This is a genomic window from Pseudonocardia wallangbongensis, assembly GCF_054486945.1.
This window is the reverse complement of the sequence record NZ_JBRERS010000001.1, coordinates 452745-679394: the sequence shown is the minus strand read 5'-3', so window position 1 is coordinate 679394 and position 226650 is coordinate 452745. Positions and strand designations below refer to the sequence as shown.

211 protein-coding genes and 1 pseudogene (1 of these 212 cut by a window edge) are annotated in these 226650 nt (G+C 72.8%); 93 read left to right on the top strand and 119 right to left on the bottom strand.

Annotation, left to right across the window (positions count from 1 at the left end; all coding sequences use genetic code 11):
- Window positions 1–26: 26 nt before the first annotated feature.
- Entirely contained in the window at window positions 27–602 is a 576-nt protein-coding gene (locus ACU436_RS03285) for an HdeD family acid-resistance protein (protein ID WP_459021441.1), read from the top strand.
- A gap of 3 nt (window positions 603–605) precedes the next feature.
- Here the strand turns inward: ACU436_RS03285 and ACU436_RS03280 are convergent, their stop codons facing one another.
- Genes ACU436_RS03280 through ACU436_RS03250 form a run of 7 tightly spaced genes read right to left on the bottom strand, consistent with a single transcriptional unit; the run spans window position 606 to window position 7128 of the window.
- Window positions 606–1751, bottom strand: coding sequence for a Gfo/Idh/MocA family protein (locus tag ACU436_RS03280; protein WP_459021439.1), 1146 nt, complete (start codon window positions 1749–1751; stop codon window positions 606–608).
- Window positions 1748–2041: an EthD family reductase gene (locus ACU436_RS03275; protein WP_459021437.1), complete on the bottom strand. Its 294-nt coding sequence runs from the start codon at window positions 2039–2041 to the stop codon at window positions 1748–1750. The genes ACU436_RS03280 and ACU436_RS03275 overlap by 4 nt, the downstream gene beginning before the upstream one ends.
- A 10-nt stretch (window positions 2042–2051) precedes the next feature.
- Window positions 2052–2909: a phosphoenolpyruvate hydrolase family protein gene (locus ACU436_RS03270; protein ID WP_459021435.1), complete on the bottom strand. Its 858-nt coding sequence runs from the start codon at window positions 2907–2909 to the stop codon at window positions 2052–2054.
- A gap of 4 nt (window positions 2910–2913) precedes the next feature.
- A complete protein-coding gene (locus ACU436_RS03265) occupies window positions 2914–4131 on the bottom strand; it encodes a Tm-1-like ATP-binding domain-containing protein (protein ID WP_459021433.1) in 1218 nt (405 codons plus the stop codon).
- Complete coding sequence (locus ACU436_RS03260; protein ID WP_459021431.1) at window positions 4128–4955, bottom strand: carbohydrate ABC transporter permease; 828 nt, start codon at window positions 4953–4955, stop codon at window positions 4128–4130. Before ACU436_RS03260 ends, ACU436_RS03265 begins: the two co-directional genes overlap by 4 nt.
- Window positions 4952–5878, bottom strand: coding sequence for a carbohydrate ABC transporter permease (locus ACU436_RS03255; RefSeq protein ID WP_459021429.1), 927 nt, complete (start codon window positions 5876–5878; stop codon window positions 4952–4954). The genes ACU436_RS03260 and ACU436_RS03255 overlap by 4 nt, the downstream gene beginning before the upstream one ends.
- A complete protein-coding gene (locus tag ACU436_RS03250) occupies window positions 5875–7128 on the bottom strand; it encodes a sugar ABC transporter substrate-binding protein (protein ID WP_459021427.1) in 1254 nt (417 codons plus the stop codon). The genes ACU436_RS03255 and ACU436_RS03250 overlap by 4 nt, the downstream gene beginning before the upstream one ends.
- A gap of 87 nt (window positions 7129–7215) precedes the next feature.
- Between ACU436_RS03250 and ACU436_RS03245 the strand changes: the two genes are divergently transcribed.
- Window positions 7216–8376 (top strand): ROK family transcriptional regulator, encoded by a 1161-nt coding sequence (locus ACU436_RS03245; RefSeq protein ID WP_459021425.1) that lies wholly within the window; start codon window positions 7216–7218, stop codon window positions 8374–8376.
- Between the two features lie 98 nt (window positions 8377–8474).
- On the opposite strand, the gene ACU436_RS03240 is transcribed toward ACU436_RS03245, so the two are convergent.
- Window positions 8475–9623: an acetyl-CoA C-acyltransferase gene (locus ACU436_RS03240; RefSeq protein ID WP_459021423.1), complete on the bottom strand. Its 1149-nt coding sequence runs from the start codon at window positions 9621–9623 to the stop codon at window positions 8475–8477.
- A gap of 15 nt (window positions 9624–9638) precedes the next feature.
- Window positions 9639–10172, bottom strand: a complete 534-nt coding sequence (locus ACU436_RS03235; RefSeq protein WP_459021421.1) for a YbhB/YbcL family Raf kinase inhibitor-like protein — start codon at window positions 10170–10172, stop codon at window positions 9639–9641.
- A 90-nt stretch (window positions 10173–10262) separates the two neighbouring features.
- Between ACU436_RS03235 and ACU436_RS03230 the strand changes: the two genes are divergently transcribed.
- Window positions 10263–11333 carry a LacI family DNA-binding transcriptional regulator gene (locus tag ACU436_RS03230; RefSeq protein ID WP_459021419.1) on the top strand — a complete coding sequence of 357 codons (1071 nt, stop codon included), beginning with the start codon at window positions 10263–10265 and terminating at the stop codon, window positions 11331–11333.
- On the opposite strand, the gene ACU436_RS03225 is transcribed toward ACU436_RS03230, so the two are convergent.
- The gene (locus ACU436_RS03225; RefSeq protein ID WP_459021417.1) at window positions 11305–12219 is read right to left on the bottom strand and encodes a Gfo/Idh/MocA family protein; all 915 of its coding nucleotides are present in this window, start codon (window positions 12217–12219) and stop codon (window positions 11305–11307) included. The genes ACU436_RS03230 and ACU436_RS03225 overlap by 29 nt on opposite strands.
- Window positions 12220–12421: 202 nt before the next feature.
- On the opposite strand from ACU436_RS03225, the gene ACU436_RS03220 reads away from it, so the two are divergent.
- The 7 genes from ACU436_RS03220 to ACU436_RS03190 all read left to right on the top strand — a co-directional run bounded on the left by ACU436_RS03220 (window position 12422) and on the right by ACU436_RS03190 (window position 21492).
- Complete coding sequence (locus tag ACU436_RS03220; RefSeq protein WP_459021416.1) at window positions 12422–13630, top strand: ABC transporter substrate-binding protein; 1209 nt, start codon at window positions 12422–12424, stop codon at window positions 13628–13630.
- Window positions 13631–13641: 11 nt separating this feature from the next.
- Window positions 13642–14550: a carbohydrate ABC transporter permease gene (locus ACU436_RS03215; protein WP_459021414.1), complete on the top strand. Its 909-nt coding sequence runs from the start codon at window positions 13642–13644 to the stop codon at window positions 14548–14550.
- A 73-nt stretch (window positions 14551–14623) separates the two neighbouring features.
- Window positions 14624–15454, top strand: a complete 831-nt coding sequence (locus ACU436_RS03210) for a carbohydrate ABC transporter permease (RefSeq protein WP_459021412.1) — start codon at window positions 14624–14626, stop codon at window positions 15452–15454.
- The gene (locus tag ACU436_RS03205; protein WP_459021411.1) at window positions 15451–17364 is read left to right on the top strand and encodes a beta-mannosidase; all 1914 of its coding nucleotides are present in this window, start codon (window positions 15451–15453) and stop codon (window positions 17362–17364) included. Before ACU436_RS03210 ends, ACU436_RS03205 begins: the two co-directional genes overlap by 4 nt.
- A gap of 10 nt (window positions 17365–17374) precedes the next feature.
- The gene (locus ACU436_RS03200) at window positions 17375–18565 is read left to right on the top strand and encodes a mandelate racemase/muconate lactonizing enzyme family protein (protein WP_459021409.1); all 1191 of its coding nucleotides are present in this window, start codon (window positions 17375–17377) and stop codon (window positions 18563–18565) included.
- On the top strand, window positions 18562–19509 hold the full coding sequence (locus tag ACU436_RS03195) for an aldo/keto reductase (RefSeq protein WP_459021407.1): 948 nt from the start codon (window positions 18562–18564) through the stop codon (window positions 19507–19509). The genes ACU436_RS03200 and ACU436_RS03195 overlap by 4 nt, the downstream gene beginning before the upstream one ends.
- Window positions 19510–20436: 927 nt before the next feature.
- Complete coding sequence (locus ACU436_RS03190; RefSeq protein ID WP_459021405.1) at window positions 20437–21492, top strand: LLM class flavin-dependent oxidoreductase; 1056 nt, start codon at window positions 20437–20439, stop codon at window positions 21490–21492.
- A gap of 358 nt (window positions 21493–21850) precedes the next feature.
- Here ACU436_RS03190 and ACU436_RS03185 read toward each other — a convergent pair whose 3' ends face one another.
- From ACU436_RS03185 to ACU436_RS03155, 7 genes are read right to left on the bottom strand one after another with little or no spacing between them, the layout of a single operon-like run.
- Window positions 21851–23134: a transporter gene (locus ACU436_RS03185; RefSeq protein ID WP_459021403.1), complete on the bottom strand. Its 1284-nt coding sequence runs from the start codon at window positions 23132–23134 to the stop codon at window positions 21851–21853.
- Window position 23135: 1 nt separating this feature from the next.
- A complete protein-coding gene (locus ACU436_RS03180; RefSeq protein ID WP_459021401.1) occupies window positions 23136–23753 on the bottom strand; it encodes a hypothetical protein in 618 nt (205 codons plus the stop codon).
- The gene (locus tag ACU436_RS03175; RefSeq protein WP_459021399.1) at window positions 23750–25882 is read right to left on the bottom strand and encodes a hydantoinase/oxoprolinase family protein; all 2133 of its coding nucleotides are present in this window, start codon (window positions 25880–25882) and stop codon (window positions 23750–23752) included. The genes ACU436_RS03180 and ACU436_RS03175 overlap by 4 nt, the downstream gene beginning before the upstream one ends.
- Before the next feature lie 37 nt (window positions 25883–25919).
- A complete protein-coding gene (locus ACU436_RS03170; RefSeq protein WP_459021397.1) occupies window positions 25920–27302 on the bottom strand; it encodes an FAD-dependent oxidoreductase in 1383 nt (460 codons plus the stop codon).
- On the bottom strand, window positions 27302–28912 hold the full coding sequence (locus tag ACU436_RS03165; RefSeq protein ID WP_459021395.1) for an FAD-dependent oxidoreductase: 1611 nt from the start codon (window positions 28910–28912) through the stop codon (window positions 27302–27304). The genes ACU436_RS03170 and ACU436_RS03165 overlap by 1 nt, the downstream gene beginning before the upstream one ends.
- A gap of 14 nt (window positions 28913–28926) precedes the next feature.
- Window positions 28927–29973, bottom strand: coding sequence for a LacI family DNA-binding transcriptional regulator (locus ACU436_RS03160; protein ID WP_459021393.1), 1047 nt, complete (start codon window positions 29971–29973; stop codon window positions 28927–28929).
- Window positions 29970–30737, bottom strand: a complete 768-nt coding sequence (locus tag ACU436_RS03155; protein ID WP_459021391.1) for an SDR family NAD(P)-dependent oxidoreductase — start codon at window positions 30735–30737, stop codon at window positions 29970–29972. Before ACU436_RS03155 ends, ACU436_RS03160 begins: the two co-directional genes overlap by 4 nt.
- A 309-nt stretch (window positions 30738–31046) precedes the next feature.
- On the opposite strand from ACU436_RS03155, the gene ACU436_RS03150 reads away from it, so the two are divergent.
- Genes ACU436_RS03150 through ACU436_RS03140 form a run of 3 tightly spaced genes read left to right on the top strand, consistent with a single transcriptional unit; the run spans window position 31047 to window position 34214 of the window.
- Window positions 31047–32015, top strand: coding sequence for a carbohydrate ABC transporter permease (locus ACU436_RS03150; RefSeq protein WP_459021389.1), 969 nt, complete (start codon window positions 31047–31049; stop codon window positions 32013–32015).
- 3 nt (window positions 32016–32018) lie between these two features.
- Entirely contained in the window at window positions 32019–32879 is an 861-nt protein-coding gene (locus ACU436_RS03145; RefSeq protein WP_459021387.1) for a carbohydrate ABC transporter permease, read from the top strand.
- Between the two features lie 12 nt (window positions 32880–32891).
- The gene (locus tag ACU436_RS03140) at window positions 32892–34214 is read left to right on the top strand and encodes an ABC transporter substrate-binding protein (RefSeq protein ID WP_459021385.1); all 1323 of its coding nucleotides are present in this window, start codon (window positions 32892–32894) and stop codon (window positions 34212–34214) included.
- A 110-nt stretch (window positions 34215–34324) separates the two neighbouring features.
- On the opposite strand, the gene ACU436_RS03135 is transcribed toward ACU436_RS03140, so the two are convergent.
- Complete coding sequence (locus ACU436_RS03135; protein ID WP_459021383.1) at window positions 34325–35224, bottom strand: LysR family transcriptional regulator; 900 nt, start codon at window positions 35222–35224, stop codon at window positions 34325–34327.
- A gap of 72 nt (window positions 35225–35296) precedes the next feature.
- Here ACU436_RS03135 and ACU436_RS03130 point away from each other — a divergent pair, with 72 nt between their 5' ends.
- Entirely contained in the window at window positions 35297–36298 is a 1002-nt protein-coding gene (locus ACU436_RS03130; RefSeq protein ID WP_459021381.1) for a YeiH family protein, read from the top strand.
- On the opposite strand, the gene ACU436_RS03125 is transcribed toward ACU436_RS03130, so the two are convergent.
- Window positions 36299–36877 carry a TIGR03086 family metal-binding protein gene (locus tag ACU436_RS03125; protein WP_459021379.1) on the bottom strand — a complete coding sequence of 193 codons (579 nt, stop codon included), beginning with the start codon at window positions 36875–36877 and terminating at the stop codon, window positions 36299–36301.
- 139 nt (window positions 36878–37016) lie between these two features.
- On the opposite strand from ACU436_RS03125, the gene ACU436_RS03120 reads away from it, so the two are divergent.
- Genes ACU436_RS03120 through ACU436_RS03105 form a run of 4 tightly spaced genes read left to right on the top strand, consistent with a single transcriptional unit; the run spans window position 37017 to window position 41681 of the window.
- On the top strand, window positions 37017–38153 hold the full coding sequence (locus ACU436_RS03120) for a mandelate racemase/muconate lactonizing enzyme family protein (protein WP_459021377.1): 1137 nt from the start codon (window positions 37017–37019) through the stop codon (window positions 38151–38153).
- Window positions 38150–39499 (top strand): MFS transporter, encoded by a 1350-nt coding sequence (locus tag ACU436_RS03115; RefSeq protein WP_459021375.1) that lies wholly within the window; start codon window positions 38150–38152, stop codon window positions 39497–39499. Before ACU436_RS03120 ends, ACU436_RS03115 begins: the two co-directional genes overlap by 4 nt.
- On the top strand, window positions 39496–40617 hold the full coding sequence (locus ACU436_RS03110; RefSeq protein WP_459021373.1) for a mandelate racemase/muconate lactonizing enzyme family protein: 1122 nt from the start codon (window positions 39496–39498) through the stop codon (window positions 40615–40617). The genes ACU436_RS03115 and ACU436_RS03110 overlap by 4 nt, the downstream gene beginning before the upstream one ends.
- Window positions 40618–40646: 29 nt before the next feature.
- On the top strand, window positions 40647–41681 hold the full coding sequence (locus ACU436_RS03105) for a LacI family DNA-binding transcriptional regulator (protein WP_459021371.1): 1035 nt from the start codon (window positions 40647–40649) through the stop codon (window positions 41679–41681).
- On the opposite strand, the gene ACU436_RS03100 is transcribed toward ACU436_RS03105, so the two are convergent.
- Both ACU436_RS03100 and ACU436_RS03095 read right to left on the bottom strand, forming a co-directional pair.
- Window positions 41670–42176, bottom strand: coding sequence for a sigma factor-like helix-turn-helix DNA-binding protein (locus ACU436_RS03100; RefSeq protein ID WP_459021370.1), 507 nt, complete (start codon window positions 42174–42176; stop codon window positions 41670–41672). The two genes, ACU436_RS03105 and ACU436_RS03100, sit on opposite strands and share 12 nt — an antisense overlap.
- Window positions 42173–42379: a hypothetical protein gene (locus ACU436_RS03095; protein WP_459021368.1), complete on the bottom strand. Its 207-nt coding sequence runs from the start codon at window positions 42377–42379 to the stop codon at window positions 42173–42175. Before ACU436_RS03095 ends, ACU436_RS03100 begins: the two co-directional genes overlap by 4 nt.
- Window positions 42380–42484: 105 nt before the next feature.
- On the opposite strand from ACU436_RS03095, the gene ACU436_RS03090 reads away from it, so the two are divergent.
- Window positions 42485–45301, top strand: a complete 2817-nt coding sequence (locus ACU436_RS03090) for a helix-turn-helix transcriptional regulator (RefSeq protein ID WP_459021366.1) — start codon at window positions 42485–42487, stop codon at window positions 45299–45301.
- Here the strand turns inward: ACU436_RS03090 and ACU436_RS03085 are convergent.
- Window positions 45258–46733 (bottom strand): MFS transporter, encoded by a 1476-nt coding sequence (locus ACU436_RS03085; protein WP_459021364.1) that lies wholly within the window; start codon window positions 46731–46733, stop codon window positions 45258–45260. The genes ACU436_RS03090 and ACU436_RS03085 overlap by 44 nt on opposite strands.
- 95 nt (window positions 46734–46828) lie before the next feature.
- On the opposite strand from ACU436_RS03085, the gene ACU436_RS03080 reads away from it, so the two are divergent.
- From ACU436_RS03080 to ACU436_RS03065, 4 genes are all read left to right on the top strand, one after another.
- On the top strand, window positions 46829–47524 hold the full coding sequence (locus tag ACU436_RS03080; protein ID WP_459021362.1) for a TetR/AcrR family transcriptional regulator: 696 nt from the start codon (window positions 46829–46831) through the stop codon (window positions 47522–47524).
- Window positions 47525–47631: 107 nt separating this feature from the next.
- A complete protein-coding gene (locus tag ACU436_RS03075; protein ID WP_459021360.1) occupies window positions 47632–49560 on the top strand; it encodes a molybdopterin oxidoreductase family protein in 1929 nt (642 codons plus the stop codon).
- On the top strand, window positions 49560–51464 hold the full coding sequence (locus ACU436_RS03070; protein WP_459021358.1) for an NAD(P)H-dependent oxidoreductase subunit E: 1905 nt from the start codon (window positions 49560–49562) through the stop codon (window positions 51462–51464). The genes ACU436_RS03075 and ACU436_RS03070 overlap by 1 nt, the downstream gene beginning before the upstream one ends.
- Complete coding sequence (locus tag ACU436_RS03065; RefSeq protein WP_459021356.1) at window positions 51461–52423, top strand: 2Fe-2S iron-sulfur cluster-binding protein; 963 nt, start codon at window positions 51461–51463, stop codon at window positions 52421–52423. Before ACU436_RS03070 ends, ACU436_RS03065 begins: the two co-directional genes overlap by 4 nt.
- Before the next feature lie 12 nt (window positions 52424–52435).
- Here the strand turns inward: ACU436_RS03065 and ACU436_RS03060 are convergent, their stop codons facing one another.
- Together ACU436_RS03060 and ACU436_RS03055 are read right to left on the bottom strand one after the other, a co-directional pair.
- Window positions 52436–53077: a class I SAM-dependent methyltransferase gene (locus ACU436_RS03060; RefSeq protein ID WP_459021354.1), complete on the bottom strand. Its 642-nt coding sequence runs from the start codon at window positions 53075–53077 to the stop codon at window positions 52436–52438.
- 26 nt (window positions 53078–53103) lie between these two features.
- Window positions 53104–54042 carry a LysR family transcriptional regulator gene (locus ACU436_RS03055; protein ID WP_459021352.1) on the bottom strand — a complete coding sequence of 313 codons (939 nt, stop codon included), beginning with the start codon at window positions 54040–54042 and terminating at the stop codon, window positions 53104–53106.
- A gap of 83 nt (window positions 54043–54125) precedes the next feature.
- Between ACU436_RS03055 and ACU436_RS03050 the strand changes: the two genes are divergently transcribed.
- Window positions 54126–55109: a DMT family transporter gene (locus tag ACU436_RS03050; protein ID WP_459021350.1), complete on the top strand. Its 984-nt coding sequence runs from the start codon at window positions 54126–54128 to the stop codon at window positions 55107–55109.
- A 173-nt stretch (window positions 55110–55282) separates the two neighbouring features.
- Here ACU436_RS03050 and ACU436_RS03045 read toward each other — a convergent pair whose 3' ends face one another.
- The 6 genes from ACU436_RS03045 to ACU436_RS03020 are packed head-to-tail and all read right to left on the bottom strand — an operon-like array spanning window position 55283 to window position 62030.
- Window positions 55283–56515: a metal-dependent hydrolase family protein gene (locus ACU436_RS03045; protein ID WP_459021348.1), complete on the bottom strand. Its 1233-nt coding sequence runs from the start codon at window positions 56513–56515 to the stop codon at window positions 55283–55285.
- Between the two features lie 24 nt (window positions 56516–56539).
- On the bottom strand, window positions 56540–57385 hold the full coding sequence (locus tag ACU436_RS03040) for an ABC transporter permease (RefSeq protein WP_459021346.1): 846 nt from the start codon (window positions 57383–57385) through the stop codon (window positions 56540–56542).
- 1 nt (window position 57386) lies between these two features.
- A complete protein-coding gene (locus ACU436_RS03035; protein WP_459021344.1) occupies window positions 57387–58313 on the bottom strand; it encodes an ABC transporter permease in 927 nt (308 codons plus the stop codon).
- Between the two features lie 20 nt (window positions 58314–58333).
- On the bottom strand, window positions 58334–59884 hold the full coding sequence (locus ACU436_RS03030; RefSeq protein ID WP_459021342.1) for an ABC transporter substrate-binding protein: 1551 nt from the start codon (window positions 59882–59884) through the stop codon (window positions 58334–58336).
- Between the two features lie 53 nt (window positions 59885–59937).
- Complete coding sequence (locus ACU436_RS03025; RefSeq protein WP_459021340.1) at window positions 59938–60990, bottom strand: ABC transporter ATP-binding protein; 1053 nt, start codon at window positions 60988–60990, stop codon at window positions 59938–59940.
- Window positions 60987–62030, bottom strand: coding sequence for an ABC transporter ATP-binding protein (locus ACU436_RS03020; RefSeq protein ID WP_459021338.1), 1044 nt, complete (start codon window positions 62028–62030; stop codon window positions 60987–60989). The genes ACU436_RS03025 and ACU436_RS03020 overlap by 4 nt, the downstream gene beginning before the upstream one ends.
- Window positions 62031–62128: 98 nt before the next feature.
- On the opposite strand from ACU436_RS03020, the gene ACU436_RS03015 reads away from it, so the two are divergent.
- Both ACU436_RS03015 and ACU436_RS03010 read left to right on the top strand, forming a co-directional pair.
- Window positions 62129–63388: an allantoate amidohydrolase gene (locus tag ACU436_RS03015; RefSeq protein WP_459021336.1), complete on the top strand. Its 1260-nt coding sequence runs from the start codon at window positions 62129–62131 to the stop codon at window positions 63386–63388.
- A 300-nt stretch (window positions 63389–63688) separates the two neighbouring features.
- Window positions 63689–64669 (top strand): TerC family protein, encoded by a 981-nt coding sequence (locus tag ACU436_RS03010; RefSeq protein ID WP_459021334.1) that lies wholly within the window; start codon window positions 63689–63691, stop codon window positions 64667–64669.
- A gap of 30 nt (window positions 64670–64699) precedes the next feature.
- Here the strand turns inward: ACU436_RS03010 and msrA are convergent, their stop codons facing one another.
- Window positions 64700–65218, bottom strand: a complete 519-nt coding sequence (msrA, locus tag ACU436_RS03005; protein WP_459021332.1) for a peptide-methionine (S)-S-oxide reductase MsrA — start codon at window positions 65216–65218, stop codon at window positions 64700–64702.
- A 73-nt stretch (window positions 65219–65291) separates the two neighbouring features.
- On the bottom strand, window positions 65292–66113 hold the full coding sequence (locus ACU436_RS03000; protein ID WP_459021330.1) for an NAD(P)H-binding protein: 822 nt from the start codon (window positions 66111–66113) through the stop codon (window positions 65292–65294).
- Window positions 66114–66219: 106 nt separating this feature from the next.
- On the opposite strand from ACU436_RS03000, the gene ACU436_RS02995 reads away from it, so the two are divergent.
- The 4 genes from ACU436_RS02995 (at window position 66220) to ACU436_RS02980 (ending at window position 69463) form a co-directional block, all read left to right on the top strand.
- On the top strand, window positions 66220–67137 hold the full coding sequence (locus ACU436_RS02995) for a LysR family transcriptional regulator (protein ID WP_459021328.1): 918 nt from the start codon (window positions 66220–66222) through the stop codon (window positions 67135–67137).
- A 70-nt stretch (window positions 67138–67207) separates the two neighbouring features.
- Window positions 67208–67891 carry an alpha/beta fold hydrolase gene (locus ACU436_RS02990; RefSeq protein WP_459021326.1) on the top strand — a complete coding sequence of 228 codons (684 nt, stop codon included), beginning with the start codon at window positions 67208–67210 and terminating at the stop codon, window positions 67889–67891.
- The gene (locus ACU436_RS02985; RefSeq protein ID WP_459021324.1) at window positions 67888–68502 is read left to right on the top strand and encodes a TetR/AcrR family transcriptional regulator; all 615 of its coding nucleotides are present in this window, start codon (window positions 67888–67890) and stop codon (window positions 68500–68502) included. Before ACU436_RS02990 ends, ACU436_RS02985 begins: the two co-directional genes overlap by 4 nt.
- Window positions 68503–68518: 16 nt before the next feature.
- A complete protein-coding gene (locus ACU436_RS02980) occupies window positions 68519–69463 on the top strand; it encodes an NADP-dependent oxidoreductase (protein WP_459022601.1) in 945 nt (314 codons plus the stop codon).
- On the opposite strand, the gene ACU436_RS02975 is transcribed toward ACU436_RS02980, so the two are convergent.
- From ACU436_RS02975 to glyA, 11 genes are read right to left on the bottom strand one after another with little or no spacing between them, the layout of a single operon-like run.
- Window positions 69444–70412 (bottom strand): pirin family protein, encoded by a 969-nt coding sequence (locus ACU436_RS02975; RefSeq protein ID WP_459021322.1) that lies wholly within the window; start codon window positions 70410–70412, stop codon window positions 69444–69446. The genes ACU436_RS02980 and ACU436_RS02975 overlap by 20 nt on opposite strands.
- A gap of 10 nt (window positions 70413–70422) precedes the next feature.
- Entirely contained in the window at window positions 70423–71286 is an 864-nt protein-coding gene (gene purU, locus ACU436_RS02970; protein ID WP_459021320.1) for a formyltetrahydrofolate deformylase, read from the bottom strand.
- Window positions 71287–71303: 17 nt separating this feature from the next.
- Window positions 71304–72692 (bottom strand): L-serine ammonia-lyase, encoded by a 1389-nt coding sequence (locus tag ACU436_RS02965; RefSeq protein WP_459021318.1) that lies wholly within the window; start codon window positions 72690–72692, stop codon window positions 71304–71306.
- A complete protein-coding gene (locus ACU436_RS02960) occupies window positions 72689–73522 on the bottom strand; it encodes a bifunctional 5,10-methylenetetrahydrofolate dehydrogenase/5,10-methenyltetrahydrofolate cyclohydrolase (protein ID WP_459021316.1) in 834 nt (277 codons plus the stop codon). Before ACU436_RS02960 ends, ACU436_RS02965 begins: the two co-directional genes overlap by 4 nt.
- Window positions 73519–74148 (bottom strand): cyclodeaminase/cyclohydrolase family protein, encoded by a 630-nt coding sequence (locus ACU436_RS02955; RefSeq protein WP_459021314.1) that lies wholly within the window; start codon window positions 74146–74148, stop codon window positions 73519–73521. Before ACU436_RS02955 ends, ACU436_RS02960 begins: the two co-directional genes overlap by 4 nt.
- Window positions 74149–74158: 10 nt before the next feature.
- On the bottom strand, window positions 74159–76618 hold the full coding sequence (locus ACU436_RS02950) for a GcvT family protein (RefSeq protein ID WP_459021312.1): 2460 nt from the start codon (window positions 76616–76618) through the stop codon (window positions 74159–74161).
- Window positions 76618–77244 (bottom strand): sarcosine oxidase subunit gamma, encoded by a 627-nt coding sequence (locus ACU436_RS02945; protein ID WP_459021310.1) that lies wholly within the window; start codon window positions 77242–77244, stop codon window positions 76618–76620. Before ACU436_RS02945 ends, ACU436_RS02950 begins: the two co-directional genes overlap by 1 nt.
- Entirely contained in the window at window positions 77234–80092 is a 2859-nt protein-coding gene (locus ACU436_RS02940) for a 2Fe-2S iron-sulfur cluster-binding protein (RefSeq protein ID WP_459021308.1), read from the bottom strand. Before ACU436_RS02940 ends, ACU436_RS02945 begins: the two co-directional genes overlap by 11 nt.
- Window positions 80089–80367 (bottom strand): sarcosine oxidase subunit delta, encoded by a 279-nt coding sequence (locus tag ACU436_RS02935; protein WP_459021306.1) that lies wholly within the window; start codon window positions 80365–80367, stop codon window positions 80089–80091. Before ACU436_RS02935 ends, ACU436_RS02940 begins: the two co-directional genes overlap by 4 nt.
- Before the next feature lie 12 nt (window positions 80368–80379).
- Entirely contained in the window at window positions 80380–81594 is a 1215-nt protein-coding gene (locus ACU436_RS02930; RefSeq protein ID WP_459021304.1) for a sarcosine oxidase subunit beta family protein, read from the bottom strand.
- A complete protein-coding gene (gene glyA, locus ACU436_RS02925) occupies window positions 81591–82913 on the bottom strand; it encodes a serine hydroxymethyltransferase (RefSeq protein WP_459021303.1) in 1323 nt (440 codons plus the stop codon). The genes ACU436_RS02930 and glyA overlap by 4 nt, the downstream gene beginning before the upstream one ends.
- A gap of 130 nt (window positions 82914–83043) precedes the next feature.
- On the opposite strand from glyA, the gene ACU436_RS02920 reads away from it, so the two are divergent.
- Window positions 83044–83709, top strand: a complete 666-nt coding sequence (locus ACU436_RS02920) for a GntR family transcriptional regulator (RefSeq protein ID WP_459021300.1) — start codon at window positions 83044–83046, stop codon at window positions 83707–83709.
- Window positions 83710–83745: 36 nt separating this feature from the next.
- Here the strand turns inward: ACU436_RS02920 and ACU436_RS02915 are convergent, their stop codons facing one another.
- Window positions 83746–84495 carry an IclR family transcriptional regulator gene (locus ACU436_RS02915; RefSeq protein WP_459021298.1) on the bottom strand — a complete coding sequence of 250 codons (750 nt, stop codon included), beginning with the start codon at window positions 84493–84495 and terminating at the stop codon, window positions 83746–83748.
- Between the two features lie 180 nt (window positions 84496–84675).
- On the opposite strand from ACU436_RS02915, the gene ACU436_RS02910 reads away from it, so the two are divergent.
- From ACU436_RS02910 to ACU436_RS02895, 4 genes are all read left to right on the top strand, one after another.
- Window positions 84676–85041, top strand: coding sequence for a bifunctional 3-phenylpropionate/cinnamic acid dioxygenase ferredoxin subunit (locus ACU436_RS02910; protein WP_459021296.1), 366 nt, complete (start codon window positions 84676–84678; stop codon window positions 85039–85041).
- Window positions 85041–86213 (top strand): NAD(P)/FAD-dependent oxidoreductase, encoded by a 1173-nt coding sequence (locus ACU436_RS02905; RefSeq protein ID WP_459021294.1) that lies wholly within the window; start codon window positions 85041–85043, stop codon window positions 86211–86213. The genes ACU436_RS02910 and ACU436_RS02905 overlap by 1 nt, the downstream gene beginning before the upstream one ends.
- A gap of 26 nt (window positions 86214–86239) precedes the next feature.
- Entirely contained in the window at window positions 86240–87382 is a 1143-nt protein-coding gene (locus ACU436_RS02900) for an aromatic ring-hydroxylating oxygenase subunit alpha (RefSeq protein ID WP_459021293.1), read from the top strand.
- A 69-nt stretch (window positions 87383–87451) separates the two neighbouring features.
- Window positions 87452–89167, top strand: coding sequence for a BCCT family transporter (locus ACU436_RS02895; RefSeq protein WP_459021291.1), 1716 nt, complete (start codon window positions 87452–87454; stop codon window positions 89165–89167).
- Window positions 89168–89176: 9 nt separating this feature from the next.
- Here the strand turns inward: ACU436_RS02895 and ACU436_RS02890 are convergent, their stop codons facing one another.
- The 7 genes from ACU436_RS02890 to ACU436_RS02860 all read right to left on the bottom strand — a co-directional run bounded on the left by ACU436_RS02890 (window position 89177) and on the right by ACU436_RS02860 (window position 96383).
- The gene (locus ACU436_RS02890; protein WP_459021289.1) at window positions 89177–91159 is read right to left on the bottom strand and encodes a DUF222 domain-containing protein; all 1983 of its coding nucleotides are present in this window, start codon (window positions 91157–91159) and stop codon (window positions 89177–89179) included.
- Window positions 91160–91220: 61 nt separating this feature from the next.
- Window positions 91221–91676, bottom strand: a complete 456-nt coding sequence (locus tag ACU436_RS02885; RefSeq protein WP_459021287.1) for a Rieske (2Fe-2S) protein — start codon at window positions 91674–91676, stop codon at window positions 91221–91223.
- A gap of 64 nt (window positions 91677–91740) precedes the next feature.
- Window positions 91741–92175 (bottom strand): VOC family protein, encoded by a 435-nt coding sequence (locus ACU436_RS02880; protein ID WP_459021285.1) that lies wholly within the window; start codon window positions 92173–92175, stop codon window positions 91741–91743.
- A 16-nt stretch (window positions 92176–92191) separates the two neighbouring features.
- Entirely contained in the window at window positions 92192–93856 is a 1665-nt protein-coding gene (locus ACU436_RS02875; RefSeq protein ID WP_459021283.1) for an MOSC domain-containing protein, read from the bottom strand.
- 11 nt (window positions 93857–93867) lie between these two features.
- Entirely contained in the window at window positions 93868–94728 is an 861-nt protein-coding gene (locus ACU436_RS02870) for a DUF427 domain-containing protein (RefSeq protein ID WP_459021281.1), read from the bottom strand.
- 13 nt (window positions 94729–94741) lie between these two features.
- The gene (locus ACU436_RS02865) at window positions 94742–95470 is read right to left on the bottom strand and encodes an SDR family oxidoreductase (protein WP_459021279.1); all 729 of its coding nucleotides are present in this window, start codon (window positions 95468–95470) and stop codon (window positions 94742–94744) included.
- Between the two features lie 10 nt (window positions 95471–95480).
- Complete coding sequence (locus tag ACU436_RS02860; RefSeq protein WP_459021278.1) at window positions 95481–96383, bottom strand: alpha/beta fold hydrolase; 903 nt, start codon at window positions 96381–96383, stop codon at window positions 95481–95483.
- Between the two features lie 99 nt (window positions 96384–96482).
- Here ACU436_RS02860 and ACU436_RS02855 point away from each other — a divergent pair, with 99 nt between their 5' ends.
- Entirely contained in the window at window positions 96483–96998 is a 516-nt protein-coding gene (locus tag ACU436_RS02855) for a CGNR zinc finger domain-containing protein (protein WP_459021276.1), read from the top strand.
- Window position 96999: 1 nt separating this feature from the next.
- Here ACU436_RS02855 and ACU436_RS02850 read toward each other — a convergent pair whose 3' ends face one another.
- Window positions 97000–97494, bottom strand: a complete 495-nt coding sequence (locus ACU436_RS02850; protein WP_459021274.1) for a hypothetical protein — start codon at window positions 97492–97494, stop codon at window positions 97000–97002.
- Window positions 97495–97623: 129 nt separating this feature from the next.
- Between ACU436_RS02850 and ACU436_RS02845 the strand changes: the two genes are divergently transcribed.
- The gene (locus ACU436_RS02845) at window positions 97624–98409 is read left to right on the top strand and encodes an IclR family transcriptional regulator (protein ID WP_459021272.1); all 786 of its coding nucleotides are present in this window, start codon (window positions 97624–97626) and stop codon (window positions 98407–98409) included.
- Here ACU436_RS02845 and ACU436_RS02840 read toward each other — a convergent pair.
- The 3 genes from ACU436_RS02840 to ACU436_RS02830 are packed head-to-tail and all read right to left on the bottom strand — an operon-like array spanning window position 98375 to window position 102010.
- The gene (locus tag ACU436_RS02840; protein ID WP_459021270.1) at window positions 98375–99316 is read right to left on the bottom strand and encodes a beta/alpha barrel domain-containing protein; all 942 of its coding nucleotides are present in this window, start codon (window positions 99314–99316) and stop codon (window positions 98375–98377) included. The genes ACU436_RS02845 and ACU436_RS02840 overlap by 35 nt on opposite strands.
- Window positions 99313–100542, bottom strand: coding sequence for a CaiB/BaiF CoA transferase family protein (locus ACU436_RS02835; protein WP_459021268.1), 1230 nt, complete (start codon window positions 100540–100542; stop codon window positions 99313–99315). The genes ACU436_RS02840 and ACU436_RS02835 overlap by 4 nt, the downstream gene beginning before the upstream one ends.
- A 34-nt stretch (window positions 100543–100576) precedes the next feature.
- Entirely contained in the window at window positions 100577–102010 is a 1434-nt protein-coding gene (locus tag ACU436_RS02830) for a GntP family permease (protein WP_459022599.1), read from the bottom strand.
- Window positions 102011–102101: 91 nt separating this feature from the next.
- Between ACU436_RS02830 and ACU436_RS02825 the strand changes: the two are divergent.
- From ACU436_RS02825 to ACU436_RS02815, 3 genes and pseudogenes are all read left to right on the top strand, one after another.
- Window positions 102102–102800 (top strand): annotated as a pseudogene (locus tag ACU436_RS02825) (amidohydrolase family protein); the annotation flags it as partial.
- A gap of 31 nt (window positions 102801–102831) precedes the next feature.
- Window positions 102832–103266: an aminopeptidase P family N-terminal domain-containing protein gene (locus ACU436_RS02820; protein ID WP_459022597.1), complete on the top strand. Its 435-nt coding sequence runs from the start codon at window positions 102832–102834 to the stop codon at window positions 103264–103266.
- Between the two features lie 42 nt (window positions 103267–103308).
- Window positions 103309–103521 carry a hypothetical protein gene (locus tag ACU436_RS02815; RefSeq protein WP_459021266.1) on the top strand — a complete coding sequence of 71 codons (213 nt, stop codon included), beginning with the start codon at window positions 103309–103311 and terminating at the stop codon, window positions 103519–103521.
- Here ACU436_RS02815 and ACU436_RS02810 read toward each other — a convergent pair.
- Window positions 103518–104489, bottom strand: a complete 972-nt coding sequence (locus tag ACU436_RS02810; RefSeq protein ID WP_459021264.1) for an Lrp/AsnC family transcriptional regulator — start codon at window positions 104487–104489, stop codon at window positions 103518–103520. The genes ACU436_RS02815 and ACU436_RS02810 overlap by 4 nt on opposite strands.
- Before the next feature lie 123 nt (window positions 104490–104612).
- Here ACU436_RS02810 and ACU436_RS02805 point away from each other — a divergent pair, with 123 nt between their 5' ends.
- Window positions 104613–105842 carry a metal-dependent hydrolase family protein gene (locus ACU436_RS02805; RefSeq protein ID WP_459021262.1) on the top strand — a complete coding sequence of 410 codons (1230 nt, stop codon included), beginning with the start codon at window positions 104613–104615 and terminating at the stop codon, window positions 105840–105842.
- Window positions 105839–107260 (top strand): sodium:solute symporter family protein, encoded by a 1422-nt coding sequence (locus ACU436_RS02800; RefSeq protein WP_459021260.1) that lies wholly within the window; start codon window positions 105839–105841, stop codon window positions 107258–107260. The genes ACU436_RS02805 and ACU436_RS02800 overlap by 4 nt, the downstream gene beginning before the upstream one ends.
- On the opposite strand, the gene ACU436_RS02795 is transcribed toward ACU436_RS02800, so the two are convergent.
- The 5 genes from ACU436_RS02795 to ACU436_RS02775 form a co-directional block, all read right to left on the bottom strand.
- Window positions 107245–108417 carry a serine hydrolase domain-containing protein gene (locus tag ACU436_RS02795; RefSeq protein WP_459021258.1) on the bottom strand — a complete coding sequence of 391 codons (1173 nt, stop codon included), beginning with the start codon at window positions 108415–108417 and terminating at the stop codon, window positions 107245–107247. The genes ACU436_RS02800 and ACU436_RS02795 overlap by 16 nt on opposite strands.
- A gap of 89 nt (window positions 108418–108506) precedes the next feature.
- Window positions 108507–109268 (bottom strand): GntR family transcriptional regulator, encoded by a 762-nt coding sequence (locus ACU436_RS02790; protein ID WP_459021256.1) that lies wholly within the window; start codon window positions 109266–109268, stop codon window positions 108507–108509.
- Window positions 109269–109349: 81 nt separating this feature from the next.
- On the bottom strand, window positions 109350–110570 hold the full coding sequence (locus ACU436_RS02785) for an NAD(P)/FAD-dependent oxidoreductase (protein WP_459021254.1): 1221 nt from the start codon (window positions 110568–110570) through the stop codon (window positions 109350–109352).
- Complete coding sequence (locus ACU436_RS02780) at window positions 110567–110881, bottom strand: MocE family 2Fe-2S type ferredoxin (protein ID WP_459021252.1); 315 nt, start codon at window positions 110879–110881, stop codon at window positions 110567–110569. Before ACU436_RS02780 ends, ACU436_RS02785 begins: the two co-directional genes overlap by 4 nt.
- A complete protein-coding gene (locus ACU436_RS02775) occupies window positions 110878–111957 on the bottom strand; it encodes a fatty acid desaturase family protein (protein WP_459021250.1) in 1080 nt (359 codons plus the stop codon). The genes ACU436_RS02780 and ACU436_RS02775 overlap by 4 nt, the downstream gene beginning before the upstream one ends.
- Window positions 111958–112090: 133 nt before the next feature.
- Between ACU436_RS02775 and ACU436_RS02770 the strand changes: the two genes are divergently transcribed.
- The 3 genes from ACU436_RS02770 to ACU436_RS02760 all read left to right on the top strand — a co-directional run bounded on the left by ACU436_RS02770 (window position 112091) and on the right by ACU436_RS02760 (window position 114754).
- A complete protein-coding gene (locus ACU436_RS02770) occupies window positions 112091–113131 on the top strand; it encodes a LacI family DNA-binding transcriptional regulator (RefSeq protein ID WP_459021248.1) in 1041 nt (346 codons plus the stop codon).
- Between the two features lie 104 nt (window positions 113132–113235).
- The gene (locus tag ACU436_RS02765) at window positions 113236–113592 is read left to right on the top strand and encodes a hypothetical protein (RefSeq protein WP_459021247.1); all 357 of its coding nucleotides are present in this window, start codon (window positions 113236–113238) and stop codon (window positions 113590–113592) included.
- Between the two features lie 67 nt (window positions 113593–113659).
- On the top strand, window positions 113660–114754 hold the full coding sequence (locus ACU436_RS02760) for an LLM class flavin-dependent oxidoreductase (RefSeq protein ID WP_459021245.1): 1095 nt from the start codon (window positions 113660–113662) through the stop codon (window positions 114752–114754).
- Window positions 114755–115136: 382 nt separating this feature from the next.
- Here ACU436_RS02760 and ACU436_RS02755 read toward each other — a convergent pair whose 3' ends face one another.
- From ACU436_RS02755 to ACU436_RS02745, 3 genes are read right to left on the bottom strand one after another with little or no spacing between them, the layout of a single operon-like run.
- Window positions 115137–116042 carry a dioxygenase family protein gene (locus ACU436_RS02755; RefSeq protein ID WP_459021243.1) on the bottom strand — a complete coding sequence of 302 codons (906 nt, stop codon included), beginning with the start codon at window positions 116040–116042 and terminating at the stop codon, window positions 115137–115139.
- A 56-nt stretch (window positions 116043–116098) separates the two neighbouring features.
- Window positions 116099–116536: a VOC family protein gene (locus tag ACU436_RS02750; protein WP_459021241.1), complete on the bottom strand. Its 438-nt coding sequence runs from the start codon at window positions 116534–116536 to the stop codon at window positions 116099–116101.
- A gap of 1 nt (window position 116537) precedes the next feature.
- Window positions 116538–117110, bottom strand: coding sequence for a DinB family protein (locus tag ACU436_RS02745; RefSeq protein ID WP_459021239.1), 573 nt, complete (start codon window positions 117108–117110; stop codon window positions 116538–116540).
- A 61-nt stretch (window positions 117111–117171) separates the two neighbouring features.
- On the opposite strand from ACU436_RS02745, the gene ACU436_RS02740 reads away from it, so the two are divergent.
- Window positions 117172–118134: a helix-turn-helix transcriptional regulator gene (locus ACU436_RS02740; protein WP_459021237.1), complete on the top strand. Its 963-nt coding sequence runs from the start codon at window positions 117172–117174 to the stop codon at window positions 118132–118134.
- Window positions 118135–118175: 41 nt separating this feature from the next.
- Here the strand turns inward: ACU436_RS02740 and ACU436_RS02735 are convergent, their stop codons facing one another.
- Window positions 118176–119318, bottom strand: a complete 1143-nt coding sequence (locus ACU436_RS02735; RefSeq protein WP_459021235.1) for an FAD-dependent monooxygenase — start codon at window positions 119316–119318, stop codon at window positions 118176–118178.
- Window positions 119319–119399: 81 nt separating this feature from the next.
- Between ACU436_RS02735 and ACU436_RS02730 the strand changes: the two genes are divergently transcribed.
- A complete protein-coding gene (locus ACU436_RS02730) occupies window positions 119400–120176 on the top strand; it encodes an IclR family transcriptional regulator (RefSeq protein WP_459021233.1) in 777 nt (258 codons plus the stop codon).
- A gap of 9 nt (window positions 120177–120185) precedes the next feature.
- On the opposite strand, the gene ACU436_RS02725 is transcribed toward ACU436_RS02730, so the two are convergent.
- The 3 genes from ACU436_RS02725 to ACU436_RS02715 are packed head-to-tail and all read right to left on the bottom strand — an operon-like array spanning window position 120186 to window position 122942.
- A complete protein-coding gene (locus tag ACU436_RS02725; RefSeq protein WP_459021231.1) occupies window positions 120186–120575 on the bottom strand; it encodes a DUF6319 family protein in 390 nt (129 codons plus the stop codon).
- A 2-nt stretch (window positions 120576–120577) separates the two neighbouring features.
- The gene (locus ACU436_RS02720) at window positions 120578–122584 is read right to left on the bottom strand and encodes a heavy metal translocating P-type ATPase (protein ID WP_459021229.1); all 2007 of its coding nucleotides are present in this window, start codon (window positions 122582–122584) and stop codon (window positions 120578–120580) included.
- Window positions 122577–122942: an ArsR/SmtB family transcription factor gene (locus tag ACU436_RS02715; RefSeq protein WP_459021227.1), complete on the bottom strand. Its 366-nt coding sequence runs from the start codon at window positions 122940–122942 to the stop codon at window positions 122577–122579. Before ACU436_RS02715 ends, ACU436_RS02720 begins: the two co-directional genes overlap by 8 nt.
- 120 nt (window positions 122943–123062) lie before the next feature.
- Between ACU436_RS02715 and ACU436_RS02710 the strand changes: the two genes are divergently transcribed.
- From ACU436_RS02710 to ACU436_RS02695, 4 genes are all read left to right on the top strand, one after another.
- Entirely contained in the window at window positions 123063–123980 is a 918-nt protein-coding gene (locus ACU436_RS02710) for a cation diffusion facilitator family transporter (protein WP_459021225.1), read from the top strand.
- Between the two features lie 110 nt (window positions 123981–124090).
- Window positions 124091–125032 carry a beta-keto acid cleavage family enzyme gene (locus ACU436_RS02705; RefSeq protein ID WP_459021223.1) on the top strand — a complete coding sequence of 314 codons (942 nt, stop codon included), beginning with the start codon at window positions 124091–124093 and terminating at the stop codon, window positions 125030–125032.
- Window positions 125029–125787 carry an SDR family NAD(P)-dependent oxidoreductase gene (locus ACU436_RS02700; protein WP_459021221.1) on the top strand — a complete coding sequence of 253 codons (759 nt, stop codon included), beginning with the start codon at window positions 125029–125031 and terminating at the stop codon, window positions 125785–125787. Before ACU436_RS02705 ends, ACU436_RS02700 begins: the two co-directional genes overlap by 4 nt.
- Before the next feature lie 3 nt (window positions 125788–125790).
- Window positions 125791–126624 carry an SDR family NAD(P)-dependent oxidoreductase gene (locus ACU436_RS02695; protein WP_459021219.1) on the top strand — a complete coding sequence of 278 codons (834 nt, stop codon included), beginning with the start codon at window positions 125791–125793 and terminating at the stop codon, window positions 126622–126624.
- A 37-nt stretch (window positions 126625–126661) separates the two neighbouring features.
- On the opposite strand, the gene ACU436_RS02690 is transcribed toward ACU436_RS02695, so the two are convergent.
- From ACU436_RS02690 to ACU436_RS02670, 5 genes are read right to left on the bottom strand one after another with little or no spacing between them, the layout of a single operon-like run.
- Window positions 126662–127240 (bottom strand): carboxymuconolactone decarboxylase family protein, encoded by a 579-nt coding sequence (locus ACU436_RS02690; protein WP_459021217.1) that lies wholly within the window; start codon window positions 127238–127240, stop codon window positions 126662–126664.
- The gene (locus ACU436_RS02685) at window positions 127237–128163 is read right to left on the bottom strand and encodes an MBL fold metallo-hydrolase (protein ID WP_459021215.1); all 927 of its coding nucleotides are present in this window, start codon (window positions 128161–128163) and stop codon (window positions 127237–127239) included. Before ACU436_RS02685 ends, ACU436_RS02690 begins: the two co-directional genes overlap by 4 nt.
- A complete protein-coding gene (locus tag ACU436_RS02680; protein WP_459021213.1) occupies window positions 128160–129626 on the bottom strand; it encodes a flavin-containing monooxygenase in 1467 nt (488 codons plus the stop codon). Before ACU436_RS02680 ends, ACU436_RS02685 begins: the two co-directional genes overlap by 4 nt.
- 5 nt (window positions 129627–129631) lie before the next feature.
- Window positions 129632–130027 carry a carboxymuconolactone decarboxylase family protein gene (locus tag ACU436_RS02675; protein WP_459021211.1) on the bottom strand — a complete coding sequence of 132 codons (396 nt, stop codon included), beginning with the start codon at window positions 130025–130027 and terminating at the stop codon, window positions 129632–129634.
- On the bottom strand, window positions 130027–130758 hold the full coding sequence (locus ACU436_RS02670) for an IclR family transcriptional regulator (protein ID WP_459021209.1): 732 nt from the start codon (window positions 130756–130758) through the stop codon (window positions 130027–130029). Before ACU436_RS02670 ends, ACU436_RS02675 begins: the two co-directional genes overlap by 1 nt.
- A gap of 141 nt (window positions 130759–130899) precedes the next feature.
- Here ACU436_RS02670 and ACU436_RS02665 point away from each other — a divergent pair, with 141 nt between their 5' ends.
- From ACU436_RS02665 to acs, 12 genes are all read left to right on the top strand, one after another.
- Window positions 130900–131637 (top strand): SDR family NAD(P)-dependent oxidoreductase, encoded by a 738-nt coding sequence (locus ACU436_RS02665; protein WP_459021207.1) that lies wholly within the window; start codon window positions 130900–130902, stop codon window positions 131635–131637.
- A gap of 181 nt (window positions 131638–131818) precedes the next feature.
- Window positions 131819–132613 (top strand): HpcH/HpaI aldolase family protein, encoded by a 795-nt coding sequence (locus tag ACU436_RS02660; protein ID WP_459021206.1) that lies wholly within the window; start codon window positions 131819–131821, stop codon window positions 132611–132613.
- A gap of 6 nt (window positions 132614–132619) precedes the next feature.
- The gene (locus tag ACU436_RS02655) at window positions 132620–133543 is read left to right on the top strand and encodes a hypothetical protein (protein ID WP_459021204.1); all 924 of its coding nucleotides are present in this window, start codon (window positions 132620–132622) and stop codon (window positions 133541–133543) included.
- 102 nt (window positions 133544–133645) lie between these two features.
- Entirely contained in the window at window positions 133646–135070 is a 1425-nt protein-coding gene (locus ACU436_RS02650) for an MFS transporter (RefSeq protein WP_459021202.1), read from the top strand.
- Complete coding sequence (locus ACU436_RS02645; RefSeq protein WP_459021200.1) at window positions 135067–136053, top strand: cyclase family protein; 987 nt, start codon at window positions 135067–135069, stop codon at window positions 136051–136053. The genes ACU436_RS02650 and ACU436_RS02645 overlap by 4 nt, the downstream gene beginning before the upstream one ends.
- A 51-nt stretch (window positions 136054–136104) precedes the next feature.
- Window positions 136105–137052, top strand: a complete 948-nt coding sequence (locus ACU436_RS02640) for a DUF6282 family protein (protein ID WP_459021198.1) — start codon at window positions 136105–136107, stop codon at window positions 137050–137052.
- A 52-nt stretch (window positions 137053–137104) separates the two neighbouring features.
- Window positions 137105–137905, top strand: a complete 801-nt coding sequence (locus ACU436_RS02635) for an IclR family transcriptional regulator (RefSeq protein WP_459021196.1) — start codon at window positions 137105–137107, stop codon at window positions 137903–137905.
- A 71-nt stretch (window positions 137906–137976) separates the two neighbouring features.
- Window positions 137977–138405 carry a Fur family transcriptional regulator gene (locus ACU436_RS02630; RefSeq protein ID WP_459021194.1) on the top strand — a complete coding sequence of 143 codons (429 nt, stop codon included), beginning with the start codon at window positions 137977–137979 and terminating at the stop codon, window positions 138403–138405.
- A gap of 55 nt (window positions 138406–138460) precedes the next feature.
- A complete protein-coding gene (gene katG / locus ACU436_RS02625) occupies window positions 138461–140650 on the top strand; it encodes a catalase/peroxidase HPI (protein WP_459021192.1) in 2190 nt (729 codons plus the stop codon).
- Window positions 140651–140824: 174 nt separating this feature from the next.
- Window positions 140825–141028, top strand: a complete 204-nt coding sequence (locus ACU436_RS02620; RefSeq protein ID WP_459021190.1) for a hypothetical protein — start codon at window positions 140825–140827, stop codon at window positions 141026–141028.
- 269 nt (window positions 141029–141297) lie between these two features.
- Window positions 141298–141993 (top strand): acetate uptake transporter, encoded by a 696-nt coding sequence (locus tag ACU436_RS02615; protein ID WP_459021188.1) that lies wholly within the window; start codon window positions 141298–141300, stop codon window positions 141991–141993.
- 28 nt (window positions 141994–142021) lie between these two features.
- The gene (gene acs / locus ACU436_RS02610) at window positions 142022–143989 is read left to right on the top strand and encodes an acetate--CoA ligase (protein WP_459021186.1); all 1968 of its coding nucleotides are present in this window, start codon (window positions 142022–142024) and stop codon (window positions 143987–143989) included.
- Between the two features lie 12 nt (window positions 143990–144001).
- On the opposite strand, the gene ACU436_RS02605 is transcribed toward acs, so the two are convergent.
- The 9 genes from ACU436_RS02605 to ACU436_RS02565 form a co-directional block, all read right to left on the bottom strand.
- Window positions 144002–146590, bottom strand: a complete 2589-nt coding sequence (locus ACU436_RS02605) for a glycosyl hydrolase (protein ID WP_459021184.1) — start codon at window positions 146588–146590, stop codon at window positions 144002–144004.
- A gap of 97 nt (window positions 146591–146687) precedes the next feature.
- A complete protein-coding gene (locus ACU436_RS02600) occupies window positions 146688–147509 on the bottom strand; it encodes an iron-sulfur cluster-binding protein (RefSeq protein WP_459021182.1) in 822 nt (273 codons plus the stop codon).
- Window positions 147510–147513: 4 nt separating this feature from the next.
- Window positions 147514–148782, bottom strand: coding sequence for a hydantoinase/carbamoylase family amidase (locus tag ACU436_RS02595; RefSeq protein ID WP_459021180.1), 1269 nt, complete (start codon window positions 148780–148782; stop codon window positions 147514–147516).
- Window positions 148779–149264 (bottom strand): hypothetical protein, encoded by a 486-nt coding sequence (locus tag ACU436_RS02590; RefSeq protein ID WP_459021178.1) that lies wholly within the window; start codon window positions 149262–149264, stop codon window positions 148779–148781. Before ACU436_RS02590 ends, ACU436_RS02595 begins: the two co-directional genes overlap by 4 nt.
- A gap of 18 nt (window positions 149265–149282) precedes the next feature.
- Window positions 149283–150584: an MFS transporter gene (locus ACU436_RS02585; protein WP_459021176.1), complete on the bottom strand. Its 1302-nt coding sequence runs from the start codon at window positions 150582–150584 to the stop codon at window positions 149283–149285.
- A 16-nt stretch (window positions 150585–150600) separates the two neighbouring features.
- On the bottom strand, window positions 150601–151554 hold the full coding sequence (locus tag ACU436_RS02580) for a dihydroorotate dehydrogenase (RefSeq protein ID WP_459021174.1): 954 nt from the start codon (window positions 151552–151554) through the stop codon (window positions 150601–150603).
- 58 nt (window positions 151555–151612) lie between these two features.
- A complete protein-coding gene (locus tag ACU436_RS02575; protein WP_459021172.1) occupies window positions 151613–152929 on the bottom strand; it encodes an MmgE/PrpD family protein in 1317 nt (438 codons plus the stop codon).
- Window positions 152926–154338: a dihydroorotase gene (locus ACU436_RS02570; RefSeq protein WP_459021170.1), complete on the bottom strand. Its 1413-nt coding sequence runs from the start codon at window positions 154336–154338 to the stop codon at window positions 152926–152928. Before ACU436_RS02570 ends, ACU436_RS02575 begins: the two co-directional genes overlap by 4 nt.
- On the bottom strand, window positions 154335–155339 hold the full coding sequence (locus ACU436_RS02565) for an ornithine cyclodeaminase family protein (RefSeq protein ID WP_459021169.1): 1005 nt from the start codon (window positions 155337–155339) through the stop codon (window positions 154335–154337). The genes ACU436_RS02570 and ACU436_RS02565 overlap by 4 nt, the downstream gene beginning before the upstream one ends.
- Before the next feature lie 169 nt (window positions 155340–155508).
- On the opposite strand from ACU436_RS02565, the gene ACU436_RS02560 reads away from it, so the two are divergent.
- Window positions 155509–156306: an IclR family transcriptional regulator gene (locus ACU436_RS02560; RefSeq protein ID WP_459021167.1), complete on the top strand. Its 798-nt coding sequence runs from the start codon at window positions 155509–155511 to the stop codon at window positions 156304–156306.
- On the top strand, window positions 156306–157271 hold the full coding sequence (locus ACU436_RS02555) for an asparaginase (protein ID WP_459021165.1): 966 nt from the start codon (window positions 156306–156308) through the stop codon (window positions 157269–157271). The genes ACU436_RS02560 and ACU436_RS02555 overlap by 1 nt, the downstream gene beginning before the upstream one ends.
- 100 nt (window positions 157272–157371) lie before the next feature.
- Here ACU436_RS02555 and ACU436_RS02550 read toward each other — a convergent pair whose 3' ends face one another.
- The 4 genes from ACU436_RS02550 to ACU436_RS02535 form a co-directional block, all read right to left on the bottom strand.
- Entirely contained in the window at window positions 157372–158874 is a 1503-nt protein-coding gene (locus ACU436_RS02550; RefSeq protein WP_459021163.1) for an ABC transporter substrate-binding protein, read from the bottom strand.
- Window positions 158875–159147: 273 nt separating this feature from the next.
- Window positions 159148–160542: a Rieske 2Fe-2S domain-containing protein gene (locus ACU436_RS02545; RefSeq protein WP_459021161.1), complete on the bottom strand. Its 1395-nt coding sequence runs from the start codon at window positions 160540–160542 to the stop codon at window positions 159148–159150.
- 202 nt (window positions 160543–160744) lie between these two features.
- Entirely contained in the window at window positions 160745–161005 is a 261-nt protein-coding gene (locus ACU436_RS02540) for a hypothetical protein (RefSeq protein WP_459021159.1), read from the bottom strand.
- A gap of 20 nt (window positions 161006–161025) precedes the next feature.
- Complete coding sequence (locus tag ACU436_RS02535) at window positions 161026–161553, bottom strand: VOC family protein (protein WP_459021157.1); 528 nt, start codon at window positions 161551–161553, stop codon at window positions 161026–161028.
- 143 nt (window positions 161554–161696) lie between these two features.
- Between ACU436_RS02535 and ACU436_RS02530 the strand changes: the two genes are divergently transcribed.
- Both ACU436_RS02530 and ACU436_RS02525 read left to right on the top strand, forming a co-directional pair.
- Window positions 161697–162722, top strand: a complete 1026-nt coding sequence (locus tag ACU436_RS02530) for a LysR family transcriptional regulator (protein ID WP_459021155.1) — start codon at window positions 161697–161699, stop codon at window positions 162720–162722.
- Between the two features lie 25 nt (window positions 162723–162747).
- Window positions 162748–163251 carry a VOC family protein gene (locus tag ACU436_RS02525; RefSeq protein WP_459021153.1) on the top strand — a complete coding sequence of 168 codons (504 nt, stop codon included), beginning with the start codon at window positions 162748–162750 and terminating at the stop codon, window positions 163249–163251.
- Window positions 163252–163283: 32 nt separating this feature from the next.
- Here ACU436_RS02525 and ACU436_RS02520 read toward each other — a convergent pair whose 3' ends face one another.
- Both ACU436_RS02520 and ACU436_RS02515 read right to left on the bottom strand, forming a co-directional pair.
- On the bottom strand, window positions 163284–163955 hold the full coding sequence (locus tag ACU436_RS02520; RefSeq protein ID WP_459021151.1) for a GntR family transcriptional regulator: 672 nt from the start codon (window positions 163953–163955) through the stop codon (window positions 163284–163286).
- 37 nt (window positions 163956–163992) lie between these two features.
- Window positions 163993–165723: a thiamine pyrophosphate-requiring protein gene (locus ACU436_RS02515; protein WP_459021150.1), complete on the bottom strand. Its 1731-nt coding sequence runs from the start codon at window positions 165721–165723 to the stop codon at window positions 163993–163995.
- A gap of 211 nt (window positions 165724–165934) precedes the next feature.
- On the opposite strand from ACU436_RS02515, the gene ACU436_RS02510 reads away from it, so the two are divergent.
- The 13 genes from ACU436_RS02510 to ACU436_RS02450 all read left to right on the top strand — a co-directional run bounded on the left by ACU436_RS02510 (window position 165935) and on the right by ACU436_RS02450 (window position 181416).
- Window positions 165935–167296 carry a Rieske 2Fe-2S domain-containing protein gene (locus tag ACU436_RS02510; protein ID WP_459021149.1) on the top strand — a complete coding sequence of 454 codons (1362 nt, stop codon included), beginning with the start codon at window positions 165935–165937 and terminating at the stop codon, window positions 167294–167296.
- 84 nt (window positions 167297–167380) lie between these two features.
- Window positions 167381–168991, top strand: coding sequence for an ABC transporter substrate-binding protein (locus tag ACU436_RS02505; RefSeq protein ID WP_459021147.1), 1611 nt, complete (start codon window positions 167381–167383; stop codon window positions 168989–168991).
- Window positions 168992–169034: 43 nt separating this feature from the next.
- Complete coding sequence (gene fdxA, locus ACU436_RS02500; RefSeq protein ID WP_459021145.1) at window positions 169035–169376, top strand: ferredoxin; 342 nt, start codon at window positions 169035–169037, stop codon at window positions 169374–169376.
- A gap of 8 nt (window positions 169377–169384) precedes the next feature.
- Window positions 169385–170413, top strand: a complete 1029-nt coding sequence (locus tag ACU436_RS02495) for an ABC transporter permease (protein ID WP_459021143.1) — start codon at window positions 169385–169387, stop codon at window positions 170411–170413.
- On the top strand, window positions 170406–171341 hold the full coding sequence (locus ACU436_RS02490; protein WP_459021141.1) for an ABC transporter permease: 936 nt from the start codon (window positions 170406–170408) through the stop codon (window positions 171339–171341). The genes ACU436_RS02495 and ACU436_RS02490 overlap by 8 nt, the downstream gene beginning before the upstream one ends.
- Window positions 171338–172432: an ABC transporter ATP-binding protein gene (locus tag ACU436_RS02485; RefSeq protein WP_459021139.1), complete on the top strand. Its 1095-nt coding sequence runs from the start codon at window positions 171338–171340 to the stop codon at window positions 172430–172432. Before ACU436_RS02490 ends, ACU436_RS02485 begins: the two co-directional genes overlap by 4 nt.
- Window positions 172429–174063, top strand: coding sequence for an ABC transporter substrate-binding protein (locus tag ACU436_RS02480; protein ID WP_459021137.1), 1635 nt, complete (start codon window positions 172429–172431; stop codon window positions 174061–174063). Before ACU436_RS02485 ends, ACU436_RS02480 begins: the two co-directional genes overlap by 4 nt.
- Window positions 174060–175730, top strand: coding sequence for an ABC transporter substrate-binding protein (locus tag ACU436_RS02475; protein WP_459021135.1), 1671 nt, complete (start codon window positions 174060–174062; stop codon window positions 175728–175730). Before ACU436_RS02480 ends, ACU436_RS02475 begins: the two co-directional genes overlap by 4 nt.
- Window positions 175715–176746 carry an ABC transporter ATP-binding protein gene (locus ACU436_RS02470; RefSeq protein WP_459021133.1) on the top strand — a complete coding sequence of 344 codons (1032 nt, stop codon included), beginning with the start codon at window positions 175715–175717 and terminating at the stop codon, window positions 176744–176746. Before ACU436_RS02475 ends, ACU436_RS02470 begins: the two co-directional genes overlap by 16 nt.
- Window positions 176746–177609 (top strand): MaoC/PaaZ C-terminal domain-containing protein, encoded by an 864-nt coding sequence (locus tag ACU436_RS02465; RefSeq protein ID WP_459021131.1) that lies wholly within the window; start codon window positions 176746–176748, stop codon window positions 177607–177609. Before ACU436_RS02470 ends, ACU436_RS02465 begins: the two co-directional genes overlap by 1 nt.
- A complete protein-coding gene (locus ACU436_RS02460) occupies window positions 177606–178508 on the top strand; it encodes an amidohydrolase family protein (RefSeq protein WP_459021129.1) in 903 nt (300 codons plus the stop codon). The genes ACU436_RS02465 and ACU436_RS02460 overlap by 4 nt, the downstream gene beginning before the upstream one ends.
- On the top strand, window positions 178505–180163 hold the full coding sequence (locus ACU436_RS02455; RefSeq protein WP_459021127.1) for an AMP-binding protein: 1659 nt from the start codon (window positions 178505–178507) through the stop codon (window positions 180161–180163). The genes ACU436_RS02460 and ACU436_RS02455 overlap by 4 nt, the downstream gene beginning before the upstream one ends.
- 44 nt (window positions 180164–180207) lie before the next feature.
- The gene (locus ACU436_RS02450) at window positions 180208–181416 is read left to right on the top strand and encodes an MFS transporter (RefSeq protein ID WP_459021126.1); all 1209 of its coding nucleotides are present in this window, start codon (window positions 180208–180210) and stop codon (window positions 181414–181416) included.
- 5 nt (window positions 181417–181421) lie between these two features.
- Here the strand turns inward: ACU436_RS02450 and ACU436_RS02445 are convergent, their stop codons facing one another.
- Both ACU436_RS02445 and ACU436_RS02440 read right to left on the bottom strand, forming a co-directional pair.
- On the bottom strand, window positions 181422–182618 hold the full coding sequence (locus ACU436_RS02445; RefSeq protein ID WP_459021124.1) for a protein kinase family protein: 1197 nt from the start codon (window positions 182616–182618) through the stop codon (window positions 181422–181424).
- On the bottom strand, window positions 182615–183205 hold the full coding sequence (locus tag ACU436_RS02440) for an RNA polymerase sigma factor (protein WP_459021122.1): 591 nt from the start codon (window positions 183203–183205) through the stop codon (window positions 182615–182617). The genes ACU436_RS02445 and ACU436_RS02440 overlap by 4 nt, the downstream gene beginning before the upstream one ends.
- Window positions 183206–183251: 46 nt before the next feature.
- Between ACU436_RS02440 and ACU436_RS02435 the strand changes: the two genes are divergently transcribed.
- Window positions 183252–183743: a nitroreductase family deazaflavin-dependent oxidoreductase gene (locus ACU436_RS02435; protein WP_459021120.1), complete on the top strand. Its 492-nt coding sequence runs from the start codon at window positions 183252–183254 to the stop codon at window positions 183741–183743.
- A 15-nt stretch (window positions 183744–183758) separates the two neighbouring features.
- On the opposite strand, the gene ACU436_RS02430 is transcribed toward ACU436_RS02435, so the two are convergent.
- From ACU436_RS02430 to ACU436_RS02390, 9 genes are all read right to left on the bottom strand, one after another.
- Entirely contained in the window at window positions 183759–184664 is a 906-nt protein-coding gene (locus tag ACU436_RS02430) for an alpha/beta hydrolase (protein WP_459021118.1), read from the bottom strand.
- Window positions 184665–184679: 15 nt separating this feature from the next.
- A complete protein-coding gene (locus ACU436_RS02425; protein ID WP_459021116.1) occupies window positions 184680–185369 on the bottom strand; it encodes a DUF4230 domain-containing protein in 690 nt (229 codons plus the stop codon).
- Window positions 185370–185712: 343 nt separating this feature from the next.
- Entirely contained in the window at window positions 185713–187191 is a 1479-nt protein-coding gene (locus ACU436_RS02420) for an aldehyde dehydrogenase (protein ID WP_459021114.1), read from the bottom strand.
- Between the two features lie 21 nt (window positions 187192–187212).
- Entirely contained in the window at window positions 187213–188085 is an 873-nt protein-coding gene (locus ACU436_RS02415; RefSeq protein WP_459021112.1) for a methylenetetrahydrofolate reductase, read from the bottom strand.
- Between the two features lie 71 nt (window positions 188086–188156).
- Complete coding sequence (hpaD, locus tag ACU436_RS02410; protein ID WP_459021110.1) at window positions 188157–189200, bottom strand: 3,4-dihydroxyphenylacetate 2,3-dioxygenase; 1044 nt, start codon at window positions 189198–189200, stop codon at window positions 188157–188159.
- A 1-nt stretch (window position 189201) separates the two neighbouring features.
- Window positions 189202–190686: a 5-carboxymethyl-2-hydroxymuconate semialdehyde dehydrogenase gene (hpaE, locus tag ACU436_RS02405; RefSeq protein ID WP_459021109.1), complete on the bottom strand. Its 1485-nt coding sequence runs from the start codon at window positions 190684–190686 to the stop codon at window positions 189202–189204.
- Window positions 190683–191615, bottom strand: coding sequence for a 4-hydroxy-tetrahydrodipicolinate synthase (gene dapA, locus ACU436_RS02400; RefSeq protein ID WP_459021107.1), 933 nt, complete (start codon window positions 191613–191615; stop codon window positions 190683–190685). The genes hpaE and dapA overlap by 4 nt, the downstream gene beginning before the upstream one ends.
- Window positions 191612–192274 (bottom strand): GntR family transcriptional regulator, encoded by a 663-nt coding sequence (locus tag ACU436_RS02395; protein WP_459021105.1) that lies wholly within the window; start codon window positions 192272–192274, stop codon window positions 191612–191614. Before ACU436_RS02395 ends, dapA begins: the two co-directional genes overlap by 4 nt.
- Window positions 192271–193686 carry a fumarylacetoacetate hydrolase family protein gene (locus tag ACU436_RS02390; protein WP_459021103.1) on the bottom strand — a complete coding sequence of 472 codons (1416 nt, stop codon included), beginning with the start codon at window positions 193684–193686 and terminating at the stop codon, window positions 192271–192273. Before ACU436_RS02390 ends, ACU436_RS02395 begins: the two co-directional genes overlap by 4 nt.
- Window positions 193687–193804: 118 nt before the next feature.
- On the opposite strand from ACU436_RS02390, the gene ACU436_RS02385 reads away from it, so the two are divergent.
- Genes ACU436_RS02385 through ACU436_RS02370 form a run of 4 tightly spaced genes read left to right on the top strand, consistent with a single transcriptional unit; the run spans window position 193805 to window position 197525 of the window.
- Complete coding sequence (locus tag ACU436_RS02385) at window positions 193805–194908, top strand: amidohydrolase family protein (protein WP_459021101.1); 1104 nt, start codon at window positions 193805–193807, stop codon at window positions 194906–194908.
- Window positions 194909–194913: 5 nt separating this feature from the next.
- Window positions 194914–195975: an amidohydrolase family protein gene (locus ACU436_RS02380; protein WP_459021099.1), complete on the top strand. Its 1062-nt coding sequence runs from the start codon at window positions 194914–194916 to the stop codon at window positions 195973–195975.
- A complete protein-coding gene (locus tag ACU436_RS02375; RefSeq protein ID WP_459021098.1) occupies window positions 195972–196403 on the top strand; it encodes a Rieske (2Fe-2S) protein in 432 nt (143 codons plus the stop codon). The genes ACU436_RS02380 and ACU436_RS02375 overlap by 4 nt, the downstream gene beginning before the upstream one ends.
- A gap of 3 nt (window positions 196404–196406) precedes the next feature.
- On the top strand, window positions 196407–197525 hold the full coding sequence (locus ACU436_RS02370; protein ID WP_459021096.1) for an ROK family transcriptional regulator: 1119 nt from the start codon (window positions 196407–196409) through the stop codon (window positions 197523–197525).
- Here the strand turns inward: ACU436_RS02370 and ACU436_RS02365 are convergent.
- The 8 genes from ACU436_RS02365 to ACU436_RS02330 form a co-directional block, all read right to left on the bottom strand.
- Window positions 197486–198649, bottom strand: coding sequence for a cytochrome P450 (locus tag ACU436_RS02365; RefSeq protein ID WP_459021093.1), 1164 nt, complete (start codon window positions 198647–198649; stop codon window positions 197486–197488). The genes ACU436_RS02370 and ACU436_RS02365 overlap by 40 nt on opposite strands.
- 2 nt (window positions 198650–198651) lie before the next feature.
- On the bottom strand, window positions 198652–200262 hold the full coding sequence (locus ACU436_RS02360; protein ID WP_459021091.1) for a SagB/ThcOx family dehydrogenase: 1611 nt from the start codon (window positions 200260–200262) through the stop codon (window positions 198652–198654).
- A gap of 29 nt (window positions 200263–200291) precedes the next feature.
- The gene (locus tag ACU436_RS02355) at window positions 200292–200831 is read right to left on the bottom strand and encodes a hypothetical protein (RefSeq protein WP_459021089.1); all 540 of its coding nucleotides are present in this window, start codon (window positions 200829–200831) and stop codon (window positions 200292–200294) included.
- A gap of 121 nt (window positions 200832–200952) precedes the next feature.
- Window positions 200953–201387, bottom strand: a complete 435-nt coding sequence (locus ACU436_RS02350) for a hypothetical protein (RefSeq protein ID WP_459021087.1) — start codon at window positions 201385–201387, stop codon at window positions 200953–200955.
- A 79-nt stretch (window positions 201388–201466) separates the two neighbouring features.
- Window positions 201467–203242 carry a SulP family inorganic anion transporter gene (locus tag ACU436_RS02345; RefSeq protein WP_459021085.1) on the bottom strand — a complete coding sequence of 592 codons (1776 nt, stop codon included), beginning with the start codon at window positions 203240–203242 and terminating at the stop codon, window positions 201467–201469.
- Window positions 203239–205965 (bottom strand): cation-translocating P-type ATPase, encoded by a 2727-nt coding sequence (locus tag ACU436_RS02340; protein ID WP_459021083.1) that lies wholly within the window; start codon window positions 205963–205965, stop codon window positions 203239–203241. The genes ACU436_RS02345 and ACU436_RS02340 overlap by 4 nt, the downstream gene beginning before the upstream one ends.
- A gap of 27 nt (window positions 205966–205992) precedes the next feature.
- Window positions 205993–206988, bottom strand: coding sequence for a PPK2 family polyphosphate kinase (locus tag ACU436_RS02335; RefSeq protein ID WP_459021081.1), 996 nt, complete (start codon window positions 206986–206988; stop codon window positions 205993–205995).
- Window positions 206989–207085: 97 nt separating this feature from the next.
- A complete protein-coding gene (locus ACU436_RS02330; protein WP_459021079.1) occupies window positions 207086–207292 on the bottom strand; it encodes a hypothetical protein in 207 nt (68 codons plus the stop codon).
- Between the two features lie 205 nt (window positions 207293–207497).
- On the opposite strand from ACU436_RS02330, the gene ACU436_RS02325 reads away from it, so the two are divergent.
- Window positions 207498–210071, top strand: a complete 2574-nt coding sequence (locus ACU436_RS02325) for a helix-turn-helix transcriptional regulator (protein ID WP_459021077.1) — start codon at window positions 207498–207500, stop codon at window positions 210069–210071.
- Window positions 210072–210207: 136 nt separating this feature from the next.
- On the opposite strand, the gene ACU436_RS02320 is transcribed toward ACU436_RS02325, so the two are convergent.
- Window positions 210208–210417 carry a hypothetical protein gene (locus tag ACU436_RS02320; RefSeq protein WP_459021075.1) on the bottom strand — a complete coding sequence of 70 codons (210 nt, stop codon included), beginning with the start codon at window positions 210415–210417 and terminating at the stop codon, window positions 210208–210210.
- A 75-nt stretch (window positions 210418–210492) separates the two neighbouring features.
- On the opposite strand from ACU436_RS02320, the gene ACU436_RS02315 reads away from it, so the two are divergent.
- The 3 genes from ACU436_RS02315 (at window position 210493) to ACU436_RS02305 (ending at window position 216153) form a co-directional block, all read left to right on the top strand.
- Window positions 210493–213126, top strand: coding sequence for a LuxR C-terminal-related transcriptional regulator (locus ACU436_RS02315; protein ID WP_459021074.1), 2634 nt, complete (start codon window positions 210493–210495; stop codon window positions 213124–213126).
- A gap of 97 nt (window positions 213127–213223) precedes the next feature.
- On the top strand, window positions 213224–215800 hold the full coding sequence (locus ACU436_RS02310; protein WP_459021072.1) for a LuxR C-terminal-related transcriptional regulator: 2577 nt from the start codon (window positions 213224–213226) through the stop codon (window positions 215798–215800).
- A 107-nt stretch (window positions 215801–215907) separates the two neighbouring features.
- Complete coding sequence (locus tag ACU436_RS02305; protein ID WP_459021070.1) at window positions 215908–216153, top strand: hypothetical protein; 246 nt, start codon at window positions 215908–215910, stop codon at window positions 216151–216153.
- Here ACU436_RS02305 and ACU436_RS02300 read toward each other — a convergent pair whose 3' ends face one another.
- The 3 genes from ACU436_RS02300 to ACU436_RS02290 are packed head-to-tail and all read right to left on the bottom strand — an operon-like array spanning window position 216154 to window position 217864.
- Window positions 216154–216660 (bottom strand): RDD family protein, encoded by a 507-nt coding sequence (locus ACU436_RS02300; RefSeq protein ID WP_459021068.1) that lies wholly within the window; start codon window positions 216658–216660, stop codon window positions 216154–216156. It lies immediately after the preceding gene.
- Window positions 216657–217424: a hypothetical protein gene (locus ACU436_RS02295; protein ID WP_459021066.1), complete on the bottom strand. Its 768-nt coding sequence runs from the start codon at window positions 217422–217424 to the stop codon at window positions 216657–216659. The genes ACU436_RS02300 and ACU436_RS02295 overlap by 4 nt, the downstream gene beginning before the upstream one ends.
- A gap of 23 nt (window positions 217425–217447) precedes the next feature.
- A complete protein-coding gene (locus ACU436_RS02290; protein ID WP_459021064.1) occupies window positions 217448–217864 on the bottom strand; it encodes an SHOCT domain-containing protein in 417 nt (138 codons plus the stop codon).
- A 178-nt stretch (window positions 217865–218042) separates the two neighbouring features.
- Between ACU436_RS02290 and ACU436_RS02285 the strand changes: the two genes are divergently transcribed.
- Window positions 218043–218585, top strand: coding sequence for a potassium channel family protein (locus ACU436_RS02285; protein WP_459021062.1), 543 nt, complete (start codon window positions 218043–218045; stop codon window positions 218583–218585).
- Window positions 218586–218593: 8 nt separating this feature from the next.
- Here ACU436_RS02285 and ACU436_RS02280 read toward each other — a convergent pair whose 3' ends face one another.
- The 6 genes from ACU436_RS02280 to ACU436_RS02255 all read right to left on the bottom strand — a co-directional run bounded on the left by ACU436_RS02280 (window position 218594) and on the right by ACU436_RS02255 (window position 223228).
- The gene (locus ACU436_RS02280; protein ID WP_459021060.1) at window positions 218594–218899 is read right to left on the bottom strand and encodes a DUF3040 domain-containing protein; all 306 of its coding nucleotides are present in this window, start codon (window positions 218897–218899) and stop codon (window positions 218594–218596) included.
- A gap of 58 nt (window positions 218900–218957) precedes the next feature.
- Window positions 218958–220349 carry a diacylglycerol/lipid kinase family protein gene (locus ACU436_RS02275; protein ID WP_459021058.1) on the bottom strand — a complete coding sequence of 464 codons (1392 nt, stop codon included), beginning with the start codon at window positions 220347–220349 and terminating at the stop codon, window positions 218958–218960.
- Window positions 220350–220404: 55 nt separating this feature from the next.
- Entirely contained in the window at window positions 220405–220827 is a 423-nt protein-coding gene (locus ACU436_RS02270; protein WP_459021056.1) for a DUF7144 family membrane protein, read from the bottom strand.
- Between the two features lie 87 nt (window positions 220828–220914).
- The gene (locus ACU436_RS02265) at window positions 220915–222090 is read right to left on the bottom strand and encodes an AI-2E family transporter (RefSeq protein WP_459021054.1); all 1176 of its coding nucleotides are present in this window, start codon (window positions 222088–222090) and stop codon (window positions 220915–220917) included.
- 78 nt (window positions 222091–222168) lie between these two features.
- The gene (locus ACU436_RS02260) at window positions 222169–222696 is read right to left on the bottom strand and encodes a hypothetical protein (protein ID WP_459021053.1); all 528 of its coding nucleotides are present in this window, start codon (window positions 222694–222696) and stop codon (window positions 222169–222171) included.
- Window positions 222697–222727: 31 nt separating this feature from the next.
- Window positions 222728–223228 (bottom strand): DUF1269 domain-containing protein, encoded by a 501-nt coding sequence (locus ACU436_RS02255; protein WP_459021051.1) that lies wholly within the window; start codon window positions 223226–223228, stop codon window positions 222728–222730.
- 215 nt (window positions 223229–223443) lie between these two features.
- Between ACU436_RS02255 and ACU436_RS02250 the strand changes: the two genes are divergently transcribed.
- Window positions 223444–223962 carry an NUDIX hydrolase gene (locus tag ACU436_RS02250; protein ID WP_459021049.1) on the top strand — a complete coding sequence of 173 codons (519 nt, stop codon included), beginning with the start codon at window positions 223444–223446 and terminating at the stop codon, window positions 223960–223962.
- Between the two features lie 34 nt (window positions 223963–223996).
- Window positions 223997–225442 (top strand): DUF2252 domain-containing protein, encoded by a 1446-nt coding sequence (locus ACU436_RS02245; RefSeq protein WP_459021047.1) that lies wholly within the window; start codon window positions 223997–223999, stop codon window positions 225440–225442.
- 130 nt (window positions 225443–225572) lie between these two features.
- On the opposite strand, the gene ACU436_RS02240 is transcribed toward ACU436_RS02245, so the two are convergent.
- A complete protein-coding gene (locus ACU436_RS02240; protein WP_459021045.1) occupies window positions 225573–225767 on the bottom strand; it encodes a hypothetical protein in 195 nt (64 codons plus the stop codon).
- 78 nt (window positions 225768–225845) lie between these two features.
- Window positions 225846–225998 (bottom strand): hypothetical protein, encoded by a 153-nt coding sequence (locus tag ACU436_RS02235; protein ID WP_459021043.1) that lies wholly within the window; start codon window positions 225996–225998, stop codon window positions 225846–225848.
- 574 nt (window positions 225999–226572) lie between these two features.
- On the opposite strand from ACU436_RS02235, the gene ACU436_RS02230 reads away from it, so the two are divergent.
- On the top strand, window positions 226573–226650 hold the beginning of the coding sequence (locus tag ACU436_RS02230) for a helix-turn-helix transcriptional regulator (protein WP_459021041.1). 885 nt of this gene lie beyond the right edge of the window; only the first 78 of its 963 coding nucleotides appear in the window; the start codon lies at window positions 226573–226575; the stop codon falls past the right edge of the window.

Below are 226650 nucleotides of genomic sequence, written 5' to 3'. Positions count from 1 at the left end.
GACGGTCGGACGACGATCGGAGTGAGATGGACACGAACACCAGGTCCGTTGCGCAGACGATGTGGTGGCTCGTCCTCGTGCGCGGGATCCTCATGGTCCTCTTCGGGATCCTCGCGCTGGTGTGGCCGGGGATCGCCCTGCTGACCCTGGTGTGGCTCTTCGGCGTCTACGCCATCCTCGACGGCGTCACCGCGGTCGTGATCGGCGTCCGCAGCCGCGGCGAGCCGCACCGGGTCTGGACCGTCGTCCAGGGCGTCGTCTCGGTGCTCGCCGGTCTGGTCGCGCTGGCCTGGCCCGGGGTCACCGCGCTCGCCCTGCTGTTCGTGATCGCCTTCTGGGCGATCATCATGGGGATCGGGGAGATCGGGGGTGCGTTCGCGTCCCGCCGGAGCGGGTCGGGTGCGTGGGGCTGGACTCTGGCCGCCGGGATCCTGAACGTGGTGTTCGGCGTGCTGCTGCTGATCTGGCCGGCGGGCGGCCTCCTCGCGCTGGTCTGGCTCGTCGGGATCTTCGCGCTCGCCGGCGGCAGCGCGCGGGTCGTCCGGGCGGTCCGGGTGCGGTCGGCGGCGGGCGCCGGCGACCGCACCCTGGAATCCCACTGACCGTCAGGTGCCGGTGTAGTCGGGAACCTGCACCGCCGCGCCGTCGGCCAGCGCCGAGGCGTGCGCGCAGATCCCGGGTGCCGTCCACGCGGCCGCCCGCCGGGCGTCGACGAGCGGTGCCCGCCCGTCCACGACGCTGCGCACGAACTCGTCCACCAGGAACGGGTGGGACCCGCCGTGATCCGCCCCCACTCGGACCTCGGCGGGCATGCCCGGCAGCCGCACGGCGGTGGGGCGGACGAACGGCCGCAGCGGCTCCGGCAGCCGTTCGGGGCGGTCGGGCGGGGCGAGCGAGCTCGCCCCGACCCGGTTGCCGCGCCGCCCGGGAGCGGGCCCGGCCATGTCGAACACGGTCAGCTCGCCCTCGTTGTCGATCGGCCACTCGACGCCGCGGCGGTCGCCGTAGATCGAGAACCCCTCGATGTAGCTGCGGGCGGTCTGGGAGAACGACATCTGCACGTCGGCGAGCACGTCGCTCCCGCGCAGCCGGAACAGGCCCATCTCGGTGGGGAACGGGTTGTCGAAGCCGCCGGTGCGGCGGGTCTCGGCCAGCTGCCCGGCGCCCTGGCACTGGACGCTCGCGACGGTGGTGCCGAGCAGGTGCAGGATCGGCGACAGCGCGTGCGTCACGTAGTGCATGGGCGGGAAGCCCTGCCAGTACGTGGGGAAGCCGTCGAGGTTCTGGATGTGGTAGCCGCGGTAGAGGGTGAGATCGCCCAGCTCGCCGGCCCGGTGCATCTCCGCGACGGCGAAGTACTCCCGGGCGAAGACCGTGGTCTCCATCATCATGTAGTTGCGACCCGACGCCTCCTGGGCGGCGATGATGCGGTCGAGGTCCTCCAGCGTGGTGGCCATCGGCACGGCGCACGCCACGTGCTTGCCCGCCTGGAGCGTGGCGACGGACAGGTCCGCGTGCGTGTGCACCGGGGCGAAGACGTGCACCGCGTCGATGCCCGGGTCGGCGAGCGCGTCGGTGATGTCGCCGTACCCGGCGCCGAGCCGGTACCGGTCGGCCACCGCGGCGCGGCGCTCGCGGTCGGGCTCGACGAGCACGACCTTCGCCACGTCGGGGTGGCTGAGGTAGATCGGCACGAACTCGGCGCCGAAGCCCAGCCCGGCGACGGCGACGACGAGGCCGGCACCGCTCACGAAAACGCCACCTGCTCCTCCTCACCGGTCAGGAACACCACGCCGCCGGTGACGAAGTTGTCCAGGTCCTTGCTCGCGGCGAGGCCCTCGGGCGAGGCGAGCACCGCGTCCATGGCCGCCTTGTCCTCGGCGTACAGCTCCGCGACGAGGATCCAGTCGGGGTTCCCGTCGGTCCACTGCAGGTTCCAGCCCGTGAGGCCGGTCATCTTCTGGGCCAGCGGGACGTGGGTCTGCATGTAGTACTCCCGGAAGGCTGCGGGGTCGGTCGGCGTGCCGTAGAGGATCGTCATGCGGTACACGTCAGCTCGCTTCCGTCGTGTTCGTGGCTGTGGTGGGAAGGTCGATCCGCAGGTAGGAACGCATGTGGTCGACCATCGCGACCTCGGTGGGCAGCCGCTCCATGCTGGAGGCGCCGAGGAAGCCCTGGACGCCGGGCACGTCGCGGATCACCTCGGCCGCCTCGGTGGGCGAGTGGATCGGCCCGCCGTGGCAGACGACGAGCACGTCGGGGTTCTTCGCCCGCGCCGCGGCGGCCAGCTCGGCCACCTTCTCCTTCGACTCGGCGAGCGACAGGGCGGTCTGCGCCCCGATCATCCCGGAGGTGGTGAGCCCCATGTGCGGCACGACGACGTCCGCGCCGGCCTCGGCCATGGCGGCCGCCTCGTCCGGGTTGGCCACGTAGGTGCAGGTGAACAGGTCCAGCGCGTGCGCCGCGGCGATCATGTCCACCTCCTTGTCGAAGCCGAGGCCGGTCTCCTCGAGGTTGGCGCGGATGATCCCGTCGAACAGGCAGACGGTCGGGTAGTTCTGCACGCCGGAGAAGCCGGCCTCGGCGACCGTGCGCAGGAACTGCGGCATCAGCCGGAACGGGTCGGTGCCGCACACGCCGGCGAGCACCGGCAGGTCGCGCACCACGGGCAGCACCTCGGCGCCCATCTCCATCACGATCGCGTTGGCGTCGCCGTAGGGCATGAGGCCGGCCATCGAGCTGCGCCCCGCCATCCGGAAGCGGCCCGAGTTGTAGATGACGACGAAGTCGAGGCCTGCCGCCTCCGCGCACTTCGCCGACAGGCCGGTGCCGGCGCCGCCGCCGATGATCGGCCGCCCCTGCGCCACCTTGGCGCGCAGGCGGGCGACGAGCTCGGATCGGGTGGGCATGAGATCACTTGCCTTTCTTGCGGTGCAGCGCTCGGTCCATCGCCGCGCCGAGGTGGTGGGCGAAGGCCGGGTCGTTCACGGCGAGGTCGTGGACGTGCAGCGGGGTGCGCGGGTCGAGTGCCGCCTGCAGGGAGTCGATCAGGGCGGCGTCGGCGTCGGGGTCGTGGAACGGCCCGCCCGGGGCGGAGATCTGCGAGAACCCCCGCCGGGGCACGTGGACCTCGACGAACGCGCTCGCCCCCGCGAGCTTCCGCGCGATGATCCGGCCCAGCTCGGCGTTCTCGGCGGGGGAGGTCCGCATGAGCGTGACCGAGGGGTTGTGGGCGAGCAGCCGCCGCCCGGCGTGCTCGGCGGGCACGGTGTCGCGCGGGCCGAAGTTGACCATGTCGAGGGCGCCGACGCTCACCACCTGCGGCACGCCGTGCGCGGTGGCCGCCTCCAGCCGGTGCGGCCCCGCGGAGCAGACGCCGCCGACCAGCTCGTCGGCCAGCTCGGTGGTGGTGACGTCGGCGACGGCGGCGAACAGCCCGGACGCGATCAGGGACTCGAAGGTGCGCCCGCCGGTGCCGGTGCAGTGGAAGACCTGCACCTCGGCGCCGGCCGTCCCGAGGTGCTCGCCGACGGCCTGCACGCACGCGGTCGTGACGCCGAACATCGTGGCGCCCACCACGGGACGGTGCGACGGCGCCGGGACCGGGGGCCCGGTGACCATCCCCGCGACGGCGTCGGCCGCGCGGGCCAGCACCGGCGTGCTGATCGAGTTGAGCCCGGCGATGTCCACGACCGGGTAGACCATCGTGAGGTCGCTGGTGCCGACGTACGGGCGGGTGTCGCCGGCCACGACCGTCGACACGAGCACCTTCGGCACGCCGAGCGGCAGCACCGGGGCGACCTCGCTCATCACGAAGCCCGCGTTCGACCCGCCGAGCACGACGACGGCGGCCACCCGGCCGTCCCGGTGCAGGTCGCGGACCACGGCGGCGGCGCCCCGGGCCATCGCCGAGACGGCGGCGTTGCGGTCGCCCGCGGCGACGAGTGCGTCGTGGTCGGCGCCGCCCGCCGCCGCGACGGCGCGCCGGTCCACGTCGGCGGCGATCCCGGGCGCGCCCAGCACGGACGTGTCGACCAGCAGGCAGGGCACGCCCGCGGCGGCGATCCGGTCGCGGACGAAGCCGTACTCGGCGTGCTTGGTGTCGAGCGCGCCGACGAGTACGACGTTCACTTGACGGCTCCCAGGGAAAGCCCGCTGATCAGGCGCTTCTGCGAGATCGCGAACACCACCACCAGCGGCAGCGAGGTGAGCACCGCCAGCGCCATCAGCCCGTTCCAGTTGGCGGCGTAGGTGGTGTTCTGCGAGGCCAGGAGGCCGCTGACCGGCGGCACCACGCCGGGCGGCAGCAGGTTGATCGCGTAGACGAACTCGCCCCACGCGTTGATGAAGATGACGCTGGCCACGGTGAACACCCCGTTGCGCATCATCGGCACGGTGATCGAGCGGAACGACCGCCACGGCCCGGCCCCGTCGATCACGGCGGCCTCGTACAGCGCGTGCGGGACGTCCTGCGCGTAGGGCCGCAGCAGCATGATCGCGAACGGCAGCATCACCGCGACGTCGGCGAGGATCAGGCCGGGGAGGGTGTTGAGGATCCCCCACTGCGCCAGCACGCTGAAGAGCGGGATCACCGTCATCGGCTGCGGGATCATCTGCAGCACGAGCAGCCCGGCGAGCGCCACCGCGATGACGCGCGCCGCCCCGGCGCCCAGCCGCGCCGCCGCGGCGAACGCCGCGGGGACCGCGAGTGCGACCACGACGACCGTGACGACCACGCTGATCTGCACGGAGGTGACGATCGCCGCCGCGCCCTCCCCGATCACCTCGCGGTAGGTGTCGAGGCTCGGGGTGAACACGATGCCGTTCGGGTCCTGCAGCACCTGCGTGGTGCTCTTGAACGAGGTCACCACGATCCACGCGAGCGGCACCAGGTAGGCCAGGGCGAGCAGGACCTTGACGACCGCGAACAGGACCCGGGTGGGGGCAGCGATCATTCCGGGACCTCCGCGTTGATCCGGCGCACGTAGGGCACGGCGCAGGCGGCGACGACGATCATCGACAGCACCGCGACGGTGGCGCCCGTGCTCATGTCGAACTGGGTGAACGCGGTGTAGTACGAGAGCACCGGCAGGGTGTTGGTCGAGGTGCCCGGGCCGCCCTCGGTGAGGACGTAGAAGAAGTCGAAGCTCTTGAACGCGTAGATGACGGTGAGGATCGCGAGGATCCACATCGTGGGCCGCAGCAGCGGGAGCACGATGCGGACCCGCGTGGTCCAGTAGCCCGCCCCGTCGATGGCCGCGGCCTCGAGCACCTCCTTCGGCACGGCGAGCATCGCGCCGCGCAGGATCAGCGTCGAGAACGGCAGCGCCGACCAGGCCACCACGCCCGAGACCGTCCACAGCGCCGCTGCGGGCGAGCTGAGCCACGGCACCGGGCCGATGCCGACCACCCCGAGCGCCTCGTTGAGCACCCCGGAGTCGTCGAGCAGGAACTTCCAGACGCTGCCGCTGACCAGCGGCGGAAGCGCCCAGATGAACACCATCAGCCCGAGCACGACGTTGCTGCCGCGCCCCGGCTCGGCCAGCACCGAGCCGCAGACGAAGCCCAGCACCAGGTTGGAGACGAGCAGCACGGCGCAGAGGCCGAGCGTGCGCCACAGCGCGTACCAGGTCTCGGAGTTGCCCAGCGCGTCGGCGAAGTTGTCCAGGCCGACGAGGGACCACCCGCCGACGATGTTGCTCGGCCCGACGTCGCTCACCGACATCTGGAAGAGCACGACGACCGGGTAGATCGCCATCGCGACGAGGACGACCGCGGCCGGCACCCCGAAGCCGAGCGGGGTGATCGCGGCCCGGCGCCGGCCCGGTGCGGGCGGCGCGGCCGGCCTGATCTCGGGATCCTTCGTGGCAAGAGTCATGCGCACCCACCGCCGCCCTGCTCGCGTGCCTCGTCGATGCTCTCGATCGCGTCCCGGGCCCCGGCCTCCGGCGACTGCTCCCCGGAGATCACGGAGCTGACCGCGGTGCCGAGCGCCTTCTGCATCGCCGCGGTGTTCGGGTTGTTCGGCCACGGGGCCGCGTCGCGGGTGGCGGCGGCGAACGGGGCGACCATGGCGTCGTCCCGGATCTCGGGCGCCGCGGCGGCCTGCTCGTGCAGCGGGATGGAGCCCGCCGCCTCGTACACGGCGAGGCCGCTCTCCGGTGACATCAGCTGCTCCAGGAACTTCCACGCCAGGTCGGGGTGCTCGGACTCCGACCCGATCGCGAAACCCTCGCCACCGGGGAAGACCTGGCTCTTCCCGCCGGTGGGCGCCGGGAACTTCGCGGTCCCGTACCGGAACCCGGCCTCCTCCACGTTGCCCAGCTGCCAGTTGCCGTTGAGGGCGAACGCGTACCGGCCGGTCATGAACTGCTGCCAGGACGCGTTCTGGTCCCAGGTGGCCGCGGCCCGGGGCAGCGTGTCGGCCGCGCGCCACTCGGCGATGCGCCGGAAGGCCGCGGTGACCTGGTCGGCCGACTCGGCCAGGTTGCAGTAGCCCACGCCGAGGCCCAGGAGCTGCGGGGCGAACAGCCACGCGCCCTCGACGTCGGCGGACCCGGAGAGCGCGACGCCCCCGTACTTCCCGCCCGCCTTCACGGTCTCCATGGCGGCCTGCAGCTCGTCGAGCGTCGCCGGGGGAGCGAGGCCGTACTCGTCGAGGATGTCCTGGTTGTAGTACAGCCCGACGAGGTTCGTGTACGACATCAGGTTGTAGATGCGGCCGGCGTCGTCCCAGGTCGCGGTGTCGGGGAAGCGGCCGGAGTCCGGGAAGGACTCCCAGTAGGGCGTGAGGTCGCGCATCACGCCGCCCGCGACGAGCGTCGGGAAGTCCACGACGATGTTGTTGGTGAACAGGTCCGGCGTGCTGCCGGTGGCGACCGATGCGAGCAGCTTCTGGTCCTGCTGGCTGCCGACCACCTGCACCAGCTCGATCTGCACGCCGGGGTTGTCCTGCTCGAACCGCCGCACCTCGGCTTCCAGCCACTCCTTCTGGGTGCCGTCGTAGTACTGCCAGAACGTCAGGACGGTGGTGTCGGGGCTGCTCGCCGCGACGCTCGAGATCGCGCAGCCGGACGTCGCGAGGAGCAGGGTCAGCGCGAGGGCCAGCAGGCGCGGTCGCGATCTCATCGGCCGGAGCCTAGGGAAGAGTTATGGCAACACGCAAGATAATTATGAAGATTGTCGACGTAATTGTCCGGACGTTATGTTGGCCCCATGGTGGAAGGGGCGGGGGTGCTGCTGGGGATGATCCGCAGCGGCCGGGCGCAGACCGTCACGCAGCTCGCGGACGCCGTGGGCGTCGCGCGCTCGACGATCCTGCAGCGGCTGGAGCACCTGCAGGGGCTCGGTCTCGTGCACAGCGAGATGCGCACCGAGGGCGCGCGCGGCCGCCCGGCCGCCGTCTTCGGGTTCGACCCGCGGGCCGGCGCCGTGCTGGCCGCGCACCTGGGGCTCACCGGTGCGCGGGCCGCCGTCACGGACCTGGACGGCGAGGTGCTCGCCGACCGGTTCGTCACCATCGACGTCGCCCGGGGCCCGGACGCCCTGCTCGACCTGCTGCACCGCACGTTCGAGGAGCTGACCGCGGAGGCGGCGGCCGGTCCCGTCGTCGGGGTCGGCGTCGGCACGCCCAGCACCTTCGAGCTGAAGGCCTACGCCCGCGGGCACGGGCTGTCGGCGGCCGGCTGGGACCGCGACCACTTCCGGGACGCGCTCGCGCAGCGCTACCAGGTGCCGGTGCTGCTCGACCTCGACGTCGCCATGCTGGCGCTGGCCGAGCACCGCGCGTCGTGGCCGGACGCCGAGGTGCTCGTGTGCGTCAAGCTGGGCACCCTCATCGACGCCTCGGTCGTCGTCCGCGGGGTGCCGGTGCGCGGCGCCGACGGCCTCGCCGGGGAGCTCGGGCACATCAAGGTGGTGGACGCCGACGACCCGTGCGCCTGCGGGAGCGTCGGGTGCCTCGACGCCGTCGCGAGCGGGAGCGCGCTGGTGCGGCAGATGGTCGCGGCGGGACGCCCCGTCGACCACGTCTCGCAGATCATCCAGCTCGCCAACGACGGCGACCAGGACGCCGTGCACCTGATCCGCCGGTCCGGCCGGCGCATCGGTGAGGTGCTGTCGTCCGTGGTGAACCTGCTGAACCCGGCGGGGATCTCGATGTGGGGCTACCTGACCGAGGCCGAGTCCCTGCTCGCCGGGATCCGCGAGAGCCTCTACCAGACGGCGCTACCCGGTTCGAGCGAGCACCTGCGGCTCGCCACCACGGAGCTGGGGGATCTGGCCGGAGTGCGCGGCGCCGCGCTGGCGGTGACCGACACGGTGCTGGAGCCCCGCGCGGTGGAACGGGCGGTGGTCAGCGGTTCCTGGTCGGCCTGAGCGGGCCATCCGACCGACTTCGCACACCCAGCACGTGCTTCGAACAGGGCCCGCCCTGTGCGAAGTCGGTAGCGGATATGCGAAGTCGGGCTGCGGGCTCAGCTTCGGCGCAGGAGGACCGCTCCGCCCTGGCCGCCTCCGCCGCAGATCGTCGCCACCCCCAGCTCCGCGTCGCGTCGCCGCATCTCGTGGGCGAGGGTCAGCACCAGGCGGAAACCGGACCCGCCGAGCGGGTGCCCGATCGCGATCGCGCCACCGTTGACATTGACCTGGCCGTGGTCGATCTCCAGGTCGCGCATGCTGGCCAGCACGACGGCGCCGAACGCCTCGTTGATCTCCCACAGGTCGACGTCGGCCGGGGTGAGCCCGTGGCGCTTCAGCAGCGCCCTGGCAGCCGCGGCCGGCTTGAGGTGCAGGGTGGGGTCCGGGCCGGCCACCGCGGCGTAGCCCGCGATCTCGGCGAGCGGTTCGATCCCGAGCGCCGCGGCGCGCGCGGCACCGGTGACGACGCCCGCGGACCCGGCGTCGGACATCTGCGACGAGTTGCCCGCGGTCAGCGTCCCGTCCGGGGTGAACGCGGGGCGCAGGGCCGCGAGCCTCTCGATCGTCGTGTCCGGGCGTACCCCCTCGTCGCGGTCCAGCTCGGGCAGCGCGGCGATCTCCTCCGCGAGCCGGCCGGCCGCCGCGGCCGCGCGCCGGTGGCTCTCCAGCGCGAACGCGTCCTGGTCCGCACGCGCGATGCCGAGCTCGGCGGAGGCGGCGTCGGACATCTCGCCCATCCCCTGCTCGGAGAGCGCGCACCACAACCCGTCCCGGACGAGGAGGTCGACCATGGCCCCGTCGCCCACGCGCGCCGCGGCCCGCACCTGCACGCCGTGCAGGGCGCGGCTCATCGACTCGAAGCCGCCGACGACGCCGACGTCGAGCTCCCCGGCGCGGACGAGCGTGGCGGCCAGGCCGGCGGCGCTCAGGCCGGCCAGGCAGACGTTGTTCAGCGTCATGCCGGGCACGGTCGTGGGCACACCGGCGCGGGTGGCGGCGACCCGGGCCGGGTTCTGCCCGTTGCCCGCCTGCACGACGTTGCCGAGCAGGACCTGGTCGGGTACCGGGTTGCCGGCCCGTTCGAGCGCGGCGCGGATCGCGTGCGCGCCGAGGTCGACGGCGTCGGCGCCGCGCAGGGCGCCGCCGAACCGGCCGACCGGGGTGCGGGCGGCGCTGAGCAGGACGGGACCGCGGTCGTCGGCCATCGGCGCGGGCGGTCCTCAGCCCTTGTTCTCGTACACGGGCACGATCGCGCCGCGGGCGAGGGTGTGGCCGAACAGGTTGAAGCCGAGGAACGCGGGAGTGGCGCCGGTGGGGATCCCGAGGCTCGCGACGTCGACCGCGTGCACGACGAAGAAGTACCGGTGCGGCCCGTGCCCGGGCGGCGGCGCGGACCCGACGTAGCGGGCGAGGCTGCCGTCGTTCGCCAGCTGGAAGGCGCCGTCCGGCAGGCCGGAGCCGTTCTCGTCGCCGGCGCCGGTGGGCAGCTCGGTGACCGAGGCGGGGATGTCGGCGACCGCCCAGTGCCAGAAGCCCGACGCGGTGGGGGCGTCCGGGTCGTAGCAGGTCACGACGAACGACCGGGTCTCCTCCGGGAAGCCGCTCCAGGACAGCTGCGGGGACAGGTCCTCGCCGCCCGCGCCGAAGATCCCGGACCGGTGGGCGACGGCCAGCGTCTCGCCGTCGGCGACGTCCGTGCTGCTGACGGTGAAGGAGGGGACCGACGGCAGGTCGGCGTACGGGTCGTGGGGCATCGGCGGGTGCTCCTTCGATCATGGGGACTGGTCCGCCTGGCACCGTAGTCTTGTCTTCCGATCCGTGAGCGACAGCTGGGGGCGACGAGCATGGCCGGCTTACCCGCCTCGGCCCGCCGACGAGCGACCATCTCCCAGGTCGCCGAGCTCGCGGGGGTCTCGAAGGCCACCGTCTCGAAGGCGTTCAACAACCGCGGTGGGGTGTCCGGCGAGACCCGGGACCGCGTGTTGCGGGTCGCGGAGGGCCTGGGCTGGCGGCCGTCGGCCCGGGCGGTGGCGCTGACGAGCGGGGGAGCGGGGGCGGTCGGCTTCGTCCTCAACCGGCCGCCGGACCTGCTGTCCTCGGACCCGTACTTCGGGGAGCTGATCTCCGGCATCGAGCGCACACTCGCCGAGCACGGGTTCTGGTTGCTGATGCAGATCGCCGAGCACGCCGACGCGGCCGAGGAGCGGCACGCCTACGCCGACCTCGCGCAGACCCAGCGCGTGGACGGGGTGTTCCTCGCCGAGTCCCGGATCATCGACCAGCGTTTCGACATCGTCACCGAGCTGGGGCTGCCGGCCGTGATCGTGTCGCGGCCGTGGGGGCGGACCGGGATCCCGTGGGAGGGCGCCGCCGACCCGGGCGGGGGCGTGGCGGGCTCGGTGGCGCACCTGGCGGAGCTGGGGCACCGCCGGCTGGCCTACGTGGCGGGCCCGCCGGACCGCTCCCACGTCCAGTACCGCACAGCGGCGTTCCTGGCCGCCGTGGCGGCCCACGGCCAGTCCGTGCTCGGGATCGCGCGCACCGACTTCTCCGCGGAGTCGGGGTACCGGGCCACCGACGAGCTGCTCGGGCAGCGCGAGCGGCCCACGGCGATCCTGTACGACAGCGACCCGATGGCCATCGCCGGCTTCCGGGCGGCGCGGGCGAGGGGCCTGCGCGTACCCGAGGACGTGTCCGTCATCGGGCACGACGACATCCACCTCAGCCGCTGGACCACGCCCGCGCTGACGACCATCCAGCAGGACGTGCAGGGGCTCGGGGAGCGCTGCGCGCTGCGGCTGCTGGACCTGCTCGGCGTGACCACCGCGCCGCCCGGCCCGCTGCCGGACCCGAGGCTGGTCGTGCGGGAGTCGACGGGACCGGCGCCTACCGATCCCCCAGCTCCGCGCACCTGACCGGGCGCGCGTGCTCGAGGGACTCCTCGGCCGCCGTCAGCACCTCCACGATCTCCTCCCCGAACCGCAGGTCGGCGGCGTGGGTGCGCTCGCCGGTGGCGACCATCGCGGCCAGGTCGGTGAGCGCGGTGGCCACGGCCGTCTCCACGGTGGACAGCGGGGTCGGCATCGGCAGCGCCCCCGCCGTCCCGACGGCCGTGAACAGGCTCTGCCGGATCGGGGCGGTGAGGCTCAGGGTCACGGTGCTCGTCGGCCCCGCGCCGTGCTGCATCACGAGGTGCACGGTGTCGCCGATGCCGGGCCGTGCCGTGACCTCGCCGACCGGACCGAGCACGCCGAGGGCGACGGAGAGGGCGTGCGGGCCGACGTCCCACAGCGCGCCCTTCGCCTGGCGCCAGTCGCTCGGGTCCCGGGGGGCGTCCGGGTCGTAGAGGCTCGCGAGCCAGCTCGCGTGGCCGCTGTGCCAGCCGCCCCGCTCCCGGGCGGCGGCGATCCAGGCGCGCTGTTCGGGCCGGTGGCGCGACGTGAGGAAGACCAGGCCGGCGACGTCGTGCTCCTCGGCGGCGGCGCGGATGCGCCGGGCGGCGGGCAGGTCGAGCGCGAGCGGCTTCTCCAGCAGCAGGTGGGTGCCGGCGCGGGCGGCCCGGACGGCGAGCTCCGGCTGGACGGTCGGCGGCACGGTCAGCACGACGGCGTCGACGGCCGCGAAGAGCTCGTCGGGTGTGCGGAACGCCTGCACGCCGTGCGGGTCGGCGAGGTCCCGGGCCTTCGTGTGGTCGCGTCCCCAGACGCCCGCGAACTCGACATCGGGGTGGGCGGCGAGGGCCGGGGCGTGCGTGTCGCGGGCCCACTTGCCGGTGCCGATGACGCCGGTGCGCAATGTCATGATCCCTAGCAAATCACGGTCGCGGGGATCACCGTAGTGGGATCGAACCGCCGTGATACGGTCGCGAAACCGGTTACTCGACGCCCCGACTTCGGCGCGTCGTCACTACGACTGGGCCCAAAAACCGGTTTCGCGACGAAGCTGCCGGAAGGAGCGGGACAGCCGGATGAGGATCCGCGGGAGAACGGCTGCTTTCATCGGCGTGACCGCGGCCATGGTGCTCGGGGTGGCGGCGACGATCGCCTACTCGGTGGGCACCGGCCGGGACCCGTCGCGGACGGTCACGTGGTGGGTGCCCAACTGGGACACGCCGATCGCCACCGAGCTGGCCGCGGAGTTCGAGGCGCAGAACCCCGGCCTGTCGGTCGAGATGGTCGAGACGACCTCCGACACGATGGCGAACAAGGTCTCGGTGGCCCTGGACTCGGGCGACCCGCCCGACGTGATCACCGAGCTGGCGTCCCGGACCCGCACCTACATCGCGAAGGGCGCGCTGGCGGACCTGTCGGACATGTACGGCCCGGACATGCCGCGCTCGGACTTCATCCCGGGCGCGCTCGACGCGGTCACGAGCGGCACCGGCACGTACGCCGTGCCCTACCGCTGGGACTGCATCGCGCTCATCTACAACAAGGACCTCTTCGCTGCGGCCGGGATCGCCGGCCCGCCCGCGACGTGGGCCGACCTCGTGGCGGACGGGCGGAAGCTCACCTCGGGCGGCGTCACCGGGATGGCGTGGCCGATGAGCGGCGCGGCGGAGGACCTGGTGCGGCGCTACCTCGGGTTCGCGCTGGCGGCGGGCGCCCGGGTGGAGAACGGGGTCCCGAAGCTGGACGTGGCGTCCTCGCAGGCCGCGCTGGAGATCGTCGCCGGGTCGGTCGCCGACGGCTGGGCCTCGCGCAGCTCCCTGGAGGTCGACAACACCGAGGTCCGTGAGCTGTTCATCAACGGGCGCATCGCGATGTACCTGGGCGGCGTGTTCGACGTGGAGGAACAGCTGGACGCCGGGATGAACGTGGGCACCGCGCTGACGCCCGGGCCCGACGGGCCCGGTGTGCAGGCCGCGGACGGCTGGGGGTACCTCGTGCCCGCCCAGGCGAAGAACGCCGCGGGGGCCCGGCGGCTCGTCGAGTTCCTCTCCGAGCCGCAGAACATGGCCCGGCTGACCATGACCTACCCGGCCCGCGTCAGCGCCGGTACCGACCCGCGCTTCCACGACCAGTACCGCCAACCCCACTACGAGCAGCTCGCCGAGCACTCGGTGCCGCCCCCGAACGACCCGGCGTGGGTCGCCATGAACCCGGCCGTCTACAGCACGATCCAGGCGGTCGCGCTCGGTCAGGTCTCGCCCGCGGACGGCGCGCGCCAGATCCAGGCGGAGTCCGACCGGCTGCTCGGGCCGGCCGGCTGAGGAGGATGTCGATGACCGCAGCCGGCGTGGCCGCCACGATCGGCCGCCCGACCCCCGCCGCGCGCGCCGCCCGCAACCGGCGCCGCACGGGGCTCGCGCTCACCCTGCCCGCCGTGCTCGTGATGGCCGGGCTGACGGTCGTCCCGATCGTCGCGGTGCTCCAGCGTGCGATCAGCGGCGAGGGCCGCGCCGCCTTCGGACGGCTGGTCGCCTCGCCGGACTTCGCGGGGGTCCTGCTCAACACCGCGGTCTGGACGGTGGTGGCGGTGGTCGGCGCGCTCGTCGTCGGCCACGCGGCCGCCCTGCTGATGCACTCGCGGTACCTGCGCCTCGCCGGCTTCTGGCGCGGCCTGTTCATGATCCCGTGGATCATCCCGAACGTCGTCGGTGCCACCGTCTGGAAGTGGAACTTCTCGGTCGACTACGGGCTGGTCAACCACTGGCTGCTGCAGGCGGGGCTCATCGCCGAGCCGATCGGGTGGCTGTCGGACCCGTCGGTCGTGCTGATCGCGCTCGCGGTCGTGCAGGTGTGGTTCACCGCGCCGTTCATCATGCTGATGGTCTCGGCCGCGTTGACCGCGATCCCCGAGGAGCGCGTGGAGGCGGCCCGGATCGACGGCGCGGGCGGCGTCGCGGTGCTGCGCTACATCATCCTGCCGGCCATCCGGACCACCACCGGGCTCGCCGCCCTGCTCATGGTGGTGTGGGCGCTGAACTCGTTCACGATCATCTGGGTGGCCACCGGCGGCGGGCCGGCCGGGGCCTCGACGATCCTGCCGATCCTGATCTACCAGGCGTTCCAGACCGGTGACGCCGCGATGGTCTCCGCGGTCGCGCTCATCCAGCTCGTCGTCTCGATGGTGTTCGCGGTGATCTACGTCCGGGCGGTCCGGGGCGACATGGAGGAGGCGGCGTCATGAGCGAGCTTGCGAGCGAATCATGTGCACAGCGCCTTGGGCGAATGCCCGCGACGAGCGCCAGCGAGGAGCTGGTATGAGCAGGCGGGTGGTGCTCGCGACGGCCACGTGGATCGGCGTCGCCGTCCTGGCGATCTGGACCCTCGCGCCGATCGCGGTGATGACGTCCACGTCGCTGAAGCCGCGCGACGAGATCTTCGCGATCCCGCCCGCGCTGCTGCCCGACACCTGGACGCTCGACAACTACGTCGAGGTGTTCACGAACTCCTCGATGCCCGAGGCGTTCCTCAACTCGATCCTCGCCGCGCTCCTCGTCACCGTCATGACGATCATGCTCTGCGGAAGTGTCGGCTACGCGCTCGCCCGGTTCCGGTTCCGCTCGGCGCGCCCGATCGCCCTGTTCATCCTGCTCGGCCAGATGGTGCCGATCACGGTCCTGCTGCTGCCGCTCTACCAGATGATCGGCGCGATGCAGCTGCTCGACACGATCGCGGGCCTGGCCATCGCCCACCTGGTGATCACGGTGCCGCTGGTCACCTGGATGATCCGCAACCAGGTGGCGGCGATCCCGATCGAGCTGGAGGAGGCCGTCCTCATCGACGGCGGTTCGCGGTTCGACGCGGTCACCTACGTCACCCTGCCGGTCGCGGCGCCGGGCCTGGCCGCCGCCGGGATGTACGCGTTCCTGCAGTCCTGGCACGAGTTCGTGCTGGCGTCGGTGCTCACCTCGTCCACGAGCGCGCGGACCGCGCCCGTCGCGCTGACCGAGTTCGCCTCCGAGTTCAAGGTGGACTGGGGGTCGACGATGGCGGCGTCGGTGGCCCTGAGCGTCCCGGTGGTGATCGCGTTCATCGCGCTGCAGAAGTACTTCGTGCGGGGTCTGGCCAGCGGCGGGGTGAAGGGTTGACCGACCCGCCGTGGCTGGGGGTCAACTACTGGTCGCGGGCCGGCGGGCCGCGGATGTGGGTCGACTACGACGAGGACACCGTGGCCGAGGAGCTGGACACGCTCGCCGCCCACGGCCTGGACACCACCCGCAGCTTCTTCTTCTGGCCGGACTTCATGCCGGAGCCGGGGCGGATCGACGACGCGAAGGTCCAGGCGTACCTGCGGTTCCTCGACCAGCACGCCGAACGCGGTCTCGGCACGATCCCGACGTTCCTCGTCGGCCACATGTCCGGGGAGAACTGGGACCCGCCGTGGCGCGGCGGGCGTGACCTGTACACCGACGTGTGGCTGGTCGCCCGGCAGTCCTGGTTCATCCGGGAGATGGTGGGGCGCGTCGGCGGGCACGAGGCGGTCGCCGGGTGGCTCGTCTCCAACGAGATGCCGATCTACGGGCGCCCGGAGACCCGCGGCGGTCCCGAGGACCGCGAGGCCGTCGCCGCGTGGGCGGAGTTGATGGTCTCGGCCGTGCGCGCGGGCGGCGGGACGCAGCCGGTGTCGCTCGGCGACGGGGCGTGGGGGATCGAGGTCACCGGCGCGGACAACGGGTTCCACGTCCGCGACATCGCGCCGCTCGTGGACTTCCTCGGCCCCCACGTCTACCGGATGGAGGACGACCAGGGCCGCCAGTTCCTCACCGCGGCGTTCATCTGCCACCTGCTCGGGTTCGCCGGGCTGCCGGTCGTCCTCGAGGAGTTCGGGGTGACGTCGGCGTACGTGTCCGACGCCAACGCGGCCCACTACTACCGCCAGGTCCTGCACTCGTCGCTGCTCGCGGGTGCGCGGGGGTGGCTGGCCTGGAACAACACCGACTACGGGCACATCGCCGACCGGGACCCCTACCGCCACCACGCCTTCGAGCTCTACTTCGGCCTGACCGACTCCGACGGCCGGCCCAAGCCCGCACTGCGGGAGCTCGCCGCGTTCTCCCGGGTCCTGCGCGCGGTGGACGTGGCGGCGCTGCGCAGGCCGGCCGCCGACGCGGCCCTGCTCGTCTCCTCCTACCTGGAGCAGCGCCACCCGCTCACCCCGGCCGCGGACGGGCCGTTCGTCTTCCGGTCGCTGCGGCAGGCGTGGATCGCCGCGTGGGAGGCCGACGTGGCGCTGGACCTCGTCCGCGAGCGGGACGGGATCGACGGCGGCCACCGGCTCTACCTGGTCCCGTCCACCAAGGCACTGCTCGCTCCCACGTGGACGCGGCTGGAGGAGCTGGCCGTAGCCGGCGCCACCGTGTACGTCTCCTACTGCGCGGGGGAGCACAGCTGGCAGCGGGGTCCGTGGTGGGCGGAGATGAACCGGATCTTCGGGGTGGAGCACCAGCTGCGGTACGGGCTGGTCGAGCCGGTGTCCGGGCCCGTCGAGCTCACCGTCGAGAAGCCGTTCGGCGACCTCGCCGCCGGGGAGCGGCTCACGTTCACCGCCGCGGGCACCGAGAACTCCCGGTCCTACCTGCCGGTCCGCGCGGTGGACGCCGACGTGCTGCTGGCCGACGCGCACGGGCGGCCCGCGCTGCTGAGCCGCCCCGTCGGAGACGGCCGGATGGTCCTGGGCACCTACCCGGTGGAGCACTTCGCGGCCGCCACCCCCGGCGTCAACCCGGAGGACACCGCGCGGCTCTACCGCGCGCTCGCGGCCGAGGCCGGGGTCCGGACGGTGGTCACGGTGCGGGACCCGCTGGTCCACACCGAGACCCTGGTCCACCCGGACGGCCGCCGCTTCGTCTGGGTCGTCAGCCAGCACGAGGACGGTGTCACCGCGGTGCTGGAGATCGCAGCCGATCTCGTCGACGCCGTGACGGGGGAGCCGGTCGAGCCGGGCGGCGTCGCACTGGAACCGTTCGGCGTGCGGGTGTTGCAGGTGACCGGCGAGTGAGGAGGGGCCGATGAAGATCGTCGATCTGCGGTGCGCGGTGATCGGGGCGAGCCCGATCGTGCGGATCGTGACGGACGAGGGCGTGGACGGGTTCGGGGAGATCGAGTCCTCCAAGCCGTACATGCGCCCGGTGGTGGAGATGTACCGCGACTTCCTGGTCGGCGAGGACCCCACCGACGTCGAGCGGTGCCTGCTGAAGATCCGCCGCTTCGCCGGGTTCAAGCCGTGGGGCGCCGCGGTGTCGGCGATCGAGATCGCGCTGTGGGACGTGGCCGGGAAGGCCGCGGGCCTGCCGGTGTACAAGCTGCTCGGCGGCAAGGTGCGCGACCGCGTGCGCGTCTACAACGGTGGTGTCCGCCCGCCGCGGGACGGCTACGACCCCGAGGACTACGCGCGCGTCATGGCGGAGATGAAGGCCGCGCCCGAGGGCTTCACGCTGATCAAGGAGGGCGTCGCGTACCACGGCCCGATGGCCGCGAGCACGCCCGGCTTCTCCTACGGGGAGCCGCGCACCGGCCCGCGCCACCCCGACCGCGGCCCGCTCACCGAGCGCGGCCTGAAGCACACGATCGCCTGCGTCGAGGCGATGAAGGACGTGCTCGGCGACGAGGTCGGGCTGGCGCTGGACGCCGGTCCCGGCTTCACGGTGCCCGACGCCATCCGGCTGCTGCGCGCACTGGAACCGCTGAACCTGATGTGGGTGGAGGACCTGCTCACCGGCGACTACGTGCCGTGGGTGCACGCCGAGCAGTACCGCGAGGTCACCGTCGCCACCAGCACGCCGACGCACACCGGCGAGCAGATCTACCTGCGGCAGAACTTCAAGGACCTGATCTCCACGCAGGCCGTGCGGGTCGTCGGGCCGGACCCGTGCGACGTCGGCGGGATCGCCGAGCTCAAGTGGGTGGCCGAGTACGCCGACCTGCACGGCGTCCAGATCGCCCCGCACGGCGTGCTGGACGGCGTGTTCGGGCTCGCCGCGCTGGTGCAGGTGTGCGCCACGCTGCCGGACAACTTCATCGCGTTCGAGTACCCGGTGGCGAAGCCCGACTGGTGGTACTCCATCGTCACGGGCCTGCCGGAGCGGATCGTCGTCGACGGGTTCATCGACGTCTGGGACCGGCCCGGGCTCGGCGTCGAGTTCGACCGCGAGGCCGCCGCCGCCCACCTCCGACCCGAGGACGAGGACTTCTTCGCATGAGCGCCACGCCCGACCTGCCCCGCCGCCCGTTCGGGCGCAGCGGGCTGCGGATCACGCCCCTGACGATCGGCGGTGGCCCGCTCGGCTCGATGCCGGGCAACTTCGGCTACGACACCCCGGCCGAGCGGGGGATCGCCACGGCCGTCGCCGCGCTGACCGGCCCGGTGAACGCGCTCGACACGTCGAACTCCTACAACCGCGGCGAGTCCGAGCGCCGGGTCGGGGAGGCGCTGCGGGAGGTCGGCGGCCTGCCCGCCGGGTACGTGCTGTCCACGAAGCTGGACCGCGACCTCGACACCGGCGAGTTCACCGGCGACCGGATGCTCCGCTCGATCGAGGAGAGCCTGGAGCGGCTCGGGCTCGACCGGGTGCCGCTGCTGCACCTGCACGACCCGGAGCACATCGGGTTCACCGAGTCCATGAAGCCGGGCGGCCCGGTGGAGGTGCTGGTCCGGCTGCGCGACGAGGGGATCGCCGGGTCGATCGGGGTCGCGGGCGGCCCCATCGACATGCTGCGGGAGTTCGTCGCCACCGACGCGTTCGACGTGGTGCTGACGCACAACCGGTGGACGCTGGTCGACCGCTCCGCCGGCCCGCTGATCGACGACGCCGTGGCCCGCGGGGTGGGGGTGGCCAACGCGGCGGTGTTCGGTGGCGGGATCCTCGCCTCGGGCGCCGCGAGCACCTCCCGCTACGCCTACAAGGAGGCCGCGCCGGAACTGCTCGCCGCCGTCCGGGAGATCGAGGCGCTCTGCGCCGCGAGCGACGTCCCGCTGGCGGCCGCGGCGGTCCAGTTCTCCACCCGCGACCCCCGGATCGCCACGACCGTCGTCGGCGTCTCCCGCCCGGAACGGGTGGCGGAGACCGTCGAGCTCGCGACGGTGCCCATCCCGGAACAGCTGTGGAGCGACATCGACGCGGTGATCGCGAGGCTCGCCGGATAGGTCGTGCCGGATCGGGGCGATGTGAGTAGCGGATGCCAGGTCCCGATTTCGCCGATCAAGGTGAGAAGGTCGTCAGTCGATCTTCGATCGCCGCCATCGGCCCTTGGTCAGCGCCGTCGGGACCTCGGGACCCGTGACGCGAGCGGCATGATCGGCGGGATCGGGACATAGGCCGCATGGGTGCGGTTCATGTCCCGATCCTGCTGATCACGGCCGCTACGGGGGCCACTTCGAGCGGTGCGGGGGCGATCACCAGGGGGTCCGCTGCGGTGGGCGCGCCGTGCCCGACCTGTCGGGTGCGCGCGGACTATCCGGTGGTCCCGTCGCCATACGCATCACGGCTCTCGGCGAGAGTCATGGTGCGTTCCGCGGAACCGGCCGCGACTCGTCCATCGGCTCTGCATCGAGTCTTTGCTCTCCGGACAGCTCGAACGCGATGCCCCTCGACAGCACCAGCTCTACGCGGTCGGTCGATGCGGCGATTCGGGACCGCCGGACAGTGGCGTGGGCACCCGGCGGTGCCGGTCTCGTCCGCAGGCGGGCGTGCCCCCAGGTCGGGGACGGCCGCCCGCGCAACCCCGGGGGTCGGTAGTGCACCCAAGCCGGCCACCCACCCTGACGCGTGGGCCGGCGCAACCCGGGTGCCGGCTGCGATCACCCGGACAGGTGTGGCGAGCATGCCGACCCGAGGTGACCGGGCACGCCCACGGGAGTCGAACCGCCGCGTACACCCCAGGCCGCCGACCCCACCTGCGGGTTCACCAACCCGGCGGCACCCCGTGACCGCACCCGATGATCACGCCTCACCCCGCGCTCGGTCGAGCGGTCGCGCCGGGATCATGCTCGCATCGCCTCGATTCGGCAACACCCTCCCTGAGTTCCCATTCCTTCAATCCGTCGGACCGGTGCGGCGGCGAGAATCCCGCCATGAGCGACGATCAGGGCGTCCGCATCGGCGCGTTCGTGTTCACCAGCCGGTACGAGGGACAGGCCGCCGGCGAGGTGCTGGCCCGTGGTGTCGCCGCGGCGCAGGCGGCCGAGGCCGCCGGCTTCGACGACGTCTGGGTCACCGAGCACCACTTCGTGCCGTTCGGGGTCAACCCCTCGGCGTTGACGTTCGCCGGGTACCTGCTCGGATGCACCAGCACGGTGCGGGTCGGCACGGCCGTCACGGTGCTGCCGCTGCACTCCCCGGTCCACGTCGCCGAGCAGGCGGCGCTGCTGGACCACCTCTCCGGCGGCCGGTTCGATCTCGGGGTGGGCCGGGCCCAGCCGGTGGTGGACTACGAGGTCATCGGGCGTGGCGTCGAGTACTGGCAACGAGGGCTGCCCGAGGCGCTGGACCTGACGCTGGCAGCGCTGTCGGGCCCGGTGTCCGCGGATTCCGACCTGTACCGGTTCCGCGAGGTGACCGCGGGGCTCGACCCCGCCGGAGCACGGCGGACACCGGTGTACGTCGCGGCGAACTCACCGGCATCGATGAACCTGGCCGCCACCCGGGGCCTCCCGATGCTGTTCTTCTTCGACAAGGACGCCGACGCGAAGGCGGAGATGATCGCCGAGCACACCAGGATCGCCCAGACCGCCGGGTATCCCGGTACCGGACACCAGCACGGCATGGCGCTCTTCGCGCACGTGAGCGACGACGCCGAGGAAGCCCGCTCGGTGATGCGCCGCGCCGCGGCGGAGTTCGTCCGGGCGAACCGGGAGTACCAACTGCTGCTCGACGTGCCTCGGCGGATCGACCCGGGAACCTCGGAAACCCAGGTGATCGAGGGGCTCACCGAGGCCGTCCTGGCCACCCACCCGGTCGGGACCGCACAGGACTGCGTCGAGCGCCTGGTCGAGCAGATCCGGCGGTCCGGCTGCCGCCGCGTCCTGTGCCAGGTCGAGGTCAGCGGCGATCACGACGGCGTCCTGGCCAACGTCAAACGGTTCGGCCAGGAGGTGCTCCCCGAGGTCCGCAAGCGACTCGCGTCCTAGACGGTCGATTCCCAGGTCCTCAGGGGTCGTAGGCGATCAAGGGGTGCTTGACGTAAGCGTCGGTGGCGCAGTTGTGCCGGATCGCGGCGGTCGGGGCGCACGAAGGTGATCCGATGGTGATTCGGTGTGCACCTGGTGTCATCCGAGGCGCAGCACGCACACCGGATCGCCGATCGAGGCGAAATGGTGGCCGGTTTCGCTGGCATGATCGAGGCTTCGGCGCGAAAGCGGGCGAAATCGACACGCGAACGCGCCGAAACACCGATCAAGGCGAAATGGTCGCCAAATGATCTCTGGGAGCGACCGTCTGCCCTTGATCATCCCTGTCCCGGGGCCGGATCCAACAGGAATCAACCGGCTAGAGGAACCGCACTGCCGTGAGCACCAGCCCGGCCACCGCCATCACCCACGTGTAGGGGAGGGTCTGCAGCATCACCCGCTCCACCCGCACCCCGGCGTAGCCCGCGCTCCACACCGTCTGCGTGCTGGTCGGGTCGGACACGCCGAGCGTCTGGTTGTACGACGCCATCACGCCGAGCACCACCTGCGGCGCGTAGGCCCCGCTGGCGATGAGGACGCCGGCCAGGCCCGCGCCCATGCCGTAGACGTTGAACGGGCCGCGGTAGAGGCAGAGCGGGGTGAGGACGCCGAGGATCACCACGAACAGCACCGGGTGGGTGGGGATCACGGCCGTGACGATGGGCTCCAGCGCCTCGACGGAGCCGGGCAGCTTCACCGCGGCGAGCAGGATGCCGATCGCGGCGAAGAGGAGCAGCGGCGGGACGGCGGTGTCGAAGCTGCGGTGCAGCGTCTTCAGCCCGACGACCGCGAGCCGGCTCGGGCGGGTGGTGGTGACCAGCGCGTAGCAGACGCCGACGAGCAGCGCGGGGATGATCGGGACGTCGAGCAGCAGCGCCAGCACGATCGGCACCAGCGGTGTGACCAGGGAGTACCACGGTGCCTCGCCCGCGCGGCGCCTCGGCGTGCGGCCGGTGCGCTCCGGTGCGATCGCGGCCCAGGAGTGCTGCACGCCGCGGCGCCGCGACTCGATCACGACGTAGGCGATGCCGATCACCAGCACGATCGGGAAGAGCGTGAGCTGGAAGTCGCGCACGGTCTCGACGGGGATCTCCAGCGTCTGCGACAGGTACTGCCAGGAGATCAGCTCGAACGGGATGCCGGCGCACATGCCGAAGACGACAGTGCCGGCGGCGGTGATCGGGGGCACGCCCATGGCGATCATGGTGGGGATGCCGATGATGCCGACCAGCATCGCGGCGGGGGCGGAGCCGGTGACGGTCCCGACCAGGATGCCGACGACGAACACGCCGAGCGCGACGACGTAGGGGCGGTCGCCGCCGAGCTCGACGGTCTTGCGGATCAGCGTCGAGGCGATGCCGGTCTCGCCCATGATCGAGCCGAGCCAGGAGCCGATCACGATGGCGGCCATCGTGGCGGCGAGCGCCACCGCGCCCTCCTGCAGCACGGTGGTGGTGATGCTGTCCTCGTCGCCCATCAGCGGTGCGCCGGCCATGAGGCCGATGACCACGCTGAGCAGCACGAGCACGAACGCCGTCGGCACCTTGCGGGTCAGCATCACGCCGACGCCGACGGCCATGACCAGGAGTATCGCGATACCCATCTCAGACGTCCCTCTCGGCAGGCTGTCGGAGCGCGGCGACGAGCTCGCCGAGCGCCGCGGTGAGCAGGACCGGGTTGCGGGCCAGGCCGACGGAGGCGGCGGCGAACCCGTGGGCGGCCAGCTCGGGCGCGCCCACGACGTGCGCGGGGACCGTCCAGCGCCCGAGGCGCAGGGCGATCTTGCCGACGCGCCGGCGCAGCTGCGTGGCGGCCGGGCCGTGCAGCAGCTGGTGGGCGATCTCGTGCGCGACGGCGGCGGCCCGCACGGAGCCGGCCGGATACCAGTCGCGCCAGCCGAGCTCGTCGATCAGCGACTCGGCCCGCTCGACCGCGTCGGTGTAGATGACCACGCTCGCGGGCCGGCTGCGGTACTCGGCGATGAGGATGCGCCGCCCGGGCTCGACGCCGCCGGTCCGCTCGGTGACGGGCAGGTCCGGGCCCGGGTCCGCCGTGGCCGCGAGCTCGCGGCCGAACGCGAGCGCGGATGCGGCCCAGCGGCTGAGCGTGTCCCGGTCCACCGCGGAGTGCACGGCGAGCTGCCCGAGCAGCTCACCACCGATCTCCGCGTCGGAGCGGCCGGCGAGCTCCGCGCACCGGCGCACCGGCGCACGGGGACTCACGAGACCTCCTCGACGACCAGCACGACGTCCTCCTCGTCGGCCCGCCCGGAGAGCTCGGTGTCGGCCAGCGTGAGCACCTGGTCGGGGTGGGTCATCCCGGCGAGGTTGACCAACCGGGCGCCGACCAGCAGGTGGATCGCCGGCACCCGGGCCCCGCTGTCGCCGTAGGAGGTGAACTCGTCGAGGGCCTTCGCCAGCGCTGCCCGGGCCGCGCCGACGGTCGAGGCCCGCACGTGGGCGTCCGGGGCGCCGAAGCGGACGACGCCGTCGACGTCGACGACCCGCACGGGGTTCCGCGGTCTGGTCACCTTGCCGATCAGGCCGCCGCGCGCCCGGACCGCGGTGTGGACGCGGAACTGCGGGGTGGTCGCGGCGGTCCGCACCGCGGCCGCGTCGACGTGCATGCTCCGGGCCGCGGCCCGGACGGCCGCGTCGTCGCCGGCGTCGGCCTGCGCCCGCGTGCGCATGTCCGTCGCCCCGGTCGCGACGGCCGCGACGACGTTGCGTTGCGGGTCGATCGACACGTCGACCTCGATCGTCGCCGGGGAGGCGCCCTGGGCGAGGACCGCCCGCTCCGCCTCCGCCCGCACCGAGAGGATGTCCTGCTGCGTCGGTTCGGGAATGACCCGTTCGACCGTGTCGCGCACCAGCGCGAGCGCGACGCCGATCGGGCTGATCACCTCGCTGTGGGCGGCGATCCGGGCCGGGAGGCCCATCGTCGACCCCAGGTGCGGGGTGACGGTCGCCGCGCCGCCACCGCCGCCGACCAGCTCGAGACCGTCGCGGTCGAGGCGGTAGTCCGTCACGAGCTCGTCGACGACCTCGCGGACCCGGCCGGCGGCGCGGTCGAGGATCTGCCGCGCCGCGTCGTCGACCGAGCAGCCCAGGCGCGCGGCGAGCGGCTCGATCGCCAGCCGCGCCGCCGCGGGCTCGGCGAAGGCGTAGTCGTCGCGGGGCACGACGCCGAGCGCGTTCGCGGCGCAGGTGACGGTGATCGCGTACCGGTCGTGGTCGGTGACGACGACGGCGTGGTCGGCCGGGTCGCCCTCCATCGGCCGCTCCAGTTCCAGCCGCCCGCCGCGCACCAGGTCGGGATCGGCGAAGCAGCTGTAGCCCAGGCCCGCGATGTGCGCGCTGCGCGGCCCGACCCCGGTGACCTTCCCGCCCGAGACGCGGACCAGCGAGCCGCCGCCGACGCCGACCGTGCGCACGTCCAGGGACTTCAGGTAGGTCGTGTACCCGCCGACCTTCGCGTAGGCGACGGCGACGCGGCCGTCGCGGATGACGGAGATGTCGGTGGACGTCCCGCCGGTCTCCAGGAAGACGCCCTCGCTGACCCGCTCGGCGAGCAGGGCGCCCGCGGCGCCCGCGGCCGGTCCGGAGAGGATCGTGAGCAGCGGGCGGCGGCGCATCTCGTCCAGGGACATCACACCGCCGTCGCAGCGCATCACCATGAGCGGCGCGTGGATGCCGGCGTGGTCGATGCTGCTGCGGACCAGCTCCGCGGTGCTGAGCATCCGCGGCAGGATGCTGGCGTTCAGGGCGGCGGTGCGGGCCCGCTTCTTCAACCCGTAGAGCTTGCTGATGTCGTGGGTTGCGGTGGCAGGGAGGTTCTCGGACTCGGCGGCGCGCACGACCGCCAGCTCCCCGTCGGGGTCGTCGACGCTGAAGGCCTCCACGCCGACGACCACCTCGGCGCCGGCCCGGTGCACCGCGGCCACGGCGTCCGGCACCTCGGAGGACGCCTTGGCGTGCGCGTAGGTCAGCGGGAGGTGCTTGCCCGGCGCCAGCTCCAGCCTGGACAGGTGGCGCACGGCCTTCGTGCGCCAGCCGTCGAGCCCGCGGCCGAGGCCGACCACGCCGACGGTGGCGACGTCGCCCTCCAGCAGGGCGTTGGTGGCCTGGGTCGTGCCGTGGGCGAGGAAGACCACGTCGTCGGCGCTGCGCCCACAGTTCTCCAGCAACTCCTTGAGCGCGTTGATGATGCCCCGCGCCACCCCGTCGGGGTGCCGGTGCGTGGTCAGCACCTTCGCGGTCCCGATCAGCTCGAGGCTCGCGGCGTCGATCGCCACGGCATCGGTGAACGTTCCGCCGACGTCGATTCCGACCCTGACGGGTGTCGTCGTCATCCGGGCACCACTCCTCTTCGCTGAGGTGGGGGGGAGGTCAGGCCCGGGCGAGGGATTCCTCGCCCAGGTAGGCGCCCTGCTCGCGCAGCCGCCGCTGCAGCTCGGGCACCGGGACGAGCCGCGGGGACGTGCCCCCCGCGACCGCGAGCGCCGCCGCCGTGCCCGCGGCCTCGCCCATCGCGAACGCGGGTGGCATCACGCGGATCGCGCCGAGCGCCTCGTGGCTTGCCGACACGCACCGTCCGGCGACGAGGACGTCCTCCAGCCCTCGCGGGAGCAGGCTGCGGTAGGGCATCTCGTAGGCGTTGGCGGTGGCGTACGACGGCGCGATCCCGCCGCCGGCGCCGCTCGGGTCGTGGATGTCGACGGGGTAGGCGCACAGGCCGATCACGTCGTCGAAGTGCCGGCCGGTCTGCAGGTCCTCGATGGACAGCTCGTAGTCACCCATGATCCGCCGGCTCTCCCGCACCCCGACCGTGTTCGCGGTGTCGAGCAGCGAGGCGTTCTCGAACCCGGGCAGCTCCGTGCGGAAGAAGTCGACGAGCGCCATGGCCTGGTCGCGGCCCTCGATCTCGGCGGCGGTGAGGTCGCGCACCTGCGTGGCGTCGCGGCCCAGCACCCGGGTGGTGTTGATCCGCCACACGCCGGGCCGCATGGTCTTGTACATCCCGACGCCCATCCGAGGCGAGGGGAACCGGCCGGCCTCGCGGGCCGCCGCGACGATCCCCGCGTACGGCCGCCGGTCTCCTGGGTGCGACCGGATGTACTCGACGACCCGGTCGTCGTCGACGCCCTGCACCCGCAGGAACAGCGTCATCGGCTGGGTCAGGCCGTCGGACTCACGGCCGATGCGCACCTCGGCGCCGGCCCGCGCGGCCACGTCGCCGTCGCCGGTGGCGTCGACGGTGACGCGGGCGGTCAGGGCCTGCAGCCCGTTCTTGTTCGCCACGACGATCCCGCGGACGTGCCCGGCGTCAACGATGCTGTCGGCGACGAACGAGTGCAGCAGCAGCTCCACGCCGGACTCCCGGCACATCTGCAGCGCCACCGTCTTCGCGGCCTCCGGCTCGAACGGCGTGACCTTGTCGTGGCCGTAGACGATGAAGCCGGAGTACTCGTCGCCCGCCCGGGTCTGCGACGGGTGCAGCGCATCGCCGCTCTCGGCCATCCGCCGCACGAACTCGTCGAACACGCCCTGGATCAGCTGCTGCCCGCCGTCGAGGGAGAACGACGTCATGCAGGGGCCGACGAGCGCGGCGGTGAGGTTCCCGCCGAGGTAGCCGTACTGCTCGACCAGCAGGGTGCGGGCGCCCGCCCGGGCCGCCGCGACCGCGGCCGCGAGGCCGGCGGGACCGCCGCCCGCGACCAGCACGTCCACGTCGGCGGCGACGTCGAGCTCGCGTGCGTACGTGATCGTCATCAGTACCCCCTGATCTCCGGCCAGTGCCGCTCGACGCCGCTGCGTTCGAGGAGCCGGGTGAACTCGTCCCGGCGGTCGTGGTCGGCGTGCACCTGGTGCGGCTCGCTGCCGGTCTCGACGCAGTGCGCCGCCAGCAGCCCCGCGACCTCGCCGATGTTCCACTCGACGGGGTGCAGCCGGAAGCAGCCGTTGCTGATGTGGGTCGTCCCGATGTTCTTGGCGGCGGGGAGCAGGTTGCGCACCCGCTGTGGCACGAGCGAACCGAGCGGGATCTCGAACGGCACGCTCTCCAGGTCGATGTAGGAGTCGCCGCCGGTCGAGGGGTGCAGGTCGAGGTGGTAGCTCCCGACGCCGACCGAGTCCTCGCGCACGAGCACGCCGTGGGCTCCCCGTACGGCCAGCGACACGTCGTTCTCGGTGACCGTCGTCAGCGCGCGGATCCGGCGGGACTCCCGCAGGTAGGGCGCCTTCGCCAGGCCGTCGGCGGTGCCGGTGACGTCGGCGCGCAGGCGCAGCCCCGGCCACCCGGTGCCGCCGTCGGGCCGGGGCGCCTCGGTCTGCAGCCAGTGCAGCACCGAGAGGCTGAGCTGCTTGGCGTCGGCGAGGTGGCGGGCCGCGACGTCCGGCTCGACGTCGATCACGCTGCCCAGCCAGTAGTCGTTCAGCGGCCAGTTGACCAGCGTGATGTCCGAGCCGAACGCGCCGGGCACGTGCAGGTCGCGGGCCAGGATGCGGCGGAAGAGCCACAGGTCGAGGTCACCCGGTGCCTTGCTCTGGTCGGCGACGACGCGGATCGGGTCGTCGCCCGGGTTCGGCGCGAAGGTGCGGGGGACCGGTTCCAGGGTCCGCGGGTGCGGCGCGAGCAGCCCGATCAGCGGCCCCGGCCAGAACTCCGGGCGGTAGGAGCGCCAGAAGTCGTAGCGCTCCGGGCGGTCGATCGTGTGGTCCTCGCCGGGCCGGTGGTCGAGCGCGAAGCAGAACGTGAACCCCTGCATGTTCTGCGGGTCGGCCGTGGCCGGTGCGTGCGGCTCGTCGTGGTCGGACTGCGCCTCGGCCCCGGTGACGTACTCGGTCTTCGTCATGGCCAGCAGGTCGCCGGCCTCCGTCGCATCGACGACGTACGGCGCCGACACCACGACCCGACGGCCGTCGCGGCGGTCGAGCAGCTCGACCGGGCCGATGCGGTCGCCGTCGCACTCGGCGCCGACCGGCACCGTCTCCGGCAGCACCGTGAGCCGGCCCGCCGCGCGGTGCGGCGCGAGCATCGCCTCGAGCACCGCGAGGGAGACCCGCGGCTCGTGACACAGCTTGCTGACGCGACCGGCGCCCGGGTTGAGGTGCGTCCGGGCGGCCTCCGCACGCAGCGGGTACCAGCGCCGGTAGTGCTCGCGGATCCCGTCGCGCACCTCGCGGTAGGCCGCCGTCGCGCCGAACTGCTCGATCCACGGGTGCTCGTCCGGCGGCACGGCCTGGCTGGTCAGCTGGCCGCCGAGCCAGTCGGTCTCCTCGGTCAGCACGACGTCGCGACCCGCCCGGCAGGCGGCGAGGGCCGCGGCGACCCCGCCGAGGCCACCCCCGACGACGAGCACGTCAGCACGCAGTTCGAGCACTTCTCTCCTGTTCCTCAAAGGCTTCGGGGACCGGTGGTCTCGCCCGGGACGAACGCGCACGCCATCAGGGACTGCCTGCGCCCCGCGGGCACGGGGGTACCGGCGAGCAGGTCGATCATCAGGTCGACCGCGGCGCGGCCCATCTCCCGGCGCGGCACGGCGAACCCGGTCGGGATCGGCTCGCCCGCGGGCTGCACCACGTACTCGCCGAGCATCGCCAGCGACACGTCCCGCGGGCACCGCAGGCCGGCCGCGGCGATCGCCCGGGTGACGGCGCGGGCCACCACGCTGGTGTCGGTGGCCTCGGTGACGAAGGCCGTGACCCCGCTGTCGACCTCGGCCCGCACCCAGTCGGCGGTGACCTCCTCGGGGGCGCAGGCCAGCACCGGCGGCGCGGCGCCGGTGAGCCCGGCCGCGGAGAGCCCCTGCAGCACACCCGCCTGCCGGTCCTCGGACGCCAGCGCGACGTCCTCCTCCCGGATGTAGCGGATCTTCTCGTGCCCGAGCCCGGCGAGGTGGAGCACGACGTCGCGGCTCGCGGTGACGTAGTCGGCGCCGACGTAGGGCAGCCGGTCGCCGAGCTCGTTGCGGCGCCCGACGTAGACGACCGGGTAGTCGTCGTCGAGCAGCCGGGCGATCTCGTCGCGCGGCACCTTGCGGCCGAACAGGATGCAGCCGTCGGCCAGCCGCAAGCGGTGGACCGCATCGGCCCGCCCCGGCGCGGCGCCGGTGAACAGCACGATGTCGTAGCCGCGCGCCCCGGCCTGCTCCTCGATGCCGGCGAGGAAGGGGTAGTAGGAGTTCTCGATGTCCACCGGGAACGCGGCGCTGAAGGTGTGCACCCCGAGGAGGTAGTTCTGCTTGCGGGCGAGCCGCAGCGCGGCCGGGTCGGCGACGTACCCCAGCTCGTCGGCGGCCTCGTGCACGCGGCGCACCGTGTCGGCGGCGAGGCCGACCACGTCGGGCTTCCCGCCCAGCACGAGCGACACCGTGGCCTGCGAGACCCCGGCCAGCTTCGCGATGTCGGCCTGCCGGGGGCGTGGCCGGCGGGTGCTTCTCATCGCAGCATCGCCCCGCCGTCGACGTCGAGCGTGGCGCCGTGGACGAAGGACGAGGCGGCCGAGCTGAGGAACAGGATCGCGCCGGCCATGTCGCCGGGGTCGCCCATCCGCCGCATCGGGAGGCCGGCCGCGATCCGCTCCTTCAGCTCCGCGGAGATGCCGGTGTGCAGCGGGGTGTCCGACGGGCCGGGGGCGAGCCCGTTGATCCGGACGCCGCGGCCCGCGAACTCGCGCGCCACCGACTTCACGATCGACAGCACGCCCGCCTTGCTGGCCGCGTACGGGGCGTCGGCGATCAGCCCGCCACCACCGCGGAAACCGGCGTCGGAGGCGACCAGCACGACGGTGCCGGTCCCTGCATCGAGCATCCGCCGCATCGTCTGCTGGGTGACCAGCGCGGACCCGACCAGGTTGATGTCGAGCAGCCGCCGCCAGTGCGCCGCGTCGGCGTCGAGGAAGCGGGTCGCCGCGATCACGGCGGCGCAGTGGGCGACGTGGTCGAGCCGCCCGTAGGCGGCGTCGACGCGCTCGAAGGCCGCGGCGACGGAGTCCGGATCGGACACGTCGAGCACCACGGGGAGCGCCTTGGGGATCTCGGCCGCCGCCCGGTCGAGGGCGGCGGCGTCGATGTCGGCGAGCACGACGTCGGCGCCGTGCTCGGCGAAGGCGCGGGCGGTCTCGCGACCCATCCCGCTCGCCGCGCCGGTGACCAGCGCGACCCGGCCGGCGAACTCGTCGGCGCGGAAGGACTGCCATGGCTTCATCGCAACACCTAATACGAATCTAATACGCTTTAGATCGGCCGGGGCCCACTGTGATGTCTCCGGCGGGACGGTGTCAACCCCGGGCCGGGCGCCGGCGGGAGGCGAGGTCGTCATCGAGGTTCCCCGACCCCGCCCGGAACGCGCCGGGAGTCCGAATTCCGCTCCGCGTTCGACGAGTGGCCCCGATGATCGAACCGGTTGACACCGTGGAAGCCGACTTCTAATGTTGCCGCGACCGAAATCGAAACTGCATTCCACTACGCGGAATCAGCGGGGCTCGCGGGCGAGGAAGGCCGAAGAGGACTGTCGATGTCGAATTCGTTCGCCCCGTCGGCGCTCGAGGCTGCCGAGGCCCCGATTCAGGCGCCCCCGCGAACGAACTCGCTGCTGGGGCGGGACTGGCGGCTCGCGTGGATGTTCCTCGCCCCGCTCGTGCTCATCATCGTGGCGCTGATCGCCTACCCGTTCGCGTACGGGATCGTGCTCAGTTTCCAGCACAAGCTCATCGGCGCCCCGGCCACCTGGGCCGGGTTCTCGAACTACACGGAACTCCTGTTCGGGGAACAGTACGGCGGCGTCTTCCGGGCATCCGTCGTCGCCTCGGTTCTCTACACCGGCGTCGCCGTGTGCGCGAAGCTGGTTCTCGGAATGTGCATGGCGCTCCTGCTCAACGAACGTTTCCGCGGCCGGACCGTGATGCGGGGGCTGCTGTTCGTCCCGTGGGCGCTGCCCACCGTGATCGTCGCGCTGACCTGGCGATGGATGTACGAGGGAAGTGACCACGGGCTGTTCAACCTGGTCCTGGGCGACGTGTTCGGGCTCGGCCCCGTCCAGTTCCTCGCCGACCCCCGGTGGGCCCTCTGGTCGGTCCTCGTCGTGGTGGTCTGGCAGGGCACGCCGTTCTACACGATGATGTTCCTCGCGGCCATGCAGGCCATCCCGGCAGACCAGTACGAGGCCGCCTCGATCGACGGCGCGAACGTCTTCCAGCGCTTCTTCCACGTCACGCTGCCCTGGCTGCGCCCGGCGATCGTCATCACGACCCTGCTCTCGACGATCTGGACGGCGAACAGCATCAACTTCATCTTCATCCTGACCAACGGCGGCCCGGTCAACACGACGCTGACGTTCCCGATGCTCGCCTACCAGGTCGGCATCCAGAGCAGGGAGCTCGGCGCGTCGTCGGCCGTCAGCGTCATCTTCTTCCCGCTGTTCATCGTCATCATCTACGTGCTGACGAAACGCATGCTGCCCGCCGAACCCAAGGCGGGGGTGTAGCCGATGACGGCCCCGACCCGCCGGAACCGTCCGGTGCGCAGGACCGGAGTGGGCCGCCGCATCGTCCTGGTGGGCGGGCTCGCGGTGTTCGCGATCTGGACCGTCGTCCCCATCGCGTGGATCCTCGAGACCTCGTTGAAGCCCAACAAGGATCTGTACGGCGAGCCCAGCGTCGTGCCGAAGACCGTCACGTTCGAGCACTACGTCGAGCTGTTCACCGACACCGACTTCGTCACCTACTTCACGAACAGCCTGCTGGTGTCGATCGGGACCACCGTCCTGTCCATGGTGATCGGCGTACTCGCCGCCTACGCCGTCACCCGGCTGCGTTTCCGCGGGCGGCGGCTGATGGGCAACGTCACGATCGTCACCTACCTCATCCCGCCTGCCCTGCTGTTCATCCCGCTGTTCCAGGTGGCCGCGCAGTTCCGGCTGACGAACAGCACCCTCGGGTTGATACCGATCTACCTCATCTTCTCCGTGCCCTTCTGCACCTGGCTGTCCATCGCGCACCTGCAGGCCATCCCGATCGAGCTGGAGGAGGCGTCGCTCGTCGACGGGTGCACGCGCCTCCAGTCGCTGGTGCGGATCGTGGTCCCGCTCCTGCTGCCGGCGTTGGCCGTCATCGCCCTGTACGCGTTCACGCAGGCCTGGAACGAGTTCCTCTACGCCCTGATCCTGATCAGCACCGACTCGCGCAAGACCCTCCCCGTCGGTCTCGCGGACTTCGTGGTCGGGGACGTCTACAACTGGGGCCCCCTGATGGCGGGCTCGGCCATCGCCTCGCTCGTTCCCGTCCTCATCTACATCGCGGCGCAGCGGTGGGTCGTCTCCGGCCTCACCGCCGGCGCGACCAAGGGATGAAAGGTGTCTTCCGTGCGTGCAGACAACAAGATCGCGTTCGATCGCCGGCGGCTGCTCAAGGCGTCCGGGCTGCTCCCGCTCGCCGCGCTCGCCGCTCCGTCGCTCGCCGCCTGCGGTGACTCCGGGTCGGGCGGCCAGCTGACGGCCTGGGGCGTGGTGTCCTTCACCAAGGAGGGCGACCGCATGGTGGCCGACCAGATGCAGGAGTGGGGCGACGCCAACGGCTTCACCGTCGAGTACTCGGCGGTTCCGGGCTCGAACTACCCGGCGAAGCTCGCCACCGCCGTGGAGGCCGGTTCGCTGCCGGACGTCGTGATGCTGGAGGACACGCAGCCGATCTACTACGGCGGTCAGGGGCACCTGGCGGACATCACCGACCTCTTCACCGAGCTGAAGGGCCAGGGCGGCGGCATGTTCGACACCCTGAGCCCGTACGTCGCGGTCCCCGCGGGCACGTACGCCGTCCCGATGGAGTCGAACCTCACCGTGATGTACGCCCGCATGGACCTCGTCGAGAAGGTGACCGGCCAGCGGACCCCGCCGGCCACGCTCGACGACCTCGAGGCGATCGCCCGGGCCGCCCAGACCCCACCGGACACCTACGGCATCGGGCTGCCGCTGGGCAAGAGCGTCGACGGCAACACCGTCCTCAGCATCATCTACGCCGACGGGGGCACCCTGGTCGACGAGCAGGGCAACCCCGCCGTCGACAACGACGGCACGGTGTCGGCGCTCACGCGGATCCAGCGGTGGTGGAAGGATCAGCTGATCCCGCCCGACGCCCCCTCGTCCGACGACGCGTGGAACAACCAGGTGTTCCAGTCCAAGCGGGCGGTGTTCGTGTTCAACGCGCCGTCGATCTACGGCTGGCTGCAGGAGAACGACCCGGACCTGATGGCGAACACCGCGCAGGCGCCGCTGCCCGCGGGGAAGGCCGGCTCGGTGCAGTCCGCGAACTGCTGGTCCTGGGGCGTGTCGGCGAAGAGCCCGAACCTCGACCGGGCGAAGGACCTGATCCGCTACGTCATGGCCCCCGAGCGGGTCGAGCAGGTGTACGAGAAGGTCGCCGGGCGCTGGTACCCGGTCTACCGGGACCTCACGACCAGCCCCTACTGGCAGGAGCGGGAGGCGTTCAGCACGTTCCCGCAGATCATCGACAACGCCCGCACCAACTGGTACCCGGCCACGGCCTCCGCCGAGCTGCTCACCCGGCTCACCTCGGTCACCGACTCCTTCGTCCCGCTGCAGATGGCGGTGGACGTCACGGTGCAGGGGATGAGCCCCGAGCAGGCCGCGAAGCGCGGTCAGGAGCAGATGGAGCAGCTGTTCGCGTAACGGGGCCCCTCCTCAGACACTTCGCGCATCCAGCATGGACTTCGCATAAGGCCCGGCTTGTGCGAAGTCGGTGCTGGGTGTGCGAAGTCGGCTGGCCACGTGTCCCTCTTCTAGGTCCGCCCCGCGGAGGCCACACGCAGCAGTGCGGCCGCGGCGCCCCCGAGGCGGCGCCGGGCCGGCCAGACCGCGCGCAGGGCCCGGCGCAGGTCGATGCCCTCCACCGTGACCTCGACGAGCCGCCCGTCCGCGACGTCGGCGGCGACGGCGAGCGCGCTCAGCACGGCGGGCCCGGCGCCCTGCACGACCGCGCTGCGGACCGCGGTGCTCGAACCGAGCTCCAGCAGGGGCCGGACCGGGTCGGTCCGGGCTCGGCGCAGTGCCCGGTCCAGCGTGTCGCGGGTGCCGGAGCCCCGTTCCCGCACGATGAGCGGTGTCCGGGCGAGCTCGTCCGGACGGACCGGGGTCCGTCGTCTGGCCCACGGGTGGCCCGCGGCGACCACGACGGACAGGCGGTCGGCGGCCACGCGGCGCGACGTGAGCCCCGTCGGCACCGTCGGGGACTCGAGGAACCCGATGCCGATCTCCTCGCGGGCGGCGAGTGCCGCCACGTGTTCGGAGTTCGTCACCTGCAGGCGCACGTACAGCGCGGGCGCGCGCTGCCGCAGCGCGCCGATCCACGCCGGCGCGAGGTACTCGGCGATCGTCATGCTCGCGGCGACGTCCAGGTCGTTGTCCTGCTCACCCCGCAGGGCGGCGGCGCCGACGACCAACGCGTCGAGCTCGGCCAGCACGCGTTCGGCCCACGCCACGACGGCGTGCCCGGTGGGCGTCAGCTCCGACCCCCGCGGGCCGCGGTCGACGAGGACGAGGCGCAGCCGCCGTTCGAGCGCGCCGAGCCGCTTGCTCGCCGCCGGCTGGCTGATCCGGAGGCGTTCGGCGGCGCGGCCCAGGCTGCCGACCTCCCCGATGAGCACCAGCAGTCGCAGTCCGTCGATGTCCGGGTCGGCCATAACCGCAGGATATGAGCACATGACGCGATGACGGCTACCGCGGGCCGGGTCGGCGGGGCAGGCTCGATCGACATGAGCACGACTCGGGTCACCGCACAAGGCTTCGGCGCGCTGTGGTCGGGCCTCGCCGTCGCGGTGCTCGGTGTGGCGGCCTCGACCGAGGTCCACGTCCTGTTCCCGACGGTGAGCGCGCTGGTCGTCGCCGTGGTACTGGGCGTCGCCGTCGGCAACCTCGGCCTGCTCACCGAGCGTGCCCGGGCGGGCCTGGCGCGATGGACTCCACGGCTTTTGCGCATCGGGGTTCCGCTGCTCGGGCTGCAGCTCGTGCTGCAGCAGGTGCTCGCCCTCGGCCCTGGCCTGCTGCTCGCCGTGGTCGTGACCGTCGCGGTGACGTTCGCGGGAACGCTGTGGTTCGGGCGCCTGCTCGGGGTGTCGCGCGCACTGCGCATCCTGGTCGCCACCGGATTCTCCATCTGCGGCGCGTCGGCCGTGGCGGCGGTCGCCACGGTCGTCGACCACGACGACGAGGACGTCGCGACCGCGATCAGCCTGGTGACGGTCTTCGGCGGCCTCGCGATCATCGGGCTGCCCGCGCTGGCCGGCCCGCTCGGCGTCGAGGGGACCGACCTCGGCCGGTGGGCGGGCCTGGGCGTGCACGAGGTCGGCCAGGTCGTGGCGGCCGCCGCACCGGCCGGGGCGGCGGCCGTCGCCGCCGCCGTGCTGGTCAAGCTGAGCCGGGTCGTGCTGCTCGCGCCCGTCGTCACCGCCGTCGGGGTCGTCGAGCGGAGGACGCGCCCCGCCCCCCGGGGCACGCGGCCCCCGATCGTGCCGCTGTTCGTCGTGGGCTTCCTCGCGGCCATCGCGGTCCGTGCGACCGGCCTCCTCCCCGCGCCCGCCCTCGACGGGGCCGCGACGCTCACGACGTGGGTGCTGGCGGCGGCGCTGTTCGGCCTCGGCACGTCGATCAGCGTGCGGGCCCTCGTCGGCGCGGGACCCCGGGCCCTCGCGCTCGGGGCCCTGTCCACCGTGCTGGTCGGCTCCGTCTCCCTGACGTCGCTGCTGCTGCTCGCGTAGCTACGGCCGGCGGCCCAGGTAGGAGGCGAGCCGGGTGTAGACGTCGGCATCGTCGGGCGCCGGCACGACCGGCCCGAACGGGCCGCCGCGCTCCTCCGGGGGCGCGAACTGCGGGAACGCCTCGAGCGCCCGGGCGGCGAGGTCGGGATCGAGGTCGGCGAGCCGGTCGGTGGCGTGCGCGAGGTCCCAGGAGTGGACCGTGAACTCGTGGGTGTAGGCGTCGAGTGCGACCCGGCCGGGCAGCGTGGCCCACGGCAGGGTGACCATGCTGTCGAGCTTCTCGTCGTCGGCCCAGACCCGCTCGGCCTCGTGGCGGGCCCGGGTGAACGCGGCGGCCCAGCCGTCGTCGTCGACGCCGTCGATCACGTCCGGGACATCGCGCGCGTCGGCTCCTGCGCCGACGCGGGCGATCTTGTGCAGCACCCCCACCACGTGCCCGAGCAGCGCGCGAACGTCGTAGTCGGCGCAGGGGGTGCGGTTGTCCAGCTCGGCGGGGCGTACCGCCGCGACCTGGTGCCCGGTCTGTTCCAGCGACCGGGCGAAGAGCGGACGTGGATCGGGGGTCGTGTGGACCGTCATGGCCGGGACGCTAGGAGCGCACCCCGACAGATCCGGGACCGCCCGGCGGTCGCTTGACAGTCCACAGCCCCCGACCTAGGTTCTGGAATCGTTTCCAGGAAACGGTTCCAGGAAACGTTTGCAGCATCGGAGCCACCTCATGCAGATCGAGCGGATCGAGACGATCCCGCTGCGCGTCCCGCTCGGGCGGGTCTACCGCGGGAGCTACTACTGGATGACCCACCGGTCGACGATCGTGACCAGGGTCCACATGAGCAACGGCATCGTCGGCGAGGCGTTCGTCGGCGACGAGGACGACACCAACGCCGCGATCGAGCAGGTGATCCGGACCGAGATCCTCCCCAGGATCGAGGGGGAGAACGCCCAGCAGGTGCAGCGCATCTGGCAGCTCATGCGGCCCGTGACGTTCAACATCCTGCGGGACCGGCGCATCGGCCTGGTGGCGCAGGCCTGCGTGGACACCGCCATCTGGGACGCGATCGGGAAGTGCTACGGCCAGCCGCTGTGGAAGCTCTGGGGCGGCTACCGCAGCGAGATCCCGATGATCTGGACCGGCGGGTACTACGACGAGCCCGGCGGCATCGACGCCGAGCTGCGCCGCGCGAAGGATGCCGGCGTCCACGGCATGAAGTTCAAGGTCGGCGGCCTGTCCCCGGAGGAGGACGCCGAACGGTTCAGCACGGCGCGCAAGGCCGTCGGCGACGACTTCGTCCTGATCGCCGACGCCAACCAGGGGTGGAGTCCCGACCAGGCGGTGCGCTTCGCCCGCCTGGTCGCCGACCACGACCTGTACTACTTCGAGGAGCCGGTGCGCTGGGACAACGACCACCGGGGGATGCGCGACGTGCGCTACCGGGCTGGGGCGCGCGTCTGCGCAGGTCAGAGCGAGTACTCCGCCGGTGGATGCCGAGACCTGATGGTCGCCGGCGCGATCGACTTCTGCAACTTCGACGGCTCGTGGTCCGGTGGCCCCACGGAGTGGCTGCGGGTCGCCGCGATGGCGCTCGCGTTCGACGTGACGATGAGCCACCACGAGGAGGCGCACATCGGTGCGCACCTGCTCGCGGCGATCCCGAACGGGACGTTCGCCGACACGATGCACATCGACCGCGACCCGATCTGGTACGGGCTGATCGCCAACCGCCCGAAACTGGAGGGCGGGATCATCCGGCTGGGCGAGCGCCCCGGTCTCGGCTGGGAGCTCGACGAGGACTACATCGCGAAGTACCGCGTCGAGTACGACGAGAACGGGCTCGTGGCCGGGGCCTCGCGATGAGCTCGGCCGCGCCCCGCGAGCTGTCCCGCCCGGAGCTGCGCCGCGTCCTGCTGTCCAGCGTGATCGGCACCGCGGTCGAGTGGTACGACTTCTACCTGTTCGCGATCTCCGCCTCGGTCGTGTTCGACCAGCTGTTCTTCCCGCAGTTCGACGAGACGACCGGCACGATCAGCGCCTTCGCGACCTTCGCGGTCGGCTTCTTCGTCCGGCCGCTCGGAGGTGCGTTCTTCGGACACTTCGGCGACCGGATCGGCCGCAAGAACGTCCTCGTCATCACGCTGGTCATCATGGGTCTGGCGTCGACGCTGATCGGCCTGCTGCCCACGTACGCCGCGATCGGGATGTGGGGCGCGGTGCTGCTGACGTTGCTGCGCGCCGTGCAGGGCTTCGGGGCGGGCGCCGAGTACGGCGGGGCCGTGCTGATGCTCGCCGAGACGGCGCCGCCGCGGCGCCGCGGCTTCTACTCCGCGCTCCCGTACGTCGGCGTCGCCGCGGGCCTCATCGCCGCGAACGGAGCGTTCGCCCTCGTCTCGGGGCTCCCGGAGGAGGACATGCTCAGCTGGGGTTGGCGGGTGCCGTTCATCCTCAGCATCGTCGGGGTCGCGGTCGGGCTCGTCATGCGGCTGCGCCTCCACGAGACCCCGGTCTTCCAGGAGGTCAAGAAGTCGGACCTGCGGGTCCGGCTTCCGATCGTCGAGGTCTTCCGCGGCTCGACCCGCAACCTGTTCTGCGCCTGGGGCGCCCAGATGGGGGACAAGTCGCTCGCGTACATCTTCGAGTCGCTGGTCATCGTCTACGTCACCGACCAGGTCGGCCTGCCGGCCCACATGGTCCTGACGGGGCTGCTCATCGCCTCGGCGGCGCAGTTCGTGACCGTGCCCGCGTTCGCGGCGCTGTCCGACCGAATGGGGAGGCGGCCGGTCTACATCCTCGGCGGACTGCTGTCGGCGGCGTTCGCCTACCCGTTCTTCCTGCTCATGGACACGGGGAGCACCCTCTGGATCTGGTCGTCGATCCTGTTCGCCTCCGCGATCGCGAAGACCATGATGACCGCGGCGCAGGCCGCGTGGTTCGCCGAGATGTTCCCGCCGGCCGTGCGCTACAGCGGGTTCGCGCTCGCCCGGGAGGGGTTCGCGCCGATCTCGGGCGGGCTCGCGCCGCTCATCTCGGTGTCCCTCCTCGCCCTCGGTGGCGGGTCGCCGCACTGGGTCGTCGCCTACATGGTGGCCCTGGGGCTGATCACCGCCGTCTCGGTCGCGCTCGGGCCCGAGACGTTCCGGACCGAGATGTTCCCCGAACGGCCGGGCGCCCCGAACACCGAGACCGCACCACAGGAGGCCCGATGAGCCCGACCGCGTTGAAGATCGTCGATGTCGAGGTCGTTCCGATCCGGGCCGCGCTCGCCCGCGAGTTCCTCGGCAGCTACTACCACATGACGCACCGCGCGACGGTGGTCGTCCGGCTCGTCACCGACCAGGGGATCGTCGGCGAGGCCTACGTCGGCGACGAGGACGCGACCGCCGCCCAGATCGTCGAGGTGATCAGGAAGGAGATCACGCCGGTCGTCGTCGGGATGGACGCGATGGCGACGGAGCGGTGCTGGGCGGCGATGTACCCGGTCACGTTCGACATCCTGCGGGACCGTCGGATCGGGCTCGTCGCGCTCGCCGCCCTGGACACCGCGATCTGGGACGCCGTCGGCAAGGCGCTGGGGCAACCGCTGTGGCGGCTGTGGGGCGGGGCCCGCGACCGCGTGCCCATGACCGCGATCGGCGGGTACTACGGCGAGCCGCTCGGCTCGATCGCGGAGGAGGTCGCCTACTACCGCGAGCTGGGGCTGGCGGGGATGAAGTTCAAGGTCGGGGGGCGGTCCCCGGAGGTCGACGCCGAGCGGGTGGCCGCGGCCCGCGATGCGGCCGGCCCGGACTTCGTCATCTGCATCGATGCCAACCAGGGGTACACGGTGCCGCAGGCGGTGGCGTTGTGCCGGCGGATCGAGAACCTCGACATCCGCTGGTTCGAGGAGCCCGTCAGGTGGCACAACGACCGGCGAGGGCTGCGGGACGTCCGCAGCATCGGCGGGCTTCCCGTCGCGGCCGGGCAGACGGAGCTGACGGCGAGCGGCTGCCGGGACCTGATGGAGGCCGGGGCGATCGACGTGTGCAACTTCGACGCCTCCTGGTCCGGGGGCCCGACGGCGTGGCGGCGGGTGGCCGCCGTGGCCACGACGTACGACGTGGAGATGGGGCACCACGAGGAGCCGCAGGTCAGCGCCCACCTCATCGGCAGCGTGCCGCACGGCACCTTCGCGGAGTGCTTCCACCCCGACCGGGACCCGTTCTGGTGGTCCCTGGTGGCGAACCGGCCCGAGCTGACCGACGGGTACCTCCCGCTGCCGACCGGGCCGGGCCTCGGGTGGGAGCTCGACTGGGACTACATCGACCGCCACCGCCTCGACGGCTAGCCGCGGGGGCACGGCCGTAGGATCACGTGGTGGATGGCGACGGGCCTGCCGGTGCGCACGAACGGGTCGGTGTGCGCGACGTGGCGATGCACGCCGGAGTGGCGATCTCCACCGTGTCCCGCGTCCTGTCCGATCACCCCAACGTGAGCAGCCGGACCCGGGAGCGGGTGCTGGCGTCGGTCGCGGACCTCGGTTACGAGCCGAACGCGCTCGGGCAGATGCTCCGCAGCGGCGCCACCCGCACGGTGGGTTTCGCGATCAGCGACATCTCCAACCCGCTGTTCGCCGAGATCGCGCTCGGTGCCGAGTCGGTGCTCGGCCAGCACGGGTACTCCCTGGTCCTGACGAACTCGATGGGGAACGCGGACCGCGAGCTGCGCAACCTCAAGGCGCTCGGCCAGCGCCGGGTCGACGGACTCCTGCTCTCGGTCACCACCGAGAGCGGTGCCGAGCTGCTCGAGACCCTCGGGCGCTTCGACGGCCCCCTGGTGACGATCGACCGCGACCTGCGCGGACTGCGGCCGCACGGCTCGGTCGTCTCCGATCACCGCACCGGGATGCGGGCCGCGATGACCGCCCTGCACGACGCCGGCCACCGGCACGCGGCGCTCGTCGGTGGCCTCGCGACCCTGCGCCCCGGGCGGCAGCGGGTCAACGCGGTCCGGAGGGCGGCGCGGTCGCTCGGCATGCGGTGCACCCTCCGAGTGGCCGATGGGTTCGCCGGCCCTCACGCGGAGGACGTCGCGTCGCTCCTGCGGCAGCCGGACCGGCCGACCGCGCTGATCGTGGGGAACAACCAGGTCCTCGGGGTCGTGCTGGAGGCGCTCGAATCCGAGGGCCTGAAGTGCCCGGCCGACGTGTCCCTCGTGACGTGCGACGAGGTGCCGCTCCTGCGCTACTTCCAGCCGCGGATCGCCACCGTGCGCCGGGATCCCCGGCAGCTCGGGGAGGCATCGGCCCGCATGCTCGTCGACCACCTGGCGGGAGGCGCCGACGCCTTGCGCAAGGTCGAGCTGCCGACCGTGTTCGAGCCGGGGGAGAGCATCGGCGCCCTAGTGAGTTAGGTCGTCGCGTTCGTCCGTTCCGACGACGGCTCCGCGGAGCCGGACGAGGGCGCGGTGCTGGGCGAGGCGGATCGCATCCGGCGTGGAACCGACGGCCTGAGCGGTCTGTTCGACGCTCAGGCCGACGGCGACCCGCAGCAGCAGGGCCTCCCGCTGGAACGCCGGGAGCTCCAGCAGCAGCTCGCCGAGCCGGTCAGCCGGCAGATGCGTCCGGTTCCGGCCGATCGAACGCAACGCCTCGTCCACCCGCTGCGCGGCGATGCGGTAGGCGAACGCCCGCAACGACCGGCCCGTGACCGGGCTGCCCGGCACCGCATCCACGATGGCCTGGCACACCTCCTCGGTGATCCGGTCGACGGCGTCGGCGAAGCTCCCCAGCCGGCCTCGGCAGTACCGCGAGACGAACGGGCGGATCTCGGTGACGAGGCCCTCCGGGCTCGCCGCAACGACCTCGTCGTCGTCGGGATCGTCATCGATCGTCGGCTCCACGTTCACGGGCTCGGCTCTGGCGCGGGCACCGGCTCACCGCCCGCGGCTCCGGCCGGGCCCGCGTCCGCCATGAGGGCCTGCAGCGCGCCGAGCAGGCCGAGCCACCCGGTGAACTCGCGGGCCGCGCCGTCCTGCCTGCGGGCGCGGCCGGTGAGCGAGTCGCCGACGGGCTGCAGCTCGCACGTGATCCGGATCGTCTCCTCGGCCATCGTCCCGACTGTTCCGGCGGCACCCGGGGCGGACAACGGAAGGCGTGCTGTACGGCCCGTCCATGAACTCGCCGCGAACTCGCCGCGGTGATCCATACTTCGCGGGTGGAGGCGGGTCCGGGGCGCGATGGGGCGCTGCTGGAGCGTGACCGGGAGATCGGCGCGCTCGACGAGCTGATCGAGGGTGCCGTCGCCGGACGGGCGGCGGTGTGCGGGATCGAGGGTGCGGCCGGGATCGGCAAGAGCCGCCTGGTCGCCCGGGCGCGGGCCCGGGCGGTGGAGCGCGGCATGCAGGTGCTCTCGGCGACCGCGAGCGGGTTGGAGTCCAGCTTCTCGTTCGGGGTGGTCCGCCAGCTGTTCGCTCCCGCGCTCCGGCACGACGAGGCCGGCCTGCTCGACGGCGCCGCCGCGCCGGCCCGCGTCATCGTCGGACCGCTGGGCCCGCGGGAGCAGGCCGATCCGCCCCGAGATCCGTCGTTCGCGTCGCTGGACGGTCTGTACTGGCTGACCGTGCGGCTGAGCGAGCACCGGCCGCTGCTGCTCGCCATCGACGACCTGCAGTGGTGCGACGCGCCGTCCGTGCGCTTCCTGTCGTACCTGCGGTCGAGGTTCGAGGGCCTCGCGCTGCTGGTCGTCTGCGGCGCGCGTCCGGCGGAGCGGGAGGCGGAGGCTGCAGCCCTGGACACGGTGCTCGGCGGACCGGCCACGGTGTCCCTGCGCCCGCGTGCGCTGAGCGAGGACGCGACGTCCGTGTTCGTCGGGCAGCGCCTGGCCGCGGCGCCCGCCCCGGCGTTCGCGGCCGAGTGCCACCGCGTGACCGGCGGGAACCCGCTGTTGCTCGAGGAGCTGACGAAGGCGCTCGCCGCGGAGGGGGCCGGCCCGGACGCCGCCCACCTCGCGATGCTCCGCGACCTCGGACCGAGCTCGGTCGCGCGCACCGTCCTGCTCCGGCTCCGGCGGCTGGGGCCCGACGCGATGGCGGCCGCGCAGGCGCTCGCGGTGCTGGGCGACGGGGCCGACCTGGCCGCGGTGGCCGCGCTCGCCGAGCTGGACGTCGACCGTGCGGGGCGGGCGGTCGCGTCGCTGGCCCGGGCCGAGATCCTGCAGGGCGGGCTGCCGCTGGGCTTCGTCCATCCGCTCGTGGCGGCCGCCGTGTACCGCGACGTCCTGCCGGGCGAGCGCGAGCTGCGGCACCTGCGCGCCGCCGAGCTGCTCGTCGCGGCGCAGGCACCGGCCGAGCAGGTCGCGGGCCACCTGCTGCCGGCGCCGCCGCGCGGCGCCCCGTGGGTCGTCGAGCAGCTGGCGCAGGCCGCGGCGGAGGCGTCCCGCAAGGGCGCGGGCGAGAGCGCCGCCGCCTACCTCGGGCGGGCGCTGGCCGAGCCGCCGGCACCGGAGCGGCGGGCGGAGCTGGCCTTGGCGCTCGGCCACGCCGAGTTGCAGCGCAACGGGCCCGCGACGGTCGAGCACCTCCGCGGCGCGTACCGGCTGATCACCGATCCCGGGCAGCGCGCGATCGCCGCGGGGATGCTCGGCCGCGCCCTGCTGTTCACCGGCGAGGGCGACGAGGGCATCCGGATCGTGCGCGAGGCGGCTGCCGCGCTTCCGGCGGACTGCGTGGAGCTGCGCCAACAGCTGGAGGTCTTCGAGCTGTTCTGCGTCCTCCTCGAGGCGGGCGACCCGGCGCGGCTGAGCCGCCTGGAGGCCCACCGGACGCTACCGGTCGCGCCCGGGACGGGCCCGCGCATGCTGGCCGCGCTCGCCGCCCACGCGTGGATGTACGCGGGCGGGCCGAGCGACGCGGTCAGCGAGCTGTCGCTCGCCGCGCTCGCCGACGGCGAGCTGATCGCCGCCGACAGCGCACTGGCCGCGACCTACCCGCTCACCAACCTGGTGTACGCCGACCGCGACGCCGAGGGCTGGTGGGAGCTGGCGAGCGCGGGCGCCCACCGCCACGGTTCGCTGATGTCGATCGCGGGCGTCACGGTCTGGCGGGGCAACGCGCTGCACCGGCGCGGTGAGCTCGTCGACGCGGAGCGGTCACTGCGCACCAGCCTCGCCGTCACCACCCAGTGGGGCTACCACGCGACGTTCGCGCAGACCTACGGCGACGCCCACCTCGCCGCCGTGCTCCGCGACCGGGGCGACCTGCCCGGTGCCCGCCGGGTGCTGGACCGCAGCCGCGATCCCAGCGGCGGTGACGAGGCCGCCCGGCAGTGGCTCGGCAGCCACCTCGAACTGCTGCTCGCCGAAGGCGCGTTCGAGGACGTGCTCGCCGCCGCCGACGACTACACCGCCCGTTTCGACCACGTCGTGCGGAACCCCGTGGACGTGCCCTGGCGCTCGCTCAAGGCACTGGCGCTCGACCAGCTCGGCCGCCGCGACGAGGCGATCGAGCTGGCCGCCGCCGAGCTGGGACCGGCCCGCAGGTGGGGTGCGCCGGGCACGGTCGCGAGGACGCTGCGCGCGCTCGGCACCGTCGAGCGCGCGGACGGGATCGGCCACCTGGAGGAGGCCGTGACCGCGGTGGCCGGATCGCCCGCCCGGCTCGAGCACGCCAAGGCCCTCACCGCGCTCGGTGCCGCGCTGCGCCGGGCCCGGCGGCCGGCCGAGGCCCGCGCTCCGCTGCGCGAGGCGCTCGAGGTCGCGACCGTGTGCGGTGCCGAGCAACTCGTCGAGCGGACCCGCGCCGAGCTGTACGCCGCCGGTGGACGGCCCCGCCGCACCGCGCTCACCGGCGTCGACGCGCTGACGGCGAGCGAGCGCCGCGTCGTGTCGCTCGCCGCGGAGGGCCGCACCAACCGCGAGGTCGGCGAGGTCCTCTACGTCACCCCGAAGACGGTCGCGATGCACCTCTCCAACGCCTACCGCAAGCTCGGCGTCACCTCCCGGCACGAGCTGGCCACGGCACTCGCCGACGGGTAGGTCCGGTCGCCGGCCGCTGCTCCTCGGTCGCTTCCGCCCGCCCCGCCGCCGTGCGGCGCAGGAGGGTGAGGGCGATCGCCGCGGCGGCGACGAGGAGTGCGGCGCTGAGGTTCAGCCCGAGCGCGTAGCCCGCGCCGAGGGCCTCGGGTGTGGCGGTCGGTCCGGTGCGGTGCTGGGCCGCCGTGCCGAGCGCGGCGAGGCCGAGCGAGGCGCCGATCTGGCGGGTGCTGTTGAGCAGGCCCGACGCGGTGCCGGTCTCGTGCGCCGCGACGCCGGCGGTGGCGACGGAGACGAGCGGGCCGAGGCACAGCCCGAAGCCGACGCTGGCGACGATGGAGGGGCCCAGCACGTCGGTGGTGAAGGTGCCGTCGGGGCTGATCAGGCCGAACCAGGCGAACCCGGCCGCGGTCAGCAGCCCGCCGGTGCCGAGCAGGGTGCGTGGCGGGAACCGGTAGCCGAGCTTGACGGCGAGCACGGCGCCCGCGATCACACCGAACGCGAACGGCAGGAGCTGCATCCCGGTGAGTGCCGGCCCGGTTCCGAGCACCCGCTGCAGGTAGAGGGAGACGAAGTAGAACGCGGCGGCCATGGCGGCGCCGACCAGCAGGTTGAAGGCGTTCGCGCCGAGGACCGCGCGGTTGGCGAACAGCCCCAGCCGGACCAGCGGTTCGCGGGAGGTGGTGCGCTCGACGTGGACGAACGCGGCCAGCAGGGCGGCGGCGGCCAGCAGGGTCACCCACGTGACCGGCGACGTCCACGGGTACCGGTCGGTGCGGACGACCCCGAACACGAGCAGGGTCATGCCCGCCGTGGCCAGCACGGCCCCGAGGACGTCGGGCCGGCCCCTGCGGACCGGGGGTGGGCTGGTGGGGACGCCCCGCCAGGCCAGGGCCAGTGCGCAGGCGGCCATCGGCACGCTCACGAACATCACCCACCGCCAGTCGGCGTACTCGACGAGCAGGCCGCCGATCAGGACCCCGAAGGCGCCGCCCGCGGCGTTGACCGCGCTCCAGACGCCGAAGGCCTTCACCCGTGCCCTTCCCGAGGGGAACGCCGCGGTCAGCAGGGCGAGCGCGGCCGGAGCGAGTGCGGCGGCGCCGATGCCCTGCACGGCGCGGGCGGTGATCAGCTGGCCGGGGGTGGCGGCGAAGCCGCCGGCGAGTGACGCGAGGCCGAACAGGCCGAGGCCGAGCAGCAGCACCGGTTTGCGGCCGTACCGGTCGGCGGCCTTGCCGCCGAGGAGGAGCAGCCCGCCGAACGTGAGCGCGTAGGCGTGGATCACCCAGGTCAGACCCAGCGCGCTGAAGCCGAGGCCGGCCGCGATCTGCGGCAGTCCGACGTTCACGACCGACAGGTCCAGCGACACCATGAACTGCACGACGGCCACCGCGGCGAGGGTTCGCCCCGGCCGGGTGGAAGAGTTTTGGTACATGTATCGAAAGTAGCGCCGCGGCCGGACGCCTGTCGAGCGCGTTACGGCGGGCCACCGGCTCGCGGGGTGGGCCGGACGGGTAGGACGATGGGCAGGTGCCTCGCTCCACGACAGCGCAGGGCCGCACCGGACGGCCGCCGCGGACCTCCCGCGCGGAGATCCTGGCGGGGGCCCGCCGGATCATCGAACGGGACGGCTGGCAGAAGCTGACCGTTCGCCGGCTGGCCGCCGAGATCGGCGTCGGGCCGATGACGCTGTACCACCACGTCCGGGACCGGGCGGACCTGCTGGTCCAGCTGATCAACGAGCAGACCGATCAGGTCCCGCGCCCCGCGCTGCCCGAGCGGCCGCGGGACCGCATCGTCGTGGCGGCCATCGCCACCCACGACTCCCTCGCGGCCTGGCCGTGGGCGGCCGAGGTCCTCACCACGGACGGCTTCCTCGGCCGCGTCGGCGAGTCGGCCCTGTGGTTCGTCGAGACCATCGTGGGCGGGGCCGTCGACGAGGGGTGCAGCCCCGAACAGGCCGTCGTCCTCTTCCGCAGCATCTGGTACTACACGGTCGGCGAGATCCTCGTCCGCGCCCACTCCGGCCGTGAGCGGGCCGGATCGCACGACACCATCTTCAGCGGCTCCCATCCGTCGCTCGGCGGCCTCGACCCGTCCCGGCAGCCGCACCTGGTGGCGATCGGGGACCAGTGGCCGGTGTTCGCCGCACGGGACACCTATCCACAAGGGCTGGAGGCACTGGTCGACGGGTTGCTGGCGCAGGCGCGGTCGGATACCCAGTAGCGCAGGTGACAAGCGTCATCACGATCACCACGCCGCCTTTCGCCCGTCGCCGGCGGGTAGCTATTGTGGGCGCTGTCCCGATCTGTGCGTGACAGAAGGAGACACCGATGCGAGGACTGCGCACCCCGAGGCACGTCCGGCTCACGGAGCCGCTGGTCCGGGACGGCGGAGAGCTGCGCCCCGCGAGCTGGGACGAGGCCCTCGACCGGGCCGCCGCCGGCTTCGCGTCCCGCCGTGGCGACGCGTTCGGCATGTTCAGCTGCTCGAAGGCGACGAACGAGATGAACTACGCCGCGCAGAAGTTCGCCCGCGCGGTGATGGGCAGCAACAACGTCGACTCCTGCAACCGCACTTGACACGCTCCCTCCGTCGTCGGTCTGACGACTGTGTTCGGTGCCGGTGGCGGCACCTCGGCGTACGTGGAAGCGGAGCACGCCGACCTGCTGGTGCTGTGGGGCTCCAACGCGCGTGAGACGCACCCGATCTTCTTCCACCACGTCCTGCAGGGGTTGAAGTCGGGCACGCGGATGTACTCCGTCGACCCGCGGCGCACGTCCACCGCGCAGTGGGCCGACGGGTGGCTCGGCCTGGACGTCGGCACCGACATCGCACTGGCCAACGCGATCGGCCGGGAGATCATCCACGCCGGGCTGGTCAACGAGCCGTTCGTCCGCCGGGCGACCACCGGCTTCGAGGAGTACCGCGCCACCGTCGAGCCCTACACGCTCGAGCGGGCCGAGGAGATCACCAAGGTCCCCGCGGCGCTGATCCGCGAGCTGGCGCACGCCTACGGCCGCGCCGACCGCGCGCAGATCTGCTGGACGCTCGGCATCACCGAGCACCACAACGCCGCCGACTACGTGTTCGCGCTGATCAACCTGGCGCTGCTCACCGGGCACGTCGGCCGCTACGGCTCGGGCCTGGTCCCGCTGCGCGGGCAGAACAACGTGCAGGGCGGCGGGGACATGGGCGCGATCCCGGCGAAGCTGCCCGGTGGCTACGACCTCGGGGACGACGAGGCGCGGGCCCGGTTCGAGGCGGTGTGGGGCGCCACGATCTCGCCGAAGTCGGGCATGCACCTCTCGGAGATGTTCGAGGCCATGGAGGCCGGCACCCTGCGGTCGCTCTACGTCATCGGGGAGAACCCGGCCGAGTCCGAGGCCAACGTCGGCCACGCCCGGCACATGCTCGAAGGCCTGGACCACCTCGTCGTCCAGGACATCTTCCGGACCGCGACCGCCGAGCTCGCCGACGTCGTGCTGCCCGCGGCGGCCGACTGGTGCGAGTACGAGGGCACGGTCACCAACTCCGAGCGCCGCGTGCAGCGCGTCCGCAAGGCGATCGACCCGCCCGGGCTGGCCCGGCCGGACACGCACATCATCTACGGCATCGCCAACCGGTTGGGCTGCGATTGGGGCCTGCCGACCGCCGAGCAGGTGTGGGACGAGCTGCGGTCGGTGTCGCTGGACTGGCACCACGGCATGTCGTACCGCCGGCTGGACGAGCTCGGCGGGCTGCAGTGGCCCTGCCCGGACGAGGAGCATCCCGGCACGCCGCTTCTGCACGCCCGGCTGTGGGCGGAGGACGAGGCCGAGCGCGGTACGCCGGCACCGTTCACGGCCGTCGAGCACGTGCCGCCGGTGGACGAGCTGACCGACGAGTTCCCCATCCGGCTCACCACGGTGCGGGTCCTCGACGGCTACAACTCGGGCGTGCAGACCGGCGGGTACTCCTCGCCGCTGCGCCGCCGGGAGTCGCTGCGGATGGATGCCACCGACGCCGCCGGGCTCGGCATCGCCGACGGCGACCGGGTGCGGGTGAGCTCGCGCCGCGGCTCGGTCGAGGCCCCGGTCTGGTTCGACCCGTCGCTGCGTCCGGGGCTCGCCTCGTTCACGCCGCACTTCTCGCAGGAGGTCGACGTCAACGTCCTGACCAACGACGCGTGGGACCCGAAGTCCGGCACGTCCGAGTTCAAGGCCACCGCCGTGCGGATCGAGAAGCTGTCGGCGGACCTGCCGGTGGCCGGAGGGCACTAGTGGACCTAAGACTGTCGAACGCCGAGGCGTCGCCCGCCGAGCAGGAGGCCGTCGCGGCCGTGCTGCGCGAGCACGCCGTGGCCACCGGGGACGAGGTCCGCGAGCACGCGTACTTCCCCGACTCCGGGCACGCCGCGCGCGGGCGGCGGCACCTGCTGCTGCCCGCCCTGCACGCGGTGGTGGAGGAGCGCGGCTGGGTCAGCGAGGGCGCGCTCAACCACATCGCCCGGGTGCTGTCGATCCCGCCGGCGGACGTCTACGGGGTGGCCACCTTCTATGCGATGTTCGCCGTCGAGCCGCGCGCGCCGCACGTCGTGCACGTCTGCGACGACATCGCCTGCGGCCCGTACGGTGGCGAGGAGATCGCCGCCCGGCTCACCGAGGAGCTGGGGCCCGAGGGGAAGGGTCCCGGCGGAGAGGACCCCGAGGCCTGCTGGGTGCGCAGCCCGTGCCTGGGCCTGTGCGAGCGGGCGCCTGCCGTGCTGCTGCAACGCACCGGCCGCCCGGACGTCAGCATCGCGCCGGCCACCGCCGAGGCTGCGACCGCGGAGCTGGTGCGCCCCGCCGAGGCGGACCCGACCGCCGACCGTGCCTTCGACGACACCACCGTGAGCGTCCCGCAGACCGCCGGTGACCGGACCGGCCTGCGGCTGCTGCGCCGCATCGGCCTGGTCGACCCGGAGAGCATCGACGACTACCGCGCCCACGGCGGCTACGCGGGCCTGCGCCGGGCCGTCGAGCTCGGGCCGACCAGGGTGATCAAGGAGGTCACCGACGGCGCGCTCACCGGCCGCGGCGGGGCCGCGTTCCCCACCGGCGTGAAGTGGGACGGCGTCGCGCGCGCCCCGGAGCGCCCGCACTACCTGGTCTGCAACGCCGACGAGTCCGAGCCGGGCACGTTCAAGGACCGCGTGCTCATGGAGAGCGACCCGTTCGGCCTGATCGAGGCGATGACGATCGCCGGGTACGCCGCCGGGTGCGAGCGCGGCTACCTCTACATCCGCGGCGAGTACCCGCTGGCCACGCGGCGGCTGCAGGGCGCGATCGACGCCGCCCGGGCCCGCGGGTACCTCGGTGACGACGTGCTCGGGGCCGGCTTCACGTTCGACGTCGAAGTGCGGCGCGGCGCGGGTGCCTACATCTGCGGCGAGGAGACCGCGCTGCTCAACTCCCTCGAAGGCCTGCGTGGCGAGCCGCGCTACAAGCCGCCGTTCCCCAGCGTCCAGGGTCTCTTCGGCAAGCCCACGGTGATCAACAACGTGGAGACGCTCTACAACGTCCTGGAGATCCTCGCGATCGGCGGCCCGACGTTCGCCTCGATCGGGGGGCAGCGCTCCACCGGCACGAAGCTGTTCTGCGTGGCCGGCGCGGTGCAGACGCCGGGCGTGTACGAGGTGGACTTCGGCACCACGCTGCGGGAGCTGCTGATGCTGGCCGGCGGGGTGCGCGGGGAGCTGCGCGCCGTGCTGCTCGGCGGGGCCGCCGGCGGGTTCGTCACGCCCGACCGGCTCGACGTGCCGCTCACCCTGGAGGGCACCCGCGAGATCGGCGCCACGCTCGGCTCCGGCGTCGTGCTCGCCCTCGACACGTCCGCCGACTTCCCGGCGATGCTGCGGCGGATCGCCGCGTTCTTCCGCGACGAGTCCTGCGGGCAGTGCGTGCCCTGCCGCGTCGGCACCGTGCGGCAGGAGGAGGCGCTCGCCCGGCTCTCCCGGGGCGCGCCGCGCGGCTCCCGGGACACCGAGCTCGCCCTGCTCGACGACCTCGCCCGGGTCATGGTCGACGCGTCGATCTGCGGCCTCGGGCAGACCGCGCCCGCGGCCGTTCGCTCGGCGCTCGACCTCGGGCTGCTCGACGCCCCGCTCAGCAGTAACGGGGCGAGCCGGAACGGGAGGCCACGATGACCGCGACGGAACCGGTGCTGCTCGGCGGCATCCGCAGGCTCGTCACGCTGACGGTCGACGGCGAGGAGGTGCGCGTCCCGGAGGGCGCCACGATCCTCGAAGCGTTGCAGGACATGGGCGGCGCGCGGGCGGACACCCCCACGCTCTGCTGGTCGGCGAACCTGACGCCGATCAACGCGTGCCGCGTCTGCGTCGTCGAGATCGAGGGAAGCCGGGTGCTCGCGCCGTCGTGCGCACGCAAGGCCGAGGACGGGATGGCGGTCCGGACCGACACCGAGCGCGTCCGGCACAGCAGGCGCATGGTGCTGGAGCTGCTCGCGTCCTCGGCGGACATGTCCCAGGCCAGCGCGGACGTGCAGCGCTGGATGGACGACTACGGCGTCGACGCCGACCGCTACGGTCCGCCCGCGCCGCCGTCGGACGACCGCGACACCCGCCACGCCGGGCACCACCACGCCCCCGACGGCACCACGGCGGAGACCGTCGCGCAGCCGGTGAAGGTCGACAACAGCCTCTACGTGCGCGACTACAGCCGCTGCATCATGTGCTACAAGTGCGTCAAGGCGTGCGGCACCGACGCGCAGTTCACGTTCGCGATCTCCGCCGCCGGGCGCGGGTTCGACGCCCGTATCGCCACCGAGCACAACAACGAGCTGCCCGACTCCGCCTGCGTCTACTGCGGCAACTGCATCGGGGTGTGCCCCACGGGGGCGCTCAAGTCGGTGCGGGAGCACGAGCTGCGCGAGGCGGGGGAGTGGAAGCCCGAGGAGGAGAGCGTCACCACCACGATCTGCTCGTTCTGCGGGGTGGGCTGCAACCTGGAGCTCCACGTGCAGGAGGGGGAGATCGTCAACGTCACCTCGCCCTCGGACCACTCCGTGACGCACGGACACCTGTGCATCAAGGGCCGGTTCGGGTTCCAGCACGTCCAGAACCTGCCCGGCGACGGAGGTCGCTGAGGGCAGCTCCGCTCAGATCCGCCGTGCCCGGGCGAGCCATGCGGGGAGGTCGACCAGGTCGCCCTCTCGGCGGTCGAGTGCGGCGGCGTGGGTGGGGTTGCGGACGACACCGCGGTACTCGCTGAGGCGAAGGCCCTCGAGCTCCCACCCGTCGCCGAACGCGGATCGGATCGCCGCCTCGCCGACCTGGGGCCCGAAGCCCGGCCCGGTGTCGGAGAGCGCGAGGACGTGGACCCGGCCGCCCGGGCGGGCGGCGTGGTGCAGGCTGTCGACGTACCGGGCGCGGTCCTCGGGGTCGAAGATGTGGAACAGCGCACTGTCGACGATCGTGTCGTAGGCCTGCTCACCGAGGTGCATGGCGTCGGCGACCTCGAAGCGGGCCGTGATGCCGTGCCGGTCGGCGTTCTCCCGGGCCCGTTCGATGGCGGGCCCGGATGCGTCGATGCCGAGGACGTCGTAGCCGAGCCGGGTGAGGAGGATGGTGTGCTCGCCGGTACCGCAGCCGGCGTCGAGCACCTTTCCGCGGATCCAGCCGCCGCGTTCCACGTCGATGATCGCCGGCTGCGGTTCGCCGATCACCCAGGGTGCGGTGCCGCTCCGGTACGCCTCGTCGAAGGCCCCGCGCAACGGGGTCGGGTTCTGATCCGGTGCCATGAGCCGACCGTAGGAGCTCGAGTCGACTACAGGTCAAGCGCCTGCGCCGACAGCGGTGACGAGCTCGACCGGAGCAGGCTCTCCCCGGCGATCTCCCGCAGCTCCGCGCACGCGGCGAGCACCGGAGGGGTGTGGGCGACCGCGTCGCGGACCACGGCCAGGATCGACCGGACCGGCACCGGCTGGACGACGGGCACCGCATGCGTCCCGGGCGGGAGGTTGATGGCGCCGAGCTCGGGCAGCACGGTGATCCCGATGCCGGCGGCGACGAAGGCGAGGGCGGTCGGGTAGTCGTGCGCCTCGACGTGGAACGGCGGGCGGAACCCGGCCGCCGTGCACGCCTCGACGAGGTTGCGCCGGCACCAGCCGCGGGCGAAGTCGTTGTCAACCCAGCACTCGGTGGCGAGCTCCGCCAGCTCGACCTCGGTGCGGCCCGCCAGCGGGTGGCCCTCCGGCAGCACGGCGAGGTACGGGTCGTCGAGCAGGTGGTGCGCGGTGAACCCCGGCCCGGGAGCGAAGTCCGGGCGTTCGACGCCGATCTGCACGTCGGACCGCTCCGCCGGGTCGTCGGGAAGCCATTCGCGCAACGTGAGGTCCAGCCGGACGCCCGGGAACTCGCCGGTGAGCCTGCGCACCACCCGGGGCAGCCAGGCCGCGCCGACCGAGGCGAAGTACGACAGCGACAGCGCACCCGTCCGGCCCGCCCGCAGGTCCGCGACGACGGCCTCGGCCTCGCCGAGCCGGTCGAGGATCGCGTCGGCCTGCTCGGCCAGCAGCAGCCCGGCGGCGGTGACGCGCAGCCCGCGCCCGGCCCGTTCGAACAGCACCAGCCCGGTCTCCCGCTGCAGCGCTGTGACGTGCTGGCTCACCGCGGACGGGGTGTAGCCGAGGTTCGCGGCGGCGGCCTGCACCGACCCGCTGGCGACGACGGAGCGGAAGATGCGCAGCCGATGGGTGTCGAGCACGACCTCGAACATACAGTCCGACTGAATCCAACGGTAGAAACGGTCGCTGGTGCTGAACGGTCGGAGTCTGCAGGCTGGAGGTCATGACGCTCTCCCGCCGGCCATTTCCGTCGGCGCAGTCCCTCCCGCTGGCCGCCGCGACGACGACCGTCGTCCTCTGGGCCTCGGCGTTCGTCGGCATCCGGGCAGCCGGCCACGAGCTGTCGCCCGGTGCACTGGCGCTGGGCCGGATGCTCGTCGGGTCGCTCACGCTGACCGCGATCGTGCTGCTGGTGCGCCGTCGTCGTGCGCTGCGGGGCGGCACGGCGGTGGCGCTCCCGCGCGGCCGGCTGCTCGGCGCGATCGCGCTGTGGGGTGCGGCCTGGTTCGGGCTCTACAACCTGGCGCTGAACGCCGCCGAGCGGCACCTCGACGCCGGCACGGCCGCGTTGCTGGTGAACGTGGCGCCGGTGGTGGTGGCGGTGCTGGCCGGCCTGCTGCTCGGCGAGGGCTTCCCGGCGCGGCTGCTGGCCGGGATGGCGATCGCGTTCGCGGGCGTCGTGCTCATCGCGACCACCACGTCGGCCGGGGGAGCGGACCTCACCGGCGTACTGCTCGGGCTGCTCGCGGCGCTGCTGTACGCCGGTGCCGCCGTGGCGCAGAAGCGGTTGCTGGCCCGGACGGACGCGCTCACCGTCACCTGGATCGGGGCGGTCGCCGGCACGGTCGCGCTGCTGCCGTTCCTGCCGGCGCTGCTCTCCGAGCTGGCCACCGCGTCCACCGCGGCGGCCGCCGGGTTCGTCTACCTGGGCGTCTTCCCGACCGCCATCGCGTTCCTGACCTGGGGATACGCGCTGTCCCGGACGACGGCGGGCCGGCTCGCGGCCGCCACCTACGCCATCCCGCCGATCGTCGTGCTCATGTCCTGGACGCTGCTCGGTGAGATCCCGACGCCGCTCGCGCTGGCCGGTGGCGCGCTCTGCCTCGCGGGGGTGGCCGTCGCCACCCGCCCGCGCCCCGCCCCCGAGCCGCGGTTCGCGGTGGTGCCGGACCGCGAGCGGCTGGCAGGGACCGACCAGTCGCGCTGAGCGCGCTGGTGATCGCTCCGAGATGCTGGAAACCGCCCTCACGAGGGCGTTCAGGGTGATCTCGTAGCGATCAAGCCCGCATGATCGGTCCGAGTTGCGGTGGATCGCCCTGCCCGGGGCGCCCAGCCGCATCTCGCAACGATCACGTCCCGAGCCGCGCTCGCTGCGGGGGTTCAGACCGCTCTGGGGACCGCGGGCCCGACCGTCGCCGGCTCGTCCCGGTGCACGACCCCGTCCTTCACGACCAGCACGACCCGGCCGGTGGCGGTGATGTCGGCGACCGGGTCCCCGTCGACGAGGACCAGGTCGGCGAGCTTGCCGACGGCCAGCGTCCCGAGGTCGTGGGCGAGGCCGAGGTTCTCCGCGGCACCGCTGGTCGCGGCGACCAGGGTCTGCATCGGGGACAGCCCGTGCTCGACCATCAGGGCGAGCTCCCGGGCGAGGTCGCCGTGGGTGTTGAACGGCGTGCCGGCGTCGGTGCCGGCGGCGATCCGCATGCCCGACGACACCGCGGCGACGAAGCTCTTGCGCTGCTGCTCCGCCTCCCCCTCGGCCTTCTCCACCGCCCACGCGGGGATGCCCCTGGCCGCGTTCCGGATGATCCCGTCGACGGCCAGCATCGTCGGCACGAGGAAGGTGCCCTGGTCGACGGCGATCCCGAGCAGCTCGTCGTCGAGGTAGAAGCCGTGCTCGATCGAGTCGATGCCGGCCTGCAGCGCGTTGTGGATGCCGGCCCGGCCGATGGCGTGCGTGGTGATCCGCCGGCCCGAGTTGTGCGCCACCTGCGCGGCGGCCGCGAGCTCCTCGGGCAGCAGCGCGGTCTGGGTCGGCGTGACACCGGGCGTCAGCACGCCGCCGGTGGCCATCACCTTGATGACGGCCGCGCCGGCCTTGATCTCCGCCCGGGTCGCCTTGCGCACCTCGTCCGCACCGTCGACCTCGCGGCCGATGAAATGCCCGTGCCCGCCGGTCATCGTGATGACCCGGCCGGCGGCCTGAACCCGCGGTCCGGGGACGGCCCCGCGGTCGATCTCCGCGGCGAGCTCGACGACGACGTCGTCGGCCGCGCCGCAGTCGCGCACCGTCGTGACCCCCGACCGCAGGGTCACCACGGCGTTGCGCGCCGCCCGCAAGGTGGCCTTCGGCACCGTGTCCAGCGCGGCCTGGGCGAAGGTGTCCGGCGCCCCGTCCGCCGTGAGGTGCACGTGGCAGTTGATGAGGCCGGGTAGCACCGTGCGTCCCCCGCCCTCCACGACGGTGTCGGGTGCCGTGGCCGGGGCCTGGTCGACCGGGCCGATCCAGGCGATGCGGCGGCCCTCCACCACCAGCGCCCGGCCGGGCAGCGGTGGTGCACCGGTGCCGTCGACGACCGTGACGTCGCGGAGCAGGAAACTCGGTGTGCTCATGCAGTCATCCTCATGCAGCGATCCTCATCCGGCAGGTCGGTCCGTGGTGGACATCCGCGGGTCGAGCGCGTCCCGCAGCCCGTCGCCGAGCAGGTTGAAGGCCAGGATCGCCAGGAAGATCGCGATGCCCGGGAACGCCGTCAGGTGCGGGGCGCTGAAGATGAACTGCCGCCCCTCGCCCAGCATCGTGCCCCACTCCGCGGTCGGCGACTGGACGCCGAGGCCGAGGAAGCCGAGCCCGGCCGCGAGCAGGATGCTCACCCCGATGCTCAGCGTGGCGTGCACGAGGACCGGGGTCAGCGAGTTGCGGAACACGTGCCGCACGATGATCCGCACGTCACCGGCACCCAGTGCCCGCGCCGCCTCGACGAACGGCTCCTCCCGCAGGCTGAGCACCGACGAGCGGACCAGCCGCACGATCACCGGTATCACGCTGATCCCGACCGCGATGATCACGTTCTGCAGGCTCACCCCCAGCACGGCGACGAGCGTGAGCGCCAGCAGGATGCTCGTGAAGGCGAAGAGCATGTCGGCGAACCGGGAGACGGCCATGTCGGCCCAGCCCCCGTAGTACCCGGCGACGACGCCCAGCGGCACGCCCACGAGCAGGCCGATGGCGACGGCCAGCACGCCGATCAGCAGCGAGATCCGGGTCCCGTACATGAGCCGGGTGGCGATGTCGCGCCCCAGCTGGTCGGTGCCCAGCCAGTGCGAACCCGACGGTCCCTGGATCGCGACCGACAGATCCTGGGCGTTGGGGTCGTAGGGCGAGATCAACGGTGCGGCGAAGGCCAACACCAGGAACGTCACGATGATCCCCAGCCCGACCAGCGCGGGGGGATGGTGGCGGAACCGTTGCCAGGCGCGCATGTCAGTACCGGATTCTCGGGTCGACGACGACGTAGAGGACGTCGACGAACACGTTCAGGAGGACGAACAGCAGGGCGTACACCAGGACGAGGCCCTGGACGACGGCGAAGTCCCTCGCTGCGATCGAGTCGACCAGCAACCTCCCGATCCCGGGCCAGCCGAACACCGTCTCGGTCAGCACCGCCCCGCCCAGCAACGCCCCGAACTGCACGCTGATGACCGTCAGGATCGGGATGAACGCGTTGCGCAGCCCGTGCTTGACGATCACCGTGGTCGGGGGTGCCCCCTTGGCCTGCGCCGTCCGGATGTAGTCCTGTCCCAGGACCTCGAGCATGCTGGCGCGGGTCATCCGGGAGACGAGCGCCGTGGAGAACGCACCGAGGGTCGCCGCCGGCAGCACGATGGACAGCGGTGACTCGCTCCCGGCCGCCGGCAGCCACCCCAGCGTCACCGCGAACAGCAGGATGAGCAGCAGCCCCAGCCAGTAGACCGGCATGGACACGCCCATCATCGCCACACTGGAGATCACGTGGTCGGCGACGGAGTTGCGGCGCACGGCGGCGACGACGCCGGCCGACACCCCGACCACCGACCCGATGATGGTGGCCACCACGGCGAGCGTGAGCGTGGCCGGCAACCGGGCGATGATCTCGACTGCCACCGGCCGCGACGTGCGGGCCGAGATGCCCAGGTCACCCTGCAGCAGCCCGGAGATGAACGACCCGTACTGCGCGAGCAGCGGCTCGTCCAGCCCGAGCTGGGCCCGGATCCGGTCGACCTGCTCGGCGCTCGCGTCCAGCCCGGCCAGCACGCGCGCCGGGTCACCGGGCAGCACCCGCAGCATCAGGAAGATCAGCACCGACACCCCGAACAGGGTGATCAGCGAGAGCAGCAGGGTGCGCACGATGTGCGCGGCGGTGCCTTTCATGCGCGGCCCTTCATGCGCGGCTAGCTCGCCGGCCGGGCGTGGAGGGCGTCGAACTTCTCGGTGGGCGTCGTGGCGATGCCCGTGACGTCCTTCGAGTGGACCACCGGGAAGGACTGCGTCCACAGGAAGATCCAGGGCGCGTCCGCCCAGATGGTCTTCGAGGCGTCGCAGTACTCCTGCTGGCGGGCGTCCTGGTCGATCTCGACGTCGGCCTTGGCGAGCAGGTCCTCGACCTGCGGGTTGGTGTAGAAGGCCGTGCCCAGCCCGGTGGGCGGGTGCGTGGCGGCGCGGAACATCTGCATCTGCTGGTCGGCGTCGAGGATCCCCGGGGCCCAGCCCAGCAGGTGCATGTCCACCGTGTTCTCCGACGGCGCCGCGTTGACCCGGGCGAGGAACGCCCCCCAGTCGCTCGTCGAGACGGTGACGTTGAGGCCGACCTCGCGCAGGTAGCCCGCGATGGCCTCGGACGCCTGCTGGTCCTGCACGTAGCGGCCGCTGGGGGTGAGCAGTTCGAGCGTGGCCCCCTGCGCGCCGGCGGCGGCCAGCATCTGCCGGGCGCGTTCCGGGTCGTAGGCGTAGGTGCCGGTGCTGCAGTAGCCGAACAGGGCCGACGACATCGGGGCGTCCATCACCTTGGCCGCCCCGAACAGGACCTTGTCGATGATGGTCTGCTTGTCGACCGCGTAGTTGAGCGCCTGCCGGACCTGCGGGTTGGACAGCAGCGCGTCGTTGTTGTCGAGCGCGATGAAGATCGAGCGGTCGCTGTCACCGAGGATCACGTTCACGTCGGGGTTGTTCCGCAGCGCTTCCAGGTCCGACACCGGCGGCAGGATGATCATGTCGACCTGGCCCGCGAGCAGCAGGCTCTCCCGGGTGGCTGCCTCCGGGACGATCCGGAACTCGACCGTGTCGTAGTACGGCTTCTCACCCCAGTACCCGGGGAACTTGGTCACCGTGAGGCTCTGGCCCGCCGTGAAGCTCGTGAAGCTGTACGGCCCGGTGCCGACCGGGTGCTGGTAGTTGTCGTACGTGTTGCCCTCGGCCTGCACCGAGGCCGGCGAGATCATCCCCGCCGTCGTGATCGTCAGCGCGTTCAGGAAGATCGGCGCCAGCTTGCTCAGCTTGACCTGGACGGAGTACTCCCCGGTGGCCGTGGCCGACTGCATCACCTCGAACGGGGCGCCGAGCGGAACGCGCAGCTTCGGATCGCTGATGCGCTCGAGGTTGAACACGACCGCATCCGCGTTGAACGGCGTGCCGTCGTGGAACGTCACGCCCTGGCGGAGCGTGAGGTCCACAGTGAGCCCGTCCGGTGACGTCTCGAACTTCTCGGCGAGGTTCCCGACGATCTTGCCGTCCTCGGACTTGACCAGGGGTTCGACCATGTAGTCGACGACGTTCTGCACGGTGGTCGTCGTCTGGCCCGCGGGGTCCAAGGTATCCAGGTCGATGCCGATGGCGACCGAGAACGACGAGTCGGCGCCGCCGCCGGAGCTCGCTGCCGGGTCCTCCTCGAAACTGCACGCGCCCAACAGGAGACCGGCCGCCACGAGCGCGGCGAAAGACCTCATCCGAGCGGTACGTCGTCGTGCCGATGGCCTGTCCATGGGGCTCCTGCCGTTCGTCATGTGATCACGTCTCGGACTTCGGCGAAGTGGCATGCGCTCGGATGACCGTGGCCGAAGCGGTCGGTCAGCTCCGGCTCCTCCTCGGCGCAGATCGGCTGGGCCTTGGGGCAGCGGGTGCGGAAGTTGCATCCGGACGGCGGGTTCGCCGGGTTCGGCACGTCCCCGGTGAGGATGATCCGCTCCCGCGTCCGCCGGCCCCGCGGGTCGGGGATGGGCACGGCCGAGAGCAGGGCCTGCGTGTAGGGGTGTGCGGGGCGGTCGTAGATGTCCGACCGGGTGCCGATCTCGACGATCTTGCCGAGGTACATGACCGCCACGCGATCCGAGATGTGGCGGATCACCGACAGGTCGTGGGCGATGAAGACGAACGACAGGCCGTGTTCGCGCCTCTGGCCGGCGGGGCCGGATGGCTCCTGCACCTGCCTCAACAGGTTCACGACCTGCGCCTGGATGGAGACGTCCAGGGCCGACACCGGCTCGTCGAGGACCAGAACCTGCGGGTCGAGCGCGAGGGCACGCGCGATCCCGATGCGCTGCCGCTGCCCGCCGGAGAACTCGTGCGGGTAGCGGTCGGCGTGCTCGGGGGTCAGCCCGACGGACTCCAGCAGCGCGTCCACCCGCCCGCGCAGCTCGTCACCGGACGCCAGCCCGTGGATCTGGTACGGCTCGCTGACGATGGCCCGCACCGTCATCCGGGGGTTCAGCGACCGGTAGGGGTCCTGGAAGACGAACTGCACCTCCCGGCGGACGTCCTTCATCCGCGCCCGGCTGTATCCGGTGATGTCGTCGCCCCGGAAGAAGATCCGGCCCGACGTGGGCTCCTGGAGCTTGACGACGGTGCGGCCCGTGGTGGTCTTGCCGCAGCCGGACTCCCCGACGAGGCCGAGGGTCTCGCCCGCGTTCAGGGTGAAGCTGACGCCGTCCACCGCGTAGACCGTGCCGATCTGGCGGCGCGTCACGCCGCCGCGGATCGGGAAGTGCGTCCTGAGGTCCTCGACGCGCAGGATCTCGGTGCCGTTCGGGGTGTCGGTGCCGTCCTGGGATGTCATGACCGCGCCGTCCCGAGCTCGGTACCCATCTCGCCGGAGATCACGGCCATCTCCGCGGGCACCTCGTCGGCGAAGTGGCACGCGGCGAGCTTCCCGTCGCCGACGTCGCGCAGCGGCGGCGCCTCGGTCCGGCAGACCTCGCGGCCCTTCGAGACCCGGCAGCGCGGGTGGAAGGAGCACCCGGTCGGCAGGTCGATCAGGTTCGGCGGCGATCCGGGGATCGGCTCGAGCTGCTCGAGGTCGACGTCCAGGCGGGGCAGGCTGCTCAGGAGCCCGAGGGTGTACGGGTGCCGGCACGCGGAGAAGATCGAGAAGACGTCCGCGACCTCGACCACCTTGCCGCCGTACATGACCACGACGCGGTCGGCGTTCTCGGCGATCAGCGCGAGGTCGTGGGTGATGAGGACGGTGGCCGCGTCGGTCTGCTCCTGCGCCGCCCGGAGCACGTCGAGGACCTGCGCCTGGATCGTCACGTCGAGCGCGGTGGTGGGCTCGTCGGCGATGAGCACCTTGGGGTCGTTGGCGATGGCCATTGCGATCATCGCGCGTTGGCGCATCCCGCCCGAGTGCTCGTGCGGGTACTGGTCGTACCGGACCTCGGGGTTGGGCACGCCGACCGACGCGAGCAGCGCGACGGCCCGGCTGCGCGCGTCCTCCCGGCGCAGGTCGCGGTCGTGCAGCCGGAGGGCCTCGGCGATCTGGTCCCCGACCGTCAGCACGGGGTTCAGGCTCGTCATCGGGTCCTGGAAGATCATCCCGATCTCCCGGCCGCGCAGCTGCCGCAGCGACTTCTCCGGCAGCGTCAGCAGGTCCTGCCCGCCGAAGCGGATCTCCCCGGCGACGATCCGCCCCGGAGGACACGGGACCAGGCCGAGGATCGACATCGCGGTGACGGTCTTGCCGGAGCCCGACTCGCCCACGACGCCCAGCGTCTCGCCGGGGTACAGATCCCAGCTGACGTCCGTGACAGCCTTCACCACCCCGCCCGGGGTGACGAACTCCGTCGTCAGCCCACGGACGGACAGAACAGGGTCGGGCACGATCGGGCCTCCTTGACCTACCGCTGGGGTGAAGGTATGACAGATCCACGTCGGCCGGGATGACATCTGTATAACGAGGGGTAGGAGCGACAGTGGGGGTGCGGATTCCTCCGTTCACCGTCTCGCCGGCGCGGCTGCGGCGCGATCTCGAGCACGTCGCCGGGTACGGGGCCACCGCGAGCGGCGGCGTCGGGCGCACCAGCTTCTCCGCGGCCGACCGGCAGGTGCGGGCCTGGCTGGCGGGCGAGTGCGAGCGGGCCGGGCTGGCGTTGCGCACCGACGGCATCGGCAACGTCTTCGCCCGGCTGGACGCCCCCGGCGCGCCGCCGGGCACACCGCCGGTCTGGGCCGGCTCGCACCTGGACAGCGTGCCCGAGGGCGGTCGCTTCGACGGCGCGCTCGGCTCGCTCGCCGCGCTGGAGGTGGTGCGGCGGCTGGCCGAGGAGCGGGTGCCCCTGCGGCGCCCGGTCGAGGCCGTGGTCTTCGCCGACGAGGAGGGCAACTACCACCACCTGCTCGGCTCGACGGCGCTGGCGCGCGGCTTCGCCGCGGACGAGCTCGACGGGCTGCGGGGCCGTGACGGCGACCGGCTCGTCGACGCGCTGCGGGGCATGGGCTGGGACGGCTGGGAGGTCGGCGCGGCGACCCGGACGGCGGCCCGGGCGGGCGACGTCCACGCCTATGTGGAGCTGCACATCGAGCAGGGGTCCGTGCTCGAGGCCGCCGGGGCGGCGATCGGGGTGGTCACGGCGATCGTGGGCATGGGCGGCGGCCTGCTGGAGTTCCGTGGCCGCCAGGACCACGCCGGCACCACGCCGATGCCGATGCGGAAGGACGCCCTGCGGGGCGCGGGTGAGCTGCTGGTGCGCCTGCCGGACCTGGCCCGGTCGGTCGGCGAGCACGCGGTCGTCACCTGCGGCATCGTGCGCGTGGAGCCCGGCGGGGCGAACGTCGTGCCGGGTCTGGTCCGCATGTCCCTGGACTTCCGCGACCCGGAGCGGGAGCGGCTCCTCGCACTCGAGGAAGCCGTGGTGACCGCGGCCCGGGACGCCGCCGACCGGCACGGTCTGGAGGTCGGCTACACCCGGGAGAGCATCACCGATCCGGTGCCGCTGGACCCGCGGATGCAGGATCTCGTGGCGAGCGTCGCCGCTGCGCAGGGCCTGCCGACCCGGCAGCTGCCGTCCGGGGCGGGCCACGACGCGCAGAACGTGGCCCGGTTCGCCCCCGCGGGGATGATCTTCGTGCCCAGTGTCGGAGGGCGCAGCCACGCCCCGGCCGAGCTCAGCACCTGGGAGGATGTCGAGGCTGGGGCGAACGTGCTCCTCGGCGCCGTGCACGCCCTCGCCACGGAGTGAACCGGTCACCCGATCGGCAGATGGTCGAATCGGGCGAACCGGTCGTAGCACCTATTCGGGTGTTCTCGGTCACGCTGGATGGAAATTCTCGTGCGGAGCCGACAGGCTGTAGAAGCGCCGTAGGGGAGTATCCCGGCAACGGTGGCGTCGTCAGCACGGAGATGGCTCCGCGGGCCGGGAACGGTCGCGCGGGTCCGGACCCCGGCGCCATCGCTTCGCGGTCCCAATGCCAGGGACCCGCGGAGGGGAGAGACCTCGGAGCAGCCTGCTTGCTGCCCGAGACCCCTGGAGGCTCCCCGCGTGAACGTGCCCGTCTGGCTCTGGTTCGCGACCATCGGTGGCCTGGCCGCCATCATCCTCGCCGACCTGCTCATCGCCGTCCGCAAGCCGCACGAGGTGACGATCAAGGAGGCCACCCGCTGGGTGATCTTCTACGTCGCGCTCGCGACGCTGTTCGGCCTCGGTATCTGGTACTTCGCCGGTGGCGAGTACGCCGGGGAGTTCTTCGCCGGCTACATCACGGAGTACTCGCTCTCGGTCGACAACCTGTTCGTGTTCGTGATCATCATGTCGTCGTTCGCGGTGCCGGCGATCCACCAGCAGCGCGTGCTGCTGGTCGGCATCGTGATCGCCCTGGTGATGCGCGGCCTGTTCATCGCCGTCGGCGCCGCCGCGATCAACGCCCTGAGCTGGGTCTTCTACCTCTTCGCCGCGTTCCTGATCTACACGGCCGTGAGCATGGTCCGGCAAGGCATGGGCGGCGACGAGGAGTGGAACGAGCCCCGCATCGTCGGGATGGTCCGGCGCATGCTCCCCGTCACCGAGAACTACCACGGCGCCAGCACCACGGTCCTGCTCGACGGCAAGCGCTGGGTCACCCCGATGCTCATCGTGATGATCGCGATCGGGATGACCGACCTGCTGTTCGCCCTCGACTCCATCCCGGCGATCTTCGGCCTCACCCAGGAGGCGTACCTCGTCTTCAGCGCGAACGCCTTCGCGCTGATGGGCCTGCGCCAGCTGTACTTCCTGCTCGGCGGCCTGCTCAAGAAGCTCGTCTACCTGTCCTACGGGCTCGCCGTGATCCTGGCGTTCATCGGCGTGAAGCTCGTGCTCCACGCGCTGCACGAGAACGAGCTGCCGTTCATCAACGGCGGCGAGCACGTGCCGGTGCCGGAGATCGGGATCGGGCTGTCCCTCTCCGTCATCGTCGGCGTGCTGGCGATCACGACGATCGCCAGCCTGGTGGCCGTGAAGCGCAACCCGGCCCTGGCCGAGTGATCCGGCGGGCCGGGCTGCACCGGTGACCGGTCAGCTCTGCCCGGACGCTGCGGCCCGCCGGGGCAGCACCCAGCCCGGCCGCACGAAGTGGCAGGTGTAGCCGTACGGGTACTTCTGGAGGTAGTCCTGGTGCTCCTCCTCCGCCTCCCAGAAGTCCCCGGCCGGCGCCACCTCCGTCACGACCTTCCCCGGCCACAGGCCGGATGCGTCGACGTCGGCGATCGTGTCGCGGGCGACGCGCTCCTGCTCGTCGCTCGTGTAGAAGATCGCCGACCGGTAGCTGCGCCCCATGTCGTTGCCCTGACGGTCCTTCGTGCTCGGGTCGTGGATCTGGAAGAAGAACTCCAGGATCTCGCGGTAGGTGATGACGTCCGGGTCGAAGACGATCTCGACGGCCTCGGCGTGGTCACCGTGGTTGCGGTAGGTCGCGTTCGGCGTGTCGCCACCGGAGTAGCCGACGCGGGTCGTGAGGACGCCCGGTCGGGCACGCAGGAGGTCCTGCGCTCCCCAGAAGCAGCCGCCCGCCAGGATCGCGCGCTCGGTCGCCATCGTGATCGCCTCCTCGGCACAGGTGTTCGCGGGTCTCGCCCTGGAGCAACGAGGGTGGACCGGCGCCTGTTCCTCAGCCCCAGACGCCCGTCGCCGCCGTGTCGCGGGCGTAGTCGGCGAAGTCCCGGGCGGGCCGGCCCAGAACCCGCTGGACGCCGTCGCACACGCCGGCGTTGCGGCCGTCCAGCACGGAGGTGAACAGGTAGGTCAGCAGGCCGACGACGTCGTCGGGCACGCCCTCGGCGGTGAGGGAGGCGGCGAAGTCCTCCAGCGGGACCCGGGTGTAGCCGACGGGGCGGCCGGTGGCGGCGGAGATGGCGGCCACGGCGTCGGCGAAGGTCATCAGCCGGGGGCCGGTCAGCTCGTAGACCTGGCCGATGTGGCCGTCCCGGGTGAGCACCGCGGTCGCGACGTCGGCGATGTCGTCGGCGTCCAGGAACGGCTCCTGCACGTCGCCGGCGGGCAGGTGGAGGTGACCGGCCAGGATGGGGTCGAGCAGGTAGTCCTCGCTGAAGTTCTGGTTGAACCAGCTGCAGCGCAGGACCGTCCAGTCCGCGCCCGAGGCGGCCAGTGCCCGCTCGCTGGCCTGCGCCTCCTCCTCGCCGCGGCCCGACAGCAGCACCAGCCGCCGGGCGCCGGCCTTCAACGCGGTCTCGGCGAGCGCTGCGATCGTGGCGGGTGCTCCGGGCACGGCCAGATCGGGGTAGTACGAGATGTAGGCGGCGTCCACGTTGTCGAAGGCGGGCGCCCAGGTCGCCGGTTCCTCCCAGTCGAACGGGACGCCGCCGGACCGGGAGCCGATCCGCACCGGCCGGTCCTGCGCGGTCAGCCGCTGGACGACGCGCCGGCCGGTCTTGCCGTTGCCGCCGATGACGAGGGTGAGCTGGTCGGTCATGTCGTCGCTCCTCGCGAGCCGCAGGTGGATGACTCGACGATCGGCCGGAACGGGATTGGCAACAACGACCGGGTGTGCAACGGTCGTTAACCCACAGGTTCACGGTTTGGGGTTCACGGTGGAACGGCGCGACATCGAGATCTTCCTGACGCTCGCCGAGGAGCTGCACTTCGGCCGGACCGCCGAGCGCCTGCACGTCTCCACCGCCCGGGTCAGCCAGACGGTCAGCAAGCTGGAGCGGCGCGTCGGTGCGGCCCTGTTCGAGCGGACCAGCCGGCGGGTCGACCTGACCCCGATCGGACGCCGCCTGGAGGACGACCTGCGGCCCGCCCATCAGCAGATCATCGAGGGCATCGACCGGGCGATCGCCGCGGGGCGGGGCATCGACGGCGAGCTGCGCGTCGGCTTCATCGGCACCGCCGTCGGCCAGCTCCTGCACCGGGTCGCCGCTGCCTTCCGCGACCGGCACGCCGCGTGCCGGGTGCGGGTCATGGAAGCCCGCTACAGTGACTTCCTCGACCTGCTGCGCGCCGACGAGGCGGACCTCGTCCTCGTCCCGGTCAAGGTCGCCGAACCCGACATCACGATGAGCCCGGTCCTGTTCCAGGAACCGTCGGTGCTGGCCGTCTCGTCCCGCCACCCCTTCGCCCGGAACGAGTCGGTGTCGTTGGACGACCTGGCCCGCGACAAGGTGCTGCGGCCCCGCTCGTTCCCCGGCTACATGGACGAGAGCCTGGTACCCCGCCGGACCCCGGCCGGCAGGCCGATCGAGCGGGGGCCGGAGTTCGGCACGGTCCAGGAGATGCTGTCCCTCATCGGCGCCGGCCAGGGCATGTTCCCGGTGCCCGCGCACGCCGCCCGCTTCGACACCAGACCCGACATCGCCTACGTCCCGATCCGGGACGGGTTGCCCAGGGAACGCCGGTTCATCTGGCGGACCACGGCCGAGACCCACCGGATCCGGGTCTTCACCCAGGTCGCGCGGGATGTGGTCGCGCGCTCGCCGAACCCGCTGCAGGGGTGATCGGCCCTGAGTGGACTCGTCTTTACGTGCAACCTGTACGTACAGGCTGCACGTATGTATGCTCGCCGGCGTGACGACATACGTTCTCGTGCACGGGGCGTGGCACGGCGCGTGGTGCTGGCGTGACGTCGCCGCGCCGCTGCGCGCGGCGGGCCACGAGGTGACGATCCCGACGCTCGCGGGGCTGGGCGAGCGGGCGGCCGAGCTCGGGCCGGACATCGGCCTGCGCACCCACGTCGACGACGTCGTGGCGGCCCTGGAGGGGGCCGGGCGCGGCGACGTCGTCCTGGTCGGGCACAGCTACGCGGGCCTCGTGGTGCGCGAGGCCGCCGACCGGGCACCGGAGCGGGTCGCCCGGCTCGTGCTGGTCGACGCCTGGGCGGGGCCGGACGGCGCCTCGGTGGACTCGCTCGCGCCGGAGTACTTCCGGAACTGGGTCGAGTCCGTCACCGTGGACGGGGCGATCCCGGTCCCGGCCGCCCGGACGGCGGGGGTCACCGATCCGCAGCAGGTGGCGTGGGTCGAGTCGCGGTGCACGCCGCACCCCCGGCGGACCTTCTCCGACCCCACCCGGCTGACCGGCGCGGTGGACGCCGTCCCGTGCCGGGCGGTGGTCTGCACGCCGCCCGCCGGGATCCCGTTCGCCGGGTGGGCCCGCCGGTTCGGGTGGCCGACCGTGGAGCTGCAGGCGGGGCACGACGCGATGATCACCGCCCCGGCCGCGCTGGCCGGTCTCCTCCTGGACGACGCGTGACGCCCCGGACCGCGACGGCCCGCAACCGCAAGGTCGAGCAGGGCGAGCACAGCCGCGACGCGCTGGTCGCCTCCGCGGTGGCGCTCTTCGCCGAGAAGGGGTTCGCCGAGACGTCGACGACGGAGATCGTGGACCGGGCCGGTCTCACCCGCGGCGCCCTCTACCACCACTTCGCCGACAAGGACCAGCTCTTCGAGGCGGCGCTCGAGGCGGTGGAGGGCGACATCTTCGACCGCGTACGGGCCGCGGGCGCGGGCCTCGGCGACGACGTCCGGCGCCGGCTCGCGACCGGCGTCGGCGTCTTCCTCGACGCCTGCCTCGAGCCCGCCGTGCAGCGGATCCTCCTGCAGGAGGCGCCGTCCGTGCTGGGCTGGGAGCGGTGGCAGCAGCTCGACCGCCCGCGCTGCGCCCGCCGGCTGCTCGCGGCGGGCCTGGCGGAGGCCGTCGAGCGGGGGCTCGTCGACGCCCCGTCCTCGGCCGCGTTGACGCACCTCGTGTACGGCGCGCTCGTCCAGGCCGGCATCGTGATCGCCGGTGCGGAGGACCCCGGCGCCACGCGCGCGATCATGGGGGAGACGGCCGACCGCCTCCTCGACGCGCTGTTCACCTAGCGATCGGAGCATGGAGATGCGCGTCGTGCGCCAGCAGGAATGGGGCGGCCCGGATGCCCTCGCCGTGGTCGAGGCGCCCGCGCCGGCGCCCGCGCCCACCGAGGTCCTCGTGCGGGTCGTCGCGGCCGGGGTGAACCCCGTGGACGTGTACACGCGCCGGGGCCTGGCCTACAACCGGGTGCTCGGCCTGCCCTTCGTGAACGGGTGGGACGCGTCCGGGGTGGTGGAGGAGGTCGGCTACGGCGTCACGCGGTTCCGGCGCGGCGACCGGGTCTTCGGGATGCCGCGGTTCCCCTTCGAGGCCGGCTGCTACGCCGAGTACCTCGTCGCGCCGTCGCGGCACCTCGCCCTGATCCCCGACGGCCTGGGCTTCGCCGAGGCCGCGGCGCTGCCGCTCGCGGGCCTGACCGCGTGGCAGATGCTCGTGGACGCCGCGCAGGTGGCGCCGGGCGACCGGGTCCTGGTGTCCGCGGCGGCGGGCGGTGTGGGCCACCTCGCCGTGCAGATCGCGAAGGCGCGCGGCGCGTACGTCATCGCCACGGCCAGCGCCGCGAAGCACGGCTTCGTGACAGGGCTCGGGGCCGACGAGGTCGTCGACCACACCGCCGTGGACGTCGCGGAGGCCGTGCGCGACGTCGACGTCGTGATCCAGATGTTCGGGGGCGAGCCCGCGCTGCGGGCGCTGTCGTGCCTGCGTCCCGGCGGGATCATGGTCAACGCCCAGGGCGCCTGGACGGAGGGGATGGCCGAGCGCGCCGCGGAGCTCGGGGTGCGGGCCACCTGGTTCCTGGTCGAACCGGACGCGGCCGGCCTCGAGGAGCTCGCCCGCCTCGTCGCGGACGGCAGGCTCGCGGTGCACGTCTCCGCCCGGTTCCCGCTCGCCGAGGTCGCCGCGGCGCACGCGTCGATCGCCGAGGGGCGCACGATCGGCAAGGTCGTGCTCACCGTCGGCGGGGAGTGATCCGCGCGCTGGGCAGGGCGGGAGCGGGGAGGCGCTGCGGCGTGCCCGCGTAGCCGTCGACCCGGCCGAACTGGTCGGACCCGCGCTCCCACGCCTCGCGGAACGCCACGATCTCGCCGTGGTCGCGGCCCACGAAGTTCCACCACATCACGATGTCCTCGTCGAACGGTGCGCCCCCGAGGAGCAGCACCCGGGTCGGTTCGCCGCCGGGGTTGGTCAGCTCGAGCCCGGCCGGGCCGGCCGCCCGGTAGCCGAGGTCGGTCCGCGCCAGTTCGGTGCCGGCCATCAGGACCGGACCGGTGTCCACGAGGACACCGTGCTCGTGGGCCGGGTCGACGGGCAGCGTGACGCGGGCCCCCGGGTCGAGCACGATCTCGGCGCCGAGCAGTGGCGTGAAGGTCCGCACGGGGGAGGTCTCGCCGGCGAGCTCGCCGAGGAACACGCGTGCCGTCGCGCCGCCGAGGTCGATCGCGGGCGGTGCGTGGTGCTGGAAGGCGCGCGCGGTGCGGCGGTGCGCCTCGGGCAGTGCGACCCACAGCTGCACGCCGTGCAGGTCCGTGATGCCCGGCGTCGAGACCTCCGAATGGCAGATCCCGTACCCGCCGGTCATCAGGTTCACCTCGCCGGGGCGCACGAGCGCGTGGGTGCCGAGGCTGTCGCGGTGCTCGACCTCACCGGCGAAGAGCCAGCTCACCGTCTGCAGCCCCGTGTGCGGGTGCGGGGGCACGTCCATGCCACCGGATGCTCCGACGTCGTCCGGGCCGTAGTGGTCGGCGAAGCACCACGCCCCGATCAGCGACCGCTTGCGCTGCGGCAGCGTGCGCCGGACCGTCATGGAGCGCGGGCCGCCGAGCGGGACGTCCCGGGCCCTCAGGACCTCGACCTGCGGCGGACCCGGCTCGCTGCCGCGGCAGGTGATCTCGACAGGCACGGTCTCAATGTTGCTCATACAACATTATTCAGCGGAAGACGACGGTGCTGCGATCGTTGAGCAGGACCCGCCGCTCGCAGTGCCACCGCACCGCACGGGAGAGCGCGAGCGCCTCCGCGTCCCGGCCCATGGTCGAGAGGCTGCGCGGGTCGAAGGTGTGGTCGATCCGGATGACCTCCTGCTCGATGATCGGGCCCTCGTCGAGGTCGGGCGTGACGTAGTGCGCGGTGGCCCCGACGAGCTTCACGCCACGGTCGTAGGCCTGGTGGTAGGGCTTGGCGCCCTTGAACCCGGGCAGGAACGAGTGGTGGATGTTGATCGCGCGGCCGTGCAGCCTGCGGCACAGGCCGTCGGAGAGGACCTGCATGTAGCGGGCCAGCACGACGAGGTCCGCCCGGTATTCCTCGACCAGCTCCAGGAGGCGATCCTCGGCCTGCGGCTTGGTGCCGGGGGTGACCGGGACGTGCACGAACGGCAGGCCGGCCGCCTCGGCCATCGGGCGCAGGTCCTCGTGGTTGGACACGACCGCGACGAGGTCGGCGCCGAGGCTGCCGGCGCGCCACCGGAAGATCAGGTCGTTGAGGCAGTGCCCCATCCGCGACACCATGACCAGGGCGCGCACGGCTCGGTCGTCGGCCAGGGTGAAGGTCATCCCGAACTCCTCCGCCACCGGCCCGAACGCGGCGGACAGGCCGTCGACGGAGGAATCGCCCGCCGTCACGTCACCTGCGGAGACGAACGCCGTGCGCAGGAACACGCGGCCACCGATCGGGTCGTCGAACTGCTGGTGCTCGACGATGTCGCAGCCCTGCCGGAACAGGAACGAGCTGACCGCGTGCACGATGCCGGGGCGCTGCGGGCAGCTCAGGGTCAGGGTGAAGGTGCGGGCCACGGCGGGTCTCCTCCGGATCAGCATTCGACGACGTTCAGGGCGAGCCCGCCGCGCGCGGTCTCCTTGTACTTGTCCTTCATGTCCGCCCCGGTCTCGCGCATCGTCTTGATGGCCTTGTCGAGGCTGACGTGGTGCCGGCCGTCGCCGCGGACGGCCATCCTGGCCGCGGTGATCGCCTTGATCGCGCCCACGGCGTTGCGCTCGATGCACGGGATCTGCACCAGCCCGCCCACCGGGTCGCAGGTGAGGCCCAGGTTGTGCTCGATGCCGATCTCGGCGGCGTTCTCGACCTGGGCCGGAGTGCCGCCGAGGACCTCGGCGAGGCCGGCCGCGGCCATCGAGCACGCCGAACCGACCTCGCCCTGGCACCCGACCTCGGCGCCGGAGATCGACGCGTTCTCCTTGAACAGCAGGCCGATGGCGGTGGCGGTGAGCAGGAAGCGGACCACCCCGTCGTCGGAGAACGAGCCGACGAACCGGCGGTAGTAGTGCAGGACGGCGGGGACGATGCCGGCCGCCCCGTTCGTCGGCGCGGTGACCACGCGGCCGCCCGCCGCGTTCTCCTCGTTGACGGCGAGCGCGTAGAGCGTGACCCGGTCGATGGCGCGCAGCGCGTCGTGGTCGTCGCTCCCTGCCTTGTCATCCGCTGCATCGAGCCGCTCGCGGAGGGCGGCGGCGCGCCGGCGCACCTTCAGCCCGCCCGGGAGCACCCCCGTGGTGCGGGACCCGCGGTCCACGCACTCCTGCATCACCGTCCAGATGTGCAGCAGCCCGGCCCGCACCTCCTCCTCCGAGCGGCGGGCCAGCTCGTTGGCGAGCATGACGTCGCTGATCCGCAAGCCGGTGTCGCGGGTGCACCGCAGCAGATCCTCGGCGGTGTGGAACGGGTGCGGTACCGGGGTCGGGTCGGCGACGAGCACCGGGCGTCCCGCCTCGTCCTCATCGAGGACGAAACCGCCGCCCACCGAGTAGTACTCCCGGGTCAGCACGTCGGCCCCGCTCGCGTCCACGGCGCGGAAGCGCATGCCGTTGGTGTGGAACGGCAGCCGCTTGCGCCGGTGCAGCACCACGTCGTCGTCGACGGAGAAGGCGATCGGGTGTTTCCCGGCCAGCAGCAGCTCGCCCCGGGCGCGGACGGCGGCGACGCGCGGCTCGGCGCCCGCGGGGTCGACCAGGTCGGGCTGGTCGCCCTCCAGGCCGAGCACGACCGCCTTCACGCTGCCGTGCCCGTGGCCGGTGGCGCCGAGCGAGCCGAACAGCTCGGCGTGCACGCCCGCGGTGCGGGGGAGGAGACCCTCGTGCTCCAGCCGGGTCACGAAGGAGCACGCGGCCCGCATGGGACCGACGGTGTGCGAGCTCGACGGTCCGATGCCGACCTTGAACAGGTCGAAGGCGCTGATGGTCATGGCTCTCCTGCGGCGTGGACGGTGTGCTGCAGCAGCAGCGCCGTGGTGACCGGTCCGACGCCGCCGGGAACGGGCGTGAGCCCGGCTGCCCGGACTGCCGGGTCGACGTCCCCGACGAGCCCGCCGTCGGCCGTCGGGTTCGTGCCGACGTCGATCACGACGGTGCCGGGTGCCACGTGCTCCGCGGTGATGAGCCCGGGCCGGCCCACCGCCGCGACGAGCACGTCGGCCCGCCGGGTGACGGCGGGCAGGTCGCGCGTCCGCGAGTGGCAGACCGTCACGGTGGCGTCGCGGTCCAGCAGCAGGTGGGCCGCGGGCTTGCCGACGACGGTCGAGCGTCCCACCACGACCGCGTGCCGGCCGGACAGCGCGACGCCGTGGTGGTCGAGCAGCGCGAGCACCGCCTCGGCGGTGGCGGGCGGGAAGGCGGGCAGGCCGGCGGCGAGCCGGCCAAGGCTCGTGGGGTTCGCGCCGTCGACGTCCTTGGCCGGGTCGATCGCCGGGGTCAGGTCGGCGACGTCGACGCCCGGTGGGAGCGGGGTCTGCAGGATGATCCCGTGGACCGCGGTGTCCTCGCCGAGCCGGCGCAGGGCCGCCCGGATCTCCGCCGTGGTCGCCGCGGCGCCGAGGTCCACGACGTCGCAGGCGATGCCGACGGCGGCGGCGGCCTTCGCGATCGAGCGGACGTACCACGCGCTGGACGCGTCCGCCGTCGCGACGACGACCGCGAGCCGGGGCGGCGTGCCGGCCGCGGTGAGCGCCGCCGCCGTCTCCGCGGTCCGGCTGCGCAGCTCGGCGGCCAGCTCCCGGCCGCTCAGCACCGGCGTCATCCGGTCAGCCCCGCCCGGACCGCCGCCGTCACCTTGTCGGCGCGGTCGCAGAGGCCCTCGACCGACCCGGCGACGGCGAGCAGGTCCGTCCGCGCCGCCGTGTCGGTGATCCCGCCGAGGTTGATCTCGATGTTGACGCGGGCGGTGGTGGCCGCCGCCCGGGCGGCCTCGGCCGCGGCCGCCACGTCGCTGATCACGTTCCGGTTGCCGACGGGCAGCAGCTCCTCGGCCAGCTCCAGCACCCGCCCCGCGACCCCCACGACGAAGGCGGGTGGGCGAGCCGCACCGAGGACGGCGCCCGCGATCGCCGCCGACCGCTCCACCGCCTCGGCATCGGTGGCCTTCGGCAGCCGGTAGGCCTCGGTGACGGCGGTGAACGCCGCGGCGTCGTCCTCCGCCAGGTCGAGCGCGTTCCCGCGCAGCTCGTCGGCGGCGTCCCGGATGCGGCGGATCGCCGCCGCGTGCGCCGCGTACTTGGGGCCGTCGCTGTAGCGCGCGACCATCGCCACGAGGGCGGCGGCCTGGGCGGCGTGCAGGGCGGCGGACGCGCCACCGCCGGGTGCGGGCACCCGGTCGGCGAGCGCTTTGAGGAATGCCTGGATGGAACGGTCGCGCAACGGGAGCACCCTTTCCTGGTCAGCGGCGGATACGGGCCATCTCAGGGTCCACGAGCGGCTCGGCGGCCACCGTGGCCGGCACCCTGCGCCCGAAGTACTCGATCTCGACGCCGGTGCCGGGGGTCGCGCTCGCGGGCAGCCAGGCGTAGGCGATCGGCGCGCCGATGGTGTGCCCGAACGCCGCGCTCGTGACGTAGCCGGCGGGGCGCCCGTCGAGGAGAACCGGCTCGTTGCCGAGCACCACGCTGCGCCGGTCGTCGACCGTGAGGCAGGTCAGCCGTCGTCTGACGGTGTCGGCGTCGACGCCCGCCAGCGCGTCACGGCCGACGAACTCGCCCTTCTGCTGCCGCACCGCGAACCCGAGGCCCGCCTCGTACGGGTTGTGCTCCGTGGTCATGTCGTGGCCCCAGGAGCGGTAGCCCTTCTCCAGCCGGAGGCTGTTGAACGCCGCCCGCCCGGCCGCGATGACGCCGAGCTCCTGCCCGGCCTCCCACAGCACGTCCCACAGCCGCAGCCCGTACTCGGCGCTGGTGTAGATCTCCCAGCCGAGCTCGCCGACGTAGGACAGCCGCATCGCGGTGACCGGCACGCCGCCGATCCGCGCCGGCATGGCGCGGAAGTACTTCAGCGCCTCGTGCGAGAAGTCCTCCCGGGACAGCGGCTGCACCAGGTCGCGGGCCAGCGGGCCCCACACCCCGATGCAGCAGGTGGCCCCGGTGATGTCCCGGACCTCCACGTCCGTTCCCGCCTGGCGCTGGAGGTGATCCAGGTCGAGGTTGCCGTTGGCGCCGACCTGGAACCGGTCGGTGCCCAGGCGGGCCACGGTGAGGTCGCTGCGGACGCCGCCCGCCTCGTCGAGCGCGAGGGTGTAGGTGACCGAGCCGACCGACTTGTCCATCTTCCCGGTGGTGAGCCGGTCCAGCAGCGCCAGCGCCCCGGGGCCGGTGACCTCGAGCCGCTTGAGCGGGGTCATGTCGTAGAGCGCCACCCCCTCGCGGGTGCGCCACGCCTCGGCCGCGGCGATCGGGGAGTGGAACGTCGCCGCCCACGGGTCGCGCTCCGGCGGCACCCATGCCGCGGGCAGTTGCAGCAGCAGCGGCGCGTTCGCCTCGTACCAGTGCGGGCGCTCCCACGCCGCGGCCTCCAGGAAGACCGCGCCCAGCTCCCGCTGCCGCGCGTGGAACGGGCTGACGCGCAGGTTCCGCGGCGAGCGGCGGGGCTCGAGCGGGTGCAGCACGTCGTAGATCTCCACGAAGTTCTGCTGCGAGGTCTCGCTGACGTAGTCGGCGCCGAGCTGGACCTCCTCGAAGCGGTGCACGTCGCACCCGTGCAGGTCGAGCTCGCTGCGCCCGTCCACCAGCAGCTGCGCCACGGCCCTGGCCACGCCCGCGGAATGGGTGACCCAGACGGCCTCGGCGATCCAGAACCCGGCCACGTCCGGCGACTCGCCGATCAGCGGCCCGCCGTCCGGAGTGAACGAGAAGATCCCGTTGAAGCCCTCCTCGATCTTGGCTGCCGAGAGCGCCGGCAGCAGCGCGACGCTCTGCTCCCAGGACGGGGCGAAGTCCTCCTCCGTGAACGGCAGCATCGACGGCATCGCCGACGCGGTGACCTCTCCCTCCTCGTCGAGGTCGGACAGGCGTACCGGCATGGGCCGGTGGGCGTAGCTGCCGATCCCGAGCCGGTCGACGTGCTCGCGGAAGTACAGGTCCTGGTCCTGGTGGCGCAGGATCGGCAGGCCCGCCTCCGCGAGCTCGTCGTTGCGCCCGGCGAGCTCGGCGAGCTGCCCCGTCTTCACGTACTGGTGGGCCAGCGGGAGCAGCGGGACCGGCATGCCCACCATGGCACCGACGGACTGCCCCCAGAACCCGGCGCAGCACACCACGACGTCGGCCGGCAGCAGGCCGCCGGCCGTGCGCACGCCCGTGACGCGCCCGCCCGCCTGCCCGATGCCCGTGACCCGCGTCGACCCCCGGAACACCGCGCCGCGGGCCTGCGCCCGCCGCATGAGGGCCGCGACCACCCGCGGGGACTTCGCGAGGCCGTCGGAGGGGATGTGGAAGCCGCCGAGCACGCGGTCGCGGTCCAGCAGCGGGTGCAGGCGCACGCACTCGTCGGCGTCGACGAGCCGGCTCTCCACACCCCACGACGTGGCCCAGCCGTGGCGGCGTTGCAGATCGGCGAGCCGCTCCGGGGTGGTGGCGACCTCCAGGCCGCCGACCTGGTTGAAGCACCACTGCCCGTCGAGGTCCAGGCCGGAGAGCTTCTCGACCGTGTAGCTCGCGAACCGCGTCATCGTCTGCGACGCGTTCGTCTGGAACACCAGGCCGGGAGCGTGCGAGCTGGAACCGCCCGTGAGCGGCAGCGGGCCCTGGTCGACGACGGTGACCCGGTCCCAACCGCGGGCGGTGAGCTCGTCGGCGAGGTTCGTCCCGACGATCCCGGCTCCGATGATCACGACCTGTGGCGTACTGGGCATCAGACTTCCCTTCCGTACTCGCTGGCGGCGTCGAGCAGCCATGCGGCCAGGTAGCGGGCGAACGACGAGCGGACGAGCACCTCGTAGTGGGTGGCCCCGCCGTCGACACCCTCATCGAGGGCGAGCAGGACGACTCCGGCGAGGCCGATGGTCGTCTGGGCGGCGGAACCCGCGCCGAACACACGGGGGTGCAGGTCGAGCGAGCATCCCGTGGCGAGCACGTCGCGGACGTGCTCGCCGCGCAACGAGAGCGTGGTGCGTTGGGCGGAGACGTCGATCACCGCACCGGCCGCGCCCACCACCGCGCGCAGCCCCGACTCCAGGTCCTCCGGCGTGCTGAACGGGCTGGTGACGAGCCACTCGTCCGGGCCCAGCCAGATCACGCTGGTGGTGTCGCCCCGCACCCACGTGTTCGGCGTGGTCGGCAGCGCGACGCCCAGGTGGGCGGCGAGCGCCCCGAAGATCGACTCAGTGGCGGACCCCGCCGGGTCGAGGCGCAGGTCGACCATCGCGACGAACGGCTCCGCGATGATCTGCACGCCGTCGGGCAGGGCGGCGAACCGCTCGGACCAGCCGTGCAGCGGGCCGGTCCGGGCCAGGCGCGGCGCGGGGGACTCAACCGTCACGGCGCGCTCCTTCCGGGTCGACGAGGACGGATCCGGTGACCTCGACGGGCACCAGCGCACCGCCCAGCGGGACGTGCAGGGTCTCACCGATGCGGCTGCGGCCGGCCTTGACCAGGGCGAGGGCGAACGGGCGGCCCAGCGCCGCGCTGCGGTAACTGGAGGTGACGTGCCCGAGCATCGGCACCGGCGGCTCGGGCAGCATGGGGGTGCCGATGATCTGGGCGCCCTCCGGCAGCACCGTCTGCCGGTCGAGCGGCAGCAACCCGACGAGCTGCTTGCGCAGGGGGTTCTGGTTCTCGGCGCGGCTGAAGGAGCGCTTGCCGACGAAGTCGGGCTTCTTCTTCGACACCGCCCAGGACATCCCCAGGTCGTGCGGGGTGACGGTGCCGTCGGTGTCCTGCCCGATGATCGGATACCCCTTCTCCGCGCGCAGCACGTGCATCGTCTCCGTGCCGTAGGGCGTGATCCCGTGCGGCCGCCCGGCCGCCAGGAGGCGCTCCCACACGGCGGGCGCGTACCAGGAGTTGACATTGACCTCGTAGGCCAGCTCGCCGGAGAAGCTCACCCGGGCGATCCGGACCGGCACGCCGTCGAGCCGGGTGTCGCGCCATGCCATGAACCCGAACGCCTCGTTCGAGGCGTCGACCTCCGGGAACACGGCGGCGATCACGTCGCGGGACCGCGGCCCTACCACCGGGAACGTGCACCACTGCTCGGTCACGGACGTCAGGTGCACCCGCAGCCCTGGCCACTCGGTCTGGAGCCACTCCTCCATCCAGTCGAGGACCTTCGCCGCACCGCCGGTGGTGGTGTAGACGAGGAACCGGTCCTCGGCCGCCCGCAGTACCGTGCCGTCGTCGACGACCATGCCGTCGGCCCCGCACATCACGCCGTAGCGGACGAAGCCGACCTTGAGGCTGCTCATCATGTTCGTGTAGAGGCGGTCGAGCAGGACGGCGGCGTCGGGGCCCTGGACGTCGATCTTGCCAAGGGTCGAGCCGTCGAGGATGCCGACGCCGGTGCGCGCCGCGGCGCACTCCCGCAGCACGGCGGCCTCCATGCTCTCGATGAACCCGGTCTCGCCGGGAAGCGGGTAGTAGCGGGGCCGCTTCCACTGCCCCACGTCCTCGAACACCGCACCGTGCTCCACGTGCCAGTCGTGCAGCGCCGTGGTGCGCTCCGGGTCGAACAGCGCGCCGCGCTGCCGCCCGGCCAGCGCCGCGAACGCCACCGGAGTGTAGGGCGGCCGGAACGTGGTGGTGCCCAGATCTTCGACGGCCCGCCCGAGCAGCTCCGCGGTGATCCCGGACGCGATCACGCCGGAGGTCTTGCCCTGGTCGTGCGCGGTGCCGATCGTCGTGTAGCGCTTCACGTGCTCCACCGAGCGCATGCCGGCGCCCACCGCGCGGGCGATGTCGGCCACCGTGGCATCGCGCTGCAGGTCGACGAACTGCGTGGCCGGATCGCCCTCGGGCACCCGCCACAGCACGAGCGGCGGGGTGCGCTCGGGGACCGGCTCCGCCGTCGGCAGGGCGCCGGAACCCGGCACGGCCCGCTGCCCGTCCCGCAGGCACCCGGCCAGGTCGAACACCCCGCCCGCGGCACCCGCCACCGCGATGCCGGGCAGCTCCTCACCGGGCAGGAACGCGCCGAGCGCCGTGTCGTAGCGCAGCCGCCCGCGGGCCTGGCTGAACAGGTGGACCGCCGGGTTCCAGCCGCCGCTGACCAGCAGCAGGTCGCACGCGACGGGCTCGTCCCCGACGAGGGCGTGCGTGATCCGGTCACCGCCCCGGGCGCCGGTGACCACCTGGCCGGTGCGAACCGGGATCCCCCGCCGCTCGCACTCCGCGCGCCAGTGCCCCGGGGCCCCCGCACGGGCGTCGACGACCGCGTGCACCCGCGCCCCGGCGTCGGCGAGGTCGACCGCCGCGGCGTAGGCGCTGTCGTCGGTGGTGAACACGACCGCGTCCCGGCCGGCCAGCACGCCGTAGCGGTGCAGGAACGTGCGGGCGGCCGACGCCAGCATGATCCCCGGGCGGTCGTTGTCGGAGAAGACCACCGGGCGCTCGTGGGCGCCGGTCGCGATCACGACCTCCCGCGCGCGGATCCGCCAGACCCGCTGGCGCGAGACGTTGCGCGGGGCCGCTGTATCTCCACCGGGGAGCCCCCGCCTGGCGGCGTCGGCTCCTCGGACATGCGCTGGCCCGAGGTGGTCGGTGCGGCGCTCCAGCGCGAGCACGAAGCCGTCGTCGTAGTGGCCGAAGGCCGTGGTCCGCTGCAGGTGCAGCACGTCGGGCGCGCTCGCCAGCTCGGCGGCCACCGCGGCGACCCACTGCAGGGCCGGGGCCCCGTCGAGGGTCTCGGTGGCGCCGAGGAGGCTCCCGCCCGCCTCGGACTGCTCGTCCACGAGCACCACCCGGGCGCCGGACCGGGCGGCGGTGAGCGCCGCGACCAGGCCGGCCGGGCCCGCCCCCACGACGAGCACGTCGGCGTGGGCGTGCTTCGCGTCGTAGCGGGCGGAGTCGGGCACCTCGGCGAGCCGCCCCTGCCCGGGGATGCCGCGGGCCGCGAGCCCGTCGGTGAGCTCGACCGTGGTGGCCAGCAGCATCGGCTCGGGGAACGGCTCCTCGATCTGCACCAGCCCGCTCGGGTCCTCCGCCCACGCGGCCCCGATCCCGCGGGGACGCCCGCGCGCGATGCTCGTGGTGACCCGGTGCCTGCCGTGCGCGAGCAGCGCCGATGCCAGGGTGTCGCCGGGATGGCCGGTGAGGCGCTCCCCGTCGAAGGTGAACTCGTGGGTGACGCCGCGGTCGATCCGGCCGCGGGCGGGAACCCGGAACCCGGTCATGAGATCTCCGGTCGTGCCTGGCCGGGCCGGTAGACGGCCCGGAAGCGGTAGGTGGTGGTGTCGCGCACGGCGTTGAACCAGCGGCGGCACCCCGCGGCGTGGCTCCACCGCTCGGCGAACGCACCCTTCGGGTTGTCCCGGAAGAACACGTAGTGCGCCCACTGCTCGTCGGACAGCGCCTGCGGGTCCTCGGGGTAGGCGACGTGCGCCTGGCCGCCGTAGTGGAACTCGACCTCCTCGCGCGGCCCGCACCAGGGGCACTCGATCAGTTGCACGGGTACCTCCAGCTAGTGGGCCACGGCGGCGGCGCCGTGCTCGTCGACCAGCGCGCCGGTGACGAAGCGGTCGAGGGTGAACGGGGCGTTGTACGGGTGCGGCTCGTCGTGGGCGATCGTGTGGGCCATGCACCAGCCCACGCCGGGGGTGGCCTTGAACCCGCCGGTGCCCCAGCCGCAGTTGAGGTAGACGTTCTCGTAGGGGGTGCGCCCGACGACGGGTGAGGCGTCCGGAGTGACGTCGACGATCCCGCCCCAGGTCCGCAGCAGGTGGGCGCGGGCGAACACCGGGAACAGCTCCACCGCCGCGGCCATCTGGCGCTCGATGATGTGGAACGCGCCGCGCTGGCCGTAGCCGTTGTAGGAGTCGATCCCGGCGCCCATCACCAGCTCGCCCTTGTGGGCCTGCGACACGTAGACGTGGATCGCGTTGGACATGACCACCGTGGGGTGCACGGGTTCGAGCAGCTCCGACACCAGGGCCTGCAGGGGGTGGCTCTGGAGCGGCACCCGGAAGCCGAGCAGGTCGGTGAGCACCGACGTGTGCCCGGCCGCGCACAGCGCGACCTTGCCGGCGGCGATGTCGCCGCGCGTCGTCCGCACGCCCGTGACCCGGTCCCCGTCGGTGGTGAAGCCGGTGACCTCGCAGTCCTGGATCAGGTCGATCCCGGCCTCGTCGGCGCGGCGGGCGAAACCCCAGGCGACGTAGTCGTGCTTGGCGATACCGGCCCGCGGCTGGTAGGTCGCCCCCAGCACCGGGTACCGGATCTCCTGGGAGGTGTTGACGACCGGGCAGACCTTCTTCACCTCGTCCGGGGTGAGCCATTCGGCGTCGACCCCGTTGAGGGCGTTGGCCTCGACCCGGCGGACGCTGTCGCGGACGTCCTGCAGGCTGTGCGCGAGGTTGAGCACGCCGCGCTGGCTGAACAGGATCGGGTAGCCGAGATCGTCCTCGAGCCCTTCCCACAGCTTCAGCGAGTGCTCGTAGATCCCCGCGCTCTCGTCCCACAGGTAGTTGGAGCGGATGATCGTGGTGTTGCGGGCCATGTTGCCGCCCGCGAGCCAGCCGCGCTCCAGCACCGCCACGTTGGTGATGCCGTGGTTGCGGGCCAGGTAGTGGGCGGTGGCGAGGCCGTGGCCGCCCGCACCGACGATCACCACGTCGTAGGACCGCTTCGGCTCGGCGTTGCGCCAGAGGAAGTCCGGGTGCTCGGGCAGCGGGTTCACGAGACCTCCAGCGCCGGGTAGAGCGGGAACCGCGCGGCCAGCTCGCCCACCCGCCCGCGCAGGGCACGGACGGCCGCCTCGTCGGTGGTGGGGCGCAGCGCGGCGGCGATGACGTCCGCGACCTCGGCGAACTCGGCCGCGCCGAACCCGCGGGTGGCCAGCGCGGGCGTACCGATCCGCACCCCGGAGCTGACCATCGGCGGGCGCGGGTCGAACGGCACCGCGTTGCGGTTCACGGTGATCCCGGCGGCGTGCAGCCGGTCCTCGGCCTGCTTGCCGTCGAGCTCGGAGGCGCGCAGGTCGACGAGGACCAGGTGGACGTCCGTGCCGCCGCTGACGACGCCGATGCCCGCCTCGCGCGAGTCGGCGGCGAGCAGCCGGTCGGCGAGCAGCCGGGCCCCGAGGAGCGTCCGCTCCTGGCGGTCGCGGAACGCCTCGCCTGCGGCCAGCTTGAACGTCACGGCCTTCGCCGCGATCACGTGTTCGAGGGGGCCACCCTGCTGGCCGGGGAACACCGCCGAGTTGAGCTTCTTGCGCAGCGCCGGGTCGTCCTCGGCGGACAGGATCACGCCGCCGCGCGGCCCGCCGAGTGTCTTGTGCGTGGTGCTCGTGACGACGTGGGCGTGCGGCACCGGCGAGGGGTGCAGGCCGGCCGCGACGAGGCCTGCGAAGTGGGCCATGTCGACCATCAGGTAGGCGCCGACCTCGTCGGCGATCCGCCGGAACTCCGCGAACTCGAGATGGCGGGGGTAGGCCGACCAGCCGGCGACGATGACCTTCGGGCGGCGTTCCCGGGCGAGCCGCTGCACCTCCGCCATGTCGACGCGGTGGTCGTCCTCGCGGACGTGGTAGGCGGCGACGTCGTAGAGGAGCCCGGAGAAGTTGAGCCGCATCCCGTGGGTGAGGTGGCCGCCGTGGGCGAGGTCGAGGCCGAGGATCGTGTCGCCCGGCTGCAGGAGCGCCGCCATCGCCGCGGCGTTGGCCTGCGCGCCCGAGTGCGGCTGGACGTTCGCGAACGTGGCGCCGAAGAGGTCCGCGAGGCGCGCGATCGCGAGCCGCTCGACGACGTCGACGTTCTCGCACCCGCCGTAGTAGCGCCGGCCGGGGTAGCCCTCGGCGTACTTGTTGGTGAGCACCGACCCCTGGGCCTGCATCACGGCGAGCGGGGCGAAGTTCTCGCTGGCGATCATCTCCAGCGTCGACTCCTGCCGCGCCAGCTCCGCGCGCACCGCCTCGTGGATCTCGGGGTCGACCTCGGCGAGCCCGCTCCCCAGGCTCTCGCGAAGGGGCGTGGGGCCGGCGGCCTGGGTGTCCAGCATCTGGTGTCCGATCTGTCGTACCATGCGGCCACTAACTGATATATCAGTCGGCGGTGTACGGTAAGCGCGCCGTGCGACGGCGTCAAGACATGCTGGGTCGAGACGTCCCGGCCGATAGGGGAGAAGACCGATGAGTGCCGCGCCTCAGCTGTCCGTGCCCACGGGCCTGTCGCTCGCGGAGCAGGCGTACGAGGGGATCCGCGACCGCCTGGTCATGCTCGACATCCGGCCGGGCGAGCCGTTGAACGACGATGCGCTGGCCCAGGACCTCGGCACCGGTCGCACCCCCGTACGGGAGGCGTTGAAGCGACTGGAGGGCGACCGGCTCGTCGTGGCCTACCCCCGCCGCGGAACGTTCGCCACCGCGGTCGACATCACCGACCTCGCCCACATCTCGGAGATCCGCGTCGAGCTGGAACCGCTCGCCGCCTCGCGGGCCGCCCGCAACGCCACCGCCGCCGGCCGCGCCCACCTCGCCGGCCTCGCCCGCGACACCGCCGACCTGCAAACGCGCGTCAGCGATCGGCGCGAGCTGCTCCGGCGCGACGTCCAGGTGCACCGCGAGGTCTACGCCGCCGCGGGCAACCCGCACCTGGAGGACATCCTGGTCCGGCAGGACAACCTCGCCACGCGCATCTGGTGCCTGTTCCTGGACCGCATCCCCGCGATCGCCGGCCACGTCGAGGAGCACGTCGGCCTCCTGGAGGCCATCGTCGCCGGCGACGAGGAGAAGGCGGCACGGCTGGCGCTCGAGCACGTGGTCGGCTTCGAACGCGCCGTCCGCGCCGTTCTCTGAGGGGCGGTTCTCTGAGGAGCCGTGCTCTGAGGCGGCCTACTCGGTGGCCCCGTAGTAGCCGAGGCGACTGCTGATCTCGTCTGCGCCGGTGATGAGCTGCGCCGCGACGTCGGCGAACGAGTCCACCGGCAGGCGGTACGACGGAGCGGAGACGCCCACCGCCGCCGCGACGTCGCCCGTTGCGCCCCGGATGGGTGCGGCGATCGCGTTGAGGCCGACCTCGAACTCCTCCGTGGTGGAGGCCCACCCCTGCTCGCGGATCTTCCCGAGCTCGGCGTCGAGGACGGCGGGGTCGGTGATCGTCAGTTCGGTGTACTCGGTCAGCTCGCCGGCGAGCGCCTTCGCGGCTTCTTCGGGCTCGGCCCAGGCCAGCAGCACCTTCCCGCTCGCCGTCGCGTGCAGCGGGGTGGGCCGGCCGATCCAGTTGCGGCCCGTGATCGCCGAGCTGCCGTACTCCTGGAGGATGTTCGTGGCCTCGCCCGAGTCGGCGATGGCGAGGTTCACCGTCTCGCCGAGCTCCGCGGCCAGCCGCCGGCACACCGGCCGGCTCTCGATCGGCAGCTCCAGCTGGGCGGTGGTGGCCCCGGCGAGCCGGACGAGCCCCCGGCCCAGGTGGTACTTGCCGCGCTCCTCGAGCTGCTCGACCAGGTCGCCGTTCTCGAGGGCCTCGATGAGCCGGAACGCGGTCGACTTGTGCACGCCGAGCTCGGTGGCCACATCGGTGACGCCCGCGCCCTCGCGCCCCCGCTCCGCGAGCAGGTAGAGGATCGCGATCGCTCGGTCCACGGACTGCACCTGGGACGGGACGGCCTCCCTCGTGTATCGCGGCAAATCGGTCACGGGTGCGAACTCTACGGGGCATGCGGATTTCGGCAGTCCGAGAGGGCTTGACGGAGGGGCTCACGAGCCTCATCCTGCTGTTGCTGATAGCGAGGAAAGTTGCGGTATCTGAAACAGGAGGGCCTGATGATCTTCGTCGGTTCCGTGGACGACATTCCGCTCGGCGAGGCCGTGCGGGTCGACGCCGTGCAGGTCGGAGCCGGGGTGCCGATCGCCGTGTTCAACGTGGACGGCGAGCTGCTCGCCATCGACGACACGTGCACGCACCAGGACGCGTCGCTCGCCGACGGCTGGGTCGAGGGGTGCGCCGTGGAGTGCCCGCTCCACGCGGCCTGCTTCGACCTGCGCACCGGGATGCCGTCCGGGCCGCCCGCCAAGCTCCCGGTGCGGACCCACGAGGTGGTCGTCGACGACGGCTACGTCTACCTTCTCGTCGCTGCGCCCGTGGAGACAGCGCCGGTGGAGGTAGCGCCCGCGGAGGTCGCGGCCTGATGCGCACCATCGCGGTCATCGGGGGCTCGCTCGCCGGGCTCAGCGCCGCACGGGCCCTGCGGGAGCAGGGCTACGACGGGCGGATCGTGATGGTGGCGGAGGAGGACCGGTTCCCGTACGACCGTCCTCCGCTCTCGAAGGAGTTCCTCGCCGGAAAGATCGACATCGACGATCTCGCGCTGACGACGACCACGGACGACGCCGAGCTCGCTCTCGAGTGGCGGCTCGGGGATCCGGCGACCGGGCTGGACCGTGGTGGCGCCACGGTCGTGCTGGCGTCCGGACGCGAGGTCCCGGCCGACGCCGTCGTCGTCGCCACGGGCGCCCGGGCGCGCACGCTGCCCGGCGCGCACCTCGGCGGGGTCCACACGCTGCGCACCCTCGACGACGCGCTCGCGCTGCGCCGCGACCTGCTCGTCAGCCGCCGCCTCGTCGTGATCGGGGGCGGCTTCATCGGTGCCGAGGTGGCTTCCACCGCCCGCGACCTGGGCCTCGAGGTCACGATGATCGAGTCGGACCCGGTCCCGCTGGGCCGGGCGCTGGGTGCCGACCTCGCCGCGACCTGCGCCGAGCTGCACGGGGACAACGGCGTCCGCCTGATCGCCGGTGAGGTGGTCACCGGGCTCGCCGGGAACGACCGGGTCCGTGCCGTGCAGCTGGCCGACGGCCGCACCGAGCCCGCCGACGTGGTCGTCGTCGGCATCGGTGCCGCGCCGAACGTCGAATGGCTCGCCGGCTCCGGGATCGAGCACGACCACCGCGGCGTGTGGACGGACGCCGCAGGCGCGACGAACGTTCCCCACGTCGTGGCGGCGGGCGACTGCGCCTTCTCCCACTGCGCCTACGCCGGTACCGCGCTGCGGCACGAGCACTGGACGAACGCGGTGAAGCAACCCGCCGCCGCCGTGGCGACCCTGCTCGGGCGGGCCCCGGCCCCGCAGGCCGCTCCCTACTTCTGGTCCGACCAGTACGGCGCACGCCTGCAGTTCGCCGGGCACCGGCAGCCCGACGACGCCGTGGAGATCCTCGACGGCGATCCGGCCGACCGCCGGTTCGTGGCCGGCTACCGCCGGCACGGCGAGCTCGTCGCGGTCTTCGCGATGAGCCAGCCGAAGCTCTTCGGGCGGTGGCGCCGCCAGCTCGCCCCCCAGCGCATCCACGCCGGAATCTGACCTACTCACCGCACGAGAGGTGCCGTGTGTCTGCCCCACCCGAGCTGTCGTCGTCGAGCCTGATCTCCACCCTGCCCGGACACTTCTACACCGACCCGGTGATCTTCTCCGAGGAGCAGGAGAAGATCTTCGAGTCCCGCTGGTTCGCCGCCGCCCGCAGCTCCGAGATCGACGGGCCGGGCGCGTTCCGCACCGTCGACGTCGGGCGCGAGAACGTCGTCCTGGTCCGCGGCCGCGACCGGCGGCTGCGGGCGTTCCTCAACGTGTGCCGCCACCGCGGCGCGCGGGTCTGCATGCAGGAGTCCGGCGTGGCCAGGCGGAACCTGCAGTGCGGCTACCACGCCTGGACCTACGGGCTCGACGGCAAGCTCGTCGCGGCGCCGAACCTCACGAGCATGCCGGACATCGACCGCACGGCGTACGGGCTCGCGCCGGTGCACCTGCGGGAGTGGCTCGGCTACGCGTGGGTGTGCGTGGCCGACGAGCCGCCGTCGTTCGAGGACACCGTGATCGGCGCCGTCGCGGAGCGCCTCGGCACGACCGGCGCCGTCGAGCGCTGGGACGTCGAGAACCTCGCGGTCGGGCGGCGGATCAGCTACGACGTTCGCGCGAACTGGAAGCTGATCATCGAGAACTTCATGGAGTGCTACCACTGCGCGACGATCCACCCCGAGCTCACGGAGGTGCTGCCGGAGTTCGCCGACGGGTACGCCGCGCAGTACTTCGTGGGGCACGGAGCCGCGTTCGCCGATGAGGCGGCGGGGTTCACGGTCGACGGCAGCGCCGGGCTCACCGCGATCCCCGGCGTGGGGGACGACCACGACCGCCGGTACTACGCGATCACGGTCAACCCGCAGGTGTTCATCAACCTCGTCCCGGACCACGTGATCTTCCACCGGATGTACCCTGTGGCGCCGGACCGCACCGTCGTCGAGTGCGACTGGCTGTACCTGCCCGAGGTCGTGCAGGACGGGGCGGACCTGGACCGCTCGGTGGAGCTGTTCCACCGGGTCAACGAGCAGGACTTCGACGCCTGCGAGCGGTGCCAGCTCGCCGCCTCGTCGCGGGCCTACGCCCAGGGCGGCGTGCTGGTCCCCAGCGAGCACCACATCGGCGCGTTCCACAGCTGGGTCACCGAGCAGCTCGCGCCGGCCGATCGCGCCATCTGACGCACGAACCCACCACTCGCCCTCAGTGAGGAGGAAGGCCCTGGCCTGTCCGGCCGGGGCCGATGCGACATGACAGTAGAGGTTTCGTCCGACTCATCCGACTCATCGGAACGCGCAGCTCTGGACCGATGGGTGTTCTGGTCCGCGGCCGTGCTGGTCGTGGCGTTCATCGCCTGGGGTGTGCTGCACACGGCGTCGCTCAGCGCCGTCGCGTCCGCCGTGCTCGCCGGCGTCGTGCGGGGCGGGGGCTGGGCCTTCGTCCTCGGGGCGAGCGGGTTCGTCGTGTTCGCCCTCTGGCTGGCGTTGAGCCGCTACGGGCGGATCCCGCTGGGTCGCGACGACGAGGAGCCCGAGTTCCGCACGATCTCCTGGATCGCGATGATGTTCAGCGCCGGGATGGGCATCGGGCTGATGTTCTACGGCGTGAGCGAGCCGCTCGCCCACTTCACCAGCCCGCCACCGGGGACCGTGGCCCCCGGCACCGCCGAGGCGTTCGACGTCGCGATGGCCACCACCCTGTTCCACTGGACGCTGCATCCCTGGGCGATCTACGCGGTCGTCGGGCTCGCCATCGCCTACAGCACGTTCCGCCGTGGACGGCGCTCGCTGATCAGCTCGGCGTTGGAGCCGCTGCTGGGTGGGCGGCGCTTCGGAGGGCCGCTCGGCCGGGCCGTCGACGTCATGGCGATCTTCGCGACCCTGTTCGGCTCGGCCGCGTCGCTCGGCCTGGGCGCCCTGCAGATCGGCGGCGGGCTGCAGGCGGGCGGCTACCTGGCCAGCGTGCCCACCGCACTGCTCGTGGTCGTGATCGTCGTGCTGACCATCGCGTTCGTGGCCTCCGCGGTGAGCGGCGTCGCCAAGGGCATCCAGTGGCTGTCGAACATCAACATGGTGCTGGCCGCGGTGCTGGCGGTGTTCGTGTTCGTCGCCGGGCCGACGATCCTCATCCTCAACCTCCTGCCCACCGCGATCGGCGACTACTTCGGCAACCTCGCCCAGATGGCCGCCCGCACCGGCGCCTCGGGCGGCGACGCCACGGAGACCTGGCTGTCCGGGTGGACCGTCTTCTACTGGGCCTGGTGGATCTCCTGGACGCCGTTCGTCGGGATGTTCATCGCCCGCATCAGCCGCGGCCGCACGATCAAGCAGTTCGTGTCCGGCGTCATCCTCGTGCCGAGCGCGGTCAGCCTGATCTGGTTCGCGATCTTCGGCGGGGCGGCCGTCAGCATCCAGCGCGCGGGGACCGACCTCGCGTCGGCGTCGACGGAGGGGCAGCTCTTCGGCGTGCTCGAGGCGTACCCGCTCGGCGCCGCGCTGGGCGTCGTCGCGATGATCCTGGTCTCGATCTTCTTCGTCTCCGGCGCCGACGCGGCCTCGGTGGTGATGGGGACGCTCTCGCAGCGCGGCTCGCTGAACCCGTCCCGCGGGATCGTGATCTTCTGGGGCGTCGTGATGGGCGCGATCGCCGCCGTCATGCTGCTCGTCGGCGGCGACGACGCGCTCAGCGGCATCCAGAACATCACGATCATCATGGCCGTGCCCTTCGGGCTGGTGATGGTCCTGCTGTGCGTCGCGCTGACGAAAGACCTCCGCCACGACCCCCTGACGCGCCGGAACGACCGCTCCCGCCAGGCCGTGGAGCAGGCTGTGGACTACGGCATGGAGACCTACGGCGACCGCTTCTTCATCAACGTGAAGTGCTCGCCCACGACGGAGGCGGCGAAGCCGGTCGAGGCGGAGGACGACGACATCGGAGAAGAGGCACCGGCCGCGGCCCGGGTGTGACGCCGCTGCCTAGAACGGTGGTTCCTCCTCGTCGTCGGGTGCGGGTGGTGGCGACGGTGCCGGGTCGCGGCCTTCTCGCCAGAGGATCTGCGGATCGACCAGGTGTCCGTCCTCGACGTCGGGGTCGGGGTCATCGCGGGGGTCGTGCCCGTCGGCTGGTGGGTCGGGTTCGGGTAGGCCGGGTCGGATCGGTTCCCCGCGGGTGCGGTAGATGCGGCCGAGCGGGGAGATCCACACGAAATTCCCGGGCTCGGGCTGGCTGAGCGTCCAGCCGCGGTCCTTGTCGGGGTGGTGTCGCCAGCAGGTGGGTCCGAGGTTGACCTCCACGGTGTGGCCGCCCCAGGCGTGCTCCCAGGTGTGATCCAGCTGCGAACGACGTGCCGAACGCTCGCAGCCGGGGCCGATGCAGGTCCGGTCGCGGACCTGCACATGCCGGCCCAGCGCGGCGCGGGCGAACCGGGCTCGCGGATGGTTGGCCAGCTCCCGCCACAGGCGGTGGCGGTCGGCCCATTGGTCGGCGATCTCGGCGATGAGTCCGGCCCAGTCGGCGGTCAGTTGGGGGTCGGCGGCGAAACGCTGCAGTTCGGCCACGGTCAGGTGCAGCTCCACCACTCCACCTCGGACCCGCTCTCGGGGTGGGTCACCACCACGTGGTCGGCGGCGCAAGGGCCCGGCCAGCAGCAGGTACCCCTGGGCGTCGACGATGGCGAACTGCCACTGCGCGCCGCGGCGTTGCCGGGTGACGGTGGCGCGGGCAAGCTCGGCGTCGATGGGGCCGAGGCCGGGGATTTCGGCGGGTCGTTGGTCGTGGCCCAGCAGGGTGGCCAGCCCGACCCGTACCTCGATGCCTTCCCGGATCCCGACCCGCTCCCCGCACCAACGGTCCTCGCCGGTGCCGGGTGACGCCGCACCGACGGCTTCCCCGCCGGTCGCATCCACACCGGCCGCTACCTCACGGGCGGCTCCCTCGTCGGCGGCCTCCTGGCTCACCGATCCGGCGGTCGGCTGCTCGCCGACACCGGCATCGGCGCTGGTTTCGCCGGGGCCGGCCTCGACGGAACTGGTCTCGACGGCGGCCGCGCCGGTCGACTCGGTGTCTTCGCTGCCGGTGTCTTCGGTATCGGCGTCTGTGCCTTCGTCGTCGGTGTCGCTGTCGTCGGGTCGGGGCCGGTCCAGCAGCCGGGCCAGGATCTCCGCCTCGGTCAACCCGTGGAACGCCCCGTCCAACATGCCCAGGAACAGGTCGGCAGAGATCTGGGCCAACCGGCCGGGATGCCCGGCGCGTTTTGCCGCCTCGGCGAGGCGGTCCAACCGGGCGGCTGCCGCGGCCGCCTCATCCGGGGGCAACCCCTCCCCGGACAGGGTCGCGGTGCCGTCGCGGTTCAGGTACAACGCCACCCCACGCCCGCGTAGCCCTCGCCGGTAACGGCGCCGGTGGAACTCCGGGTCGATCGCCTGAATCGCGGCCAGCAGCCGCTTCGCCAACCGCCGGGCGGTCCACCCCGGCGCCAGCGGTACGAACCGCTCACACAACCGCCGGATCTGGGCCGGGGTCAGCTCCCCACGGGCCGGGTCCAGGTGATCACAGAAGACTTTCGCCTTACCCCGGTCGATCAGGCCCTGTTCGAGGGCGGCGAACACCAGCGGCAGGCCGCGGACCAGGACCCGGGCGAAGTCGAGTTCCCGATCCGCCGCGGTGGGCGTCCACGTCAGGCCGGCGGCGATCTCGTGGGACGCCCACTCGAAGTCATCCCCGGCCCGGGCGACCGCCTCGTCGGGCAGGCCGGCGACCGGCACCGCGCACGAGATCTCCACCATCCCCGCCAGCAAACCAGCCTGATCGTGCGCGAGCTGACGATTACGGGCCTGTAGGACCTCGACCAGCCGGGCGTTCGGTACCCGCGACCATGGCACCGCCGCAAGGAGGGCGGACAGCTGCGGGCCGGGCGGTAGGTCCACCGCCCGGTCGATCAGCTCCACCACTCCCGGCACGATTCGAACTTACGTTCGACAACCGACACTTCCCGTGCCCCTGGACCTGCCGCACGCGAGATCACTCGAACGGCCGATCGCGGGCCTCCCGCTCGAAGGTGAGGTCGAGGTCCTTGCGCCAGGACTCGCCCCGGTCGTCGGAGGCCTCCCAGCGGCCGCTGATCCGGTTCTCCTCGACGTCCGCGACGAAGCGCTGGTGGAAGTCGGGGTCGGTGCGGCTCATGGTCCAGTGCCCGTCGTCGAAGGTCATGCCGAACTCGCGGCAGACGCCCCGCTCGTCGTGGTAGAGCGCGACGAAGCGGTCGTTCGCGTCGCTGCGCCCGAGGACGAGGCGCATCTGGGAGTGCTGCTCGACGCCCAGCTCAGTCCGCACGACGAGGAACGACTCCCCGAGCCACTCGATCGTGGTCGTCCCTGCCACCTCGGTGCCCGGTGGTTCGAGGAACCACGCATCGGACAGCCTTGTCGCCCACACGCCGACGAGCCCGTCGAGCTTGTCGAGTTCGCTGTTGCGCATCGTTCCTCCTCGAGTCCGGCGGGCGTGACCGTAGTCCCGAGGGCCCGCTGCACGAACGGAACCGCTAGCTCTCCGCCGGTCGCCGGTGTCCGCGTTCCTGCAGCACCCAGCGGTGCCCGTCCGGATCAACGAGATCGGCGAAGGTGGCGTGGTCGCGGCGCTCCGGGTCGGCGCCCGCCGCCCAGCCGCCCGCCCACCCGTCGTTCGGCGACTTGTGCCGCAGGTCGGTGACCTCGACGCCGCGGTCTCGCAGTTCCCGGCGGGCGGCCTCGACGTCCGGCACGACGAGGTAGTGGGTCCGTCCGGCGGCCGGGTCGGGGGAGGCGGTCTCGAGCTGGATGGAGCAGGACGAGCCCGCTGGCGTCAGCTGAACGACGCGGAAGCCGTCGGAGGGGTGGTAGTCGACGTCGAGGGTGAAGCCGAGTTCCTCGGTGTAGAAGGCGAGCGAGCGGTCGACGTCCGTCACCGGGAGGATGACGACTTCGAGCTGGTAGAGCATGGCGTGCCTCTCTGGGTCACATGTCGAGCACGACGTCGGTGCGGGGCCGCGCGCAGCAGACGAGCACCGAGCCGGCCGGCGGGGCGGTGAGCGGCGCGGGCGCGTAGTCGACCTCGCCGGTGAGGGTCGGGGTCTTGCAGGTCTGGCAGACGCCGGTGCGGCACTGCCAGCGCGTGGGGATGCGGCAGGCCTCCGCGAACTCGAGGAGGCTCGCCTTCGACTCGTCGAACGCGGCGGTGATGCCGCTGCGGGCGAACGTGACGGCGGGTCCGGTGCCCGGCGGGCCCGGCGGGACGCGGGGCGTGCCTCCGGGCCGCTCGACGACGCCCGGGTTGATCGCGGCGAGGGCGCCGAAGGTCTCGGTGTGGATCCGGTTGGCGTCGAGCCCCGCCGCGGCCAGGCCCGCCGCGACGTCGGACATGAAGCCCGCGGGGCCGCAGACGTAGGCCACCGCGTCCCGCGGCAGGTCCAGCTCGGCGAGCCGCTCCGCCGTGAGCCGCCCGTTCGCGCTGTAGTACGTGCGGGTCCGGACATGGGGGAGGGCCGCGAGCAGCTTCTCGGTCTCCGCCGTGAACGCCTGCTCCTCCGGCCGCCGCGCGGCGTGGAGCCACCACACCGGACGGTCGCTGCGGTCGGCGGCCAGCCGGTGCAGCATCGCCAGGACCGGGGTGACGCCGATTCCGGCCGAGACGAGGACGACGGGTGCGGGCGCGTCGTCGAGGACGAAGTCCCCCCGCGGGGCCGCTGTCTCGACGGTCGTTCCCGGCCGCACCGAGTCGTGGAGGTATCCGCTGCCGCGACCGCCGGGTTCGCGCTTCACGCTGATCCGGTACGCGCCGTCCGTCCGGGCCGACGACAGCGAGTAGCTGCGCACGAGGTCACCCGGCAGCCGGACCGCGAGGTACTGGCCGGGCCGCGCCTCCGGGAGGCGGGCACCGTCGGGTGAGCCGAGGACGAACGACGTGACCTGCGCCGTCTCGCGGACGACCTCGCTGACGCGCAGGGGCCGGAAACCGGCCCAGCCGGGGTCCGTCGGTCCGGTCTCGCCGAGCAGTTCGCGCAACGAGCCCTGCCAGCCGGGGCTGAGGGCGGGGACGCGGACGGCGCGGCGGAGCGTGTCGACGTCCGGGTCGGGCAGGTACAGCAGGGCGTCGACGGCCGCGACGCTGACGCGTTCCTGCCCGGCCGCGGTCCTGACGATCTCGTCCCCGGCGCGGATCTCGCCCTCGGTGACGACGCGCATGTAGAAGCCGGGGCGGTGGTGGGCGACCAGCAGGGCGGCGAGCTCGGGTTCGCCGATCCGCAGCCCGGCCCGGAAGCAGGTGACGCGCGGTTGGCTGACCTCGAACTCCGCCTGCCCGATCCGGTAGCGGTCGCCGATGCAGACGTCGGTGTCGCCCAGCCCGTCGACCGTGAGGTTCTCGGCGAAGGAGCCCGGACCGATGTCGTCGCGCCCGAAGTGCCGCCGCCAGTAGTCGTAGGACTCGACCTGGTAGACGAGGACGGCGCGGTTCGGGCCGCCGTGACCGGCGGTGTCACCCTGGCCGTCGCCCTCGACGCCGAGCCGCCGCACCACGCGAGGGCAGTCGACGGGGTCCTTCCACGCCCCGGTGTGGACGGTGACGCCGTTCCAGGCGATGTCCCGGGGCATACCCGCGTTGACCGAGAGCAGGGTGGGCATCGTGATCTCCCTCAGGCGGCCGTGATCTCGTCGGTGTCGAGTCCCCGGTCGATGCCGTGCGGGGTCACCTGCTGGCCGGGTTCGAGCTGCAGGATCCTCCCGTCGAGCGTGACGGTGACCTTGTCCGGCTCGAACGACACGTGGTCGCGCACGCGGGCGACCTCGGGCCACGCGTCGGTGTAGGACCAGGCGGCCCGCCGGGCACCCTCGACGTCGTAATAGCTGGCAAGGCCCTTGTAGGGGCAGAACGTCTGCCCGTCGACCGGCGACAGCGCGGTTCCGTCGACGTCCTCGCGGGGCACGTACCAGCGGGGTGCGAAGCCGGACTCGAACAGGACGAGGGGCTTCGTGCTGTCGGCCACGACCCGGTCGCCGGACCGGACGACGAGGTGCCGCGAGGTGCTGCGGATGTCGTTGCGGTGGTAGGCGTCGGCGGCGTGCCCGACGATGCGCTCGTCCTCCTCGTAGAAGGCGTCCATCGCCCGCCAGGCGAACGCGACGCGGCCCTCCAGCTCGCTCGCGTGCGGCGGGAGCGCGGTGTGCTGCCACGCCCCGCGCCGCGCGTTCTGGCCGCCGGCCTCGACGGCGAACCACGAGGTCGCCCCGAGGTCCCGGTGCGTCGTCACCGTCTCGAGCGGGTGCAGCGCGCCGGGCGCGACCGCCGTGCGGGGGAAGTAGGCGACGGGGTAACGGCCGGGCTCGTGGAGGAGCACGACGTCCTCGCTGTCGGCGATCCACTCCCCGCCGAAGCGCACCCGCATCCGCCGGCGCAACGGCTCGGCGAACAGGAGGCGCTCGGGCAGCGGGTCGGGCACGAGGAAGCGTCCGACCGGTGCGGCACCGAGGGGCCCTTGTTGCCAGGACAGTCCCATGACGTGCGTCCTTTCAGGTGAGTGCCTCGCCGCCGTCGACGGGCAGCGTGGCGCCGGTGAGGAAGGTGTTGGTCAGCGCGAACAGGACCGCGTCCGCGACGTCGCCCGCGGTGCCGATCCGCCGTGCGGGGTTGCGCTCGCTCTGCGCCGCGAACAGCTCGGCCTTGCCCTGCTCGCCCAGCGCGTCCCAGGCGCCGGTGTCGATGGTCCCGGGGGAGATCGCGTTGACGCGGATCGGCGCGAGCTCGACGGCGAGGGACCGGGTGAGCGTGTCGGCCGCGCCGTTGGTGATGGCGACGGCCATCGTGCCGACCGTGACCTTGAACGCGGCGACGCCGGAGAACAGGACGAGGGAACCGCCTGGGTCGATCCGCGGACCGAGGATCTTGGCGAGCATGAGCGGCCCGATGACCTTGGTGTCGAGCGAAGCCATGACGGACTCCCGCGTGAGGTCCTGCAGCCGGCCGCGGGCGCGCGCCGACGCGGTCGAGACGATGTGGTCGACGCTGCCGATCCGCTCGCCGAGCGCGGCGATCGAGGCGTCGTCGGTGACGTCGACGGTCTCGGTCGTGATGTCGGGCTCGTCGGCGTAAGCGGCGTCGAGGGCGGTGCGGGTGCGGCCGGCGGCGATGACGTGCGCTCCGGCGTCGTGCGTGGTCATGGCGACGGCACGGGCGATGCCGCTGCCTCGGCCGATGACGAGCACGGTCCGGCCCTTCAAGGGGGCGGTCGATGTGGTCATGTCGTCCCCCTCAGGCGGCCGCGGCGCGGGCCGGGGCGGCGTTCGCGGACGACACGGTGCGGCCGAGGAAGCCGCGGATGTAACCGACGGCGGTGTCGAGCGCGCTCTCGAGGAGGAAGTGACCGCCGTCGATCAGGTGGATCTCGGCGTCGGGGAGGTCGCGGGCGAAGGCGGTCGCGCCGGCCGGGCCGAAGATCTCGTCGCCGTTGCCCCAGATCGCCAGCAACGGGACCTGGCTGGAGCGGAAGTACTCGTGCACCGTCGGGTAGAGCGGGGGGTTGGAGGCGTAGTCGCGGAACAGGGCGAGCTGGATGTCGGGGTTGCCCGGCCGGTTGACCTCGGCGTGGTCGAGAGCCCACGTGTCGGGGTCGACGAGGTCCGGCTCGGCGACCCCCGTGAGGTACTGCCAGCGGATGGCGTCGAGCCCGATCGCGCCGCGGACCGGCTCCTCGGTGTCGGGGCCGGGCGCGCGGTGGTAGGCCCACAGCGGCGCCCAGAAGGAGTCGACGAAGCCGTCGTCGTAGGCGTTCCCGTTCTGCGTGATGATCGCCTGGACGGCGGTGGGGCGGCGCAGCGCGAGGCGCCAGCCGATGGGCGCGCCGTAGTCCTGCACGTACAGGGAGAACCGCTCGATGCCGAGCTGGTCGAGCAGGGCCTGGGTGACGTCGGTCAGGGCGTCGAAGGTGTAGCCGAACTCCGACGCGGGCGGGGTGGCCGACTGCCCGAAGCCGATGTGGTCCGGCGCGATCACGTGGTACCGGTCCGCGAGCGCGGGGACCAGGTGCCGGAACATGCGTGAGCTGGTCGGGAAGCCGTGCAGGAGCAGCACGACCGGCGCACCGGCCGGGCCGGCCTCCCGGTAGAAGACCCGCTGCCCGTCGACGGTTGCCGTCCGGTGGTGGACCTCGGCCATCTCTAACTCCCCTTGCTTGTTTTGTTGGTTAGCGACTGGAGCCATGACACACCCGCGGGACTAACTTGTCAACGGCTTCAAAGGGGTTAGTATTGACGCATGCTCCATCTGGTCGCACGCGAGGACGAGGCCCTGCTCCTCGACCTGCTGAACAGCACCCCCGTCGTCGACGGCGCACAGCGTGATCTGCTGGCGGCGGACGGCGAGGCGCAGGAGTGGGCGCGGGCCCGGGGCGGCACCGGGTCACCCGTCGAGATCGCCCGGCTGCGCCGCGTCCGGGACCGGCTCCACACGGTCGTCCGGGGCGCCGAGCCCCCGGAGGCGCTGGCGCCGTTCCTCGACGACGTGCACCTCGTGCCCGAGATCGGGAACAGCGGGCTGAGGTGGACGCTCCGCGCCGCGAACGACGCGCGGCTGGCGGCCCGCGCGCTGCTGGCGTGGGGGCACGTCCAGGAGACGATGCCCGGCCGGCTGCGCCCCTGTGCCAACGACGAGTGCCGGTTGTTCCTGCTCGACCGCAGCAAGCCCAACAGCGCGCGGTGGTGCTCGATGAAGGTGTGCGGGAACCGCCTCAAGGCGCGCCGGCACTACGAGCGCGCCCGTCGCACGGACTGATTCACATCCGCCGGCGGACCCGATCGGTCGCGACCCGCTGCTGCACCTGCCCGAAGGAGCCCTGCCTGGTGTAGCTCACCAGCAGGCTGCCGATGTCGCGCCGGACCACGACGGCGTCCCGCCACCGCCCGCGGATGTAGGCCAGCACGACTTGGCCCGGCGCGACGTCGGTGCTTCGCGCGATCGGTTCCGAGTCGGGCGGCGGCTCGTCGAGGGATGCGCTGAACGTCACCGGCGCGGGCACCTGCACGAGAGCCTCCTCGAGCACCGCCTCTTCCGGTTCTTCGTCCGGCTCCTCGTCCGGCTGCTCGGTGCCACCCACCTCACCCGGCACGACGACGGTGTCGCCCGCGAGCAGCAGCGCGAGCTCGTCGCCGGTCAGCTCGACCTCCACCACCCGGCCCTCCGGCGCGTCCACCGAGAGGCGCACGGCGAGGACGCCGGCCTGGTCCTGCTCGAGGGTGAGCGAGACCCGCAGGCCACGGGTCGATGGCATGCGCCGACCGTACGAGCGGCGCCGCGTGCCCGCGCCGCGCTTCCGCCGCGGTCCGTCCGAACGTGTGGGGAAATGCGCATGATCGAGCTACGCCGCAACCGCGGCCGTCGCTCCCAGTAGATTCGAGACATGCCGGCGGACGACGGTCCCACCTCGACGAGCCAGAAGCCCCTGCTCGTGCTGAGCAAGATCACCGAGATCCTCGACGCGTTCTCACTCGCGCACCCGTCGCTCACGCTGGGCGAGATCCAGCACGCAACCGGCATCCCGACGTCCACGGTGCAGCGCCTGGTCACCAACATGGTGGCGCAGGGTCTGCTCGACCGCACCGGCGACCAGATCCGCATCGGCGTGCGGATGGCGTACTGGGCGGCCCCGGCCGTCAAGGGCGTCGACGTGCTCACGATCGTGAGCCCGGTCCTGCGCGAGCTGCGCGACGTCACCGGGGAGACGACCTGCCTCTTCCGGGAGGAGCAGGGCTTCCGCGTGTGCGTCGGCATGGCGGAGACGCGCCATGCCCTGCGCCGCGACATGTACGTGGGCAAGCTCCTCCCGCTGCACGCGGGATCGGCCGGGCGCGTGCTGCTCGCGTGGGACGACGAGCTCGCCGAGCGCATCCTGTCCCAGCCATTGGAGTCGATCACCGATACGACCGTCACCGACCCGGACCTGCTGCGCGAGCTGGTCGCGCAGACGCGCAAGGACGGCTACGCGATCACCACGGCCGAGCGCGAGGACGGCTCCTCCGGGCTGTCCGCCCCGGTCTTCGACTCGTCCACCGAGCTCGTCGGCGCGCTCGCGCTCAGCGGCCCGACCATCCGGATGCCGCGGTCCCGCTGCGAGGAGTGGGTCGACCTGCTGGTCGGGGAGGCCGAGAAGCTCACCCGCACGCTGGGCGGGCGCCCTCCCGGCTGATCGTCCACGGAAAAGCGGTGGCCCGGGACCGGGCGCCCTGCGCGGCCTTGGACCGGTTCGGCTCCCCGAGCTCGGCCAGCAGGTCGTCCCCCAGCCCGACGAGCCCGGCCAGGCGGGCGGGCGTGAGCCACCCGGGCCGCATGCCGAACACGAGGTCTTCCGTGGCGGTGTTGCCGCTCGCGCCGGGGGCGAAGGGGCAGCCACCCAGCCCGCCGAGGCAGCCGTCGACGACCTGCGCCCCCGCGGCCACCGCGGCGATGCTGTTGGCCACGCCCTGGCCCCAGGTGTCGTGCCCGTGGAACACGATCCGGCGGGGCGGGCTGTCCCGCCGGACGCGTCCGACCAGGTCTGCGACCTCGGCCGCGGCGGCCTGGCCGAGGGTGTCGCAGACGACGACGTCCTCGGCGCCCGCGGCCCGCGGGTCGTTCGCGATCGCGAGGACCCGTTCGGGCGGGACCGGCCCGTCGAACGGGCAGGTGAACGCGGTGGCGATGCACAGCTGGATGCGCCCGCCCGCCGCGCGGACCAGCTCGACGGCCGCCGGCATCGCGTCGAGGCTCGCCTCGGTGGAACGGCCGATGTTGGCGCGGTTGTGCGCGTCGGTGGCGGAGAAGCAGTACTGGACGTTGACGGCGCCCGCCGCGACCGCCCGTTCCACGTGCCGCGGCGTGGCCACCCAGATCCAGCAGCGGCCGAGCTCCTCGGGGGTCAGCGCGGCGACGACGTCGAGCGTGCCGGCCATCGGCGGCACGAGGTCGGGCCGCGCCATCGAGCCGATCTCCAGGCTCGGCACGCCGAGGCGCAGCAGCTCGCGGGCGATCTCGACCTTGCGGGCGGTGGGCAGCACCTTGCCGGTGAGCTGCAGCCCGTCCCGCAGGGTCACGTCCCGGAGCTCCACCCCGGTCACGGCCGTGCTCCGGAAGCCGCCACGATCTCCTCCTCGTCCATCCCGAGCAGGTCGGAGAGGACCTCCGCGGTGTGCTCGCCGAGGTCGGGGCCGAGGCTGCGCACCGGCAGCGACGCGTCGCCGATCACCGGGACGATCCCGGGGAACCCGATCTCGCGGGGCTGCCCGTCCCCGGTGTCGACCGGCAGGTACTGGATCATGTTGCGGGCCCGGTACTGCTCGTCCGCGACGATGTCGGCCGCGGTGTAGACGGGGCCGGCGGGCACCCCGGCCGCGTCGAGCACGGCGAGCGCCGCCGGGCGGTCGAGGCGGGCGGTCCAGGCACCGATCGCCTCGTCGAGCAGGTCGCGCTGGGCCCAGCGGCCGGCGTTGGAGGCCAGCGCGGGGTCCTCGGCGAGGTCGGGGCGGCCGATCGTGGTCGCCAGGCGTCGGAAGATCCCGTCCCCGTTGCCGGCGATGATCACGCTCGTGCCGTCGGCGCAGGGGTAGGAGTTGGACGGGGCGATCCCCTCCATGCGCCCGCCGGTACGGGTGCGCTGCACGCCGTACGCCAGGTGGTCGGGCACGAGGGACTCCATCACGGAGAGGACCGCCTCGTTGAGCGCGACGTCGACGACCCGCTCGGTGAGCGGGGTCGCCGTCCCGTTCGTCGAGCCGCGCCGGAACAGGCCCATCATGGCGCCGAACGCGGCGTAGAGGCCGGCGATCGAGTCGCCGATCGAGACGCCGACGCGCGACGGCGGCCGGTCCGGTTCGCCGACGAGCTCCCGCATCCCGCCGACCGCCTCGGCCACCGCGGCGAACCCGGGTCGCCCGGCCAGGGGGCCGGTCTGCCCGAAGGCCGAGATCCGCACGATCACCAGCTCGGGGTTGGCCGCGTCCAGCTCGCCGGGGCCCAGGCCCCACTTCTCGAGCGTCCCGGGGCGGAAGTTCTCCAGCAGGACGTCGCACCGGCGCGCGAGGTCGAGCACGACCGCGCGGCCCTCCGGCGTGCGCAGATCCAGCGTGACGGACTTCTTCCCGCGGTTCACCGTGCGGTAGAGCAGCGACGTCGTTCCCCCGTGCAGCCGCCAGTTGCGCAGCTCGTCCCCGGTGCCCGGCCGCTCGACCTTGATCACCTCGGCGCCGAAGTCCGCGAGCAACCTCCCGGCCGTCGGTGCGGCGATGTAGTTGCCGAGCTCGAGTACCCGCACACCCCGCAGGGGCAGGATCGGCGTCTCGTCCATTGCGTCCTCTCTCGCTGCGTCGGACGACCAGGCGTCAGACGACCAGGCTCAACGGCAGGATGAGCAGGATCGCGACCACCGACGCGACCGACACGCCCGTCGAGCACGTCTTGAGCGTGCCACGGGTCGTCTGGCCCATCAGCGACTGGAGCAGCCAGAACGTGTTGCTCGTGACGTGCACCGCGAACAGCGACCCGGCGCCCGCGGCGAGCGCGATGAGCACGGGGTCGAGGCCGATCGCGGGTGCCACCGGGGCGAGGATGCCGGCCGCGGTGATCGCCGAGATCGTCACCGAGCCGACGGCCACGTGCAGCGCGGCGGCGATCACCCACACCATCAGCAGCGGCGCCGCGGTCTGCGCGGTGAAGTACTGGCCGAGGATGTCGCCCAGCCCCGCCTTCTCGATCGTGGCGGCGAGCGACCCGCCCACGGCCGTGAGGATGAGGATCTGGCCGCTCTCGCGGAACCCGGCCGCGATGGCCTGCTCGATCCGCTTGCGACCCGCCGCGTACCGCCCGACGAGGCTGGTACCGACCATGCCCAGGAGCAGCGCGAACACCGGCTCCGACACGAAGTCCACGACGGGGTTCTGGAACTCGGCGATCTCGGTGATCGCGCCGATGCCGATGAGCAGGAGCGCCCCGAGGAGCGGCGCGAAGAGCACGATCAGTGCCACGTGCCGGCGCTCGGTGGCGGGATCCGGGACGACGGGATCCGAGATGACGTCGACGGCCACCGCGCCGTCCGGCTGCTCCGCCGGGGTCACCTGGGCGCGGGAGCTCCCGGCGGGCTCGACGCTGTCCTCGGCGGCCGGCTGGTCGATGCGACCCTCGTCCTTCGCCGGGTCCCACCACCCCTTCCGGAACAGGAAGGACATGATCGCGACCGCGATGATCACGGTGGGCACCACGAGGACCAGGCCGAAGAAAAGCATCTTGCCCAGCGGGACGCCGAGCAGGCCGGCCAGCGCCAGCGTGCCGACGCCGGGGACCATCAGCACGATCCCGCACTCCAGCCCGATCGCGAGGGCCGTCGCCATGCGGGCGAGGCCCAGGTTGCCGATCCTCGGGGCGAGGTTGCGCGCGAGCGGGGCGGAGATCACGAGCAGCACGTCGAGGTAGATCGACTGCAGCGTCGTCGCGATCGTGACCGACAGTGCGTAGGGCATCCGCTTGGGCCCGAACACCCGCAGGAGCGTCGCGACCAGGCGCTCGATCGCGCCGACCTCCTTCAGGATCGCGCCGGTCAGGACGCCGAAGGCGATCAGGAGCCCGACCTCGGCCATGATGTCGCCGAATCCGGTGGTGATCGACTCGACGGTGCCCTCGACGCCCAGGCCCGTACTGAGTCCCAGGTATGCCGAGCCCAGCACGAGCGCGACGACGGGGTTGAGCTTGAACCGGACGATCAGCAGGACCACCGCGAGCACGGCGACCCCGGTGTTGATCAGAACCACGGTGTCGGACAACGGCACGTTCCCCTCTGTGGGCGCTCGGCATCGAGCGGAGCGAGGTGTCGATGTCGGGCAGGTGCCGCCGCCCGACCAGGCCGCTCACAATATGAGCATGGATCCACCATGTGGGCAAGCTCGTGCGCACGTGGCCCGCGTCGCACCGGCTCCCCGGGCCGCGGCGGGCGTGACCGCCGCCGTGCCGCTGAAGGACACCGAGCAGGCCCTGACCGTCCTCGACCACGCCGTGCGGGACCTGGACCTGCGCGCGGTGAACCTGCCGCCGATCACCGCGGACGGGCCGATCGACGTCGCCCGCCTCGAGCCGTTCTACGCACGCGTCGCGGAGCTCGGGGTGCCCTTGATCATCCACCCCACGGACCTCGTCTTCGGCGCGATGCTGGCGGACTACGGCTTCGCGCTCCAGCGCACGATCGGGCGCCTGCTCGACTCCAGCGTCACGGTCCTGCGGCTGGTCTTCTCCGGCGTGCTGGACCGGTACCCCGAGCTGAAGATCATCCAGACGCACGGCGGGGGCCTGCTGCCCTACCAGGCCGGGCGGATCGACAAGAACGCGAGGCAGGAGAAGCTCGCGCTGGCGCCGAGCGAGTACCTCAAGCGGATCTTCGTCGACACCGTCACGCCGCAGGCACTGACCGTGCGGACGGCACTCGAGTTCTACGGGCCCGACAACGTCATCTACGGCACCGACCACCCCTGCTGGAGCCCGAAGGCCGCCGTCGACGTCCTCGACGAGGCCGGGTTGAGCGAGGAGCAGCACCACAAGATCCGATCCACCAACGTCGAGGCAGTTCTCGACCTGAGCCGAGGACGGCTGTATGACGGACCATTCGGATCTGGCGGATTCCGCCGAGCAGGGGCTGCGGTACTCGCGGGTGCGGGCGGCGATGGCCGAGCAGGGCCTGGACGTGCTGCTCGCGTACGGGCCGGGTTGGCGGCGGGAGAACATCCGCTACCTGTCCGATGCCCGCGTCAACGGCAGCGCCGCGCTGGTGTTGCTGCCGGCGGCCGGGGAGCCGGTGGCGTTGTCCACGCGGCCGGCGGACCTGGGGATGATCGCGGCCCGGGGGTGCGTGACCGACGTGGCCCGGCTCGACCTGGGCGGGGCGGTGTTGACCGAGCGGTTGCGTGATCCTGGCGCCGTCTCGTATCGGGATCGCGCTGCGGGAGTTGCTGCCCCGGGCCTTGGCGGACGCGGTCGCGGCGGGCGCGCCGGGCGTGGAGGTGGTGTCGGCGACCGGGTTGCTGGATGACGCGCGGATGGTCAAGAGCGACCCGCAGGGGTTGCGGCGTCGGTGCCGGTCGCGGCGGCCGAGCGGGTGTTGGGCGGGTTGCCGGCCGGTGCGGTCGGGTCGGCGGCGGTGGTGCACCAGGCGGATCTGTCCACCGGTGGTGACTACGCCGACCCGGGCGAGCCGCTGCCCGCGGGTGCGGTGGTCGTGGTCGCGGTGGAGGTGCTGTTCGGTGACGGCGGCCGCGTCGCCGTCACCGAGACGGTCCCGGTCTAGCTCCGGCCGCGGGGCGTCCAGTACCGCATGAGGACACGCAGGACGACCGAGATCTCGAACCGCGTGACCCCGGAATGCCGGCCGAGGTCGCGGGTCAGGAAGTCGGCGAGATCGTCCTCGTGGCGGAAGAGGCCGTGGTGGATCACGGATGAGGTGCCGGCGACGGTCGTGACGTACCGCGCGGACGGGTGCGCGCTGAGCGCGGTGGCGATCTCCTCCATGGACCCCGCCGAGGTGGCCAGGGAGATGACGGCCTCGAGCGGGTGGCCGAGCACCGCCGGTTCGATCTCCACCCGGGGTTGGACGAGCCCCCGGTCCAGGAGCGACTGGGTGAGCCGGTAGGCGGTGGACGCGCTCATCCCCAGCTCGCGGGCGATCTCCGCGGTGCTGGCCCGGCCGTTGCGCTGGAGCACCCGGGCGATCCCGCCCTCCTCGGCCGTGAGCCGGCTCGGACCGGCAGGTGGGGGGCCGTGGCGGTGCTCGCCGAGCGCGTCCTCCTGGTCGGCGCCGAGCCGGATCAGCCGCCAGCTCGACCCGGACCGGTACCTGCGCAGCCCGACCTCGGAATGGGTGCGTTCGACGCCGGGGATCGAGGGCAGCGTCGAGATGAGCAGCGCCGTGGCGTCGACCCGGCGGGACGGGTGCAGGATGCCGTACACGTCGGCACGGCCGGTGGTCGCCGCGACGAACTGCGCCTCGTCGAGCTCGGCCACGGCCTCGGCGACCGGACCGGTGCGCCCGGGGAGCGTGGAGATCCAGATGTGGTGGGGGGTGGCGTCCCCGGCGATCCACCACGGCACCTGCCCGACCACGCGCATGGCGTGCTGCTCGCGCAGCCTGCCCATCCGGCGGCTGATCGTCCCGGTGGACACCCCGAGCACGTCGGCGAGCACGCGCACGCCTGCGCGCGGCGCGATCTGCAGCGCCGCGACCAGGTCGAGGTCGCCCACCTCGAGTGTCTCGGTCACGTGCGTGTTTCTAGCACGAGGCCGTGATGCGGCGGATCAAGCTTGCAGAACGGCCAGGATTGACAGATTCACGCCATCGATATCTACTCCCTGGTCGTATCATCCCAAAGGAGGGACGCGCGGTTGACCTCGTCGCTGCTGATCCGCAACGCCCACGTGCTCGACGTCGACGCCGGTGACTACCGCCCGGCCGACCTGCGCTGCCTCGACGGCAAGGTCGTCGAGGTGGATGACCGGCTCGACGCCCCGCCCGACGTGCCGGTGCTGGACGTCCGCGGCGCCCACGTGCTGCCCGGGCTCGTCGACTGCCACGTGCACGTGAACGCGGTGAGCGGCAACCTCACCCAGGTGGCCGGCCTGCCGCCCAGCTACGTCACCGCCGGCGCGGTCCGGAACATGAGCGCGATGCTGGACCGCGGGTTCACCACGGTCCGCGACACCGGTGGGGCGGACTACGGCCTCGCCCGCGCGCAGGCGCACGGCTTGGTCCGCGGGCCGCGGCTGATCTTCGGTGGCAAGTCGCTGAGCCAGACCGGCGGGCACGGCGACAAGCGGGCCGTCGAGGTCAACGTGATCGACAACCACCCGTGCTGCGCCGGCACCGGCCAGGTCGCGGACGGGGTGGACGAGGTCCGCCGGGCCGCGCGCAACGAGCTGCGCCGCGGCGCCCACCACATCAAGGTGCACGCCTCCGGGGGTGTGTCCTCGCTCGGGGACCGGATCACCTCGACCCAGTACTCGATGGAGGAGCTGCGCGCCGCCGTCGAGGAGGCCGAAGCGGCCGAGCGGTACGTCACCGTGCACGCCTACCCGGCTCGCGCCATCAACCGGGCGCTCGAGGCGGGCGTGCGCTGCGTAGAGCACGGAAACCTGCTCGACGGGCGCACCATCGAGCTCCTCCTCGAGCGGGCGGCGTTCCTCGTCCCGACGCTGGTCACCTACGCCGCCCTGAAGCAGGAGGGCCGCGAGCACGGGCTGCCCCGGGAGAGCTGGGAGAAGATCGACGAGGTCATGACCGGTGGCCTCGGCGCGCTGGAGCGCGCGGCGCGGGCCGGGGTGCGGATCGCGTACGGCACCGACCTGCTCGGCGCGATGCAGCCCCGGCAGAACGAGGAGTTCCGCATCCGCGCCGAGGTCCAGGAGCCCATCGACGTCATCCGCTCCGCCACCAGCACCGCCGCCGAGCTCGTCGGCATGGTGGGGGAGATCGGCACCCTCGCGCCGGGAGCATGCGCCGACCTCGTCGTCCTCGCCGGCGATCCGCTCCAGGACATCGAGATGCTCGCCGACCCGGCGAACGTGCGCACGGTCGTGCAGGCGGGCGAGGTCGTCATGCGGTCGGAGCGCGCGTGAACCACGGGGTCATCCTCGGCGCCATCGGCGCCTACGTGATCGTCATGATCGGAGTGGGGGCGTGGGCGGCCCGGAAGGTCCGCAACAACCACGACTTCATGCTCGCCGGGCAGCGCCTCGGCCGCCTCGTCCTCACCGGCACGTTGCTGGCCACCTGGACCGGCGCCGGCACGATCATCGGCCGGGCGAGCTTCTCCTACACGTACGGCCCGCTGGCGAGCATCTTCTACAGCCTCGGTGCGCCGACCGGCATCCTCATCATGTACTTCTTCCTGGCCAAGCGGGTGCGCCAGTACGGGAAGTACACGGTGCCCGAGATCATGGAGACCCGCTACGGCCCCGCCGTGCGGCTGGTGACCGCGGTGGCGATCCTGCTGGCCTACACCGGGATCATGTCCGAGCAGGTCCGCGGGCTCGGTTACATCCTGCACCTCACCACCGGCTTCCCCGAGGAGATCGCCAAGCTCGTCGGGCTCGCCGTGATCGTGTTCCTCGCGTTCAGCGGTGGGCTGCTCTCCGTGGCCTACACGGATGCGATCAGCGCCCTGCTGATCACGATCGCGCTCGTCGGCGGCTTCATCTTCGTGCTCGTCGCGGTGGGCGGCTTCGGCGGGCTCGCCGAGAGCCTGCCGCCGGACCACATGACCTGGAGCGGCGGGCTCACCCCGATCCAGGTGGTCGGCTACATCCTGCCCACCCTGCTGCTGATCCTCGGCGACCAGAACATGTACCAGCGCTTCACCGCGGCGCAGACCCCGGACATCGCGAAGAAGTCCACCCTCGGGTTCCTCGCCGGTGACGTGCTGTTCTACGGGGCGGTGATCGTGCTCGCCTCCTGCGCCACGGTGCTGCTGCCCGGTATCGCGCCGGACACCGCCATCCTGCGGCTCGCCACCGACTCGCTGCCCGTCGCGCTCGGCGCCACGATGCTCATGGCCGGCACCGCGTTCATCATCACCACCGGCAACTCCTACCTGCTCTCCGCTGCGGGCAACCTCGTGCACGACATCCACCGCTCGCTGTCGCGGCGCGAGCCCGACGCCCGGCGGGAGCTGCTGCTCACCCGCCTCGCCATCGTCGGGCTCGGCGCGTTCGCCTACGCGATCGGTGAGTTCTTCCCGAGCGTGCTCGAGATCCAGGTCTTCTCGTACACGATGTACGGCGCTGTCGTCACCCCGTCACTGCTCGCCGTGTTCCTCTGGAAGCGCGCCACCGCAGCGGGCAGCATCGCCTCCATCGTCACCGGCATCGTGGCCACCGTCGGCTGGGAGTTCGTCCTCGACAAGCCGTTCGGCTGGAACAGCGTGCTCGTCTCCCTGCCGCTCGCGCTCGTCGCGCTCGTCGCCGTCAGCCTCGCGACGCCGCCACGACCCGACCGGGCACCGCGCAGCTCGCCGGCGGCTCAGCGCGATGCGTAGAGCGCGCTCTCGAAGTCCCCGTACAGCTTCCAGGCGTCCTCGGTGATGAACGGCAGCGAGTTGGTGTAGATCGAGGCGCAGACACCGGCGGTGCGGTCGACGAAGAAATGCGTGTTGAGCAGCCCCGCCCACGCCCCCGTGAAGGCCTTGCGGCGCCCGGGGACGTCCTGGGTGTTCAGCAGCAGGCCGTAGCCCCACTTCCACCCCGGACCGACCCGCAGCGCGTCGGTGGTCGGCGGGTCCGCGGTCGGGATCTCGGCCGGGAAGTCGAGGTCGCCGATCTGGTTGGAGAAGACCGCGTCGACCGTGTCGCCCGCGAGGATGCGCACGCCGTCGAGCTCACCGCCGCGGAGGAGGGCCTGCTCGAACCGGATGTAGTCCCGCGGGGTCGAGTAGAGCCCGTGCCCGCCCGCCCACCAGTCGGGGTTCTGGTTGAGCAGCTCCCCGGCCGATGCCCATGACCCGTCCGCACCCTTGAGGTGCAACGTCACGCAGTTCTCCAGGCGGGCCGCGTCCAGGCGGAACATCGTGTCGTCCATGCCGAGCGGCCCGGTGATCCCGTCCTTGATCACGACGTCCAGGGTCTGCCCCGCGACGGCCTCGACGACCTTGCCCAGCCAGTCGATGTTGATCCCGTACTCGAACCGCGCGCCCGGGTCGGCCACCATCGGGGCCCTGAACGCGTCGGCCGAACCCACGACCACGTTCGGGAGGCCGGTGACGTCCTGGTACCTGACCAGGTCGGCGTTCCAGAACCAGTAGCCCAGGCCCGCCGTGTGGGTGATCAGCTGCCGCACCGTGGCCCGGCCGCCCGCGGGGCGGAGCTTCGGCCGGTCGCCGTCGAACCCCTCCAGGACCTGGACGTCGGCGAACTCCGGGAGGTAGGCGTCGACCGGCGCCTCCATCTCGAGGTCACCGCGCTCGATCTGCTGCAGGGCAGCGGCGGTGCACACCATCTTGGTCATCGACATGATCCGGAACTGGGTCGAGGTCGTGACCCGGTCGCTGCTCTCGCCGACGACCCGCAGCCCCGCCCCACCTTCGTAGACGACCCCGTCGCGGTCCGCGGCGATCGCGGCCACATGCGGAACGGCACCCGCATCCACGGCGTCCTGCAGGACCCTGTCGATCGCGCTTCCGTCGATGGACGATCCCATCCTGACCTCCAAAGTGACGCGAGTCACTCTAGGCGCCCCGGGCCGTGACCGACCCCGAGAAGGTGGATCGGGCCTGCACAATCGGCTAGCTAACGGGCCTGGGCGCCGCTCGCTCGGCGGAGTTTCGCGCCGGCCGGGGCCGCGGGGTCCAGGGCCGGGCCGAGATGGGGCATGACCCGCTCGACGAACCCGGTGATGTGGGCGTGCAGGGCGGCGGCCGCTCCCTCGGCATCGCCGGCCCGGGCGGCGGCGAGGATGGCGCGGTGCTCTTCGGCCTCCACTCGCCATCCACCCGCGGAGCGCCAGCCCGAGATGCTGATCAGCGCGGCCTGGTCCTTCAGGCCGTCGAGGGTGGAAACGAGCAGCGGGTTGCCGCAGCCGACGTAGAGCGAGCCGTGGAACTCCCGGTTGGCGAGGCTCATCTCCACCGTGTCGCCTGCCTCGCCCGCCGCGACCGCCCGGTCGAGGGTCTCCGCCGCCTCCGCGAAGTCGACCTGCCCGGCCACCGCGCGCCGGACCGCCTCCGGCTCGAGCAGCAGCCTGAGGTCGTAGATCGCGGCGGCCGACCCCGGATCCAGCTGCCGCACGATCGCGCCCTTGTACCGGCTGAGCGAGACCAGGCCGGAACCCACCAGCGTCTTGAGCGCCTCGCGGACCGGGGTCTTGGACATCCCGAGCATCTCGGCGATGTCGGCCTCCACCAGCTGCTGGCCGGGGCGCAGGCGCCCGGTCAGGATGCCGCGCCGGACCACGGACAGCGCGCGGTCGGTGCGGTTGGCAAGGGGGTCCACCTCGGCGTCGGCGAGCGAGAGCCGGAACGCGGCGTTCGCGCCGGTCGGGCCGTCGTCCATCCAGTCCTCCTCGTTCATATACGGGATATCACTGTACGGGGGACGGTCGGCAACCGCGGTGCGCTCGGCAACCCGGTCCCGCTAGTGGCCCGTTCCGGCGCGCAGCAGCGCCTTGAGCCCCACGGTGGGATCGGCCAGCGCGGCCGCGCCGGGTGCCGCTCGCGCGGCGACGAGCATCTCGGCGAGCCGGATGTCCTTCGCGACGGCGTTCCCGGGGCCGATCGCAGCGGCCGAGAGCACGCGCCCCTCCGGCCCGAGACCGAACCGGACCTCGACCCCGTCGGGACGCCGCCGCACGGCCTCGCTCGTCGCGGCGTCCGGCAGGCCGGCGATCTGCAGCGTGAGGTCGTACTGATCGGACCAGAACCACGGCACCGCCGCGTACGGCTCGTCCGCCCCGAGCAGGTTGCGGGCCGCCACCGCGGCCTGGTCGTGGGCGTTGCGCCAGGCCTCCAACCGGATCCGGCGACCGCCGTAGAGCCGGTGCGGGAACGAGCAGCAGTCGCCCGCGGCGAAGATGTCGGGGTCCGAGGTCCGCAGCCGGTCGTCGACCCGCACCCCGTCGTCCACGACCAGGCCGGCCTTCTCCGCGAGTGACGTCTCCGGGAGCGCGCCGATGCCGACGACGACGGTGTCGCACTCCACGTGGTCCCCGCCGGTGAGCTCGACCTCGCCGGCAGCGAGCCGGACGACGCCGGTCCCGCACCGGACGTCGACCCCGGCGCGCCGATGCCGGGCCGCCACGACCTGCGCCACCTCGCCCGGAACGGCACGGCTCAGGAGCCGTGCGGCCAGCTCGACGACGGTGACCGCGCACCCACGCTCGACCGCGGCGGCCGCGAGCTCCAGTCCGATGAAGCCGCCCCCGATCACGCCGATCCGGGCGCCCGGCCGCAGCCGCTCGCGCAGGGCCAGCGCGTCGTCGAGGGACCGCAGGTGGTGCGCTCCGGCGCAGCCCGGGAGCCGCCGGGGAGTGGCGCCGGTGGCGAGCAGCATCCGTTCGTAGCCGATCCGCCTGCCGTCGGCGAGCACCAGCTCATGGCCGTCCCGATCGATGTCGGTCGCCGCCACCCCGGGGACGAGCTCGACGTCCGCGTCCCGCAGCCTCGCCGCGGCGCACGCCGGGACCGGTGGCCCGCCGGCCAGCACGGACTTCGACAGCGGCGGCCGCTCGTACGGGAACCCCGCCTCGGCGCCGACCAGCGTGATCGGGCCGGACCACCCGGCCGAACGGAGCTCGAAGACGGCCCGCGTACCGCACTCGCCGCCGCCCACGACGACGATCCCCGGTAGGGCGGTCATTCGAGTCCGATGTAGACGGTGTCGTCCTCGACCTTGACCGGGTAGGTGCGCAGGTCGACGAGGACCGGTGCGCCCGTGGCCCGCCCCGTGGTGTAGTCGAAGCGGCCGTTGTGCTTGGGGCACTCGATGACGCCGTCCATCACCAGGCCGTCGCAGAGCAGCTCCCGCTCGTGGGTGCAGTGCCCGTCGGTGGCGTAGAACTCGTCGTCCGGCGAGCGGTAGACGGCGTAGTCGTTGCCGCCGTGCCGGACGCCGACCAGGTCCTCCGGGTCGACGTCGTCCACCGCGCACGCCGGGATCCAGCGCGTCATGCGAGCACCGCCCGTCCGTCGTTGCGTGGGTGGAACGGCGCCGCGCCGTCCGGCAGCTCGCGGCGGACGTAGTGGGTCTGGTCCCGCATCTGCCGCAGGACCGCCGGGACGATCTCCTTGTAGGCGGCCCACAGCCCGGGGTAGGCCGGCGCCAGATCGTGCGCGATCTCCTCGTGCAGCTCGGGCAGGCGGTGGTAGGGGACCATCGGGAACATGTGGTGCTCCACGTGGTAGTTCATGTTCCAGTAGAGGAACCGGTTGATCCGGCACATCGTCACCGTCCGGGTGTTGAGCCGGTGGTCCAGCACGTTCTCGCCCATCCCGGCGTGCTGGGTCAGCCCGTACACCACGTGCATGAACGTGCCGTAGACCCGGGGTCCACCGATGAACACCAGCGGCAGGAGCGAGCCGGTGACGATGGCGGTGGCGATCGTGGCCGCGTAGATCGCCAGCCAGATCCGCGCCGTGCGGTAGACCTTGGAGCGCTCCTGCTCCGGGATGAACGTCGCCTCCTCGGCGCGCAGCCGGCCGGACGCGTGCACCGCCATGTCCCGCAGCGCGAACGGCACGTCGACGAGGCCGAAGAAGTTGGCCAGCAGCTTGGCCAGCCGGGCCGGGCGCATCACCGCGATCTCCGGATCGCGGCCCACGATCAGCGTGTCGGTGTGGTGCCGGGTGTGGCTCCACCGCCACACCGTCGGGTCGCGCATCATCATGAACGAGGCGATCTGGTACACCGTGCTCGCCATCCACGGCGTGCGGAAGGCGGTGCCGTGTCCGGCCTCGTGCCAGCGCGAGTCGCCGGCCGAGCCGTAGAGCACGCCGTACACCAGGAAGAACGGCGCGGCCCACCAACTGCCCCACAGCAGGCCGCCCGCGGTGCCGGCCACCGCCATGACGCCCAGCCAGATCGCGGTGTCGCGGACGGCCGGCCCGTCCGAGCGGCGCATCAGCTCCTTCATGCGCTTGCGCGGGACCTCGCTGCGGAACCAGTCGCTGGAGGCGAGACCCTCCGCGACGGCTCGTTCGCCCTCGGGTCCTGTGAGGTCGTAGGCCTCGAGACGTTCCCGGTTCACGCCGCGCTCCCTTGGTCGGTTGGACCGGTCCAATTCGGCATCAGCATGCGGACGGGGACGGCGTGTTGTCAATCCCCGCTCGCTGCGATCACGCGCGTAGGCTCGTCCGATCGTCGAAGCGGGAAGGAGCAGCGTGGCCGACTCCACGGGTGCGCGGCGACCCACGATCCGTACCGTCGCCGAACGCGCGGGGGTGTCGAAGTCACTGGTCTCCCTCGTCCTGCGGGACTCCCCGAAGGTGAGCCCGGTCAAGCGGGAGGCGGTGCTGCGGGCGGTTGCCGAGCTCGGCTACCGGACCAACGCCGTGGCCCGCAGCCTGGCCGAGCGCCGGACCCGGACGATCGGCGTCCTGCTCAACGACCTGCGCCAGCCGTGGTTCACCGAGATGCTCGACGGGCTCACCCCGGTGCTGCACGAGCACGGCCTGCACATCCTGCTCGGCGACGGGCGGCTCAACCGGCGCACCGACGAGTCGTTGACCCGTACCTTCCGGGAGCTCGGTGTCGACGGCCTGGTCCTCGCCGGCACCATGCCGCTCTCACCGGCGATCGAGGAGATCGCGGCCGAGGTGCCGACGGTCGCGGTCGGCAGCCGGGACCTGGCCGTCCACCGCGCCGACACGGTCGCCAACGACGACGCGATCGGAGGCAGGCTCGCCACCCGGCACCTCGTCGAGCTCGGGCACCGGAGCATCGCGCACATCGCCGATCCGGCCGGTCTCGTCCCGACGCTGCGCCGCGAGGGGTACGAGGAGGAGATGCGGGCCCACGGGCTCGGTGAGCACATCGCGATCGAGTACAGCGACCTCACCGAGGACGGCGGCTTCCGGGCCGCCGCGCGGCTGCTCGACCGGGCCGACCCGCCCACGGCGATCTTCGCCGTCAACGACCTGACCTGCCTCGGCGCGCTGTCGGCCGCCGGTGAGCGGGGTATCGAGGTGCCCGCGAGGCTGTCCCTCGTCGGCTACGACAACACGCATCTTGCCAAGCTGCGTTGCATCGGGTTGTCCAGTGTGGACGGTGCTGGTGACGAGGTCGGCCGGCAGGCCGCCGACCTGCTGCTCGCCCGCATCGAGAACCCCCGGCGCCCAGCCGAGCTCCGCCTGATCCCGCCGACGCTCGCGGTCCGCGGGACGAGTGCCCCGTTCGGGGAGAGCCGAACGGGGAACCGCTGATTTCTGCCATCATGGACCGCACGGTTCGGCTGAGACCGTTCACTGGTGATTCTGCAAGGGGGACAGGGATGCGAGCGGCCGGTATTGCGGCAGGTTCTGCGGTTGTGGCAGCAGGGCTGATCCTCGGATCGGGCACCGCGATCGCGGCCCCGAGCCCGGCGGTGCCCGTCGCCTCGACGGTGCCCTCGGGCGGCGGCACCGGCGGTGACGCATGTGCGCAGATGCCGGCCGGTATGCAGGACCTGCTCTGCCCGAGCGCGGATGGCGAGGACCAGGCCGCCTCCGACAGCGGCGGCGGTGCCGCGGCCGGTGGCTCCGGCGGCGGCTCGGCGCCCGCCGGTGGCACGACCGGTACCGCTGCGACGCCCGGTGCCTCGGGTTCGGGTGCGCCGGCTGCCGGTGGACCGGTCAGCAACTTCCTGACCTGGCTCGCCGGCCTGTTCCAGGGCGTCGGCCTCTGACCTCGGGGTCGTCCATCCAACGGACACAGGTGTTCCGTCGCGGATCACGGCCACGCACGATGGGCCCATGGCCGCGCTCAGCGACGAGTTCGACGTCCTCAAGTTCGTCCACACCTACGGGGTGGGTCTGCACTCGAACGACCCTGGTGCCGACGTCCACGATCCCCGCTGGCAACAGCGCCAGATCGACGAGTTCGTGGAATTCGCGGTGCTGGCCGAGGAGCTCGGCTTCGACGCGATCACCGTGACCGAGCACCACGCCCCGCTGATGACCTGCCCGTCCCCGCACCTCCTGCTGGCGGCCGCCGCCGTCCGGACCAGCCGGATCCGGCTGGGCACCGCGGTCACCGTCCTGCCGCTCTACCACCCGCTGCGGGTGGCCGAGGAGGCCGGGATGCTGGACCTGCTCAGCGGCGGCCGGTTCGAGCTCGGCCTCGGCCGCGGGATCCCCGGTGAGGCGCTGGTCGCCCTCGGTCGCGACCTGGGCGCCGACGATCTCAAGCGCGCCTGGACCGAGGGCCTGGAACTGCTGAACCTCGCGCTGACCGAGCGGGACCTGACGTTCGACGGCGAGTTCTTCCCGGTCACCCGCCCGACGACGATCGCGACCCGCCCACTCCAGGACCCGCTCCCCGTGTGGCTGGGCGGGGCGAGCGCGGAGACGATGGGGCTCGCCGCGCTGTACGGCTGGAACGTCATGCGCAACTTCGGCAGCGACCAGGAGCACCGGGACGCGCTCGAGCACTACGTCAAGGTCGCCGCGGACAACGGGTACGCCCGGTCGGGCGCGAACATGATGCTGGAGCGTTTCGTGGCCATCGGCACCACCGAGGACGAGGCGGAGCGCAACCTGGAGAACCTGGCCCGATCGTTCGGCCGGTTCGTCTCCCTCTACGAGGCCGGTGGCCGGCGGGCGGTCCCTGAGACCGACGGCGAGTTCCACGTCGACAGCGGGGCCACGCGGACGAACCGGCCCGCGATCGCAATCTCCGGTACCCCCGACCGAATCGTCGACACCCTCCAGCAGACCATCGACGCCACCGGCGCGCGCCGGCTGCTCGTCGAGACGTTCTCCCGCGAGGAGGCGCGCCTCTTCGCCCGGGAGGTGATGCCGGTCCTGAGGGAGCGCAACGCCACTGTGCGCCCGCCAGCAGGCACGTGACGGCGATCGAACACGACGTCGTCCTCGGGAGCCGCGACGAGAAGAGAAATTCGGATCCGTGCCCCTGCATCGCAATGTCGGGAACGGTGCACGGCGACAGATGATCGCTGCGACCTGGGGTTCCGCGCCCTTGGCAGGGCGGTCCGGCACATCTCGGACGGATCACGCACCGTTGATCGTTGCGAGACCTCGCTCGGCGCCGTTCCGGCGGCGATCACACGCACCCCGCATTGATCATGCCCAGAATTGCTCGGATCCTCGCCCGCAACGCGCGCACCCGCGTTCCGGCGGCACGCGGACAGCGTGGTCAACAGCGGGCGCCGGCCGCTCCGGTGCCACCACCCACCAGAACCCGACACGGCTGAGGAACCACCCGTGTCGGCTAGGAATCGCGCTTGGCCGACACCGGTGGAGTGGGCAGCCAGGCCTCGCCCGGCTCGACGACGAACGTGTACTCGAGGCTGTACCAGGGCTCGGCCACGCCGGGGTCCGGGGCCGGCTCGTTCTCGTGACGCACGTACGTGCCCACGAGGGCCTGCACGACGCCGAACTGGGCGTCGGTCTCCAGCATCGGGTCGTCGTGGCTGTAGAGCTGGGACGCGATCGTCTTGAAGCCCGGCTTGTAGATCAGCGCGTGTAGGTGCGCGGGTCGGAAGGGATGGCGCTGCAGCGCGGTCAGGAGCTCGCCGACCGGCCCGCCCATCGGTACCGGATAGCCGGACGGCTTGACGCTGCGGAAGGAGAACACGCCGTCCGTGTCGGTGTGGAACGTGCCGCGCAGGTTCCACTCGGCCTGCTCGGGGTCCTGGTTCTCGTACAGGCCACTCGGTGCGGCGTGCCAGACGTCGACCTCCGCGCCGGCGACGGCGGCGCCGCCGGTGTCGACGACGCGGCCGGTGAAGAACAGGGGCGGCCCGGGGGTGGGGGAGCGGACGATCGAGTCGCCGTTCGTCATCGTCGGGCTGCCCTTGCGCCAGAACGGGCCGAGCAGGTTCGCCGAGGTCGGCTTGTCGTCGGTGCCGTTGTTCATCAAGGACACCAGCGTCGACAGGCCCAGCGACCCCGCCATCAGCCGGACCTCGTTGTGGCTCGGCGTGGTGAGTTGGCCGAGCCTGGTCACGGTGGTGATGGCCGCGTCGAACTCGGCCTCGGTCAGCCGTACCTCGCGGGCGAAGTCGTGCAGGTGGCGCACCAGCGCCTGGATGATCTCCCGGAAGCGCGGGTCGCCCGCCTTCTCCGTCTCCGCGAGCACCGCGGCCGTGAGCTGGTGCTCGTCCCGGATGATCATGTCAGCTTCCCGTTCATCGAGATGAGTGTGCCAGCACACCGCCGCTGCCCCGCTGGTCAGTCGAGGCAGAACTCGTTGCCCTCGGGGTCGGCCATCACGATGTGCCCGGCGCCGAGCGGGGGTTCGGGCTCGTGGCGCTGGAGCCGGGTGGCGCCGTGGGCGGCGAGCCGGTCGGCCTCCGCCTCCAGGGCCGCCATCCGCGCGTCTCCGTGGATCCCCGGGGCGGCCCGCACGTCGAGGTGCACGCGGTTCTTGGCCTGCTTGCCCTCGGGTACGCGCTGGAAGAACAGCCGTGGCCCCGAGCCGTCCGGGTCGATCGCCGCCGAGGCGTCGTTGCGGTGCTCGGGCGGCACGCCGAACGCGTCCAGGGCCTGCTCCCACGAGTCGAAACCCTCGGGCGGGTCCTGCATCCGGTAGCCGAGGGCCTCGGCCCAGAACGCGGCCAGTCCGGCCGGGTCGGCGCAGTCGAACGTGAACTGGACATCGCGGGCCATGTCAGCTCGCCTCCCCGCGGGTGTGCAGGTACAGGTCGCGGAGCACGCAGACCTCGGACATGTGGTGGATCGTCTCGCGGTGGATGTGCAGCACCAGCGCCGCCATCGGCAGTTCGGCGTACGCGCCCTCCGCCTCCCCGCACGGGCGGGCGAGGCCTTCCTCGCCGAGGGACTCGACCCCGGCCATCCACGTGGCGTACTCCGCGTCGAGCTGGGCCAGCGCCTCGTCCGCCGTGGCGGCGTACTCGAACGACTCGTAGTCGATGGGCGGGCGGCCGAAGTGCGAGGCGTTGCGCAGGGCGAACACGCCGACGATCACGTGCCCGAGCCGCCAGGAGATCGTGGTGAACGGCGGCGGGTCGGGCACCGGGAACGCGAAGTCGATGGTCATCGCGCCCGACCCGGCCTGCACCGGTGCGGTACCGGTGCCGCGTGGGCGCACGTTCCAGCAGCCGGGCGCCGGTTCCCAGGAGTACTCGTCGTCGGTGAGGCCGTGGAGTCGGTCGCGCAGCTGGTGGGTCCAGTGCCAGGACAGCTGGTCCCGGAGCAGGGAGTTCCAGGTCTGATCGGTCATGCGGTCAGCGTGCCGCAGATAGCGGACAGGATCGTTCCGTGATTCGTGGAACGATGAACATGTGACCGTCGAGGCGACCACCGAACGGGTGCTGAGATTGCTGGCCCTGCTGCAACGGCGGCCATCCTGGACGGCCGCCGAGCTCGCCGCCGCGCTGGGGGTCACCGACCGCTCCGTGCGTCGCGACGTGGAGCGGCTGCGCGCGCTCGGCTACCCCGTCCACGCCACCGCGGGCGTCGGTGGCGGCTACACGCTCGGCGCGGGCACCCGGCTGCCGCCGCTGCTCCTCGACGACGAGGAGGCGATCGCGACGGCGGTGTCCCTGCGCCTGGCGTCGGGCGGCACGGTCGCCGGTGCGGGCGAGGCAGCGTTGCGGGCGTTCGCGAAGCTCGACCAGGTGATGCCGCCCCGGCTGCGCGCCGAGGTCCGGGCGGTGCACGGCGCCACCGACACCCTCGTCGGGCCGGGGGTCGAGATCGACGCGGAGCTGTTGGTGACGCTCGCGCGGGCCTGCCGGGACGCGGTGCGGGTCCGCTTCCGGTACGCCGGCCGCGACCGGGGTGAGCACGAGCGCACGGTCGAACCCGTGCGGATGGTCGCGACCGGGCGCCGCTGGTACCTGATGGCCTGGGACGTCGATCGGGCCGACTGGCGCACCTTCCGGCTGGACCGGATGCGCGAGGCGGTGGCGACGACCTGGCGGTTCCGGCCGAGGGAGCATCCGGACCCGGTCGCGTACGTGCAGCGGTCCGTGACCGAGGCGCCGTACCGGTATGCCGCCCGCGTGCGGCTGCGCGCCCGGGCCGACCGGGTCCGGGAGCTCGTGCCGCCTCAAGTGGGGCGCGTGGAGGACGAGCGCGACGGGTGGTGCGTGCTCGTCGCAGGAGGGGACGAGCTGGACTGGCTCGCCGTGCACATCGCCCGGCTGGGCTTCGAGGCGGAGGTGCTCGACCCTCCGGAGCTGCGGGAGGCGGCCGCCGCCCTCGCCGGCCGCGTGGCGGCGATGGCCCGAGCACCGCGCTAGCCCGAGGAGAGCATCGCCTCCTCGGCGTCGTGGGCGTAGATTCAGCCGTTGGCCACCAGCGGGTCCGCGCCGGCCAGCGACGCATCCCGGGCCCGCTGTTCGGGACCGTCCGGCAGGTGGTTGACGTGCGCCCTGGCGTGGCTGACCTCCTGCAGCCGCGTCGTGCGCCCGATGCGGAGCGACTCGTACCGCCGCAGCGCGGGTCCGGGAGACCGCGGATCCGCTGCCAGGCAGCGGGCCAGGACGGCGGCATCCTCGATCGACTGCGCGGCGCCCTGGGCGAAGAACGGGAACATCGGGTGCGCGGCGTCGCCGAGGAGGGTGACCGGACCTCTGCTCCAGCGTCCGAGCGGCGCGCGGTCGAGCAGGGCCCACCGGCCCGGCGTGCCCGCGCCCACGATCAGCTCCCGCAGGCGCGGGTCCCACCCGGCGAACTCGGCGAGGAACTCCTCCACGGTCGCGGTGGCGCTCCACGACTCGACCCTGTAGTCGCCGGCCGGGGCGAAGGCGACGAGGTTGACCGCGGTCCCGCCGGAGACGGGGTAGTGCACCAGGTGGTGGCCCGGACCGATCCAGAGCGTCTGGGCGCGCCGGCGGGCGAACCCGGGTGCACGGTCGGCCGGCACGAGGCCCCGGAAGGCGCAGATGCCCGAGTAGCTCGCGGGCGCCGGCTCGGTGATCGCGCCGCGTACCGCGGAGTGCACGCCGTCGGCGCCGATCACGACGTCGGCGTCGGCGGAGGTCCCGTCGGCGAACGTCAGCAGCGCGGCATCTCCTTGCACCGTGACGGAGGTGCAGCGCTTCCCCAACCGGAGCGCGCCCCGCGGGACGGCGGCGGCGATCGCCTCGGCGAGGTCGGCCCGGTGGACGGCGTAGGTGCGCTCGCCGTACAGCCGTTCGCACGAGCCGGCGAGGATCTCCGCGGACAGCACCTGCCCGTCCGCCCAGCGGCGGAACTCCCACCCGACGTCCAGCGGGACGGCCCGGCCGCGCAGCCGGTCCATGGCGCCGAGCCGGCGCAGCAGCCGCACCGCGTTGGGCGCCAGCACCAGCCCGGCGCCGACCTGCTTCAGCTCCGCGGCCTGCTCGTAGACGACGCTCCGCAGGCCCGCACGGTGCAGGAAGGCGGCGGTGGCGAGCCCGCCGATCCCGCCGCCGACAACGGCCACCCGCGGTCCGATCACGGGGCAATCGTCGCGGGACGAGGACCCACCGCGGAACCGCGTGTTCATTGGATGGGCAGGAACCGGCGATAACGTGGCGCCATGCCGCGGACCAGTGAACCGGGTCGCAGCGTCAGCTCCCGGCTGCTGGAGGTCCTCTTCGCGTTCCGGCCGGAGCACTCGCGGCTCACCCTCGCCGCGCTCGCCCGGCGGACCGGGCTGCCCCAGGCCACGGTGCGCAGGCTCGCCTTCGAGCTCGTGGCCGCCGGGGCGCTGGACCGGGCGCCCGACGGGACGCTCACGGTCGGTACCCGGCTGTGGCGGCTGGGGTCGCTGGCGCCCCTGACGGAGCCGCTGCGGTCCGTCGCGCTGCCGTTCATGGAGGACCTGCACACCGCGCTGCAACAGCACGTGCAGCTCGCGGTCCTGGAGGGACGCGAGGCCGTCATCGTGGAGCGGCTGTCGACGCCGAAGGCGGTGGGCCTCGTGTCGCAGGTCGGTGGGGTACTGCCGCTCCACTGCTCGGCGGTGGGCAAGGTGCTGCTCGCCCACGGCAACGCTGCGTTGTTCGACGCGCTGGCCGAGCGCGGGCTCGAAGGGTTCACGCCGCGGACGGTCACCGACCCCGCTCGGCTTCGCCGCGAACTCGCCGACTGCCGGCGAACGGGGACGGCGATCGTGCGCGAGGAGCTGACCCGGGGTGGCGACTCGGTCGCGGCGCGGATCGTGGACGCCGAGGGCCGGGTCGTCGCCGCGCTGTCCGTCGTCGTCCGGTCCGGGTCGGTGTCCCTGACCGCGGCCGTCCCGTCGGTCGTCACCAGCGGCCTCGGGATCTCCCGGCGCCTCGGCCGGGTCCCCGACGTCGGCGTCCGCTGGTAGCTCGGCCGCCTACGCCTCGATCTCCGACAACGCCTTGCGGGCCTGCTCGAGCTCGGCCTCCAGCTCGGCGACGCGGGCCGCGCGCTGCGCCCGCGCGGCGTCGATGACGGCATCGATGGGGCCGGCGAGGTCCGCGTGCAGCTCCTGCACCGCCCTCGACACGGCGGACGACGACACGGGCAGGCCGCGGTTGAGCCAGGTGCTGCCCTGCTTGAGCTCGGCCTGCCAGTCGCCGTCGGCGGTGCCGGTGACGGTGAGCGTGAGCTCGATGGTGCGGGTGGACCGGGCGGTGGAGCCCTTCGGCCGGCCGCGGCGGGGCTTGGTGGGCTCGGGGGTGGACTCGGGGGTGGCCGGCGGCTCGACGACGGCGGTCGGGCCGGTGTCCTCGGGCGTGCTCATCGCTACGGCGGGCTCCTTCGTGCGGCTGCGTCGGACGCGGTGATAATAGAACACATGTTCGGTAGGTCCGTCGTCGGGGCGACGTCACCTCCCCGGTAGGCGTTCGTCCGGGCGGCGCGGACGGCGTTGGCGATCACCAGAACCTCGGCGAGCTCGTGCACGAACACCACCGCGGCCAGGCCGAGCACGCCGGTCGCGGCCAGCGGGACCAGCACGCCGATGATCGCCAGCGAGAGGCCGACGTTCTGCACCATGATCGACCGGGCATGCCTGGCGTGGGCCAGCACCTGCGGCAGGTGACGCAGGTCCTCGCCCATCAACGCGACGTCGGCGGTCTCGATGGCGACGTCGGTGCCCATGGCGCCCATTGCGATGCCGACGTCGGCCGTGGCGAGCGCGGGGGCGTCGTTCACCCCGTCGCCGACCATGGCGATCCGGTGCCCGCCGGCGATCCGGGCGAGCAGGCCGGCCTTGTCCTCCGGGAGCAGCTCGGCGTGCACGGTGGTGATGCCGGCCTGCAGGGCGAGCGCACGGGCGGTGTGCCGGTTGTCGCCGGTGAGCATCGCGGTCGAGACGCCGAGGTCGCCGAGCCGGGCCACCGCCTCGCGCGCCTCGGGACGCAGCTCGTCGCGGACGGCGATCGCGCCGAGCACGGCACCGCCGCGCTCGACGAGCACGACGGTGGCGCCTGCGGCCTGCCAGTGCTCGACATCCGCGACGAGTGCGCCGGCCGGTACCCAGCCGGGCCTGCCCAGGCGCAGGGCCGCGCCGTCCAGGGTTCCGGTCAGGCCGTGGCCGGGTACGGCCACGACGTCGTCCGCGGGCCCGGTCTCGCCCGAGGCCGCCAGGATCGCCCGGGCGAGCGGGTGCTCGCTGCGGGTCTCCAGGGCGGCGGCCGCGGTGAGCACATCGGACTCGGCGACCCCGGCGGCCGGGACGGTCGCGACGACCCGGGGCTCGTTTCGCGTCAGCGTGCCGGTCTTGTCCAGCGCGACGGCGCGCACCCGGCCGAGCTCCTCCAGCGCGGCGCCGCCCTTGACCAGTGCCCCGTGCCGGCTCGCCGCACCGACCGCCGCCACGACCGACAGCGGCACCGCGATCGCCAGCGCGCACGGCGAGGCCGCGACCAGCACGACCAGCGCCCGCTCCAGCCACAGCAGCGGGTCGCCGAACAGCGCGCCGGTGCCGGCGATCAGCGCGGCCAGCACCATGATCCCGGGGACGAGCGGGCGGGCGATCCGGTCCGCGAGCCGCTGACCGGCGCCCCTGCGCTCCTGGGCCTCCTCGACGATGTGCACGATCCGCGCCAGCGAGCTGTCCGACGCGAGCGCGGTGGCCTCGACCTCGATCGCGCCGACCCCGCCCACGCCGCCGCCGTTGATCGCGCCGGCGTGCACCGGATCGCCCGGCGCGGCCTCCACCGGCGCCGACTCGCCCGTGATCGCCGAGACGTCGAGGCCGGTGCGGCCGGACCGGATCACCCCGTCCGTGGCGGCGCGCTGCCCGGGCCGCAGCACCATGAGGTCACCGACGGCGAGCTCGTCCGGCGCGACGTGGACCTCGCGGCCGGCGCGCAGGACCGGGACCGTGCGCGGCACCAGCTCCAGCAGGGCGCGCAGCCCTCGCCGGGCCCGCATCACGGCGAAGTGCTCGAGGCCTTCCGCGATCGAGAAGAGGATGGCCAGGAGCGCGGCCTCGTCGAGCCGGCCGAGGGCCACCGCGCCGACGGCCGCGATCGTCATCAGCGTGCCGACACCGATCCGGCGCCGCCCGAGGTTGCGCAGCGCGGCCGGGACGAACGTCGACGCCGCCACCGCGGCGGCGACCAGCTCGGCGCCGGCCACGACGCCGGCCGGTGCCCCCGCCGCGGCGAGCAGCCAGGCGGTCCCCAGGAGAGTCGCGGCCACCGCGGCGAGCCGCAGTTCCCGCACGTGCCAGAGCCCCGACCCGGGGTCGCCGGCCGCTGCGCCACTCTCCGGCGCGTCCGGGCCGCAGCACGCGTCAGCCATGGCCCGCGCCCGCGACCGGTCCCAGGACCGCGCCGGCGAGCGCCCGACCGCGCGCGGTCAGCCGGTACATCACCAGCCGCCCCTGCCGCCGCGACTCCACGAGCTGCGCGATCTTCAACTGCCGGAGGTGGTGCGACACCAGCCCCTGGGACTGCCCGACGACCCACCCGACGTCACACACGCACAGCTCGTCGCCCGCGAGCAGTGCCGTGGCGATGCGCAGCCGGCTGGGGTCGCCCAGGGCGCGGGCCGCCGCCGCGGCCGGCTCGATCTGGCGCAGGCCTGGGAGCTCCTCGCGGATCCGTTCGGCGTGCGGCAGGTCGAGACAGAGCAGGTCACAGGAGTCCGGTTCGGCCACATCGACATACTAATGAGTATCGATATGTCCCGCGAGGGCCGTGTTCGGGTGACGTCGGTCCGATACCGGCGTCCGTGCTAGACATGCAGAAGTGCGCATGTTTCGATGGATGTGTCAGGGGTGATCGGAGGCGTGATGGGGCACGGGCACGGGCATTCGCCGGAAGGCGACCGGACGCGGTTGCGCATCGCGCTGGTCGTGACGCTCGGGGCGGCGCTGCTCGGTGGCGTCGGTGCCGTGCTCACCGGGTCGTTGGCCCTGCTCGCCGACCTCGGGCACCTGCTCACCGACGCGGGAGCGCTGGCGGCGGCGCTCGTGGCGTCCGTGCTGGCCGCGCGGCCGGCGAGCACGCGCCGGACCTACGGCCTGGGCCGCGTCGAGGTGCTGGTCGCCGGGCTGAACGGCATCGCGCTGATCGCCGTCGTCGCCTGGGTCGCCTACGAGGGCGTCAACCGGCTGTTCGAACCGGCCGAGATCCCCGGCCTGCCGCTCCTGGTCATCGGTGGGCTGGGCCTGGTCGGCAACGTCGTGTCGCTGCTGGTGCTCGCCGGTGGGGACCGGCGGAACATGAACATGCGCGGGGCCGCGCTCCACGTGCTCGGTGACGCGCTCGGCTCGGTCGGGGTGCTGGTGGCCGCGGTCGTGCTGCTCGCCACCGGCTGGCCCTATGCCGACACGGTCGCGTCGCTGTTCATCGCCGCCCTGATCGTGCCGCGCACCGTCGGGCTGTTGCGCGAGGTCGGGCACGTCCTGCTGGAGGGCGCGCCGAAGGGCATCGACGTGGGCGAGGTGCAGGAGGCGCTGCGCGGCGTGCCCGGGGTGCGGGACGTGCACGACCTGCACGTCTGGGCCATCAACGACCGCAAGCCCAGCATCTCGGCGCACGTCGTGGTCGACGAGGGCGGCCACGGGCCGTGCGGGGACGGCTCCGTCCTGGACCGGGCGGCGCACGTGCTCCGCGAGCGGTTCGGCCTGTCGCACAGCACGCTGCAGGTCGAGCAGCACTCCCACTCCGGGCACGAGGACCGCTGCGACTGACGGCCCGCGCGATCGTGGACAGCCGCGTCGGCCGACCCGTATGGTGAACTCCTAGTTCGTATTTCGAACGACGGAGGTCGACACATGCTTCCAGCACAAGGGGAGTCGGCGTGATCCCCGCCGATCGCGTGATCATCAGTACCGCGGTGACGGGGTCGGTCCACGTGCCGTCGCAGAGCGATCACCTCCCGCTCACGCCGGAGGAGATCGTCGCGGAGTCGCTCGCCGCGGCCGAGGCGGGGGCGGCGGTCATCCACCTCCACGCCCGGCACCGCGAGGACGGCCGGCCCGCGTTCGAACCGGCCGTCTTCGAGGAGATCATCCCGCCCATCGCGGCGCAGTGCGACGCGGTCGTCAACATCACGACCGGCGGGGCGTCGTCGATGACGATCGAGCAGCGGCTCGCCGCGGCGACCCGGTTCAGCCCCGAGCTCGCCTCCCTGAACATGGGGTCGATGAACTTCGTGTTCTCCGGCATCGCCGACCGGGTGACCCGGTGGAAGCACGACTGGGAGAAGCCGTACGTGGAGAACACCTACGGCCATCCGTTCATCAACTCGTTCGAGCAGATCGAGTACGCGCTGCGGGAGCTGGGGGAGAAGGGCGGCACCCGGTTCGAGTACGAGTGCTACGACATCGGGCACCTGTACACGCTCGCCCACTTCGCCGACCGCGGGCTCGCCGAGCCGCCGTTCCTCATCCAGGGGGTCTTCGGGATCCTCGGCGGTATCGGTGCCGATCACGCGAACCTCACGCACATGGTCGCCATCGCCGACAAGCTCTTCGGCCGGGACTACCACTTCTCCGCGTTCGCCGCGGGGCGACACCAGATGCAGTTCTGCACCCACAGCGCGTGGCTCGGTGGTCACGTGCGCGTCGGGCTGGAGGACAACCTCTACATCGGCAAGGGCGAGCAGGCCAAGAGCAACGCACAACAGGTGGGCAAGGTCCGGGAGGTGCTCGCGGACCTGGGCAAGCAGATCGCGACCCCCGCCGACGCCCGCCGGATGCTGGCCCTCAAGGGGGCCGAGAACGTGGAGCTGCAGCGATGACCGGAGCAGGGTTGCTCGCCGGGAAGGTCGTCCTCGTGGTCGGTGGGAGCACCGGCATCGGGGCCGACTCCGCGCGCGTCTTCGCCGAGGAGGGCGCCTCCGTCATGCTCGCCGCGCGGTCGAAGGACGCGCTCGCGGCACTCACCGACGAGCTCACGGGCGCGGGGCACGACGCCGCGTACACCGCGGGTGACGTCAGCGTCGGGGCCGACGTCGCGCGGTTCGTCGACGAGACGCTCGCCCGGTTCGGCCGGCTCGACGGCGCGTTCAACAACGCGGGCATCAACGGGCAGGGCCGGCTCGACGACGTGTCGGAGGACGACTTCGACCGGATCATGGCGGTGAACGTCAAGGGCACCTGGCTGTGCCTGCGCGAGGAGGTCCGCGCGATGCGCGAGTCGGGCGGGTCGATCGTCAACACGAGCAGCATCGGCGGGTTCCGCGGCAACACGGGGCTCGGCGCGTACCAGGCCACGAAGCACGCGGTCATCGGCTTCACCCGCACGGCCGCCCACGACAACGGGCCGCTCGGCATCCGCGTCAACGTGGTCGCCCCCGGCCCGACCGAGACCCCGATGCTCACGCAGTGGCGCAAGACCGACCCGGCCGCCGTGGAGCGCCGGATCTCGGCGGTGCCGTTGCGGAAGGCCGGCACGACCACTGAGGTGGGCAACGCGGCCGCGTGGTTGCTGAGCGATCGCGCGAGCCAGATCAGTGGCGTCGTCCTGCCGGTCGACGGCGGATACTCTGCATAGATCATGAGCCTTGACGGGAAGGTCTGTCTGATTACGGGTGCGGCCGGGGGCCTCGGCTCCGCCACCGCGCGGCGGCTCGCCGCCGAGGGCGTGCGGCTGGTCCTCGTGGACGTCGACGGCGACCGCCTGGCCGCCCTGGCGGAGGAGCTGCCCGGTCCGGTGCTCGTGCGCACCGGGGACGTGGCGAGCGAGGCCGACGTCGACGCCGCGGTGGCGGCGGGCGTCGCCGAGTTCGGCCGCATCGACCTGCACCACCTCAACGCGGGCATCCCCGGACCGCTGGTCCGGTTGCCCGACCTGTCGGTCGCGGACTGGGACCGCGTGATGGGCATCAACCTGCGCGGGGTGTTCCTCGGGGTGCGTGCGGCGTTCCGGCAGTACGAGGCGCAGGAGGGTGGCGGCGCGATCGTGCTGACGGCCTCGATCGCGTCCCTGCGCGGCAGCGACGACCTGCTCGCCTACCAGGCCTCCAAGCACGGCGTGCTCGGCCTGCTGAAGGGCGCCGCGCTCTACGGGGGGCCGATCGGGGTGCGGGTCAACGCGGTGGCCCCGGGCATCGTGCCGACCGCGCTGTTCGCCGGGGCGGGCACCGGCCCGGGTGGTGGGGACGACATGGCGCGCCGCGCCGCCACCACCCCGCTGCGCCGGCCCGGGACGGGTGACGAGATCGCCTCGGTCGTCGCGTTCCTGTTGGGAGAGGGGGCGGCGTACATGACGGGTGAGGTCGTGTCGGTGGACGGCGGCGCGGCCGCGGTGAGCATCGTCCGCCCGTCCGGGGGCGCCGGGGCGTGGGACCCGGGGCCGGGGGACGCGAGAATGCACCCCGAGCTGGGGTAGCGAGACGACTTCACACACGCTGAGTGGGCTGTCAGGTCTACCGATCGCCGTCGGGCGGCTTCACCCCGAAGACCGCCAGTTGAGTTGCTACCTGGTCGTAGTAGCCCACCAAGGCCACCAGCTCGAAGAGGCCGCGCTCGCCCAGCCCCGCGACGGCCGCGGCGTACTCGGCGTCGTCGAGGGTCTTCCGGTCGAGGAGCGCGGGCGTCGCGGCGAAGACGTGGCGTTCCTCGTCGGAGCGGAACTCGGGTGGGGTGCGGGTGGCGAGCCCCTCGATCTCGGTGTCGGTGAGCCCGGCGGCCCGCCCGGCCCTCCGGTGCGCGTACAGCTCGAAGGGGCTCTCCCGGTGGAAGGCGACGAGCAGGATCGCGATCTCGCAGGCGCGGTCGGAGAGCTCGAGCCCGTACCGCATCGTCCAGCCGACGCGTTCGAACACGCCGGCCAGGGGCGGGCTGAGCAGCCAGGCGTTCGGCGGCCCGATGAGCCCGCCCTCCGGGTGGAGGAGGGAGAAGGACGCCCCGGGCGCGGTGCGCTTGCCGCCGGTGAACTTCGCGTAGACCTCCGCCTGCTCCGGGCTCATGTCGTCGGGGGTGATGCGGGAAAGGCGATCGGTCACAACGGGTCTCCCTCGACCATCTCGTAGCGGTAGCCACCGGCCGGGTCGGTGACGACCCGGCCCGGCGCGGAGTTGGGGAAGTGCGCCGGGAAGAGCAGGACGTCCCGGTCGGCGATGTCGCGCAGCAGTTCCTGCCGGGCCGCGCTCGCGCCCGCCTGGTCGACGCAGAAGTCCGTGCTCCGTTCGGGGAAGGCGAGCTGCAGGGCGTGGTGCACCATGTCGCCCGCGAACACCGCGCGCCGTCCCTCCGACGCGACCTCGACGCACACGTTGCCCGGGGTGTGCCCCGCCGCCGGTACGAGCCGGACCTCGTCGCAGAGCCGCAGGTCCGGCTCCACGAGGTCGAGGACTCCCGCGTCGCGCAGCGGGAGCACGCTGTCGCCGACGTAGTCGCCGAGGCGGGCGACGTCGCCCGCGGCCGCCCCGCCGGTCCAGTGCGCGAGCTCGGCCGCCGTGGTGAGGTGCCGGGCGTTCGGGAACGCCGGAACCCAGGCGGAGCCGTCGAAGCGGGTGGTGAAGCCGACGTGGTCGACGTGCAGGTGGGTGAAGACGACGGTGTCGACCTCGTCCGGCGTCACGCCGGCCCGCCGCAGGGCCGCGAACCACTCGTCGTCGCGGCCGGTGAACAGCGGGTTCGGCCGGTCCTTGCCGTTGCCCACGCCGGCGTCGACGAGAACGGTCCGCTGCGGGGTGCGGACCAGGAAGCCACCCATGTCGATCACGAGGAACCCGTCCTCGCGGTACGGCGGCCGCCAGTACCAGGCGTCCTCGTCGACGGTGTCGAGATCGAGGTCCGGGAAGAACCGGAGCGGGTGGACGCGGTAGTGGAACTGCACCAGCGGCGTGATCGTGACCGCGCCGACGTGGAACCGGTGCAACGGGGTCGCGTCGTTGCGGGCGTGTGCCCGGGCCGGCGCCGTCACCGCTGGGCCGCCGTCTCGCGGATCCCGATGCGGTGCAGGAGCCTGGTGACGAGGAGGTACTTCAGGTGGCTGCCGGGCCATTGGGTGATGTTGGCGCCGTTCGGGGAGTGGTAGTAGTTGCGGCAGCCGGATTCCATGGCGCCGGCTTTGCGGGTGATCTGGTCGTCGATCCAGGTGACGTAGCGGCGTTGGATCCGTTCGTCGGTGTCGACGTAGCCGGATCCGAACTCCAGCCGGCGCACCGCCTTGGCCGCCACCTCGGCCTGCCGTTCCAGCTGGGCGATGATCGAGAAGCCGCCCTTGGTGTTGGGGCCGTAGAGGATGAAGAAGTTCGGGAAGCCCGCCACCGTGACGCCGAGGAACGCCGAGGCGCGGTCCTGCCAGGCGTCGTGGATGCTGCGTTTGTCCAGGCCGCGGACGTCGAGGCCGGCGAGGAACCTGGTCGGCTGGAACCCGGTGCTGGTGATCAGGACGTCGATGTCGTGGTGGGTGCCGCGGGCGTCGACGATGCCGTTGCCGGTCACGGAGGTGACGGGGTAGGGGATCAGGTCGACGTGGGGCAGGTTGAACGCTTCGTAGAACGTGGAGGCCAGCACCGGTCGTTTGCAGCCCCAGGGGTGGTCGGGGGTGACGGCGTCGCGGGTGGCGGGGTCGTGGACGGTGCGGCGGATGTGGTCCAGGCAGCTGCGTCGTTTCTCGTGCTGGGCGCGGCTGGTGGTGTTGTAGGCGCGGAAGCGGGCGATGGACTGGGCGAACAGCCAGCCGCGGTGCAGCCGTTGCGCGCCGGGGATGCGGCGGTAGATCCAGCGTTCGCGGGCGGTGAAGGCGCGTTCGCGTTTGGGTTCGACCCATCCGGGCTCGCGTTGGAACACCCGCAGGGATCCGACGGTGTCGGCGATGCCGGGCACGATCTGGGCGGCGGTCGAGCCGGTGCCGACGACGGCGACGCGTTTGCCGGTCAGGTCCAGGTCCGGTGGCCAGTGCGCGGTGTGGAAGCGGGTGCCGCGGAAGTCCTCGAGGCCGGGCCAGTCGGGGTGGTTGGGGACGTTGAGCAGCCCGAGCGCGGAGATGACGACGTCGAAGGTGTCGCTGTCGCCGTCGGCGGTGCGCACCTCGTACCGCGTTTCGGCCTCGTCCCAGGTGACGTCGGTGACCTTGGTGTTGAGCCGGATGTGGGGGCGGAGCCCGAAGGTGTCGACGACGTGGTTGGCGTAGCGCAGCAGTTCGGGTTGGCGGGCGTGGGTGTGGGACCAGTCGTGGCGCAGGAAGGAGAAGCTGTAGGCGTGGGAGGGGATGTCGACCTCGCAGCCGGGGTAGCGGTTGTCGTACCAGGTGCCGCCCACGCCGGCGGACTGTTCGAACACCACGAAGGTGGCCGAGGTGCGTTGCCGGAGTTTGATCGCGGCGGCGATGCCGCCGAAGCCGGCGCCGATGATGGCGACCCGGATGCAGCGTCGGGGCACCCGCCTCATGGTGCGAGCTCGTTCGCCTCGGTGAGGACCCGTTCGGCGTGGCGGAAGGCCTGCAGGGCTGCGGGTGCGCCGCAGTAGGGCGCGGTGTGCAGGAGCAGTTCCTGGATGTCGGCCACGGAGCAGCCGTTGGCCAGGGCGCCGCGCACGTGGGACTCGAACTCGGTGGAGCGGCCCTGCGCGGTCAGGATCGCCAGCGTGACCAGGCTGCGGGTGCGCCGGTCCAGCCCGTCGCGGGTCCACACGTCCGCCCACACCGCCCCGGCGATCCAGTCCTGGGCGGGACGGTTGAACTCGGAGGCGTTGGTGTAGTTCCGCTCGACCAGCTCGGCACCGAAGATCGCGCGCCGTACGTCCAGCCCCTCGGCGATGCTCGCGTCACCGTCGTCGCGCATCAGCTCACGCCGATCCGGGAGACGGCGGACATCAGCCGCTCGGACACCGCGTCGTCCTCCTCCTCGGGCATGAACACGGCCAGGCCGATGACCGCGAGCGTGGCGACGATGGCGCCGTCGGCGGTGAGGATCGGGGCGGCGATCGTCTTGAACCCGCCGCCCGCGTAGACCTGGCGCGCCGTCAGCAACCCGCCGACCGGCCGCAGCCCCTCGTCGTCGACGGCGCGCAGGCGCCCGGTGCCCCGGCCCAGCTTGTGGTAGGCGGCGAAGACGCGGGACTGCGCGGCGTCCGGCGGCAGCGAGCGGCCCACCTCGACCGAGATCGTGGTGATCCGGCTGTTGTCGGGCACCACGCGCGCGATGACCGGGGCGCGCCCGCCCCAGACGCTCAGCACGACGGTGTTGTGGATCTCCCGGCCGAGCTCCTGCATGACCGGCCCGGCGGCCTCCAGCACGCCCAGCCGGGACAGCGCCAGGGTGCCGAGCCTGCTGAGGACCGGGCCGAGCTCGTACGTCGTGGCGTCGCGCCGGCGCAGGAGCCCGCGCTTCTCCAGCGACACGAGGTACCGGTGCGCGGTGGAGCGCCCGACGCCGAGCACCTTGGCCGTGATCTGCGTGTCCAGGTACGGCGAGTCCGGGTCCAGGCAGTCGAGCAAGGTCGCGATCCGGGCGACGACCTGGATGTCGCCGCCCGACGCCTCGCCGTCCACCTGCGCCTCTGCCTTCCCCATACGCACCTCCACACCGTCGCGTATCTCGGGACTATGGTCGCGCCATGCGCGACAGCGAATGACGCTAGTTGAGCGCATTGCCGTGGTCAATGCTCTTCAGGCAGTGTTTGTCAGGCAGTCGGACGATCTGGGAGGAAGCGAATGACTGAACGGGTTGCGCTCGTGACCGGTGCCGCCGGTGGCGTCGGGAGAGCGGTGGTCGAGCTGCTCGCCGGCCGCGGCTACGCCGTGGTCGCCACCGACATCTCGCCGGCCGTCTCGTCCGCCTTCCACGACCTCGCGGGCGTCGTCCCGGTGGTGGGCGACGTCGCCGACAGCGCGTCGGCGCAGCGGGCCGTCTCCGTCGCCGAAGGCGAGTTCGGCCGCCTCGACCTGCTCGTCAACAACGCCGCGCGGTTCCTGCGGAAGCCGGTCGGGGAGTCGACCGACGCCGACTTCGACCTCCTGTTCGCCACCAACGTGCGCGGGGCCTTCGTGCACTCCCGTGCGGCCGCGGAACCTCTCGCCCGGACCCGGGGCGCGATCGTGAGCGTCACGTCGATCTCCGGACTGGTGGGCATGCCGAACCAGTGCGTCTACGCGATGACGAAGGGCGCGCTCGTCCAGCTGACCCGGCAGCTCGCCGTCGAGCTGGCGCCGCGGGGCGTCCGCGTGAACGCGGTGGCCCCGGGTGCGATCGACACGGACTTCATCGCGGAGGCCAGGGCGGCGGACCCGGATCCCGAGGCGACGGCCGCCGCCGTGGTGGGCCGGCACCCGCTCGGCCGGATCTCCACGCCGCTGGACGTCGCGCGGGCGATCGGCTTCCTTGCCTCGCCCGACGCCGACGGGATCACGGGCACCGTCCTGAGCGTCGACGGCGGGTACGTGGCGCAGTAGCCGCCTGTCGCGCATCGCGGGACACGGACGCGGACTGAATCGATACGCGTCGCCGAGTCGCTGCTGCCCCTTGCGCAACGGAAGCGCTCGGTGCAAGTCTGCATCGCGAACACGATGTTCGTAACTCGAACATCATCACGGCATCGTGACGACCCGGCGCGCAATCGATGGAGATCTGCCCATGGCCATGTTCCGAGAGCTGCTCCGGTCCTCCGACCGGCCGGTCGTCGGCACCTTCGTGAAGATCCCGGCGCTCGAGGTGGCGGAGATCATCGGCGACGCCGGGTTCGACTTCGTCATCATCGACACCGAGCACGCGCTCCTCTCGGTCCGGGACGTCTACGCCCTGCTGGTCGTGTACTCGCGCATGGGCGTGGCCCCGCTCGTCCGCATCACCGACCACGGATACGGGGACGCGCAGCGCTACCTCGACGCGGGCGCCGCGGGCGTCCTCGTGCCGCACGTCTCGAACGCGCGGCAGGCGACGGACACGATGCGCCAGTTCCTGTTCCCGCCCGAGGGCACGCGCGGCATGGGGTACGCGGCGCGCGCCGGGCTGTGGGGCAACCTGCCCGGCGGCGCGGCCGAGTACGTGCGCGGCGGTCAGGAGGACGTCGCCCGGATCGCCATGATCGAGGAGAAGGAGTCCGTCGAGGACATCGCGGGGATCCTGGCCGCGCCCGGCGTCGACGGGGTCTTCATCGGCCCCGGCGACCTGTCCCTCTCGATGGGGGAACCGGGTGGCTCACCCGCCGTCCACGACGCGGTCACCAAGTGCATCGCGGCGGCGGTCGAGGCCGGGGTCCCGGTCGGGACCGTGGTGGCGGGCGAGGACCAGATCCGGCTGCGGGCCGAGCAGGGCTGCCGGTTCATCCTCGTCGGGAACGACACCGGCATGCTCGGCGCGGCCGCTCGACGAAACATGGCGACGGCCCGTTCGGCCCTCGCCGCACCCACCGTCGACGAGGAGGACTGAACACAGATGGCCTACACGAAGGACGACCCCCGATCGGCACTGGCGGGGCCCGGCGGGGCCGCGGGGCCGGTGGCGGGTGACGGCATTGCCGCTCCCGAGTACCTCGACTTCTCCGTGCTCCCCCCGGACGTGGTGTCCGCCGCCGGCAGCAGCCAGTGGATCGTCCGTGGGCAGAACTTCGTGCTGATCTACACCGAGCCGGCCGCGGGCGACCTGATCTGGAAGTCCACGCTGCGGACCGAGCAGGTGCTGCTCCTGATCGACGAGAACAGCGCCATCAGCGGGACGACCGGCACCGGTGACACGCACGAGGTGACCGGCCCCGCGCTGGTGGTCGTGCCGCCGGGGGAGAGCGCCATCACGAGCACCGGCACCGGCCCGGTCACCGCGCTGCTGCAGGCGGACGAGACCGAGTGGGCCGCCAAGGCGTCCAACGCCGCGGCGTACGAGGCTCCGCACCCGCACGTCGCGCCGCTGGAACCCTGGCCGGAGCCCGTGGGCGGGTACCGGTGGCGGACCTACCTCATGTCCGACGTGCCGGAGGACCCGAAGCGCTTCGGGCGCATCTTCCGGACCCGCGCCTTCATGGTCAACTTCATGGACGCGCGGCCCGGCCCGCGCGACCTGTCGAAGATGTCGCCGCACTTCCACGACGACTTCGAGCAGGCCAGCCTCGTGGTCGCGGGCACGTACGTCCACCACATCCAGACCCCGTGGGGCACCGACGGCCGGACCTGGCGGCCGGAGGACCACGTGCAGGTCGGCAGCCCGTCGGTGACGATCATCCCGCCGCCGACCATCCACACGTCGCAGGCCGTCGCGTGGCGGTCGAACCACCTCATCGACATCTTCTCCGGCCCGCGCCACGACTTCTCGGCACGGCCGGGGTGGGTGCTCAACGCCGACGAGTACCCGGGCCCGGTCGACTGACCCACCGCGCAGTTCCGGTCGTGCCGCACGTCGTGCGTCACGGCGATATCGGCAGTGCCTGATGCGGTCCCGCTGTCTTTCATTGGTCGAAGGAGACCAGTCATGTCCGAGAGCACGTCCGGCCTCACCGCGGAGACGGACCCCGAACTCCGAGGACGGCGGCGGCGGGCGGTCCTGAGCGCGTGGGCCGGTTTCGCCATCGACTCGTACTCGATCTACATCGCGTCGTCGGTGCTGTTGCCCGCACTCGTCTACTTCCAGGGCGACATGTCCGTGGAAGCCAAGTCGATCTTCGCGGGCATGACGCTGGCCGTCACCCTGCTCGGGCGCCCGCTCGGCGGGCTGATCTTCGGGCACTTCGCGGACCGGATCGGGCGTCGCCGGATCGGCGCCATCACGATCTACGGGTTCGGGGTGATGTCGCTGCTCATCGCCTGCCTGCCGGGCGCGGAGCTGATCGGGGCGGTACCGGCGACCACGTTGCTGCTGGCGCTGCGCTTCATCGAGGGGATCTTCCTCGGCGGCGAGTACACCGCGGCCACCCCGATGGCCCTCGAGCACACCGCGTCCCACCGGCGGGGTCTGACCGGTGCCATCATCCAGTGTGCGGCGAGCGGTGGTCCGCTCCTCGTCGCGGTCTCGATGGCCCTGACCCTGATGATCGCACCCAGCGGCGGCGTCGACTCGCCCTACGTGCAGTGGGGCTGGCGCCTGCCGTTCGTCCTCGGCTTCGTCCTGTCGATCCTGGTGGCCTGGTTCCTGCGCCGCAGGGTCGAGGAGTCGGCGATCCAGAAGGAAGCGGTGGCCCAGGCGGGCAAGCAGCAGAAGTCGCCGGTGCGGATGATCCTGCGCGGCAAGCCCGGCCGGGCGTTCGTCCAGGCCTGGGTGACGATGACGGGCCTCTTCTTCGTCGTCACGATCAACAGCAGTGTCCTGAACCAGTTCCTGCTCCAGAACGAGGGTTACACGCCGGCGGACCTGGCCAACACGCAGCTGATCATCCCGGTGGCCATGGCCTCGTACATCCTGTTCGGATGGCTCTCCGACCACATCGGCCGGAAACGGGCGCTGTACATCGGAAGCACCCTGCAGATCGTGCTGTACCCCTTGGTGATCACGGCCATCGGTTCCGGGACGGTCGACGGGTGGTTCAACCTGACCCTGCTCGCGGTGGCCGGGCACTGCCTCACCGTCGCTCCGTTCGGGGTGCTGCCGGCCTACATCAACGAGCGCTTCGCCACGATCGTCCGCTCCACCGGATGGGGCGTGGCCTACGGCACCGCGGTGATCATCCCGTCCTTCTTCTCCTACTACATGATCTGGCTCAGCGCGCTCGTGCCGTTCGTGTACACCGCGGGCATCCTCGCCTCGCTCGGCGGGATCCTCATCCTCGTCGCCACCCTGTGCGGCCCTGAAACGCGGGGGATCGACCTGCGCAAGGCGGGCCATGACGCGGAGCGGGTGCCCGAGCCACCGGTCGCCGCCGCGGCCACGTCGTCCCTCGCCCCGGCGAAGGAGCAGGGGTGACGCCGACCTACGAGGAGCTGGCCCGGCGCACCGACGCCCCACCGGGGTCGTCGTGGGAGCTGTTCGGGCCGGGCGACCAGCTCGGGACGCTCAACTTCCTCACCGAGGAGCGGACCGCGGCCGCCGCCCGGATGGTGCGCCGGGGTGCGACGTTCAACCTCGACTACCCGCTCAACACCTTCGTGCCGAACAGCATCTCCGGCACCCGTCCCGCCACCGAGCACCACATCTTCTCCAACAACCCGCACCACCGCGACGACTGGGTCGACTCGTTCTACCTGCAGTCGACGTCCCAGGTCGACGGTCTGCGGCACATCCGGCACCCCCGGCACGGCTTCTACGGCGGGGTGCCCGACGACGCCGTCGCCGTGGGCACGGCCGACCTCGGAATCCACCTGCTGGCCGAGAAGGCGATCGCGGGGCGGGGGATCCTGCTGGACGCCGTGCGCTACCACGACAGCATCGGCGACCCGCTCGCGCTCGGGAAGCTGACCAGGTTCACCCCGGCCGACCTGGACCGCATCGCCGAGCACTGCGGCGTGACGGTCCAGCCGGGCGACGTCGTGCTCCTGCGCACCGGGTTCGCCGAGAGCTGGCTGCGGCTCCCGGCCGAACGGCGCGGCGAGCGGGGCGCCGGCGGGGCGGGCCTCGACCAGTCCGAGGAGATGCTCGCCTGGCTGTGGGACCACCGGATCGCGGTGATGGCGTCGGACAACGGGGGCCTGGAGTCGTACCCGGTGAACCCGTCGTCCGGATGGGTCGACCCGGACGAGCCGCCGCCACCGCGGGGCCCCTCGCACAACGGGATGCTGCACCGCCCGCTCATCGGCCTGCTCGGAATGATCATCGGCGAGCTGTGGAAGCTCGACGAGCTCGCCGCCGACTGCGCCGCCGACGGCAGCTACGAGTTCATGGTGACGGCGAAGCCGCTGAACCTCGTCGGTGGGGTCGGCTCCCCGCCCAACGCCATGGCAATCAAGTGAGCAGGGCAATCAAGTGAGCAGGGCAATCAAGTGCGAAAGGGGCAGTACCTCATGACCCAGACAGCTTCCGGCCTGTGGGACGAGACGCTCGACGCCGATCGGTTCGTGCCCGACGCCGAGGCCGACGGGTTGCTCGCCGGTGGCGTCGACCTGCACACGCACCCCGGCCCCAGCCCGTTCCCGCGGCGGATGTCGATCCTCGACGCCGCCACCGACGCGGCGACGGTCGGGTTCCGCGCCATCGTCTGCAAGTCCCACCACCACAGCATGCAGAGCGACATCCTCGCGCTGGGGCCGGTCGGGCTGGCCGACACCGGCGTGCAGGCGTTCGGCGGCATCGCGCTGAACCGGACCGTCGGCGGGCTCAACCCGTACGGGGTCGAGCTCGCGCTGCGGATGGGTGGCCGGGTGGTGTGGTTCCCGACGATCTCCTCCCCGGCGCACCTCGAGTTCCACCAGCACAACCACAACAGCGGCTTCCCCGTCGCCGGCATCCCGCTGCGCGACAACGAGCCGATCAGCGTGGTCGGGGCTGACGGCGCGCTCGTACCGGAGGCGCAGGACATCCTGTCGGTGATCGCGGCGGAGTCGGCGATCCTCAACTGCGGGCACCTGCCCGCCGACCAGATCGACGTGCTGATCCCGGCCGCGCTCGCGGCGGGCGTCGAGCGGATCGTCGTCAGCCATCCCGACTTCATCGTCGGTGCCTCGCCCGAACGGGTCGGCTCCTGGTGCCGCCAGGGAGCCAACGTCGAGCACTGCCTGGCCATGGTGGCCAAGAAGGCGTCGGACGTCCCGCCCGTGGAGAAGATCAGCGGCTTCCTGCGCGAGGCGGGCGTCGGGCACACCATCTTCTCCTCCGACCTGGGGCAGAAGAACAACCCACTGCCGATCACGGCGTACCGGCGGATGGTCCGCGCGATGCTCGACGCGGGCACCGCGCAGGACGACATCAGGGCGATGGTCGGTGGCAACGCGGCGGGGTTGCTGTTCCCGTGACCGGCGGGGCGTGCTGGGTATAGTCGCTGAACCCGCACGCAGAGGAGGACGGTTGACCAGCGGCTCGGGTGGCACCGGCGACATCCAGGCGGTGCAACGGGTCGGGCAGCTGCTGGCCCTGTTCACCGTCAACCGGCCGCGGCTCACGGTGGCCGAGGCGGCATCCCTCGTCGGGCTGAACCGCAGCACCGTCAGCCGCTACTTCGGCTCCCTCGTGCTGGCGGGCGTCCTGGCCCGCTCGCGCGGGGAGCAGGCGGCCTACGAACCCGGCCCGCTGCTGCTCCAGCTCGGCGCCGTCGCACACGGGCAGCGCCGGGTGCTCGACCTGGCGCCGATCCACATGCGTCGGCTCGCCCACGAGACCGGGCTGACCACGGTGCTCTCCCTGCGCGGGTCGGAGGGCCCGGTGGTCTCCCTCGTCAGCGAGGTCGGCACGAGCCCGATCCTGGTCACGGTGCGGGTCGGCACCACCCTCGGGATGGACTCGGCCCAGGGCCACCTGTTCCTCCGCTTCTCCAAGGACCAGGAGGCGATCGCGAGGTACTGGGACAGCCTCGACCCCGTCAAGCGGCGGCGCGTCGAGGCCGACGTGGCCGCCGCGGGCGCGCTCGGCCTGGCCCGCGCCCTCGCGCCGATGGGTGGCCTGGGCATCCTCGCCGCACCCGTGTTCGACGACCACGACGTCGCCGCCACCATCGCGGTGGTCGGCGTGGAGCCCGAGGTCCCCGAGATCGCCACGGCACTGCGCCAGGCCGCGTTCCGGGTCACGGCCGAGATGGGCGGTACCGACGTCTGGAGGTCGCTCATCCCCGGCGACTTCGATGAGGTCGCCCGGTCCGTCGAGGCCTCGTAGCCGAGGACCACCCGGGCTCGCTACTCGACCCGTCTTGATTCGTTCAAGGGACAGGGCCACGCTGGGGCGCGGTGCCAACGATGTCGGACCTCGAGCACATGCTCCGCGGGGCCGCCCTACGGGTGACGCGGCCTCGGCTGGCGGTGCTGTCCGCGGTACACGACCACCCGCACTCCGACACGGTTTCGATCATCGGGCTCGTCCGGGAGGACCTCGGCGAGGTGTCCCACCAGGCCGTCTACGACGTGCTGCGCGCGCTCACCGCGGTGGGCCTCGTGCGGTGCATCGAGCCGCCGGGCTCGGTGGCTCGCTACGAGGCGAGGGTGGGCGACAACCACCACCACGTCGTGTGCCGGTCGTGCGGCGCCATCGCCGACGTCGACTGCGCCGTCGGCGACGTGCCCTGCCTGACCCCGTCCGACGGTCAGGGCTTCGCGATCGACGAGGCCGAGGTCATCTACCGGGGCCGGTGCCCCGAGTGCGTCGCGGCACTCGGCTGAGCGGAGCTCGCGGGGCGATGGGGCGACACAGCGCGAGACAGGAGATGGAGCGGACGTGACCGAGAGCATCAGCGAGTCCGAGAACCCGGCGATCCCTTCCCCGACCCCCGAGGTGCCCCGTCCCAGGACGAACCGGGACTGGTGGCCGAACCAGCTGGACCTCACGGTTCTGCACCAGCAGTCGCCCCGGGCCAACCCGATGGGTGCGGACTTCGACTACCGCGAGGAGTTCGCGACCCTCGACGTCGAGGCGCTGAAGCGCGACGTCGCCGAGCTGTTGCACACCTCCCAGGACTGGTGGCCCGCCGACTACGGCAACTACGGGCCGATGATCGTCCGGATGAGCTGGCACGCCGCGGGGACGTACCGCATCCACGACGGCCGGGGTGGCGGTGGCCAGGGCGCCCAGCGCTTCGCGCCCCTCAACAGCTGGCCCGACAACGCCAACACCGACAAGGCGCGCCGCCTGCTCTGGCCGATCAAGGAGAAGTACGGCCGCAAGATCTCCTGGGCCGACCTCATGATCTTCGCCGGCAACGTCGCCTACGAGTCGATGGGGTTGAAGACGTTCGGCTTCGGCTTCGGACGGGAGGACAGCTGGCAAGCCGAGGAGATCTTCTGGGGCTCCGAGGACACGTGGCTCGGCGACGAGCGCTACAGCGGTGACCGGGAGCTCGCCGAGCCGTTCGGCGCCGTGCAGATGGGCCTGATCTACGTGAACCCGGAGGGGCCGAACGGCAACCCCGACCCGCTGGCGTCGGCCCGCGACATCCGGGAGACCTTCTCCCGAATGGCCATGAACGACGAGGAGACCGCGGCGCTCATCATCGGCGGGCACACCGTCGGCAAGTGCCACGGCGCGGTCAGCCCGGAGTACATCGGGCCGGAGCCCGAGGGCTGCCCGGTCGAGGCGCAGGGCCTCGGCTGGAACAACTCCTACGGCAGCGGCAACGGTGTCGACACGATGGTCGGCGGGCCGGAGGGCGCCTGGACCACCGAGCCCACGAAGTGGGACAACGGGTACCTGGAGATCCTGTACGGGTACGACTGGGAGCTGACGGAGAGCCCCGCCGGGGCGAAGCAGTGGACCCCGAAGAACCCGGAGGCCAAGGGCACCGTGCCGGATGCCCACGACCCGGCGACCCGGCACGCCCCCATGATGTTGACGTCGGACATCGCGTTGAAGGTGGATCCGATCTACGGGCCGATCACCAGGCGTTTCCTGGAGAACCCGGACGAGCTGACGGACGCGTTCGCGAGGGCCTGGTACAAGCTGCTGCACCGCGACCTGGGACCGGTCTCGCGCTACCTCGGCCCGTGGGTCGCGGAGCCCCAGATCTGGCAGGACCCCGTCCCGCCGGTGGATCACGAGCTGATCGGTGCCGCCGACGTCGCGGCGCTCAAGGAGAAGGTCCTCGCCTCGGGGCTGTCGGTCTCCCAGCTCGTCTCCACCGCGTGGGCGGCGGCGGCCAGCTTCCGCAGCACCGACAAGCGCGGAGGGGCCAACGGCGGGCGGATCCGCCTCGCGCCGCAGAAGGACTGGGAGGTCAACGACCCGGACGAGCTGGGCAAGGTCCTGCAGACCCTCGAGCAGGTCCAGCGGGACTTCAACGGCTCGCAGGCCGCGACGAAGGTCTCGCTCGCCGACCTCGTGGTCCTGGGCGGGTGCGCGGCGGTCGAGAAGGCGGCCAAGGATGCCGGGCACGACGTCACCGTGCCGTTCACGCCGGGGCGCACCGACGCCTCGCAGGAGCAGACCGACGCCGACTCGTTCGCGGTGCTGGAACCGAAGGCGGACGGATTCCGCAACTACCTGCGGGCCGGGGAGAAGCTGCCGCCGGAGACCCTGCTGGTGGACCGGGCCTACATGCTGAACCTCTCCGCACCGGAGATGACGGTGCTCCTCGGCGGCATGCGGGCGCTGAACGCCAACTTCCGGCGCAGCGAGCACGGCGTCCTCACCGACCGCCCCGAGACCCTGACCACCGACTTCTTCCGCAACCTGCTCGACATGCGGACGGAGTGGAAGGTCTCGGAGACGGAGAACGTGTACGAGGGCCGGGACCGGCACAGCGGGGAGGTCCGGTGGACCGCCACGGCCGCCGACCTCGTCTTCGGCGCGAACTCCCAGCTGCGGGCCATCGCCGAGGTCTACGCGAGCGCCGACGCGAAGGAGAAGTTCGTGCGTGACTTCGTGGCGGCGTGGGACAAGGTGATGAACCTCGACCGGTTCGACCTCCGCTGAGGACCGAGCATCGCGGGCATGATCATTGCTTCGGCGCGAGAACGGGCGAATTTGGCCCGCGAATGCGCCGAATCGTCGATCATGAGCTCGGAGAGCCGCGGCGGCACGGAGACCGCTTCGCGCAGGGACATCACGTCTGCAGCCGCCGGACCAACCTCGAAGCAGGCGGCGGCCATGGACCGGGTCGACCCCGTCCACGTGCCGCGCAACCACGTGGTGGAGGAGGCGTTGACCGCGGCCACCGCCGGGGACATGGCGCCGTTCCACCGCCTCGTCGAGGTCGTCTCGAGCCCGTTCGACGAGCGCCCGGGGCTGGAGCGTTACGCCGAACCGGCGCCGGCCGGGAGCCGGCCCCACATCACGTACTGCGGGACCTGACGAACCGGGCGACGGCGTCGCGTGGCTGTATCGTCCGTGATGTCCGGACCACTGAACGTGCATTGAATAATGCGGAACAAAGTCGCAGACGGGCATTTTCCTCGCAAACGTGAGAATTTGCTCCGGTGGTCGCCATGATTGGTCCGGTCGGCGGTCGGAATGCGTTTCTCCGGCTGCCCCGCGGGTACTCCGACCCTGTCGTATGAGCATGTCGGCAACGAGAGGGGCTGACGATGGCATCCCAGGGAACAGAAACACGAGCGGGGTTCGTGCCGCGCCAACGTGAGCCCGAGGGGGGCCCACCCCCGACCCCGGGTCCGGAGGTCCCGCTGACCAGGGTCGAGCCCACTCCCGTCGCCGATCCCGCCGGCCTGGGGCTGGCGGCGTTCGCGCTCACGACGTTCCTGCTGTCCGCGGTGAACGCGGGCTGGACCGAAGCCTCCGCCTGGGTGGCGTTCGCCGCTGCCTACGGCGGCCTGGTGCAGCTGCTCGCCGGCATGTGGGAGTTCCGCAACCGCAACGTCTTCGGGGCGGTGGCGTTCTCCACCTACGGCGGGTTCTGGCTGGGCATGGCCTTCTTCGCCCAGCTCATCGAGCCGACGCTCGGCCCGGGGCAGGCGTCGGTCAACGTCGGCTGGATCCTCGTCGCCTTCGCGATCTTCAACACGTACATGCTGGTCTGGAGCACGCAGGTCAACACCGCCGTGTTCCTCGTCTTCCTCACCCTGGAGATCACCGAGATCGTCCTCGCCGTCGCGGAGTTCACCGGCGTGGGCGTCCTGACCGTCATCGGCGGGTACCTGGGGGTCCTCACCGCGCTCGTCGCCTGGTACGCGTCCGCCGCGATCGTGATCAAGGGGACCGCGGGCTGGGTGGTCCTGCCTCTGGGCGGGAAGGTCTTCGACCTGTCCTCGATGGCACCGCCACCGGCCGCGACCCGGGCGGGGCAGCCGCTTCCGCAGTGACCCGGCGATCCGCGGGAGGCGGTGCCACGTGACGACCGAGTCGACCAACATCGATGCCCTGTTGCTCGAGGAGCGGACCTACCCGCCGCCCCCCGACTTCGCGCGCGAGGCCAACGCCCAACCCGACGTCTACCGTCGTGACCCCGATGAGTTCTGGGAGACCGAAGGGCGGGAACGGGTCACCTGGTTCACGCCTTTCGAGCAGCTCAAGCAGTGGGATCCGCCGTATGCCCAGTGGTACCTCGGCGGAAAGCTGAACGTCTGCTACAACTGCGTCGACCGCCACGTCGAGGCGGGCAACGGGGACAAGATCGCCTACCACTGGGAGGGCGAACCCGCGGACACCCGGCGCGACCTCAGCTACGCCGATCTGCAACGCGAGGTCACCCGCTTCGCCAACACGCTGCGCAAGCTCGGCGTCCAGCGGGGCACGCCGGTCGCCATCTACCTCGGCATGATCCCGCAACTGCCGATCGCGATGCTGGCCTGCACCCGGATCGGTGCACCGCACACCGTGGTGTTCGGGGGCTTCTCCGCGGAGTCGCTCGCCGCCCGGATGAACGACATGAAGTGCCAGGTCCTCATCACCCAGGACGAGGCGCTTCGCCGGGGCCGGCCGGTGTCCCTGAAGTCGATCTCGGACGAGGCGATGGCCGCGGCACCCGGCGTCGAGACCTGCGTGGTGGTGCGGCGCACCGGCACCGAGGTCGCCATGACCGACGGCCGCGACGTCTTCTACGACGAGGCCGCCGCCGACCGGTCCGACGACCCGGCGTCGTGCCCCTGCGAACCGATGGACGCCGAGGACCTGCTGTTCCTCATGTACACGAGCGGGACGACGGCCACCCCCAAGGGGATCGTGCACACCACGGGCGGCTACCTGGTCGGCACCAGCACCACCCACCACTACATCTTCGACATCAAGCCGGACACGGTGTACTGGTGCGCCGCGGACATCGGCTGGATCACCGGCCACAGCTACATCGTCTACGGCCCGCTGTGCAACGGGGTGACGAGCGTGCTCTACGAGGGCACCCCGGACTTCCCGGACAAGGACCGCTGGTGGGACATCGTGGAGCGCTACGGCGTCACGGTGCTCTACACCGCGCCGACCGCGATCCGCAGCCACATGAAGTGGGGCCCGGAGTACGCCGAGCGGCACGACCTGTCGACGCTGCGGTTGCTCGGCAGTGTGGGCGAGCCGATCAACCCGGAGGCCTGGATCTGGTACCGGGACCACATCGGCGGCGGGCGCACCCCGGTCGTCGACACCTGGTGGCAGACCGAGACCGGGCAGATCCTGATCACCCCGCTGCCGGGCGTGACCACCCTCAAGCCCGGCTCGGCCACCAAGCCGTTCCCGGGCGTGCAGGCGGCGGTCTACGACGAGCAGGGCAACGAGGTGGGACCCGGCGGGGGCGGGTACCTCGTGCTCACCGCGCCGTACCCGGCGATGCTGCGCGGGATCTTCAACGACCCGCAGCGGTACCGGGAGACGTACTGGTCGAAGTACCCGGGAGGCGTCTACTTCGTCGGCGACGGCGCCCGCGTCGACGAGGACGGCGACTTCTGGCTGCTGGGCCGGGTCGACGACGTCATGAACGTCTCCGGCCACCGCATCTCGACCATCGAGGTGGAGAGCGCGCTCGTCGACCACCAGGACGTCGCCGAGGCGGCGGTCTGCGGGCGGGTCGACGCGCAGACGGGGCAGGCCATCGTCGCCTACGTCAGCCTGAAGGGCGGCCGGGAAGGGACGCCGGACAAGCTCGCCGAGCTCCGCGACCACGTGGGTCGCAAGATCGGCAAGATCGCGGCGCCGGCGAACATCGTGTTCACCCCGGACCTGCCCAAGACCCGCTCGGGGAAGATCATGCGACGGTTGCTGCGTGATGTGGCGGAGAACCGCTCGCTCGGCGACACCACCACGCTCGCCGACCCGGACGTGGTGAACGAGATCAAGGATCGGGCGACTGCGGAGGCCGCCAAGGAGGGGTGAGGAGCGCCCACGTCACGTGCTGCCGGACCCGACGAACCGGAGCGACGGCGTCGCACGCAGCCCCGAGCTCGTGGGGCGCTGCGCGCGGCCCAGGTCCTGCATCGCGAACCGCTTCCCGTAGACCCGGGTCACGGCCTCGACGGTGGTGTCGAGCCCGGTGGCGGCGCGCAGCGCGCCGAGCCCGGTGTTCAGCACGCGCACGGTGATCGTGTTCTCGCCCGGGCGCAGCGCGCCGGTGACGTCGACGCTGTACGGCGGCGCCCACACCCACCCGCGGTCGTCGCCGTTCACCAGCACCTGCGCGACGTCGCCGACCGGCGCGGTGACCTCGGCGCGGAACGACTTGCCGCGGATACCCGGCTCGTCCGCGGCGTCGAGGGCGGCCGCGCCGACCGGGCCGAGGTCGAGCAGGAGCGTGCCACCGAGCTGGTCGGCGGTCACGTCGACGGTGGTCCGGTAGGTGGCGCCGCCCGAGTAGTCGGCCCTCACCGGGTCGCCCTCCCACCGGTGGGGGAGCGCGACCTCGTGGCGGACCTCCGGGGCGTCCTCGTAGGCGAGCGTCCATCCCGTCGCGAGCTCGACCGTGTCGACCGGGCCGATCGCCGACGTGGCCGGCACGTCCGCGTCGGCCACGGGGAGCGCGACGAGGACGGCCGCCTCGTACGGCTGGAGTTCGAGCGGCACGCCACCGTCGTGCACCTCGGCCCGGCGGGCGGCCCCCGTGCGCGGGTCCCACCGCTCGACGACTCGCGCTTCGTCGCGCGGGCGCAGCGCGAACGCCCGCTCGTGCGGTCCGGTGTTCGCGACGAAGTAGACGTCCGCCTCGCCCACGCGCCGGTGCGCGACGCCGACGTCGGGAGCGGTCGGAGCGTCCGGTGGCACGAGCGCGGCGAGCGCGGGCAGCAGCGCGTCGACGTCGTCGACGACGGTCCAACCGTCCTGGTGGACCGTGCCGCCGACGGTGAGGACGGTGCCTTGCTTCTCGAGCAGGCGTGCCGTGGCCTCCGGCAGGTCGCGAACGAACGGCAGGACGACGACGCGGTACCGGCCGCAGTCGGCCTCCCGCAGGGCCGTGTCGTCGACGAGGTCGTAGTCGTACCCGGCCTCCCGCAGCGCGGCGGGCAGCGCCTCGCCGATGTGCGTGCGCGTGGCGTGCCAGAGGTCGAGGTAGCCGCGGGCGCCCGGGGTGAAGTGCTGGACGGCGTCGCGGCTCGGGGCGTAGAGGGCGACGTCGACGACCGGCTCGCCCTGCCGCAGCAGCCAGCACAGCCGGTGCAGGTAGCGGGTGAGCCCGGGCATCGCGGGCCACCACGGGTTCGCGTCGGTGAGCGCGCCCGACGCGTAGAAGAGCCGGCCGGGTGCCGGCGCGTCCGGCGGCGAGTAGGGCCAGCCGTGGCCGATGAGCTGGTTGACGCCGAGCAGCAGGTGCTCGTGCGCCTCGCCCGCGAGGTCGAGCGGGGTGGCGGCGAGCGACGGCGAGTGCACCCACGTCCACGTCTCGGACGAGACCACCGGCCGCTCGTACAGGTGCGCGGCCGACGTGGCCCACTTGGTCTGCGTGACCGACCGCCACCCCCAGCCCTCGCCCTCGGGCAGGTCGGCGTGCCGGTAGGCCGACAGCGGGCCGGGCGGCTGGCCGTAGCTCTGGATCCGGAACAGGACGCCGTGCCGCTGCGCCCACTCCCGCACGACGGCGACGAAGTTCTCCTCGTACAGCTCGCCGAGCGTCGCCGCGACGTCGGCCCGGACGCGCTCCGAGCCCTCGCCGCGCGTGTGCAGCAGCGGCAGCTCGGGCAGCAGGTCGTAGCCGCGGCGGGCGCGGAACTCCGCCGGCAGGTCCGGGGTCCAGTCGGCGGCGTACACCTCGAGGCTGTCGCAGAACACCGCGGTGACGAGCTCGCTCGGCACCGCCGCGAGGATGGGCTCGGCGACCGCCCGCAGGTGTGCCTCGGTGGCGGCGCGGCTGCAGTGGTCGAGCACCGGTCCCTCGGCACCGGCCGCGGCCCGTTTGACGTTCTGGCCGGTCGGGCTGGAGACGGCGAGCAGGACCGTTCGCGGGCCGGGGCCCGCCGGGACCTGGACGGCGCCGTCGCGGACCGGTAGCCGCTCGAAGCGGGTGGGCGGCTCCTGCTCGGACCCGTCGCCGATGTACGCGGCGACGAGCTCGTCACCGGGCCACGGCTGCGCGGCCGTGATCCGGAACGGGCCCATCGGCACCTCGCGCGCGTCCCACCGCAGCCGCCGCGCGGCGGTCCCGTCCGTGATGTGCGGGCCGCCGAACGACCAGCCGCTGCCGATGGTGACGTCGAAGCGCAGGCCGAGCCGGGCGGCCGTCTCGGCGGCGAACCGCAGCCGGGACAGGTGCCGCTCGGACAGGAAGCCGCCGGCTTCCCGGTCGGCCTCCGACGTGGACAGCGGGTACACCGAGGCGACCTCGACCCCGCCGATGCCGGCCGCCGCCATGGCCTCCAGCTCGCGGGCCAGCTCGGCCTCCTCGACGAAGGGGCCGAACCACCACCAGCGCATCATGATCCGGCCCTCCGGCGGGGGGTCGGCGAAGCCCGCTCGCAGCGCGCGCACGGCCTGACCTGCTGACGGCATCGTCTCGACTCCCTCGGGTCGCCGGATCGTTTGGAACGTATCAACAGCGAATCCGCAGGACAAGGCGGCGCAGGTGTAGGCGGCAGGTTGAAGCGATTCAGGCGAGCCGGAACACCGGCCCGTCACGGCAGACCAGTGGGGACTCGTCGGCGCCGGCGGGCCCACCCGTCGAGCACCCGTGGCAGTAGCCGAGGCCGCACGCCATGTGCGCCTCCAGGGAGACCTGCACCGACGCGCCCCACCGCGCACCCAGCTCGGCGCAGAGCCGGGCGAGCCGCTCCGACCCGCAGGTGAGGATCTGCTGCGGCGGGCGGCCGTCGAGCTCGCGGTGCAGCCGGGCGCGCAGCGCGGCCACGTCGCTGGTGCCCGCGGCGTCGTCCACCGCCCAGACCGCGGCGGCGCCGTGCTCGCGGAACAGGTCCGCGCCGATCACGGACCCCGGATCGCGGCCGCTCGTGACGGCGAAGAGCGCGACCGGCCCGTGGGCGAGGTCCTGGGCCACGCACGTGAGGGAGCAGGTCCCGATGCCCCGGCCGACGACGAGCACCCGGTCGGTGTCCGGGCGCACGGCGAAACCCCGGCCGAGCGGGCCGACCACGACCATGCGCTCACCCGGGGCGAACGTGGACAGCGCCCGCGTGCCCTGCCCGACGACGGCGTAGCGGATGTCGACGACCCCGCCGGCCGCGTCCCGGGTGTAGATGGCCATGGGGCGGGGGAGTACCGGGCCCGCCGACTCGTCCTTGGCGGCCGTCAGCATGACGAACTGGCCGGCCCGGGCCGACGCGGCGATGCCCGGGGCGGCGAGCCGGAGGTGGTGGTACCGGTCGGTGAGCGGGCGGTTGTCGATGACCTCGGCGTGGCACCAGGACGGGGCCGGCCGGTCGTCGTCCGTGCGCTCGAGTGGCTGCAGGGTCATCACGCTAGAGCTCGCCGTCGAGGCGCAGCAGGCTCGCGGTCAGCGCGGTGGTGCCGAGCGCGACGTCGTCGATGTCGGTGTCCTCGGCGGGGTCGTGGCTGATGCCGTCCCGGCTCGGGATGAAGATCATGCCGGTCGGGGTGACCTCGTTGATCTGCTGCGCGTCGTGGCTCGCCCCGCTGGGCAGGACGGTCGGTTCCGGCCCGAGGTCCGCGCACGCGGCCACGAGCGTGTCGCGCACGCCCGCCGGCAGCGGCACCGGCGGCGTCTCCGCGAGGGGGGTGGTCGTGCACCGCACGCCCCGCCGGGCGCAGGCGGCCGCGGCGCTCTCGACGATCTCGGTGGCGGCGCGGTGCTGCCGGTCGCGGTCCAGCCCGCGGACGTCCACCCACAGGCCGGCGCCGCCGGCGATCGTCGTCATCGACCCGGGCGTGACGTCGATCCGCCCGACGGTCGCGCGGGTCCCCCACGCGGCGGCCCGCAGCGCCACCGACTCGACGAGCAGCACGATCTCGGCGGCCGCCGCGGCGGCGTCGGCGCGCAGGTGCATGGGGGTGCCGCCGCTGTGCGACGCCCGCCCTTCGAGGTCGATCCGCAGCCGGGTGCTGCCCGAGATCGTGTCGACGACGCCGATCCGCCGTCCCGTGGACTCCAGCACGGCGCCCTGCTCGATGTGCAGCTCGACGAACGCCGCCCAGCCGGCCGGGTCCCAGCGGGCCTCGCCCACGCGGGCGGGGTCGAGGCCGACACCGGACATCGCGTCGGCGAGCGAGACGCCCTCGGCGTCCCGCTTCCCGGGCAGGTCGTCCGGCCCGGTCAGGCCCGCCGCGATCCGGCTGCCGGTGCAGGCCTGGCCGAAGCGGGCGCCCTCCTCGGCGGCGAACACGACGAACCGCAGCGGGTGCCGGTGCGCGATCCCGTGGGCGGTGACGAGCCGGGCGGTCTCCATCGCGGCGGCGACGCCCACGATGCCGTCGAACCGGCCGCCGTTCGGCACGCTGTCCAGGTGCGAGCCGGTGCCGACGGCGCCGGCTGCGGGGTCGGTTCCCGGCAGCTCGGCGAGCGTGTTGCCGGCCGCGTCGGTCCGCACCGCGGCGCCCAGCCCGGTCATGTGCGCGGCGAACACCCCGTGCGCCTCCCGCTCGAGGCGCGTGTAGGCGAGGCGGGTCACGCCCGGGCCCGAGTCCGGCTCGGAGAGTCCGGCGAACCGGTCGAGCAGCGCCCGGAGCCGGCCGGGGTCGGCCACGAGCGCGTCGTGGGCGGTCGCGGTCACGAAGGCACGCCCGGCACCTCGTCGGAGCCCGCCAGCGCGGCGGTGGGCACGTCCGTCACGGCGGTGAGCGCCGGGGAGGTGAGCGCGGCCGCCACCGCGACGGTCTGCCCGCCGCGGTTCGCGACGAGCTTGCGCAGGCTGGCCAGCCGCCGCTCGCCCCACTGCGTGGCGAGCAGGGCGACCGGGACCCCGGCCGCGATGTCCGGGCTGGCCCCGAGCAGCCCCTCGACCTCGTGCGCGCGCACCACACCGATGTCGAGGTACCGGGCGACGACGTGGGCGAGGACCGCGTCGTCGCTCGTGTCCCAGACGACCACGGCGGCCGGCGCGGCGACCGCGCGGATCTCCTCGGCCAGGCCCTTGCCGAGGACGTCGACGTCCCGCGGCGACTGCGCGGTGTTGAGCGTGGGGCCGTACGCGTCCGGCGCGACGCCGACCGCGCGCAGCGCGGCGATCACGGCGGAATGAGCGGTTGTTGCCATGGTGTCCTCCTCCGGCGCTCAGCGCGCGGTGGTGTCGAGCTCTTCGGCCGCCCGTTCCGGGATCAGGAACATGGCCGCCATGTCGACGATGTAGATCAGTGCGAGGAAGCTCAGCGCGGTGGCGAAGCCGGTCGAGGCGGCCAGCAGGGCGACGACGATCGGGGCGAACCCGCCCACGCCGCGGCCGATGCCGAACAGCACGTTCTGGGCCGTCGCGCGCGCCGCCGTCGGGTAGCTCTCGGCGATGATGGCCCCGTAGCCGCCCAGCATGCCGTTGGCGAAGATCCCCATCACGGCCCCGCCCGCGAGCACGGCCAGGGGTGCGGTGAGCTGGGCGTAGCCGAACAGGGCGAGGCAGGCGCCCGCCTGGAAGATCCAGAAGGCGCGCCGCCTGCCGATGCGGTCGGCGAGCTGCCCGAACAGCAGGATCCCGAAGATCATCCCGCCGATCGTCACCGCCGTCCACGTCGCGGACGCGGTGAGGCTCAGCCCGATCTGCTTCGACAGGTAGGTCGGCAGCCAGGTCATGATGCCGTAGTAGCCGAAGTTCTGGATCGAGCAGATGATCACGATGCCGAGGCTGGTCCGCGCGGTCCGGCGGTCGGCGACCAGCAGCCGGAACGGGTTCGGCTGCTTCGTCACGGCGGCCGCAGCCTTCTGCCTGACGAACGCCTCGGGCTCGTGCAGGCGCGACCGGAAGACGGCCGCGATGACGGCGGGGAAGATCCCGATGACGAACAGGCCGCGCCAACCCCAGAACGTGATCACCGGGGCCGAGATGATCGCCGCGAACAGCACGCCGAGCTGGAAGCCGACGCCCACCACGGACGTCGCCCTGGCCCGCTTGAGCGCGGGGAACGCCTCGGCGGCCAGCGCCATGCCGATGCCGAACTCACCGCCGATGCCGGTGCCCGCGATGAACCGGAAGATCGCCATCTCGACGAAGCCCTGCGACAGGGCGGTCAACGCCGTGAACACGGCGAACAGCACGATCGAGTAGGTGAGCATCTTGACGCGGCCGTACTTGTCGGCGAGCGTCCCGAAGACCATCGCACCGGCGACCGTGCCGATGAGCGTGATCGTCGCGAGCCAGCCGGCCTCGGTGGTGGAGAGCCCGAGGCTCAGGGTGATCGCGGGCAGCGCGAAGCCGAGGATCTGCAGGTCGAACCCGTCCATCGCGTAGCCGAGCGTGGCGGCGAAGACCGCCTTGCGGCCGTACGGCGTGACGCGCTCGGCGTCCACCCCGCTCGGGGCGGGCGCGGCTGGGTGGTCCGCGACGCGGTCCTCCGCGCGGTTCTCGGTGCGGTCGTCAAGGCCCATGAGGCGGTTCCTGTCGTCAGAAGGAGAGGGTTCCCACAAGGTCGGTGAGGCGCGTGACCCCGAGCTCGTCCGCCAGTACGGGGAGCTCGCGGACGATCTCGGTCATCACGAACGGCCGGGCGAAGTTCGCCGTCCCGATCTGGACGGCGCTCGCCCCCGCGACGAGGAACTCCGCCACGTCGCGCGCCGTGCCGATGCCGCCGCAGCCGACGACCGGGATGGTCACGGCCTGCGCGGCCTGCCAGACCAGCCGCAGTGCCAGCGGCTTGATGGCCGGGCCGGACAGGCCCCCGGTGCCGTTGCCGAGCGTGGCGCGCCGGGTCGGCGCGGCGACGGCGAGGCTGGGGAAGCTGTTGCACACGGTGACCGCGGTCGCGCCCGCGTCCTCGGCGGCCCGCGCGGCGGAGTCGATCGAGGCCAGGTCCGGGCTGAGCTTCACCAGCACCGGCACCCGGGTGCGGGCGACGACGCCGGCGACGACGCGCCGCACCGCGGAGACGTCGGATCCGAGGGTGCGTCCGCCGTGCTCCAGGTTGGGGCAGGAGACGTTCACCTCGACCGCCGCGTGCTCCGCACCGGAGAGCTCCTCGGCGACGTCGAAGTACTCGCCCTCCGACAGGCCACCGATGCTCACCACCACCGGCGCCCCGAGGCGCTGGTAGGCCGGCAGCCCGGACCGGGCGAACTCCCGCGCGCCCCGGCTGGGGATCCCCACGCTGTTGAGCATGCCGTGCGCGCTCTCGCCCAGCCGGTGGGCGCGGTTGCCCGGCCGCGCCTGCGCGAAGACCGTCTTCGTGACGACGGCGCCGAGCCGGTGCACCGGCACCAGGTCGGCCAGCTCCGGTCCGAAGCACCCGGAGGCCGGCATCACCGGGTTGGCGAGCACGAGGTCTCCCAGCCGCACGGACAGATCGACCGGCCGTGCGGGCGCGGTCACGCCCCCGACGGCTCCGTCGACGAGACCGGACATAGTGGAAACCTCTTTCCAGCATGGAAGTGGGAGAGCCTGCACCCTGCTCGGGGTGCTGTCAAGCTCCGCGGAGCGGCGCGAGGACCCGGGTCACGTCGGGCTCCCGGTCGAGCCCGAGGAGCCCGTCCCACAGCCGCGGCCCCGGCTCGCCGGCGAGGGCGAGGAACTTCGCGCGCAGCTCGTCGGCGGTCAGCGGGTCGTGGTGGTGGCCGCGCGGGTCGGCCACCGACGCCTCCAGGCGCTCCCCGGCGTGCACCACGACATGGGTGGGCGAGTGGTGCGGCCACTGCTGCTCGAGCCCGGGGTCCACCGTGACCCGGACCCGCCGGGCCAGCTCGGCGACGGGAGGCCGGTAGTCGAAGGTGCTCACCTGCGAGGCCCGCGTGAGCAGCGTCGCCGCCACGGCGTAGGGCAGCGAGAACCGGGAGGACAGGTCGTTCGGTGCGGCCTGCCGGTCCAGCTTCAGGTTGTTCGCCACCGTGCGCACCTCCACCGCGGAGATCTCGTCCACGGGCACGGGCGGCAGGGACAGCACGGCGTCGACCGCGCCGTGGGTGAGCGCGCAGGCGCTGTGCCGCTTGAAGTAGTTGCGCATGATGGCCGGACGGTCCGCGTCGAGCTCGGCGGTGAGCGCGTCCGCCGCCACGACCTGCCCGGCCACCTGCCCGAACAGGGCGCCGACGGACTCCGGCGAGCCGCGGAAGCCCGCCCGGTGCAGCCGGACGGCGCGCAGCGCGTTCTGCGCGGCGAGGCCCATCGCGGTGTTGCGCGCGGTGGCCCCCTCGTAGCAGGCGTTCCACACCGGGACGGTCGGCGTCGTCGCGGCGATCGCGGCGACGGCGTGCGGGTCCTCCTCGAGCAGCAGCGCCACCGCAACCGCGGCGCCCACCCCCGCGAGGTGACCGTGCGGGTGCGTCGGCGGCGTGAGCCGGAACGCGGTGAGCAGGCGCGCGGCGACCTCGTAGCCCGCGACGACCGCGGTGAGCAGCTCCGCGCCCGTGCGGTGCGCGACCTCGGCCGCCGCGAGGGCCGCCGGCACGATGTGCATGCCGGGGTGGCCGGTCGGGCGCATCCCCTCGTCGAGCTCGAGGAACGAGCCGGCGGTGGCGTTGAGGAAGGCCGCCTCCTCCGCGGTGGTGGGCGCGGCACCGGGCGCGAGCACCGTCGCGCCCGATGCCGTCGCGCCGGGGAGCTGGGTCTCGCGCAGGCGGGTCATCTCCGGGGTGCGCCCGCCGCCGAGGCTCACCCCGACCGTGTCCGCGACGACGTGGAGCGCGTGCCGGCGCACCGGCTCCCGGAGCGGGCCGGGGTGGAGGCGGACGGCCTCGGTGATCGCCGCGGTCAGGCCGTCCGCGAGCTCCCGGGCGTCGGTCACCCGTCGACCTCCGCTCCCGCGCTGCGGTCGGCGGCCACGAACCGGCCCTGCCGCGGTGCCACGATCTCGCGGTCGCGCACCACGACCTCGCCGCGCAGCACGGTGGCGACCGGAGCCCCGCGCAGCTCGAACCCGTTCCACGGGCTCACCGGCTGCTTGGCGATCAGCTCCTCGTTGCGCACCGTCCGCCGCGCCTCGGGGTCGACGACCACCAGGTCCGCGTCGCTGCCCGGACGGATGACGCCCTTGCGCGGGTAGAGGCCGTAGAGCTTGGCCGTCTCGGTGGCGGTGACCTCGGCGAACCGGGTCGCGGTGGTCTTGCCGCGCAGCAGTGCGTCGATCAGCACCGGGCCGAACGTCTCGCACCCGACCGCCCCGGCCGGCTGCGTCTCGAACCCGCGGCTCTTCTCCTCGACCGTGTGGGGCGCGTGGTCGGAGCCCAGCGAGACCAGCGTGCCCTCGTTCACCCCGGCCCAGAGGGCGTCCTGGTCGCGCTGCTCGCGCACCGGCGGGTACACCTTCATCACCGGGCCGACGCGGGGGTAGTCGGCGTCGGTCAGCGTGAGGTACTGCGGGCAGGTCTCCGCGGTGAGCCGCACGCCACGGGACTGCGCGGACCGCACCGCCTCCAGCCCCGCCTGCGAGGCCAGGTGCACGACGTGGAAGTGGCACCCGGTGGCCTTGGCGAACTCCGTGGCGATCGCGATCGTGGTGGCCTCGGCGGCCGCGGGCCGGGCGGCCAGCAGGTCCTCGTAGGTCTCGATCGGGTGCCCGAGCCGTTCCTGGCTGGTGGCGAGCACGTCCTTGTCCTCGCAGTGCGCCGCCAGCAGCCCGCCGTGCCGCGCCACCTCCTCGAACAGCTGCATGACCTGCCCGTTCGGCGGCGGCATCAGCAGGTTCTCCGGCGGCTCGTCGCCGAGGTTGTAGACCAGGGACCGGGTCTCGCGGTGCAGCGCGTATCCCCAGAAGAGCTTGACGGCCACCGCGCCCGCGGCGAACAGGGGGCCGATCTGGTCGAGGTTCGGCTCGCCGAGCGCGAGGCCCCACAGCCCGAAGTCGGTCCACGCCGACGCCTCGTGCTGGGCGCGCCGCTGCTCGAACACCTCGAGCGAGTCCACCGGCGGGATCGCGTTGGGCATCTCCAGCACGGTGGTCACGCCGCCGGTGAGCGCGCCGCGCGTGGAGTGGTCGAAGTCCTCCTTCTGCGTCAGGCCGGGATCGCGCGAGTGGACGTGCGGGTCGATGAAGCCGGGGAGGACGAGCTTGCCCGCGGCGTCGTACCGCTCGTCGGCCTCGACCCGGGCGCCGGTGTCGAGGATGCCGGCGATGACGCCGTTCTCGCACAGGAGGTCGGCGTGCAGCAGGCCGCTCGGGGTGACGAGCCGGCCGTTGGTCAGGTGCAGTCTCACTCGTTCGCTCCTCGAACGTCGGTGGGTAGGGGCGCCCAGCTCCCGGGGTGGAGGGCGGTGCCGAGGTGCGCGGCGGCCGCCGCGTCGATCACCCGCACGGCGCAGACCAGGTCCTGCAGGGCGAGGCCGTGCGACTCGAAGACGGTGATGTCGTCCGGGCCGCTGCGGCCCGGGACGTGGCCGGCGTGCACCGAGGCGAACGCGGTCGCGGCCGCCGGGTCGAGCCCGTTGGCCAGCAGGTCGCCGCACTCGTTGCGGGCGACCTCGACCGAGTCGACGACGACGTGCGCCGCCCGCCGGAACACCGTGGCGTCCAGCTCGCGGCGCCCGGCGGCGTTGCTGCCGACGGCGTTGACGTGGGTGCCCGGGCGCAGCAGGGCCCCGTCGAAGAGCGGCTCGCTCGCCCCGGTCGCCGTGACCACGACGTCGGCCCGCGGCACCGCCCGCTCGGGGCTCGTCCCGGCTTCCACCCGCAGCCGGGGATGTGCGTCGCGCAGGACCCGGGCGGTGGCCTCGGCCCGCTCGGCGGTCCGGCCGACGACCAGGACCGTGTCGAGCTTCGGCAGTACCTCGGCCAGCGCGGTGACCTGCGCCGGTGCCTGGTAGCCGGTGCCGAACAGGCAGACGGTGGAGCTCTCCGGGCGCGCCATCGCCCTGGTGGCCACGGCCGATGCCGCCGCCGTCCGGCGGCGGCCGAGCAGGTCGCCCTGCAGCAGCGCGCGCAGCTCACCGGTGCGGTGGCCGTAGACCAGGATCGTGATCACGCTCGCGCGGTTCGTGCCGGAGCGCGTCACCGGGTAGGACTTCACGACCACCGCGTCGAGGGTCGGCGCGATGGCGGACATCACGTTGAGCGTGACGCCGCCCGCCGAGCTGCGTTCGCGGGGCCGGTCGTGCGCCGTGCCGGTCGCGAGGAGGTCGAACGTCGTCTCCACCGCGGCGACCGCCACGACCGGGGGTAGCACCCTGTCGACGACGGTGTCGTCGATGATCCGCGGCACGTGCGCTCCCTCGCAAAAAGTGAAAACATCTTTCCAGTTTGCCGTAGAGGGTCGAGCATGGGAGCCGCGCACGCCGTTGTCAAGGAGTGCGCGGCGGGGCCCGGCCCGGGCGCCGGGCGTGTTTACAGTGGGCGGGTACGGACCGCCGCTGAAGGGGAGGAGCTGGTCGATGGGCGTGGCCAAGCCGGTAGAAGTGGTCGTCCGCGCCGTCGAAGTGCTGAACGCGGTCGCCTCGGCGCGCGGCGGCCGCACCCTGCAGGAGCTGCACGACGAGCTCGAGATCCCGCTCGGGAGCCTGCACCGGATCCTGACCACGCTCGGCCAGAGCGACTACCTGCGCCGGTCCCCGGTGACCAAGCGCTACTTCCTCGGAAGGGCGGCGCGTGCCCTCGGCGGCGGCACCGGCCCCCCGAGCGCCCGGCTCATCCAGCCCCCGCCGGCCCTGGTGGAGGCGGCCGCGGAGACGGGGGAGACCGCGTTCCTCACCGAGCTCGTCGGCGACGTCCCGGTGTGCGTGTCGATCGTCGAGGCCGAGCACGCGTTGCGGCTGTTCGTCCGCATCGGCCAGGAGATGCCGCTGCACGCCGCGGCGTCCAGCCGGGCGATCCTCGCCCACGTGGACGAGGAGGTCGCCCGGACCCTGCTGACCGGGTCCGCGCCGCTCACCGGCTACACCGAGGGCACGCCCCGCGACGTCGACGACGTGATGCAGGTGTTCCGGGAGGTCCGCGCGCAGGGCTACGCGGTGTGCGACAACGAGCTGGACCCGAACGCCTGGGCCGTGTCGGCGCCGATCCGCGACAGCGCGGACCGCGTGACCTCCAGCGTCACGATCACCGCTCCCGGACCGAGGGTCGCCGACCCCGCGGTGCGGGAACGGGCCACCCGGGCGGTGCTGCGCGCGGCGGAGGCCCTTTCCGCCGAGCTCGGCTCGGCGCGGCGCGAACTGTCCGAGAGCCCGGCCTGATGCCGCCCGTGCGGTCGGTGGGCCTGCTCGGCACCGGCGGCACGATCGCGGCGATCGCGTCCGAGTCCGGGGCCAGGACGCACCGCGGGGCGGACGACCTGGCGCCCACCGACGGTGCCGCGCCGGCCGGGGTCGAGGTCCACCCGAGGGACGTGCTGCGCCGCTCCTCGCGGGCGATGACGCTCGACGACCTCTGGACGCTCGCCGGCGCCGTCCGCGCCGAGATCGCGGCGGGCCGCGACGGGGTCGTCGTCACGCACGGCACCGACACCCTCGAGGAGACGGTCTACGCGCTGGGCCTGCTGGTCGAGACCACGGTGCCGGTGGTCGTCACCGGCGCGATGCGCGCGGCGCACCTCGCCGGCCCGGACGGCCCCGCGAACGTGCGGGCGGCCCTCGTCGCCGCGGCGGAGCCGGTGCTGGCCGGCTACGGCCCGGTCGTCGTGTTCTCCGACGAGGTCCACGTCGCCCGCCTGGTGACCAAGGTCCACGGCACCCGCATCGCCGCGTTCGCGTCCCCGGCGGCGGGACCGGTGGGGTCCGTAGTCGAGGACCGGCTCGAGCTCCTGCTCGGCCCGCCGCCCACGCCGGACCGCCTCCCGCGCACGGCCGCACCCGACCGTCGCGTCGCCATCGTGCCGACCGCCACCGAGGTCGACGGGTCCTGGGTCGAGGCCGCCGCGGCGGAGGCCGACGGCGTGGTCGTGGCCGCGCTCGGCGGCGGGCACGTCTCGCCCGCCCTCGGCGAGTCGCTGATCCGGGTCGCCGGGTCCGGCCGTCCCGTCGTCGTCACCAGCCGCTGCCCGGACGGCGCGCTGCTCGCGCGCACCTACGGCGGCGCCGGCTCGGAGATCGAGCTCCGGAAGGCGGGCCTGCTGTTCGCCGGGAGCCTGACGGCACCGAAGGCGAGGCTAAGACTGCTGTTCGGCCTGTCGGCCGGCATCCCGGCGGACGAGCTCTTCTAGCCGGCCGACTTCACACACCCACGATGGGCTTCACCAAGGCCGGACTTGTGTGGAGCCCAACCTTGGATGTGTGAAGTGCCCGCGGAGGCCCGCCGGTCGATCAGCCGTCGCGCCACAACGTCGCGTAGAACATGTCGCGGCCGGGGTAGCGGTCGACCCCCTTCACGTGGGTGCGCGTGACGGTGGCGAGGTACGCGCGGCTCAGCCAGCAGACCGCGAGATCCTGGTTCACGATCAGCTCGACCTGCTGGTAGGCGGCGGCGCGCCGGGCCTCGTCGGTGGTGCTCGCCGCCTCGGCGAGCAGCGAGTCGACCTGAGGGTTCGAGTACTTGCCGTAGCCCGCGCTCCCGCCCGTGCCGAGCAGCCGCTGGACCGGTGGGAAGGGGGTGTCGAACGAGCTGACCGTGGTGGTGAGGTCGAAGTCGCCGCTCTGCACGACCTCCGCGGAGTACTGCGCAAGGTCGAAGAGCTCCACGTCGACCGTGATCCCCACCGCGGCGAGCTGCGCCTGGACGAACTCGCCGAACTGCCCTCGCGCGGTGGTCGTCTTCAGCGAGATCGTGGTGCTGCCGCCTTCGGCGCGGTACTCGTCGACGAGCTGACGCGCCCTGTCCTGGTCGAACGCGGGCCACGCCTCCGTCGCCTGTTGCGAGTGGTAGGGGCTGCTCTCCCCGAACAGGCTCTGTGCCGTGACGAGCTGGTTGTTGTACAGGCTCGCGGACAGGGCCCGCATGTCGAGCGCGCGGACCACCGCCTCACGCATCCGGCGGTCGTCGAACGGTGCCCGGCTGAAGTTGAAGTACAGCAGCTCACCACTGTCGCCCGGCCCGTAGTACACCCGGAGGTTCGGGTCCTGCAGCGCCCGTACGAGCTCCTGGTTGTAGGCGGCGAGGATGACGTCGACGTCGCCGTTCTGGATCGACGCGTACCGGCTCTCGGTGTCCGAGAGCGGCCGGTACTCGAGCCCGTCCAGGTAGGGCTTGCCCTGCTGCCAGTAGGTCGGGTTGCGTTCCAGCACGATCCGCGAGTCCCGGATCCACTCGACGAACCTGAACGGGCCCGCCCCGACCGGATGCTCTCCGATCGTGTCCCCGTACTGCTGCAGCGCCGCCGGCGAGATGATCATGCCCAGGCTGCCGGCGAAGATCGGCTGCGCGAAGACGGCGGGGAACGCCCCCAGCGGGGACTTGAGCGCGAACTCGACGGTGAGCGGGTCCACGACCCGCATCGAGGCGATGCTCTGCGCCGCCGTGCGGGCCGGTGTGGACGGCGCGTCGATGTGGCGCTGGACGTTGACGACGACGGCCTCGGCGTCGAGGTCGGTGCCGTCGGAGAACGTCACCCCGGGCCGGAGCTTCATCCGCCAGGTGAGGCCGCCGTCCGCGGTGTCCATCGACTCCGCCAGGTAGGGCGCCGTCTTCCCCTCCGGCGTGAGCCGCATCAGCGTGTCGTAGACGGCGAAGGCGGCCGGGTTGGCGTTCTGGACCGTGGGGTCGAAGCTCGAGGGCTCGCGGTCCATCCCGATCGCCACGGTGCCGCCGGGCTTCGGAGTGCCCTCGGCCGCGAGATCCCCGCCGTACGCGTTGACGGCCTGGATCTGCACCCCGTCGGTTCGGACCTCCGCCGCCCCGCAGGCGGCGAGCGCGAGCAGGCCGATCGCCGCGACCAGGGCCGCCAGTGGTCGCCGCCGGAAGTATCGGTGCGTAGATCGGCGGATCCAGGTTTCCGCTGGGTGTGCCGGCGGGCCGGCCTCGTATTGGACATACTCGGCCGGTTCGCCGGTGCGGCCAGCGGGAAGCTGGGCCGTCGAGCTGCGTGCCGTACTTCCGGTGGGGGCCACTGGGACCCGGGCCGCCGCGGCGGGCGGGCGCACGGCCTACTCGCCCGCTGCCGGTTGCTTCGCCTGCTCCCCCCGCTGGAACGCCTCGGCCTCCTGGACGACCGGGTCGTCGTCGGTGCCCAGGTAGCGCCAGTCCTCACCGTCGGAGAGGATCTTGTCCGCCCCGCGCAACCTGGTGAAGTCGTGGTCCGGGCCGGCGAGCGCGGGCGGGACCGTGCCGTCGGCCGTGAGGCCCTTGGCCGCCCGGATGAGCAGCGACCGCATCTTGATGATCGCCTTGTCGATCGTGCCCAGCCGTTCCTGCGAGCGGTCGTAGATCGGGCCCATCGACTCGGTGACCATCAGGTCCTGGCTGACGAAGTCGCGGATCCCGCTGAACGTCTCGCTGCGCTGGACGTCGCGGTCGATCAGGTACGTGTTGTCCTCGACGTACTCGCGGGGCGTGATCCCGCCGACCTGCCGGGTGAACGGGGTCTCGAACGGGCTGAAGCTGTGCAGCGGCGCGCCACCGTAGCCCTGCGGGTTCGCGTCGGTGTGCACGTTGAACGTGTAGCGCCAGCAGTTGTGGTCGTCGGCGGGGACGACCATGAGGTGCCGGGTGTTGAACGGGACCGCGGCGATGATCGTGCTGTAGGGGAAGATGTACTCGGTGATCCGGACGTTCGTGTGCTCGTTCGGTGTGGTGCGCAGGCCCGCGTAGCGGAATCCGTACCAGGTGTCCTGCACTTCCAGCCGGGGCGCACGGTCGTGGATCCAGAACTTCCACGTCATCGCGTTGCTGGGATATCCGGGTTTGTCCGAGCCGTCGTCCGGAATCACGTCGGCGGCGTCGAACATGTGCAGCCACGAGATGTGGGCGGTGTCGACGTTGCCCTCCAGCGTCTGCACCCAGTTGCACGCCGACCCGAGCTTCGTGGCGAGCTGCCGTTCCGCGGGGAGGGTCTCGGTGCCGAAGTCGCGGAAGGGCGTCATGGTGTCGGCGGGGCCCATGTAGGTCCACACGATCCCGCCGGACTCGTGCACCGGGTAGGCCTTGGCGCGGACGCGGTCCTTGAAGGTGCTGTTGGGCGGCTCGCTCGGCATGTCGATGCACGCGCCGTCGGCGTCGAACTGCCAGCCGTGGTACGGGCAGCGCAGGCCGCAGATCCCGGGGCCGGGCGTGGCGGGCGCGGTGACGGCGCCCTCGTTGCGGCCGTAGAACAGGGACGCGCCGCGGTGCGGGCAGTTCTCCTGGATCAGCCCGAGGCGGCCGTTCAGGTCGCGAAAGGCCACGAGGTCCTCGCACAGCAGCCGCACCCGGACCGGGTCACCGCCGGGTTCCGGTATTTCGCTGGAGAGCAGGGCGGGTGTCCAGTAACGCCGGAGGAGTTCCCCCATCGGGGTGCCGGGACCGACTCGGGTGAGAATCTCGTTGTCCTGCTGGGACAGCATCGTCCGCCCTCCACACCCCGCGCCGGAGCTGCCGCCGTATGATGACGACCGCCGGCGCCGGATCGAATCGAGATGATCATTCCAGGCACCGCGCCGAAGTTCTGCGCAATTGTGCGGGCCGGCATCGACGTTATCGTCGACACCGGCCCTGGACGAAACTCCGATTGTTTCTACCGGGCCATCAGCACCGGTGATGGCCCGGTCAGCAGGCCACGAAGTGGTCGGTCCGGCCGCCGGCGGGGTCCCAGACGAGGCGGAACGTCGCCCGCCCCCCGCCGTCGTCCGCGGCCGGGAACTCGATCTCGTGGGAGCCGCCCTGGCGGAGGTCGTCGAGGACCGCCACCGGGGCGCCGCCCGGCCCGTGGGCGGTGACCCAGTCCCCGACGATCTGCCGGTAGAAGCCGGCCGCCTCCCGCCAGTCGGGGAACCGGTGTTCCTCGTCGATGCCGGTCACCAACCACATGTCTCCTCCATCGGCAGCGTTCAGGGCACGGGCGCGGCGGCGGTCGACACACCGATCCCGCCCCGCGTCGTCGGCCCGTACCGGGCCTTCTCCATCGTGATGTCCAGCGGCCGGCCGCGCTGCGTCCGCTGCTCGAACGCGGCGTCGTCCAGCAGGTCGGCGGGGACGAGCCAGGCGACCTCGAACTCCAGCCCGTCCGGGTCCTTCGCGTAGACGCTCTTGGAGGTGCCGTGGTCGGTGGCGCCGGCGTACGCGCCCGCGGCGGCGAGGGTGCCCGCGAGCTCCTCGAGCTCGGCGAGGGTGCCCACCTCCCAGCCGAGGTGGTACAGCCCGACCGCTCCGCGCCCCGCCGGGGAGTCGACCGCGTCGTCGCCGATGGCGAACAGGCCGATGTCGTGGTCGTTGGTGGAGTCGGGTGCCTGCAGGAAGGCGGCCCGTCCGGGCCGCTCCATCTGCACGGTGAATCCCAGCAGGTCGCGGTAGAACGCCACACTGCGGTCGACATCACGCACGTAGATCACGGCGTGGTTCAAGCGGTGGATCCCCATCCGCAGGGATGGTAAACGCCCTCGACGACCGCGGGAAACAACGATTGCTTCTGCCCCCGCATCGCGGTCGCTGATGATCACCAATCGGCCGGGTGGTGGGCGAAGGGGTGGCGGCCGCCCGGTCACTGCGTTTCCATGAGCGGGTGAAGTCCGCAACGTCGCGCCTCACGCGGCTCGATCTCAACCTGCTCGTCGTGCTGCGCGAGCTCCTCCGCGAACGCAACGTGACGCGTGCGGCGAAGCGGGTGGGCGTGTCCCAGCCCGCGGCGAGCGCCGCGCTCTCCCGCCTCCGCCGCTACTTCGACGACGACCTGCTCGTGCGCCGCGGCGGGAAGTACGAGCTGTCCGCGCTCGCCTTCCAGCTCGTCGACCAGGTCGAGGCGGTGTGCGAGGGCGTCGAGCGGCTCATCGCCACGGGCTCGGGGTTCGACCCGACGACGACGCGCCGCGAGTTCGAGATCGTCATGTCCGACTTCGCGATCACGGTGATGGGGGAGCGGCTCGCCGGGCTGATGAACGAGGAGGCGCCGGGCGCGCGCCTGAACGTCGTGCTCGTGCGGGAGGCACTCTCCGCGCACATCGGGCACACGATCCAGGTGGCCGACTGCGTCGTCTCCCATCCGACCAGCCGGTTCCTGATCCCCGAGATGTGCTCGAGCCCGCTCTTCGAGGACCGGTGGGTGTGCGTCGTCGCTGCGGGCAACACGCGGTTCGGCGGCGACGTCGCCGACATGGACGAGCTGGCGGACGCCACCTGGGTGGTGCCCTACCACGACGACGCGACGTTCCCCTCGATGGTGCCGGTGAGCAGGCAGTTCGCCCGGCTCGGCGTGCGGCCGCGGGTCGCGGTGCGCGTGGACAGCTTCCACGCGGTGCCCTACCTCGTGGCCTCGACCGACCGCGTGGCGCTCATGCAGGGGCGGCTCGCCGCGGCGTGCTCGCGCTTCCTGCCGCTGCGGATCGTGGACTGCCCCCGCCCCCTCGAACCGCTCGAGATCCGGCTCTGGTGGCACATCCGCCACGACACCGACCCCGGGCACCGCTGGTTCCGCGGGATCGTCGAGCGCGCGGCGCGGGACGAGCCCGGCGCGCCGGGCCGGCCGGAGGTGGACGCCCGACCACCGCGGATCCAGGGCTCCCTCGGGGGCGTCACAACGGTCAGCAACTGACCGGAACGCATGTCACGGTTCGGGTGTGGACAACGAGATCCTGCACCCCGCCGACTCCGTTCCCGGCGCCGGCGCCGTGCTCAACCCGTTCGTGATCGTCGACGACGCCGCCGGCCTGATCACCTTCGTGTCCGAGGTCTTCGGCGCCCCCGAGACGGTCGAGGCCAGGACCCCGATGCCGGACGGCAAGCTGATCCACTCCGAGCTCAGGCTGGGCACCGTCGATCTGATGGTGGCCGACCGGCTCGACGGCTGGCCGGCCCGCCCAGGGCTGCTGCAGGTGTGGGTCCGGGACGTGGCGACGGTGCTGGAACGGGCCACCGCCCGAGGCGCCACCACGGTCACGGAGGCGACCCCGTTCTACGGTGGGACGACGCTCGGCCGGACCCTAGATCCCTGGCAGAACATCTGGTGGCTGTGGGCACCCGCGCCCGGCCAGCCGGATCCGGCACCGCACTGGGAAGGCGGTTCGGACGTGATCTTCTCGACGCTGGACCAGGCGCTGCGCTCCTCGGCGACGCCGGGGTGACGTCCCCGATCGGGAGACCGCCGCGGCGCCGGTCACCAGCGGGTCTGGCTCGTGGCGAGCTCCCGCAGGGCGCCGACCACGCTGAGCAGGTGGGTGCGCATCGTCTGCTCGGCGACGTCCGGGTCCCCGGAGCAGACGGCCTCGATGACGCCGAGGTGCTCCTTGAGCCCGACGGAGGGGCGGCCGGGTAGCAGCGCCACCCGGAAGTGGTAGCGCACGCTCTGGGTGCGCAGGCGGTCGAGCATCAGGCCCGCGGTCTGGTGGGCGGAGATCTCCCGCACGGCCCGGTGGACGAGCTGGTTCGTCCGGCTGTAGGTCGGGATGTCGGCGCCCTCGACGGCGGTGCGCATCTGCTCGCCCAGCTGCCTCAGGCGCGCGCGGTCGCCCTCCGTGGCGCGCTCGGCGGCCTTGGCCGCGCAGAGCCCCTCGACGACCGCGCGGGTCTCGGTGATCTCCACGGCCTCCTCGAGCGAGATGGGGCGTACCCGTGCGCCGCGGTTGCGTTCGCGTTGCACGATGCCCTCGTTCTCCAGCTGCGCGAGGGCGGTGCGGACGGTGCCGCGCGAGGCCTGGTACAGCGAGACGAGGTCGGCCTCGGGCAGCCGCTGGCCCGGGGCGTACCTGCCCTGCATGATGCCGTCGCGCACGGCTGACACCACCTCGGCAACCGCCTCGCTGGGGGCCGTCTCCCCATCAGCCGCCATGGAGTTCCTCTCGCGCCGGTCGGGATCCCGGTAACCCTTACACGCACCGCACGTCGACCAGCGCGGGCCTGCGCTCGTCGCGGACCGTGCGCATGGCCTGCTCGAGGGCGGGTGCGAGCTGCGCGCGCTGCCCGACCCGCAGGCCGAGGCCGCCGGAGGCCTCGGCGTACGCGGCGAAGTCCGGCACCGGGCCGAGCTGGGCGAGGGGGGACAGCGAGGCTCCGGTGGCGGTGTGGCCGACGGGGTACATGCGCAGGGTGGAGCCCTGCACCGCGCCCCAGTGCGCGTTGGTGCACACGATGGTGAGGACGGGCAGCCCGTGCATCGCCATCGCGTGGTGGCAGGCGGCCGGGTTCGCGAACAGGTAGGCGCCGTCGCCGACGGCCGCGATCACCGTGGCGTCCGGCCGGGCCATCTGCACGCCGAGCGCGGCCGGTAGCCCCCAGCCGAGGCCGCCGGCGGGTGGGGTGCCGTACCAGGTGCCGGGCCGGGTGGACCCGACCAGCTCCGCCGACGCCCAGTACTCGTTGACGACGACGGCGTCGGGTGGCCGGACCCGGGCCAGGGCGGCGCACAGGGCCGTCTTCGTGATCGGGCCCTCGGCGTCCGCCTCGTCCTCGAGGACGCGTGCCCTGCGGGCACGCCAGCCGCTCACCCGTGCCGCCAGGCGGTCGGCCCGGCCGGGGTCGACGGCGCGCGCGTCGAGCGCGGAGGCGAGCGCGCCGAGGAGCGCCGAGGAGGTCGTGGTGATGGACAGGTCCGCATGGTGGGTGCGCATCGGGTAGCGGCTGAAGTGCGGGTCCGGCCCGCACTGGACGACCACGGCGTCGTCCCGCGGGGTCGTGTTGCCCGGGATCCACGGCACGTCCAGGTCGAGCACGCAGAGCACGTCGGCCTCGCCCAGCACGGCGTCGACGGAGTAGCCGGCGTGCAGCGGGTGGTCGGCCGGGAGGTTGACGTGGCGCGGCCCCTGCTCGACGACGGCGATGCCGAACCGCCGGGAGACCTCGTCGAGCAGCGCGACCGCGTCCTGGTCGGCGCCCGCGTCGGAGGTGACGATCACCGGGAACCGGGCGCCCGCGAGGAGGTCGGCCAGCCGCGCGACGGCGGTGGGGTCGGGGTGGGGCGGGGCCGGGCTTGCCGGCACGGGCCGCGCCTCGGCGCCCGGCACCGGTCCGGCGAGCACCTCGCGCGGCAGCGTGAGGTACACCGGGCCGCGCGGTTCGGTGCACGCCACGTCCAGCGCCCGGTCGACCACGTCGGTGACGTGCGCGCCGTCGCGCAGCTCGTAGTCCCACGCCACCATCTCGCGCAGCATGCCGGCCTGGTCGAACATCTCCTGGGCCCAGTGGATCGGGGCGTCGCGGGCGCCGAGCCGGGAGTGTTCGTACAGCGGGGTGCGGCCCGCCGTCAGCAGGATCGGCACCCGGCTGCGCGCGGCGTTGAAGATCGCGCAGACCGCGTTCGCGGTGCCGACGCTGGTGTGCAGCATGACCGCCTGCACCCGGCCGTCGCCGAGGTAGGACCCGTGCGCCATCGAGACGGCCACGTTCTCGTGGGCACACACCACGACGTCGGGCAGTTCCAGTTCGGACTCGTGGCGTCGGGCGTACGCCTCGACGAGCGGCGCGAAGTCCGTGCCGCTGTTCACGAACAGGCGGTCCACCCCGCGCTGTCTCAACCTTACGAGGAAGGCCTCCGCCACGGTCTCGGCGCGCTGGTCTCCAGGGTGGAGACGCGCTGTTGGTTCGGCTGCTTGCAGCTCCATGGTCACCTCCGCCATCAGCGCCGGTGAAGCCTACGCATAACCAAGATTGTTGACAATATGGTTGCCGGTTTTGGTTTTGCGGAGCTAAGGTTCCCTTCATCCCGCAGCCAGGGGGGTCAGTCAATGGGTTCAGCCAGCGCGCCCGTTCCCCTGCAGCGCAAGGAGACAGCCAAGAGCTGACTCCCGCATACCACCACACCCCGAGAGGTCGATGATGCTCTCCGCACAGGACAACGAGTTCCTGACCCGAGTGGGACCGGGCACGCCGATGGGCGAGCTGTTGCGCCGGTACTGGACTCCCGCGTTGCTCGTGAGCGAGCTGCCCACGCCGGCGGGCGACCCGGTGCGCGTTCGGTTGCTCGGTGAGGACCTCGTCGCCTTCCGGGACGTCAACGGCAAGGTCGGGCTGATCCAGGAGAACTGCCCGCACCGCGGGGCGTCGCTCTACTACGGCCGCAACGAGCTCGGCCCCGACGGCACCTGCGGCCTGCGCTGCCCGTACCACGGCTGGCAGTTCGACGCCGACGGCGCGTGCATCGACATGCCGAGCGAGCCGCCCAACAGCACCTTCAAGGACCGCGTCCGCGCCAAGGCCTACCCGGTGCACGAGTCCGGCGGGATCGTGTGGACCTACATGGGCCCCGCCGACAAGATGACGCCCTTCCGCGACTTCGGTACGGAGTCGCTCGAGCCCCACCAGGTCACGGCCACCAAGTTGCACACCAGCTGCAACTGGATGCAGGCCATGGAGGGCAACATGGACACCTCCCACATCTCGTGGCTGCACCAGTGGAACGGCGTCGACGACATCCCGGACGACGGCAGCGACAAGCCCGGCTACCCCACGAACGCGATGTCGTGGAAGTTCTGGAAGCACGACCGGGCGCCGCGCCTGGAGATCGAGGACACCTGGTACGGGTTCAAGTACGTCGGCATCCGCGACACCCCGGCCGGGCACACGCACGTGCGGATGAGCGCGTACTGCTTCCCGTACAACACGGTGATCGCGTCGGTGCCGTTCAGCACCGGGCACGGGCTGTTCGTGCCGGTCGACGACCACAACACGTACCGGTACAGCTTCGCCACGCGGGTGAACGAGGGCATCGCCGAGGTCGGGGGCAAGAACCTCTTCGCGCTGAGCCCGTTCGAGTTCGGCCCGGCCGAGGTGGGCCGCAACGGGATCATCCCGCGGCGCTACACCCTGGAGAACGACTACGGGATCGACCGCGACGCACAGCGCACCACCACCTACTCGGGCGTGCGCGAGTTCATCAGCCAGGACTTCATGGTCACCGAGACGATGGGCCCGATCTACGACCGCTCGCAGGAGCACCTCGGGACGTCCGACAAGGCGATCATCCGGATGCGCAGGCTGCTGATCGCCGCCGCGAAGAAGGTCGCCGAGGGCGGCGAGCCACCCGCGGTCGACGCCGACCTCGACTACCGCAGCATCCGCTCCGCGGAGAAGATCCTCGAGGCCGGCGAGGACTGGCGCGAGCTGGGCACCGACGCCGACCCGATGGTCCAGCGGTACGACCCCGGCAACACGCGCACCCCCATCGCCGGCGACTGACGCGCTCGCGGTGCGCTCCCGGCTCCCCCCGGGTGCGCACCGCTCCCACCACCACCCCTCTCTCCACACGCCGAGGTGTACCGGATGAGGCTGCGACCCCGCACGTCCCGCATCGTCGCGGGCGTGGCGCTGGTGTGCTGCGCCCTGCTCGTGGGGGCGTGCGGGGCCGCAGACCGTGCCGCCGTCGCCGAGGGCGCGCTGCAGGAGCGCGACCCCTACGGCGGTGACCCGGCCGCCGAGGGCACGCCGAAGCCGGGCGGCACGCTCCTGCTCGGCATGGACCGCGAGATCGTGAGCTTCGACCCCACGGTCCAGAACTCGAACATGGCGGCGCTGGCCGTCTACGACTCGCTGATGAAGCTCACCCCGGACGGCAAGGCCGAGCCCTACCTCGCGCAGTCCATGGAGACCACCGACGGCGGCACGACCTGGGTGCTGACGCTGCGGCCCGGCGTCACGTTCTCCGACGGCACCCCGCTCGACGCGAGCGCGGTGATCGTCAACACCCAGCGGCACATCGACACGGTGTCCTCACCCGCGCACCCGTTCGCGGAGCGGATCACGTCGATGCGCGCGGTCGACCCGCTGACGGTCGAGTTCGTGCTGGACGGGCCGTTCGGCGACTTCCCGGTCGTGTTCGGCCAGCCGATCACATACGGCAGCCTCGGCCTGATCGTCTCGCCCGCCGCGCTGCAGCAGTACGGCGACGACATCGGCCGCCACCCCGTCGGCGCGGGCCCCTTCACGTTCACCGAGTGGATCCCCGACTCCCGGACCGTGCTCACGAAGAACCCGTCGTACTGGCAGGAGGGCAAGCCGTACCTGGACGGGCTGGAGTTCCGGCCGCTGCCGGACACCGAGACGCGCTACGCCTCCATCGAGAACGGCGACGTCGACGTGGTGTTCGGTGGCTACAACCAGGAGCTCGTGCGGGCCAGCCAGAACCCGAACCTGCGCGTGTACTACGGACCGGGCAACGCGGGGGAGTACCTGTACTTCAACTTCAACAAGGCGCCGTTCGACGACCGCCGCATGCGGGAGGCGCTGATCTCCTCGCTCGACCTGAACGCGCTCGCGGCGAGCCAGTACAGCGGCCGGCTGGTGTCGGCCACCAGCCTGTTCACCGAGAGCAGCCCTTACCACACCGCGGCGGCGTCGGACGCGTGGCCGCGCTACGACCCGGAGCGGGCGAGAGGGCTCATCGAGGAGTACCGCGCGGGTGGCGGCAACCCCGACTTCACGTTCAAGACCACCCAGACCAGGGTGCCGTTCGGCGAGTTCCTGCAGGCGCAGATGGCCGCCGTCGGGATCGACGTGCAGCTGCAGTTCTACGACCTCGCGCAGTACTCCTCCTCGGTCGTGCAGAGCAACGACTTCCAGCTCACGACGTGGATCAGCGCCTTCGACACCCCGTTCCCCGGCGCGAGCAGGTTGCTGCACAGCGGCGGCAACACGAACTACGGGAAGTACTCCAACCCGCAGGTGGACGCCCTGCTCGACGAGGCCGCGACCACGTCGGACCCGGCTGTCCGCACCAACGCCTACCAGCAGGTGGAGGGGCTGGTGGGGCAGGACCTGGCGATGGCCTGGTTCAGCCGCAGCTACCTGTCGACGATCACGAAGCCCGAGGTGAAGGGCGTCGACCGGTACGTGTCCCGCGACATGTTCTACGCGACGACCTGGCTGGACCGCTGATGAGACCGACCACCCCCGCCCATCCCGGAAGGGCCCGAACCGCATGACCTATCTGATCGCAGAATCCTGCGTCGACCTCATGGACCGCAGCTGCGTCGACGTCTGCCCCGTCGACTGCATCTACGTGGGCGAGCGGAAGCTCTACATCAACCCCGCCGAGTGCATCGAGTGCGGGGCGTGCGAGCCGGAGTGCCCGGTCGACTCGATCGTGCTGGAGCAGCAGGCCTCCGAGGCCGAGGCCGTCCACCTCGCCGACAACGCGGCCTTCTTCTACGACCTGCTCCCCGGCCGGGACGCCCCGCTGGGAGACCCCGGCGGGGCGTCGCTCACCGGTCCGGTCGGCGCGGACACCCCGCTGGTCGCGGCGCTGCCGGCGAAGGACTGAGGCACGCGATGGCCGACACGCTGAGCGCGACACCACAGACCACGGCGGCCGGCAACGGCACGCGACGCAGCGGCGCGCGGAAGTCCGCGGTGCGCCGCGTCCGCAAGCGGCTGACGCACCTGCTGCTCGTGCTCCTCGCCGTGACGTTCCTGTCGTTCATCGTGGTCGACCTGCTGCCCGGCGACGCGGCCGTCGTCGTGGCCGGCGACAACGCGACGCCGGAGCAGGTCGAGCAGGTGCGCACGGAGCTCCAGCTCGACCGCCCGGTGCTCGTGCGTTACGTCGACTGGCTCGGCGGTGTGGTCACCGGCGACCTCGGGCGCTCGTTCCGGACCGGCCAGCCGGTGGTCGAGGCGCTCGCCCAGCGCATCCCCGTCACCTTCGAGATCACGATCATCGCCCAGCTGCTGGCGCTGCTGGTGGCGGTGCCGCTCGCCGTGTACTCGGCGTACCGGCCCGGCGGGTTCGTCGACCGGACGTCGATGACGATCGGGTTCGGCGCGGCCGCCATGCCGAACTTCGTGTTCGGCATGGTGCTGATCGTGCTGTTCGCCGGCGGGGTGTCGAGCATCCTGCCCGCCACGGGCTACACCGGGTTCTTCGAGAGCCCCCTCGGCAACCTGCAGTCGATCGTCCTGCCCTGCCTGACGCTCATGATCGCCGAGGCGGCGGTCTACCGACAACTCCTGCGCTCGGACATGGTGTCCACGCTCCAGGAGGACTTCATCCTGATGGCCCGGTCGAAGGGACTCAGCCCGGCGCGGATCCTCTTCCGCCACGCGCTGCGGCCCTCGTCGTTCTCCCTGATCACGCTCTCCGGGGTGAACATCGGCCGGTTGCTCGGCGGCACGGTGATCGTCGAGACGCTCTTCGCGATCCCCGGGCTCGGGCAGCTCATCGTGCAGGCCGTGTTCAACCGCGACTACATGATCCTGCAGGGCGCGCTGCTGTTCGTCGCCGTCGCCTACGTCGTGATCAACATGCTGATCGACCTCCTGTACCTGGCCCTCGACCCGCGGGTGCGCAGAGATGCCTGAACGAACGATGCCCGAGCAGACGACGTCCGAGCAGCCGGCGTCCGGCCAGGCGCTGCCCAAGCATGCGGCGCCCAAGGGCCGCGCCAAGAGCCGGGCCAAGGGCGCGCGGCGGGCCGAACGCACCCCGTTCGGCTGGTACGTGGCGTGGACCTGGCTCGGCGCGGTGGTGCTCGCGGCGGTGTTCGCGCCGCTGCTGCCGCTGTGGGACCCGGCGGTCCCCGACTACACCGCCGTGTTCTCGGGCATCACCCCGCAGCACTGGCTCGGTGGGGACACCCTCGGTCGCGACACGTTCTCCCGCGTGGTCTACGGGGCGCGGGCGTCGCTGCTCGTCGGCATCTGCGCGGTCGGGCTCGGTGCGCTCGTCGGGGGCTTCCTCGGGATGCTCGCCGGCTACTTCGGCGGCCGCACCGAGCGCGTGCTCGCGCTGATCACCGACGTGGTCCTGGCGTTCCCCGGCCTGGTGTTCATCATCGCGATCGTCGCGATCCTCGGTTCCAGCCTGACGCACCTGATCATCGGTCTGGCGATCCTGTCGGTGCCGACGTTCATCCGGCTGGCCCGCGCCGCCACCCTGGTGGTGGCGCAACGGGAGTTCGTGCTGGCCGCCCGAGCGTACGGGTGCAGTCCGATCCGGATCATCGCCCGCGAGATCGCGCCGAACGTCGTTCTCCCGGTCGCCGCGTACGGCTTCATCATGATCGGCGTCTTCATCGTCGTGGAGGGCTCGCTGTCCTTCCTCGGGCTCGGCATCCCGCCGCCCACGCCCAGCTGGGGCGGCATGATCGCCGGCGGTCGTACGGAGCTCCTGAACTACCCCCACATCTCGCTGTTCCCGGCCGCGGTCATGTTCCTCACGGTGCTGTCGATCAACTACATCGGTGAGCGGATCCGCAAGCAGTTCGAGGTCAAGGAGAGCAACCTGTGAGCGAGCTTGCGAGCGAACCGTCGTCACAGGGTGCTTTGCTGACCGTCGAGGACGTCGTCGTGCGCTTCCACACCAAGAAGGGTGTGGTGCAGGCGGTCGACGGCGTCTCGCTGCGGCTCGAGGAGGGGGAGGTCCTCGCCGTCGTCGGCGAGAGCGGCTCGGGCAAGACCGTGTTCACCCGCCGGGTCATGGGACTCGTGTCCGGTGGCCGCGGCACCGAGGTCGAGGGCAGCGTCACGTTCGACGGCACGGACCTGACCGAGCTCTCGAGCAAGGAGCTGTCCCGGTTCTGGGGCGCGGAGATCGCGCTGATCCTCCAGGACCCGATGACGTCGCTGAACCCCGTGAAGCGCATCGGCGAGCAGCTGACCGAGACGATCGTCCTGCACGAGCGCGTGTCCAAGCAGCAGGCGCGGGACCGGGCCGTCGAGCTCCTGCACTCGGTGGGGCTCTCCGAGCCGGAGCGGCGGGTGCGCCAGTACCCGCACGAGCTGTCGGGCGGCATGCGCCAGCGCGTCACGATCGCGATCGCGCTCTCGTGCAACCCGCGGCTGCTGCTGGCCGACGAGCCGACCACGGCGCTCGACGTCACGGTCCAGGCCCAGATCCTCGACCTGCTCGCCGACCTGCAGTCCCGCCTCCGCATGGCGATGCTGCTGGTCACGCACGACCTGCGGGTGGTGCGCAGCCGCTCGGACCGCATCGCCGTGATGTACGCGGGCCGGATCGTGGAGACGGCGCCGACGTCGGTGCTGTTCGCCGAGCCGAAGATGCCTTACACCGAGGCGCTCATGAACGCGGTGCCGCCGCTCGCGGGCCCCAACCACACCCGGCTCTCCGTGATCCCCGGCCGTCCGCCGGACCTGATCGACCCGCCGGCGGGGTGCAAGTTCAGCCCGCGCTGCCCCGTCGCCCAGGACAAGTGCCTCACCGAGGAGCCGCCGCTGCGCGACGCCGGGTCCGCCGAGCACCGGTACCGCTGCTGGTTCCCGGTGGGCAGCCCGGCCTGGGAGCAGGCCAGGGCCGACAACATCGAGCGCGGGCGGACCGCCGCCGGGACGCCGGTCACCGAGGAGATGGTCGCGACATGATCGGGCTACGCCGCTCCCGGCCCGGGCGCGGGTTCGCCGCGCTCGCCGTCGCCTGCGCCGCGCTGCTGACCGCCGCGTGCGGGTCCAACCTCGCCCCGATCGGGGGAGCGGCGGGGGACACGTCGATCCGCACCGTCAACCCGTACGGCGGGGACGTGGCGGCCGAGGGCCAGCCGAAGTCCGGCGGCACCCTGGTGATGGGGATGGACCGGGCGATCATCGGGTTCGACCCGACCGTCCAGAACACCAACCAGGCGGCCACGGCCGTGTACGACTCGCTGCTGAAGCTGTCGCCGGAGGGCAAGGCGGAGCCGTACATGGCGCGGTCGATGGACAGCCCCGACGGCGGCCGGACCTGGCGGCTGGGCCTGCGCGAGGGCGTGCAGTTCTCCGACGGCACCCCGCTCGACGCGGACGCCGTGATCCTCAACGTGCAGCGCCACATCGACAAGGCCTCGTCCCCGGGGCACCGGTTCACCGAGCCGATCGAGTCGATGACCGCGGTGGACCCGCTGACCGTGGAGTTCCGGTTGACGGAGTCGTTCGGGTCGTTCCCGGTGGCCTTCGCGAGCGGCTTCAACGGCGGTGGCCTCGGCCTCATCGTCTCGCCCGCCGCGATCGCGCAGTACGGCGACGACGTCGCGCGGCACCCGGTGGGGGCGGGCCCGTTCGTGATCGGCGAGTGGGTGCCCGACTCCTACGTGCGGCTCACGAAGAACCCCAACTACTGGCAGCAGGGCATGCCCTACCTGGACGGGCTGGAGTTCCGGCCGCTGCCCGACACCGAGACCCGGTACGCCTCGATCGAGAACGGCGACGTCGACCTGATCTTCGCCGGCTACCACACGGAGCTGCTGCGCGGCCTGGAGAACCCGAACCTGTCGGTCTACTACGGCTCGGGCAACGGCGCGGAGTACGTCTACTTCAACCACCAGCAGGCGCCGTTCGACGACCACCGGATGCGGGAGGCGGTGGTGCGCGGGATCGACCTGGACGCGCTGGCGGCCACCCAGTTCCGCAGCCAGATGGAGCGGGCGCCGGGCTGGTTCGGCGCCGACAGCGGGTACTCGACGCCCGAGGCGGAGGCGGCGTGGCCGGCCTACGACCCGGAGAAGGCCAAGGCGCTGGTGGCCGAGTACGTGGCCGGCGGCGGCAGCGCCACGGTGCAGTACAAGACCACCAACGCGCCCAACCGGGTGGCGTTCGCCGAGTTCGTACAGGCGCAGATGGCGGCGATCGGCATCACCTTGCAGGTGCAGTTCTACGACCTGGCGCAGTACACCTCGAGCGTGGTGCAGAGCCACGACTTCCAGATGGCCGGGTGGGTCGGCGGTCCCGTCGACGCCCCCTACCCGGCGGTGCAGAACCTGATGCACACCGGCGGCAGCTCGAACTACGGCGAGTACTCCAACCCCGAGGTGGACGCGCTGCTGGACCAGGCCGCCGCGACGACCGACGAGGCGCAGCGGACGAGCCTGTACCAGCAGGTGGCGCTGCTGTCCAACCAGGACATCCCGGTCGGCTACTACAGCCGGGGCTACCTGTCCACGATCGCGAAACCTGAGGTCAAGGGCGTGGTGCGCTACCTGACCAGGGACATGTTCTTCGCGACGACGTGGCTCGACCGGTGACCGGGGTGCGCGGGGAGCGGGAGCCGGAGGGGCCGCCCGGCCGAAGAAGACCGCGCGGGCCCCGCGCCGTCGCCTTCCTCGCGTTGGCGCTCGGCGCGCTGCTGACCGCCGCGTGCGGGGCCAACCTGGCGCCGGTCGGAGGTGGGGTGGGGGAGACCACCATCCGCACCGTCAACCCCTACGGTGACGATCTCTCCGCGGAGGGTGAGCCGAAGCCGGGCGGCACGCTGGTGATGGCCATGGACCGGGAGATCGTCGGGTTCGACCCGACGGTGAGCAACACCAACCAGGCCGCGCTCGCCGTGTACGACTCGCTGTTGAAGCTGAACCGCGAGGGCAAGCCGGAGCCGTACCTCGCGAAGGCGATGACGAGCCCCGACAGCGGCCTGACCTGGCTGTTGGAGCTCCGCGAGGGCGTCGAGTTCTCCGACGGCACGCCGCTGGACGCCGACGCGGTGATCGTCAACGTACAGCGGCACATCGACGCGGCCTCGTCACCGGGGCACCGGTTCACCGAGCCGATCGCGTCGATGACCGCGGTGGACCCGCTCACGGTGAAGTTCACGCTGAAGGAACCGTTCGGCCCGTTCCCGGTCGCGTTCGCCAGCGGTTTCGCCTACGGCGGTCTCGGCATCATCGTCTCGCCCGCGGCGCTTCAGCAGTACGGCGACGACATCGCGCAGCACCCGGTGGGGGCGGGCCCGTTCGTGCTGACCGGCTGGGCCCGGGACTCGCACATGAACCTGAAGCGCAACGAGAACTACTGGCAGGACGGCATGCCGTATCTGGACGAGCTGGAGTTCCGGCCGCTGCCCGACACCGAGACCCGCTACGCCTCGATCGAGAACGGTGACGTCGACCTGATCTTCGCCGGCTTCCACACGGAACTGCTGCGCGGGCTGGCGAACCCGAACCTGAAGGTGTACTTCGGCTCGGGCAACGGTGCGGAGTACGTCTACTTCAACCACGAGAAGGCACCGTTCGACGACCACCGGATGCGCGAGGCGGTGGTGCGCGGGATCAACCTCGACGCGCTCGCGGCCACCCAGTACAAGGGGCAGATGGAGCGCGCGGCCGGCTGGTTCGGCGCCGACAGCGAGTACCACACGCCCGAGGCGGAGGCCGCGTGGCCCGCTTACGACCCGGAGAAGGCCAAGGCGCTGGTGGCCGAGTACGTCGCCGACGGCGGCAGCGCCACGGTGCAGTACTCGAGCACCAACTCGCCGAACCGGGTGGCGTTGACGGAGTTCCTGCAGGCGCAGATGGCGGCGATCGGCATCACGCTGGAGCCGCACTTCTACGACCTGGCGCAGTACACGTCGCAGGTCATGCTGGCCGGTGACTTCCAGCTCGCCGGCTGGGTCGGCGGCCCCAACGACTCCCCCTACCCGGCGGTGCACAACCTGCTGCACACCGGGGCCAGGTCGAACTACGGCGGCTACTCCGACCCGGAGGTCGACGCGATGCTGGAGCAGGCCGCCGCCACCACCGACGACGCCGAGCGCACCCGGCTCTACCAGCAGGTCGAGCTGCGGTCCAACCAGGACATCGCGGTCGGCTACTACAGCCGGGGTTACCTGTCCACGATTGCGAAACCGGAGGTCAAGGGCGTGGTGCGCTATCTGACCAGGGACACGTTCTTCGCTACGACATGGCTCGACCGGTGACGGCGGCGCGCACCGAGCGGGAACCGGAGACCCGCGCGCCCGACGGCAACTCCGACGACAACGACGTCGTTCTCCGGCTCGAGGACCTGGTGGTCGAGTTCCCGGTGGGGGGCGGGCAGACCGTGCACGCCGTCTCCGGGATCGATCTCGAGGTCCGCAGGGGAGAGACGCTCGGTCTGGTCGGCGAGTCCGGCTGCGGCAAGTCGACCACCGGCCGGGCGATCATGCAGCTGCCCGGGCCGACGAGCGGGTCGGTGGAGTTCGAGGGACGCGACCTCACCACGCTCGCGCCCCGCGAGCTGCGGGAGCTGCGGCCCAAGCTGCAGATGATCTTCCAGGACCCGATCTCCTCCCTCAACCCGCGGCGCCGGATCCCGGACATCGTCGGCGACCCGCTGGTGGTGTGGGGGCGCGGCGACGAGCGGGCCCGGGTCGTGCCCGAGGTGCTCGAAGCGGTCGGGCTCGACCCGGAGCAGGTGGCCGACCGGCGGCCGCACCAGTTCTCCGGCGGGCAGTGCCAGCGCGTGTCGATCGCCCGCGCCCTGGTGCTCGAACCGGAGGTGCTGATCTGCGACGAGCCCGTGTCGGCGCTGGACGTGTCGGTGCAGGCGCAGATCCTCAACCTGCTCGAGGACATGAAGCGCCGCTACGGGCTCACGCTGGTGTTCATCGCCCACGACCTCGGCGTGGTGCGCAACATCAGCGACCGCGTCGCCGTCATGTACCTCGGCCGCATCTGCGAGCTGGGGGAGACCACCGCGCTGTTCGACGACCCCGTGCACCCGTACACGCGGTTGCTCGTCTCGTCCATCCCGTCGATCGAGGCCGGAGAGAACGCCGACCGGGGGCGCGGCGAGATGCCGTCGCCGATCAACCCGCCCAGCGGCTGCCGCTTCCGCACGCGGTGCCCCCTCGCCGACGAACGCTGTGCCACGGAGGTGCCCGAGATGCGCGAGGTCAAGCCCGGGCGGTTCGCCGCCTGCCACCACCCCGTCCTCGAGTCGGAAGGAGCCTGATGCCGATCGACCCCGGCGCCGTCGGCCGCCACGGCGAGCCGCGTTCCCGGACCTGGACCTCCACCGACGCCCTGCTGTACGCGGTGGGCGTCGGCGCCGGGCTCGGCGAGCCCACCCAGGAGCTCGCCTTCACCACGGAGAACTCCGCCGAGGTGTCCCAGCAGGTGCTGCCGACGTTCGCGGTGCTCCTGTCGCAGGCGCCGTCGCCGCCGTTCGGCACGTTCGACCCGGCGATGCTGGTGCACGCGGAGCAGGAGATCACCCTGCACCGCCCGGTCCCGGTCGAAGGCACGGTCACGGCGACGGCCCGGGTGGCCGGCGTGTACGACAAGGGCAAGGGCGCCCTCGTGGTCACCGAGTCGACCGCGGTGCTCGCGGCCGGGCCGGACACGGGGCAGCCGCTCGCCACCAACCGCAGCGCCCTGTTCATCCGCGGCGAGGGCGGCTTCGGGGGAGACCGCGGCCCGCGCGACGACTGGGCTGCGCCCGACCGCGCCCCCGACCACAGCGTGCGGTACGAGACCCGCCCCGAGCAGGCGCTGCTCTACCGGCTGTCCGGGGACCGCAACCCGTTGCACTCCGACCCGGCGTTCGCGGCGCGAGCCGGGTTCGGCAAGCCGATCCTGCACGGGCTCTGCACCTACGGCGTCACGGGGCGGGCGCTGCTGCACGAGGTCGCGGGCGGCGACCCGACCCGCCTCACCGGCGTGTACGGGCGGTTCAGCGCCACCGTCACCCCGGGCCAGGCCCTTTCGGTCGACATCTGGGACGAGGGCGGCGGGCAGATCCTGCACCGCACGCGCACCGACGACGGCACCGTGGTGATCGACCGCGGCCGGGCGACCGTCGGGGCGACCCGATGACCGGCGTGAACCCGCCCGAGCTGCTTGCGGCCGATCTCGTCGCCATCGACGTGCACACGCACGTCCACTTCTCCACGAAGGCTGCCCAGTCCGAAGCGGGCGCCGAGCGCATGGCGCAGATGAAGGCGCACTTCAAGTCCGACGTGCTCGGCATGGACCTGCACCAGCTCGCCGCGTTCTACCGGGAGCGGCGCATGGCGGCCGTGGCCTTCACGGTCGACTCGCTCGGTGACCGGGCCGAGCACGCGCCGACCAACGAGGAGATCGGCGAGGTCGCCGCCGAGCACCCGGACGCGATCATCCCGTTCGCCAGCGTGCACCCCGCGCGCGGCAAGGCCGGCGCGAAGATCGCGCGGCGGCTGATCGAGGACTACGGGTTCCGGGGCTTCAAGTTCCACCCGAGCGTCCAGGAGGTCTTCCCGAACGACCCGGTCGCGTTCCCGATCTACGAGGTGCTCGCCGAGCACGGCCTCCCGGCGCTGTTCCACACCGGGCAGAACGGCGTCGGCGCCGGCACGAGGGGCGGCGGCGGGGTGCGCCTGAAGTACTCCAACCCACTGGCCCTCGACGACGTGGCCGTGGACTTCCCGGACATGCCGATCATCATGGCGCACCCGTCGTTCCCGTGGCAGGACGAGGCGCTGGCCGTGGCCACGCACAAGGCGCAGGTGTACATCGAGCTGTCGGGCTGGTCGCCGAAGTACTTCCCGCCGCAGCTGGTGCAGTACGCGAACACGTTGCTGCGCAAGAAGGTGATGTTCGGGACCGACTTCCCCCTGTTCACGCCGGAGCGGTGGATGGCGGATCTGGAGAAGACCGAGGTCCGCGACGGCGTCAAGCCCGACATCATGCTGCACAACGCGGCGCGGCTGTTCGGGCTGGAGACGGACCGGTCATGAACATCGGGCTGGAGGACAACTTCGCCTCGCACTTCGAGCACATCGCCGACCTCGTCCCGCAGCGGGTCGCGATGGCGGCCGGCGACCGGCAGCTGACCTGGGCGCAGTTCGACGAGCAGGCGGACCGGCTCGCCGGGTACCTGGCCGCCCGCGGTGTCGGTGCGGGCGACCGGGTCGGCGTGGACGCGCGGAACTCCCCGGAGCACCTGGTCGCGCTGCACGCGCTGTTCAAGCTGATGGCCGCACCGGTGAACGTCAACTACCGGTACCGCGCGGCCGAGGTGCGGTACCTGCTGGAGATGTCCGGGGCCCGGGCCGTGATCGCCGACGACGACCTCGCCGACGTCGTGGCGGAGGCGGCCGCGCCCGTGCCGGGGTGCGACGTGCTGGTGCGGATCGACCCGGCAGGCGGTTTCGGGGCCGACGTCGCCACCACCGACCGGCATCCGCGCCGCCCCCGCGGGGACACCGAGTGGCGGCTGTTCACGGGCGGCACCACCGGCCAGCCCAAGGCTGTGATCGGCAGCCACGCCGAACGGCTGCGTTCGGTGCGGTCCGGCGGCTTCGCGACGCTGGGGCTCTCCGCCACCGACGGGATCGAGGCGCTGCACCAGGCGCTCGACATCGACCCGCACGGCCCTCGCGGCATGGTGCAGCTGCCCGCGCCGCCGCTGATGCACGGCACCGGCCTGTACTCCGCGCTCGGCGCGCTGGCCGTCGGCGCGCCGGTCGTGCTGCTGACCGGCAGGAGCGTCTCGGGTGCGGAGGTGCTGGCGGCGATCGAGCGACACGGCGTCACCGACCTGGTGATCGTGGGCGACGCGTTCGGGCTGCGCCTGCTCGACGCGCTCGACGAGAGGGCCACGGCGGGGCAGCCGCTCGGGATCGGCTCCCTGCGCCGGATCCGCAGCATCGGCTCGGTGTGGACGCCGGGCGTGAAACGCAGGCTGCTCGCCCACGCCGACCTCACCCTGAGCGACGCCGTCGCGTCGACGGAGGGCGGGGTGTTCGCCCGGTCCGAGACCACGCGGGCCTCGCTCGCGGAGAAGGGGACCGACGAGGAGGCCGGTGTCTTCGAGCTGGCGCCCGGCGCCCGCCTCCTCGACGAGGACGGCCACGACGTCGTGCCCGGCTCGGGAACGATCGGGGTGCTCGCCGCGCCGGTCGTGCCCGAGGCGGGGTACGAGGGCGACGCGGAGAAGACCGCGAGTGCCTTCCGCGACATCGACGGCGTGCGGTACACGATGCCCGGCGACCTGGCCACCCTCGAGACCGACGGGCGGCTGCGGCTGCTCGGCCGGGGCAGCACGGTGGTCAACACCGGTGGTGAGAAGGTGTTCACCGACGAGGTGGAGCTCGCGCTCCGCGCCCACCCGGCCGTCCGCGACGCAGTGGTGCTCGGTGTTCCCGACGAACGCTTCGGCAACGTCGTCGCCGCTGTCGTGTCGCTGGAGCGCGGCGCCGTCGCCGATGCCGACGAGCTCGGCGCCTTCGTCGGCTCCCGGCTGGCCGGCTACAAGAAGCCCCGCCGGATCGCCGTGGTGCCCGAGGTGGAGCGCCTCAACACGGGCAAGGCCGACCTGGGGTGGGCGCGCCGGCAGCTCGGGGCAGGGCAGTTCGGGATCGGGGCCGCTCCGGCGCCGACCGCCCCGTGAGCCTGCGCCCTGGACGTTCGGCACGCAGCGGTTGGTGGGTCGTGGTGGGCGGGTCGGTCCTGCTCACCCTCCAGAACGGGCTGATCATCGGCGCCTTCGGCGCCTACCTCGTGGTGATCACGGCGGACACGGGCTGGTCGGCGGGGGTGATCGCGCTCGGCTACGCGATCGTCCAGCTCGGCAACGGCTTCCTCGCGCCGCTCACCGGTTGGTTCTGCGACCGGGTGGGGGTGCGCGCGGTCGCCCGGGCCGGAACGGTCGTCACGGCGGCCGGCTTCGTCCTCGCCGCCGCGGTCACCGACGCGCCGCACTTCGTCGGGGCGGTCGTCGTGATCGCGCTCGGCTGCTCGGCGGCGGGTGTCACACCGCTGACCGTGGCGGTGGTGCAGACCATGACGGCGCGGCGCACCCTGGCCCTGGGTCTGCTCCCGACCGGGATCGCGCTCGGCGGGCTGGCCGTGCCGCTCGTGACGTGGGCGCTGGCCGGGGTCGGGTGGCGCGCCACGTTCGTCGGCGTCGCCGTGGTGATCCTCGCGGTGGGCCTGGTGGCGAGCTCGGCCCTCCCCACCGACCGGCGCCCGCGGCCCGTCGTGGCGACCCCGCCGGCGTCGAGCACGGCGCCCGCCGACCCGGGCGACCACGACCTGGGCAGCGCCCTGCGCACACCGGCGTTCTGGCTGCTCGTCGTGGGGCACGGCACGGCGTTGGTCGCGATCAGCGCGGTGAGCCTGCACCTGGTGCCGCTGCTGACCCACGAGCACGGCATCCCGCTCGCGACGGCAGGCCTCGCGGTCGCGGTGATGTCGACGGCGCAGCTGCTCGGCCAGGTCGTCACCGGCGTCGTCGCCGATCGCCTCGACAAGCGGATGCTCGCCGCGGGGTGCATGGTCGTGCAGACCGGCGTGCTGGTCGCGTTCGCGACGGCGTCCGGCTTCTGGCTCATGATGGTGCTGACGACCGTGCACGGGATCGCCTGGGGCCTGCGCGGGCCGGTGATGAACGCGATGCGCGCGGACTACTTCGGCGTCGGCTCCTTCGGCACGATCATGGGATGGTCGGCGGGGTTCGTCTCGATCGGGCTGGTGGTCGGGCCGCTGCTCGTCACGGCGATCGCCGCCGGATCGGGCGGTTACCCGGCCGCCTTCTTCGTGCTGGCCGCGGTGACGACCGCGGGTGCCGTCGCGTTCCTGGTGCTGCGCCGGCCGCGGGTCCCCACGAGGCTGCGCTGCGGTGACGGCGCCGGCCGGGCGTGAGGTGCTCACGGGATGGGCAGGACGTCCCGGGTGCCACCACCAACGGTGGTGCGCACGTCCACCTGGCCGTCGGCGCGCAGCATGCAGAGCGCCAGGCCGTCCTTGACGGTGCAGCGCGCACCCGAACCGCTGGAGCCGGGCTGCGGCGTCGTGGCGATCTCGACCCGGTCGACCAAGGGCCCGACGGTCAGGAGCGCGACGACCAGGCCGTCACGACGCAGCGAGGTGACGATCGCGGCCTCCGAGGTCTCGCCCGGGTCGAGGTCGCCTGCGGCGGCGATCGACTCCTCGCCCGGACCGGCGTAGCAGACCGCTGCCCGGGTATCGGCGACGCGGCCGACGACTGCGGCCGGCGCACCTGCAATGGGATCCTGGTCCAGGACCGTCTCGTCGGGCTTGCCTGTTCGCCGCGATTCGGACGAGAGCTGGTCCATGAGGCAGGCCGTCAGTCTTCCGCTCCGCTCCGCCCTCACCCTCGCCTCCTGGACCTCTTCCGGTGACGGCTCCGGCCTCGGCCGGTCCCGAACCTGGATCGGGGGGCTTTCGAGCTCGGGGGGCGGCCCGTCGAACGACCCGGGTACGACGATCCGCTGCGCCCATCCTCGCGGCGCGTAGGGACTGAGGCTGATGATCTGCACCGGCGCCGCCGACGTCTCGGTGCTCCCCCCGGAGAGGCCCACCTCGACCGCGATCCGCTGCGGGTTGAACAGGATGATCTGGAACCCGAACGGGGCTATCTGCACCGCGCCCGCCGGCCGGCCGCCGACCATGCTCACGGACACGTTGGTGTCGTCCGCGTGGCAGGCGAACGAGTCGTTGATCACCAGAACGGTGCCCGGAGCATCCCGGCTCATCATGTCGTTGGGCATGGGCAGCACGCCGGTGATGCGCCACTCCGCGGTCGGCGGGTACTGCTCGCGGAGCTCGGATCCGTTCACGGCCGCGACGCACCGGCCGAGCTCCTCGGCGACCGCGGGGTCACCGTGGGGAGCGAGGTTCTCCTGCTGGGCGGCGGGCCCACCGACCCCGGTCAGTGCGACCGACGTGGTGAGCGCGAGCGTCGCCACCACGGCGGCCACCGCCGCGGCGAGGGGAGCGAAGCGCCGCCCGGGGGCTTTCGTCCCGGCGAGAACGGTCCGCAGGACGCGCTCGCGCACCTCGTCCGGCAGCGGCGGGGCGGGCGGGAGCTGCAACTCGTTCATCGAACCTCCTCGGGCAGGACCGTGCGCAGGGTCGTGCGGGCGCGGTGGACGCGGGAGCGCAGCGTCGCCTCGGGCACCCCGAGCACCTGAGCCGCCTCGGGGTACGGGACGTCGGCCACCAGGCACAGCGCGACGGCCTCGCGCTGCCCGGCGGGCAGCGCCGCGACGGCGGCGAGCACCCGGTGCACGCGGCGGCGGTCGTCGAGCGACGCCACGACGGCGTCGGAGTGGTCGTCCACGTGCGGGGCGGGGCCGACCCGCCGGAGGAGCCGGAGCCCGCGGTGTCGCCGCCGCCACTCCGTGCGCGCCTCGTTGCCGGCCACCGCGAGCAGCCACGGACGCACCGAGCCGCCGGCGAGCTGCACCTCGGCGCGCCGCCGCCACGTGGTCAGGAACGTCGCGGCGAGGACGTCCTCGGCCGCCGTGGGGGAGCCGGTCAAGCGGTGGGCGTGGCGCCACACCGGGTCGGCGTGGCGGTGGTACAGCTGCGCGAACGCATCGGGGTCGCCGTCCCGGGCCGCCGCCCACAGCGCGACGTCCTCGCCCGGCGGCGCGGTCGCCGGCGGTGCCCCCTCACTCGTCGTCATACCCGATCATTGCCGGCACCGGCCATCGCGTTGCACGGAGGATGACATGAAGATCGTCGGTCACAAACCGACCGGGGTGCTCAAGGCGCTGCTGCGCGCACCCATCTGGATCTACCGGGCCGGGTTCGGCCGGCTGCTGGGCCACCGGCTCGTCTACCTGGCGCACACGGGTCGCCGCAGCGGCCTGCGCCGGGAGGTCGTCGTCGAGGTGGTGCGCTACGACGCGGCCGTCCCGGAGGTCGTCGTGGTCGCGGCGTGGGGGAAGAACCCCGACTGGTACGCGAACCTCCGTGCCGCGCCGGCACTCGAGGTCCGCATCGCCGGGCAGCGGTGGGAGCAGCCGCAGCACCGGTTCCTCGACGACGCCGGCACCATCGCCGTCCTGCGCGCCTACGGCACGGCCCACCCGCGGGCATGGCGGCGACTGGCACCCCTGCTCGGCTTCCCCGCCGACCTCGACGACCCGCGATGGCCGGACCTCGCCCGCGACGTCCACGCCGTCGCGTTCCGGCCGGCGGCGTCCGGGACCGGAGGGTGACCCGGGGCCGCGCGGTCAGGTGCCCGCGGCGAGGTGCTCGACGAACCAGTCGCGGGCCGCGCCGCTCGCCGCGTCGAACCCCGTGGTGTAGGCGTCGAAGTGGCCGCCGGGCAGGATCACCAGCTTCTTGGGCTCGCGCGCCCGCTCGTAGGCGTCGATCGCGAGGTGGGCGGGCGTGAGGTGGTCCTCCCGGGCTACGACGACGAGCAGGGGTGTCGGTGAGACCCGGCCGATGTAGGTGCCGGGCTCGTACTCGCCGAGCATCTCGACGGTGCGCAGGGTCACCTCGTTCCGCCACGACGGTGCCCGGGTCTTGCCGGTCTCGGTGAACCAGGCCCACGAGTCCGGAGTCGGCAGGGCGGACGGCGCGAGCGGGTCCTCCGCCACGACGGGCACCATCGCGGGCGGGTCGCCGGCGAAGCGCGCAACGCGGTCGGCGTCGAACTGCTCGCGGAAGCCCGCGCGGAAGTCCGAGCGCACCAGCTCGGCGACGTTCGCCGAGCCGCTGACCAACGGGACCTGGGCGGCAACGGCCTTCACCCGCCGGTCGATCGCCCCGACGACGAGCACGTGGCCGCCCGAGTAGCTCGAGCCCCACACACCGATGCGCGAGCCGTCGACCTCGTCCAGGGTGCCGGCGTAGGTGATCGCGTGGCGGTAGTCGCGCACCTGCTGCCACGGGTCGATCTCCAGGCGCGGTTCGCCGTCGCTGGCGCCGAAGTTGCGGTTGTCGAAGACCAGCGCGTTCACCCCGGCGGCCGCGAACACCTCGCCGAACGCGTCGAGGTACATCTCCTTGACCGCCGAGAACCCGTGGGCCAGCACGACCGTGGGGCGGCGCCCGGAGGCACCGTCGGCCGGGTGGAACCACCCGCGCAACGTGACGCCTTCGGCGTCGAACGCGATGTCGCGCCTCGCCATGGCCCCTCCTGGGTCTCAGCTCGGATCGGCGAACGTCACCGTGACCCGCTCGTACCCGAGCGAGCGCGCCAGCGACGTCAGCATGTCGCGGGTGTTCGTCTCGGCACGGACGAGGAGGTCGCTCTGCCTCGCCGTCTCGTCCAGCTTCCGGGATGCCAGCTGGTAGAGCTCCTCGTCGTCGACGGGGTCGTTCTGGATGGCGCCCGCGACGCGCTCGACGATGCCCCGCTCGCGCCCGACCACCCGGCTCGCCGACGGGTCGAGGGTGGCAGGCGCCAGCCGCGCGGCCGGAAGGGTGAAGGCCGCGGCATCGCCGCCGGCGGACACCTGCTCCGGCCCGAGCCGGGAGAGATCGACCAGGGCGTCCACGTGGCCGGTGGCGAACATCGTGGTGCGCTCGCCGCTGATCAGGGCGGGGACGTGCGGGGTGTCGCGTTCGATGTCCACGAGCACCTGGAACGTTCCGGTGGCGGCGTGGTACTCGGAGATGTCGGCCAGCGCGGCCATCAGCGGGGCCGGGCCCCGGTCCACGGTCTGCGGCTCGAACGTGTCGGAGAGGGCCGGGAACATCCCCACGGTCTGCAGGCCGAGCGGCACGGCGATCGCCAGCGCGGCGACGGCCGCGAGGAGCTTGAGTGGTGGACGGCGGCGCCGCAGCCGCCCGAACCACGTCCTGGTGCCGCGCTCGAGCAGTTGCTGCGCCATGTGCGACTCTCTCCGGGGTCGAGCTCGTCGTCCTCGTCGAGGACACGCCCTGTCACCGGCGTGTGTCAAGGGGTTGCCGCGACGCGCTGCGCCAGGTGGACGCCGTCGCTGGTGCTCCTGCGCATCGGACCTCCGACCCGGCCTGCCCGGTAGGGCGCGCGGGCGCCACCGGAGGTGGCTTCTCCATGATCATCTGGGCGTGGCTGCCCTTGGGTGGGCGCTGTGGCGGATGTCGGTCCGATCATGATGTGTTGATCGTTGCGAGATCCCGAAGAGTGATGTCCTGATCCCGCTGATCAAGCCTGGGTCGAGTCGCTGGTATGACCCTCGGGCGCTGGTACACCTAGCCCAGGGTGAAGGGGTCGCGGGTGCCGCCGGTGAGCTCGACCCAGACGGCCTTCTCCTGGAGGTACTCGTCGACGGCGTGCAGCCCGTTCTCCCGGCCGAGGCCGGAGCTCTTGAACCCCCCGAACGGCACGTTGGGGGCGACGACCCGGTAGGCGTTGATCCACACGCTGCCGGCCTTGATGCGGGCGGCGACGCGGTGCGCGCGGTGGACGTCCTTGGTCCACACCGCCCCGGCGAGCCCGTACGGGGTGTCGTTGGCCAGCTTGATCGCCTCGTCCTCGTCGGTGAAGGTCAGGGCCGCGAGCACCGGGCCGAAGACCTCCTCCCGGTACACGGTGGAGTCGGGCGTGACGCCGGTGAGCACCGTCGGCTGGACGAACAGCCCGCCGAGCGCGGACTCCGGGCCGCCCCCGCAGGCGACCGCCGCCCCTTCGGAGCGGGCCGTGTCGAGGTAGCCGACGACCTTGTCGTACTGGGGCGGGTTGGCCACGGGCCCCATCTCGGTGTCGGGGTCGTTGGGGTCGCCCAGCTTGATCGCGGCGGCCCGCGCGGCGACCAGCCGCACCAGCTCGTCGTGGACGTCGGCGTGCACGATCAGGCGGGACCCGGCCATGCAGGTCTGGCCGGTGGCGGCGAACACGCCGGCCACGATCCCGTTGGCGGCCGCGGCGAGATCGGCGTCGGGGAACACGACCTGGGGGGACTTGCCGCCCAGCTCCAGCGTGACCTTGTTGATGTTCTCGGCGGCGGCCTTCGCGACGGCGCGCCCGGTGGCCGTGGAGCCGGTGAACGCGACCTTGTCCACGCCCGGATGGGCCGCCAGGGCGGCGCCGGTGTCCCGGGACAGCCCCGTCACGACGTTCACCACACCGGGCGGGAAGCCGGCCTGCTCCACCAGGTCGGCGAATCCGAGCGTGGAGACGGGTGAGTGCTCCGACGGCTTCACCACCACCGTGCAGCCCGCGGCGAGGGCCGGGGCGAGCTTCCAGGTCATCAGCAGCAGCGGCGAGTTCCACGGCGTGATCGCCGCGACGACCCCCACCGGCTCGCGCCGGGTGTAGACGAGGTAGTTCGGGTTCGGCGAGGGGATCTGCCGGCCCTCGATCTTGTCGGCCAGCCCGCCGAAGTAGTGGTACCAGGAGCCCAGCGCGGTCAGCTGGCCGATCATCTCGCGGTACAGCTTGCCGGAGTCGTTGACCTCCAGCCGGGCGAGCCGCTCGGCGTTCTCGCCGACCAGGTCCCCGAGCCGGCGCATCAGCGCGGCCCGGGCGAACCCGGTCAGCCCGCCCCACTCCCCGTCCAGCGCGGTGCGCGCGGCGGCCACCGCGGCGTCGACGTCCTCCGGGCCGCCGTCCGGGACGACGGCCCACGACCGGCCGGTGTACGGGTTGTGCGACTCGAAGGTGCGCCCCGAGAGGGCGTCGACGGCCTTCCCGCCGATGACCATGCGGAATCGCTCGAGCTCGCCGGACATGATGCGGTCCTCCTCGGTGGTCTACAGGGCGTCGACGACTGCGGGGACCGCCTCGGTCTCCCAGCCGGGCGCCATGACGTGCACGCCGCCGACCCCGGGGACGTCCCGCAGGCGGCCCACGATCTCGGTGGCGATGGCGATCCCCTCGGCCTTGGCGGCGTCGCCGCTGCGGCCCCGCATGCGCGCGAACGTCGCCTCGTCGACCTCCACGCCGGGAATGTTGTCGTGCATGTGCTGCAGCATCCTGGTGCTGCGTGGCGGGGTGACGCCGACGAGCAGCGGGGCCCGGTCGGTGATCCCGGCGGCCACCACCGGTTCGAGCCACGCGGCGAACCGGTCGACGTCGTAGACGATGTTGGTCTGGAACAGGTGCAGGCCGGCGTCGAGCTTCCGTTCCAGCCGTTCCACCGGGTCGACCAGCGGGTTCGCCGCCCCGACGATCCGGAACGACGTCCCCGACGTGAGGCGTTCCCCCGCGAGCAACTCGCCCTCGTTGAGGCCGGAGAGGAGCCGGATCATCCCGAGCGAGTCGAGGTCGCGCACGTGCGTGGCGAGCGGCTCGTACCGGCCGACCTTCAGCGGATCGCCGCTGAGCGCCATCACGGTGCGGACGCCGAGCGCCCAGGCGCCGAGGAGGTCGCTCTGTGCCGCCATCGCGTTGCGGTCCCGCCCGGTGATCTGCAGGATCGGCTCCACGCCCTCCGCCAGGAGCAGGGCCGCCGCCGCCAGCGCCGACACCTTCACCGTGGCGGCCTGGTTGTCCGTGACGTTCACGGCGTGCACCCGCCCGCGGAGCGCACCGGCCGCGACGCGGATTCGCTCCGGATCGGGATCGAGGGGTGGCCCGAACTCGGCCGTGATCGCGAAGCCGTCGGTGAGCGCCTTTGCCAGCACGCCTACTCCGTCTCTCTGAGGGGTGCCCCCAACCTCCCATCTGAGGTCCCGTCAAAGCAACGCGATCGGGCCTACACCTGGCTGCCCAGTTTGAAGCCCTTCTCGTCCGGCCTCGTGTAGGAGAAGCCGTCCGCTCCTACCGTCACATCCGCCTCGCGCGATTCCGTCCGTTCGGTCAGGGGGCGGGCTCGGCCGTCCAGGTCGAGCACCGGGCTCGCCTCGGCGTACCAGGACGGGACCACGGGGTTGCCCCACCAGTCGCGGCGCTGGTTGTCGTGGACGTCCCAGCGGACGACGGGGTTGTCGGGGTCGCCGGTGTAGTAGTCGTGGGTGTAGATCTCGATGCGGTGGCCGTCGGGGTCGCGCAGGTAGAGGTAGAAGGCGTTGGAGACGCCGTGGCGGCCGGGGCCGCGTTCGATCATCTCGGAGCGGCGGGCGGCGCCCAGGTGGTCGCAGATGTGCAGGATCTGGCTGCGCTCGTGCGTGGCGAAGGCGATGTGGTGCAGCCGCGGGCCGTCGCCGCCGGTGAGCGCGATGTCGTGCACGGTCGGCTTGCGGAACATCCAGGTGGCGTACACGGTGCCCGCGGCGTCCTCGATGTCCTCGGACACGCGGAAGCCGAGGGCCTCGTAGTAGCGCTGGCCCGCGGGGACGTCGGGGGTGACGACGTTGAAGTGGTCGAGGCGGCTGATCGCCCCGGCGCCGTGCAGGTCGTAGCGCTGGGTGAGGCGTTCGACGTGCTCGGCGTCGTGGAAGAACTCCACGGGAAAGCCGAGCGGGTCCTCGATGCGGACGGCCTCCCCGATGCCCCGGGTGGCCCCGGCGGGCACCCGCTCGACGGGCACGCCCATATCCCGGTAGTACTCCTCGGCGCGGTCCACCTCGGCGGCCGAGCGCACCCGGTAGGCCAGCCGCGCGCAGGCGGCCACGTCGCCGCGGCGGAGCACGAGCGAGTGGTGCAGGTACTCCTCGAAGGCGCGCAGGTGGATCGCGTCGGCATCCTCGGCGGTGACGACGAGGCCGAGGAGGTCGACGTAGAACCAGCGGGCCGCGGCGAGGTCGGTGACGACCAGCTCGGCGTACGCGCAGCGGAGGATGTCGGGCGGCGTGCCCATGTCAGGACCTCCCGAACCGCGGCGTGTGCACCTCGCCGAGCGTGACGTGCACGGCCTGCTCCTCGGTGTAGAAGTCGATCGAGCGGTGCCCGCCCTCGTGGCCGACGCCGGAGGCCTTCACGCCGCCGAACGGGGTGCGCAGGTCGCGCACGTTGTGCGAGTTCAGCCAGACCATGCCGGCCTCGATCGCCTGCGCGACGCGGTGGCCGCGGGTGAGGTCCCGCGTCCAGACGTAGCCGGCGAGCCCGTACGGCACGTCGTTGGCGAGCGCGATGGCGTCCGCCTCGTCGTCGAACGGGGTGAGCGCGGCGACCGGCCCGAAGATCTCTTCCTGGAAGATCCGCGCCGTGGGTGGCACGTCGGCGAAGACGGTGGGGGAGAGGTAGTTGCCCTCCGGGAGGTGGTCGGGGCGCGAGCCCCCCGCCACCAGGCGGGCCTCCGTCCTGCCGGTCTCGACGTACCCGAGCACCCGCTCGTAGTGCTCGGGGTGCACCAGCGCGCCGACCTCGGTGCGCGGGTCGTGCGGGTCGCCGACGACGACGGCGCGCGCCCGCTCCGCGTACCGCTGCACGAACTCGTCGTAGACGCCGCGCTGCACGAGGATGCGGGAGCCCGCCGTGCAGCGCTCGCCGTTGAGGGAGAACACGCCGAAGAGCGCCGAGTCGAGCGCCGCGTCGAGGTCGGCGTCGGCGAAGACCACCACCGGGGACTTGCCGCCCAGCTCCATCGAGAGACCCTTGAGGTGCGTGGCGGCCTCGCGGAAGATCGTGCGGCCGGTGGCGGTCTCGCCGGTGAACGAGATCAGCCGCGCGCCGGGGTGGGCCACCAGCGCGGCGCCCGCCTCCTCGCCGATGCCGTTGACGAGGTTGAACACGCCCGGGGGCAGCCCGGCCTCGGTGAAGATCTCCCCCCACAGGCTCGCCGAGAGCGGCGTGAACTCCGCGGGCTTGAGCACGACGCTGCAGCCCGCGGCGAGCGCGGGGGCGAGCTTCCAGGACTCCAGCATGAACGGGGTGTTCCACGGCGTGATCAGCCCCGCGACGCCCACCGGCTTGCGGTTGACGTAGTTGATCTGGCGGCCCGGCACCTTGTAGGCGTCGTCGGTCTGGCCGACGACCAGGTCGGCGAAGAACCGGAAGTTCTCCGCGGCCCGCTGCGCCTGGCCGAGCGCCTGGGTGATCGGCAGCCCGGTGTCGAAGGTCTCCAGCTCGGCGAGCCGGGCGTCCCGGGACTCCACGAGCTCGGCGATCCGGTTCAGCACCCGCGCCCTGGCCCGCGGCGCCATGCCCGGCCACGGCCCGTCGGTGAAGGCGCGCCGCGCGGCGGCCACGGCGGCGTCGACGTCCTCCGCCCGGCCCGCCGCGGCCGTCGCGTAGGTGCGGTTGGAGACGGGGTCGAGCACCTCGAACGTGGCGCCGCCGACCGAGTCGCACGGCTTGCCGTCGATGAAGTGCTGCAGGTGGGTGGGCAGGCCGTCGGGGATCATGCCGGCACCTCCACGGGGGTCAGGTACTGCTCCGCCGACGCGGCGAGGGCACGTACCTTCGCCCGGCCCGGCTCGGTGAGCGGGATCAGTGGCGGGCGGACGTGGTCGCTCGCGATCAGCCCCCGCTGCATCATCAGCCACTTCGCCGGCGCCGGGTTGGTCTCGACGAACAGCAGGTCCACCAGGGGGTGCACGCCGAAGTGGATCTCGCGGGCCGCCTGCGCGTCGCCCGCGACGGCGGCGTCGTACATCTGCGCGACCGCGGCCGGCGCGATGTTGGCCAGCGCCGAGACGAACCCGGCGCCGCCCAGCGGCAGGATCGGCAGGCACAGCAGTTCTATGCCCGACCAGACGAGCAGGTCGGGGCCCGCGGCGTGCAGCACGCGGGAGAAGTGCTCGAAGTCCTTGGTGGTCTCCTTGACCCCGACGAAGTTGTCGTGGTCGCGGAAGAGCCTCCCGACCGTCTCCGGGGTGATCTCCACGGCCGTCCGGGACGGCACGTTGTAGGCGACGATCGGCAGGTCCGGGAACTCCCGGGCGACCGTCGAGTACCACACGTAGAGCGCCTCCTGCGTGGGCCGCGCGTAGTACGGGGTGATCACGAGTGCGGCGTCGGCGCCGGCGTCGCGGGCGGCCGCGGTGAGCTCCAGGGTCTCGGCGAGCCCGGCCGAGCCGGTGCCGGGCAGGAACGGCACCCGGTCGCCGATCTCGGCGGCGACCGTGCGGATCCCCTCCGCGCGCTCGGCGACGGACTGGGCCGACGGCTCGCCGGTCGAACCGCCGAGGGAGATGCCGTGCGTGCCGGCCGCGAGCTGCCAGCGCACGAGCCCGCGCAGGCCGTCGTGGTCGACGTCGCCCGCCTCGGTGAACGGGGTGACCAGCGGCGCGATCGAGCCGCGGATCCGGGCCGGGTCGGAGCGGAATCTCATGCCTGTCCTCTCTGCAGAACGGCGCGTACGGTCGCCTCGCGGTGGGCCCGGGTGGCGGCCTCGATCTCCGCGGGCGGCGCCCCGCGCTCGACGAGGTCGAGCAGGGCGTCGTGCTCCCGCACCGACTCGGCCGCCCGCTCGGGTACGAACGAGAACACCGACGAGCGCAGGGCGGACACGCGCGTCCACCCGCGGTCGACGAGGTCGAGGAGGTGCGGGTTCGGGCACCGGTCGGTGAGCACGCGGTGGAACTGCTGGTTGAGCCGGTTGTGGCGAAGCGGGTCGAGGTCGTCGAGGCCGGCCCGCATGGCCTCGTTGAGCCGCCGCGCCTCGGCGAGGGCCTCGGGCGGCAGGTGGGCGGCGGCCATGCCCGCGGCGGCACCCTCGACGACGGCGAGCGTCTCCACCGCCCAGCGGTACTCCACCGGGTCGAGCCCCCGGACGGTGGCGCCGACGTTGCGGACGACCTCGACGAGGCCCTCGGCCTCGAGCCGCCGCACCGCCTCGCGCACCGGCACCGTGGAGACGCCCAGCTCCTTGGCGAGCGTGCCGAGCACGAGCCGGTAGCCGGGGGTGTAGGCGCCGTCGCGGATGCGGCTGCGGATGAGGTCGTGGGCGAGATCGACCTTCGAGGCGGACCCCGTGGTCCCGACGGTCACCGCGACTCCTCGTACCGTTCCCGCCACTGCCCGGACAGCGGGTACAGGCCCTTCAGCCCGGCTCCCTCACCGACGCGGTCGGCGATCCACCCCTCCTCGCGCTCCTGCCGCTCGGCGTCGGCGAGCACCTCCCCGACGAGGCCGGGCGGGATCACGACCGCGCCGTCGTCGTCGGCCACGATCACGTCCCCGACCTGCACGGTGGCGCCACCGCAGGCGATCGTCACGTCGGTGTCCCACGGCACGTGCCGGCGGCCGAGCACGGCCGGGTGCTGCCCGGAGGTGTAGACGGGCAGGCCGGTGGCGGCCACGGCGGCGGCGTCGCGGGCGGCGCCGTCGGTGATGATGCCGGCCGCCCCGCGCACCTTGGCCCGCAGCGCGAGGATGTCGCCGAGCGTGCCCGCGGTGGGATCCCGGCGGGCCTCCATGACGAGCACCTCGCCCTCGCGCAGGGAGTCGACGGCACGCTTCTGCGCGTTGTAGCCGCCGCCGTGCGAGGCGAAGAGGTCGGGCCGGAACGGGACGAAGCGCAGCGTGCGCGCGGTGCCGACGAGCTTCTGCCCGGGCACCAGCGCCCGGACGCCGTCGATGCTCGCGTCGTCGAACCCGCGCCTGCGCAGCTGGACGGACAGCGTGGCGACGGCGACCCGGTGCAGCCGCTCGCGCAGGTCGTCGGAGAACGCGGGCGGGCTGCCCCAGGCGTCGGCGCGGACGGCGTCGTCGACGTGCGCGGGCGAGCCCCAGGCGGCCAGCGGGGGACCGTCGACGATCTCCGTCCGCAGCCGCCCGGTGGTGCGGGACCCGTCGAGCGGGCCGACCTCGACCTCGACGACCTGCCCCGGCTGGGCGACCGAGGCCCCGGCCGGGGTGCCGGTGAGGACGACGTCGCCCTCCTCGAGGGTGAGCATGCGGGACAGGTCGGCGACCAGGTGCCCGAAGTCGAACAGCAGGTCGGCGCTGGTGTCGTCCTGCACCGGCTCGCCGTCGAGCCAGGTGCGGATCCGCAGGCCCGCCGGGTCCAGCTCGGCCGCTGGGAGCAGTGTGGGCCCGAGCGGGGTGTAGCCGTCCCCGCCCTTGGAACGCACGTTGGAGCCGCGGTCGGCGGTGCGCAGGTCCTGGAGGCCCAGGTCGTTGGCCGCCGTCACCCAGCCCACGTGCGACCAGCCGTCCTCCGGCCGCACGTGCCGGGCCGGCTTGCCGATCACGAGCGCGATCTCGCCCTCGAACGCGAGCAGTTCGGTGCCCCGCGGCCGTTCGACGGTGCCGCCGCCTGCGAGGGAGGAGGCGGGCTTCAGGAAGTACGAGGCCGCGGCCGGGGTGCGTCCGCGCTGGGCGGCGCGCGAGGGGTAGTTGAGGTGGACGGCCACGACCTTGCCGGGTCGCCTCCCCAGGGCCTCGGTGACGGCGTCCATGCGCGCTCCTCTCATCCGATACGGGATCGTATATCGTTCTGTATCAGATTGCGACCCGTTGACACCCGTCGTCGGCGCCATTTATGTTCGATGAAAAGACAGAACCGGCGGGGGTTGCATGACGGAGATCGCCAGTGCCGTGCGCTACGCGCGCCCCGCCGGATGGCCGGACGTCGATCTCGTCGACACGGACGTGCACATCACGCCCCGCTCGCTCCGAGCGCTGCTGCCCCACCTGCCCGCCCGGTGGCGCGACTACATCCGCGAGAGCGGGATCGGGAGCCTCGAGTCCGACCTCTACCCGCCGGGGTCACCGCTGTCCGCGATCCCCGGCTCGCGCCCCGCGGACGGGCCGCCCGGCTCCGACCCGGACCTGCTCCGCACCCAGCTCCTCGACCCGTGGCGCCCGCGGGCCGCGATCACGCACTGCATCTACGGCGTCGACGGCATCCACAACCCCGACTGGGCCGTCGCGATGGCGAGCGCCGTCAACGACTGGCAGCGCGCCGAGTGGCTCTCCGGCGAGCCCCGGCTGCGGGGGTCGATCGTCGTGGCGGGCCAGGACCCGCAGCGGGCGGCGACGGAGATCGACCGCCTCGGCGGCCTGCCGGAGTTCGTGCAGGTCCTGATGCCGGTGCGGGCGCGGCTGCCGCTGGGGAGCCGGACCTACTGGCCGATCTACGAGGCCGCGCAGCGCCACGGGCTGGCGGTCGGCGTCTACGCGGGGGGCGCGAGCGGCAACCCGATCACGCCGGTCGGGGCGCCGAGCTACTACCTCGAGGAGTACGTCCTCCTCGCCCAGGTGTTCCAGGCGCAGCTGGTGAGCCTGGTGAGCGAGGGTGTCCTGGTGCGGTTCCCCGACCTGCGGATCGTGCTCATCGAGGCCGGGTTCACCTGGCTGCCTCCGCTCATGTGGCGGTTCGACAAGAACTGGAAGGGCCTGCGCCGGGAGATCCCGTGGGTCGACCGGCTCCCGTCCGAGATCATCCGGGAGTCCGTCCGGCTCACGGCGCAGCCCCTCGACGAGCCGGACGACCCGGGTCGCCTCCTGGAGGTCATCGACCGGCTCGGGAGCGACCGGATGCTCATGTTCTCCACCGACTACCCGCACCACCAGTTCGACGACCCGGCCCGGTCCGCGCCGACCGGCCTCTCCACCGACGCCATGACCCGGTTCCTCGGGCGCAACGCACTCGACACCTACCGCCTGAGCGGGGAGTGATCCGCATGTCCCGAGAGCGCCCGACACTCGTCGACTGCGACATCCACAACGAGCTCGCGCCCGGCTCGCTCGACCCGTACCTCCCGCGGCGGTGGCGCGAGTACGACACCGCCTACGGCAACCGGGGCGACGGTGGCGCCTCCTACCCGAAGGGCGCACCGCGGGCGGCGCGCACCGACGCGTGGCCGCCGTCCGGGCTGCCGGCGGGCGGCGACCTCGACTTCATGCGCGAGCAGCTCCTGGACGCCTACGACGTCCGCTTCGGGATCCTCAACTGCCTGAGCAAGGCCAGCCGGCAGCAGAACCCGGAGTACGCGGCCGCGCTGTGCCGGGCGGTGAACGAGTGGCAGGTCGAGGAGTGGCTCGAGAAGGAGCCGCGGTTGCGGGCCGGGATCGTCGTTCCCTACGAGCACCCTGCGCTCGCGGCCGAGGAGATCGACCGGGCGGCCGCCCATCCCGGCTTCGTCCAGGTGCTGCTGCTCGTCCGCACCGACGAGCCGCTCGGGCGGCGCCGCTACTGGCCGATCTACGAGGCCGCCGTCCGGGCCGGCCTGCCCGTGGGGATCCACTTCGGCGGCGGCGGGGCCAACCCGCTCACCGGCTCGGGGTGGCCGTCGTTCTACATCGAGGACCACACGGCGATGGCCCAGGCCTTCCAGGCCCAGCTCGTCAGCCTCGTCGTCGAGGGCGTCTTCGAGCGGTTCCCGGCGCTGAAGGTGGTGCTCATCGAGGGCGGCTTCGGCTGGGTGCCGTCCCTGATGTGGCGGCTGGACAAGCACTGGGCCCGCCTGCGCGACGAGGTCCCGCACCTGACCCGGCGGCCGTCGGAGTACGTGCGCGACCACATGTGGTTCACGACGCAGCCGATCGAGGAGCCGCCCGACCCCCGGGAGCTGCTCGCCGTCTTCGAGAACATGGGCGGGACGGACAAGATCCTGTTCTCCACCGACTACCCGCACTGGGACTTCGACGACCCGGCCCGCGCGATCAAGGCGAAGCTGGCGCCCGAGACGCGGGCGCGGATCTTCGGCGGCAACGCCATGGCGCTCTACGGGCTCGACCGGTGACCGGGCACGTGGTGGGCACCACCGACGAGATCGGACCGGGCGAGCGCAAGATCGTCGAGATCGACGGGCGGTCGATCGGGGTCTTCAACGTGGACGGGCGCTACTACGCGCTGCGCAACCAGTGCCCGCACTCCGGGGCGCGGCTGTGCGACGGGGTGCTCACCGGGCTGGTCACGTCGAGCACCCCGGGGGAGTACACCTACCTGCGGACCGGCGAGATCCTGCGCTGCCCCTGGCACGGCTGGGAGTTCGACATCGCCACCGGGCGCTCGTGGTTCGACCCGGCGCGCACCCGCGTCCGTGCCTACGAGGCGACGGTCGAGCCGGCCGATGCGGACCTGTCCGACGCCGGCTACGAGCCCGGGCCGTACCGCGCGGAGCGCTACGACGTCGAGGTGCAGCGGCAGCTCGTCGTCGTGCACGTGTGAGCCGTGGCGTCGACCTCCGCGCCGTCGGCGGGCTCGATCCTCCGGCTGATCCGGGAGACCGGCGGGCTCTCCCGCGCGCAGCTGCTCGACCGGAGCGGCATGGCGCGCTCCACGCTCTACTCCCGGCTCGAGGAGCTCGCCGCGCTCGGCGTGATCTACGAGGGAGAGCCGCTCGGCGCGGCGCGCGGCCGGCCGTCGCGCCGGATCCGCTTCGACGACCGCGGCCGGGTGGTCCTCACGGTGGCGATCGGGCAGGCGGTGGCGCGGGTGTCCGTCACCGACACGGGCGGGCGGGAGGTGCGGAGCCGCACCGCGCCCGTCGTGCTGGCCCGCCCCGCCGCCGAGGTGCTGGACCCGCTGCTGGACATCGGCTCGGCGCTCCTCACCTCCGGTGAGGTCCTCGCGGGGGTCGGCGTCGCGGTGCCGGCCCCGGTGGACGTGCGCACCGGCCTGATCCGGGCGGCGACGACGATCGCCGCGTGGCCGGCCGACGCGGTGCCGGCCGCGGTCGGGCGGCGCTTCCGCGTCCCGGTGGTCGTGGAGAACGACGGCCGTGCCGAGGCACTGGGGGAGAGCGTCCCCGACGAGACGATGGTCTACGCCAAGGTCGCCACCGGCATCAGCTGCGGGATCGTGGTGGACGGCCACGTGCTGGAGGGCGCGCGGGGCGTGGCCGGCGACATCGGGCACATCCTCGTGGACCCCGACGGCCCGCGTTGCCGCTGCGGGCGCCGCGGGTGCCTCGCCGCGTTCAGCTCGGGCGCCGGCATGCTGGAGCGCCTCGCCCTGCCGTCCCTGGACGACCTGGTCGCCGCCGTCGAGGGCGGGGACGCCGCCGCGCTCGCCGAGCGCGACGCGGCGGCGAACCACCTCGGGCGCGCCCTCGCCGCGATCGTGGCGACCGTCAACCCGGGCCGGCTGCTCATCGGCGGTGCCGTCGGCCGGTTGATGGTCGAGGGGGTGCGGGCGCGGGTGCGGGGCGACGTCGTGGACCGGGTGGCCGAGGGCCTGCGGATCGAGGCGTCGGGCTGGGGTGAGGCGTCGGCCTCCCGCGGCCTCGCCGACCTGGTGATGCGCCGCGCCTACGCCCCGGAGACGATCGACGCGCTGCTGCAGGCCTGACCCGGCGTCCAGCGGGCGGGCAGGGTCTGCGGCTTGCGGAACACCAGGCCCGACGGCGCGACCGGGCGTTCCAGCGCGAGGCCGGGGAGCTCGACCAGCACGGTGCGGACGCCGATCATCGTCTCCAGCCGGGCGAGGTCCATGGCGGGGCAGAAGTGCGGGCCGTGGGCGAACGCGAGGTGCTGGCGCGCATTGGCCCGGCGCACGTCGAAGGCGTCCGGGTCGGGGAACGTCGCGGGGTCGCGGTTGGCCCCCGCCAGCGACACGCTCACCGGGTCGCCCCGCCGGATCGCCGCGCCCGCCACCTCGATGTCGCGGGTGGCGTACCGGTCGACGACGGCGGCCGCGGGTTCGAGCCGCAGCGACTCCTCCACGGCGTTCGGCAGCAGGTCGAGGTCGTCCCGCACGGCAGCGAGCTGAGCGGGATCGCGCAGCAGGTGCCAGAGCAGGTTGAGGATCATGCCCTCGGTGGTCTCGATGCCGCCGAACAGCAGGACGGCCGCGTTGGACACCGCCGCGTCCGGCCCGAGGCCGCCCGCCACGGCCTCGCCGAGCAGGGACCCGTTGCCCTCGACTCCCGCACGGACGTGCCCGGCGAGCGACTCGAACGCCGCGGAGGCCGCCGCCGGCACCGGGCCGCCCGCGGTCACGTCCGACACCGCCGCGACGAACGTCGAGTACCACCGCATGAGGGTGGTGGGGTCGATGTCCGGGATGCCCAGCGTCTCGGCGACCACCCGCACGGCGAGCGGCCCGGCGAAGCCCGCGCGCAGCTCGGCGTGCCCCGCCGGGCGGATGCCGGCCACCAGGTCGGCGGCGAGCTCGGTGATCCGCGGGGTGAAGCGGTGTGCCACCTCGGCCGGCCGGAACGGGCCCGCGAACGGCTTGCGCGCCGCGCCGTGCTCGGGCCCGTCGAGGGACAGCATGCTGGGCCCCACCACCTGCGCGGTGGAGAACCGCGGGTCGTCCACGGTGAACGCGCCCGGGTCGCGCAGCACGCGCAGCGCGGCGTCGCGGCCGGTGACGAGCCAGCGGTCGAGCTCGGGCACCCACGCGACCGGTTCGGTGGCGCGCAGCCGGGCGAGCGCGGGATGGGGGTTCGCGGTGAGCTCGGCGAGGTCCACGATCACCCCTTGCGCCGCCGCTTGCCGAAGACCGTGACGAACATGTAGTCCTTGCCCGCCGCGTGCGGGGAGAAGAAGCCGACCACCTCGTCGTCGAACGACGTCGAGCCCACCGCGCCCAGCCCCAGCGCGTGCGTGCCGAGGTGCAGCTTGCCCGCGTGCAGGGCGCCTTCGAGCTGGGCGAGGCGGTAGCCGCGGTCGCCGTAGCGATCGAGGATCGACGGCAGGTGCGCGAGGTAGTAGAGGTTCACGTGGGCGTCGCCCGCGTACCGCTGGTTCGCCGCGATGCGGGTGGCCTCGTCGCGGAACGTGCCCGCGCGGATCAGCTCGACCGCACCCCGTTGCGGGTGGTGCAGGTAGACGCCGGGCGCCAGCCCCTCGACGGCGTTGACGATCAGGTAGAGGTCGGTGAGTGGCGCCCCGGGCGTGAGCACGTCGGACGCCACACCGCGCGTCGACCGGTCCAGCAGCGTGGAGAACGCGTCGAACGGGATCTCGGCGTCGGTGTCGTAGTTCCGGGTCGAGCGGCGGCGGAAGATCAGCTGCTCCGCGGGCCGTGGATCGAGCCGGTCGGCGGGGAGGGGCCGCAGCTCGGTCAGCTCGCCGCGGGGCTCCGGCGCGGGCCGGCGCCACCGGCGGGCCCGCCACGCGGCGGCGTCCGCGCCGGTGCCGATGCACGACGCGAGGTGCATGTCGGTGAGCGCGTGGAACGTCACCTCCGCGGGCGACAGGCGGGTCGTGGGGAGGTCGAGCCGACCGAGCTCCGGTGCGGCCGGCGGGGCGGCGTCGGTGTGGCCCAGCGCGACCAGCGCCACCGTGCTCTCGCGCCGCCCGTCGACGTCGAGCACCTCGTTGACGGCCGCGTCGGCGTAGGAGAACACGAGCTCCGTGCCGACGTGCGCCGACGCCGCGACCGCGAGGATGTGCGAGAGCGACGTGCCGGCGTCCCAGTACGCGTGCCGGTAGGCGCGTTCGCGGTAGCGCCACGCGTTGCGCCAGAACGTGCTCGTCATCGCCATGACGACGGGCGCGGCGGCGATCGACGGCCCGTCCCCGGTGGCGGCGGCGAGCGCGGCCCGGAAGTCGCCCGCGCGCAGCAGCCGCAGGCTGTGGTCGATCGCGGAGTAGTGGTACACGCCGGCGTCGAGGTCGGGGAGGTCGGCGCAGACGAAGTAGAGCTCGAGGTGGTAGAGCGCGCCGGTGCCGCCGGCCGTGCGGTACTGGGGGATGGAAGGGCCGACGGAGGAGGCCCGGGGCGGGTAGGGATGGTGCACGCGGCCGTCGCGCGTGGTCAGGGTGCGGTCGAGCGAGCCGTTCGTCAGCAGGCCGAGCCGGCCGAGCAGCGCCCGGTCGGGCACGACGGCCGGCGCCTCCGCCCCGGTCGCGGCGATGGCCTCGAGCGCGGGGGTACCCGTGTCGGGCAGGTCGCGCGTGAGCTCGATCGGCGGCGGTGTCTCGTAGACCTTGTACAGCGAGGGCTTGATGGCCCAGTCCTTCTGCCAGATCGCCTCGGTGCGGGTGGCCGGGTCGCCGATGCCGATGCGCGCGTCGCCCGGCTCGGTGTCGCTCAAGGAGTAGTACTTCGTGAGGTCGTGGAACTGGGCTGCGTGCACCTCGCCCAGTCTGCCGCCGATGGGGCGGCTCAGTGCAGTGAGAGCTTCAGCAGGATGATCACGACGCCGAGCGCGGCGCTGGCCGCGCCCCACCCGATCGCCGCGGCCGGCGACGTGCCCGCCCGCCGGGCGGCGAAGTGCCCCAGGCCCCCGAGCAGCACCGTGGCCACGACGAGCGCGGTGAGGACCCCGGCCCGCAGGTTGCCGGTGACGAGCTCGACGACGACCAGGACCACGAGCGGGGAGTAGGCGGCCTCGACCATCGGCCAGCCGTGCCGGAGCACCTCCGCCACCCTGGCCAGCCGCGATGGGCCCTTGACGGCCACGCCCAGCACGCGGGCGTACCGCTCGGCCGTCCAGTAGACGAACACCGTCACGAGGACGGTCACCACGACCTCGCCCAACGAGCCGTGCACGCTGGCCGCGGTCATGGCGGCCGCGCCGACGACGGTCCCGTGGATCGCGTGGGCGAGCTCGCGGTCGTCCGACCACTCCCCGTGCTCCCAGCGCAGCAGGCGGGTGATCCGGTTGCCGCGCCGGTGGCGGGACCGGGAGTGGGGCTCCGTCACGCCGGCACCGTCCCGGCCGCGGGCTCCCGGCACACCACCCGCACCGGGTGAGGCGCGGAGGCGTCGAGCGGGCGATCCTCGGCGCTCATCGACGCCGCGCTCACCCTCGACGCCGAGCTGGTCAGGTCGAAGGGGGGCCGCTCAGCACGGTGATCGAACGCGGGCCCGCCGTGACCGTATCCCCGGCCGTGCGCTCGTCGCGGTCGGTGCCGGTTCGCGGGTCGAACGTGTCGATCTTGACGTCCTCGCCGTGGTTGCCCTCGCCACCGGTCAGCCCGTACGCGCGCTCCTTGAGGATGGGGTCCCGGCCGTTCCACAGCGCGAGCGCGAGGCACAGCCGCTGCTCGGAGTCGGAGAAGCCGGCGAGCCCGTCCTCGCCCCAGCGGTAGGCCTGCGAACGGGCCCGGTCGTGGGACAGGTAGCCCCACGCCTCCCCGTCCGGGCTGTAGTCCTCTCGGACCGTGCCCCACTGCCGTTCGCTGAGGTAGGGCCCCCAGTCGTACCAGCCGCTCCCGGGACGGCCGAAGGACTGCACCCGCTCGCGCTCGGCTCCCATCGCGGCCTCCGCTCCTGGTCGGTGCGGGGAGTCTGGGCGGGCGGCGGCCGCGGTGCTTCACCCGGACCAGGCGAAGCCGTCACCCCGCCCCGCCCCGATCGGGCTCCTCGGCCGTGCTCTCGGCGGGTGCCCAGCCGGCGCCGGTCATGGCGCGGAACGCCGCGACGGCCGCCTCGACCGTGGGGAAGAAGTGCGCCGGATCGATCGTGCGGGTGAGCTCGTAGCGCTCGATCTTCTCCCGCACGGGGTCCTTCAGCTCGGCGAACACGAGGTGCGCGCCGTTGGCGTTGAGCGCGACGTCGAGCTCGTGGAGCATGTCGGCCGCCGTCGTGTCGACGTCCGTGATCGGTTCGGCGGCGACGATCACCCACTTCGGGCGCGGATCCGACCGGGAGAGCTCGGTGACCTGCTCCCGGAACGTGCGGGCGTTGGCGAAGAACACCGGGGCGTCGAACCGGAAGACGACACAGCCGGGGAGCCGCTCGGCGTGGGGGTGGCTGCGCACGTCGTGGAACCCGGGCAGGCCCGGGACCCGCCCCAGCACGGCCTGGTACGGCCACCAGGCGCGCCGGAAGACGTTGCCGATCGACAGCGCCACGGCCAGCGCGATGCCGGGGAGCACCCCGAGCAGCACGACCCCGAGGAACGCCGCGACCGACAGCGTGAACTCGGTGCGCCGGACCCGGAAGAGGCGGATCGTCCCGGGCAGGTCGGCGAGCGAGAACGACGCGGCGATCACCACGGCGGCGAGCGTCGGCTGCGGCAGGTCGCGCAGCAGGCCCGGGACGAGCAGCAGGATCAGGGTGATCGCCGCGGCGCCGACGAGCCCGGTGACCTGGGTCTTCGCGCCGGCCTGCTCGGCGACGGCCGTCCGCGAGCCGCTGGTGCTGACGGGGAAGCCCTGGAACAGGCCGGCCGCGATGTTCGCCGCTCCGATGCCCGTCATCTCGCGGGGGCCGTCGACCGTGCGACCGGCGCGGGCCGCGAAGGCCGACGACGTCGAGATCGTGTCGGCCAGCGACACCACCGCGATGCCCAGCGCGCCGGCCAGCAGCAGCGCGAGGTCGGACAGCCCGATGCTCGGGATCGTGAGCGGCGGGAAACCCCGGGGCAGCTCGCCGACGACGTCGACCCCGTGCGCGCCGAGGCCGAGTGCCGCGGTGGCGACGATCGAGAGCACGACCACGACGAGGACCGCCGGCACCTTCGGCAGCGTCCGTTGCAACGCCACGATCGCCACCAGCCCGAGGCCGCCCACCGCCAGCGCGGCCGGGACCGTGGCTCCCTCCGCGACCGCGCGCGCGAAGCCCGCCGCCTCGCCCAGGAAGCCGGAGGCGTCCACCGAGAAGCCGAAGAGCTTCGGGAGCTGGCCGACGATGATCGTGAGGGCCAGGCCGTTCATGTAGCCGATCATCGTCGGCTTCGAGATGAGGTCGGCCACGAAGCCGAGCCCGCAGACACCCGCGAGCACGGTGATCGCGCCCGAGAGGAGGGCGAGCGCGGACGCGAGCGCCACCGCCCGGGCCGGGTCGCCGTTCGCGGCGACCAGCGGCAGGATCGTGGCCGCGATCATCGGGCCGAGCGAGGAGTCCGGGCCCAGCACCAGGATCCGCGACGGCCCGAAGACCGCGTAGCCCACGAGGCAGAGGATCGACGTGTAGAGCCCGGTGATCGCCGGCAGGCCGGCGAGCTCGGCGTAGGCCATCCCCTGCGGCACGAGCAGGGCGGTGAGGACCAGTCCCGCCGTCACGTCCTTCGGGAGCCAGCGCGCCCGGTACGAGGTCAGCGCGGCGAGCCCCGGCGCGGCGGCGGACAGCCGCCCGCCCCATCCGGGGTCCGTCGCCTTCGCGGTCACGACACGGGAGCCTGCCCGGGCACCGTGCGGGCGGTGAGCTTGCCGAGCTCCCAGACGACCAGCAGCCCGATCGCCGGCACCGTCGCCCACAGGAACTGCACCGTGTCGATCTCGACGGTGCCGAGCAGCCGCTGGAAGACGTCCATCTGCGTGACCAGCACCGCGAGCCCGAACTCGCCGACGACGGCCCAGTTCATCTGCTTGCTGTCGAAGGTGGAGATCGTCAGCACCGTCCCGGTGGCACTGCGGCACTCGAGCGCGGCGACGATCAGGCACAACGCGAAGGACGTGAACGCGATGGAACGCCCGATCTCGAGGTCACCGAAGACGGTCGTGGCGGTGACGATCAGCCCCAGCAGGCAGGCGCTCATGTACACGCCGACGAGCGCGACGGTGACGACGAGGTCGGTGGTGAGCACCGACTGGCCGCGCGGTCGTGGCTGGAGCCCCATCAGGCCGGGGGTCTCCCGGTCGAACCCGAGGGCCGCCCCGAACGCGGCGTTGACGAAGAAGTGGATCCAGAGGACCTGGGCCGGGTTGAAGGGTTCGCCGTCGGCGATGCCGAACACGCTGGCCCCGAGGAACGTCAGGACGAACACGACGAGCAGGACCAGCACGAACCGGATGTACTTCGTGAGGTTGTCGTAGATCTTCCGGCCCTGCTCGACGGCGAAGACGATCGTGGCGAAGTTGTCGTCGGAGAGCACCATCCGGCCCGCGTTCTTGGCCACCTCGGTGCCCGAGCCCATCGCGATGCCGATGTCGGCCGCCTTGATCGCCGGGGCGTCGTTGACCCCGTCCCCGGTCATGGCGATCACGTCGCCCTTCGCCTTCAACGTCTCCACCAGCAGCACTTTGTGCTCGGGTGCGACCCGGCCGACCACGCCGATCTCGTCGATGCGGGCGAGCCGGACGTGCTCCGGCAGGGCTGCGAAGTCGGCCCCGAGGATGGCGGTGCCCGGGATCCCGAGCTGCTCGGCGATCGCGGCCCCGGTGGTGACGTCGTCGCCGGTGACCATCCGGACGCGGATGTGGGCGGCCTGCGCGTCGGCGACGGCCGCCTTCGACTCGGCCCGGGGCGGGTCGACCATGCCGGCCAGGCTCGTGATCCCGACGCCGTCGACGAGCGCGAGGAGATCACCTGCGGGGTCGAACGATGCGGGGTCGAGGTCGCGGATCGCGGCGGCCATCACGCGGCGCCCCGCGTGCTCCATGCGCTGCATGTGCGCCGTCATCCGCGCCTCGAGCCCGCCGTCCCACGGGATGGTGCCGCCCGGGGTGAGCGCGGTGGCCGCCCGCTCCATGACCGCGGGAGCCGCGCCCTTGACGAAGAGGCGGACGACGGGCCGCCCGTCCGCGTCGGTGGCGGAGTGGAAGGTGGCCATGAGCTTGTAGGCCGGGTCGAAGGGCAGCGTCGCGAGCCGGGGCAACCGCTCGCGGGTGGCGTCGACGTCGAGCCCGGCCTTGTGGCCGAGCACGAGCAGGGCGCCCTCGGTGGGGTCGCCGACGACCCGCTCGTCGACCAGCCGCGCGTCGCTCGCGACGACGTAGGGCAGGATCGCATCCTCGATCGACGGCGCCGATCCCGCCGCGTGGTGCACCTTTCCCGCCAGGTCGTAGCCCCCGCCGGAGATGGTGTAGCGGTCGCCCGCGGTGACGACCTCCACGGCCGTCATCTGGTTCATCGTCAGGGTGCCGGTCTTGTCGGAGTTGATCGCGGACGTGAACGCGAGCGTCTCCACCGACGGGAGCTCCTTGACGATGGCGTTGCGCCGGGCCAGGTCGACGCCGCCGACGGAGAGGATCCACTGGGTCACGGTGGGCAGCGCCTCCGGGATGGCCGCGACGGCGAGGGCGACCGCACTGATGAACAGCACGTCCCACGCCTCGCCGCGGCTGCGGCCCAGCGCGAACATCACCACCATCGTGAGGCCGGCCGCCCCGGCGATCCACAGCGTCAGGCGGTCCAGCTCCCGCGTGAGCGGCGACTTCTCCCGGGCCGTCGCCGTGAGCATCGCCGAGATCCGGCCGAGCTGCGTGCCCGCACCGGTGCCGGTGACGAGCAGGACCCCGCTCCCGTGCGTGACGGGCGTGTTCATGAACGCCATGTTCGGCTGGTCGCCGGGGCCGAGACGGCGGCCGTCGACGGTGCGCGTGACCTTCGCGGCGGGCGTGCTCTCCCCGGTCAGCGCCGACTCGTCGATCTGCAGGGCGACGGCGTCGACGAGGCGTCCGTCGGCCGGCACCTGGTCCCCCGCGGCGATCAGCACGACGTCGCCGACGACGACCTCCTCGGCCGGGATCTCCCGCACCTGGCCGCCCCGCCGCACCTTCGCGGTCGCCTTCATGAGCGACTTGAGGGCGTTCATGGCGCTCTCGGCCTTGCCCTCCTGCCGGAGGCCGATGACGGCGTTCAGCACCGTCAGCACCACCAGCAGGGCAGCGGTGCCCCATTCGCCGACAAGCACCGACACGACGGCCGCGGCGAGCAGGATGATCTGCATGTAGCTGCGGTACTGGTCGAGGAAGCGCTGCCAACCCGGCTTCGCCCGCTCCTCGGGCAACGCGTTGGGACCGTTCGCCCGCAGCCGCTCCGCCGCGGTCGCCGCGGACAGGCCGGTGTCCGGGGCGACCCCGAGCGTGCGCGTCACCTCGTCGGCGGACCGTCCGTACCACTCCTCGTCCGGCAGGTCGGCCACCGGTGACGTCCGGCTGGTCTGCACCGCAGGCCTCCGATCGCGGTCGAGACACTAGACGTGCGCCTTGCGCTTCTTCTTGGACGACTTGGCGCCGTTCGTGGCCCGGCCGTCGTGCTCGGCCAGGTACGGGTCCGCGACGGCTCCCTCGGGAGCCTCGGCCTCGAGGTCGCGACGGACGAGCTGGAGGTCCCGCCTGGCCTCGTCGCTCACGGACGGGTACTGCGGATCGATCTCGATGAGGGTGTGGGCGATCACGGCGCCCGCGCAGATGCGGGCGAACCACTTGCGGTCGGCCGGGATCACGTACCACGGCGCCCACGTCGTGCTCGTCGCGGAGAGCATCTTCGAGAAGGCCTTCTGGTAGTCGTCCCAGCGCGCGCGTTCCCGAACGTCGGCCGCCGAGAACTTCCAGTTGCGCTCCGGGACGTCGATCCGCTTGAGGAACCGGATCCGCTGCTCCTCCTGGGACAGGTTCAGGAACAGCTTGACCACGCGGAAGCCGTTGTCGACGAGGTAGCGTTCCCAGTCGTTGATCTCGCGGTAGCGGCGTTTCCAGATCCCGTCGCGGGCCGATGCGGGCACCCGTTGCCGGTCGAGGTTCTCCGGGTGGACCCGGACCACGAGGACCTCCTCGTAGTGCGACCGGTTGAAGATCGTGATGTCCCCCCGCGCCGGGAGGCGGTAGGCGTAGCGCCACAGGTAGTCGTGGTCCAACTCCCGCGAGGAGGGGACCTTGAAGCTGCTGACGTGCACGCCCTGTGGGTTCACGCCGCTCATGACGTGGCGGATCGTGCCGTCCTTGCCGCCCGCGTCGAGGGCTTGCAGGCACACGAGCACGCCGTGGGTGCTCTGGGCGGCCAACCGGGACTGGTAGTCGGCGAGCAGGGTGATGCCCGTCCGCAGCAGCTCCACCCCGTCCTTCTTCTTCCGCACCCGGTCCGACCGGTACCCCGGGTCGAAGTCGTGCGCGAGGCGCACCTTGTGGCCCGGCCGTACCCGGAGCGGTTCGATGAACTCGGCGATCCGTGCCGCTCGTTCGTCCGACATCCTGCACCCCACTCCCGCCGCGGACCGCTGCGCGCCAGCACCGTGTCCCGCCGAGGCGGGTTCGGCCTCGTTCGGAGAGGGTGAACGGCGCGGACCGTCACTCGTGGACCGGCAGCGCCGAGACGATGATCAGCCCATGCGTCCGGAAGCGGGCGATGATCCCGTGCAGGTGGGACTCGTCGATGACCTCGCCGCGCAGGACGAGCCCGGCCGGCACCTCCTCGACGCTCAGATCCGCGAACGCCTCGCGCTCCTGTTCCGGCAGGCGCCCATCGACCCGGAACTCGTACATCTTCGAGCCCATGACACCTCCGTCCGGCGGATTCGCTCGGATCCTCGCGGTCCCCCGAGCCGGCGGCATCGCCCGCACGGGATGACGCCGACTCCTCCTCCCGGGAGGAGGCGGTGTCATCCCGCACCGCGCGACGCTCGTCCGTCGGCGGACGACCGGTCCGTCCCCGAGGGGTGGTCGGCGGGAGTGTGGACCCGGCGACCGGGTAGGGGAACCGATGTGGAGCATCGCCGAGTTCAAGACGACGCCCCCTGCGCTGCCGCGTGACCTCGTCCCGCGTCCAGCGCTCCGCCGGGCGCTCGACGGGGGCGCGGACCGGGCCCTCACGCTGGTGTGCGCCCCGCCGGGCTTCGGCAAGTCGCTCCTGCTCGCGGAATGGGTGAAGCGATGCCCGGAGATCCCGGCGGCGTGGGTGTCGCTCGACGAGGAGGACGAGGACCCGCGGCTGTTCTGGGGCGCGGTGCTCGCGGCGCTGCAGGGCTGCCCGGCCGTGCCGCCGTCGAACAGGCTGCACCGGCTGGTCGTGTCGCGGACGACCGTCGAGCGCGATTTCCTCGACGACCTGCTCGCCGCCCTCGCGGCGCTGCCGCGGCCGCTCCGGCTGATCCTCGACGACGCCCACCACCTCCGGTCGGCCCCGGTGCTGGAGGACCTCCGGGTGCTCGTGCGCGGTCACGTTCCGGGGGTGCACCTGGTCCTCGCGAGCCGCATGGACCCGTCGCTGCCGCTGGCCCGGCTCCGGCTCGGCGACGAGCTCTGCGAGCTGCGTGCCGAGCAGCTGCGGTTCTCGTCGCAGGAGACGGCGGCGCTGTTCGAGAAGGGCGGTGTGCGGCTCGACCCCCGCCACCACGACGTGCTGCACGCGCGTACCGGAGGCTGGGTGGCCGGCCTGCGGCTGGCGCAGCGATCGCTGCGGGACCACCCGGATCCCGGCCGGTTCATCGCGGCGTTCTCCGGGGACGAACGATCCGTCTCGGACTACCTGGTCGGTGAGATCCTCGCCGGGCTCGGCGACGCGCAGCGGGAGGTCCTGCGACGGACGAGCATCGCCGACCCCGTGCCGGCAGCGCTGGCCGTCGAGCTGTGCGATCGGGAGGATGCCGCCGACATCCTCGACGCGCTCTGCCGGGACCTCGGGCTCGTGACGGCCACCGGAGCGGACCGGGGCGACTACCGCATCCAGGAGCTGCTCCGCTCCCACCTCCTCGGGGACCTGCACCGAGGCGGGGAGGCGCGCGTCGCGGCCATCCACCGGCGGGCCGCGCAGTGGTGGGACCGGTGGGGAAGCCCCGGGCAGGCGCTCCGGCATGCCGGCCAGGCCGGCGACCGGGCGCTCGTCACCGATCTGCTGCGTCGCCGCGCGGGAACGCTCGTGGCCCGCGGTGAGCACGCCGCGCTGCACGCCGCGCTGGCGGCCCTCGGTGACGATCCGTTCACCGCGGCCTGGCGGGCCGCGGTGAACGCGTGCGCGGACCTCGAGCGCGGAGATCGCCGTGCGGTCGCGGAGGCCGTCCGGCACGCCCGCGCCCTCGAACCGGACCCGGATCCCGACCTCGCCGCGCTGCTCGTCGCGGTCGAGCGGCTCGCCGGGCTCGGCTCCGGCGGGCCGGCCGCGGAGCCCGAGCCCCAGGACCGGTCGCTGCGCGCGCTGGTCCTCGCGGGCCGCGGGGTGGCGCGCGCCGCGAGCGGCTCGCTCGCGGCGGGGCGGACCGACCTGGAGGAGGCCCTCGACGGCGCGCGGCGCCTCGAGCTGCCCTTCCTCGCGGTGCAGTGCCTGTGTGCGCTCGGCGCGATCGCCTGGGCGCTCGGTGACCTGCGGGAGGCGGAGGAAACGGCCGCGGCTGCGACGGCCGCGGCGCGGGACGGTGGCTGGGGCGGCACGGGCTGGGCGGCCGGTGCGTACGCGGTCGCCGGTCTTGCCGCGCTGGAGCGCGCCTACCCCCTCGCCGCCCTGGACGCGGCCGATGCAGGCCTGCGCACCGCACCCGCCGACCTCGACCCGGTGATCCGCTTCGCCCTGCACACCGCCCACGCGGGCGCGCAGTTCGACCGGGGGGAGAAGGCAGCCGGCCTGCTCGAACTGCAGCAGGCGCTCGCCGACGTGACCGAGCACGACGTCCCCACGGCGCTCGCGGCGGCGTCGGCGCTGCTCGAGCACCGGATCGCGCTCCGGCTCGGCTACGCCACCGCGGCCGCAGGCGCGACGAGCTGGCTCGCCGGCCGGCCGGGGGCCCGGGCGGAGCGGCTCCTCATGCGGGCGTGGGTGGAGTCGGCCGCCGGAGCGTTCCGCGCCGCGCGTGCGACCGTCGGGCCGTTGCTGCGGCCCTCCGTGCGTACGGCGTGCCCCCCCACGGTGGTGGAGGCGTGGCTCGTGACGGCGAACGCGGCGCTGGAAGGCGGCGACCGCGTGACCGCCCGGCAGGCGCTGCGCGCCGCGCTGGACCGGGCCCGGCCCCTCGACGTGGTCCGCCCGTTCATGCTCGCGCCGGCGGCGGTGCGGGCGCTGCTCGTCGACGAGCTCGTGGGCGAGGACGAACGCGCCCGCTTCGCGGCACGGGTGCTTTCGGCGCCGCAGCCCGAGGTGCTCTCCGCGGCCGTCGTGCTGACCGCCCGCGAGCGCGACGTGCTGACCCGGTTGCCGTCCCTCTTCAACCTCGACGAGATCGCCGACGACCTCGCGGTCTCGGTCAACACCGTCAAGAGCCACGTCCGGTCGATCTACGACAAGCTCGGCGCCGGCACCCGGCGTACCGCCGTTCTCGCCGCCCACGAGCGAGGCCTGCTGCGGTGAGTCCGGCCGAACGGGCGATGGAGACCGGGGAGACCCCTCGGTAGCATCCTCGGTTCGCTTGAAGTCCTGGCGGCTCCGCGCACCGGCAGGGACCGGCGGGTGGCGTCGCGGAACCCGGGGTGCACCGGCCGGACCTTCACTGAGGTGTTGGGAGCCGGATGAACTCGACGATCTCCACCCCGAGTGCGTCGAAGCGCGCGAGCAGCCCGTGGAGCGCGGCCTGGTCGGCCACGACGCCACGCAGCTCCGTCTCCGTGACCGCGCGCGCCGAGCGGAGCGGCTCCAGGGCCGCGAGGACGTCCGGGGTCAGCCTGCCCTGCACTCGGAACGCGCACTCGAAACTCACACGTGCCTCCTCCACCAGACGGGACGGGATCCGATGGTGGCGGGTACCGGGGTGAGCCGGGTACCTCCGCCGAGGATGAGGAACGCCCCCGGCGGGCCGGGCGGGCCGGCGAAGTTCGCGGCGCCCGTGGCCAGTCACGTCGTGGCGCGTCCCCGTCTGCTCGAGCTGCTCGACAACGGGGTGCGGTACCCCGTGACCGTGGTCGCCGCCACCGCGGGCTGGGGGAAGACGCTGCTGGCGGCCTCGTGGGTCGCGGCGGGCGCGGGCGGGCGGCCATCCGCGTGGGTGCGGCTGGACGCCGGCGACGACGCCGCGGGCTTCTGGCACACCGTGGCGGGCGCGCTCGCGTCGGTGGCGGGGCCGGCGGCGGGTGCGGCCCTGCGCCCGCTGGCGACCGGCGGGGATGCCGTCGACGACATGCCCGGCGCGGTGGCGGCGGCGCTGCTCCTCGCCGCCCGGCCGGTCGTCCTCGTGCTCGACAACCTGCACGAGGTGACCTCGCCGGCGGTGCACGACGGGCTGGTGAGGCTCGTCGAGCGACCACCGCCCAACCTGTCGCTGCTCGTCCTGACCCGTCGGGACCCGCCGTGGCCGCTCTCCCGCCTGCGGTTGGCGGGCCTGCTCGCCGAGGTGCGTGCGCAGGACCTCACCTTCCGGGTGGGCGAGGCAGCGGAGCTCTTCGCCCTGCTGCACGTCGACCTCGCCGCATCGCAGGTGGGCCGGTTGGTCGAGCGCACCGAGGGCTGGCCGGCGGGGCTGCGCCTGGTCGCGCTGCACCTGCAGGGGCAGCCGGACGTCGAAGCGGCCGTCGCGGAGTTCTCCGGGGACGATCACAGCGTGGCCGGGTACCTGGTCGCGGAGGTGCTCGCCCAGCAGCCCCCCGAGCTGGTGCGGTTCCTGGAGAAGATCAGCGCTGTCGACCTCGTCTGCGCGGATCTCGCCGACGCGCTGACCGGACGACGCGACAGCGCCGCCCTGCTCACCGAGCTCGCGGCGTCGCACCTGTTCGTGCAGGCCGTGGACCGGCCGGGACGCTGGTACCACCTGCATCGGCTGATCGCCGACATCCTCCAGGCGCGACCGGTGCCCCGCAGCGAGCGCCGGGACCTGCGGAGGCGGGCGGCCGAGTGGTTCCAGCGCAGCGACATGCCCGTCGACGCGATCCGGTCGGCAGTCGACGGGGAGCTCTGGCCGCTGGCGGCGGCCCTGGTGGGCCAGTACCTCGTGGTGCTGGCCCTCGGTGGACGGGCCCGGGAGCTGGAGCGGGTGCTCGCCCGGGTGCCTCGCACCACCCTGGCCACGCACCCGGAGCTCGCGTGCGGCCTCGCGGCGGCGCGCATCGTGCGCGGTGACGCCACCGAGGTGGCCGAGCTGGTCGCGAGCGGCCGCGCGCGGCTCGGTGCCGTGTCCGAGCGCCGCGGTGCCCGCGCCCGCATCCTCCTCGACCTGACCGCGGGCGCGTTGGCGCGGATCAGGGGCGACTGGGCGGAGGCGGTCGCGCTCCACCGGTCCGTGCCGCTGGATCCCGTCACGTTGGCCGGTCTCGGCCTCGGGCGGGCCGAGATCGTCCCCGTGCTCGTGAAGAACTTCCTGGGCATGGCCGCGCTGCTGGCGGCCGATCTCGAATCGGCCGAGCGCGACCTCGGGGCCGCCGTGTCCGTCGGGCTCGAGCCCCGGCCGCTCTCGCAGCTGAACGCGGCGGCCTACCTGAGCCTCGTGCGGTGCGAACGGGGCGAGCTCGGTCCGGCCCAGAGCGAAGCCCTCGAGGTCGTCAAGGCGGCAGCGGAAGCCGGTCTCGACCACGCCCCGCAGGTGGTGGGCGCGTACCTGACGATGGCGCACGTCGCGCTGGACCGGGTGCATCCGGAGGACTTCGACGACTGGCTCGGTCGCACGGCAGCGGTCGAGTCCGTCGCCGCGGAACCGCACGTCCGGGCCGAGGCCGCGCTCCTCCTCGCGGCGCGGCGCCGGTCGGCAGGGGATCGGGAGCGGGCGCTCTCCGGCCTCCGCGCGACCGCATCGGAGATCGACATCGGCAAGCTGCCGCTGAGGATGCGGGAGCGGTGGTGGCTGGCCGAGGCCGGCCTGCTGGTGGGCCTCGGCGATCCGCACCAGGCCCGCGCCACCCTCGACCGGCTGGGGCCGGCGAGCTCCACCGCCACGGTGCTCGCCACCGCACGCCTGCGGATGCAGCTGGACGACGTGCCGGCCGCGGTGGCCGCCCGGGCCGGGGTGAAGCCCGACCAGCACCCCCGCGGGACGGTCGACGCCTCGCTGCTCGACACGGCGCTGGCCCTCGCGTCCGAGGACGTGGAGACGGCGCTGGACCGGCTCGAGGAGGCCCTCGCCGCTGCCGCTCCGTGGTTCCTGCGCCGCCCCTTCCTGACCGAGGCGGTCGACCTGCGCCCGATCCTCGAGCGACGCCTGGAGAAGGGCACGGTCGTGCCGGCCTTCGCGGTCGACGTGCTCGGACGGCTCTCCGGGGCGGCGGTCGCTGTTCCCGACCCGTCGGCGGTCGACCCGCTGACCGAGCGGGAGCGGACCGTCCTGCGGTACCTCGCGAGCACGATGTCGAACGCCGAGATCGCGGCGGCGCTCTACGTCTCGGTCAACACCGTGAAAACCCATGAACGGGCCCTGTACCGCAAGCTCGACGTGACGAACCGGCGGGAGGCCGTGGGCCGGGCCCGATCGCTGGGCCTGCTCTGAGCAGCGCGAACCCACCGGTGCGAACTCACCCGCGTAGAAGGACGCCGTATCACCCGCGCCGCCTGATCCTCAACTGTCGTGGAGGGGGTGGTGGCCGATGCGGATCCCGGGCGGCAAGATCGCCGTTCCGAACCTGCCCACGGGCTTCACCCCGCGCCCCCACCTGCTGAGGCGGCTGGACCGGGTCGGTGCAGGGGAGCTCGTGGTCGTGACAGCACCGCCCGGTTACGGCAAGACGGCCCTCCTGGCCGACTGGCTGCGAAGCCCCCATGCTCCGCCGTCGGCCTGGGTCTCCGTCGATGCAGGCGACGACGCGCCACGCCTGCGGGCCGCGCTGCTCGCGGCGCTGCGGGCGGTTCCCGGCCTGCCGGCGGACAGCCCCCTGCACGAGATCGGTTCGCCCGGCAGGGGGGATCTCCCGGGGCGGAACCTGATCGACGAGCTGGCGGCGGGGGTCGACGCCACGCGCCCGGCGATCAGGGTCGTCCTCGACGACGTCCACGAGCTGACGGACCCGGAGGCGCTGCGCGACCTCGCCCGGCTCGTCCGGCGCCGCCCCCGGGGGCTGTGCCTGGTGCTCTCGGGCCGGATGGACCCCCCGCTCCCGCTGCCGCGGATGCGGCTCGAAGGCCGCGTGCACGAGCTGCGTGCGGAGGACCTGCGCTTCGACGTCGGCGCGACGGCCGCCCTGCTGCACGCGTCCGGGATCGACATCGCCCCCGAGCAGGTCGCGGTCCTGCAGGCCAGGACCGGGGGATGGGCGGCCGGCCTCCGGCTGGCCGTGCTGGCCCTGCGCGGCCGGGACGACCCACAGGCGTTCATCGCGCAGTTCTCGGGCAACGAGAGCTCGGTCGCCGGTTACCTCACGGACGAGGTGATGGCGGTGCTGCCCGACGAGGTCCGGCAGTTCCTCCGCACCTGCTCGGTCTGCACGCAGCTCCCCGCCGGGCTGGCCGTGGCGCTGACGGGACGTGCGGACGCCGAGCGCATGCTCGACGAGCTCACCCGGGTCACCGCGCTGGTCGAGCTCGCCGAACCGCGGACCTATCGCATGCACACCCTCCTGCGGACCTACCTCGTCACGGAGCTGGAACGGCATTTCCCGGCGCTCCACCGGCGAGCCGACACCGCTGCCGCACGGTGGTGGCTCGCGGCCGACGAGCCCGAGCACGCCCTCCGCCACGCCGAGCGGACCGGCGAGCCCGAGCCGGTCCTCGACATCCTGCGCGAGAGCGGCGTCCGGCTCATCGCGACCGGCCGGCTGGCGGCCGTGCGCCGGGCCCTCGACGCGTGCGGACCCGCGACCCGCACGACCGACCCGTGGCCGTCGCTCGTCGCGGCACTGCTGCACGACGCGGAGAACGCGCGCTCGGCCGCGGCCGAGGCATTGGCCCGGGCCGTCCGGGGATGGCCCCGGGACACCGACCCCGTGCTCGACGTCCTGCGTGCGAGCGTGGAGCGGCTCGTGACCGGTCGGGCGCAGGATCCGCCGTCCGACCCGCCGGTCTCCGTCCCGCCGGAGCTGGAGGCGCTCCGGCGGATGAGCGAGGCCGCCGTGATCGACCCGGTGATCGGCGTCCAGGCCGGCGTCGCCGTCCGCACGCGCCTCGACGAGGCCGCGCGGCTGGCCCGCGAACACGGCTTCCCGTACTTCGAGGTGCGGACGCTGTCGATGCTCGCCGCCTTCGAGGCGGCCCGGGGCGGGTACGGCGCGATGACGGCCGCGGCCTCCGCGGCACTCGCCGCGGCCGAGGGGGAGAGCGAGGGCGAGCGCCCCGCGGACCGGACGGCAGGCCCGGCCGCCCTGATCGCCTACGGCGACCTGCTCGCGGGCGACGCCGCGGCCGCCCTGGCGCGTACGGAGGACGTGCTGGCAACCGAGGCGGCCCTCGCCCCGCGGACCGAGGTCGCTCTCCGCGTGGTGCACCGCGCGGCCTGCGCGGATCTGGGAGAACACGCCCGCGGCGGCGGGAGGTGGCTGGTCGAGTTCGACGATGTCGACGCACCGGCCCCGCTGCTGGCCGCGCTCGCCGTCCTCGAGCACCGGGCGGTGCTCGCGCAGCGCGGGCCGGGGCCGGCCGCGGAGACCGCCGAGTGGCTCGCGCGGCGGGTCGGGAAGGTCGGAGAGCTGCTGCTGATGGACGCGTGGGCGCACCTGCAGGCCGGCCGGTTCGACGCGGCGCGCACCGCGGTGGGCGCCCTCGCCGACGGCTCCCTCGGCGCGCTGGTCCCGTACACGCCGGTCGAGGTGCATCTCGTGCGGACGGAGGCGGCGCTCCGGCAGGGCGACCTGGGCACGGCACGGGTGGAGCTCGCAGCGGCGTTCGCCGGGGGAGCGGCCTTCGGGGTCGTCCGCCCGTTCCTGCTGGCCGGTGCCATGACCCGGGGCCTGCTGGTATCCGATCCCCCGGCCGGGACGGACGCGCGGTTCGCGGGGCGGGTCGCGGCCGCGCTGTCGCGGGCTCGGGTCGACGTCCCCGCCGCCCTGAGCGAACGGGAGCTGGCCGTTCTCACGCTGCTCCCGTCGCTGCTCTCGGCGCGGGAGATCGCCGACGAGCTCATGGTGTCGGTGAACACGGTGAAGAGCCACATCCGCTCGATCTACGCGAAGCTCGGCGTCTCCACGCGCCGCGACGCCATCCGTCGCGCACAGGAACTCGACCTCTTCCCCTGAACCACTTCACCTCAACGGGGTGACACGACCTGGCCCGGGGGACGACACGGTGGGCCACAGGAATCGGACGCGCAGGAGCCGGGCGGGACCCCGAGGGGAGGAACGCTGTGGCGGAGCGACACTACGAGTTCCGGATCACCGGACGGCTGTCGGCACGGGCACGCAGCGCATTCGGCGGGATGGAGGTGCGCGAGGTCCCCGCGGCGACGGTGCTCTCGGGCGACGTCGCCGAGGAGGGCGGTGTGCAGGAGGTGCTGACGCTGATCCAGTCGCTCGGCCTCGAGGTCGTCTCGGTGCGGCAGACGTCCGGCGACCGGTACGTCGACGAGCAGACGTCCCGGCCCGGGACCTGATCAGGCGCGGCCGGACATGCCGAACCCGGGTGCTGCGGGGCGGTGCATGCCGGCGTCGTCGCTCCAGTCGTAGACGACGACCGTGCGCAGCACGACGTCCTGGACGGAGCGGCGGTGCCTGCTCACCGCCGCCCACAGCAGGCCGAGCGGGAAGACCACGCAGAAGACCGCGCGTACGGTCGCCCGTGACCAGTCCAGCCGCGCGCCCCGCCCGGACAGCACGCGCAGCCCGAGGACCCCGGCGCCGATCGTGCGGCCGCTCGTGGACCAGGCCGCGGCCAGGTAGGCGGCGGCGAACAACGCGCCGATCCCCAGCGAGTGCGCCCACGACGGCGCGGGCCAGTGGAACGACACGGGTGACCAGGCGAAACGCAGCCCCGCCACGACGAGCAGCAGGCCGCCCAGCATCGCCATGACGACGAACAGGTCGATGACGGCGGCCACCGCTCGCGTGACGATCCCGGCGACGTCGTCGACCCGCACCGCGGACGTCGAGCGCGGGCTCACGACGGCGCCGATGCCCGCTGCACCGGTGCGCGCGGCACCTGGCGGTGCAGCAGCCGGTCGAACAACCCGCCGACGACGTCGTCGGCCTGCATCGCCTCGCGCCGGACGGTGCGGATCGTGTCCGACGTGAGGGTGCCGGTCGAGTTCCGGACGATCTCCGGCAGGTCGATCGCGTCGATCACCTCGCGGGCGATCCCGACGACGTCCACCCGGGCGAGGATGGTGTCGAGGTCGACCCGCGCGACCACCGGGTCCGGGTCGATCCTCGCGGCGAGCGCGTCGAGGTCGATGCGCCTGGCCACCGCGTCGAGGTCGACGCGGCGCACGACCGCCTCGATGTCGACGCGTGCGACGACCGCGTCGAGGTCCAGCCGGGCCGCGGCGGCGTCGATGTCGACGCGCGCGACGGCGGCGTCGAGGTCGATCCCGGCGGCGACCGCGTCCAGGTCGACGTGCCGGCGAACGAGCTCCGTGAGGTCGACGGTCTCGACGATCGCGGCGACGACGTGGCGGACGGCGAGCCGGAGCAGCGTCTCGGCGAGCTGCTCGATCCTGGCCCGGCCGGTCCGCCCGCGGTCGGTGAGCGCCGCCAGCACGTCGGGCGGGGCGAACCGGAGGACCGTGGCCGCCAGCGTCGCCGCCGCGGAACCCGTGAGGTCCCTGGCCGGCCGGGTGAGGTGCCACGCCCAGAGCGCGGCTCCCATCCCGGCGTCGGCCACGGTCGCCGCGACTCCGGCATTCCGGTCGCGCGCCACCGGGTCCACGTCGCCTCCTCGTCGGCGTCAGCTCACGGTGACGGCGCCATGGTCGCCGTGCCCGGCGAGGTCCCCAGTGCCTTGCGCTTGAGCTGCTCGTACTCCTCGTGCGTGATGGCGCCCGAGTCGAGGAGCTGCTTCGCCTGCACGATCTGGTCCGTCGGCCGGTTCCCGTCGCCGGCGATGTGCCGGACGTCCTGCTCGAAGCGGGCACGGTGGGCCGCGGCCTCGTCGCCTCGCCGTTCGGCCATGGACCGGCCTTGGGCGATGAGGTAGGCGAAGACGCCGATGAACGGCAGCACGATCATGAACAGCAGCCAGGCGGTCTTGCCCCACCCGGAGATGTCGTCCCGGCGGATCACATCGCCGAAGACGACGAAGAGGAGCCAGAACCACAGCACGAACCCGAAGATCACCAGCATCGTCCAGATGAGGTCGAGCAGCGGCATCGTGATCACCTCGTGGAGTCGAGAGCCGCGGATGGTTCCGCAACCCTGCCCCGCGGGGCCGCGTCCGGCCTCACCCGTGACGGAGGAACCGGTGGCGCTTTCGCCTCCGGCGGGTGGTCCGCGGGCGCGGCCACGCCCGGAGAGTCGGCCGCGCCTGGCGGGAGGACGGTGAGCGACGATGCGACAGAGGCCGGGATCACGGCAGCTGGTGGTCAGCCTGCTCCGGACGGTGCTGACCGTCGCGTCGATGGTGGCCGTGTACTACCTCGCCCCGCTCGATCGGGTCTTCGACGTGCGGATCGGGCTCTGGCTCGTGGTCGGCCTCAGCGCGCTGGGGGTGGCGATCGCGTGGCAGGTGCGGGCGATCACCGTCTCGGAGACCCCGCGGCTGCGCGCGGCCGAGACCATCGCCCTGGGGCTGCCGCTGCTGCTGCTGCTCTTCGCGGAGGTCTACCTGCTCATCTCGCACAACGAGCCGGGGAGCTTCACCGAACCGCTGAACCGGACCGGTGCCCTGTACTTCACGATGACCGTGTTCGCCACGGTGGGGTTCGGCGACATCACGCCGCTCACCGACCAGACACGCGTCATCACCATGGCCCAGATGGTGGTGGGGCTGGTCGTGGTGGGCGTCGTGGCCCGGCTGCTGTTCGGTGCCGTGCAGCGGGGGGTCGACCGCAAGGCCTCGAGCCAGGACGAGGACGAGCGGCCGCGCACCTGAGGCCGCCGCTACACCGTGATCGGCCCGTCCCCCCGCTCGTGGGGATCGGTCCTGCGTGCCCGGTTGAGCGACAGCCACAGCACACCCCAGATCAGCAGGACCGTGAGGGTGCCGAACGGCCCGACGGCCATCGCGGCGAGGCCGAGCAGCGGCACGAGGCCCGTGAAGCGGCCGAAGGACGTGAACCCCCCGTCGCCGGGAACCCGGCCCGGCGGCTCGCGCCACCTACGGAACGACTCGACCAACCTGGGGTCGTCCGCGGCCAGTGCCGCTTCGATGCGACGCAGCGCCTCACCACCTGCTCCGACCGGCATGGCACACCTCCTCACCGCCCAGCAGTGCCGAGCGTCGGCCCCCGCCGACGAACCGTCTTCATCCCGGCGGGGTGACGTCGGGCTGCCGCTCTCGGGCCGGTCTGCCGCCGAGCACCCGCAGCAGGGCCGGAACGGCCTCGCCGAGCTTCGGCGGTGCGGCCGCGGCGGGGGAGAGGCCCGCGGCATCCGTCGGCGTCCGGACCCGCAGGGCAGCGGGAAGCGAGCGGAACCGCAGGGGCGGGGGGAGGGACAGCGCCTCGCCGTCGACGCCGACGTCGATCGCGGGTTCCGCGGAGTCGACGACGAACTCGGCCACGCTCCACGCCCGGTAGCCGCGGAACCGGCGGATCCGCCCCGTCGCCTCGGCCGTGACGAGCGCCGGGATGTCCCGCGCCCGGTCCACGGTCACGGTGACCACCCCGAGCAGGCCGCCGTCGATCCGCGGTCGGGTGCCGAACCCGCTCATGCTGTCGAGGCGGTAGACGTCGTTGGACACGAGGAGCATGTCGGCGGAGGTCGCGGCCTGGCCGTCGGGCCGGTCGAACCGGAGGTCGAACCGCTTGGCGCCGGGTCCGAGCAGGTCGGGCAGCATCTGTGCGGTGGTCGCGAGCTTCGCGTCCCGGTAGGCCGCGGACTGGACGACCGTGGCGTACACCCCGAGGGACGCGTTGTTGACGAAGATCCGGTCGCCCAGCTGGGCGAGGTCGACCCGCCGCTCGATCGCCTCGCCGTACGCGTCGAGCGCACGAGCGACGTCGACGCGGTCGAGCCCCAGGTCGAGTGCGAAGTGGTTGCGCGTGCCGGCCGGGACGCACACGAAGGCCACGTCGTGGCGGTGCGCCACGTCCGCGACCAGCGCCTGCGAGCCGTCGCCTCCCGCCATCCCGATGACGTCGGCGCCGTCGGCGACCGCTCGTTCGGCGAGCACCCGCAGGTCGTCCCCGGTGTGCAGCCGGACGGGCCGGACACCGCGGCGCAGGGCCTCGCTCTCCAGGTCGAAGCGGTCGACCTTGCCGCCACCCGAGCGGGGGTTCATGAACAGCACACCGGTGCGCGCAGGCCCGACCGGCCACCCCGCCCGGCTCCCCGTGAACGCGTCTGCCAACGCGTACCTCGCCGCCGCCACGGACCCGACGGCCAGCACCACGACGAGTGCGATCCGGCCGATCGCCGCGGCGTCGAGCCCGAGCACGGCGAACACGAGCAGCGCCACCGTGGCGAGCAGCGCGGCGCCCGCCAGTGCCGCGGCGACCAGCCGGCGCGAACCGCGGTTCACCAGGGCGGTCCACGCGGCGACGACGGCGAGCGTCACGAGTGCCGCGGTCAGCACCAGCAGCCCGACGTTGCGGAAGGCGGCGAGCGCGGCCGCGACGATCGCGCCGGCCAGGGCCAGCAGGGCCCCGGCGGCGGCGACCCGCCGAGCCGGGGACGGCCGGATCATCTCGGACATGGCCTGCTCCTCGGCTCGGCTGCTGCCGCTCGTGGCGGACCCCGCTATCCCCGGCTCACAGCACCTCGCGCCGGGAGGTGGCCAGTGCCCAGATCACCGCGACGTCGAGGGCGATGATCACCAGCGACCAGACCGGGTAGTGCGGGATGAACAGGAAGTTGGCGATCAGGCTGAGGCAGGCCAGCACGATGCCGGTCATCCGCGCCCATGTCTGACCGCGGATGACCCCGACACCCGCGAGGAGGACGAGGATCCCCATCAGCAGGTGGACCCAGCCCCACGCCGTGAGGTCGAACGCGTACACGTACTCCGGCGTGGAGACGTAGACGGTGTCCCGGAACAGGGCGGCGATCCCGGCGAGGATCTGCCACACGCCGGCCACCATCATGAGCGCCGCGGCGAACAGGCTGAGGCCGGTGGCCCACGGGGACGCGTCCTCCGTGGCGCCGACGGGCCGGGACGGGATCTCGGTACTCATCGGTCCTCCTCATGGCGAATTCGAAGCGGCGATCCTCGCCGCGGGCGCCGGTGCGGGCGTCGCCCGTAACGGGTGAAGGGCGGCCGCTCAACCCGGAGCGCGCTCGGGGCGCGGCAGCTGGGAGTCCAACGGGAGTGCGGTGGCCGGGGCGGTAGGCGAGCCGTCCGTATCGGACGCGTCGGCCCGGAGCAGTGCGTCCGCCCACCTCGCACCCGGGTCGATGTCGACGAGCAGGGCCTTGGCGAGCAGCGTGAGCGGGATGGCCAGGATCGCCCCGAGCGGTCCGATCAGCCAGGCCCAGAACGCCAGGGCGAGGAACGTGACCGTCACCGAGAGGCCGACCGCGTCCCCGATGAAGCGGGGTTGGATCAGCGACTGCACGACGAAGTTGAGGACGCAGTACACCACGATGACCAGCACCATCATCTTCGGGCCGCCCACCAGCAGCCCGAGGAGCGCGGGCGGGATCACCCCGAGCAGGAACCCGATGTTCGGGATGTAGTTGGTGACGAACGACAGCAGGCCCCAGGTGACGGCGAGCGGGATCCCGATGAGGGCGAGCGCGACCGTGTCGAGCACCGCAACGATCAGGCCGAACACGGTCGTCACGACCAGGTACTGCCGGGTGCCGTGGGCGAAGCCCGTCAGCGCCCCGCCGACGGCCGGCCGGTCCTTCGCGATGAGCCGGATCCGGGCTCCCGCGTCCCCGGTCTCGATGCTCAGGAAGAGCAGCAGCGCCAGGATGAATACGAGGTTGCCGGCCAGCCCGGCGACGCTGCTGAGGAAGGTGCCGAGCAGCCCGGCCAGCTTCCCGATGTCCAGCGACTGCACGATGTGCTGCAGCTCGCCCGGGCCGACCCCGAACCGCGCGAGCAGGCCCGCACCCGACTGGGCCAGGGCCTGGCTCTGCCCGGCGTACTCCGGCAGGGTCGTGGCCAGCCGCGCGATGGAGACGATGATGGTCAGGGCGAGTGCCACGACGACCCCGTACACCGCGAGCACCAGCACGATCGTGATGGCCCATCGCGGCCAGCCCTTCCGCTGGAACCACCGCTGCACCGGCGCGACCGCGATCACGATGATGAGGGCGAGGAACGCCGGCCCGATCAGCCAGGCGATGGACCGCAGCCCCGCGGCGGTGATGACCGCCGCCGCCATGCCCAGGAGGACCACGACCCCGCGGGGGAGGGCGGGGCGCACCGTCAGGGCGTCGGCCCGGCCGTTGGTCGGCGGGCTCTCCGGGTGGTCGTGCGGAGCTGTCATGGCGGCAAGCTAGGCCCGGGACCGGCGGGCGGGCTCACCCGAAGGTGGTGACCGGCCCGCCGGGGGGCCTTCCCCGCATCAGAGGGCGTTGACGGGCATCGCGGCCAGGGCGTCCGCCTCGTGGGCCGCGACCAGGCCGACCTCGACGAGCTCGAGCGGGCTGACGAAGTTCGACGCCAACCGCACCCCGTGTGCCCGGCTGACCGCGTTCCGCAGCGGGATCGCCCACCGGTGCTCGAGCAGGAGCAGCGCCGCGGCCGTCTCCTCGGGGATGGCGGCCAGCGCATCCCAGGTCTCCGCGCCGAACACGCCGCCCTGCTCCGCGACCCGCAGCAACCCGGCCTGCGCCCCGGCCTCGGCTCCGACGCCGGCTCCGATCCCGATCAGGGCACCCACCACCGCCCCGAACTCGGCCATCTCCTCGCTGCTGAGCTGGCTCTCCTTCAACACGCTCACCTGGCCACCGACGGCCTTGTAGACGGCGAGCGCGTCGATCACGCGGACCATGTCGTCGTCGCGCAGGCGCTCCAGCTCGGCCAGGACCTCCCCCTCGAAATCCGGGCGGGCGAACCCGAGCACCAGCAGCTGCACCGGACCGATCGTCATCGTGCTCCTCCTCGTATGTCGGGGTGTGCCCTCATGCCTTCAGCTCGGCCTCCTCGAACGCCTCGCGCAGCTTCGCCTCCTGCTCGGCCGACAGGTTCGTCGAGATGAGCTCGGCGCGGGTGCCCTTGAAGTTCTCGAGGACCCGGTCGGTGACGGCGTTGGTGGTCAGCGCGAACAGCGCGGAGGTACCCGGCGTGACCTGTTCCCGGACGCGCCGGATGAAGCCGTCGTCGATGCCGACGTCGGCCATCGAGCCGGTCAGCGCGCCCATGGCCGCACCGACGGCCAGGCCGAGGAGCGGTACGAAGAAGATCAGGCCGAACAGCAGGCCCCAGAAGCTCCCGCCGAGCGCACCCGCCCCGACGAGGCTGTGGAGCTGCTCGGTCCGCGGCTTCTTGCGCCCTTCGGGCCACGACACGACGGCCGCATCGACGACGTCGATCAGCTCTTCCTTCTGCAGGCGCTCGAGCGTGCTGAGTGCGCTCTGCGCACCGTCAGCCGTGTCGAACCGCCACACCGTCAACGTCGCCATCTGCCTGCCTTCCCGTTGGAGCCATCCGTGTGCGCCGGCGACTGTCCGGGCGGCTGCCCGGCATCGGCATCACCCTCGCTGGGTGATCGAGCCGGTATGACGCCGGTTCTTCGTGACCTCCCGGGCCGCGGGTCGCCCCTCACCCGGTGCGGGCGATGCGCAACCGGCGGTGCCGTCCGACGCTCGGCGGCGCGCCGGGCCCGACGGGAGGCGGTATGGACACGACGGCCTTCGACGACGAGGCTCGGGCCGACCCGTGCGGTGCGCGCAGCGTCCACTTCCACGATCCGTGCGCGCCGGCTGCGACCGCGGTCGTGCCGTCCGTGTTCGTCGCCGTCCGCAGTCCGCTGGGCCAGTTGCTGCTCGTCCGCCGGCGCGACAGCGGATCGTGGGAGCTGCCGGGCGGCCGCGTCGACGTCGGGGAGAGCGCCGAGGGGACCGCCGTGCGCGAGACCGCCGAGGAGTCCGGGGTGCACGTGCGGATCACCGGCCTCGTCGGCCTCTACACAGATCCGGAACACGTCGTGCGTGCCGTCGACGGCAGCGTGCGCCAGCAGTTCGTGGTGGTCCTGCGGGGCCGCGGCGTCAGCGGGGTGCCCACCGCCGACGGGCGGGAGACGTCCGATGCCGAATGGGTCGCGCCCCGGCACCTCCGAGACCTGGACATCCCGCCGCCGGTCCGCTTCTGGATCGACGACGCCCTCCGCGCCGACGCCGCGCCGCGCCTGGCGTGAGCGGCATCCGCGGTCGCAGAACCTGGAGGACCCCATGACCACCACGCCGACCACCACCATCACGCCGGCGGCTCGTCCGCGCACGCACGCCGGGAAGGGCGTGGCCGAGTGTGTCGAGCGCGGCCGCCGCGCCCGGACCGGGGCGCCGCGCTCCGCGCACGATCGGGGCGGCCTCGACGCCGGCCACCGGGACCCCGTCGACGTCCTGGGCGCACAGGACGCCGCGCGCGTACCCGAGCTCGTGCCGATCCGCTACGGGCGGATGGCCGCCTCGCCGTTCGCGTTCTACCGCGGTGCGGCCGCCCTCATGGCCCACGACCTGGTCCGGACCCCGGTCTCGGGCATCGGGGCGCAGATCTGCGGTGACGCGCACCTGTCCAACTTCGGGTTCTTCGCCTCCCCCGAACGCCGGATGGTGTTCGACATCAACGACTTCGACGAGACGCTGCCCGGCCCGTGGGAATGGGACGTCAAGCGGCTCGTCACCAGCCTCGAGGTGGCCGGGCGCGACAGCGGTTTCGCCGACCGCGACCGGCAGCGGATCCTGCGCGCCGCCACGCGCGAGTACCAACGCGCGATGCGCGCCTTCGCCGACATGCCCACGCTCCAGGTCTGGTACGCGAACGCGGAGGTCGAGGGGGTCCTCCGGCGGTTCGACGGCGATCTGCGCGGGCGCCGGCGCCGGCGCGTCGACCGCGGGCTGGCGAAGGCGCGCACCCGCGACAACATGGGTGCGTTGCGCCGGTTCGCGCGCTCCGAGGGCGGAGGGGTGCGGCTGATCGCGGATCCACCGCTCGTCGTGCCGGTGCGCGACCTGTTCCCGGACGTCGCGGCGCGGACCGACCTGGAGCAGGCCATCGACGGCCTGCTCCGCGGGTACCGCGCGAGCCTGCCGCCCGAGCGGCGGGCGCTGTACGACCAGTACCGGCACGTCGACGTCGCCCGGAAGGTCGTGGGCGTCGGCAGCGTCGGGACCCGGTCCTACATGATCCTCATGCTGGGCCGCGACGCCGACGACCCGCTGTTCCTGCAGGCGAAGGAGGCCGGCACCTCGGTTCTGGAGCCGTTCCTCGGCGCGTCGGAGCAGTCCAACCACGGCGAGCGGGTGGTCGTGGGCCAGCGGCTGATGCAGGCCGTCGGCGACATCCTGCTGGGGTGGCAGCGCGTGTCCGGCATCGACGGGCAGGAACGCGACTTCTACGTCCGCCAGCTGCGCGACTGGAAGGGCTCGATGGACGTCGAGGAGATGGTCCCCGCCGGGATGCGCATCTACGCCCGGCTCTGCGGCTGGACCCTCGCCCGCGCGCACGCGCGCACCGGCGACCGCATCGCGATAGCCGCCTACCTCGGGTCGGCACCGACGTTCTCGGACGCGGTCGCGGACTTCGCGCAGGCCTACGCGGACCGCAACGAGCACGACCACGCCACCTTGCTGGAGGCGATCGCGGCGGGCCGCGTCCGGGCGGAGCCCGGCGTCTAGTGGGGTGTCCACGAGCGCCGGGGCATGATCGTTGCGAGACCGTGGTGTGCGTCGGCACTTTCGTACGCACTCAGCGTGCGGAAGTGCCGCTCGTTCCGCGGCTCCCGGCGAACGGATGGGGTCACCGCCACTAGTGGTCCCCGACGGCCTGGTCGATCACCACCGCCAGGCGGGCGAGCAGGACCTCGGCCTCGGCGACGGTGAGGATGTCGGCTCGGACCGCCCGCGCCACCTCCTCCCCGAGCAGCGCGTGCAGCCGCATCGACCACCCCGCGCGCACGACCGCTTCGGTGAACACGGACGTCTCCCCGCCCTGCAGGGTCACCGGACCCGCATCGGGTTCGGGCTGGACCCGTAGGTGCCGCTCCCGCCTCGGGTGCTCCGGTCGCACGACGGGCCCCGTTCAGCCTTCCTCGCGCTCGTCGGCGGCCGGTTGATGCGGGGGCCGCCGCGGAGCGACCTTGTCCAGGTCCTCCTCCACCCGCTCCAGCCCGACCGTGACGGCGATGAGGATCAGGGGGAGCAGCAGTCCGGTCAGGAGGAACTCTGCGATCATGACCCTCTCCCCCACTGCGCGGTTCGATGGTCGAAGGTCGCGCATCCCGGGCCGCGTCTCCTCATCCGGGACGGATGACTCGTCTCGCGCGGCGTTCGGAAGCGGTCGGGTTCGGCCTCAGCTCGGCCAGGTCCGGCAGCGCGGGCGGAGGGTCGGGCTTGTGACCCGCGCGCCCGATGAGCCCGCCCCGCACCCGCGCCGCCAGTTCCTGATCCACCATCCACCATCGGTGTGGCCGCCGCCCCACGAGTCGATCAGGCGGCCCGGCACGGCCGACTGATCCGGCACATCGGAGCCCGGCCGCGAGGAGGCGACCGGCCGTCCGAGGCCTGTGCACATCGGCGGCTCCTCGATGGACGGTGGATCGGTACCTACCTATCCCGCGGCTCCGCGGCAACGCAACGTGACGGTCCACGGCGGCGCGAAGTGGACAGCCACCGGCGCTCGGTGGACATGGCGGGCAGCCCACCGCGGAGGGTGAACCCGCGACGCCCGAACGGCCCTGTGGCGGTGCGGGGAGCGGTCCTAGTGTCGGCGGGCCCAGACCTTCTGCCGCACGTCGGGGGTGGAGAGCGTGTATCCGGACGGGCCCCGCCGCGTGAGCGTCGACACCACCGATCCCGACGAGGCGCACGACTACCTGCGCGCCACC

Coding starts and splice junctions, on each gene's coding strand:
- ACU436_RS02785 (WP_459021254.1), bottom strand. CDS start 110,570: ATGACCGCCCTACCGGGGATCGTCGTCGTGGGCGGCGGCGAGTGCGGT.
- ACU436_RS02505 (WP_459021147.1), top strand. CDS start 167,381: ATGAGGCTGCGACCCCGCACGTCCCGCATCGTCGCGGGCGTGGCGCTG.
- ACU436_RS02255 (WP_459021051.1), bottom strand. CDS start 223,228: ATGGCGACGTTGACGGTGTGGCGGTTCGACACGGCTGACGGTGCGCAG.
- ACU436_RS02660 (WP_459021206.1), top strand. CDS start 131,819: ATGGCCATGTTCCGAGAGCTGCTCCGGTCCTCCGACCGGCCGGTCGTC.
- ACU436_RS02700 (WP_459021221.1), top strand. CDS start 125,029: ATGACCGGAGCAGGGTTGCTCGCCGGGAAGGTCGTCCTCGTGGTCGGT.
- ACU436_RS02665 (WP_459021207.1), top strand. CDS start 130,900: ATGACTGAACGGGTTGCGCTCGTGACCGGTGCCGCCGGTGGCGTCGGG.
- ACU436_RS02490 (WP_459021141.1), top strand. CDS start 170,406: ATGCCTGAACGAACGATGCCCGAGCAGACGACGTCCGAGCAGCCGGCG.
- ACU436_RS02425 (WP_459021116.1), bottom strand. CDS start 185,369: ATGGCGCAGCAACTGCTCGAGCGCGGCACCAGGACGTGGTTCGGGCGG.
- ACU436_RS02965 (WP_459021318.1), bottom strand. CDS start 72,692: ATGACCATCAGCGCCTTCGACCTGTTCAAGGTCGGCATCGGACCGTCG.
- ACU436_RS02495 (WP_459021143.1), top strand. CDS start 169,385: ATGGCCGACACGCTGAGCGCGACACCACAGACCACGGCGGCCGGCAAC.
- ACU436_RS02290 (WP_459021064.1), bottom strand. CDS start 217,864: ATGCCGCTGCTCGACCTCATCTGGACGATGCTGGTGATCTTCGGGTTC.
- ACU436_RS03190 (WP_459021405.1), top strand. CDS start 20,437: ATGAGCGACGATCAGGGCGTCCGCATCGGCGCGTTCGTGTTCACCAGC.
- ACU436_RS02585 (WP_459021176.1), bottom strand. CDS start 150,584: ATGGGCCTTGACGACCGCACCGAGAACCGCGCGGAGGACCGCGTCGCG.
- ACU436_RS02275 (WP_459021058.1), bottom strand. CDS start 220,349: ATGTCCGAGATGATCCGGCCGTCCCCGGCTCGGCGGGTCGCCGCCGCC.
- ACU436_RS02470 (WP_459021133.1), top strand. CDS start 175,715: ATGGCTCGACCGGTGACGGCGGCGCGCACCGAGCGGGAACCGGAGACC.
- ACU436_RS02745 (WP_459021239.1), bottom strand. CDS start 117,110: ATGACCGATCAGACCTGGAACTCCCTGCTCCGGGACCAGCTGTCCTGG.
- ACU436_RS03040 (WP_459021346.1), bottom strand. CDS start 57,385: ATGCGCGCCTGGCAACGGTTCCGCCACCATCCCCCCGCGCTGGTCGGG.
- ACU436_RS02350 (WP_459021087.1), bottom strand. CDS start 201,387: ATGGGAGCCGAGCGCGAGCGGGTGCAGTCCTTCGGCCGTCCCGGGAGC.
- ACU436_RS03050 (WP_459021350.1), top strand. CDS start 54,126: ATGACGCTCTCCCGCCGGCCATTTCCGTCGGCGCAGTCCCTCCCGCTG.
- ACU436_RS03255 (WP_459021429.1), bottom strand. CDS start 5,878: ATGACTCTTGCCACGAAGGATCCCGAGATCAGGCCGGCCGCGCCGCCC.
- ACU436_RS03030 (WP_459021342.1), bottom strand. CDS start 59,884: ATGAGGTCTTTCGCCGCGCTCGTGGCGGCCGGTCTCCTGTTGGGCGCG.
- ACU436_RS02620 (WP_459021190.1), top strand. CDS start 140,825: ATGGACCGGGTCGACCCCGTCCACGTGCCGCGCAACCACGTGGTGGAG.
- ACU436_RS03150 (WP_459021389.1), top strand. CDS start 31,047: ATGTCGAATTCGTTCGCCCCGTCGGCGCTCGAGGCTGCCGAGGCCCCG.
- ACU436_RS02310 (WP_459021072.1), top strand. CDS start 213,224: ATGCGGATCCCGGGCGGCAAGATCGCCGTTCCGAACCTGCCCACGGGC.
- ACU436_RS02655 (WP_459021204.1), top strand. CDS start 132,620: ATGGCCTACACGAAGGACGACCCCCGATCGGCACTGGCGGGGCCCGGC.
- ACU436_RS02880 (WP_459021285.1), bottom strand. CDS start 92,175: ATGCTCTACCAGCTCGAAGTCGTCATCCTCCCGGTGACGGACGTCGAC.
- ACU436_RS02385 (WP_459021101.1), top strand. CDS start 193,805: ATGACGGAGATCGCCAGTGCCGTGCGCTACGCGCGCCCCGCCGGATGG.
- ACU436_RS02920 (WP_459021300.1), top strand. CDS start 83,044: ATGAGTGCCGCGCCTCAGCTGTCCGTGCCCACGGGCCTGTCGCTCGCG.
- ACU436_RS03245 (WP_459021425.1), top strand. CDS start 7,216: ATGGTGGAAGGGGCGGGGGTGCTGCTGGGGATGATCCGCAGCGGCCGG.
- ACU436_RS02245 (WP_459021047.1), top strand. CDS start 223,997: ATGACCACCACGCCGACCACCACCATCACGCCGGCGGCTCGTCCGCGC.
- ACU436_RS03260 (WP_459021431.1), bottom strand. CDS start 4,955: ATGATCGCTGCCCCCACCCGGGTCCTGTTCGCGGTCGTCAAGGTCCTG.
- ACU436_RS02650 (WP_459021202.1), top strand. CDS start 133,646: ATGTCCGAGAGCACGTCCGGCCTCACCGCGGAGACGGACCCCGAACTC.
- ACU436_RS02780 (WP_459021252.1), bottom strand. CDS start 110,881: ATGACGCGCTGGATCCCGGCGTGCGCGGTGGACGACGTCGACCCGGAG.
- ACU436_RS02335 (WP_459021081.1), bottom strand. CDS start 206,988: ATGTCGGACGAACGAGCGGCACGGATCGCCGAGTTCATCGAACCGCTC.
- ACU436_RS02950 (WP_459021312.1), bottom strand. CDS start 76,618: ATGCCCAGTACGCCACAGGTCGTGATCATCGGAGCCGGGATCGTCGGG.
- ACU436_RS02285 (WP_459021062.1), top strand. CDS start 218,043: ATGCGACAGAGGCCGGGATCACGGCAGCTGGTGGTCAGCCTGCTCCGG.
- ACU436_RS02270 (WP_459021056.1), bottom strand. CDS start 220,827: ATGAGTACCGAGATCCCGTCCCGGCCCGTCGGCGCCACGGAGGACGCG.
- ACU436_RS03250 (WP_459021427.1), bottom strand. CDS start 7,128: ATGAGATCGCGACCGCGCCTGCTGGCCCTCGCGCTGACCCTGCTCCTC.
- ACU436_RS02455 (WP_459021127.1), top strand. CDS start 178,505: ATGAACATCGGGCTGGAGGACAACTTCGCCTCGCACTTCGAGCACATC.
- ACU436_RS02555 (WP_459021165.1), top strand. CDS start 156,306: ATGCCGCCCGTGCGGTCGGTGGGCCTGCTCGGCACCGGCGGCACGATC.
- ACU436_RS02510 (WP_459021149.1), top strand. CDS start 165,935: ATGATGCTCTCCGCACAGGACAACGAGTTCCTGACCCGAGTGGGACCG.
- ACU436_RS02420 (WP_459021114.1), bottom strand. CDS start 187,191: ATGTCCGGCGAGCTCGAGCGATTCCGCATGGTCATCGGCGGGAAGGCC.
- ACU436_RS02330 (WP_459021079.1), bottom strand. CDS start 207,292: ATGGGCTCGAAGATGTACGAGTTCCGGGTCGATGGGCGCCTGCCGGAA.
- ACU436_RS03210 (WP_459021412.1), top strand. CDS start 14,624: ATGAGCAGGCGGGTGGTGCTCGCGACGGCCACGTGGATCGGCGTCGCC.
- ACU436_RS02730 (WP_459021233.1), top strand. CDS start 119,400: ATGCCGCGGACCAGTGAACCGGGTCGCAGCGTCAGCTCCCGGCTGCTG.
- ACU436_RS03175 (WP_459021399.1), bottom strand. CDS start 25,882: ATGACGACGACACCCGTCAGGGTCGGAATCGACGTCGGCGGAACGTTC.
- ACU436_RS03125 (WP_459021379.1), bottom strand. CDS start 36,877: ATGACGGTCCACACGACCCCCGATCCACGTCCGCTCTTCGCCCGGTCG.
- ACU436_RS02870 (WP_459021281.1), bottom strand. CDS start 94,728: ATGGGACTGTCCTGGCAACAAGGGCCCCTCGGTGCCGCACCGGTCGGA.
- ACU436_RS03240 (WP_459021423.1), bottom strand. CDS start 9,623: ATGGCCGACGACCGCGGTCCCGTCCTGCTCAGCGCCGCCCGCACCCCG.
- dapA (WP_459021107.1), bottom strand. CDS start 191,615: ATGAGATTCCGCTCCGACCCGGCCCGGATCCGCGGCTCGATCGCGCCG.
- ACU436_RS03035 (WP_459021344.1), bottom strand. CDS start 58,313: ATGAAAGGCACCGCCGCGCACATCGTGCGCACCCTGCTGCTCTCGCTG.
- ACU436_RS02960 (WP_459021316.1), bottom strand. CDS start 73,522: ATGACGCCGGTGCTGAGCGGCCGGGAGCTGGCCGCCGAGCTGCGCAGC.
- ACU436_RS02860 (WP_459021278.1), bottom strand. CDS start 96,383: ATGGCCGAGGTCCACCACCGGACGGCAACCGTCGACGGGCAGCGGGTC.
- glyA (WP_459021303.1), bottom strand. CDS start 82,913: ATGCTGGACACCCAGGCCGCCGGCCCCACGCCCCTTCGCGAGAGCCTG.
- hpaD (WP_459021110.1), bottom strand. CDS start 189,200: ATGGGCACGCCGCCCGACATCCTCCGCTGCGCGTACGCCGAGCTGGTC.
- ACU436_RS03000 (WP_459021330.1), bottom strand. CDS start 66,113: ATGACCGACCAGCTCACCCTCGTCATCGGCGGCAACGGCAAGACCGGC.
- ACU436_RS02640 (WP_459021198.1), top strand. CDS start 136,105: ATGACCCAGACAGCTTCCGGCCTGTGGGACGAGACGCTCGACGCCGAT.
- ACU436_RS02390 (WP_459021103.1), bottom strand. CDS start 193,686: ATGGACGCCGTCACCGAGGCCCTGGGGAGGCGACCCGGCAAGGTCGTG.
- ACU436_RS03230 (WP_459021419.1), top strand. CDS start 10,263: ATGGCCGGCTTACCCGCCTCGGCCCGCCGACGAGCGACCATCTCCCAG.
- ACU436_RS02560 (WP_459021167.1), top strand. CDS start 155,509: ATGGGCGTGGCCAAGCCGGTAGAAGTGGTCGTCCGCGCCGTCGAAGTG.
- ACU436_RS02980 (WP_459022601.1), top strand. CDS start 68,519: ATGCGCGTCGTGCGCCAGCAGGAATGGGGCGGCCCGGATGCCCTCGCC.
- ACU436_RS03215 (WP_459021414.1), top strand. CDS start 13,642: ATGACCGCAGCCGGCGTGGCCGCCACGATCGGCCGCCCGACCCCCGCC.
- ACU436_RS02975 (WP_459021322.1), bottom strand. CDS start 70,412: ATGAGCAACATTGAGACCGTGCCTGTCGAGATCACCTGCCGCGGCAGC.
- ACU436_RS02605 (WP_459021184.1), bottom strand. CDS start 146,590: ATGCCGTCAGCAGGTCAGGCCGTGCGCGCGCTGCGAGCGGGCTTCGCC.
- ACU436_RS02850 (WP_459021274.1), bottom strand. CDS start 97,494: ATGCCATCGACCCGTGGCCTGCGGGTCTCGCTCACCCTCGAGCAGGAC.
- ACU436_RS03145 (WP_459021387.1), top strand. CDS start 32,019: ATGACGGCCCCGACCCGCCGGAACCGTCCGGTGCGCAGGACCGGAGTG.
- ACU436_RS03065 (WP_459021356.1), top strand. CDS start 51,461: ATGACCGCGACGGAACCGGTGCTGCTCGGCGGCATCCGCAGGCTCGTC.
- ACU436_RS02755 (WP_459021243.1), bottom strand. CDS start 116,042: ATGATCATCCGGGACGAGCACCAGCTCACGGCCGCGGTGCTCGCGGAG.
- ACU436_RS02480 (WP_459021137.1), top strand. CDS start 172,429: ATGATCGGGCTACGCCGCTCCCGGCCCGGGCGCGGGTTCGCCGCGCTC.
- ACU436_RS02250 (WP_459021049.1), top strand. CDS start 223,444: ATGGACACGACGGCCTTCGACGACGAGGCTCGGGCCGACCCGTGCGGT.
- ACU436_RS03160 (WP_459021393.1), bottom strand. CDS start 29,973: ATGAGAAGCACCCGCCGGCCACGCCCCCGGCAGGCCGACATCGCGAAG.
- ACU436_RS02760 (WP_459021245.1), top strand. CDS start 113,660: ATGGCCGCGCTCAGCGACGAGTTCGACGTCCTCAAGTTCGTCCACACC.
- ACU436_RS03135 (WP_459021383.1), bottom strand. CDS start 35,224: ATGGCCGACCCGGACATCGACGGACTGCGACTGCTGGTGCTCATCGGG.
- ACU436_RS02520 (WP_459021151.1), bottom strand. CDS start 163,955: ATGGCGGCTGATGGGGAGACGGCCCCCAGCGAGGCGGTTGCCGAGGTG.
- ACU436_RS03170 (WP_459021397.1), bottom strand. CDS start 27,302: ATGACGATCACGTACGCACGCGAGCTCGACGTCGCCGCCGACGTGGAC.
- ACU436_RS02820 (WP_459022597.1), top strand. CDS start 102,832: ATGACGGACCATTCGGATCTGGCGGATTCCGCCGAGCAGGGGCTGCGG.
- ACU436_RS02875 (WP_459021283.1), bottom strand. CDS start 93,856: ATGCCCACCCTGCTCTCGGTCAACGCGGGTATGCCCCGGGACATCGCC.
- ACU436_RS02235 (WP_459021043.1), bottom strand. CDS start 225,998: ATGATCGCAGAGTTCCTCCTGACCGGACTGCTGCTCCCCCTGATCCTC.
- ACU436_RS02465 (WP_459021131.1), top strand. CDS start 176,746: ATGCCGATCGACCCCGGCGCCGTCGGCCGCCACGGCGAGCCGCGTTCC.
- ACU436_RS03095 (WP_459021368.1), bottom strand. CDS start 42,379: ATGGCCGAGGAGACGATCCGGATCACGTGCGAGCTGCAGCCCGTCGGC.
- ACU436_RS02675 (WP_459021211.1), bottom strand. CDS start 130,027: ATGCGCGACGACGGTGACGCGAGCATCGCCGAGGGGCTGGACGTACGG.
- ACU436_RS02905 (WP_459021294.1), top strand. CDS start 85,041: ATGCGCACCATCGCGGTCATCGGGGGCTCGCTCGCCGGGCTCAGCGCC.
- ACU436_RS02515 (WP_459021150.1), bottom strand. CDS start 165,723: ATGGAGCTGCAAGCAGCCGAACCAACAGCGCGTCTCCACCCTGGAGAC.
- ACU436_RS03270 (WP_459021435.1), bottom strand. CDS start 2,909: ATGCCCACCCGATCCGAGCTCGTCGCCCGCCTGCGCGCCAAGGTGGCG.
- ACU436_RS02265 (WP_459021054.1), bottom strand. CDS start 222,090: ATGACAGCTCCGCACGACCACCCGGAGAGCCCGCCGACCAACGGCCGG.
- ACU436_RS02435 (WP_459021120.1), top strand. CDS start 183,252: ATGAAGATCGTCGGTCACAAACCGACCGGGGTGCTCAAGGCGCTGCTG.
- ACU436_RS03155 (WP_459021391.1), bottom strand. CDS start 30,737: ATGAAGCCATGGCAGTCCTTCCGCGCCGACGAGTTCGCCGGCCGGGTC.
- ACU436_RS02545 (WP_459021161.1), bottom strand. CDS start 160,542: ATGCTGTCCCAGCAGGACAACGAGATTCTCACCCGAGTCGGTCCCGGC.
- ACU436_RS03120 (WP_459021377.1), top strand. CDS start 37,017: ATGCAGATCGAGCGGATCGAGACGATCCCGCTGCGCGTCCCGCTCGGG.
- ACU436_RS02790 (WP_459021256.1), bottom strand. CDS start 109,268: ATGGACGACGGCCCGACCGGCGCGAACGCCGCGTTCCGGCTCTCGCTC.
- ACU436_RS02380 (WP_459021099.1), top strand. CDS start 194,914: ATGTCCCGAGAGCGCCCGACACTCGTCGACTGCGACATCCACAACGAG.
- ACU436_RS03200 (WP_459021409.1), top strand. CDS start 17,375: ATGAAGATCGTCGATCTGCGGTGCGCGGTGATCGGGGCGAGCCCGATC.
- ACU436_RS02535 (WP_459021157.1), bottom strand. CDS start 161,553: ATGGGGATCCACCGCTTGAACCACGCCGTGATCTACGTGCGTGATGTC.
- ACU436_RS02865 (WP_459021279.1), bottom strand. CDS start 95,470: ATGACCACATCGACCGCCCCCTTGAAGGGCCGGACCGTGCTCGTCATC.
- ACU436_RS02430 (WP_459021118.1), bottom strand. CDS start 184,664: ATGGCGAGGCGCGACATCGCGTTCGACGCCGAAGGCGTCACGTTGCGC.
- ACU436_RS02835 (WP_459021268.1), bottom strand. CDS start 100,542: ATGGACGAGACGCCGATCCTGCCCCTGCGGGGTGTGCGGGTACTCGAG.
- ACU436_RS02855 (WP_459021276.1), top strand. CDS start 96,483: ATGCTCCATCTGGTCGCACGCGAGGACGAGGCCCTGCTCCTCGACCTG.
- ACU436_RS03130 (WP_459021381.1), top strand. CDS start 35,297: ATGAGCACGACTCGGGTCACCGCACAAGGCTTCGGCGCGCTGTGGTCG.
- ACU436_RS03085 (WP_459021364.1), bottom strand. CDS start 46,733: ATGTACCAAAACTCTTCCACCCGGCCGGGGCGAACCCTCGCCGCGGTG.
- ACU436_RS02885 (WP_459021287.1), bottom strand. CDS start 91,676: ATGCGCAACAGCGAACTCGACAAGCTCGACGGGCTCGTCGGCGTGTGG.
- ACU436_RS02590 (WP_459021178.1), bottom strand. CDS start 149,264: ATGGCAACAACCGCTCATTCCGCCGTGATCGCCGCGCTGCGCGCGGTC.
- ACU436_RS03275 (WP_459021437.1), bottom strand. CDS start 2,041: ATGACGATCCTCTACGGCACGCCGACCGACCCCGCAGCCTTCCGGGAG.
- ACU436_RS02895 (WP_459021291.1), top strand. CDS start 87,452: ATGACAGTAGAGGTTTCGTCCGACTCATCCGACTCATCGGAACGCGCA.
- hpaE (WP_459021109.1), bottom strand. CDS start 190,686: ATGATCCCCGACGGCCTGCCCACCCACCTGCAGCACTTCATCGACGGC.
- ACU436_RS02670 (WP_459021209.1), bottom strand. CDS start 130,758: ATGGGGAAGGCAGAGGCGCAGGTGGACGGCGAGGCGTCGGGCGGCGAC.
- ACU436_RS02260 (WP_459021053.1), bottom strand. CDS start 222,696: ATGACGATCGGTCCGGTGCAGCTGCTGGTGCTCGGGTTCGCCCGCCCG.
- ACU436_RS03110 (WP_459021373.1), top strand. CDS start 39,496: ATGAGCCCGACCGCGTTGAAGATCGTCGATGTCGAGGTCGTTCCGATC.
- ACU436_RS02540 (WP_459021159.1), bottom strand. CDS start 161,005: ATGTGGTTGGTGACCGGCATCGACGAGGAACACCGGTTCCCCGACTGG.
- ACU436_RS03185 (WP_459021403.1), bottom strand. CDS start 23,134: ATGGGTATCGCGATACTCCTGGTCATGGCCGTCGGCGTCGGCGTGATG.
- ACU436_RS02440 (WP_459021122.1), bottom strand. CDS start 183,205: ATGACGACGAGTGAGGGGGCACCGCCGGCGACCGCGCCGCCGGGCGAG.
- ACU436_RS03285 (WP_459021441.1), top strand. CDS start 27: ATGGACACGAACACCAGGTCCGTTGCGCAGACGATGTGGTGGCTCGTC.
- ACU436_RS02325 (WP_459021077.1), top strand. CDS start 207,498: ATGTGGAGCATCGCCGAGTTCAAGACGACGCCCCCTGCGCTGCCGCGT.
- ACU436_RS02725 (WP_459021231.1), bottom strand. CDS start 120,575: ATGAGCACGCCCGAGGACACCGGCCCGACCGCCGTCGTCGAGCCGCCG.
- ACU436_RS02795 (WP_459021258.1), bottom strand. CDS start 108,417: ATGGGATCGTCCATCGACGGAAGCGCGATCGACAGGGTCCTGCAGGAC.
- ACU436_RS02280 (WP_459021060.1), bottom strand. CDS start 218,899: ATGCCGGTCGGAGCAGGTGGTGAGGCGCTGCGTCGCATCGAAGCGGCA.
- ACU436_RS02315 (WP_459021074.1), top strand. CDS start 210,493: ATGAGGAACGCCCCCGGCGGGCCGGGCGGGCCGGCGAAGTTCGCGGCG.
- fdxA (WP_459021145.1), top strand. CDS start 169,035: ATGACCTATCTGATCGCAGAATCCTGCGTCGACCTCATGGACCGCAGC.
- ACU436_RS03225 (WP_459021417.1), bottom strand. CDS start 12,219: ATGACATTGCGCACCGGCGTCATCGGCACCGGCAAGTGGGCCCGCGAC.
- ACU436_RS02460 (WP_459021129.1), top strand. CDS start 177,606: ATGACCGGCGTGAACCCGCCCGAGCTGCTTGCGGCCGATCTCGTCGCC.
- msrA (WP_459021332.1), bottom strand. CDS start 65,218: ATGGCGACCGAGCGCGCGATCCTGGCGGGCGGCTGCTTCTGGGGAGCG.
- ACU436_RS02695 (WP_459021219.1), top strand. CDS start 125,791: ATGAGCCTTGACGGGAAGGTCTGTCTGATTACGGGTGCGGCCGGGGGC.
- ACU436_RS02910 (WP_459021296.1), top strand. CDS start 84,676: ATGATCTTCGTCGGTTCCGTGGACGACATTCCGCTCGGCGAGGCCGTG.
- ACU436_RS02580 (WP_459021174.1), bottom strand. CDS start 151,554: ATGTCCGGTCTCGTCGACGGAGCCGTCGGGGGCGTGACCGCGCCCGCA.
- ACU436_RS02720 (WP_459021229.1), bottom strand. CDS start 122,584: ATGGCTGACGCGTGCTGCGGCCCGGACGCGCCGGAGAGTGGCGCAGCG.
- ACU436_RS02845 (WP_459021272.1), top strand. CDS start 97,624: ATGCCGGCGGACGACGGTCCCACCTCGACGAGCCAGAAGCCCCTGCTC.
- ACU436_RS03025 (WP_459021340.1), bottom strand. CDS start 60,990: ATGACATCCCAGGACGGCACCGACACCCCGAACGGCACCGAGATCCTG.
- ACU436_RS03060 (WP_459021354.1), bottom strand. CDS start 53,077: ATGGCACCGGATCAGAACCCGACCCCGTTGCGCGGGGCCTTCGACGAG.
- ACU436_RS02750 (WP_459021241.1), bottom strand. CDS start 116,536: ATGGCCCGCGATGTCCAGTTCACGTTCGACTGCGCCGACCCGGCCGGA.
- ACU436_RS02600 (WP_459021182.1), bottom strand. CDS start 147,509: ATGACCCTGCAGCCACTCGAGCGCACGGACGACGACCGGCCGGCCCCG.
- ACU436_RS02445 (WP_459021124.1), bottom strand. CDS start 182,618: ATGAACGAGTTGCAGCTCCCGCCCGCCCCGCCGCTGCCGGACGAGGTG.
- ACU436_RS03235 (WP_459021421.1), bottom strand. CDS start 10,172: ATGCCCCACGACCCGTACGCCGACCTGCCGTCGGTCCCCTCCTTCACC.
- ACU436_RS03195 (WP_459021407.1), top strand. CDS start 18,562: ATGAGCGCCACGCCCGACCTGCCCCGCCGCCCGTTCGGGCGCAGCGGG.
- ACU436_RS02940 (WP_459021308.1), bottom strand. CDS start 80,092: ATGACCGGGTTCCGGGTTCCCGCCCGCGGCCGGATCGACCGCGGCGTC.
- ACU436_RS03045 (WP_459021348.1), bottom strand. CDS start 56,515: ATGAGCACACCGAGTTTCCTGCTCCGCGACGTCACGGTCGTCGACGGC.
- ACU436_RS03115 (WP_459021375.1), top strand. CDS start 38,150: ATGAGCTCGGCCGCGCCCCGCGAGCTGTCCCGCCCGGAGCTGCGCCGC.